This window comes from Nocardia vinacea (assembly GCF_035920345.1).
GTDB lineage: Bacteria > Actinomycetota > Actinomycetes > Mycobacteriales > Mycobacteriaceae > Nocardia > Nocardia vinacea_A.
The window spans coordinates 9,751,668-9,982,353 of record NZ_CP109149.1; the positions used below are offsets into that span (position 1 = coordinate 9,751,668).

Sequence of the window (230,686 nt, forward strand, 5' to 3'; positions counted from 1 at the left end):
TGTTCGGTGAGTTCGGTGATGCGGCGTTCCACCTCGTCGACCGCGCCGAGTCCGGTGATCACCGCGCGCAACCGCTCGACCTGGTCCGTAGTCAGATCGGTGCCGATGCTGGTGCGCAGCAGGTCGGCGGTGGCCGGGTCGGTGGCGTCGGCGCGCTGCAGCGCCTCGGCGACCAGGACGGTGCGCTTGCCCTCGCGTAGGTCGTCGCCGGAGGGCTTTCCGGTGACCGCGGGGTCACCGAAGACGCCGAGCAGATCGTCGCGCAGCTGGAAGGCGATGCCGATATCGGTACCGAAGGTCCGGTAGGCCTCGATCAGGTGCGGATCGGCGTCGGCGAGTGCCGCACCCAGGTGCAGCGGGCGCTCGACGGTGTAGGCCGCGGTCTTGTAGCGGTTGATGCGCAGCGCCGCGGCGACGGATTCGTCACCTGCCGATTCGCCGTGGATATCGAGCAGTTGCCCGCCGAGCACCTCGGTGCGCATCAGCGCCCAGACCGGTGCGAAGCGGCCGAGGGCGGCGGCGTCCAGTCCGGCGGTGTGCACCATGTCATCGGCCCAGGCCAGCGCCAGATCGCCGACCAGGATGGCGACCGAGGTGCCGAAGTGTTCGGCATCACCGGCCCAGCCGTGGTCGCGGTGGCGCTGTTCGAAGTCGACGTGCACGGTGGGGAAGCGGCGTCGGGTGCGCGAGGAGTCGATGATGTCGTCGTGGACCAGCGCGCAGGCCTGCACCAATTCCAGTGCGGCACAGGCGTTCAGGACCGCGGCGGCGTGCGGGCCGGTGGGATCGCCGCCCGCGCCGAGCCAGCCGGTCCAGGCGAAGGCAGGGCGGGTGCGCTTACCGCCGCGCAGCACGAAGAGTTCCAGCGCGTCCGCGGCCTGAACGAAAACCGGACCGAGCGGTTCGACGATCGGGCGTCGGGTCAGGAAGAACGCCTTGAGCGCGTCCTCGACCGCCGCGACGAATCCGGGGGTGCCCGGCGTGTGATTCGCGGGCGGGGTGGGGTGAGGCGTCTGGATACCGGTTCCGGCGGACAGGGGAGCCTCCAAGGTCGTGCGGGTGCTGGTGCGCGGTGGATCGTGGGCGCTATGGGTACTTCGGTGCCGGACGGTGACCGTCGCGCGTGTCGTTCCGGCGATTGCGAGCGTGTCGCTTGCTCGCAGAATACGCGTACGGTTGCGACGACCTGACGGCCCGGTTACGGCCCACCACTACACTGGACCGGTGACTTTCGATAACGTGCGGGGACGTTCGACCCCTGGCCGGCCGTCCCCGACGCCACCGATCGTCTCTGGAACACCCTCGGTTGTACAGAGTCTGCGGACCCATTCCGGGGGTTCGGTGCCCTTCTCGGTGGAGTTCAATCCGCCGCGTGACGCCGCGGGCGAGGCGCGGCTGTGGCGCGCCGCGCGCACCTTCGAGCGCATGCATCCGGCCTTCGTCTCGATGACCTACGGCGCGGGCGGTACCACTCGTGACCGCACCGTGCGGATCACCGGCGCGCTGGCCGAGGAGACGACGCTGCTGCCGGTCGCGCATCTGACCGCCGTCGAGCACAGCGTCGCCGAACTGCGCTCACTGGTCGGCGCGTACGCCGATTCGGGCATCCGCAATATCCTCGTGCTGCGCGGCGACCCGCCCGGCGATCCGCTCGGCGAATGGCGCAAACATCCCGACGGGGTGGCCTACGCCGAGGAACTGGTGCGCATCGTGCGCGACCTCGGTGACTTCCATGTCGGCGTCGCCTCGTTCCCGCAGGGCCACCACCGGTCTCCCGATCTGGAGCATGACACCGCGCATCTGGCCGCGAAACTGCGTGCGGGCGCGGAGTATTCGATCACCCAGATGTTCTTCGACGTCGAGCACTATCTGCGGCTGCGCGATCGTATCGCAGCCTTCGACCCGATCGAGGGCGCGAAGCCGATCATTCCGGAGCTGATGCCCATCACCTCGCTGCGCACGGTGGCGCGCGCCGAGGAACTGTGCGGACGTCCCCTGCCGCCCGCGGTCATGGCGCGCTTGCGCAAGGCCGCCGGTGACGGGCCGGAGGAGAACAATGCCACGGTCCGCGAGGTCGGCATCGAAATCGCCACCGAAATGGGCCAGCGCCTCATCGATGAGGGCGTGCCCTGCCTGCACTTCATCACGCTGAACTTCGCCAAGGCCACCGGTGAGGTCCTCACCAACCTCGGCTACGGCGTAACCGCGGCACCCATCAGCGCCTGACCCCAGCAGCCCCCCAGCGGTAGCCACATGGCTGTCCACCGCGCAGCTCCGAGCAACCTTTGACTACCTTCGGCGCAGCAGACCTGGTGGGTTGGGTGCCGCCGAATCAGCGCCGCTGAGGGTTGTCGTTCGGCGGCTGTTGCGGCTGCTCAGGGCAACCCTCCGACTACCGTCGGCGCAGTAGCCAGTGTTTGGGTTGCGGGCCGCTGACGGCAGTCGTTCGGTTGCTTGTCGGGGAAGTGGAGCGACCTGCCGTCGCGGATCAGGCGGCGCGGGCGGTTCGGAGGCCCCAGGCGTCGGCGAGGAGGCGGTGGGATTCGAGACGGTCCTCGTGGCGGTGCGTGATGCTGGTGACGAGGAGTTCGTTCGCGCCGGTGACCCGCTGCAGGGCCTGCAGACGTTCGACGACAGTGCGCGGGCTGCCGACGAATTGGGTGGCGAGGCGGTCGTCGACCAGTCGGCGCTGCTCCGGTGTCAGCGGGGTGGCGCGATCCGGATCGAGGTAGTCGGCGGCGCCCGCACCGCTGCGAATGCTGTGCACCCAGTGACCGTAGGTGGCGGCCAGATGTTGGGCGCGCCCGTCGTCGGGGGCGACGACCACGTCCGCGGAGATCACCACATACGGCTCCGCGAGCTCGGCCGAGGGGCGGAAGGCCGCCCGATAGGCCGCGACCGCGTCGAGGGCGGTGCCGGGGGAGACGTGATAGGCCGCGGCGAAGGGCAGGCCGAGTTTGCCTGCCAATTCGGCGCTTTCGCTGGCCGTACTGCCGAACAACCACAGCTCGACCTGTGCGCCCTCGCCCGGAACCGCGTGCAGCGCAATGCCTTCGGCGCTCTTGTAGGTGCCGTTGAGCAGGGCGCGCACCTCGTCGACCTGATCCGGGAAGTCCGGTGCCTGCGCGCCCTGCTGTTGCAGTGCGCCGAGCGAGGCGATGAACCTGGACCTGTCGGTGATCCGTCCGGGATCGAACGGCGGCGGAACCACCACGCCGTCGCGGACCTCGGTGCGCCCGGTCACGGTATCGACGACCGGGTGACCGCCTTTCGGGTGCGCGGGCTGTGCGCCGAACTGGGTGCGGCGATGGCCTGATCGGCCCAGGCCAAGGTCGAGTCGTCCCGGATAGAGGGCGTCGATGGTGCCGAACGCCTCGACGATAGATGCCGAGGTGTGGTGGCCGACCTGAACCGCCGCCGAGCCGACGCGAATCCGGGTGGTGGCCGCCGCGACCAGGCCGATCAGTGTGATGGAGGAGGAACTCGCCACCGAAACGAAATGATGTTCGGCAAGCCAGTAGCGGCGGTAACCCCACTGCTCGGCGTGCTGGGCCAGATCGATGGTGTTGCGCAGGGCCTGCTGTGCGATGGATCCGGCACTGATCGGGGCCAGATCGAGGATGGAAAGCGGGATCGTCATGCGGACCGTCCTAGGCGCGGATGCTGTTCGCCCGCTTCGATGGCCACCCGCAGCCGGTTTTCCGGGGGAGCCAGCGGGCAGGTGGCGAAGTCGGTGAATGCGCAGGGTAGATTGGCCGCCCGGTTGAAATCGAGACGCACGGTCCCATCGGCATCGGGTGCCTCGACGGCCAGCGTGCGGGCCGCCGGGTAGGTGGTGACACCGCTGGTGGCGTCGGTGAACAGCACCCGCAGGCTGGTCGGCTCGCCGAAGGCGATGACGCGCTCGGTGACCTCGCCGATGCTGAATTCGATGGTGCCCGAGGCGGTGTGGTGATGCTCGAGTCCGTCGACGACGGCGCCGGTTGTGATCGTGCGGGGCTCGTCGAAGGGTTCGAAGCGACCCTCGACCACCCAGCGCGGTTCCGGGGCATAGGCCGGGATGCCCTCGAAGCTCAGCAATGTCGGGGCGGCAGGGTCGTGCACGCGCACGGCGTAAAGGCCGCTGCGACGAATCACCTCGAGTACCCGATTCTCGTGCAGCACATCGAGTCCCGGTGCGCCTTCGACCGGTATGACGATCTGTACGCCCGCGATGTCGGTGCCCTGGAACTGCAAGCGGTCGGCGGGTCGGGCGGTGATGAACACCTTGTCGTCGGTGACCCACCAGGTGCCGGGAATGTCGGGGATGCGTTCGGGTTGGTCGGTGAGCCAATGCAATCCGGTCAGGCTCAGGAAGCCGAGGGGATTGCGCAACTGCTCCTCCCTGGCGTGATGCCAATGTGCCCACTCGGTTTCGAAAAGACTGGTGATGCTGGTCGTCATGACGCTCTGACTCCTTCGAGTGTGCGGTTGCGATGGGGATGGCGTAGTCGGGTGCCGGTCATCAGGCCGCCCCCGGTGCGGTGAGGTGCGGTGTGGGAATGGCCGACAGCAATTCGCGGGTGTACTCGTGCTGTGGGTTGTCGAAAATCTCGGCGGTAGAACCGGATTCGACAATGCGTCCGTCGCGCATAACCGCGACGCGGTCGCTGATGCGGCGTACCACGGCGAGGTCATGCGAGATGAACAGGTAGCTCAGGCCGAGTTCGGTTTGCAGACGGTCCAGCAGTTCCAGGATCTGGGCCTGGACGGAGGCATCCAGTGCCGAGACCGGTTCGTCGAGTACGAGCAAGTCCGGGTGCAGGGCGAGCGCGCGGGCGATGGCGACGCGTTGGCGTTGTCCGCCGGACAGTTCCGCTGGGCGGCGCTGGGCGAAGTTCTCCGGCAGCGCGACCTGGCCGAGCAGTTCCCGTACTCGTTCCTGCCTGGCCTTGCGATCGCCGACGGCATAGGCCCGCAGCGGTTCCTCGATGATCGAACCGACCCGCCAGCGCGGATCCAGTGAGCCGTAGGGATTTTGGTAGACCACCTGGAAGCGCTGGCGCAGGTCGCGCAGCCGTCCACCCTTCACCGCGGTGAGGTCTTGCCCGTCGAACGTGATCGCGCCGCTATCGGGTTCAGTGAGCCGCAAGGCGATTCGCGCGGTAGTGGACTTGCCGGAGCCGGATTCGCCGACCAGCGACAGGGTTTCGCCGCGACCGAGTTCGAATCCGACACCCGCCACCGCGGTGACCGAACCACCGGCCGGTGCGCGGAACCGCTTGTGCACATCCCGCACTGTGAGCAGCGGTGGACCGGAGCTCACCCGTGGCGTGCGGAACCCGTCGAACGGGGCCAGACTCGGGGAGGCGGCGAGCAGTCGCTTCGTGTACGGATGACGCGGTTCGGCGAGCACCGTCGCGGTCGGCCCGGTTTCGACGATCTCCCCGTCGCTCAGTACCACGATCCGATCGGCCCGCTCGGCGGCGATCGCCAGATCGTGGGTGATCAGCAGCACCGCCGTACCGCGTGCCGCCGTCTGCGCGGCGAGTTTGTCGAGCACCCGCCGCGCCACCGTGGCGTCGAGCGCACTGGTCGGCTCATCGGCGATCACCAGTTCCGGTCCGGCGATGAGCGCCGCCGCGATCAGCACCCGCTGGCGCTGGCCACCGGACAGTTCGTGCGGATATTGCGCCGCCCGCAACTCCGGCAGATCCAGTCCGGCATCGGCGAGCAATTCGATCGCCCGCGCGGTCGCATCGCGGCGATCGGCAAGTCCGTGCACGAGCAGCGCCTCGGCGACCTGATCACCCACGCGCCGCACCGGATTCAGCGACAGTCCCGGATCCTGCGGTACGAATCCGATCCGGGCACCGCGAATCCGCCGCAGCGCCCGCTCGGATCCGGTATCCACCGTCTCTCCGTCGAAAGTGAGGGTCCCATGGGTGATCTCGGCATTGGATCCGAGCAAGCCGATCACCGACTGCGCGAGAGTCGACTTGCCGGAACCGGATTCGCCGACCAGCGCGACGACCTCGCCGCGTGCGACGGTGAGCGATACGCCTCTGAGTGCGGCGACATCGCCGCTGTCGGAGGTGTAGCGCACGTGCAGGCCGTCGATGCGCAGCAGTGTCGATGCCGCCCCATCCGGTCCGTTTGTGACGTCGCCGATGTGCGGCGTGCCGTCCGTGCGCGCGTCCGTCGGATCGGCGGACGTAATGCACTCACTCATGCGCTGTGACTCCTTCCTACGGCGCGGCCGAGGCGTTGGGCGGATAGGACGACGACGATGATCACCAGGCCGGGCAGGGTGGTCATCCACCAAGCCGTGGCGAGGAAATTGCGTCCCTCCGATATCAATGAGCCCCATTCGGGGGTGGGCGGTTTCGCGCCGTAGCCGAGGAAGCTCAGCGCCGAGACCGATAGCACCGCCATACCGAATTCGACTGCGGCCAGGGCAAGGACCGGCTGGTAGGAGTTCGGCAGGACATGCCGGGCAAGCACCGTGTACCAGCGGACCCCGGCGGCATGCGCCGCCTCCACATACGGCGCCTGTCGCACCCGGAGCACCTCCGAGCGCATGACCCGCGCGAAGTTGGCGATCAGCGAAACACCCACCGCGATGGCCACATTGCGGGTGCCGAAGCCGAGCGCGGTGACCAGCGCGAGCGACAGCAGCAGCGATGGAATCGACAGCAGCACGTCGACGAACCGCATGATGACGGTGTCGACGAAGCCACCGAGCGATCCCGACAGCAGCCCGAGAACCGATCCGGCGATCAGGGCGATGGCGACTGCGGACAGGGTGGCGGTGAGCGAGAGTCCCGTACCGTGCACCATCCGGGTGTACAGGTCGCGCCCGAGATTGTCGGTGCCGAACCAGTGTCGGGCACTCGGGCCCTGGAACTTCTGCGCGGGCACACCGGTCAGCGGATCGCCACTGGCGAAAACCGAAGGGAACAGCGCCCAGCCGAGTGCCAGCACCGCGACGGCGCCGGACAGGATCACTACGACATTGCCGCGCAGCGACTTCCATCGCAGGGCCGGTCGGCGGAGTCCGGGTAGCGCGATCCGCCGCGACTCATCGGCGACATCAACCAAGATCGGTCACCTGCTGTCGTAGGTCAGGCCACGGCACGAAGCCGCTGACGAGAGGGCAGGGCGTGGCGTTATCGCGCGCCACGCCAGTGCGGGTAACGAGTGGCTCAGGCACGGACGACCACCTCCTCGGCGGTCTCGATCGAGGCGGTCTCGGAATCGGTTGTCGCACGCCGGGATCGACCGGCAATGCGCGGATCGAGCAGCGGATACAGCAGGTCAACGGCCAGATTCACGGTGACGAAGACCGTCGAGGTGAGCAGCACGATGCCCTGCACCACCGGAATATCCTGGGCCAGTACGGAGGTCTGGGTGAGCCGACCCACGCCCTGACGGGCGAAAACGGTCTCCACCACCACGGATCCGGCGAGCATATTGCCGACCAGCACCCCGGCAATGGTGAACGTCGGCACACTGGCCGGACGCAGCACATGTTTGCGCAGCACCCACCCACGCGAGCCTCCCTTGGCCAGTGCCACATCGACGAACGGCTGACGCCAGGTCGAGGCCAGCCCAGCGGCGAGCACCTGGGCAAGCACCGCTCCGATCGGTATCGCGAGGGTGAGCGCGGGCAGCACCGTGCCCTTGAAACCGTGTCCGCCGAAGGCCGGGGCGAGCCGCCAGTGGAACGAGAAGAGTTGCAGCAGTAGCAGTCCGGTCCAGAATGTCGGTACCGAAACCCCGAGGGAGGGCAGTGAGCTGAGCGTGTCACGCAACCAAGGGCGGCGCACATAGGTCGCCGCGAAGGCCACGCTCACCCCGCCTAGCACCGCGAAGAGCAATGCCAGACCGGCCAATCCGAGCGTATTGGGCAGTGCGTCACCCAGCGCACTGGTGACCGGCTGGCCGGTGGCGATGGAGTGGCCGAGGTCGCCGGTCAGGGCGTGAATCAGTGCGGTCCAATACTGTTCCCAGAGCGGACGATCCAGTCCGTAGCGCGTCTGCAACTCGGCGATCGCGGCCTTGTCGATCGGGGTGCCCGCACCCGCACCGTCGGCCGCGATGGAGACCGGGTCGGCGGGCAACAGGTAAAGCACCACGAACGAAATGGTGAAGGCCGCCCACAGCACCCATATCGCCTGCAGGACCCGCACAACCACATACCGAGCCATGACTACCGTCCGCTCAACCAGGTATCGAAGAACTGCAGCCGGGCGGAGGCCTCGAACTTCAGATCCTGCACGCCCTGTGCCGCACCGATGGCCTGTGACAGTTCGACCGTCGGAATCCATAGCCCCGCATCGAGTACTGCCTGTTGCGCGGTGCGGATCAGTGCGGTGCGCGCGGCGGTATCCGAGGCGCTCAGCTGACCATCGAGCACATCGTCCAGTGCCGGGATGCGTTCGCGGGCATTGAGATTGCGCCCGTCGACACTGAAGGAAGTGCGCAGAATGTCACCGTCGGCACGAGTGGTGTTGTAGTAGGTGGTGTCGAAATCTTTGACGTTCTGCCGTGCTGTGCTCTCCGGACCCGAAACCAGATCCAGCTTCAGCTCGACACCCACCTGACGCAGCTGCTGCTGCACCAGCTCCAGGATGGCCTGATTGCCGGCGAACGCCTGACTGAAGAGCACCGAGAAGGACAGGCGCTCGCCATTCTTCGCGCGGATACCGTCACCACCTGGCGTCCAGCCCGCCTGGTCCAGAATGCTGCGCGCCTTGGCCGGGTCGTAGCTCAGCCGGGCCGAAAGATCCTGGTAGCCGGGCGTACTGCTGGCCAAGGTGCTGGTAGCGGGTTTGAACTGCGGGCCGAGTACGGTGTCCACCAGCTGTTTCCGGTCGATCGCGGGCAGCAGCGCCTGGCGCACCGCGGCATCGCGCAGCGGCCCGCGGGTGACATTGGTCTGGAAGCCGAACGGCACACCGGGATTCGCGGTGCTCAGCACCCGCCCGCCCGCGGCCTCGATCTGCGGTGCGTCCTGCGGCAGCGCATCGCTGACGGCGTCGAGCTGGGCGGAGATGAGACTGCCGGTGCGAACACCGGATTCGGGCACGACCGTGAACTCGATCTTGTCCAGATAGGCCTCGCCCTGATGGGCGAAGACCGCCGAACCCCAGCGGTATCCGGCGCGTTTGGCCAGGGTCGCCGAGGCATCCTGGCGCCAAGCCGCATAGGTGAACGGTCCGCTGCCGACATTGTCGCCAAGGCAGCGCTGATCGGCGGGTTCGGCCGTCGTGGCATCGCCCTGAATGCCGAGCTGCGCGGTCGAGGACGCTTGCAGGAACTGGGCATTGGGTTTGCTGAATTCGACCCGCGCGGTCAGCTTGTCGACCGCGGTGGTGCCGACGTAGTTGGTGAGATAGCTGGAGCCGAGCGGTGTCTTGACCGCACCCAGTTTGATCACCGAATCGAAGGTGTTGCGCACCGAATCCGCAGTGAGCGAGGTGCCATCGCTGAAGGTGACGCCGTCGGCGAGATGGAAGGTGAACACCTTGGCGTCGGAGGAGATCTCCCAGCTCTTGGCCAGCCACGGCTTGATCTCACCGGTCTTCGGATCCTGATCGGTCAGCGAATCCACGACCTGGCGCGTCACATACAGCGTCTGATTGGTGCCGGACTGCGCCGGATCCGAGCAGGTCGGCGCCTGCGAAAGGCCATAGCGCAGGGTGCCGCCCGGCTGCGGCGGGCCCGCGTCGCCGCCGCCGGTGGCCGAATCAGTGCCGCAGGCGGCGAGACTCGCGGCCGCGGTGACGGCGGCGGCCACGGCCGCGATTCGGTAGCGGGAACGGATCACTGTGGTACTCCAGATGTTTCGGTGCGGACGAGTTCGCCGCGGGAATCGATGTCGTAGTCGGTGGGACGCGCGGTGTTGCGGCCGTTCGGTGCGGTGGCCAGTGGTCGGCTCGGAATGCGTCGGCGCAGCTCGGGCGCGACCTCGGCCTGGAAGAGTTCGAGGCCGGTGCGATGTTGCGATTCGGTGCGGCCGTCGCGTTCGGCGGACAAGTGGATCACCTCGTGCCCGAAGGCCTCGTGCTGGCGCCCCACCTTGTCGATCACCTGCTCCGGGCTGCCGACCAGCGCCGAACTGCGTGCGACGAAATCGTCGAGCGTCTCGAAGACGATCGGCAGCCCGAGTTTGCGCGCCAATGTCAGTCGAGCCTCGAAGATCGGGCGATACACATCGAGGGCCTCCTGTGACGTGCGCGCCACATGAAATCCCGCGGGGCCCGCGCCGACCAAGGCGTCGGCCGGATCGTGCCCGTAGTGCTCCCAGCGCTCCCGATAGTGGCGCACCAGTTCGGCATACGGTTCGATCGGATTGGTGACATTCGCCGAGAACAGCGGATCACCGTGGCGCGCGGCGAGTTCCACCGAATCGCGGCTGGTCGCGCTGCCGTGCCAGATGCGGACGCGCGGCTGCCAGGGCCGCGGCAGCGCCTTGGCCTCGACCAGTTCCGGACGGAATCGGCCGGACCAGGTCACGGTGTCGCTGTCCCACAGCGCCCGGAACAGTTCGTAGCCTTCGCGATTGCGGTCCCACTGGTCCTCGGTGGTGACGTGGTACAGCTTCGCCTGGGCCGCACCGTTGCCCTTGCCGATGATCAGTTCGAGACGGCCGCCGGAGAGATTGTCCAGCGTCGAATAGTCCTCGAATGCGCGCACCGGATCCAACAGACTCAGCGTGGTGACGGCGGTGAACAGACTGATCCGTGAGGTGACCGCGGCGATATGGGACAGGATCACCGGCGGTGCGGCCGAGAGGAACGGATCCTCGTGCCGCTCGCCGACGGCGAACCCGTCGTAGCCGAGTTCCTCGGCGGTGCGGGCCTGGGCGACGACATCGAGCAGTCGCTCCTTGGTCTCGGGTAGCCGACCGGTATTCGGATCCGGTACCCGGGAGACGAGGGTGAACAGCAGGAACTTCATGCGATCACGACTTCTTCGGTAAGCCGGGCGGATTGATCCGCGAACTCGGCACGGTCTCGGTCTTCAACCCCCAGCGATCGATGACCTGCTGGTAGGTGCCGGTCTGGATGGCGTTGTTGATGGCCTTGTTGATGGGGCCGATCAGCCCGCTGTCCTTCTTGGTGAGCACACCGATCTCGCCCTGCAATGCGTCACCGGCGCCGGAGAAGGTCGCGACGATCCTGGTCTGGTTCGCGGTGGTGCTGTGGTAGATCGCGGACGGGTTCGGGCCGATGTAGCCGTCGAGGCGCTGCGAGGCCAGCGCCAGGTAGTAGTCGGTGACCTGCTGGAAGTAGGCGATATCGATCGGGGCCAAGCCGTCGGCGATATTCTGCTCGTTCCACTTGACCAGCAGCTGCTCCTGATTGGTGCCGCTGCCGACGCCGATCCGCTTGCCCGCCAGGCTCTTACGATCGGAGTACTCCAGCTTGCTCTGCTTGGGGATCTCCAGCGCGACGGTGTCATTGCGGTAGGTGGCGAAGTCGTACTTCTCCTTGCGCTCCTCGGTCACGGTGACGTTGGAGATGAATACATCGGCCTCGCCGGAATCGACCCGCACGAAGTTCTGCGACCAATCGGCCACCTGTGCAACGAGTTTCAGTCCGAGGATATCGGCGATGAGCGAGGCGAAATCCACCTCGGAACCGACGATGGTCTTGTCGTCGGTGGCGTAGAACCGCAATGGCGGTGCAGCACCACCGGATCCGGTGACGACCAGCGTCCCGCGGTCCCGGATGGCCTGCGGTAGTTCGGCGGCAATGGCATCGACCTTGGGCGCGTGGATTCGGCCGGACTGTCCGGGGGAGAGGTCGAAGGTGATCGAACCGGCGGGCTGCGCGGAGTTTTCCGCGTCCGGATCGGTGCCGCAGCCGGTGGCCAGCAAGGCGACCGTGGCGGCCAGGCCGACCAGGGCAGAGAGCTTCATCGAATACCTGTTCATCGGGGAGCGCGCACCGCGCTCAGCGGACTCGGGACAGAAATGCGCGGGTGCGCGGGTGTTGCGGGTTGTCGAGTACGGCAACGGGCGGACCTTGTTCGACGATCACGCCGCCGTCGAGGAATACGACGGTGTCGGCGACCTCACGGGCGAAACCGATTTCGTGGGTGACGATCACCAGCGCGGTCCCGCCGTCGGCGAGATCGCGGATCACATCGAGCACTTCACCGACGAGCTCCGGATCCAGCGCGGAGGTGGGTTCGTCGAAGAGGATCACCGGCGGTCGCAGCGCCAACGCCCGCGCGATAGCCACGCGCTGCTGTTGTCCGCCGGACAGCCGCCGCGGATAGGCGCCGGTCAGGTCGCCGATACCGACCCGCTCGAGTAAGTCCCGTGCCTCGGCCTCGATTTCCGCTCGCGGGCGCCCCTGCGCGGAAATCGGTGCGAGCGTGACATTGTCGAGCACCGTCAGATGCGGGAAGAGATTGAACTGCTGGAAGACGAAGCCGATATGCGAGCGCTGCTTGCGCACTTCGCGGTCCGACAGCGCATGCAACTTATTGCGACGCAGCCGATATCCGATCAGTTCGCCGTCGATGTGCACGGTACCCGCATCCAGCGACTCCAGGTGGTTGACCACCCGCAGCAGCGTCGACTTGCCGGAGCCGGACGGTCCGATCACGGTCACCACTTCACCGGCGCGCACGGTCAGGTCGATGCCGGCAAGTACCTCGGTGCTGCCGTAGGACTTTCGCACGCCGCGCACCTCTACCGCAGGAGCCCGGCCCGCCTGCAGTGCCACCGGCGCGCTCATCGGGTCGCTCCGCGTGGTGCGGCGGAACCGATTTCGGCGATTTCGCGCAGCCTGCGCCACACCTTCTGCACCGGTGTCGGTGGGGGCGTGCGGTGCGCGCCCTTGGCATAGTGGCGTTCGATATAGAACTGCACCACCGACAGAATCGTGGTCAGCACGATGTACCAGACGGTGGCCACCATGAGCAGTGGCACCACCCGGCCGTTGCGGCCGTAGATCACCTGGACCTGGTAGAAGAGTTCCGCGATCGCCATGACCGAGACGATCGAGGTGCCCTTGAACAGGCTGATCACCTCGTTGGTCGCATTCGGCAGAATCGAGCGCATGGCCTGCGGGACGATGACCGTGCGGAACTGGCGCACCCGTGGAATACCGAGTGCCGCAGCCGCTTCCAGCTGTCCCGGATCGACCGAAATGTATCCGGCCCGGATGATCTCGGCCGCATACGCCGCCTGATGCAATGCGAGTCCGATGACCGCCGCGGTGAAACCGCTGATCACCCCGTTCACCTCGAAGGTGAGAAAGGAAGGGCCGAACGGGATTCCGAGCGAGAGCGTGTGGTACAGGTACGCGATGTTGAACCAGAACAGCAGCTGCACGATCAGCGGAATCGAGCGGAACGCCCAGATATAGACCCACGAAATTACCCGCAGCACCGGATTATTCGACAGTCGGGCGATCGCCAATGCCGTACCGATCAGGAATCCCAGTGCCGTGCCCCACAGGGTCAGCTCCAAGGTGACCTTCAGTGCCGACAGCACCGATTTCGCGGTGAAGTACTTGGCGAACGTCGACCAATCCCAGCCCGGATTGGTGGCCAGTCCGTGGATGAACTGCGCGAGCAGCACGAGCGCGATGGCGCTGACGACCCAGCGCCACGGATGCCAGGACTTGGCGATCGCCGGCGCGTCGTTAGTGCTTGCGGCAGCGGCGGGTGTGTGGGCACCCGGTATCGGGACATCCGATACCGGAGTATCGGATGCGACGGACGCGCTCATATTTCGGTTCCTCCATCGTTCCCGGCGGAAGCACCCGCACCCGGTGACCGGGGGGTTGCTGCGACGTCGACGAGCCAGGTCTCTCGGTCGCTCTGGATGGTGTGTCCGACGCCGAGCACGGGTCGGTCAATGGGTCTAGCCGAAATATCATGCGAAGCAGGCGAAGTCCGGCACAAGGGTACGAATCAGCGTGAGCGCAGACCTTGTTGATATGGTCGTGAGCAGGCACTATTGGCCCGGTCGTGCAGTGGATCGTGGCATTTCGGACCAAGTTTTCCGCGTGCTTTTCGTCCGAATTGCCTGCCCGCGGATCGTCGCGGCGGATTATCGGACGCGCGGCGCGAACGTGTCGACCGCCGGAATAGACGCTGTTGCGAAGGTTTGCCGGAGTAGTCTCGGACCTCGATTCGTGCCCGACGATGAGGAGTCCGCCGTGACCCTGCTGCGCCGTCTGACCACGCTAACCGCCATCGCGACCGGTACGGCCGCGCTGACTCTCGCCGCCCCCGGCATCGCCGCCGCGGGTCCGGCGCCGATGCCCGCACCCGCCGTTCCGGCGGTGACCGCACCGTCCGCCCAGGCCGCACCCGGTGATCTGTTCGCCGGTTACCGAGCCGTCGTGGAGGCGCTGCGCACCTTCGGCATCGACCCGTTCCTGTACCCGGCGGTCGCGCCCTTCTGCTCCGACACCGGCAGCCTCGGTCTGGTTCCGGCGGTTGCGGGCGCAGTCGCGGGGCCGTGGCCCAAAACCACGGTGGCCATTCCGGGACTCGACCCGACCGCCGTCAAGGCGGGCCAAGTCATGTTCACCTTCGTCCCCTACGGCCTCGGCCCGGACAGCGCGAATGCCGCGGGCATGAACGTCGCCTGGGTCAACCTGGCCAATGGCCGCAGCGGCATAACCGCCATGGGATCGATCTCCGATGTGGTCCGCACGATGGTGCCCGCCGAAATCCCGACCGAGCTAAGGCCACTGGCCGAACGCGCCATCCACGACTTCTTCGCCGGATTCCCGGTCGGCGGGGTCCGCGCGGTTCCGGTCGACACCGGATCCGGCACAGTACTCGCCGCAGTCTTCGGAACCATCGACACCGGCCCCAGGTCCTGCTTCTTCCTCCCGACGGTCGGACTCACCTCGGTGCGCTGAGCTGCCGTCCTTACGTGAGCCGGGGCCGAGGCGGGTTCCGGGAGCGAGGTCAACAGATCCTGGTCCCCACAGGGTCGAGGTAGCGAGGCCGCCGACCGCTGGAACAGCGAGGCCCTGCGGTCCGGTCCTATGGCCGGATCAAGATCAGGTGGACCTGAGGGCGGGGGCTTCTCGGGCGATGCCGCCAGCGATTCCACGTGATCTTGATCAGCGGGTGGGTTCGAGGGGGCGGGCTTTCCAGGTCAAGGTGTTGGTGCGGTGGGCTCGGCGGGAGCGGGTCCAGAGGCGGAGGTAGGCGTCGATGGAGATCGGATGTGCGAGGGCCGCAAGGGCATCCGTGCGGGTTGTGGTGCCGCGTTCCAGTGAGCGCGCGAGCAGGCGGCTGGCGACCGCGGCGCCGTAGCCGACGAGACCGGCGGTGCGTACGGAGCCTCGGCCGCCGATCGCGGCCAGTGGGGGCGCCCAGTAGGCCAGTGTCGCAAGAGCTCCTACTGCCGCGCCGCCGATTGTCGTGCCGCCGTAGGCGGACCACAGCCAGCGGTTGTAACCGGTCTCCAGTTCGGCTGCGCCACGGTACATTCGGGTGCTCGCGGCTCGGCCTGCTGCGACCAGCGCGGTCCGGCGACCCGAACGGCGCAGTGCGCGAGCGATATCCAGGTCCTCGGTCGGGCTCGCGGCGACCACGGCATGCCCGCCGATGGCGTGGTAGGCGGTGGCGTCGAACACCAAGAACTGGCCGCAGGCCACGGCTGTCGAGGGCCGGAGGCTGCGATTGGCGGCCGCGATCGGCAGGCTCGTCGCCCACGACCAGCACAGCAGCGGCTGCACCAGCGCCTCGGCCAGCGATTCGGTCACCTGGTACGGCCACGGTGACAACAATGCGGCTCGGCCGCGACGCAATTCGGCGGTCGCCGCGGCAATCGCGTTCGGTGCCAGTCGCACATCGGCATCGAGAAAGATCAGCACCGTGGCATCCGCCAACTCGGCCAGTCGCGCGCAGGCCGCGGCCTTCCCGGTCCATCCGGGTGCGGGTTCGGCCTCGGAACGGAACACCGTGAAGCGCGAATCGCCCGCAATCGCGTCGAGCGCGGCCGCTTCGGTCCCGTCCGACGAAGCGTCGTCGAGAATCAGCACCCGCAGTCGCGGCACACCCACCTGGCCACGGAGATCATCGATCAGCTCGGGCAGTCGCTGTGCCTCATCGCGCGCCGGGATACACACCGACACCGGCTCGATCACCGTATTCGGTCCGGCCGAGAGCCTGCGCATCGTCACGCGGTTGAATAACGCGGTCCCGCAACCGAACAGCGCGATACCCGCACCCGTCCACGCGGCGATCGCCGCGCCCGCGCGCAGGGTTCGCGTCAGCGGCGGGTCAGCGAACGCCACAGATTGCTCGGTGAGAAGTTGGTTTCCGGTGCACCGGGCGGTGCCGGGTTGCGGTCCATATAGGCGATGGCGGCGATGATGGCGGCGACGGCCAGGGTGATACCGCCGACGATGCCTGCCCAGCCCGCGAAGGAGCGGGTATTCGGATCCGCGTAGCTGACCTCGGCGCGCACGGTAGAGACATCGCCGGGCGGCAGTTTCCAGGAGACGGTCGAGTCGTCCTCGCGATTGCCGTTGGTCTTGGCGACGCGGGCCGGGAAAGCCACGGTGAACTGCACATCCGAACCGTGCGGCGGAACGGATTTCAGATCGACCCGACCATTGAGGCTGACCAGGTCGCCGGTGCGCTGGAACGACAGGTTGAACATCCCCTGGGTCTGATCGGAGAGCGCGCCGAGCTGGCCGACCTCGCCGAAGGACAGATCCTCGAAGAACACCTTGCTGCCCACGTAGCCGTCCTGGCTGTACGGCTCGACCCGCACCTTCGCGGCCAGCGAATCGGGCGCCTTCAGCTGCGGGCCCTTGTCATTGGCGTCCGCGGGCACCACCGCGGCCACGATCCGACCGGAGACCCGGTCATTGGACGACACACCCATCGACACCTGCACCCGCAGGCAGCCCGCGAGCATGGGCACCAGCATCGCGGCCAGCAGTACTGCCGCGGCCACCCGTGCTCCGGGCCGGGGAGAACGTGGCGGTAGAACCGATGTGTCGGGCATCGCGGTGAGAGGACTCGGCTGCACGGCACACATCGTGCCAGGCGGTCGCCCCGAATTGCCACGCGACGGGCGGATCGCACGCCGACCGAAGTATCGGACAGCTGGTCCGCATCGCTTCAGCCCCGCCGGGCCGCGGCCGACCGCACCAGCAGCGGCACCCCGAGCACCCCCAGCCCGACACACCCGTACCAGGCCGAATACGGCAGATCGAGGAACACCGCGTGCGCGAGCGTCGACCCGAGCCAGGTCCACATGAACACCGCCACCGGGACCACCGCGTCTGCCGAGATCGGGGATACCGGCTCTCGGGATCTGTGCTCCGGACCGGTCGAGTCCGCCGTTCCCAACTCCAGCGCCGGTGTTCCAGCCGCCACCTCGGGGGCTGCCGCCTGTGTCTGCGCTGTCGACAGCAGGCGCGCTGCCGCGGGCGCAAACGCATTCGCCGTGCCCGCGACGCGAGCCAAGACGGTCAGCAGCAAGGCCATCACCAGCGCCACCGCGAACCACCCCAGATAGTTGGTGTACGGAATCTCATCGATTCCGGGCAGCCCCCGACCGGCGGCACACCAAGTCCACTGCCCGTCCGCCACCATCTGCGGATCGAGGAACAGATCCCAACCCACCGCCCCGACCGCGGTCAAAACAACTCGCCCTGCCCACCGCCGAGTCAACAACCCGGCGACCACCCACACCGGATACAGCCCACCGGTCCAGGCCAGCGCGACCACCAACGGCACCCCCGCCACCGCGGGTCCCGATCTGCCGTCGGCATACGCATAACAACCGAATGGGAAACCCGTTGCGGTACCAACGATTTCGGCAACCAGTCCGAGCCCGGAGACAATCACCACGAATCCCAAGGCGTACCTGATGCCGCGCGTCGCCACCGCGTGCACCAGCGCCGTCCCCGCCGACAACAGCACGACCGCCACGGTCACCCGATCGCGAGCGACCCCCGAGGCGAGCGGATAACTGATCTGCACGAGCACGAGCAGCACCGCCGGTATCGCCGGCGCCAGCAACTGCGGCGTCCATCGAAAGGCCGCCGCCGACCGCGGGTACCGACCCGTGCCACGCCGACTTGCCAGGTTCCCGTCAGCACCGGGGACCGCGAAATCAGTCGCGCCGGAGGATTCCGCCCATCCGGCGGTCACCGGACTCGCTGGACTGCGCAGGTTGGAGTTCGTTGCGGGGGAGGGCTCGGCTCGTCCGGTTGTTTCTGGGTTCGCTGGACTGCGCAGGTTGGAGTTCGTTGCGGGGGAGGGCTCGGCTCGTCCGGTTGTTTCTGGGTTCGCTGGACTGCGCAGGTTGGAGTTCGTTGCGGGGGAGGGCTCGGCTCGTCCGGTTGTTTCTGGGTTCGCTGGACTGCGCAGGTTGGAGTCCGTTGCGGGGGAGGGCTCGGCTCGCCGGGTGGTCTCCGGACCAGGGCTTTCCGTCCCTGATGCGGGTCGCTCGTCCGGCTCCGGCACGGCTGGCCCGGTGGGCTCCCTCATCGTCTGCGCAGCAGGGGAAACCGGTTGCGCCGTCGATCGCGCAGCACCAACTGCGCCGCGCTGCGCCCGCTCGCTCCGGACACCCCGCCACCCGGATGCGTCGACGCCCCGGTGAGATACAACCCGGGCGCGCCGGGCACTCGCTGCCCGGACAGCTCGGGCAGCGGCCGCCACAGCATCATCTGATCCAGTGACATCTCCACATGCATCACATTTCCGCCGCGCAACCCGAGCTCGCGCTCCAGATCGACCGGGGTCTGCACGTACCGCCGCAGCACACTCGCCTCGAAACCCGGTGCGTAGGAGTCGACTTCGGCGATGATCCGATCGGCCTCCGACTCCGCGTGCGCGGCCCAGTCGCTCCCGTCGGCCAGCTCGTACGGATGCCACTGCGCCCACAGCGAGAGCTGATGCTCACCGGCCGGGGCGATGCTCGGATCCAGCGCACTGAAACTCATGGCCAGCACCACCGGACGCGGCGGCAGGTCGCCGGCCAGTGCCGCACCGTGCGCCCGGCGCAGCTGCCGCCGATCGGAGACGAGAAACTGCAGACCATTGGCGGATTCGGCGGTCGAACTACCGGGATACTGCGGCAGCGCAGACGTCGCGAGCCGCACCACCATGCCGATACCGGGCCCGACCCGGATCCGCCGCTGCCAGTCGTCGAGCACCACACCGTCGAATCCGCCGTCCCGCAGCAGATCCAGCGTCGTCAGCACATGGGTGCCCGCGATCACGGTGTCCGCGTGCAGACTTCGTCCCGACGCCGTGCGCACCTGCCAGCCCGCACCGACCTGGCGCAGCTCGGTGACCGCATCGCCCGCCGACACCACACCGCCGTCGGCGCGCAGCCGCGCGACCAGCGCCGTTGTCAGTGCCCCACTTCCTCCCACCGCCCGTCCCGGCGGCAGCGTATGCATCAGCGCGGCGAATCCGACCATCGGCGCGGTCCCCGGTTCCGACATCGGCGGCCCGGACTGCGCACCGAACCAGGCCAGCGACGCCTTGAGCCGCTCATCGTCGAAGTAGCTGTCCAGCAGGGCGTCGCCGGTCTGCAGGAACTCCCGCGACAACGCACTCCCGCCATCGCGCGCGTCCAGCCCCCAGAACGAACGCAGCAGCCGACCCGGCGTCGGCGCACTGCCGAACGCGCGCATCACCCGCGCCGACCGCGGCCCCCAGACCTCGACGAAGCGCCGATACGCCGTCGCATCCCGCGCACCGCAGACCTCCGCGATTCCGGCGCAGGTCCGATCGACATCGCGATGGAAAACGATCGGCGCACCGCCATCCGGCCCCGCGGGCGTGAAACCCCAGGGATCGCAATCGATATAACGCAGCCCGAAACGCGACAGCTCCAGTTCCTCGATGATCCCGGTATGGCGCACCATGATGTGCGCCGAAGATCCGCGATCGACCAGATGACCGGGAAAGCGTTCGACCGTCGACACTGCGCCGCCGAGCACCTCGTCGCGCTCGAGCACCTCCACCCGCTCCCCGGCCCGCGCCAGATAGCAAGCCGCGACGAGCGCGTTATGGCCCGACCCGACGACCACAACGGTCACAGAGGCAGCCGCCGTCCCAGGATGGCGAACGGCCTGGTATCCCCGGCGAAGACGAAATTCCGGATCACATCGGTGAATCCGAGTCGCCGATACAGTTTCCAGGCGCGGTTGGCCTCGCCGTGCACTTCCGGCGTGGACAGCAGCACCGCGCTCTCGGTGCGATTCGCCAGCAGCCGCGTCAGCAGTTCGCCGCCGATGCCGCGCCCCTGCGCCGCCGGATGCACGTGCAGCTCGGTCAGTTCGAAATAGTCCGAAAGCAGTTCGCGCGCAGAATGTTCCGGCCAACCCGAGCGCCGCATCCCGCTGTGCACCTGCTGATGCCACCACTGGTGGGCGGCGCCGCGATAGCCGTAGGCGATGGCCACCATCGGCGCGGTCCGCAGGTCGATCTGCCCGGAGTCATCCGGGATGACGGCGGCGGCGCCCTGCCAGCCGACGCGGGTGGTGTGCTCGGTCCACATCGGTGCGCGATGGTGTTCGGTGCCGTGCGGATATTCCATCGCCGCGACGTACACCGCAAGCGCGTCGTGCAGCCGAGAGCGCAGCGCCGCGACGGAGAGGTCGATGACGACAGGGGCGTTGGCGGGGGTGTGTTTGGGCTTGACGGCTGTCATGGCTCTCGTCGGTCCGCGGAAAGTTGTCGGTGGGTGTCCCTATATTCAATCTCAATTCAAACGTTCGAATACCTGTTCGATCCCCGCGGTGCTGGGAACTCGGCATTCGCGCCCAGGATAGGCCAGGTACGCGACTCGGAGGGACGGCTGATGTCTGGTCGGATCGAACACCCGGGGCAACCCGGCAAGGCGGGCACGCTGCTGCAGCGGGCGGACGGCTTGCTGATGCAGGCGGCGGGGGAACGCGACCCGCGCGAGCGTTTTCGGACCGCGTATCTCGCCGCGCTGCGCGGTGCCGGTGCCGTGCTCGCGTTCACCGGTGCGGACGCAGCGCCGCGGGCGCGCTCGCGCAATGCCTGGGTGCTGCTGCAGCGCGCCGCGCCCGAATTCGTCATGTGGGCCGACTACTTCAGCGCTCGTTCGGAGATCAGGGCGGCGCTGGAGGCGGGGCTGGATCGCGATGTGGATGATGAGCAGGCCGACGAGTTCTATTCGCGGGTGGGCGCATTCCTCCACGATGTGGAAGATCTGCTGAATGCCGGGGCTCGATTGCGCCCCGCGCCGGGCTGGTCCGGCGGTATGACCGCTTAGTTATCGGCGAGTAGGTGGTACGGCACTGATCGAACTCGTATCATTGGTGGCAGATAGCCGACCTTGGCTATCTGTCGCCGACCCGGAGGCGACAGCCACGTCCTAGTGCCGGGGGAGGTACCGTGCCACTCTCCGAGCACGAGCAGCGCATGCTCGAACAGATCGAGAGCGCGCTCTATGCTGAGGATCCGAAGTTCGCGTCGTCCGTCCGCGGCGGACGCCTTCGCTCGACCTCGAGTCGTCGCAGACTCCAGGCCGCGGCCCTGTTCGTCCTCGGTTTGTTTCTACTTGTCGCCGGCATAGCCGCTCCGGTGAAGCTCGGCGACTTTCCGATCATCAGCCTGATCGGATTCATCGTGATGTTCGCCGCAGGCGTGCTGTTGCTGCTCGGCAGTTCCAAGGGCATCGCCAAGGGCGACCGGTCGGGCAATGCCCAATCCGGTGGCGCGAGTGGCGGATCGGGCGGACGTGGGCGACAGCGCAAGTCCGGTGGTTTCTCCGAACGCATGGAGGATCGGTTCCGCCGCCGCTTCGATCAGGAGTAGCGCGCCCGTAGCCGACATCGACATATCGAACGCGCCGCCGCACCGAACCGGTGCGGCGGCGCGTTCTCATGCGTGAACCACCCGGCTGCTGAATGCTCGCCGCGCGCGGTTCTCCACAACGCCCCACGATCTTCCCCACCACCTCCCACCACCACCCCTGCATGGGCCTCGTCTGTGGCGTAGGGCCTGGGGTACCAGGGCGTTTGCTGGCAGTTGTCGGGGGCTTGTCCGGCGGTCCGGCGCGTGTCGCCAGAACACGGAAAAAGTTCTCCACCACCGTGATAGCTGGGATGACCTGCGTAATCGACAATGCGGGGAGCCAGATCACCCCGAGTTTCGATTGAAAGTGGGGGAAAGTGGGGTAATGTGGAGCGCGCACAAGAGGAAGGGCATACATCCGAGGTGATCGTGCTCCCCGTACCACGGGGTTGATCCGGGAGGTAGCGAGTTGTTTCTCGGTACCTATACACCTCGGTTGGATGACAAGGGGCGACTGACGTTGCCTGCGAAGTTTCGAGACGATCTGGCGGGAGGGTTGATGGTCACGAAGGGTCAGGACCACAGCCTTGCCGTATATCCCAAGGAAGAGTTCACCGCTCTCGCACGGCGAGCCGCGGCGGCATCTCGAAGCAATCCGCAGGCGCGCGCGTTCGTCCGGGCACTCGCGGCCGGTACGGATGAACAGCGTCCGGACGCCCAGGGCCGGATCGTGTTGTCGGCCGATCATCGTCGCTACGCGAACCTTTCGCGGGATTGCGTGGTGATCGGATCGGTCGACTTCCTCGAGATATGGGATAAGCAGGCGTGGGAGTCCTACCTCGCCGAGCACGAGGAGGACTACGCGCAAGCGAGAGACGAGTCGCTGGGCGGAATCTTCTAGCCCTGAGCGAACGAGTGCCACGCGGCCTCTGCCCGGACGCGCGGACCCTGACGTACTTCCCCGACGCCAGGTGCCGAGGCTCCGGTCAGAGACCCCGCGGCATTCGTATTTTCGAAAGTAGCTGTGTAGCAAGGCGACCCCGCAGCGAGTGATCCCACTGACACGGCTCGATGCGCGACGACGCGAGGCAGGATTCCGGGAGGTCGAGGTGAACCGTGAACAGGACGGTCCTCGCCATGTTCCGGTTCTGCTCCAGCGGGCGGACGCGCTCCTCGGTCCGGCACTCGCCGAACCCGGCGCGGTATATGTCGACGCCACATTGGGTTTGGGCGGACATGCCGAACACTTCCTACGGACCTACCCGAATATCCATCTCGTCGGACTCGATCGCGATACCCATGCGCTGGCATTGGCCGGTGCGCGATTGGCGCCGTTCGCGGACCGAATCACCTTGGTACACATCCGATATGACGGAATCGCGGCCGCGCTGAAGCAGGCCGGATTGCCGACCACCGGTTCGGTGAGCGCCATCCTGATGGATCTCGGCGTGTCCTCGATGCAACTCGACGAGGCCGAGCGCGGCTTCGCCTACTCCGTCGACGCGCCACTGGATATGCGGATGGATCCGACCACCGGCATCACCGCGGCCGATGTGCTCAACACCTACAGCCACGGTGATCTGGCGCGCGTGCTGAAAACCTATGGCGAGGAACGCTTCGCGGGCAAGATCGCGTCCGCGGTGCTGCGCCGTCGGCAGCAGAAGCCGTTTCGCACGAGTGCCGAATTGGTCGAATTGCTTTATGCCACAATTCCGGCCGCCGCCAGGCGGACGGGCGGTCATCCGGCCAAGCGGACCTTCCAGGCGCTGCGGGTGGAGGTGAACGGCGAGCTCGACTCGCTGCGTGCCGCCCTGCCGGCCGCGCTGGACTCGCTGCGGGTCGGCGGCCGGATCGTGATCATGTCGTATCAGTCGCTCGAGGATCGGGTGGTCAAACAGGAGTTGGCGCCGCGCACGACATCGCGGACGCCGGTCGACCTGCCGGTCGAATTGCCCGGTATGGGACCGGAATTCAAGTTGCTGACCCGGGGCGCCGAGAAGGCGACCGAACAAGAGATCGAAGAGAACCCGAGGGCGGCACCCGTGCGGATGCGCGCGGTGGAGAGAATCCAGGAGGGGACAACATGAGTGTGCGCACGCGTACCGTCGAGGCGCCGGGCCGGATCGCCCGCCGGGTTCAGGCCGCCGAGCGGGTGAAATCGGGTGCCGCACAACGGGCCTATGCCAAGCGTCGGATGCGGGCCGAGCAGTCGGGGGACCAGCACGATCTGCCGAAACAGCGCGCGTCGGCGATGGCTGCGCGAATTCCGTTCGTGGCGGCCATCATCGCGCTGCTCGGCTGCGGTCTCGCGCTCACGCTGTTGCTCACCACCCGTTCGGCGGAGGACAGCTATCAGCTCGGCGATGCCAGGGCGACCAATCGCAAGCTGGCCGACGAACGCGCGGCGCTGCAGCGCGAGGTCGAGGCCGCCGATTCCGCGCCCGAACTCGCCGCCAGGGCTCGCGAACTCGGGATGATCCCGGCCAAGGATCCGGCCCGGCTGGTGATCGGACCGGATGGCGGGGTGACGGTGATCGGAAAGCCGACGCCCGCGCAGGGCGCACCGGTCCCGCCGCTGAACAGTTCGCCTGCCACGCCCACCGCCCCGCCGACGGGCAATGCCCAGGCCCGCGGTGAACGATTGGTTCCGGTGACGACCACGCCGACCGCGCCGCCCACCCAGCCGAATACCGGTCAGCCCGCGAATGCCGTTGCGGGACAGGCGAGTCCGACACCCAGCCCGACACCGGCGAGCCCGACGCCGAGTCCGGGCGCGCAGGCTCCGGTGGAGACACCGCAACCGGAAACTCCGCAGCCCGTACCGGCGCAAGCTCTAGCGCCGCAGCCAGAAACGCCCCAACCCGCGCCCGCCCCTGACGAGGGCGCCCGATGAGCATGCGGCAGACCAGGCCCGCGTCGCGTCAGCGCCGCGGGCCGTCGGCATCCGAGGCGGGTTCCGCCAGAGCCTCCGGCACATCGAGGACGGCAACCGCATCGAGACCACGGACGGCCTCCCCGGATCGTCCGCTGCGGCTGCGTCTCGGCGTCGGCCGGGTGATCATGCTGGTCGCACTGGCGGTCGTCGCGCTGCAATTGCTCTGGGTGCAGAGCATTTCCGCGCCCAGCCTGTCCGCGCAGGCGGCCAGCCAGCGCACCACCCGCGAGCCCGAGTACGCCACCCGTGGGCCGATCATCGATCGCAACGGGAAGTCCCTCGCGATCACACTGAGCGCGCAGGCGCTGACCTTCCAGCCGGTGGCCGTGCGCAAACAACTCGCCGATGCGAAGGAGAAGTCGGCCAAGGCTCCGGATCCCGATGAGCGGCTCAAAGCGATCGCCAAGACCATCCACGACAGGATCGGCAAGGACGCGCCCGCCGAATCGGCGCTGCTGGACAAGCTGAAGAGCGATACAGCGTTCGTCTATCTCGCCCGCAATGTCGATCCGCGCATCGCCTCCGATATCAAGGTGCAATTTCCCGAGGTCGGCGCCGAGCGCCAGGATGTGCGCGACTATCCGGGAGGCTCGCTGGCGGCCAATGTGCTCGGCACCACCGGCTGGGACGGACACGGCCAGATGGGGCTGGAATCGTCGCTGGACTCGTTCCTGGCGGGTACCGACGGCTCGCAGACCTACGACCGCGGCTCCGACGGTGCGGTCATTCCGGGCAGCTGGCGCGATAAGCAGCCGGCGGTGAACGGCTACTCGGTCCAACTGACCCTGGACTCGGATCTGCAGTACTACGTGCAGCAGCAGGTGCAGCAGGCCAAGGAGATGTCCGGCGCGAACGCGGCCTCGGCTGTCGTGCTGGATGCGAAAACCGGCCAGGTGCTGGCGATGTCGAATGACAACACCTTCAACCCGGCGCTGGGACCGCAGCATTGGGGCAACGCCGAGATGCAGAACCCCTCGGTGCAGGATCCCTTCGAACCCGGTTCGGTCAACAAGATCGTGACCGCGGCCGCGGCCATCGAATACGGCTTGACCAATCCCGACGAGGTGCTGCAGGTGCCCGGCGAGATCCGGATGTCGGGCGTCACCGTGCACGACGCCTGGGAGCACGCCACTTTGCCGTACACCACCACCGGCATCTTCGGTAAGTCCTCCAATGTCGGCACGCTGATGCTGGCGCAGCGGGTCGGCGAGGACCGGTTCGCGGATATGGTCAACCGCTTCGGCCTCGGCCAGCGCGCCGGTGTCGGACTGCCGGGCGAGAGCCCGGGCCAGGTGCCCGCCCGCGACCAGTGGTCCGGCGGAACCTTCGCGAACCTGCCCATCGGACAGGGCCTTTCGATGACCACCCTGCAGATGACCGGGATGTACCAGGCCATTGCCAATGGCGGCGTGCGGATTCCGCCGCGCATCGTCAAGTCCGAGACCGCACCGGACGGCACCCGCACCGATGAGCCACAGCCCGACGGCGTGCGCGTGGTGAGCGAACAGACCGCGGCCACGGTGCGCACCATGTTCCAGGCTGTCGTGCAGCGCGATCCGATGGGCGTGCAGATGGGCACCGGTGCGTCCGCGGCGATCGATGGCTATCAGGTGGCGGGCAAGACCGGCACCGCGCAGAAGGTCGACCCGAGCTGCCGCTGCTATTCGACCTCGTCGTACTACATCACCTTCGCCGGTATGGCCCCCGCGGACAACCCGCGCTACGTCATCGGCCTGATGCTCGATGCGCCGATCCGCAGCTCCGACGGCAGCGGTGGCGGGTCGGTGGCGCCACTGTTCCACAACATCGCCTCCTGGGCGCTGCAGCGCGACCGGATCCCCCCTTCACCCGAGCCATCGCGACGGTTCGTTCTGCAGGCTTCATAAGATTGGAGCCGCGTTGCCTGGCCGTGAGCCGACGTCGGTAACCTGACTCGACGTTCCCGCCTTTCCTATAGATCCACCCCGTCCCGTCCGTGCCGATTTTCGAGAGGAGTCCTGTGCCCGCGCAGTCCAGCCAGCACGTGCTCCGGCCGACCCATTCGCGGTCGACGTCGTTGTCCACCGTACTGGCCATGACCGGAGCCGGCTCCTCGCGAGCCGACCTCGCGCAGATCCAGGTCACCGGCATCGAGCAGCGCTCGCATGCGGTGCAGCCGGGTGATCTGTTCGCCGCACTGCCGGGCGCGCAGGCGCACGGCGCCCGTTTCGCGCGCGATGCCGTCGAACGGGGCGCGGTCGCGGTCTTCACCGACCCCGCAGGCGCCGAACTGGCCGGTGAGCTCGGTGTTCCTGTGCTGGTGCGTGAGCAGCCCAGGTCGGTGCTCGGCGAGCTTTCGGGCGCGCTCTACGGCAATCCGTCAGAGCGGCTGCGCATCGTCGGCATTACCGGCACCTCGGGCAAGACGACCACTGCGTATCTGGTGGAGGCCGGGCTGGCCGCGGGCGGTATGTCCACGGCGCTGATCGGCACCATCGAGACCAGGATCGGCGGTCGTCGGGTGCCGAGCGCATTGACCACGCCCGAGGCGCCGCAGCTGCACGCCATGTTCGCACTGATGGTCGAGCAGGGTGTGGATGCGGTCGTGATGGAGGTTTCCAGCCACGCGCTGGCGCTGGGCCGGGTGGACGGTGTGCGCTTCGCGGTGGGCGCGTTCACCAATCTCTCCCAGGACCACCTGGACTTCCACGCCGACTTCGAGGATTACTTCGCCGCCAAGCGCAGGCTTTTCGAACCGGAGTCGCCGGTCGCCGCACGCACCTCGGTCATCTGCGTCGATGATGCATGGGGACGGCGCCTCGCCGTTGATCTCACGGATCCGATCACCGTATCCACCACCGGTTCCGGCACGTGGCAGCTCACTGGCGAGGTATCCGCGCACGGCGGTGAGCAGGAATTCACCGCTGCCGGACCGGGGGCGAATGTCGATGTGCGCCTGCGGCTTCCGGGCCGCTACAACGTCGCCAACGGACTGCTCGCGGTCGCGGTGTGCACCGCCGCCGGAGTGGAGCCCACCGTCGCCGCGCCCGCCCTGGCCACCGTCGACGTGCCGGGCCGGATGCAGCGGGTCGAACGCGGACAAGACTTCCTTGCGATCGTCGACTATGCGCACAAGCCCGCGGCGGTGGAGTCGGTGATCGCGACGCTGCGCGGTCATCTGGCGGCGGGAGCGACGCGCCCGGAGGAGGTAGCGGAGCCTGGCCACGGAGGGCGCCGCGAGCGCCGCGAATCCGATATTGCCGGCGATACCGGTGGTCGGCTGGCCGTGGTCGTCGGCGCGGGCGGGGACCGGGACGCGGGTAAACGCCCGCTGATGGGTGCGGCCGGTGCGCGCGGCGCCGATCTGCTGATCATCACCGACGACAATCCGCGCAGCGAGGATCCGGCAGTGATCCGCGCTGCACTGCGCCGAGGCGCGCTGGCGGTCCCGGAGGTCGAACGCGGTGAAGTACGCGAAATCGGGGACCGGGCCGCGGCCATCGCCGCCGCCGTCGACTGGGCCCGTCCCGGTGACGTGGTGCTGGTGGCAGGTAAGGGACATGAGGCAGGGCAGGAGATCCACGGTGTGAAGCATCCGTTCGACGACCGCGAGGTGCTCGCGGCGGCGTTGGAGCGACGGGGGCGGGGCCCGCAGGACGACAACACCGCCGCGGGAGCGACGGGCCCGGAGGCGGTAGCGAAGCGTGACCACGCAGGGCCCCGCGAGCGCGGCCGATCCAATACTGAGCAGAGTCCGCAGGGGTCGGACGCGGAGGACTTGACGGTTTCATGATCGAGATGACACTGCGGGAGATCGCGGAGGTCGTCGGCGGCACGCTGCACGACGCCCCAGACCCGGAGGTGACGGTAACGGGCTCGGTCGAATTCGATTCGCGCCGAATCGGTTCCGGGGATCTTTTCCTGGCCCTGCCCGGCGAGCAGGCCGACGGACACGACTATGCAAAGGCCGCCGTCGACGCCGGTGCGGTCGCGGTGCTCGCTGCCCGCCCGGTCGGTGTGCCCGCGATCGTGGTGGCGCCCAGTCCGGGGACCGTGCCCGCGAAATCCGTTGCGCTGGCCGGTGATTCGGACGGGTCGGGAGCCGCGGTACTGGTCGCGCTCGCTACGCTCGCCCGGGTGAGTGTCGAACGTCTTTCCGCCGCGGGAGCGACGGGCCCGGAGGCGGTAGCGGATGGACAGGTGCAGTCGGCCGGAGGCCGTCCGTTGAGGGTGGCGGTGGGCGACGGGCGGGCCCACGCAGGGCCCCACGAGCGCGGCAAATCCAACACTGCGGCAGGCGGACTCACCGTGATCGGGGTGACCGGCTCCTCGGGCAAGACCTCGACCAAGGATCTGCTCGCGGCCGTGCTCACGCCGCTTGGTCCGGTCGTCGCACCGCCCGGATCGTTCAACAACGAACTCGGCCATCCGTGGACCGCACTGCGCGCCGACGCCGACACCCGCTTCCTGGTACTGGAACTGTCTGCGCGCGGTCCCGGCCATATAGCCGCGCTCGCACAGGTCGCGCCGCCGAAAATCGGTGTCGTGCTCAATGTCGGTACCGCCCATCTCGGTGAGTTCGGCAGTCGCGAGGCGATCGCGCAGACCAAGGGTGAACTCGTCGAGGCACTGCCGTCGACGGGCTTGGCCGTACTCAATGCCGACGATCCGCAGGTGGCCGCGATGGCCGCACGCACGCAGGCGCGTGTGGTGACGGTCGGTCAGGCGGGCAATGCCGAAATCCGCGCCACCGATGTGCATCTCGATGCCGAGGCACGCGCGGGCTTCACGCTGCATACAAGTAAAGGCAGCATCCCGGTGCGGCTCGCCGTGCACGGCGAACACCAGGTCGGCAATGCGCTGTCCGCCGCCGCCGTCGCACTCGAATGCGGTGCGGACCTCGACACCATCGCGCAGGCACTCGGTGGCGCGCATGCCGCATCGGCCCGCCGCATGGATGTGCGGACCACCTCCGACGGCATCACCGTCGTCAACGACTCCTACAACGCCAATCCGGATTCGGTGCGCGCCGCGCTCAAGGCGTTGGTGACCATGTCGCGTGCGGGCGACACTCCGCGCCGCAGCTGGGCCGTACTCGGCGAAATGGGTGAACTCGGCGAGGAATCCGTCATCGAACATGACCGGATCGGCCGCCTCGCGGTGCGTCTGGATGTCTCCCGGTTGATCGTGGTCGGCACCGGAAGGCCATCCCACGCGATGCACCAGGGCGCGGTAATGGAAGGCTCGTGGGGCGAGGAGTCGATTCTCGTGCCCGATATCGGCGCGGCCATCGCGCTGCTCGACAACGAGGTCGAGCCGGGCGATGTGGTGCTGGTCAAGGCGTCCAAGGCGGTCGGACTGTGGGCGGTCGCCGAACATTTGACCAGCGCGGAACGTGCGGGAATTAGTCGGGGTAGCACGGAGGCGCTTGGATGAGGCAGATTCTGTTCGCGGCTGGGATCGCGCTCGCGGTCTCCATCCTGCTGACGCCGCTGTTGATACGCATCTTCGCCAGGCAGGGCTTCGGGCAGGAGATCCGGGTCGACGGTCCGGCCAGCCATCAGGCCAAGCGCGGCACCCCGACCATGGGTGGTGTGGCCATCCTGGTCGGCATGTGGGCCGGCTACCTCGGCTCACATCTGATCGGCATCGGCTACGACGCCGACGGGCCCTCCGCCTCGGGCATTCTGGTGCTCGGGCTGACCACCGCACTCGGTGTGGTCGGCTTCCTCGACGACTTCATCAAGCTGCGCAAGCAGCGCAATCTCGGTTTGTCGGCCGCGGGCAAGTACATCGGTCAGATCAGCGCCGCAGTCCTGTTCGGCATTCTCGCCTTGCAGTTCCGCGGCGGCAACGGGTTGACTCCGGCGAGTAAGCATCTGTCCTATGTCCGCGATATCACCACGGTGTCGATGGGCGTGATCATCTTCCTGTGCTGGGTCTGTCTGCTGGTCGTGGCCTGGTCGAATGCGGTGAACCTGACCGACGGCCTGGACGGCTTGGCCGCGGGTTCGATGAGCCTCGTGCTCGGCGCCTACGTGATCATCACGTTCTGGCAGTACCGCAATGCCTGCGCGACGATCCCGGAGGCGGGCTGCTACAACGTGCGCGATCCGCTGGACCTGGCACTGGTCTGCGCCTCGGCCGCCGCCGCGTGTGTCGGCTTCCTGTGGTGGAATGCCGCGCCCGCCAAGATCTTCATGGGCGATACCGGTTCGCTGGCCCTGGGCGGCATGCTCGCCGGCCTGTCCATCACGACCCGCACCGAACTGCTGATGGTCGTGATCGGTGCGCTGTTCGTCGCGGAAACCGCCTCGGTGGTGCTGCAGGTCGCGGTGTACCGCACAACCCGCAATCGGCTATTCAAGATGGCGCCGTTCCATCATCACTTCGAACTCAGCAAGTGGGCCGAGACTACGGTGATCATTCGGTTCTGGTTGTTGGCGGCGATGGCGTCGGCGGTCGGACTCGGCCTGTTCTACAGCGAATATCTCTCAGCGGTCGGGTGAAGTAGCGATGGTCGAACATTCTCCGCGGGCCCTGCGAACACCGGGGCCTATGCTCGAATTCCTGCGTGGCCGTGACGTTCTGGTGGCCGGATGGGGTGTCTCGGGTCGCTCGTTGATCGAACCGCTGCGCGATATCGGCGCGCGTCCGGTGGTCACCGACGGTGGTGCCGCCGCATTGGCCGAGGCGGCCGGGCTCGGTCTGGACATCGCGACCTGCACCGAACTGGAAACCGCGGACTGGAGCCGCTTCGCACTGGTCATCACCAGCCCGGGCTGGCGGCCGGATTCGCCGGTGCTCGCCGCCGCGGTGACCGAGGGCACCCCGGTCTGGGGCGATGTCGAATTCGCCTGGTGGGTCGATCAGGCCAGGATCTACGGTCCGGTCCGCAAATGGCTGGTGGTGACCGGTACCAACGGCAAGACCACCACCACCTCGATGGTGCATTCGATCCTGCGCGCGGCCGGTATCGCCAGTGTCGCCTGCGGCAACATCGGACTGCCGATCCTGGATGCGCTGCGCCGCAATCCCGGTCCGCAGGTGCTGGCGGTCGAGCTGTCCTCGTTCCAATTGCATTGGGCGCCTTCGGTGCGGCCCGAGGCCGGTGTGGTGCTGAATGTGGCCGAGGATCACCTGGATTGGCACGGCGGCCTCGATGCCTACGCCGCCGCCAAGTCCAGGGCGCTCTACGGCCGGGTCGGTGTGGTCGGGCTCGACGATCCGGTGGCCGCCTCGCTGGCCCGGCGCAGTAAGGCGCGCCGGACGGTCGGCTTCCGGATCGGCGTACCCGCCGACGGCGAACTCGGTGTTGTGGACGGCAAACTGCTCGACCGCGCCTTCACCAAGGCCGCCATCCTCGCCGAGGTCGGTGATATCAGCCCCAAGGGACCCGCCGGTGTCGCCGACGCTCTCGCTGCCGCCGCGCTGACCAGGGCCATCGATGTGGCACCGCAATTCGTGCGGGAAGGTCTCATCGAGCACAAGGTCGGTCCGCACCGGGCCGCCTTCGTGCGCGAGGTGGCCGGTGTCGAATTCATCGATGACTCCAAGGCCACCAACCCGCATGCCGCCCGCTCGTCGATTCTCGGTCACCCGCAGGTGGTCTGGATCGCGGGTGGGCAGCTGAAGGGCGCGTCGGTAGACGATCTGGTCGAGGAGATCGCCGATCGCCTCGTCGCCGCCGTGCTGATCGGCGCCGACTCGCCGGTGATCGCGGCCGCATTGGCGCGACACGCACCCGAGGTCCCGGTTGTCGAGGTCCGCGCGGGAGACCATGCAGGAATGGGTGACGCTGGGATAGATGGGGGTGCGCGCGCCGACGCCGTGATGGCGCAGGCCGTGCGCGCCGCGGCCGGGCTCGCCCGTCCCGGGGACGTCGTACTGCTGGCTCCGGCCGCGGCCTCCTTGGATATGTTCGCCGACTACACCCACCGCGGGCGCAGTTTCGCCGCGGCGGTGGCCGCGCTGGAAGACGGTGACATCGGGCGGCATCTATGACCGAGACGACCCGGCGGAATCGGCTGGCGGCCACCAAATTCGGCGCCTGGCTGGCGCGCCCGCTCGCGTCGTTCCATCTCGTCGTCACGATCGCGACACTGCTGACGGTGCTCGGTCTGGTCATGGTGTTGTCGGCATCGAGCGTCGAGGCGTATGTCGACGGCGGGTCGGCGTATTCGCTGTTCATCCAGCAGGCCATGTTCGCCGCGATCGGCGCGGTGCTGTTCTATCTGGCACTGCGGATTTCGTTGCGGCGACTGCGGCAATGGTCGTTTCCGCTGTTCGCGATCTCGGTGCTGGCGCTGTTGCTGGTGCTGATTCCCGGCATCGGCTCCGAGGTGCAGGGTGCGCGGCGCTGGTTCTTCCTCGGGCCGGTCTCGGTGCAGCCATCGGAGATCGTGAAGGTGACGCTGGTGGTGTGGGGTGCGCATCTGCTCGCCTCGCGCCGCTCGGAACAAGCCGGCTTGAAGGACATTCTGGTGCCGCTGGTGCCTGCCGGTCTGCTGGTGTGTCTGCTCGTCGTGCTGGAGCCGAATCTGTCGACCACCATCGCGCTGGGCATCGTGCTCGCCGCACTGCTGTGGTTCGGCGGGCTGCCGGTGCGGCTGTTCGTCACCATCGCGATTTCGGGCATGATCGCCGCGGGCATACTCGCGCTGTCCGCCGGATATCGCTCGGACCGGATGCGCGCCTTCTTCAATCCGGGCGACGATCCGCAGGGCATCAATTACCAAGCGCGCCAGGCGCTGTACTCGCTGGCCGACGGCGGGATCTGGGGTCGCGGCCTCGGCCAGAGCCGCGCCAAATGGCAGTACCTGCCGAACGCGCACAACGACTTCATCTTCGCCATCATCGGCGAGGAACTCGGATTCCTCGGCTGCGCACTGGTTCTGGGCCTGTTCGCGCTGTTCGTCTACACCGGCCTGCGCATCGCGAGCCGTTCGGTCGATCCTTTCCTGCGGCTGCTCACTGCGACCGCGACGACCTGGATCACCGGCCAGGCGCTGATCAACATCGGCTACGTGGTCAACCTGCTCCCGGTGACCGGTCTGCAGCTGCCGCTGGTTTCGGCGGGCGGTTCGTCGCTGGCGATCACCCTGTTCATGTTCGGCATCATCGCCAATGCGGCCAGGCATGAGCCCGAGGCCATTTCGGCGCTGCAGGCCGGACAGGACGGCAGATTCAGCCGACTGCTGCGACTGCCCAAGCCGGAGGTGTACTCACCGGCGAAGGCGGATGCGGCACGTGCGCGCTCGGCCGCGGCCAAGGCCAAGGCGGCCGAGCAGCGGGCACGTGCCGAGCGGGCCAAGGCCGACCGCGCGCGGGCCGCACTGCCGCAGGGGCGGCGCGGCCAGTCCGAATCCGGTCGGCGGCGCGTGCCCGAGAGCCGAGGAACGAGTTCACTGCGGGCGACCAGGGCATGGGAGCCGAGCTATCCGATAAACCATGCGAGAGATCGGGGAAGATCCAGGTGAGTGCGGAGCGACCCCGCAAACCACTGTCGGTGATCGTCGCGGGCGGTGGTACCGCGGGACATATCGAGCCCGCGCTGGCCGTCGCCGACGCGCTGCGACGACTCGACGATTCGATCCGGGTCACCGCACTCGGTACCGAACGCGGACTCGAGACCAAACTGGTGCCTGAGCGCGGCTATCCGCTGGAGTTGATCCCGCCGGTGCCGTTGCCGCGCAAGCCGAGCGCGGATCTGCTGCGGCTGCCCGGTCGTGTCCGCGCCTCGGTGGCCAAGACCAGGGCGGTCATCGATGCGGTCGAGGCCGATGTGATCGTCGGCTTCGGCGGCTATGTCGCACTGCCCGCCTATCTCGCCGCGGGCCGTGGCGCGCTCGGCCGCAGGCGCGCGGTGCCGGTGGTGGTGCACGAGGCGAATGCCAAGGCGGGTATCGCCAACAAGGTCGGTGCCAGGCGCGCGGCCAGAGTGCTTGCCGCCGTCCCCGGTTCGGGTCTGGCCAAGGCCGAGGTCATCGGTATTCCGGTGCGCGGGTCCATTACCTCGCTGGATCGGGCCGCATTGCAGGCCGAGGCCCGTGCTCATTTCGGCCTGCCCGCCGAGGGGCCGGTCCTGCTCGTCTTCGGTGGCTCGCAGGGTGCGGTCTCGTTGAACAAGGCGATCTCCGGCGCGGCGCCACAGCTGGCCGCGGCGGGCGTCTCGGTGCTGCACGCGCATGGACCCAAGAACACCCTCGAGGTCCAGGAATCGGAGGAGGGTGGGGCCCGGTATATCGCGGTGCCGTATCTTTCCCGGATGGACCTGGCCTATGCCGCCGCCGACGCGGTCGTCTGCCGCTCCGGCGCGATGACCGTCGCCGAGGTGTCGGCGGTCGGTCTGCCCGCTTTCTATGTGCCGCTGCCGCACGGCAACGGTGAGCAGGAACTCAATGCCAGGCCGATCGTCCGTCAGGGGGGTGGCAGAATCGTCCCCGATGCCGAGCTGACCCCGAAATATGTGATCGACGAGGTGATACCGCTGCTGACCGACCACACACGGCTGATCGAAATGAGCCTGTCCGCCGCAGGCGCCGGACACCGCGACGCTGCCGACGAGCTGGCGCGCATTGTCGTCGAGGTGAGCGGCCGGTGACCACGGGAGCCGATGCCACCGAATCCGGGGCGGTCGAACCCGGCGCCGACGAGGCGCGCTCGGCCCTGCCGCCCGAATTGGCGCGCGTGCATATGGTCGGGATCGGTGGGGCGGGCATGTCCGGCATCGCCCGCATCCTGCTCTCGCGCGGGGGCTCGGTCTCCGGCTCGGATGCCAAGGAGAGTCGCGGTGTGCTCGCGTTGCGGGCCCGGGGCGCGCAGGTGCGCATCGGTCACGATGCCAGCGCCCTCGATCTGCTGCCCGGCGGCCCGACCGCGGTGGTCACCACCTATGCGGCCATCCCGAAGACCAATCCCGAACTGGTCGAGGCGAATCGGCGCGATATTCCGGTGCTGTTGCGACCCGCCGTGCTTGCCTCGCTGATGCAGGGACATCGCACGCTGCTGGTCTCGGGCACGCACGGCAAGACCTCGACCACCTCCATGCTGATCGTGTCGTTGCAGCACTGCGGGTTCGATCCGTCCTTCGCGGTCGGCGGTGAACTCAACGAGGCGGGCACCAATGCCCACCACGGCACCGGCGAGATCTTCGTCGCCGAGGCCGACGAGAGCGACGGCTCTTTGCTGCAATACGAGCCGGATGTCGCCGTGGTCACCAATATCGAATCCGATCACCTGGACTTCTTCGGTTCTGATGAGGCCTATGTCCAGGTCTTCGACGATTTCGCCGACCGTCTCGGCCCCGGCGGGCTGCTGGTGGTGTGTTTGGACGATCCCGGTTCGCGGGCGCTGGCCGAGCGGGTCGGTGCGCGATTGGCGGAGAAGAACGTTCGGGTGCTCGGCTACGGGTCGGGCGAGCTGTCCGACGCGCCGGTATCTGTGGGTGTGCGGCTGCACAGTTGGGAGCCGCGCGATGTCGGCGGGCTGGCCCAGTTCCAGCTCGCCGATGAGGCCGCGCCGCGCACCCTGCGACTCGCCGTGCCCGGTCGGCATATGGCGCTCAACGCGCTGGCCGCGCTGCTCGCCGCACGAGCCGCCGGTGCGGATATGGACGAAATCATCCAGGGGCTGGAGGGTTTCGGTGGTGTGCATCGCCGGTTCCAATTCGTGGGCCGGGAAAACGGGGTGCGCGTCTTCGACGATTACGCCCACCACCCGACCGAGGTGCGCGCGGTACTCGGCGCAGCCGCGGAGCTGGTACAGCAGGAGGCCCGCGACGGTGCGCGCTCCCGACAGGGCCGGGTCATCGTGGTGTTCCAGCCGCACCTCTACAGCCGCACCGCAACCTTCGCCCAGGATTTCGGCGCGGCGCTGAGCCTTGCCGACGAGGTCGTCGTGCTCGATGTCTACGGTGCGCGCGAAAAGCCGCTGCCCGGAATCAACGGCGCACTCGTCGCACAAGCCGTCACGAAACCCGTGCACTACCAGCCGGATATGTCGCGGGTCGGTCGTCAGGCCGCGGGTCTGGCACTGCCCGGCGATGTGGTGATCACCATGGGTGCGGGCGATGTGACGATGCTCGGCAGCCAGATTCTCGATGGGCTGCGAGCTCGTCCGCAATACGGGCGGTGACCCGCGATGCGAACCGCGGGTGACTGGTTCGACCGGGCACACCGGGGTCGCCTGCGCCTGTGGGGTTTGCTCGGCGTGTGCGTCCTTACCGTTGTCGTTGTACTGGCCTGGTTCACCCCGGTGCTCTCGGCGAGCACGGTCGAGATCGACGGTTTGGTCGCGGTGCCCGAGGAACAGGTGCGCGACAAACTCGAGATCCCGTCCGGCCGCTCGATGTTGCGCATCGACACCGATGCGATGGCCAGGCGGGTGGCCGGCATTCCGAAAGTCCGCACTGCACGGGTGCAACGCGTATTTCCGTCCACCGTCAAGGTAACGGTGGTGGAGCGCACGCCAGTACTGTTCTGGGACAGTCCGCAAGGCGCGCATCTGCTTGATGCGGAGGGTGTGGAGTTCGCGATCGAAGACGCCCCCATCGGCGTTCCGAAGCTCACCACCGAACATGCCGGCGGCGACGATCCGGTCACCCGGGCCGCGGCCTCGGTTCTGGCGGTACTACCCGCGGCGCTGGTCGTGCAAGTGGACGAGGTTGTCGCGCGGTCGATTTCGAATATTTCGCTGAACCTGCGCGATGGCCGCACGGTAGTGTGGGGGGGAATTAATGACGCGGAACGCAAGGCGGCCGTGGTGATGCCGCTGTTGACCCGCGATGGAACGGTGTTCGATGTTTCGAGTCCGAATCTGGTCACGGTAAAGTGATCGATACCCATTGTGCCCAGGGGTTTTTCGATGGAACTGTGACCGCAGTGGGAACAGCCCAGCGAGACCGGGGGTTCGGGGGCAACCGTTCACGATACGACGTGTTGCGCGGCGAGACGAGAGGGATCGCAAGATTCTGTCAGTCGTTTCGGCGCGCCTGCGCGCCTATCGCGGCGGCTGCGAATAGCGTTCCGCAGCAGTCGGATACTTGACATAACGCTAACCCTGTGGTTGAGGTTTAGGGTTTGCCCGGACTTGCCACAGGCCGAATGTCGAGAATTCGAAAACGACAGACTTTAGATCGAAGGAAGGCGAGAGCCCATGACGCCCCCGCACAACTACCTTGCTGTGATCAAGGTCGTCGGTATCGGCGGCGGCGGCGTGAATGCCGTCAACCGGATGATCGAACAGGGACTCAAGGGAGTCGAGTTCATCGCGGTCAACACCGACGCGCAGGCGCTGCTGATGAGCGATGCCGACGTCAAACTCGACGTCGGCCGTGAGCTCACGCGCGGTCTCGGCGCCGGTGCCGACCCGGAGGTCGGTCGCAAGGCTGCCGAGGATCACAAGGACGAGATCGAAGAGGTGCTCAAGGGCGCCGACATGGTCTTCGTCACCGCGGGTGAGGGCGGCGGCACCGGTACCGGTGGCGCGCCTGTCGTCGCGAGCATCGCGCGCAAACTCGGCGCGCTCACCATCGGTGTGGTCACCAGGCCGTTCTCCTTCGAGGGCAAGCGCCGTGGCAACCAGGCCGAGGTGGGCATCAACCTGCTGCGCGAATCCTGCGACACGCTCATCGTCATTCCGAACGATCGGCTGTTGCAGCTCGGCGATGCCGCGGTCAGTCTGATGGACGCCTTCCGCTCCGCCGATGAGGTGCTGCTCAACGGTGTGCAGGGCATCACCGACCTGATCACCACCCCGGGTCTGATCAACGTCGACTTCGCCGACGTGAAGAGCGTGATGTCCGGCGCGGGAAGCGCTTTGATGGGTATCGGCTCGGCACGCGGCGAGGGTCGTTCGGTCAAGGCCGCTGAATCGGCCATCAATTCGCCACTGCTCGAGGCATCGATGGATGGTGCGCACGGCGTACTGCTCTCGATCGCGGGCGGTTCGGATCTGGGTCTGTTCGAGATCAACGAGGCGGCCTCGCTGGTGCAGGAGGCCGCGCATATCGAGGCGAATATCATCTTCGGTACCGTCATCGACGATTCGCTCGGCGATGAGGTTCGCGTCACGGTGATCGCGGCCGGTTTCGACGGCGGCGGTCCGGCCAGGCGCACGTTCGAGGCGGGCCGCGGCGCGATCGGTTCGGGCCGGGCCGGTGAGGTCGGCCAGACCAGCCGGACCAGTGAGATCGCCGCCGCCTCGCGTACCGAAACCACCTCCGCCGCAGGTCAAACCAGCTCCACTCGGGGTGCGGTGCCCAGCTACCGGGATTCCGAGCGGGCGCGGACGCTGGCCGAGCCGACGGCAACGCACAATACGCGCTCGCATATCGAGCCGCCGGATTCCGATGACGACGACGATGTCGACGTGCCCTCGTTCATGCGCCGGTAGGTCATAAGCAAATCGCAAGGCCGGACTGGCACACTGGGCGGTATGCCCAAGCAACAACTGATCTCGTACGTACATGGGTAACTCGTCGGGGACGCCCAGCACTCAGCCAGGCACACGGCCGTCGGCCCGCGACGGTGCCGTTGACACGCTCGACGACCGGCGAAAGTTCCGGGGAGGCGGGGGAGCAGCGCCGACATCAACCGTTCGACGAGTGACGACCACCAGAGCGGGCGGTTTCTCGGCGTCGCCATACGATTCGTTCAATCTCGGGGATCATGTGGGGGACGACCCGGCGACCGTTCAGCGGAACCGGGACCGGCTGGCCGAGGGTATCGGCCTGACACCGGATCGGCTCGTGTGGATGGAACAGATCCACGGGCGCAATGTCGAAATCATCGATGGGCCACGGGATGCGCCGGTGCCCGCCACCGACGCACTGGTGACGACCGTGCCGGGGCTGGCACTGGTGGTGCTCACCGCGGACTGCGTACCGGTCCTGCTATCCGATGACGAAGCAGGTGTGATCGCGGCCGTGCACGCCGGGCGAATCGGTGCGCGCATCGGCATCATGCCGCGGGTATTGGACGCGATGGTTTCGGCCGGCGCTCGCGTCGAGCGGATCGGAGCCTTCCTGGGTCCGGCCGCATCGGGTCGTCAATACGAGGTGCCCGCCGCGATGCGCGCCGATGTCGAGGCGCATCTGCCGGGCAGTGCGACAACCACCGTGCGCGGCACACCCGGACTCGACCTGCGCGCCGGGATCAGCAGGCAGCTCACCGAAGCCGGAATCGGTGGGGTGGCCCTCGATCCGCGCTGCACGATCGAGGACAAGACGCTGTTCAGTCATCGCCGCGGCGCACCGACCGGGCGCATGGCCGGTGTCATCTGGATGCAGGCGGACGCATGAGTACGGAATCCATTGCGACCGAGGCCATGGACGGCCGGACCGCCGAACTCGCGGCGAATCTCGCCGATCTGAACAAGCGAATCGGCGCGGCTTGTCATGCTGCCGGACGTGATCCGGACTCGGTGCGGCTGCTGCCCGTGACGAAGTTCTTCCCGGCCACCGATATCGCCATCCTGCATCGCTTGGGCTGCAGGGAATTCGGCGAGTCCAGGGAGCAGGAGGCCACCGCGAAGGTCGCCGAACTGGCCGACCTCGCGGATGTGCGCTGGCACATGGTCGGTCGGCTGCAGCGCAACAAGGCTCGGATCGTCGCGCGCTGGGCACATGCGGTGCACTCGGTCGACAGCGAACGCCTGGCAACGGCCCTTGACGCCGCGGCGCGGGCCGCCTTGGCGGCGGGGGAGCGCGGCGAACCGGTTCGCGTCTTGATGCAGGTTAGCCTGGACGAGGATCCGGGTCGCGGTGGCGTCGCGCCGGAAGATCTTGCGGCACTGGCCGATCGGGTGGCCACCGCGCCGGGGCTGCAGCTCGCGGGCTTGATGGCGATTCCCCCGCTCGACGCCGTGCCCGACGATGCTTTTGCACGCCTTGCGCATTTGCACTCGCTAGTACGCGCGGACCATCCGGAAGCGACCGAACTCTCCGCAGGCATGTCGAGTGATCTGGAATCGGCGATCGAACACGGTTCTACCTGTGTGCGTGTCGGTACCGCCTTGATGGGCGCTCGACCGATAACCTCGGCGTAGCAAAGAAACCTCATCAGTCACATTCGACACATATGCTGGGACTGGAGAGGACTGAGCAAGACTTCAACACCCGGCCGCCACCGGGGCCGAAGGAAGGTCTATGAAATGAGCACGCTGCACAAGTTCAAGGCGTACTTCGGCATGGTTCCGCTCGAGGATTACGAAGACGACTATGTCGCCGAGCCGACCCCCCGGGGTGTGGACGAGCGCGGCTCACGTCGTCCCCGGCCCCGTGACTATTCCGAGCGCGCCGGTTACGGCGCGGACCGCTATGCCGAAGACCGCTACGACGACGAGCCGGATTACCCTGAGCCGGCGTACAAGTCGCCGTACAAGGCGGGATACCCGGTGTCTCGGCGCGACGATTATGTCGACGAGCCCTATGCGGACGACCGCTATGACGCGCGGCCGCGCCCCACCAGGATCGATGCCGCGCCGGGCGCGTCCCGATTCCGTGCGGGCGGTAACGCGCCGATGCTGCGGGGAGCCACCAGGGGTGCGCTCGCCGTCGATCCCGAGGCCGAGGAGCGGCGACTGGAGGAGCGCGTGCGCCCCGAGCCCGCGCCCGCACGCCGGCCGGGGATCTTCGAGGACGGAGGTCCCTTGTCCAAGATCACGACGCTGCGCCCGCGCGACTACAGCGAGGCCCGCATCATCGGTGAGCGCTTCCGCGAGGGCAACCCGGTGATCATGGACCTGGTCGATCTGAGCAATGCCGACGCAAAGCGGCTGGTCGACTTCGCCGCCGGCCTCGCTTTCGCGCTGCGTGGCTCATTCGACAAGGTCGCGACCAAAGTGTTCCTGCTCTCACCGGCCGATGTGGATGTCTCGGCCGAAGAACGTCGCAGGATCGCCGAAACCGGCTTCTACAACCAGAAATAGCGCTGTGATCCGGGGGTTCTGTTAGACCCGTTGCGTATGGGGCGGTGTGGTCATTTTGCGCGACGCGGATTTTGGGGCAGAGTGAGGTCGTGGCCTTGTTTGCGGTGCTGTACTTCGTACTGTTCATCTTCTGGCTGTTGTTGATCAGCCGAGTGATCGTGGAGTTCATCCGCAGCTTTGCCCGAGACTGGCGCCCGAGCGGCTTCGTCGTCGTCATCCTCGAGGTGATCTTCACGATCACCGATCCTCCGGTGAAACTCCTGAGGCGCTTGATACCACCGGTGTCATTGGGAGGAATTCGGCTCGATCTGTCGATTATGGTCCTGCTTTTCGTCGTCTTCATCTCGATGACGTTTGTGGGCGGCCACGCCGACGGGTAGCCCTGGTGTGACAGAATGAACCGAGAAGATAGCTTGCTAGATCTGCTAGATCTCCAAAAGACGCGTGAAGGGATCCTTCCATGCCGCTGACCCCAGCCGATGTGCACAACGTCGCGTTCAGCAAACCGCCGATCGGGAAGCGCGGCTACAACGAGGATGAAGTAGATGCCTTCCTGGATCTCGTGGAGCAGGAGCTCTCGCGTCTGATCGAGGAGAACGCTGACCTGCGCCAGCGGGTTGCTGAACTCGATGCGGAACTGGCCGACGCCAAGAAAAATCGCGGCCCGGCCAATTCCGCCGCAGTGAAAGCACCGGTCCAGCAAGCCCCACCGCCCCCACCCGAGCCCATCAAGCCGCCGGTGCAGCAGGCCCCGCCGCCGCCTCCGATGCCGGTCGCGGCACCGGTAGCCAAGGATGCGCCGAGCGCTGATGCGAACCTGCAGGCGGCCAAGGTGCTCAGCCTCGCCCAGGAGATGGCGGACCGGCTGACCAGCGATGCGAAGCTCGAAGCCGAGAACCTGCTTTCGAATGCGCGGGCCAATTCCGAACGCCTGGTCGGCGATGCGCGAACCCGCTCGGAGGCGATGATCGCCGATGCGCGGCAGAAGTCGGACGCGATGCTGTCGGATGCCCAGACCCGTTCGGACAACCAGCTACGGCAGGCCAAAGAGAAGGCCGATGCGCTGCAGGCCGATGCCGAGCGCAAGCACACCGAGATCATGGCCACCATCACCCAGCAGCGCAGCGTGCTGGAGAGCCGGATCGAGCAGCTCAAGACCTTCGAGCGGGAATACCGCGTGCGGCTGAAGTCGTACCTGGAGTCGCAGCTCGAGGAGCTGGAGAACCGTGGCTCGGCGGTGCCGGTGGACGGCGGCGAGGCCTTCGTCGACGCCAATACCGCGAACAATCTCGCTCCTGCCTCGTTCGCCAAGGGCGCCAAGTAATCTCGTAGTAGAGAGATATCTCCGCTGTAGTTGCTGTTCGAGTAGCTAGAGGTACGCCGAGCCGCCTGGCATGCCTAGGGGGTCAATATGCTTGTTTTGACGCTCGTCCTTGCGGCGATCGGGTTCGCCCTGCTAGTGGCCGCGCTGACCACCGGGTCGGTGCTGTGGGCCTGGGGGTGCATCCTTATCTGTATCGTGGGCGCTGTGCTGTTGCTGGTGAGCGCGCTTTCTATGCGCAGCTCCGAAGGCGATACCGCGCCGCCACCTGGTCGGCATGCCAAACGGTAATCGTGGGCCCGACAATCTGGTTTGACCGTCTTGGTTAGAATCAAACATGTAATCGGCGTAGATCCGGCCATCACCGGGGAGTCTTCGGAAGAACGGTGCGCTGGCCGCACTCAGTAGAACCGAACGGGTGAGCCCGTCACAGCTCGTAACGAGAGGTCCTGGTTGGTCGCGCGGATCGGCGCGCCGCTCGGACAAGCGGGGTGGTACCGCGGTTTCGACGCAACCGGCGTCGTCATCGTCCCCGTGCTGACATATACGCGCCACGGCGCGGCGGCACGAGGAGACGTATCCGCGATGGCGGACGAACCTTCCAGCAGCGCATACCCGCGCGTCGATCTGGCAGGCCCTTTCGAGCGACCTGCAAGCAGTCGCTACGGAACCGGCGGCGGGTCATCGTCATCCTTCCCTGACCTGGAACGTCGGGTACTCGACGTTTGGGCCACCGACGACACCTTCCGCGCCAGCATCGAGAACCGTTCGGGTGCGGCGGAGTTCGTCTTCTATGACGGACCGCCGTTTGCCAACGGGTTGCCACATTATGGACATCTGCTCACCGGGTACGTCAAGGATCTGGTCCCACGTTTCCAGACAATGCGTGGCAAGCGGGTCGATCGGCGTTTCGGCTGGGACTGTCACGGACTGCCCGCGGAAATCGAAGCGGAAAAGCAGCTCGGTATCACGGACAAATCACAGATCGATGCGATGGGGCTCGCGGAATTCAACGCTGCCTGTAAATCCTCGGTGCTGCGTTACACCGGTGAATGGCGTGACTATGTGACGCGTCAGGCCCGCTGGGTCGACTTCGACAACGACTACAAGACGCTGGATCTCGACTTCATGGAGTCGGTGATGTGGGCGTTCAAGTCCCTGCACGAGAAGGGACTGATCTACCAGGGCTTCCGGGTGCTGCCCTACAGCTGGTACGAGCAGACGCCGCTGTCGAATCAGGAAACCCGGCTCGACGACGCCTACAAGATGCGCCAGGATCCGGCCGTCACCGTGGATATGGTGCTGCACGTACCCGCCGAGCATCCGCTGCACGCACTCGACGGCGTCAACGCACTGATCTGGACCACCACGCCGTGGACTCTGCCGTCGAACCTGGCGATCGCGGTGCATCCGGATGTGCGCTATGTGCACGTGCGTGCCGCCGACGGCAAGCGCTACCTGCTGGCCGCCGAACGGCTCTCGCACTACGCCCGCGAATTCGGCGATCAGCCCGAAGTGCTCGGCGAGTACGACGGCGCCGCCCTCGCGGATCTGTCGTATGCCCCGCCGTTCGACTTCTTCGTCGGCCATCCCAACGCGCACCGGGTGCTGACCGCCGACTACGTGACCACCGACTCCGGCACCGGAATCGTGCACCTCGCACCGGCTTTCGGTGAGGAGGATATGGACGTCGCCGCCGCCAACGGCATCGAAATCGTGCAGCCGCTGGATCCGGGCGGCAAGTTCACCTCGATGGTGCCCCCGTACGAAGGCCTGATGGTCTTCGACGCCAATCCGGTGATCATCAAGGATCTCAAGGCGGCCGGAAAGCTGCTGCGGCATGAGACGATCGAGCACTCCTACCCGCACAGCTGGCGTTCCGGTCAGCCGCTGATCTATATGGCGGTGCCGTCCTGGTTCGTCGCGGTGACCAAGTTCCGCGACCGGATGGTCGAGCTGAATCAGCAGATCACCTGGGTGCCCGAGCACATCCGCGACGGACAGTTCGGCAAGTGGCTCGAGGGCGCGCGGGACTGGAACATCAGCCGCAACCGCTACTGGGGCAGCCCGATCCCGGTGTGGGTCTCCGACGATCCGGCCTATCCGCGCACCGACGTGTACGGTTCGCTCGACGAACTCGAGCGTGACTTCGGTGTGCGCCCGACCGATCTGCACCGGCCGATGATCGATGAGCTGACCAGGCCGAATCCCGATGATCCGACCGGCAGGTCCACCATGCGCCGGGTGCCGGAGGTCTTGGACTGCTGGTTCGAGTCCGGCTCGATGCCCTATGCCCAGGTGCACTACCCGTTCGAGAACAAGGATTGGTTCGACAACCACTTCCCAGGCGATTTCATCGTCGAATACAACGGGCAAACCCGCGGCTGGTTCTACACCCTGCACGTGCTCTCGACCGCGCTGTTCGACAGTCCGGCCTTCAAAACCGTTGCCGCGCACGGCATCGTGCTCGGTGACGACGGGCTGAAGATGAGCAAGTCCAAGGGCAACTACCCGGATGTGAACGAGGTGTTCGACCGGGACGGCTCCGATGCGATGCGCTGGTTCCTGATGAGTTCGCCGATCCTGCGCGGCGGCAATCTCATCGTCACCGAGCGCGGCATCCGCGAGGGGGTCAGCCATGCGCTGCGCCCGCTGTGGAACGCGTGGACCTTCCTGCAGCTCTACGCCTCGAAAACCGGTGTGTGGCGCACGGATTCGCCGCATGTGCTGGACCGCTACATCCTGGCCAAGCTGGCCGCGACCCGGGATGTGATGACCGAGGCGCTCGAGATCTACGACATCGCAGGCGCCTGCGAGGAATTGCGCTCCTTCGCCGATGCGCTCACCAATTGGTATGTGCGCCGGTCGCGTTCGCGCTTCTGGGAGGAGGACCGGGATGCGGTCGACACGCTGCATACTGTGCTCGAGGTCGTCACCCGCCTGGCCGCGCCGCTGCTGCCGCTGATCTCCGAGGTGATCTGGCGCGGGCTGACCGGCGATCAATCGGTGCACCTGGCCGATTGGCCCAAGGAGGGTGAGCTGCCGAAGGATCCGGATCTGGTCGCCGCCATGGACGAGGTCCGGGTGGTCTGCTCTACGGTGCTGAGCCTGCGCAAGGCGCAGAATCTGCGGGTGCGCCTGCCGCTGGCCGAGGTCACCATCGCCGCGCCCGATGCCGAGCGGCTGCGGCCGTTCGCCGACATCATCGCCGATGAGGTGAACGTCAAGAAGGTCGACCTGACCACCGATGTCGCCGTGCACGGTCGTTTCGAGCTGGTCGTGAACGCCCGCGCCGCAGGCCCGCGTCTGGGCAAGGATGTGCAGACGGTGATCAAGGCGGTGAAGGCGGGCGAATGGTCCGAGAACGCCGCCGGTGTGGTCACCGCGGCGGGCATCGAACTGCTGCCGGAGGAGTACACCCAGCGACTGGTCGCGGCCGAACCGGAGTCGACCGCGGCCCTGCCCGGCAATGCGGGCCTGGTGGTGCTCGATTCGGTGGTGACCGAGGAGCTCGAGGCCGAGGGCTGGGCCCGCGATGTGATCCGCGATCTGCAGGAGACGCGAAAGTCCTTGGGGCTGGACGTATCCGATCGCATCACTGTGGTGCTCGCGGTGCCCGACGATAAGCAGGTCTGGGCGCAGTCCCATCGCGACCTCATCGCGGGCGAAATCCTCGCCACCGAGCTGACTTTCGGTGATCCGGGCGCGGATGCCGCCGAAATCGTCGGTAGTGTGCGGGTGTCGATCGCGAAGGTCTGACGCGGCGGCTCGGCTGGAGCACAGTCGTTCGGAACGGCAGTCGGGGCGGGATCTCGAGATCCCGCCCTGACGCACGTCTATGGCCTTGCCTTAAATGTGATACAGATCACATGCCGAGAATTAGCTGATTTCCTTGTCGTGCTCGCACAATGCCCGGCACAATCGGCATGTTGCTGCTGGTGCGCAGATCGACTTCTGTGACGGCAGTGAATGTTCGTGCTTGAACTGCTCTACCTGAAATACCTTGCGTCGCACGTGGGTGCGTGATGCAACGCAGGTCAGTGACGTGCGGATCCTTCCCTGATGGTGAGGCCGGTACCGCGCGTCGATCGGGTCGACGGAAGGGGCGAGCGCATGACCACCGGGCACAAAAAGGTATTGCGGCGGATAGCTGTTGGGTTTCTGGTATCGATCGTCATGACGCTCGTCCTGGCCGGACCGGTGCGCGGTGATACCGGAAGCGCCTCCGGTTCCGGTAGCTCCGGCTCCGCATCCGGTAGTTCCGGCAGTTCCAGCGGTTCCGCTGCCCTGCCGCTGCCGAGTATCTTCGGACTCGGCGCACTTACCGCGGCCTACACCCAGATCGGCAAACCCTACGAATGGGGCGCCACCGGCCCATTCGCCTGGGATTGCTCGGCTCTGGTCCAGTGGGCATTCCGTCAGGTCGGGGTGAAACTGCCGCGTACCACCTACGAGCAGGCCAAGGTCGGCGCGGTGGTGCCGTTCCCGGCCCTGTCGCTGGGTGATGTCGTAATCCTCAATGACGACGCCTCACATGTCGGCATCTACGCCGGCTCCGGACAAATCCTGGATGCGCACGACTGGGGCGTTCCGGTCGGTCTGCATCCACTCCGAGACTTCGACATCTACACCATCCGTCGTTTCTGATCCGGTTCGGCTACGTTTCTCCCGGACCAGCATGGTTGTGCGTGGATGGCAACGATGGGGAACGTGATGGCGATCGGGTGTTCCAGCACTGGCCGACGACGAGGTCGTGATCGTCGCCTAGCCCTAGTAGGCGAACCCGAGCTCAGTCGACGAGCTGGCGCAGCAGCGGTCCGTACTGCGGATGCGCCAGTGCCGAGGCGAATTGCGCGACCAGGTAGTCGGCCGGGTTGCCGGTGTCGTACCAGCGGCCCTGGATGACCTGGCCGAAGACCGGGTTGTCGGCGGCGTGCACATTGATCGCATCGGTGAGGTAAACCTCGCCGGTGCGATGTTCGTACCACTGCTCGGTCTGTCTGCGCAGTTCGCAGATGATGCCGGGAGTGACGACATAGCCGCCGATCGCGGCATAGTTCGACGGTGCGTCCTCGGGCTTGGGCTTTTCCCGCAGCCCGGTGATGCGCAGCAGGCCGTTGCCCTGGTCGTCCGCGACAACCGGGACGCCGTAGCGCTGGGATTCGGACGGATCCATCGGCATCAGCGCGAGCACGGGCGCGCCGGTCGCCTCATAGGCGTCGATCAGCTGCTGGGCGCGTGGCACCCCGGCGACGAAGACGTCGTCGGGCCACAGCACCAGCATGGGCTCGTCGCCGAGATTGCGGGCGGCATTGAGCACCGGGGTGCCGTTGCCGTAGGGCCCGTGCTGATCGAGGTAGGTGATATGCCCGAGCCGGGACAGCTCGCCGACCTCCTCCACCGCGTCGGCGTAGGCGTCCTTGCCGTCGGCGCGTAGTTGGGCCACCAGGGCCGGATTGGGGCGGAAATGGTCCTGGATCAGGGACTTTCCGCTGCTGACCACGATGGTGATATCGGTGATTCCGGATGCGACCAGCTCGCGGACGGTGTGCTCGATGACCGGCTTATCGCCGACCGGCAGCATCTCCTTGGGGATGGCCTTGGTCAGCGGGAGCAGCCGGGAGCCGATTCCGGCGGCCGGTATCACGGCCTTACGGATCTTCATGGTCCGATCATCACATACCCGAGCGCGTCCGAACCGGCGATCCCCAGGCTTGGGCCGGGCATGTCGAGGTGGCAACATATTGGTATCGGACCTGGTCACGGGTGGTTGGGCAGGGCAGAGAGCCGCGCTCGCTGCGTCGTCGCGCCGCGAAGTTCGATAGCAATCTCGCAGAAACTACTCGGCTGACGTCCACCCGGCACCCAGGTTGTCTGTCGTCTTCACAGGTTGACGAGGTGTTGCGCGGTGGGCCGACCTGTCGGTGGGGCGGCGTAGATTCCGGTGCGTGAGCACCGAGAACACCACTGTGGCCGCCGGGGGAGGCGCGGTGGGGTCCGCGTCCGTGCGCACGGCTCGGCGGTGGGTGCTGCATATCGATATGGATGCCTTCTTCGCCTCGGTCGAACAATTGACCCGGCCGACGCTGCGCGGTCGCCCGGTGCTGGTCGGTGGCACCGGTGGGCGCGGTGTGGTCGCGGGGGCGAGCTATGAGGCGCGGGTATTCGGTGCGCGCTCGGCCATGCCGATGCATCAGGCTCGGCGGTTGGTCGGGTTGACCGCGGTGGTGGTGCCGCCGCGCGGCGCGGTCTACAGCGTGGTCAGTGCGCGGGTGTTCGACGCACTGCGCAGCCGGATCCCGGTGCTGGAGACGCTGTCGTTCGACGAGGCGTTCGGTGAGCCCGCCGAGTTGGTGGGCGCGACCGTCGAGCAGGTGCGCGAATTCTGCGAGGAGTTGCGTGCGCTGGTGCGGGAGCGGACCGGGTTGGTCGCCTCGGTCGGTGCGGGCACCGGTAAGCAACTGGCCAAGATCGCCTCCGGTATGGCCAAACCCGATGGGGTGCGGGTGGTTTCGCCGGATGAGCAGCAGCAACTGCTGGCCGGGCTGCCGGTGCGCAAGCTGTGGGGGATCGGTCCGGTGGCCGACAGCCGCTTGCGTTCGCTCGGTATCGAGACCGTCGGCGCCTTCGCGGCGCTGCCGGAATCGGAGGCGGTGTCCATTCTCGGCGGCAGCGTTGGCGCGGCGCTGCACCGGCTGGCCCGTGGCATCGACGACCGGCCGGTCGCCGAGCGGGCCGAGGCCAAACAGATCAGCGCCGAGAACACCTATGAAACCGATATCGTCACGCTGGCCCAGCTGCGTCCGGCAATCGAGACGATGGCGGCGTCCGCGCACCGTCGTCTGGAAAAGGACGGGCGGGCGGCACGCACCGTGGTGCTGAAGCTGAAGAAATCCGATATGAGCATCGTGACCAGGTCGTTCACGCTGCCGTACGCGACGACCGAGCTGGCCACACTGACGACGGCGGCGCAGCGCTCGGCCATTGATCCGGCCGAGCTCGGGCCGATCCGGCTGGTCGGAGTGGGTTACGGCGGGCTGTCGACGGTCCGGCAAGAGTCGCTGTTTCCGGAGCTGGATCAGGCGCCGGTCGAGGACGGCGGCGTCTGGGAGGGCGACACGCCGCACTCCGAAGGTTGGGGCGCACAGGCGGGGCCGTCCGCAGCTGCGGACGGTGCCACAGAGCTCGGCGCGGGTGCGTTGGTCGGCGCGGTAGGCGTCGAGGTGGGAGTAACCGCGACATCCCCGGTCCCCGCGACCACACAGCCGAGCGTCGGTGCAGCTCAGGACGATTCGTCGATGCGGAGCGCGATGTTGTGGTATCCCGGACTGGATGTCACGCACCCCGAATTCGGGCACGGGTGGGTGCAAGGAGCCGGGCTCGGGGTGGTTACTGTTCGGTTCGAGACCAGCTCGACAGGGCCCGGTCCGGCGCGTACCTTTGCCGCCGACGACATCAGTCTGTCCCGGGCGGATCCGCTCGGCAGTCTCCGCTGACAGGTAGCCTTGGTCATTCGTGCAGCGTTGCCGATTCGGGTGACGGCTGCCGTTGGTGGACGACATGTACCTACTCGAACGCAAAGGACGAGCAGTTGAAGCTTCGTAAGACTGGACGCATCGCCATCGCCGCCCTGGCCGTCGTCGCCGCACTCGGCATGACCGCCTGCAGCGATGACAAAGACAGCAAGCCGGCCGCGAAGACCAGTACCAGCGCCCAGGCCTCGGCCAGCGCGAACGCGAACACCAATCTGCCGCCGGTGCCCTCCGTCGCGGAACTGAACACGCAGCTGCAGCGTGCCCTCGATCCGTCGATCCCCAGTTCGGAGAAGCTCGACGGCGTGCAGGGCGCCGAGGCCGATCCGGAACTGCCGAATCGACTCGCCGAGGCCGCCAAGGGCGCCAATGTCACTATCACGGTCACCGATGTGACCAGCTTCGGCGACAGCGTCAATGCCAAGGCCAAGGTCTTGCTCAACGGCCAGGAGAACCTTATCGACGTGCCGTTCGTCGCAGAGAACGGCAAGTGGAAGATCCAGAAGGCCTGGGCCTGCACCATGCTGACCAACCTCGGCCAGCAGTCGGTGGCCTGCAGCTGATAGACCAGCGGTCGCGGCCGACCCGGTGTCGGCCGCGCCAGCTGTGTGCTTGCTGAGAATCAATGCCGCACGCCGGCAAGAACTTTCGTTTGAAATAGTTACCGTTAGGATCAGGCCCCGTGGCTGACACGATGGTGTGGGCGGGGCAGCCGTCCGTCGAGGAATCCGAACTCGGGACGGCACAATCGAAGACGCGGAGGGGTTGGGCCGGGCCGGTCGCGCTGATCGCGGGTCTGCTGGGCGCACTGTTCGCGGTGGCAGTGCCACTGCTGCCGGTGCGGGTGGACGCGGCGACGCTGACCTGGCCGCAGGTGGTTTCGGCGCGCAGCATCGAGGCGCCGCTGATCTCCTATGCGCCATTGACTTTCGACGCCACCCTGCCGTGCACGGCGATCAACCAGCTCAGCGCCAAGGGCGGCACCCTCGCGGCGACCGGACCCGATGGCGCGCCGGACCTCGAACGCTACGGATTCGTCGCCCGCGTGCGCGCCGGGGCCGACACTCCGGCGCGGCTGGATGTCGTGCTGCGCAATCAGGCATTGCTCAGCGTGCCGGTGGCCGAACTGGTTTCGGGCTGTGAACTCACCGTGCACGCCGACAACGCCAGTGCGACCGCCACCCTGGTCGGATTCGAAGCGCCCGGATTCCCGGTGGTGCTCAATGGCGACTACCGGCCGCAGATGGTGGGCATCTTCAGTGATCTGGCCGCGGCCGACGGTGCGCGCGTCACCGCCGAACTCGACACCAGGTTCTCCTCGACGCCCACTCCGGTGAAGCGCGCGGCGATCTGGCTCGCGGTGCTGTGCACGATTGTGGCGCTGGTCGCGCTGTATCGGCTCGATCGGCTGGACGGTCGGCGGGTGCGTCGCTTCCTGCCGCAGCGCTGGTGGACGTTCACGCTGCTCGATGCGGTGGTGCTGGGCACCATGGTGGTCTGGTACCTCATCGGGTCCACCACCTCCGATGACGGCTATCAGTTCGGTATGGCCCGTGCGTCGGGTGTCGCGGGCTACATGGCCAACTACTTCGCCTACTTCGGGGTGCCCGAAAATCCGGTCGGCACACCGTATTACGACCTGATTCGGATCATGACGGAGATCAGCACCGCCAGTCCGTGGGTGCGGCTGCCCGCGCTGTGCTGCGGTGTGCTGATGTGGCTGCTGCTGAGCCGCGAGGTGGCGACCCGGCTCGGGGTCACGGTGCGACGCAACCGCGTCGCGATGTGGACCGGTGCGCTCGGCTTCCTGACTATCTGGCTGGCCTATGACAACGGGCTGCGTCCGGAACCGCCGGTCGCGCTGGGGCTGCTGCTCACCTGGTGCCTGGTCGAACGTGCCATTGCCACGCGGCGTTTGTTGCCCGCCGGATTCGCGATCCTGGTCGCGGCCTTCGCCTGTACGGCCGGGCCGTCGGGTGTGATCTGTATCGCGGCGCTGCTGGCGGGCTTGCGGCCGGTCGCGCGAATCGTCATGGACCGCACCGGGACTCGGGGATCATTGCGTGCCCGGGTGGTGGGCTATGCGGTGCTGCTCGCCCCGCTGCTGGCCGCGGGCATCGTGGCGCTGGCGATCATGTTCGCCGATCAGCCGTTGGCGGCGATGTTCGAGATGAAGCGGATTCACCACATCGTCGGCCCGGATGTCGAGTGGTTCAACGACTATCTGCGCTATCAGTACCTCTTCCAAGGCGAGACCGACGGCTCGGTCGGCCGCCGGATCGGTGTGCTCGCGATGTTCGCGGGGCTCATCGTGTGTGTCATCGTCCTGCTGCGCAAGGGCGGTCGGATTCCGCTGCTGGCTGCGGGACCGACCCGGCGCATTCTCGGTGTCACCGTCGGCGCGCTACTGCTGATCATGGTCACGCCGACCAAGTGGACCCATCACTTCGGTGTGTACGCGGGCGTGGCCGGTGCCGTCGCCATGGTGACCGCGATGGCCGTCGCGCCAAGGGTTTTGCGGGCGCCGCGCTATCGTGCGCTGTTCGCCGCGGTGGTGGCGTTCCTGCTCGCGCTGGTGTTCTCCGGGCCCAACAAGTGGTGGTACGTCTCGTCTTACGGCATTCCGTGGTGGGATAAGCCGCCGGTGATCGCCGGTATCGAGCTCAACAAACTGTTCCTGCTCGCTGCCGCCGCACTGCTTGCCGTGGCCGCGTGGTGGCATGTGCGGGCACCGGAACCCGGTACCCCGCATCGGGTTTCGCGTCTCGCGTGGCGGGTGTCGGTGCTGCCCCCGCTGACCATCGCGCTGGCCCTGCTCGTGGTCTGGGATGTCGGCTCCTTCGCCAAGGCGGCTGTGGCCCAGGGCCCTGCGTTCTCGCTGGCGCGCTCGAACATCGAGGCGCTGACCGGGAAGACGGCGGGTCTGGCCGGTCATGTGCTGGTGGAGACCGATCCGAATGCGGGCATGCTGCGCCCGCTGACCGGCGATGCGGTGAGCACGCTGTCGGGTACCGGCACCGGATTCACCGGGGCGGGCGTGGCCGCCGATCTGCGTCCCGACGACGATTCGAGTCCGACCGGCAGTATCGCCGACGCGTTGAGCAGTAAGTCCGCCTCGGAGAACACCGCCGGAACCGCCACCGCCGCACTGCCTTTCGGACTGAACCCGGCGACCACGCCGGTACTCGGCAGCTACGGCTCCGGTGACGCGGGCCCCGCCGATCTGACCACGGGTTGGTACCGGCTTCCGGAACCCGGTGACCGCAATGGCATTATCGCGCTGACCGCGGCGGGCCGGATCCGCTCGGTGGACGCCGACGGCATCGTCACGCCGGGCCAGACCCTCGAAATCGAATACGGCGCAACCGATTCCGAGACCACCGCGCAGCCCACGGGCAAGGTCGCCCCGATCGATATCGGACCGGCGCCGTCCTGGCGCAACCTGCGCGTACCGTTCAGCGAAATCCCCGCTGGCGCAGACGTTATCCGCATCGTCGCCGTCGACCGCGACCGCAATCCCAAGCAATGGCTGGCCGTAACCCCGCCGCGGGTGCCCCAGACCAGAACGCTGAACGATGTTGTCGGCTCACAGGTCCCGGTTCTCACCGACTGGATGGTGGGCCTGCAATTCCCCAACCAGCGCCCCTACGACCACCGCGACAATATCGCCGAGGTCCCGGCGTACCGCATCCTTCCGGACCGTCCGGGTGCCGAGATCACTACCCTCTGGCAGAGCCACGACGGCGGCGGCCCGCTCGGCTGGTCCAATATGCTCCTGCGTCCCCGCACCCTGGCCACCTACCTGGACCAGGACTGGCGGCGAGACTGGGGCGAACTCCAACAACTGGTCCGCATCGATCCCAAGGCCGACCCTGCGAAACCCGAAATCACCCAGCAGGACCACTCCGGCCTCTGGACGCCGGGCCACATCAATACGTCGTACTAGCGGTTGCTGCTGTTGGTCGCTATGCGGGTGGCCAAGGGGGTCAGGTCGGCGGCGGTGAAGCCCGGGTAGCCGTGCAGGAGTTGACGCCAGTGGTGCGGGATGGCGGTGGCGCCCCAGCGGGCGCCGAGGAGGCCGCCCGCGATGGCGGCGGTGGTGTCGGTGTCGCCGCCCGCGCGGACACAGAGTTCGAGTGCGCGCGGGAGGTGGTCCGAATCGGAGGCGTCGGCGGTGGTGATGGCCCACCAGGCGGTCTGGAGGGCGTGCACGACCCAGCCGTTATTCGAAAAGTCTTGCGGACCACCGGCTTCGGCCTGGTCGAGCAGGTGGGTCCAGTAGGCGGCGCTCGGCGAGGCGTCGACGAACTCGCGGACACCGTCGAAGGTTCCGGTGAGCACGGCGTGCCGGATGGCGTAGGTCCAGATCTTGCAGGCCTCGATCGCCTGCTGGTCGTGATGGGTGAGCGCGCCGATCGCACCGGCCATGCGGACGCATTGGTCCGCTTCGCCGAGATAGGCGAGGGCAACGGGGGCGGTGCGCATCAGCGAACCGTTGCCGCCGGTCTTGCCGTGCAAGGACATTGCCTGCACCTGCATCTCCCGGGCCGAGCGCGGGCGCACCGAGAGCACGGCGCGGGTCTGGATGCCGATATCAGGTGGATCGGAATCGAACCACTGGACGAATCCGGCTGCCACCTCGTCGAGATCGATGCCGGGCCCCTTATCGGCCGCCAGTGCGATGGCGATCGCCATCGATGTGTCATCGGTCCATTGTCCCGGTGCCCACCGGCACGGCCCGCCACCGATCATCTCGATCGCGACTTGCGGTCCCGGCCACGTGAATTCGTAGCCTGCCCCGAGCGCATCGCCCGCCGCGGTGCCGAGCAGCACACCCGCCGCTCGATCCAGTTGCGCATCGTCCAGCATCAAGAAACCTTCCGCCGCCTGCGGTTTTTCGCGGTCAATGTACCCGAGGGCATGGGCTGTTCCGTCCTGTCGAACTCGACAAGCGATCGCGTGGAAAACTGTGCCCTCACTACGAAGCCATAGCTGGGAAGGGCAGATCAGTGACGATCTGTTGAACTGGCCGGTTCGGGCTGCGTGGTCCTGGCCCGCCGCCGGCCGCGCACCAGCGCGTCGGCGGTGAAAATCGCCAGCGCCGCCCAGATGAGCGCGAAACCGGCCCACCGCGACGCGGGCATCGGCTCATGCGCGACGGCCACGCCCCAGGCCATCTGCAGCGCGGGCGTGAGGTACTGCAGCAGTCCCATGGTCGAGAGCGGAACCCGTTGCGCGGCAACGGCGAACAGCAGCAGTGGCAGCAGGGTGACCGGGCCGGTCGAGATCATCAATCCGGAATGTGCGATGCCACTGGCGAATTCACTGTGTCCGGTCAACGCGAATACGATCACGAAGACCAGCGCGAACGGTGCGGCGACCAGCCCCTCGGCCGCGATCCCGTGCAGCGCGTCGAGCGGAATCACCTTCTTCACCAGCCCATAGGTGGCGAATGAGCAGGCCAGCGCGAGCGCGATGAGTGGCGGTCTGCCGTAGTCGAGGGTGAGCACGGCGACCGCCGCCGCACCCAGCCCGAGCGCCGCCCACTGCGCCCTGGCCAACCGCTCACGGAAGATCAGCACGCCGAACGCCACTGTTACCAGCGGATTGATGAAGTACCCCAGCGCACACTCCACCACATGCCCGGAGGTGACGCCGTAGACGTACACGCCCCAGTTGATCGATAGCGCCGCGATGGCCACTGCCGCCATCCGCCAGGTCCGCGGTGCGATTCCGCGCAGCCCACCGAGCTGCCCGGTTATCGCCAGCACGACCAGCACCAGCACCAACGTCCACAGAATCCGCTGTGCCACCACTTCGGCCGGGTTGGCGAAGGCCAGCAACCCGAAGTACGCCGGAAACAGCCCCCAGATCAGAAATGCGCCTGTACCGAACACAACACCCGGGACCGCCCTGCTTCGCTGCACCCTACCGACGGTAGTTCTCGGTAGCCTGGCGGTCATGTCGATTACCGTGCCCCATACGGCCGTCACCGGGCTGACCGCGGCGGAGGTCGAGCAACGTCGCCGCGACGGGCTGACCAATGACGTGCCGGATCGGGCGAGCCGATCCGTACGCGACATCGTCCGCGCCAATGTCTTCACCCGGATCAATGCCATCCTCGGTGTGCTGTTCATCCTGGTGCTGGCGACCGGCTCGATCATCGACGGCATGTTCGGCCTGCTGATCATCGCCAATAGCGCGGTCGGCATCATCCAGGAGGTCCGCGCCAAGCGCACCCTCGACCAGTTGGCCATTGTCAGCCAGGCCAAGCCGACCGTGCGCCGCGACGGACAGTCGCACGAGGTGGCGCCGAAGGAGGTCGTCCTCGACGATCTGATCGAGCTCGGCCCCGGCGACCAGATCGTGGTCGACGGCACGGTCGAGGAGTCCGCACTGCTCGAGGTCGACGAATCGCTGCTCACCGGCGAAGCCGATCCGGTGGACAAGCCGATCGGCGCGTCGGTGATGTCGGGCAGCTACGTCGTCTCCGGTTCCGGCGCCTACCGTGCGACGAAGGTCGGCCGGGATGCCTACGCCGCCAAGCTGTCCGAAGAGGCGAGCAAGTTCACGCTGGTCAAGTCCGAATTGCGCAGCGGTATCGACACCATCCTCAAGGTCATCACCTATCTGTTGATCCCGGCGGGTCTGCTGAGCATCTACAACCAGCTGGTCTCCAGTAAGGAGTCCTGGCGGCCCGCGGTCACCGGTATGGTCGCGGCCCTGGTGCCGATGGTGCCCGAGGGCCTGGTGCTGATGACCTCGGTCGCCTTCGCGGTCGGTGTGGTGCGACTCGGCAGGCGCAAATGTCTGGTGCAGGAGTTGCCCGCCATCGAGGGCCTGGCCCGCGTCGATGTGGTGTGCGCGGATAAGACCGGCACGCTCACCGAGAACGGGATGCGCCTGTCGGATATCAAGACGCTCGGCACGTTCGACGATGCCGAGGTACGACAGGCCTTGGCCGCCATGGCCGCCGACGATCCGCGCCCGAATGCGAGCGTGCAGGCCATCGGTGAAGAGCTCACCGCCAAACCGAATTGGCAGCACACCGCGGTCGCGCCGTTCTCCTCGGCGAAGAAATGGAGCGGGTTCTCCTACGGCGAGCACGGCGACTGGCTGCTCGGCGCACCCGATGTGCTGCTCGACCCGAGTTCCGAAGATGCCCGTGTCGCAGAGGAACTCGGGTCCTCGGGCCTGCGCATTCTGCTGCTGGCGCGCAGCGACCGTCCGGTCGATGCCGCCGACGCACCGGGCGTCGTCGACCCCGCGGCCCTGGTCGTACTCGAGCAGAAGGTGCGCCCCGATGCCCGCGAAACCCTCGATTACTTTGCCAGCCAGCAGGTTTCGATCAAGGTGATCTCCGGCGACAATGCCGTGTCGGTCGGTGCGGTCGCCTCCTCGCTCGATCTGCGCGGCGGCGATCACGCGGTCGACGCCCGCGAATTGCCCGAGGATCATGCCGCACTCGCCGACGTGCTCGAACGTGAGACCACTTTCGGCCGGGTGCGCCCCGATCAGAAGCGAGCCATGGTGGGCGCCTTGCAATCTCGCGGGCACACCGTCGCTATGACCGGTGACGGTGTGAACGATGTACTGGCGCTGAAGGATTCCGATATCGGTGTGGCCATGGGTTCGGGCAGTCCGGCCACCCGCGCGGTCGCCCAGATCGTGTTGTTGGACAACAAGTTCGCCACACTGCCGTATGTGGTCGGCGAGGGCCGCCGGGTGATCGGCAATATCGAGCGGGTCTCGAATCTGTTCCTCACCAAGACCGTGTACTCGGTGCTGCTCGCCTTCCTGGTCGGCCTCGCCGGTGTCGGCTCGCAGATCTTCGACTACGAACCGATCGGATATCCGTTCCTGCCAAGGCATGTCACGATCGCGGCCTGGTTCACCATCGGCATTCCGGCCTTCATCCTCTCGCTGGCTCCGAACAATGAACGCGCCCGCTCCGGATTCGTATCGCGCGTTATGCGTTTGGCGATTCCGTCCGGTGTGGTGATCGGCGTCGCCACCTTCGTCGCGTATCTGATCGCCTATGCCGGACCGCATGCCACCCCCGAGCAGAAGGAGCAGGCGGGCACCACCGCGCTCATCACCCTGATCATGATCGCGGTGTGGGTCCTGGCCATCGTGGCCCGGCCGTACGTGTGGTGGAAGGTGGTACTCGTCGGCGCATCGATCCTCGCCTATGTGCTGTTGTTCACAATCCCGTTCACCAGGCATTTCTTCAAACTCGACCCCTCGAATATCGAGCTCACCACCGCGGCGTTCATCTGCGGCGGCGTCGGCATCGTGCTTGTCGAGGCCGCCTGGTGGATCGCCGCCGCAGTTCAGGGCGAGAAGCACACGCTACTCCCGAGCTCACCGGGCGGGGGCGCCTGAACAATTGGACGCCTGACCCGCCGCGCCGCGAGATGCCTTGTGCGAAGCGATTATTCAGGGTTGGAGTACCTTCTCGACTATGGAGGTATTGCTGCATCAGATCGACGCGTTCGCCGACGCACCGTTCTCGGGCAACCCGGCCGCGGTCATGCCGCTGTCGACATGGTTGCCGGACGAGCTGTTGCAACATCTGGCCGAGGAGAACAACCTCGCCGAGACCGCCTTCTACACGTCGCAATTACCCGTCGCGGCGGGCGGTCCACCCGGGGAGTGGCCTGCTGTCCACCTGCGCTGGTTCACCCCGACCCGGGAGGTCGATATGTGCGGCCACGCGACCATGGCGACGGCCGTGCAGATTCTCGAGGACATCCATCCCGGCGAGGACCGGGTGAGCTTCTTCACGCGCAGCGGCTGGCTACACGTCGACCGCACCGATGACGACGAATACGTACTCGACCTACCCGCGCTGGAATCCAAGGAGGTCGCGCCCGATCCCGCGCTGGTCGATGCACTCGGCGTCCGTGCGGTGCGTGCCTACACCGGATTCGACGAGGTTATCGTGGTGGGTTCCGAACGTGAAGTGCGCGAGGCGCGGCCGAATTTCGCGGCCTTCCCGCCGCTGGCATTCGACGCGGTGATCACCGCACCCGGCGATACCGTCGATTTCGTCTCCCGGGTCTTCGGTCCGGATCTCGGCGTGGTCGAGGATCCGGTCACGGGATCGGCGCACGCACAGCTGGTTCCGCTGTGGAGCCGCGAATTCGGCCGCGCCGAACTCAGCGCCCGTCAGCTGTCCCGGCGCGGCGGCAGGCTGCGCTGTGAACTCGCGGGCGACCGGGTACTGCTCATCGGCCGCTGCCGCCGGTACCTGGATGGCGTTGTGGCACTGCCGGATGACGGTTACTGATCCGGGACGGCGCCGTCATCCGTACCGGGCAGCGCGATGTCCTCGTACTCCGGCAGCAGCGGAACGATCGCGAAACTGGTGGCGACCGCATCGGCGGGCAGGGCCTGTACCGCGCGGATTCCGTTCTGGGCCGCCAGATCTCGGAGTTGAGGGAGCGGTCCGCGGACGACGAGACCGACGGTGCAAGCGCACCCGGCGCGCAGTCGACCCGCCGACACCGCATTGATGCGGTCGGTGCGTTCGTCGGCCGCGTGCTGAGCCAGTAGTTGCCAGGCGGCGTTATCGGCGGACGCCACGGCTACCGCATTTCCCGCGGGCAGTTGAACCGTGACGATCGGGGTGTTCACCCGCGGGATCGACACATGGTGGCTTGCCGTGGCAATGCGCAGGCCGCCGCTGTGCGCCGGAATCTGATCCGGGGTGAGGGGTTCGGTGAACGAGACCAGGGCCCAGTGCTCCTCGGTATCCGAACCCGACAGCGAATCCTGTGCCCGCGCAAGATAATCCGCCACATGCTCACCCCGTTCCGGCCCGAGCCGGTCGGTCGAAATGCCGGACGGTCGCGGGGGATTCAGCACACCGAGCACCACGATCAGCACGACGAAGCCGACCGCCCCGACGGCAATGGCAATGCGGCGCAATGTTTCAGGCATTGCGCAACACGTTGAGTGCGTTCTTCAGATCATCCGGATATTCGCTGGTGATCTCCAGATACCGGCCGTCGGCCGGATGGCTGAATCCCAGCGAACGCGCGTGCAGCCATTGCCGTTCCAGCCCCAGCCGCTCCGCCAGCCGCGGATCCGCGCCATAGGTGAGATCACCGCAGCAGGGGTGCCGGATCGCGGAGAAATGCACCCGGATCTGGTGGGTGCGCCCGGTTTCCAGATGAATATCGAGCAGGCTGGCCGCCTGGAATGCCTCGACGGTGTCGTAGTGGGTAATGCTCGGGCGTCCGTCCGCGGTGACCGCGAACTTCCAGGCATCGCCGCGGGCCCGGCCGATCGGTGCATCGATGGTGCCGCTGCTCGGATCCGGATGTCCCTGTACCAGTGCGTGATAGCGCTTATCGATGGTGCGCTGTTTGAATGCGCGCTTGAGCACCGTGTACGCGTGTTCGGACTGCGCGACCACCATGACCCCGGAGGTGCCGACATCGAGCCGGTGCACAATGCCCTGCCGCTCGTGCGCGCCCGAGGTCGAGATGCGATAGCCCGCCGCGGCCAGCCCGCCGACCACCGTCGGCCCGGTCCAACCGACGCCGGTATGCGCCGCTACGCCGACCGGCTTGTCGACCGCGACGATGTCATCGTCGGCGTAGAGGATCTTCATACCCTCGACCGGCTCGGGCTCTATGGTGAGTTCGCGCTTCGGTTCCGGGAACTCGACCTCCAACCAGGCACCCGCCACGAGCCGATCCGATTTGCCCGCGGCGACGCCGTCGAGCTGCACCGAACCCTCCTCGGCCAGCGCAGCCACGGCGGTGCGGGAAAGACCGAGCAACCGAGATAGCCCGGCGTCGACGCGCATCCCGTCGAGTCCGTCGGGTACCGGCATGGTCCGTGTTTCTCTCATGCCTCCACCTCGCTGGCGCTCGGTTCCGGCATGAGCGAAGCTCGCCGTGACATGGTTCGCTCGCTCACGCCGCATTCCCCTTGCTGCCGGCCGCACCGTTGGCGCCGTTGTCCGAGGGCTCGCCCGGCTCCGCGGCGGTTTCGGTGGCGGTCTCTTCGGAGTGGTCGTGTCCGGCGCGCGTGCCGTCGGGTTCGAAGCCGAAGACCGTCAGCACCACCAGCAGGATCGCGCCGCACACGATCGAGGAGTCGGCCAGATTGAATACCGGCCACCAGCCGACGGCGATGAAGTCCACCACATGTCCCTGTAGTGGTCCGGGCGCGCGGAACAACCGGTCGACCAGATTGCCGAGCGCGCCGCCGAGCACCATGCCGAGCCCGATTGCCCACCACAGCGAGCGCAGCGTGCGGCCGATACGGATCACCCCGATCACCACGGCCGCGGCGACCAGGGTCAGCAGCCAGGTCATGCCGGTGGCCATCGAGAATGCCGCGCCCGGGTTGCGTACCAGCGACAATCGCGCGAAATCGCCGATGATCGGCACCGGATCGCCCGGGGTCAGCTCGGCCACGACAATGGTCTTGGTGAGCAGGTCCAGTCCGAGCAATACCGCGGCGATGATCAGCAGCGTGCGTAGCCGCAGCGGTGCGGCGGGCTTCCCCGGATCAGCGGTCGGGGTCGGATTTTCTGCGTCGTCACTGGGTGGCGTCGCGCTATCGGCGGACTTGTCCTCGGGCGGCCGGTCGTCACTCACGCCGACCATCATCTCTCGAGTAACGATTTGCCCGACGCACGCGGTCACCTGCATGTCCCAGCTGACACTCAGGAAGCGGTCGTACTCTGATGCTCGTGACGGTGTTGTCTTCCTCCCACGTACCCCGAATCGCGCGCTCGGGTGTGCTGCTGATGGTGCTCGCGGTCGGACTGTCCGCGTTCGGTGTCGGCTGTAGCGACGGTGCCGAGTCGCGTGTCGAATCCGACAGCACCGAGCCGGTCGGCATCGGCAAGGAAGTGACCGTGCCGATTTCGGCCGCGGTCACCACCGTCGTCTCGGCGGGTGAAGAGCCACGATCGCTGCTGCGTCCCGGCTATCCGGCGGGCACGGTGCAGCAGGTGACGCTGCGCACAGATCACCACATCGAGCAGCAGATAAATGATCAGCCGCCGAGCGATTTCTCCTCGCCCGCATTGACGATTCCGATGACGGCGCAAACCGATGGTGACGGCGTCGAGTTGACTCTCGGCACCATTTCCACCCCGGATCCGTCGCTGGCGAAGGCGCTCACCGCCGCCGACGGTTCGCACGCCGGATTCGATATGAGCGAACTCGGCGCGATCACCGCGCTGCGGCTCGCCCCGGCACCGGACACCTCCAATAACGCCCGCGCGGCCTTGGAACAGGCCTTCTACCAGGCGGTCTACCGTTCGATCACCTTTCCCGACCAACCGGTCGGTGAAGGTGCGGTGTGGACGGTGCAGCAGGAGGTCGACGGCGGTGTCGCCCTCGATCAGGTGACCACCGCGACGCTGACCAAGCGCGAGGGCGACCGGCTGACCATCGAACTCGAGGTGACCCAGAAACCGAAGTCGCAGGTGTGGTCGCTGCCCAATAATGCGGGCACCCTCGATATCAAGGATTACGTCATGCAGGGCTCGGGCACGATCACCGTCGACCTGGGCCTGCCGCTGCCGGTCGCGGGCTCGATCACTGTCGGCGGACACCAGGCCTACCGCGACCCGCGCAGCGCGAGCATGCTGCAGCAGACGATCAATACGCAGGTCACCTGGAACGAATGAGTCCGTAGCTGTTTGCGCCGATCAGACATGTCGCCCTCGGGTGAGGAATAGGCTCGCACCTGTCCGACAAACGCCTCGATCGGAGGTATCCCATGTCCGATGTGAAACCGATCCCCGAGGGTTATCCGGTGGTCTCGCCGGGATTGGCAATCGATGGGGCCGCTGCCGCCATCGACTTCTACAAGAATATTTTCGGCGCATCGGAACGGATGCGCATGCCTGGTCCGGACGGCAAGATCGCACACTGCGAACTCATGTTCGGCAATTCGCTCATCATGGTCGGTGATCCGGCCCCCGATATGGATTTCCTCGACCCGAAGACGGTCGGCGGCACGCCGGTCAATCTCTACGTCTATGTCGAGGACGCTGATGCGGCCTTCAGCGCCGCCCTCGCCGCGGGCGCTAAGGAGCTCACCCCGATGACCACCCAGTTCTACGGTGATCGCAGTGGTGCGTTCGAGGATCCGTGGGGCCACCGGTGGACCGTGGCCACGCACGTCGAGGATGTGCCGCCGGATGAGATGGACCGGCGGATGGCCGAATTGTTCGGCGGGGCCTGAGCGTTTGTGCGATCAACCGCGCGGTCGGTGTGCCGCGCGGCCGATAGCGCACTGGTTACCCCAGCACGATCGAGTCACCCTCGACGTGAACGGAGTTCGGGGCGAGCGGCTGGGTGGCCGGGCCGTTGACGACCGAGCCGTCGAGACCGAATTTGCTGCCGTGGCAGGCACAGTTGATGGTGCCGCCGGAAACCGTCGCGACCTTGCACCCCGCGTGTGTGCAGGTCGAGGACAGGCCGACGAAGGAGCCGGCATTCGGCTGGGTCACCACCACATCGCCCTTGATCACACCACCGCCGACCGGCACCTCGGCGGTGGAGGCGATGGCATTCGGCTGTCCGGCGGCGACATTCGGTCCGGTCGATCCGGCGGCGGCCTTGGGGGGTTCGGCCGCGGGGGCGTCGGTCTTGCCGTAGGTGGTGCATGCGGTCAGTGCGGCCATGGCGGCCACCGCCCCGGCGCCCGCGATTACGACGTGGCGGCGGTCGAGGACGAGATCATCGTTGGTCATATCGGACTCCGATCAGAAGGTGATGCCGTTGTGCTGGAAGAACCACAGGGCTGAGGTGAGCCAGAGGCCGGTCAGCCCGGCGAGTACCAGGCCGCCCGCGACCGGAATGATCCAGCCGGGCAGGCCCTTTCGGGTCAGTAGCAGCATCTTGGCGACGAATGCTCCGTAAAAGAAGCAACCGAGCAGGGAATGGATGAGTACGCGGTTTTCGTAGTCCTGAAAACCCAAGGCGAACAGGCAGTGCACGGCGACCGGGACGGTGACGAGTACGGCGAGTCGGCCTGACCAGACATGCGCAGGTGCGATCCAGGACGGGGTCTTCGGGAAGATCGCGCCGAGCTTGCCATACATGGTCAGCGCCGAAACCAATTGGAACAGCGCGAGTGCGGTGGCCAGGGTAGCCAGCCAGGTCTTCACCGCGACCGGACTGGAGAATCCGGCGACATTGATCGAAAAGAACCGTGGCTCATGCTGTTTCGCGTAGACGCCGAGCAGTACCGAAACTGCCGCGCCGACGAGCAGCGGAATGATGATGGCCGCCGCCGACGCTCGGCCCGGATTCACCCGTACCGTCGGCGCTTCTCGATCAGCCGACACTGTCACCACCACTTACCTTGTTCGCGGTGACCTTGTTGCCGTTGACGATGGCCGTCACGTCCGGCGCGAGGCCGACGGCGGGGGTGGTGGAGCCGTCGGGATTGCGTTGGACGCCGGTGACGCCGCCGTTCGCATCGACGATCCAGCTCTGGCGGGTGCCCGCCTCGCTGTAGACATACAGTCCGGCGGGTGGTTGCACCGGATTCGCGGTGTAGCTCCACTGCTTGCCGCCGATCCAGAGCGTCCCGCGCACCGCCTTGCCGTCGAAGGTGCCGGTCAGTTTCGCGTCGTCTTTGCCGGCCAGCTGCAAGGACCCGTTCGTGGCGGGACCTCGTAGCCAGGACTCGATGCTCTTGCCGTCACAGGCATATGCGATGGCCTTGTCGCCCGCGACGGTGATCTCGAGTGTGATGGTGCCGCCGGAGGCCAGCGGGATGGTGCCCACATAGTCGGCCTTGCCGGGGAAGGGAACAGCCGCGGTGGTGGTCGGTGGCGGCGTCGTGGGCGCGGTCGTGACCACCGCATTCGTATTCGCAGTGGATGGTTCGGTGTCCTTGGACATATTGATGACCAGTAGGACGAGGCCGAGTACGGCCACTGCCGCCAGGGTGAGCCACGGTCCGAGTCGTTTCATAGGGTCTCCTCGATATGCGGCCGCCAGCACCGCTGTTCGAATTGTCTACGTGGCAGACCCGGGAGCGGTTCAAACGGGGCATTCGCGGCAGCCGACCCACGGCGTGTCTCGACTGAGACGTGAAGCGGCGGACCCGGTCCCCCTCATCGTCGTGGTGGCCGGGTCCGCCGCTGGGGGGCGGCGCCTATCCGCGGGCGATGGCCTCGAAGACCTTCGGATCGACGAGGGTCGACGTATCGCCGAGTTCTCGACCCTCTGCGACATCGCGGAGCAGGCGGCGCATGATCTTGCCGCTGCGGGTTTTCGGGAGTTCCGGGACGATATGGATCTCCCTCGGTCGGGCAATTGGGCTGATCTCCTGGGAGACAGCGGCTTTCAGTTCACCGATCAGCGCATCGCCGGAATTGTGCGCGCCCGCGGTGAGAATGACGAAGGCGACGATGGCCTGTCCGGTGGTCGCATCGTTCGCGCCGACCACCGCGGCCTCGGCGACAGAGGCATGTCCGACGAGCGCGGATTCGACCTCGGCGGTGGAGATCCGGTGGCCGGACACATTCATGACATCGTCGACCCGGCCGAGTACCCAGAGGTCGCCGCCGGCGTCGAACTTGGCGCCGTCACCGGCGAAATACCAGCCGCGGTCGGCGAATCGGTCCCAGTATGTCTCGCGGAACCGGTCCATATCACCCCAGATACCGCGCAGCATCGAGGGCCACGGTTGATCCAGTACCAGCAGTCCGGAGCTGCCGTGCGCGAGTTCGGCGCCGTCGTCGTCGACGATCTTCGCGGAGATGCCGGGCAGCGGGGTCATGGCCGCACCCGGTTTGGCCGCCGTCACACCGGGCAGCGGGGAGATCATGATGGCGCCGGTCTCGGTCTGCCACCAGGTATCCACGATGGGAGTCCGATTGCCGCCCAATACCTCGCGGTACCAGCGCCAGGCTTCCGGATTGATCGGTTCGCCGACGCTGCCGAGCAGTCGCAGTGAGGACAGGTCGTGCGCGTCCGGAATCTCGCGACCCCACTTCATGAAGGTCCGCACCAGGGTGGGTGCGGTGTAATAGATGGTGACGCCGTACTTTTCGATGATATCGAAATGCCGGTGCTCATCGGGGGAGTTGGGGGTGCCCTCGTAGACGACCTGGGTCGTGCGGTTGGCCAGCGGTCCGTAGACGATGTAGCTGTGTCCGGTGACCCAGCCGATATCGGCGGTGCACCAGTAAACGTCTTGTCCCGCTCGATGATCGAAGACGTTGTGGTGGGTGTAGGCGGCCTGGGTGAGATAGCCGCCGGTGGTGTGCAGGATGCCCTTGGGTTTTCCGGTGGTGCCCGAGGTGTAGAGGATGAACAGCGGATGTTCGGCGTCGAAGGCCTGCGCCTCGTGAGCGGGGGATGCGTCGGTGACGGTGTCGTGCCACCACAGATCGCGGCCCTCGGTCCACGGCACCTCGATGTTGGTGCGCCGCACCACGAGTACGTGCTCAACGGTGTGCTCGCCATCGGTAAGCGCCTCGTCGACGGCGGCCTTCAGCGGTGCGGCGGTACCGCGCCGCCACTGGCCGTCGGTGGTGATCACCAGTCGGGCCCCGGCATCGTCGACCCGCTGGCGCAGGGCAGTCGGCGAGAATCCGGCGAATACCACCGAATGGGTGAGCCCGAGCCGGGCACAGGCCAGCATGGCGACGATCGCCTCCGGCACCATCGGCATGTAGATGGCGACTCGATCGCCGGTTCGCAGCCCTAGCTCGGTGAAATAGTTTGCCGCCCTGGATACTTCGGCGAGCAACTCGCCGTAGGTGATATCGCGAGAGTCGCCCGGTTCGCCCTCCCAGTGGATGGCCACCTGCTCGCCGTATCCGTCGAGTACGTGCCGGTCCACGCAGTTGTAGGCGACATTGAGTTTGCCGTCGACGAACCATTTCGCGACCGGTGCGTCGCTCCAGTCGAGGACCTGGGTCCACGGCTGATGCCAGTGCAACCGCCGAGCCTGTTCGGCCCAGAACTCCAGCTGATCGGCGGCGGCGCGATCGTACAGTGCCGCATCGGCATTGGCGCTCGCGGTAAATGCCGCATCCGGCGGGTAGGTGGTCGGGTCGGTGGTTGCACTGGTCAACGTCGATCTATCCTCTCGAAACAACAAGGGCGGCAAGCTCAGTCGGATGTGGTCAGTGCACGACCGCCTTCTCCGCGCCGACACCGGTGAGCGAGCGAACCTCCATCTCGGCCTGCTTCGCCGGATTCTCCGGCTTGCGCCCGCCGAGGAAGGTACCGACCACACCGAGTACGAAAGCCAGTGGAATGGAGACGATTCCCGGATTCGACAGCGGGAACCAATCGAAATCCGAGCCCGGAATCATCGAGGTCTTCGTCCCGGATACCGCGGGGGAGAACACGATCAGCACAATGGTCGAGATCAGGCCGCCGTACATGCTGAACAGAGCGCCGGTGGTGTTGAACCGCTTCCAGAACAGCGAGTACACGATGGTCGGCAGATTCGCCGCCGCCGCGACCGCGAAGGCCAGCGCCACCAGGAAGGCGATGTTCTGGCCGTTGGCCAGGATGCCGAGGCCGATGGCCAGCGCACCGATCACCACCGCAGTGATCCGGGATACCCTGACCTGCTTGTTCTCGTCGACCTGCCCCTTCTTGATTACGCTCGCGTAGATATCGTGCGCGAACGATGCCGATGCGGTGATGGTCAGGCCCGCGACGACCGCGAGGATGGTGGCGAAGGCGACCGCGGAAATAATGCCGAGCAGGATTACGCCGCCGAGTTCGAAGGCCAGCAGCGGCGCCGCCGAATTCTGCCCGCCCGCCGCGGCGAGAATGCGATCCGGTCCGACAATGGCGGCCGCACCATAACCGAGCACCAGGGTGAACAGGTAGAACGCACCGATCAGGCCGATCGCCCAAACCACCGATCGCCGTGCCTCTTTCGCGGTCGGCACGGTGTAGAAGCGCATCAGCACATGCGGCAGACCCGCGGTGCCGAGCACCAGTGCCAGGCCGAGCGAGACGAAGTTCAGCTTGGAGGTCGCGGTGCCGCCGTACTGGGCGCCGGGAGCGAGCACGTCACGGGCGGCCACGCCCTTGGTCTTGGAACCGTGCACCGCATCCTGTGCCGAGCCGAGGATGTCGGAGAAGTTGAAGCCGAACTTGGCGAACACCATCACCGTCATCAGCGCCGCGCCGGTAATGAGCAGCACCGCTTTGATGATCTGCACCCATGTGGTGCCCTTCATGCCGCCGACCAGCACATACACGATCATCAGCACGCCGACGACGGCAATGACGATGCTCTGCCCGGTCTTATCGGAGATATCGAGCAGCAGCGCGACCAGACCGCCCGCGCCCGCCATCTGCGCAAGCAGATAGAACAGTGAGACCGCGAGCGTGGTCAGCGCGGCGGCGGTGCGGACCGGACCTTCTTTCAGTCGGAAGCTCAGCACATCCGCCATGGTGAATTTGCCGGTGTTCCTGAGCATTTCGGCGACCAGCAGGAGTGCGACCAGCCAGGCCACCAGGAAGCCGATCGAGTACAGGAACCCGTCGTAGCCGTATACCGCGATGGCGCCGGCGATGCCGAGAAAGCTTGCGGCGGAAAGGTAATCGCCCGCGATGGCGATGCCGTTCTGCGGGCCGGTGAAGCCGCGGCCGCCGGTGAAGTAGTCGGCGGCGGTGCGGTTATTGCGGCTGGCCCGGATCACCACGATCATCGTGATCGCCACGAACAGGCCGAAAATGGCGATATTCGCGGCGGGATTGCCGACCTTCTCGGCGGCGGACAGGTATTGCGTACTCACGCCTGGTCTCCCTCGAGGTAGTTGCGGATCGACGCGGCGCGCGGATCCAGTTCCCTATTGGCGAACCGGACATACAGCCAGGTGATCACGAACGTCGAGACGAATTGCCCGAGGCCGAGCAGCAGGCCGAGATTGATATTGCCGATGACCTGGGTGGCCATGAAGTCGTGCGCATAGGCGCCGAGCAACACATAGCTCAGGTACCAGACCAGGAACAGTGCGGTCATCGGAAAGATGAAGCGGCGCAACCGGCTTCGCAATTCCTGGAACTGGGGACTCGACTGGACGGCGGCGAAATCCTCCGCTGTCGGCGTGCGCCGCGGTGGCGTGCCATCTTTGTCGAGGTCGATACTGGTCATCGCAGGGTCCTAGCGTGTGACGTGACTTACTGTCCGCCGACCATAAGGGGACCCTCGTGAGGGATTCATGATGTGGCGTGGATCACTCTGTGAAGGCGCCGGTTTGTGCGGTGAACGGTCGGCTGGCCGCGACGAACGGTCAGCGGCTGAGCCCGATGGCACGCTCCCGGTCCGCGCCCATACCCAGCCGCTCCGGCGCGTGCATTCGAACGAAGATGCGCCCGATCGTGCGGGCGCTCTGACCGCGTGTAAGCACGCTGACCAGGACCATCGATGCGAATGCCAGCGGTACGCTGAGCGCCGCCGGATAGCCGAGGACGGCCGCGAGCCAGCCGTCTGCGAGCTCGTCGGAGATGCCGCCGGTCACCGAAACCGCGGTCGCACCGCCCGCTGCCAGACCACCCACGATCAGTCCGGTGGCCGCGCCCTTGGCCGTCAGACCGCGCCACCAGATGCCGAGCACGAGCAGCGGACACAATGTCGAGGCCGCGACCGAAAAGGCAAGGGCGACAGTGCGGGACAGGTCCAGCGAGACCACCATGATCGAAACACCAAGGGGCACAGCACCGGCGAATACTGCGGCTGCCCGGAAGTCGCGAATCCGTCCACGCAGCATATCTGTGCTGAGCACACCCGCGATGCTGACCAACAGCCCGGACGAAGTGGAAAGAAACGCCGCGATCGCACCCGCCGCGGCCAGTGCCGCCAGCAGTTGTCCAGGCAGGCCCGCCAGCACTGATCCGGGCAGCAGCACCACGGCGGCATCGGAGGTGCCGGTGATCAGCAACTGCGGCACGTACAGCCGCGCGAAAACCCCCAGCAGAATGGGGAAGAGGTAGAACACCCCGACCAGGCCGATCACCGCGAGTGCGGTCGTGCGCGCCGCGCGGCCATCGGGATTCGTATAGAACCGCACCAGTACGTGCGGAAGTCCCATCGTGCCCAGGAACGTGGCGATGATCAGCGAATACACCTGGTAGGTGGGATGGGTGCCGCCGAATCCGCCGCCGGGCGCCAGCCAGGCCGCACCGTCCGTCGGCGCTCCGGCCACCACCGGGACGGTGGAGCCCGCCTCCAGGGTCAGTTCGGTGCCCGCCGCCAGTTCGTGTGCGCCGGGTGTGAGCAGGACCGGACCGTCCACCGTGCGATCGTCGAGCGTTCCGGTGATCGAAACCTGTTGCGGTGCACTGACCTGCACCACCACTCCGGTGCTGACATCCACCGTGGTGCGCTCGGCGACCACCGGGGGAGCGGGGGTGCCGAGTTCGCGATCCTCGGCCAGGAAATGTCCGAGCAGCACCAGCGCCGGAATCGCCACCGCGGTCAGCTTCAGCCAGTACTGGAAGGCCTGCACCAGCGTGATCGACCGCATGCCGCCGCCGGCCACATTCGCGATGATGATCGCGCCCACCGCCACCGCGCCGACCCATTTCGGCACATTCAGCAAGATGTGCAGCGTGAGCCCCGCGCCCTGGAACTGCGGAATGAGATACACCCCGCAGACCAGCACCACAACGACCGCCGCCAGCCTGCGCAGCCGCAGCGAGCCGAGTCGGAACTCCGCGAAATCGGGCACGGTGTACGCGCCCGACCGGCGCAGCGGCGCGGCGACGAACAGCAGTAGCCCGAGATATCCGGCGGTGAACCCGACCGGATACCAGAGCGCGTCCGCGCCGTATTTCGCGATCAGTCCCGCGACCCCGAGAAATGAAGCGGCCGAGAGGTATTCGCCGGAGATCGCCGCCGCATTCCAGCGCGGCCCGACGCTGCGTGAGGCGACCAGGAAGTCGGAGGTGGTGCGCGCCAACCGAACACCGTAGACGCCGATCGCGACCGTGGCGAGGGCCGCGAACAGTAGCGCGAGCACCGTGAGCGCTGGGGCCGTCGCCGTGTTCACGGCATCCCCCGATCTGTTCCGGCATCCGGTCGGCAGTGCTGGTGCACGGCGGCGGCCCGTGATGCGGTACGAGCGCTTTCTTCGCCGCCGACCGAGTTGCCGCCCATTCGACATGTGCTGGCACATGGAGACTTTGCCGAGCGGCGGTGCGCGAGCTGTGTTGCGGCGCGAAACATCCGGTCAGTCCTCGGCCAATTCCAGGAAGTCCTGCTCATTGCGTTCGGCGAGTCGGACGTACAGCCGTCCTGCGCCATACAGCACCGGATACACGGCAATGCCGAGCAGCAGCCACGGCAGCCGTACCCCGAGCAGAACGAACGATCCCGCCGACCCGAGCCGGAAAAGCACCGGAAGCGAACACAATACGAGCACCATGACCAACCCGACCCGCACCGCCAACCCCAACTGCGCCCGAATCAGCCCGCCGATCAGGGCCTCGCCGATCTCGGTCTGCTCGACCACCTCCGTGCGGGTCCGCGCGCGTCGCGCACCGCGGCGTTCGGCGAGCACGACGCGCTGTCTGGTCGGACGCTGCGGAGTGGTCACGGATTCGTCCACTGCTGTCGCGGCCCGTGCACCAGCCGTTGCTTCAGCTCCCGCACTTGCCGACGGCTCACCGGCAACTCCACCGCCGCGGCATTGCCGTCGGCCCGCAGCCGCACCACCGTTCCGGTGCCGACCGTGCGCAGCCCGGTCACCAACCGCAACGCCACCAGATAAGACCGGTGCACCCGCAGGAATCCGGCGTTCTCCCACCGGGATTCCAACGCCGACAACGGAATCCGCACCAGATGCGAGCCGCTGCTGGTGTGCAGTCGGGCGTAATCGCCCTCCGCCTCCACCCAGCTGACACTCGACCGGTGTACCAGCGTGGTGACCCCACCCAGCTCGACCGGAATCACCTCATTGGGGTCGGTGCGCGGGGCCGTGACGGCCGGGGAAGGTGTCGCACGTGCCGTGACGATCCGCCGCACCGCCTCCGCCAATCGCGCCTCGCGCAGCGGTTTGAGCAGATAGTCCACCGCACCCAGATCGAAGGCCGCGATCGCCTGGTCATCGTGGGCCGTCACGAACACCACTGCGGGCGGGTTCGCGAACTCGGACAGGATGCCGGCCAATTCCATGCCGTCCAGCCCGGGCATATTGATATCGAGGAATACCGCATCGATCGGATGCGCCCGCATCAGCCGCAATGCACTGGTCGCATCGCTAGCGTTGTGGATTTCACCGACCCCCGGCTGCGCGCGCAGCAAATACACCAGCTCGTCCAGAGCGGGCTTCTCGTCGTCCACGGCGAGCACACGCAGTGCGGCGGCGGGCTGGTCGGTGGTCCGGGTCACAGTCGTTCCATCGTAAGCGGAGCCTCTGCACCGTTGACCCGGATGTCGACACCGGGCTGACTTCACGCGCGTTTGTCGGTGGAGCCGTGCGGTCGCGCAGGAGCCGGGTGCCGTGCGGAGCAGGCGGGTGAGGTCAGGCCTGGATGCCGGCGCGGAACTTCGGGACGCGCAGGCTCACCTTGGTGCCTGCGCCGGGGGCGGTCTCCACGATCAGGCCGTAGTCATTGCCGAAGGTCGCCCGCAGCCGGTCGTCGACATTGGCCAGGCCCACATGCGCGGATTCGCCGGAACCCGCTGGGCCGGTACCGGTTTCGATGGCATCGAGCGCGCCGGAGCGCAGCAGATCCGGATCCATCCCGATTCCGTCGTCCTCGACGCTGATCACGCAGTCGGTACCCGCATCGGCCGCGACGATGGTCACCGTGCCGCCGCGCGTCGCCCCGGCCAAGCCATGCCGAACCGCGTTCTCCACCAACGGTTGCAGCGCCAGGAAAGGCAGTACGACGCCGAGCACTTCCGGCGCGATCTGCAACCGCACCTGCAAGGCATCACCGAACCGGGCGCGTTCCAGCGCCAGATACCGCTCGATATTGCGCAGTTCGTCGGAGAGCAGCGTGAATTCGCCCGCGGCACGGAAGGAATATCGGGTGAAGTCCGCGAACTCCAGGATCAGCTCGCGCGCCCGATCCGGATCGGTACGTACAAAGGACGCAACGGTATTGAGCGCGTTATAGATGAAATGCGGGCTGATCTGGGCGCGCAACGCGCGCACCTCGGCCCGATCGAGGCGAGCCCGCGAGGCGTCCAGTTCCGCCAATTCCAGCTGCCCGCAGGCGTATCGCGCCACCTCCGCGACCGCACCCAGCCGCCCGGGCTCCGGCTTCCCGGTGGTCACCACCCCCAAAGCCCCTGCCACCCCGCCATTTTCGATGAGCAGCGGCTGCGCGATGAGTGTTCGCCCGGCATGTTCACTGCGACCAGGCCCCGACACCAGCACTGGCCGCTCGGTCGCCACCGCCCGCCTGGCCGCATCGGCGAACGGCTCGGCCAGATCCGAATGCGGCCCGTCCCAAGCCAGCAGCGTGCCATCCGGATCGGCAACGCCCAGCGCGTCGGCCCCGGTGAGTGTCCGCAAGTGCGGCGCGGCCTCCTGAGCGGACCGATCGTTCAACCCCTGCCGCAACGGCCGCGCGGCAAGTGACGCCGTATGCAGTGCGCTGTACACCGCCCGCTCGGCCGGAGTGGTTACCACTCGTCGGGTTCGAGACCAGACCAGCAGTGCACCGACGATCAATACCGCGCCGGCCACTGCCGCGACAACGGCGGTCGTCATCGCGCGCCCACTGAACGTCTCCGCCGCAGCCACCTCATCGCCTGATTATCGCGGCGGGCCGACCGAATCCGCGCCCAACAGTGCCGATCGGTCTAATAGCGTCGACCGAATCCGCGCCCGACAGCGCCGATCGAACTGACAGCACCACCAGAATCCGTATCCCGCTGGGGCCGGTTGCCGACTTGCGGAGCCCAGGGGCCCTGCCGGATACAGTCGTGTCCATGACCGCGGGCTATTCCGGGACGCCGCTGGCGAAGAAGATCGGAATCAAATCGGGCCACCAGGTGGTGCTGCGGCATGCGCCCGCAGACTGGCGGATTCCGGATCTACCACCGGACGTCGCGATCGCCACCGATGAGCCCGGCTCCGCGGATGTCGTCCTCGCTTTCTTTCGAGAACTCGCCGACCTGGCCGACGAGGCCCCGGAACTCGCCGCCGGACTGAGGCGGGGCGCGATGCTGTGGATCGCCTGGCCGCGCAAGGCGGGCGGGCACGTCAGCGATATCGCCGAGAACGATCTGCGCGAGCTGCTGTTGCCCATCGGCGTCGTCGATGTGAAGGTGGCCGCGCTCGACAACGATTGGTCCGGTTTGAAATTCGTCTGGCGCAAGCACGCTTGATCGAGGGCTCGCGTAGTGTCGAGCGATCCGCGGACCACCCCACTGTCGCGGAAATCGGACAGCCGCAATGCTGGGTCGCGAGACGCGCCGGTGATCTTCACCACCGACACGCCGAGCACCTGCGTCAGCCCGGCGCGGGAAGCCGAACTCGTCGGTGGGGACCCCTAGAATCGCTACACCAACCCCCGTCGAGACCTTGGGAGGAAGGACCGTCTTGGCCGCCTCGTCCGGATCGTTCGTTCACCTGCACAACCACACCGAGTACTCAATGCTCGATGGTGCGGCCAAAATCTCTCCGCTCTTCGCCGAGGCAAACCGGCTGGGTATGAACGCGGTCGGGATGACCGACCACGGCAATATGTACGGGGCTTCGGAGTTCTACAACTCCGCCAAGAAGGCCGGTATCAAGCCGATTATCGGCATCGAGGCGTACATCGCGCCGGGTTCCCGGTTCGACACCAAGCGCGTGCAGTGGGGTGACCCCAGCCAGAAGGGCGACGACGTCTCCGGTTCCGGCGCCTACACGCACATGACCATGGTCGCGGAGAACGCGACCGGCCTGCACAACCTGTTCAAGCTGTCCTCGCTCGCCTCGCTGGAAGGTCAGCTCGGCAAGTGGGCGCGCATGGACGAGGAGATCATCGCCGAGCACGCCGCGGGCATCATCGCCACCACCGGCTGCCCGTCGGGTGAGGTGCAGACCCGCCTGCGCCTCGGCCACGACCGCGAGGCCCTGGAGGCCGCGGCCAAATGGCAGGAGATCTTCGGACCGGACAATTTCTTCCTCGAGATCATGGACCACGGCCTGTCCATCGAGCGCCGGGTCCGCGAGGGGCTGCTCGAGGTCGGCAAGAAGCTCGGGATCCGGCCGCTGGCCACCAACGACTGCCACTACGTCACCAAGGACGCCTCGACCAACCACGAGGCGCTGCTGTGCATCCAGACCGGTAAAACACTCAGTGACCCAACGCGTTTCAAGTTCGACGGTGACGGCTACTACCTGAAGTCCGCGGAGGAGATGCGGGCGATCTGGGATATGGAGGTGCCCGGCGCCTGCGATTCCACCCTTTTGATCGCCGAGCGGGTGCAGTCCTACGACGAGGTGTGGCAGCACCGCGACCGGATGCCGATCTTCCCGGTGCCCGATGGCCACGACCAAGCCAGCTGGCTGCGCCGCGAGGTCGAACTCGGGCTGCGCCGCCGCTTCCCGGACGGCGCGCCCCAGGATTATCTGGACCGCGCCCAGTACGAGATCGGCGTCATCTTGGAGATGGGCTTCCCGGCCTACTTCCTCGTCGTCGGCGACCTGATCAACCATGCCCGCGACGTCGGCATCCGCGTCGGTCCCGGCCGTGGTTCGGCGGCCGGTTCGCTGGTCGCATACGCACTCGGTATCACCAATATCGACCCGATTCCGCACGGTCTGCTCTTCGAGCGCTTCCTGAATCCCGAGCGCGTCTCGATGCCCGATATCGATATCGACTTCGACGATCGCCGCCGCGGTGAGATGGTCCGCTACGCGAGTGAGAAGTGGGGCACCGACCGGGTCGCCCAGGTCATCACCTTCGGCACCATCAAGACCAAGGCCGCCATCAAGGACTCGGCGCGAGTGCTGTTCGGCCAGCCCGGATTCGCCATCGCCGACCAGATCACCAAGGCGCTGCCGCCGCCGATCATGGCCAAGGACATCTCGGTATCCGGTATCACCGATCCGGAGCACGAGCGGTACAAGGAGGCCGCCGAGGTTCGCGAACTCATCGCGAACAATCCGGATGTCGCGAAGATCTACGAAACCGCGCGCGGCCTCGAGGGCCTGATCCGCAATGCGGGTGTACACGCCTGCGCGGTCATCATGTCCTGTGATCCGCTCACCGATGCGATCCCGGTCTGGAAGCGGCCCCAGGACGGTGCGCTCATCACAGGGTGGGACTATCCGTCGTGTGAGGCCATCGGCCTGCTGAAGATGGACTTCCTCGGCCTGCGCAACCTGACCGTGATCGGCGACGCACTGGAGAACATCCAGGCCAACCGCGGCATCGACCTGGATATGGACCGGCTGCCGCTCGACGATTCGCGCACCTACGAATTGCTTTCGCGCGGTGACACGCTCGGCGTATTCCAGCTCGATGGTGGGCCCATGCGCGATCTGCTGCGCCGCATGCAGCCGACCGCGTTCGAGGACATCGTGGCCGTCGGCGCGCTGTATCGCCCCGGCCCGATGGGCATGAACGCGCACAACGATTACGCCGACCGCAAAAACGATCGTCAGGAAGTCAAGCCGATCCATCCGGAGCTGGAGGAGCCGCTCAAGGAGATCCTCGGCGAAACGTACGGCCTGATCGTCTACCAAGAGCAGATCATGCACGTAGCGCAGAAAGTGGCCGGCTACTCGCTCGGTCGAGCAGATATTCTGCGCCGCGCGATGGGTAAGAAGAAGGCCGAGGTGCTGGCCGCGGAGTTCGAGGGCTTCGAGGCGGGCATGCAGGCCAACGGATATTCCAAGGCAGCCATCAAGGCGTTGTGGGACACCATCCTTCCGTTCGCCGGCTACGCGTTCAACAAATCGCACGCCGCCGCCTACGGCCTGATCTCCTACTGGACCGCATATCTCAAGGCGAACTATCCCGCCGAATACATGGCGGCGCTGCTCACCTCCGTCGGCGACGATAAGGACAAGGCGGCGGTCTACCTGTCCGATTGCCGCCGCCTCGCGATCACCGTGCTGCCGCCGGATGTCAACGAATCCGAGATGAACTTCGCCTCGGTGGGTAAGGACATCCGCTTCGGTCTCGGCGCGGTGCGCAATGTCGGCGCCAATGTCGTCAGCTCGATCATCCAGGCGCGCAAGGAGAAGTCGAAGTTCACCGATTTCTCGGACTATCTGAACAAGATCGACGCCATCGCCTGCACCAAGAAGGTCACCGAATCCCTCATCAAGGCAGGCGGATTCGATTCGCTCGGGCATCCGCGCAAGGGTCTGCTGCTGGTGCATTCCGATGCCATCGATGCGGTGATGTCCACCAAGAAGGCCGAGGCGATCGGCCAGTTCGACCTGTTCGGCGGGCTGGATGACGGCGACGAATCGATTGCCTCGGTCTTCAATGTGAAGGTGCCCGAGGACGAGTGGGAGACCAAGCACAAGCTGGCGCTCGAGCGGGAGATGCTCGGCCTGTACGTGTCCGGACATCCGCTCAACGGCGTCGAACATGTGCTTGCGGCACAGGCGGATACGGCGATTCCGGCCATTCTCGAGGGCGATATCAAGGACGGCACCCAGGTGACCATCGGCGGCATCCTCGCCTCGGTCAACCGTCGCATCAATAAGAACGGCCTGGCCTGGGCCTCGGCGCAGATCGAGGATCTGACCGGTGGCATCGAGGTCCTGTTCTTCCCGCAGGCCTATTCGGTGTACGGCGCTGATGTGGTGGAGGACGCGGTCGTGCTGGTGAAGGCCAGGGTGTCGGTGCGCGATGACCGGATCTCCTTGATTGCCAACGATCTCGCCGTCCCCGACCTCTCCTCGATCGGTGTGGCCAAGCCGCTGGCGGTCGTCATGCCGACCCGCCTGTGCACGCCGGATAAGATCGGCGAACTCAAGCGCATCCTGTCCAGACATCCGGGCACCGCGGACGTCCATGTCCGCCATGTGGGCGCACGCGACAACACATCACTGTGGAAATTGGATGACAGCCTGCGGGTTTCACCGTCCTCGGCCCTGATGGGTGACCTGAAGGCTCTGCTCGGTCCCGGCTGTCTCGCGGGCTGATGCGGTTCGTTTGAATCGGTAGCGTCGGCGATCGCGGCGGCTTCGCGCACGTTTCGTGTGGCCGCCGCCCGCCTCGACGGCACCGTCCGCAGCATCGTGACGGCCGCCGGCGGCAACGCCCGATCCAGGCGATGACTTCCACCTGGAGCTATGTGTTTCAGACAGTAAGCTCGGCCATTGCCCGATCCGTTGGTCCGACGGTGTCGACCTGCTGGGTCCGACGATGGAGCGCGGCCGCCCAAGCGACGGTGGCCAGTGCCGCGATGGCGAGGGCCACGCCGATCCAGGCGACCGACGGGTAACCGAGGCCGCCGCCGATGGCCAGGCCGCCGAGCCACGGGCCGACGGTGATACCGACATTGAATGCGGAGAAGTTGACCGCGGTCGCGAGGGTGGGTGCAGCTCCGGCCAGTGCGAATACCCGAGTGTTCAGTGCGGGGTTCGTGGCGAATCCGAAGGCGCCCAATAGGAATACGAGGATTACGACCGGTACGGGCATGGTCGCGGTCAGCGCCAGTACTGCCGAGATGACGATCAACCCGATCATGCCGATGGTCAGTACGCGGAAGGGATGGGCATCGGCGGCGCGGCCGCCGACCGTGATGCCGATCAGCGCGCCGATGCCGTACAGCGTGAGCACCAAGGGAATCCAGCTCTCGGTGATTCCGGTGGTGCGGGCCAGGAGTGCGCCGAGGTAGGCGAAGGTGACCAATAGCGCGCCGGTCGAGAGCGCGGTTGTGCTGTAGGACAGCCAGAGGCGCGGATTGATCATGGTGCGCAGTTCGCGGCGCAGGTTCGGCACCTCGGTGGGGCGTCCGCCCGGAATCTTGGCCGCCACCCCGGCCATGGCCAGCGCGGACAGAATGGCGACTGTCCAGAACGCGGCCCGCCAGCCCAGATGCTGGCCGATCACCGTACCCGCCGGGAGCCCGACGATATTGGCCACCGTCAGCCCGCCCGCGACAATGCTCATCGCCCGACCGCGCGCGTTCTCCGGTACCAGACTCAGTGCCGTGGTCGCGGCAACCGCCCAGAATCCGGCGTAGACGAATGCGCCGACCACCCGGGTTCCGAAGAGCACCCAGTAACCCGGGGTCAACGCGGCCACCACATGGGCGGCGATGAACACTGCGAGGAAGGCCAGCAGTGCGGTGCGGCGCGGCCAGCGCAGGGTGATCACGGCCAGCGCGGGCGCGCCCACCAGCATGCCCAGTGCGAATGCCGAAATCAGCAGGCCCGCTTGGGGGATGGATACGCCGAGGTCGGTGGCCATTTGGGTGAGCAGGCCGGAGAGCATCAGCTCCGAGGTGCCCTGGGCGAATATCGATAGCCCAAGTATGTAGACGGCGAATGGCATGGGGTCCTCTCTTGTTTTGGATTGATCAGTTCAAAATGGAGGCAGAGGTAAAGGGATGCGGCGCTTGTGTCGGTGTGTCGTTCGCGCCGGTGGTCTGGTTCCGGCTATTGCCCCATGCTCGCGCAAACGGAAATCCGTTGCAGCAGTGGTGCTAGCGGACGGCCACCTCGCAAGTCCGGTGGACGTTTGTCGTGGTCGAGGTTGGCGTCAGAGGACGCTCAATGCGGTCGTGGCGATCGCCTCCAGGGTGTCCTTATCGGCTCCACCGCGCGCCGCGACGCGCATACCGCTGATCGTGGTGATCACGAAATGTGCCAGCGTGCGGGCATCTTTGCCGGCATCGATCTCGCCGGACCGCTGGCCCGCGCGGATAACCGCCGTCAGTCCGTCGAGTCTCCGCTCCAGGTCGGCGCGCAATGCCGCCGCCACCCCGGGATCGCGCGGCGCCAACTCGACCGTCGAGTTGACCACGAGGCAGCCGATGGGGTCGTCGATCGGTGCGTCGATGGTTTGGCGCAGCAGCGTCCTGATCTTTGCTCGCGCGGGCAGGTCGCCGTCGAGCACTTCGAAGATCGAGGCGTTCTTGCTGCTCATATACCGCCGCAGTGCCCGGTCGAAAAGTTCGTGCTTACTGGTGAAAGTGTTGTAGATGCTGCTGCGGCCCAGACCTGTTGCGTCGCAAAGGTCTTGGGTCGAGGTGCCCTCGTAGCCCGCGGACCAGAACGCCCGCATGGCCGCGTCCACCGCCCGGTCCTCGTCGAATGCCTTCGGTCGTGCCATGGGGTTCAAGCTAGCATATTTTGAACTAATCAGTCCAATATGAACCGGACTACGGCGAGACCGCGACTCCGAGCGACAGCGCGGCGAGGAACTTGGGTCCGTCCGCATAGAACTCGTCGAGCTCGTGGATCTCGAATCCGGCGCTCTCGACGGTGCCGCGAATATCGCGATCGAGATTGCCGCCGCCCGCAATCGCCTTCTCGATCGGATTCAACCGGTGCTGCCACGCCTGGACGCCCGGATCCGGCGCGAGCCCGTGTTCGACGAAATGCAGGGTTCCGCCGGGAACGAGCACCCTGCGCACCTCGGCCAGCGCGGCCGCGATATCCGGAATGGTGCACATCGTCCAGGTCGAGAGTGCGGAGTCGAAGCTGTTATCGGCGAAGGGCAGCGATTGGCCGTCGAGTCCGGCGCGTTCGATCGGCACGGTGGCCCTGGCCAGCCGCTTGTCCGCCAGGCGCCAGCCGAGGTCGGCGGGTTCCACGGCGCTGATCGACTCGACGGCGGCGGGATAGAACGGGATATTCAGTCCCGATCCGAAGCCGATCTCCATCACCCGCCCGTGTAGTCCGGCGCAGGCGCGCTCGCGCTGCGGATTGTTCATCTTGGCCCCGCAGACCAGATTCACCAGCCGCGGCACGAACTGATCGTTGTAGATGCCCACGTACCCACTCTGTCAGGATCCGCGCGCCGCAGGCAATGGTCAGCCGGTCGAAAGGGCGCGTCCGGTGTCGGCGAGCCGCACGATCGGCGACATGCGATGCTGACTCGGTGACCTTGTTCGAGGTATGGGCCCCGCGACCGGAACGGGTGCGCATCGAGGTCGATGGCGCCGTACATCCGATGACAAGGTCGCCTGACGGTTGGTGGCGGGCAGATGTGCACGCTGTACCGGGCACACGCTACGGCTACCTGCTCGACGACGACCCGACCGTCCTGCCCGACCCACGCTCGGCACGCCAGCCCGACGGCGTGCACGGCCGCTCGGCGCTGCACGCCCTCGATCCGGCCGGATGGACCGATGCGAACTGGACCGGCCGCCCATTGGCGGGCGCGATCATCTACGAACTGCATCTGGGCATCTTCACCTTCGAGGGCACCTTCGACGCCGCCGTCGAGCGCCTCGACCACCTCGTCGAACTCGGCGTCACCATGGTCGAGTTGATGCCGGTAAATGCCTTCGACGGCATCCACAACTGGGGCTACGACGGTGTGCTCTGGTATGCGGTCCACGAGCCCTACGGCGGACCCGATGGTTTGCAGCGCTTCGTGAATGCCTGCCACGCAAAGGGTTTGGCGGTCGCCCTCGATGTCGTACACAACCATCTCGGCCCCTCCGGCAACTATCTGCCCCGCTTCGCGCCCTATCTGACCGAGGGGCGCAATACCTGGGGGCAGAGCCTCAATCTCGACGGCCCGGACTCGGATCCGGTGCGCCGTTTCATAATCGAGAACGCCCTGCGTTGGCTGCGGGATTTCCATATCGACGCACTGCGACTCGATGCTGTGCACGCACTCGTCGACCGCACCGCCACCCACCTGCTCGCTGAACTGGCCACTGACACCGAATCCCTTGCCGCACATGTGCGTAGGCCGCTGACATTGATCGCGGAGAGCGACCTCAACGATGCGCGGCTCATCACCGCGCGCGCGGCAGGCGGCTATGGCCTGACCGGTCAATGGAACGACGACCTGCACCATGCGGTGCACACCGCGGTATCCGGTGAACGTCAGGGCTACTACGCCGATTTCGGTTCGCTGCGCTGTCTTGCCCAGACACTGACGCGCGGATTCTTCCACGCCGGAACATATTCCAGTTTCCGCGGTCGCACCCACGGCCGTCCGATCGACACCCGACTCATCCCGGCGAGCGCATTGCTCGCCTATACCTGCACCCATGATCAGATCGGCAATCGGGCGATCGGGGACCGGCCCAGCGCCTACCTGACCGACGGACAGCTGGCGATCAAGGCCGCGCTGGTGCTGTTCTCGGCGTATACGCCCATGCTGTTCATGGGGGAGGAGTGGGGCGCGCGCACCCCGTTCCAGTTCTTCACCTCGCACACCGATCCGGTGATCGCGGCCGCCACCGCCACCGGCCGCAAGGACGAATTCGCCGAACACGGCTGGGACAGCGGTGAGGTTCCGGACCCGCAGGACCCCGAAACCTTCCTGCGGTCGAAGCTGGATTGGTCCGAACTCGAACATGATCGCCACACACGGCTACTGTCCTGTTATAGAAAGCTGATCGGTTTGCGACGCGAACGAGCCGAAATAACGGACCCGTGGCTCACCCATGTATCTGTCGACTATGACGAGAATGCCCGCTGGATCGCGGTGCGCCGGGGCCCGCTGACGCTGGTGTGCAATCTCGCCGAAGAGCAGGTCACCGTGCCTATTGCCGGTCTTTCGCTGCTGTCGTGGGAACCTTCGACCGAAGGCGTCTCCGCGACGGAGATACCGGGCCACTCGTTCGTGATACTCGCGGGCGCATAGTGGAACCCCAGGTCGGATCGCGGTTACCGAAAACGTCCTGAAGGTAACTGTCCGAGACACAATATTGCCGAGCGTGACCAGCGCCATTACCTTTGGAATATGAGCAACGTGGCTTCACCCGGGGACCTAGCGAATCTCCCCGATGGGGTGGGTGGCAGTGCCGCCGCCGAATTCGCACCATTGGTACGCGCATTCGCGAAGGTCTTCGGGCACCGTCGGGGGGCGGGCGGCGCGTTGGCCGTCCATCTGCACGGTGAGCCGCTGGTCGATATCTGGACCGGGAGCGCGGGTGACAAACCCTGGAGCCAGGACACCGGCGCGATCATCTTCTCCGCCACCAAGGGCATCACCGCGACGGTCATCCACAGGCTGGCCGATCGGGGTCTGCTCGACTACGAAGCGCCGATGGCCGAGTACTGGCCGGAGTTCGGCCAGAACGGCAAGGGCGATATCACCATCCGTCAGGTGATGACGCACAGCGCGGGACTCGGTGGCCTCAACCCGATCGCGGCCGGGCTCGAGGATGTGCTCGACCACCAGCTGATGGAGCAGCGTCTCGCCGCTGCGAAACCGGATCGTCTGCTCGGCACTCCGGCCTATCACGCGCTCACCTTCGGTTGGCTGCTCGCCGGATTGGCGCGCGCCATTACCGGCCGGGGGATGGCGGAGCTGTTCCGCACCGAGGTCGCCGAACCGCTCGGCATCGACGGTCTGCACCTGGGCAAGCCGTCCGCGCAATCGTCGACCGTCTACGCGCCGTTGGCGGGCTCCCAGCTCAGTCTGATCGGAAGGCCGGTCAGCACAAGTGTTTTAGGTCGCAGCTATGGTCTGCCCGGTGCGCTCGGCGCGGCCGCACGGTGCCTGTTCCTGCCCGGACTGGAGACCATCCTGGAGGGTGAAATCCCGCCGATCCTCGATACCGAACTCGGTGCCGGCAACGGCGTCTGCACCGCCCCCGCGCTGGCCACCATGTACGGCGCGCTGGCCAATGGCGGCATGGCGGGCGGCATACCGTACCTGACACCGCAAACCATCAAGGCGCTCAGTCGAATTCGGACTTTCCGACTCGATCGCGCCTTGTTCTACGCCCCGATGCTCTGGCGCCTCGGCTATCACTCACTGCCGATGCCAGGTGCACGCGGCGGCTTCGGTCATATCGGCCTCGGTGGCTCCTTCGGCTGGGCCGAACCCCGCCTCGGCCTGTCCGTCGGATTCGTCCACAATCGCCTCTCGGCCGCGCAGCTGAGCTTCGACCAGGCCGCGGCCGGTTGGCTGTTGCCGATGGTCATGACGGGTGTGCGCACGACCCGCCGGTCCGTAACCGTGGTGGAGACGCCCGAGGCTGCGTAAACGCTAGAACCGGCCGCGCGGACGATGTCCGCGCGGCCGGTTCGGGTCGAGCGCCGCTAGGTGAGGTAGCGATAAGCCGGGGAGCCCGGATCCAATCGCTCGCACTGGATCGGCGAGTCTTCCATCCGCTCCAGCAGTGGGCCGAGCCCCTCCGGCGCACCGAGCTCGATACCTACCAGCGCGGCACCGGTTTCCCGGTTGTTGCGCTTGACGTACTCGAACAGCGTGATGTCGTCGTCGGGACCGAGCACTTCGTTGAGGAAGCGCCGCAGCGCACCCGGCTCCTGCGGGAAGTCCACCAGGAAATAGTGCTTCAGGCCACGGTGCACCAGCGAGCGCTCGATGATCTCGCCGTAGCGGGACACATCGTTATTGCCGCCGGAGACCAGGCACACCACCGTCGAACCGGGTTCTATCGTGATTTCGGACAGCGCCGTCGCCGACAGCGCTCCCGCGGGCTCGGCGATGATGCCCTCGTTCTGGTACAGGTCGAGCATGGTGGTGCAGATCGCGCCCTCGTCGACCTGCATCATGCGGAAAGCGCCTGCGCCCCTTGGTGATTCGGTCGCCATCAGCAGCGGCAGCGAGCCGTGCGATACCACCCGGCCGCCGAATGCGGCGATCGCCGCATAGGGCAGCCGGCCGATCCGGCGCACCGCGGCGCCGTCGACGAACGGATCGATCTCCGGCAGCGTCACCGGGCCGCCCGCGACCAGCGCCGCGGTCATCGAGGCCGCGCCCGCCGGCTCCACACCGAGGATGCCGGTGCTCGGCGAGCGCTCCCGCAGGTAGGTGCCGATGCCCGCCAGGCAACCGCCGCCGCCGACCGGGATCACCACCAGATCGGGGGTCCGACCGCCGAGCTGTTCCAGGAATTCGGGCGCGATGGTGCCCTGTCCCGCCGCGGTGCGCGGATCGTCGAACGGCGGCACCATGGTCGCGCCGGTGCGCTCGACATCCTCGGCGGCGGCCGCGGCGGCGGCGTCGTAGGTTTCCCCGACCGCGATCAGCTCGACGAACTCGCCGCCGTGCACCCGAATGCGGTCACGCTTCTGCTTCGGTGTGGTGGTCGGCACGTAGATGCGGCCCTTGATGCCCATCGCATTGCAGGCGAAAGCCACGCCCTGGGCGTGATTACCGGCGCTGGCCGCGACCACGCCCGCGGCTCGCTCGGAGTCGGTGAGCTGCACGATCAAGTTGTAGGCGCCCCGCAGCTTGTAGGAACGTACGGCGGTGAGGTCTTCGCGCTTGAGGTAGACCTGTGCCCCGGTCAGCGCGGACAGCCGGGGACTGTGCTGCAGCGGGGTGGGCTCGATAATGTCGGCAATTCGCTTGGCGGCGGCGTCGATCTCGTCTGCGGTCAGCGCGGGACGAGATGTGGACTGGTCGTCGAGAAGTTCAAGCGGATTGGACACTCGAAATATGGTGCCACCCGCCGCGTCGGGCGGACGCGTCGGGTGGGCGTCGGACGATCGGTTTCCCAGCCGGAGCTACCGCGGAGTCAGCACGAAAACCGGAATCTCGCGGGACGTCTTGGTCTGGTAGTTCGCGTAATCGGGCCAGACCTCGACTGCCCGCTCCCACCACACCGCCTTCTCCGCACCGGAGACCTCGCGCGCGGTGTAGTCCTTGTTCGCGGTGCCGTCACGCAGTTCGACATGCGGCTCGGCCTTGATATTCCAGTACCAGACGGGATGCTTCGGCGCGCCGCCCAGCGAGGCGACGACCGCGTACTCGCCGTCGTGTTCGACCCGCATCAGCGCGGTCTTGCGCAGCAGCCCGGTCTTCGCGCCCTTGGTGGTCAGGACGATGACGGGCTTGCCCTGCAGGGTCAGGCCCTCGGTGCCGCCGGAATTCTCGATCAGCTCGGCCTGCTCACGGGCCCAATCGGATGTGCTCGGTGCGTACTCACCTGTCAATGGCATGACACCCGCAACAACGCGGCTGCCGCCTCTGTTCCCGCCTTGAAGTTAGGTAGCCCGAACTTCCCTATCCGTGTAGCCTGACGACATGGCAGTGGTCCCCCTTCAGACGCGCGCCGCGGCGGTAGATATCGCTGGCAGCGCGTGGCCGATGTACAAACTCGAGGCGATCGCCCTCGGTCTGCTCATCTGCCTTGCCCTCGCGCTGATCACCGGGTCGCTGCAGGTCGCGGTGCTGGTCGCCGCCGGGGTCGGAACCGGCCGCTGGGTTGTCGGCCAGATCGGCGCGCGCGGCGGAGTGTAGGCAAATGGTGCATCGTCCCTGAGTCGGGTCGGTCTCCGCGGGCCGGGACCATCGGACAGGAAGCGCGCCGCCGAGCGTAGACAGCCTGCCGAATCGGTCGCCGCAAGGATTGAAGCAAGGCGCCAGCCATCCGAGAGGCTGGCACGCGCCAAAGACGAGTCAAATGGCAGCTCGACCCCATCGAGCGCAGTCAGTTGGTGGCCAGCTATCCCGAGGCCACCGAACACGATGAGTCGGTGCCCGACCACAGGACCCACCGCAGCCCAACCCACTAACAGTCGGCGTGGCTATGGACGGCGCCCCATTTCAAGATCAGGTGGAATCTATGGCGGCATCGGTCGAGAAGCCCCGTCCACCAGTGCCACCTGATCTTGATCATCGAGCACTAGGCGACGTCGAGGGGGAGGGTGGGGAGTTCGGTGCGGGAGAGGACGCCGAGTTTGGGGTAGGCCTTGTAGAGGTGGTGGCCTACGGTGCGGGGGCTGAGGAAGAGTTGGGCGGCGATGTCGCGGTTGGACAGTCCTTGGGCGGCTAGGCGGACGATTTGGAGTTCTTGCGGCGTGAGGCGGGCTAGGACGCCTGTGGTGGGGCGGCTTGTGGTGCCGATGCCGAGGGCGGCGAGTTCGGTGCGGGTGCGTTCGGCCCACGGTGCGGCGTCGAGGCGGTCGAAGGTTTCCATGGCGGGCTGAAGTTGGTTGCGCGCCTCGGACTTTCGACGGTTGCGCCGTAGCCATTCACCGAACAGCAATTGGGTTCTGGCCTGTTCGAAGGGCCGCCCGCCGTGTCCTAGTGCGGCTTGAAAGTGGTCCTCCGCCTTGGCTTCCGGCCCGGTAAATGCCAGGCAGCGCTCGACGAGCGCGGTGACCCACTCTTGTTGCGAGGCTTTCGCCCAGCCGCGAAGCCGATCCAGCGCGTCACCCGCTCGCTCCGGGCTGCCCATGCGCACCGCCGCCTCGATCAGGTCTGGCAGGGCGCGCAAACCGATCACGTGGTGGCGGGCGGGTTCCACGGTCAACAGCTCCAGCCGGGACAGCGCGCTGTCGACCCTGCCAAGGCCGAGATCGAGCACGCCGAGCGCCGCCTGCGTCCACGGTGCACCGGGCGCGGCCGCACCGCCGAGTTCCTCGGCGAGGGCGCGGTCGACCAACTCTCGGCAATCCTGTTCGCCCCCCTCCAATGCCGCCAGATAGGCGAGATAGCTCAACATCTGGCTGAGCCAATGCCGCTGCCCGATATCCTCGGCGATCCGCAGTCCTTCGAGCGCGGCGATACGACCCTCGCGCGGTCGGCCGAGGAACAGTTCGGTTTCGGCGCGGAAGAACAACAGGGTCGGCAGCAGTGCGATGCGGCCTTGGTCACGGCATTCGGCAATCAGGGTCTGCGCCAGCTCCGCGGCCTGTTGGTCCTGGCCGACGACCAGCCCGACGCCGCACATCTGCACCAGATCGCGCGGGCTGTCCGCACCGTTGCGGTGGGCGGCGGCGGCCGCGTCGCGCAGGTCGATGGTGAATCGGCCGTCGATGCCCGCGACCGTGTAGCGGGCGATGGGTGTCATCGGTTCGGCGTCGGGCAGGTCCAATGCGTTGATATGCGCGGCGATCTCGGTGAGTTCCGGTGCGCCTAGGTACCAGGCCGTGTGCACCGCCTGCATGAGGATGCGCGCGGCCCGGGCCGGATCGTCGGTGCGCACCAGATCGGCGCCCGCGAGCAAAAGCTGATGCGCCGAGAGTGGTTTGCCCGCACCGAATTCCGCAGTGGCGCGAACCAGATCCAGTCGGGCTGCGAGCATTCGGTCGGTGCTCAAACCGGCCGCGCGATCGGCCAGTCGGCTGGCACGGTCCAATTGTCCCGCCTCACTGGCGGTTTCGGCGGCAGCCACCAGCCGTCGAACGCGGGCAAACGCGTCGGTGCTCAAACCCGCAGCGCGTTCGTACGCGGCGACGGCACCGGAATAGCCGCTGCGCCGACGCGCGCGATCGGCGGTGTCCTCCAGCGCTGTTGCGGTGGTCTCGTCCGGTCCGGTCGCCGCCGAGGCCAGATGCCAGGCGCGCAGGTCGGCGTTCTCGGGTTCGGTCAGTGCGGCGGCGAGGGCGGCGTGCGCGGCAAGCCGATGCGTCAGAGGCGCACCCTGGTAGACGGCCGAGCGCAGCAGCGGATGCCGGAAATTCACGCTCACGCCATCGCTGCCGACCAACCCGGCGTCCGCGGCGGGCTGTAGGTCCGATAGCTGCGCCCCGAGCTCGTCGGCGGCACGCAGCACCGTGGTGAGATCGTTGGTGCCCGCCGCGGCCGCAATCAGGAGCAATGTCCGGGTGGCTGAAGGCAGCCTGGACACTTGGCCGTGAAATGCCACCTGGAGCCGCTGTGTCAGCGGCAGGGGATTCGGCCCGTGACCGGAATCGTTGCCCTCGGCGGCCAGAACTGCGGGCAACTCCAGCAGCGCGAGCGGATTACCGCCTGCCTCGGCGAGCAACCGGTATCGAATGGCGGGCGAAAGATCCGGACCGCGACTGTCCACCAGCGCGGCCGCCGACTCCTGCGCCAGGCCGGTCAGCGCGAGTTCGGACAGGCCGGGCGCGGGAAAATCCTGCTCGCCGGTCCGAGTCGCGAAGATAATTACCACGCCCTCGGCATCGAGTCGCCGCGCCGCGAACAGCAGCGTCTCCGCCGTCGCCCGATCCAGCCAGTGCGCGTCATCGACCAAACACAGCAGCGGCCCTTCGGCCGCCTCCTCGGCCAGCAGTGACAGCACCGCCAACCCGATCAACATCCGATCCGCCGGATCATGCTGTGCCAGACCGAACGCCCCGCGCAGCGCATCCCGCTGCGGTGCGGGCAACCCGTCCACCAGTGCCATTCCCGGCTTGATCAGCAGATGCAGCCCCGCGAACGGCAACTCCGCCTCGGACTCGATTCCAGCACTGCGCACCGCCGGGATCCCCTGCGCCGCCGCATAATCCAACAGCGCCGTCTTTCCGATCCCCGGCTCGCCGCGCACCACGAGCGCCCCACTGCGTCCGGCGCGAGCCGCCTCCAGAAGCCGATCGATCCGAGCTTGTTCGACTTCTCTTCCGTGGAGCATCTGCTCACCGTAACCGCCGACCGAACCCGAGTGACCGACCCCTGTCGTGGACGCTTCGATGGAAGCCAGCCGCGCGAGAATCCCGCTCGGCGCGGGTCTTTTGCGTTGAAAGACAACATTTTCATTAACATCCCGCGCCGACCCGTCGATGATTCGAGTAGTCGAGTACGCAGGTTTCGACGGTAATCGGGGCGGAGGATCTACCTATGAAACGACTGGTGGTCTGCTGCGACGGCACCTGGAAGGCCGAATCCAGCAGCACGGTATCCAATATCATCAAGATCGCGCAGACGATCCGGTACGAGGCGCCGGGACCGTCAGGGGAGTCGATCCCGCAGTGGGTCAGCTACGTATCCGGCCCGGGCGCACGCGGCTTCCTGGCAGATCGCCTGATGGGTGGTGCGTTCGGACTCGGACTCGAGGCGAATCTGTCCTCGGCGTACTGGCATCTGGCACTGAACTGGCAGCCGGGGGACGAGATCTACATCTTCGGTTTCAGCCGCGGTGCGTTCACCGCCCGTAGCCTGGCCGGTCTGATCGGCCGGATCGGAATCATGACCCCCGATGCGATGATCGAGGGAAAGTATCCGGACGCCTTGCGGATTCACCATCAGCCCGCGCCGCAGCGGACCCCGGAGAATCCGGATCCGAAGGAGCCGCAGGAGTGGATCGACTTCCGCAAGGAGAACTGCTGGGATGCTCCGGCCAAGATCGACTTCATCGGGGTCTTCGATACCGTCGGCGCACTGGGCGTGCCCGGACTGACGTCGCTGCGGCACCGGTTCCACGATGTGAGGCTCGGGCGCAATGTCTACTGCGCGCGCCAGGCACTGGCACTCGATGAGCGGCGCCGCAATTTCGAACCGTGCCTCTGGGAGGTGCCGATCGAACCGGATGTGAAGTACTCCCACGACTACGACCGGGTGAAGCAGGTCTGGTTCGAGGGCGTGCACAGCGATATCGGCGGCGGCTACCAGGAATGCGGACTCTCCGATATCACGCTGCGCTGGATGGTCGAGCAGGCCGAGGCGGTCGGACTCGTCTTCGATCGCGACCGGCTGGAGGGGCTGTCCCAGCGGTGCGCGGCCGCGGGTGCGAAGCATATGGAATTGCATCGCTCGCTCAGCATCGGATACCGAATCCTCAATGTGCTGCGCGCCATTCGTCAGCCGAGGAACCCGCGGTTCTACTGGGATTCCTGGCGCCGGCTGTACACCGACGGTGACCGCGGCGTGCGCCTGGCTTCCACCGTGCACGACGCCACGGACTACCGACCCGCGAATCTGCGGCGCTGGCTGAAGGACAACGACGGGATGGTGCCCGAGACGCTGATCGAGAAGACCGGCACGGTAACGGCCATCACCCCGGAGGAGCCCTCAGCGCACGAGTAGCGCCACCGGCAGCCGGGCGAACAGCTTTTCCAATCGGGCCCGGCCCTGGAAGGTGTGGCCGGTCAGCCGGTCGGTCCAGTTACCCTGCGGCAGCTCCAAAGTGGTATCGGCCCACCCGGTTTCGGCCAGACCGAGGCTGTGCCGGGTGGCGGCCACGATCACCTCGGGCGTCTCACCAGCCCGGCCGCGCGCGTAGGCGACCAGCCTGCTCTCCTGCTCGCCGGTGGCGAACAGCGGCAGGTAGGTGCCGCCGACGAAACAGTCCGGACGTTCGCGGCGCAACCACAGCGCATAGGCGACGATCCACATCTTGGCCGCGCCGGTGGTATCCAAAGCCGGTGTACCGGTGAGTGATTGCAGCAGTCCGGCACGGGCCGCGAAATCCACCGGGCGGCGATTGTCCGGGTCGACGAGCGTGTCTTCCCACAGCTCGCAGCCCTGATAGATATCGGGAATTCCGGGCCCGCACAGCTGCAGCAGCTTCTGTGACAGCGAATCCGACCAGGCGTGCGGGGCGAGTTCGTGCACCAGATCACCGATTTCGGAGCCAACCGGCCCGTCGATCACCGCGTCCAGCCAGCCGTGCACCTTCTTCTCGAATTCGACATCCGGTTCCTCCCAGGAGGTATGGACACCGGCTTCGCGAATCGCCTTCTCCGCGAACAGATGCAGTCGCTCGCGCAGTCCGGCCACGGACGAGGCCGGACGGCCGTCGGCGGGCCAGACGCCGAACATGTTCTGCAGCAGGAACAATGTCGTCGCACCGTCGGGACCGGGGGTGATCTCCTGCCAGGATTCGACGGCACGCGCCCAGGTCTCCGCGGCCTGGGACAGCACCCCGATCCGAGCCCGCACATCCTCGCCGCGCTTGGTGTCGTGCGTCGACAGTGTGGTCATGGTCGCGGGCCAGCGTTGCGCGCGTTCGCTATTGGACAGGTGGAATTCGTTGAGCGAGTGGCCGAATCGGGCCGGATTGCCGCCTACCTCCTGCAGCGATACCAGTCGCGCCGCCTGATAGAACATGGTGTCCTCGACGGCCTTCGCGGTGATAGCACCACAGACCTGGCTGAATCGAACGGCCGCCTCGCCGTCGGACGCCAGCGCCGCCACCAGCACGCTCAGCGGCACCGTCAGTTCGCTATTGCGCTTCTCCACCTCGGCGACCACCGCGCCGGTCATACCCGCCAGCGGCGCGTAATCCACCCGGTAGACCGGCATGAAGGCCAGCACCTCGATGGTGGCATTGGTCAATGCCATGGTGTCGAAGCTTTCGGCATGCGCGTCGCGCTTGATCGCGGCGACCAGGCGCCGGATCTCCGGGGCCAGGATGTTCTCCGCCACCGCGCGTTTGATGCGGTGTTCGGTTTCCCCGACCCAGGCGCGGTCGCTGCCGTGCCCGGCGAGTTTGCGCGACAGTTCGGTCAGCGCCTGTTCGCCGTCGGGGTCGATCAGTACGCCGCCGTAGTCGGACAGGGCGTCGTAGCCGGTGGTGCCGTCGACCGGCAGCGTCGCGTCCAGTGGTTCGCGGTTGGCGAGGATCTTTTCCACGAGTAGTAGCCGGTGCGGGCCGATGAGCCGACGCAGCTTCGTCAGATACGCGGTGGGATAGGACAATCCGTCCGGATGGTCGACCCGTACGCCGTCGATCAGATCGTGTTCGCACCATGCGGCCAGCTCGCGGTGGGTGATCTCGAAGACCTCGGGATCCTCCTGGCGCACCGCGGCCAGGCTGCCGACCGCGAAGAACCGGCGGTAGGTGCACAGCCCGGCCTTCCAGCTGACCAGCCGGTAGTGCTGTTTGTCGTGGATGCGCAGGGCGTTGTCACCGTCGGTACCCGCCGCGATGGGGAAGCGCAGATCGTGCAGTGCCAGCATCGGTTCCGAACCGGACCGGTCCACCGTCAGTGCGGCCGGATCGTTTTCGCTCTGCAGCACCGGCAGCGCCAGCCGACCGCCCGCGCCATTGCCCGCACTCCAGTCGATATCGAAGAAATGCGCGAACTGTGATTCGCGGCCGTTGCGCAGCACATCCCACCACCACGGGTTCTGCCGGGGATCGGCCACGCCGACGTGGTTGGGCACCAGATCGACGATCAAACCCATACCGCGGCTGCGCACTTCGTCCGCGAGTGCCTTGAGTCCGGCCGGGCCGCCGAGGGCCGCCGAAACCGTGGTGGGATCGGTGACGTCGTAACCATGCGTCGAACCGATCGTCGCGGTGAGGATCGGCGACAGGTACAGATGCGAAATACCCAGCTGTTGTAAGTATTCCGCGATCGCGCGGGCATCGATGAAGGTCAACGCGTCGGGCCGCAGTTGGAGTCGGTAGGTGCTGCGGACCGTCGTCTGCCGGGCCGGGGTGCGGCCGCGGGAGATGGGATCGGTGTGGTGGGTCTGCATATCGGACTCTGGCGTCTCGATCTTCGGCGTCTCGGGCATCGGCGTTTCGGTTATGCGGGGCAGTGGAGGACGAGCAGACAACGGGCGGGGACGGCGACGGTGCTCGCCGCCGGATAGGTGGCGTCGGCGCGGCCGTCGGGCACCGAACAATCCAGTGCGACAGCCCATTCGGCGCCGTAATCCGGATCGGGCAGGACGAAGTCGAGTCCGCTGTCGTGGGCGTTGAAGCACAACAGGAACGAATCGTCGGTGATGCGCTCGCCACGCGGTCCGGGTTCGTTGATGCCGAGGCCGTTGAGATAGACCGTCAGCGACTTGCCGAAACCGCTGTCCCAGTCGGCGGGTGTCATCTCCTCGCCCGCCGGGGTGAGCCAGGCGATATCGCGGGCGTGCTCTTTCGAGCGGATCGGCCGGCCCGCCAGGAAGCGGCGGCGTCGGAATATCGGATGCGCCGTGCGCAGTGCGATCACCCGCTTGGTGAATTCGAACAGGTCCGAATTCGTCTGCATCAGCGACCAATCCATCCAGGCCAGCGGTGAATCCTGGCAGTAGACATTGTTGTTGCCCTGCTGTGTGCGGCCCATCTCGTCGCCGTGGGCGAGCATCGGGGTGCCCTGACTGAGCACCAGCGTGGCCAGCAGATTGCGACTCTGCCTGGCGCGCAATGCGAGTATCTCCGGATCGTCGGTGGGGCCCTCCATCCCGCAGTTCCACGAGCGGTTGTAGCTCTCGCCGTCGCGATTGCCCTCGCCGTTGGCCGCGTTGTGTTTCTCGTTGTAGGACACCAGATCCCGCAGCGTGAAGCCGTCGTGTGCGGTGATGAAGTTGATGCTTGCGCTCGGCCTGCGCCCGGTGGCCTCGTACAGATCCGAGGATCCAGTGAGCCGGGAGGCGAATTCGCCGAGCGTGGCGGGTTCACCGCGCCAGTAGTCGCGGACGGTGTCGCGGTACTTGCCGTTCCATTCGGTCCACTGGCCGGGGAAATTACCGACCTGGTAGCCGCCCTCGCCGACATCCCAGGGCTCCGCGATGAGCTTCACCTGGCTGACCACCGGATCCTGTTGCACCAGATCGAAGAAGGTCGAGAGCCGGTCGACATCGTGCAGTTCCCGGGCCAGCGTGGCGGCGAGATCGAAGCGGAACCCGTCGACGTGCATATCCAGGATCCAGTAGCGCAGCGAGTCCATGATCAGCTGCAGCGTATGTGGGTGGCGCACGTTCAGGCTGTTACCGGTGCCGGTGTAGTCCATGTAGTGCGACGGGTCCTCGTCGACCAGCCGATAGTAGGCCGCATTGTCGATCCCGCGGAAGGCCAGGGTCGGCCCGAGGTGATTGCCCTCGCCGGTGTGGTTGTAGACGACATCGAGGATCACCTCGATGCCCTCGGCATGCAGTGCGCGCACCATGGCCTTGAATTCGGTGACCGCCGCACCGCCGCGTGGGCTGGCCGCGTATTCGTTGTGCGGGGCGAGGTAGCCGAAGCTGTTGTAGCCCCAGTAGTTTCGCAGACCCTGATCCAAAAGGACGCGGTCGTGCAGGAATTGGTGCACCGGCATCAGCTCGATCGCGGTGATGCCGAGTTCCTTCAGATGTTCCACGATCGCCGGATGTGCGATACCGGCGTAGGTCCCGCGCAATTCCTCAGGAATGTCGGGATGCGTCATCGTCATGCCCTTGACGTGCGCCTCGTAGATGACTGTCTCGTGGTAGGGCCGATTCGGTGGACGGTCGGCGCCCCAGTCGAAGAACGGGTTGATCACCACGCCGGTCATGGTGTGCCCCAGCGAATCCTGGCCGTAGGTGTAGAGCGAGGAGTCGTTGTCGAATTCGCCGTCGAACGCCTTGCCGTAGGGATCGAGCAGCAATTTGCTTGGATCGCAGCGCAATCCGTGCTCGGGATCGTAGGGACCGTGCACCCGGAAGCCGTAGCGCTGGCCCGGTCCGATGGTCGGGAGATAGGCGTGCCAGACATAGGTGTCGACCTCTTCCAGCGGCACTCTGGTTTCGGTGCCGTCCCTGGCGATAAGGCACAGTTCGACTGCGTGGGCAACCTCGGAGAACACCGAGAAATTGGTGCCTGCGCCGTCATAGGTCGCGCCCAGTGGGTAGGCGGTGCCGGGCCAGACACCGAGGGGTGTCACCTCACCGGGCGCTGCGTCGGGCTGAGCCATGTCAACGACACTAGCGCCAGCTGGATCGCCATCCGTGCGGGTGGTTGCGGCCGGGCGAGTCAGTCCTGGTCGGGGCCTGTTTCGAGCCAGCGCCGCCGGTAGCCGATTCGGGTGGCCAACCGGGCGAGTCCGCCGAATACCGCATGCTGCAGCCAGACCGGGATGCCCGCGAGATAGCCGTCCTGGTAATCCCACAGCAATGCCAGCGCCAACGGGTCGCGCGGCATCCGGGTGCGGACGGTGGTCTTGTGCGCGGCGTCGAGGTTGTGCCACAGCTGGAACATCTCCCAGTGCCGCAGCGGCGGGCGGATCTCGTGATCGAAGACGGTATCGGGCGCCTCGCTCCAGAACTCGTGTACCGCGCGCGGTGGCGCGGTGAGCGAATCACCCGGATGCACAACGGTTTCCGTGCCATCGATCTTGAAGCGGAGCCGACCGCGACGCAGGGTCCACGATTCGCTGAGCACCGGATGCCAATGGCGGCCCGCCTGCCGGTCCGCTTCCGGCAGTTGATGTTCCAGCCGCAGGTAGGGGCCGCGCTCGTCCTCGCCGTGTTCGACGAGGGTGATGCGGTGGCCGTTGCGGAAGGTGAGTGTGTCTCCCATATCTCCAGATATAAAGGTAACCTTTGTAATGTGTCAACGGTTGAACCTCACACCACGCTGTTGAAGCTGCTCGGTCAGGCGACGCATGCCTTCGAACGCGAGCTGAATCGGGAATTGCGGGCGGCGCTGCGCGACGATCTGCGCCCGGCGCATTACGCGGTGTTCCGCTATCTGGCGCCGGAGGGGTCGCGTATCAGTGCGTTGGCCGAGGAGGCGGGCATGACACAGCAGTCGATGGGGGAGTTGGTGACGCATATGGAGCGGTGCGGGTATGTGGAAAGGAAGATCGACCCGGATGATCGGCGGGCACGGCTCGTAGTGCTGACTGCCGAGGGACATGCGGCGCTCGGCGTGGCGGCGGAGCGGATCAGGCGGATCGAGCGGAAGCTGGTGGCGACTCTGAGCGAGCGAGGGTTGGCTGAGCTGCGGCAATCGCTGAGCCGCGTACCCGAGGCGCTGATCGACTGAGTTTCACCGCAGCGTCAGTCGCCAGGTCTGGCCGACCAGATCGTGGCCGAAGCTGTGGTGCGGATTCGATTCCACGAGTTCGAAACCCGCGCGCTGATAGATACGCCGCGCGGAGGTGAGGATGTCGTTGGTCCACAGCACCATGTCGCGGTAGCCGACCTCGGTGGCCCATCGCACGCAGCGATCGACCAGTGCGGAGCCGACGCCGAGGCCGCGCGCGGTCGGCTCGACCAGCAGTAGCCGCAGTCGGGCCGTGGTCTCGTTCTCCGTGACACAGAAAACGCAGCCCACCGGCTCGCCGTCGTATTCGGCGATCCAGGCGTGTTCGCGATGCTCGTCGTGGTCGTCCAGATAGTCCGCGACAATGCGGGCGACGAGTGCCTCGTAGCTGGTATCCCACCCGTATTCGGCGGAATAGAGCGCGGCATTGCGCTGGATGACCCAGCCGTAGTCGCCGGGTTTCGGCGCGCGGAGCGCCAATTCGCCGAGGCCCGGTCCGTCGAGAATGCGCTGGATGGTGCGCATGGAGGTGATCAGTCGCGCGCGCTCGGCCGGTTTGTGCGCATTGAGGAGGTAACCGACTTCGGCGCTCGAGCGCTGATTGAGCACGGCGAAGATCTCCCTGCCGCGGTCGGTCAGCCGAACCTCTTGGCGTCGCCCATCGCTTTCGGAGCGATTGCGCTGGACCAGTCCGTCCTTTTCGAAGCGGGCCAGGATGCGGCTCAGATAGCCGGGGTCCAGGTCGAGCGTGCGGCGCAGCGTGACGACCTCGCTTGCGCCGGAGTTGGCCAGTTCGAACATGATTCGCGCTTCGGTGAGTGAATATTCGCTGTCCAGCAGGCCCTCGCTCAGCACCCCGATGACCCGGGTGTAGCGGCGGTTGAATTCGCGCACGGCGTCGATATCGGCGGCGGCAACGGTGGTCACGGCGGCTCCCAATCTTTGACTGAGTCAAAGATTACGTCGGAACGGTCGTGTCGGTGTGGAATTCGACCGGGGGATCGTGCGCGCGCAGCTCGAGTGGTAACTTGAACACCGTTCAAGCCCCGCCTGGGCTGTCACGCGACCCGAGGAATCCTGTGGCACTGAGCTCACCCACCCCGCCGGCTCCGCCGGCTGCCACCCACCTGACCCGCTCCGAGATCACCGCCATCGACGCCGAACATGTCTGGCATCCCTACGGTGGCTTTCCCGCGACGACCGAACCGCTGGTGGTTTCCGGTGCTTCCGGAACCCGGCTCACCCTCGCCGACGGTCGGGAATTGGTCGACGGGATGAGTTCGTGGTGGGCCGCCATCCACGGCTATCGGCATCCGGTACTGGATGCCGCGCTGGTGGCGCAGTCGCAGCGGATGAGTCATGTGATGTTCGGCGGGCTCACCCATGAACCGGCAGCCCGACTCGCCAAGTTGCTCGTCGAGCTGACGCCCGCCGGTCTGGACAAGGTATTCCTGTGCGACTCCGGTTCGGTATCGGTCGAGGTCGCGGTGAAGATGTGCCTGCAGTACTGGCGCGCCGCGGGTAAGCCGGAGAAGCGGCGGCTGCTCACCTGGCGCGGCGGGTATCACGGCGATACCTTCACGCCGATGAGCGTGTGCGATCCGCAGGGCGGCATGCATGCGCTGTGGACCGATGTGCTCGCCGAGCAGATCTTCGCACCGGCACCGCCGCGTGAGTATTCGGCCGAATACGTGGCCGAGTTCGAACGGTTGCTTGCCGCGCATGCGGAGGAACTCGCGGCCGTCATCGTGGAGCCGGTCGTACAGGGCGCGGGCGGGATGCGCTGGCACGATCCGCGGTATCTGACCGACCTGCGGCGCCTGTGCGACGAGTACGGGGTGCTACTGGTTTTCGATGAGATCGCGACCGGATTCGGGCGCACCGGAGCGCTTTTCGCGGCCGATCACGTCGGGGTGAATCCGGATGTCATGTGTGTGGGCAAGTCACTCACGGGCGGGTATCTGACCTTGGCCGCCGCGCTGTGCACCTCCCAGATCGCGGAGACCATCAGCGCCGAGCACGGCGGGCTCATGCACGGTCCAACCTTCATGGGTAATCCGCTGGCCTGCGCGGTCGCGGTGGCCTCGATCGAGCTACTGCTGCAACGAGATTGGCGCGCCGAGGTGACCCGTATCGAAGCGGAGCTGAAAGCCGGTCTGGCCCCGGCGCGTTCGCTGCCCGGGGTGGCGGATGTGCGGGTGCTGGGGGCGATCGGCGTCGTGCAACTCGATCATCCGGTGGATATGCGCAAGGCCACCCACGCCGCCGTCGAAGCGGGCGTCTGGCTGCGCCCCTTCCGCGATCTGATCTACACCATGCCGCCCTTCATCAGCACGACCGAGGACATCGAACGCATCACCGCGGGGATAGTCGCCGCCGCCCAGGCCTGACGCGTCAGGCGCGTTTGCGGGTGTCGTGCGCGGTTCCCGCGTTCTCGGGACGGTCGGTGTCGGAGACGATCTCCCAGACCCGGAAGACACAGTGGTAGTCGTCGGCCCAGCCGGAGGCGATCAGCAGGTAGGTGTCGCCATCGCGCAGCAGGACGCGGCGACCCGGAAGTCTCGGATGCTGCGGGGTGAAGGTGGGCACGAGCGAGTGCAACTTGGCCACGGCCTGCTCGCGCGTGCCGACCACCTCCGCGAGAACCCGCGGCGACCAACGCTGATCGCCGGAACCTGTTGTCTCTTCGACGACTATCGCCCACCGTGGCATTCGGCCCTACTCCCTCTGGCGGAAATGCCGCGCCACCGTCAGTCGGTGGCGACCTTCAACGATTGGCTCCAACGGTACCAGCACCAGACCCCTACCATGCGGCTTGAACGGTGTTCAAGTATGCTGCGGAGCTGTGACTACCGATCCGTTGGGCTGGCTTGACGAACGCGCCGCCGAGCGCGTGCGTGTCGGGTTGCGCCGTGAGCTGCGACCCCGTGCGGCACAGTCGCTATCGATCGACCTCGCCTCCAATGACTACCTCGGGCTGGTACGTCATCCGGAGGTCATCGAGGGCGCGATCGAGGCCGTGCGACGCTGGGGTACCGGGTCGACCGGATCCCGGCTCGTCACCGGGACCACAGCCGAACACGAGCAGCTCGAGACCGAACTCGCCGAATTCGTCGGCGCCGAGGCCGGTTTGGTCTTCGCCTCCGGCTACGCCGCCAACCTCGGGGTGGTGACAGCGCTCTCCGGGCGGGGCGCGCTGGTCGTCTCCGATGCGGCCAGCCACGCTTCACTGGTCGACGCCTGCCGGCTCTCGCGCTCGCGCGTGGAGATCGCCGCGCACTGCGATGTCGAGGCGGTCGAGCGGTTGCTGGCCGAGCGGACCGAGGAACGGGCACTGGTACTTACCGATTCGGTGTTCAGCGCCGACGGTGATATGGCTCCGCTGGTCGAGTTGCACCGGGTCACCCGGGCGAATGGCGCGGTACTGATCGTGGACGAGGCGCACGGGCTCGGTGTACGCGGCGCGGGTGGGCGCGGGCTGGTGCACGAGGTCGGCTTGGCCGGGGAACCGGATCTCGTCGTGACCGCGACCCTGTCGAAAGCCCTTGCCGCACAGGGTGGTGCGGTATTAGCCAGCGAGCGTGTGCGTGCGCATCTCATCGATGCGGCGCGCACGTTCATTTTCGATACCGGACTCGCGCCCGCCGCGGTCGGTGCGGCGCGGGCGGCGCTGCGGTTGTTGCGTCGAGAGCCCGAGATGGCGGGTCGGGTGTTGCAGCGGGCGGCCGATATCGCGCGCATTGCCGGTGTGGCGGAACCGGATTCGGCGGTTGTCTCGGTGGTGCTCGGCGAGGCGCAGGTCGCGTATGACGCCGCGCAGGCATGCCGTGCACGTGGACTCGATGTCGGATGCTTCCGTCCGCCGACGGTGCCCGAGGGGACATCGCGGCTGCGGCTCACCGCACGAGCGAATCTGACTTCCGGCGAACTCGACACCATCGCAACGGTCCTCGGCGAGGTGCTGACCCAGGCGCGTGGATTGGTGACCGCATGAGTGTGCTGTTCGTGACCGGTACGTCGACGGAGGTCGGCAAGACCGTGGTGACCGCCGCGCTCGCCGCGGCCGCGCTGGCCGCCGGTCGGTCGGTGGCGGTGTGCAAACCGGCCCAAACCGGTGTGGCGCCGGGCGAATCCGGCGATCTCGCCGAAGTCGAACGCCTCACCGGTGTCACGAGAACGGTCGAGATCGCCCGCTATCCCGATCCGTTGGCTCCGGATACCGCGGCGCGTCGGTGCGGGCAGCCGCTGTTGACGCTGAGTGAAACCGCCGCCGCCATCGACTCACTCGCCGATGCGGATCTGACCCTGGTCGAAGGCGCAGGCGGATTGCTGGTCCGCCTCGGCGAATTCACACTGCTCGAGCTGGCGCAGAAGCTCGACGCTCCGGTGCTCGTGGTCGCCGCGGCTGGGCTCGGGACTCTCAACCACAGCGAATTGACCATCCGCGCACTGTCATCATCCAGTGTCCGCTGCGCGGGTCTGGTGATCGGCTCGTGGCCTGACGAGCCTGGGTTGGCGGAGGAGTGCAATCGCACTGATCTGGCCCGGGTTACCGGAGTCGAGTTGGTCGGCGCGATACCTGCAGGAGCGGGTGGGTGGGATCGCGAGCGGTTCTCCGCCGCTGCACCTGGTTGGTTCACTCCCGGTTGGTCTGCGCTCGGCCAGTAGGTTTCCGCAGCGGCGGGTTGTCTCGGTGAGATGCATCGACCGGCAACTGAGGGCGCGGGCTGGTAGCGAGCGCAGCGCGACTGCTGGATGAGCGGGTGGCCCGCTGTCTCGCTGAGATGCATCGATCGGCAGCTGAGCATCGGCTGGGTAGCGAGCGCAGAGCGACTGTTCGGAGGGACGGCGGCGCTGTCGGCCTTCAAATGAACGGCACCGTACGCGGCACCCGCAGCTGCCACACGATGGTGTCGAGCCCGAGATCGGCGGGCACGCCACCGACGATCCGATGTCGCAGCACCTCCAATACCGAGGTGACCGGCAGCGTCTCCGCGCCGAAACCGGTCGCGACGATCATCGCCGCGATCAGCAGCACACCGAGCACCGGAACCGCGATCGCCAAGCGACGGTTCGATATTCGTATGTGGGTACCGCCGGATGTGCGCGCACGCATCATCGGTACTGCTCCATGGGCAAATCGCGGCCTCTCAGAGTTGTCCCGGCGAGGGAGGTCTGACTTTCGCCGCGAGGGCGATCACAGTGGCGCAACCGTTCCGGAATTGCACCGGATTCCCGCACCCGCCGGGATGACGGCCCGAACTCTACCCGTTCGGTCGGGTTCACCGCCGCCATCGGGTCACCTGGCAGCACTCGCGAACCGTACCTAGAGTGGAGAAGATGTCGCCGTTGGACGATCGGCACCCGTCCACCGTCTCGGACTGGGACGACGCGCGACGGAGGGCCCGGCTTCGGGAGACTCGTCTCGGGCACGGGTGGCAGACGTTGCGCCGTACCAGATTGGCGCTGCTGCGGGTCGCCTTGGTATTGCTCGCTGGGCTCATCGTGTTCGCCCAGTACTGGGTGCACGACGTCACCCCGGAACGCGATCGGCTCGCGCGCACCGAACCCGCCGTCCTGCCGATCGCCAACCCCGCGCACGATCGCGACTGGGACACGGTCGTCGTCGATATGGTCGGTCTCGGTGGACTCAATGCCAGCAATACCGCGGCCGCGCTGCCCGCCCTCAGCGATATGGGCGTGGTCTGGGCCATCAAATACGACAATCAAGGTATAGACACCAAGGTGATCGCGGATCTGATCATCCGCGCCGCCCAGATGTCGGGGCTGAAGAACGTTGTGCTGGTCGGACACAGCATGGGCGGGGTCATCGCGCTCGAGGTGGCGCGGCATATCCACCTCGACAGCGACCTGCGCCTAGCGGGAGTGATTCTGGACTGCACGCCGGTGGATTTGAATGCGGTGCGTCCGGAGAGTCGCGGTGCGGGCGAGGATATGGTGCGCTGGATGGGGTGGCTGCCGGGGGCGCGGGAAAGCCGAACGCTGCGGCTGGCGGTCGAAACCTACGCGCGCCGTGATCGATTCGTCGATCGCGGGGCCACTGGGTTACGCGGAGTCCGGCTCGAACCATTGCGCGATGTCGTCGAAGAAGTGTTGCGCGAGAAGGTCTTCTCCAAAGACGCGGCCAGCAACGGCCTGATCGAGACGCAGTTCCTGGCGATCGTGGCGGGCGGTGCGATCAACGATCTGCGCGCGCTGTCCCGACCCGCCGACGGCAAACCGCGCCCGGCCATCGTCTTCATCCGCCCGCGCAATCCGGATAACGACCGGGTGGTGGATGTCGAGTACTCCCACGAGGTGCTCATCGAGCGGGCCGGTGGCGTCGACGGCTCGCTGCTGGTCGTCATGCCGCGAAATACCGGGCACGCCAATCCGATGCAGCGCCCCGAGGAGTACAACCGGATTATCGACCAGCAGATCCTGCCGTTCATCCAGCGATATCAGGAGCAGATGCGCGCGACGATCTCCGCGGCGGCGCCGCGCTGAGGGGAATGGGAGCCCGGCGGGGTGGGTGAACACAGGGGGATGGCAGCTGGCGGAGCCGGCGGGGTGGGTGAACACAGGGGGATGGCAGCTGGCGGAGCCGACGGGGTGGGTGAACACAGTTGGAATCGGGCGCTGCGTTGGAATCAGGCTAAGGCAAACCGTATGCGTGCCGGTTTCATCTTGATTCAATCACCGCATGTTCCGACCACGTACGTTCCTGACCGGCCTGCACGGCCGCACTATTGCCGCGTTGCTCGCTGCGGCGACCGTTGCGAGCCTGGGTTTGACCGGCTGCGCGAGCGACGACACGCCGGTCGGTAAAACCGACGCCCCGCTGCCCACCGAAATCCCCGCGGGCACAAAGCTCGTGCTCGCCGATCAACAAGAGCGGTTCAAGTCGGTACTCCAGTTCTCCGGCGAACTCGACAAGTTGCCGTTCAAGGTGGAGTTCGCCAATTTCATCGGTGGACCGGCCATCCTGGAGGCATTCCGGGCCGGTGCCGCCGATGTTGCGACCGTCGGCGATGTCCCGCCGATCCATGCGCAGGTTGCCGGGCAGGACGTGCCGATCGTCGCGGCTTACCAATCCAATCCCAACGCACTGAAACTTGCGGTGGCGCCGGGCAAGACGGCCACCACGCTCGCCGATCTCAAGGGCAAGAAGATCGCCTACGCGGAGGGCACCGCCCAACAGGCCGCGGTGCTGCGGGCGCTCGCCAAGGCCGGGCTGAAACCCACTGATGTGCAACTCGTTCGGCTGCAGCTCGCGGAATTCCTGGACGCGGTGCGCACCGGGCAGGTCGATATCGCGCCGCTGGCCGAACCGAACGTCACCCGGCTGTTGCGTACTCCGGGCGCCTCGCTGATCCCGGATTCGGAGACCACCGGCATCTACGGCGGTGTCGGCTACCTGTACGCGCGCCGCGCCGCGGTGACCGATCCGGCCAAGGCAGCGGCGACTCGGGCGGTGGTCGCCGCCTACATTCGCGCCTACCAGTGGGTCAATAACCACCAGGAGGAGTGGGCGCGCAAATACTACGTCGAGAACCAGAAGGTCAGCGCCGACGATGCCAAACGCATCGTCGACTCGTTCGGCACCTACACCTTCCCGCATCTGGATCAGCAGCTCATCGATCGCCAGCAGGGCACCATCGACGCGATCGACAACGCGGGCGAACTGCCCAAAAAGGTGCGCGCCGCCGACGATTTCGATCTGCGCTTCGACGCCGTCATCACCCAGGCCGTCACCGAGAGCGGCGCCGCGTTCGAACCGAAGGCGAAATAGCAATGGCTACCTTGGACGCCGGTGTACTCGGCCGGATCGGACGAAGTTCACGCACCGCCGCGGAGCCGGTATTGGCCCGCCGCAAGCCGACTCGGCCCCGGCTCGGACCGGGCCGCCCGATTCCGTTCGGCATCGCCATCGGGCCCGTACTGCTGATCGCGGCATGGGTGATCGGATCCGCCTCGGGCGCATTGGATGAGCAGACACTGCCCGCGCCGTGGACGGTCGCCGAGACCGCACGCGATCTGCTCGCCGACGGCAGACTGCAGTCGAACCTGCTGACTTCGCTGAAGCGCGCGGCCTGGGGCCTCGGGCTCGGTGTGGTGATCGGTGTGGTGCTCGCCTTGATCGCCGGATTGAGCCGTGTCGGTGAAGCCCTGCTGGACGGGCCGATTCAGATCAAACGCTCGATTCCGACGCTGGCGCTGATTCCGCTGTTCATCGTGTGGTTCGGCATCGGTGAGGACATGAAGCTCATCGTCATCACGACCAGTGTGGCGATTCCGATCTACATCAATACCCACGCGCAATTGCGTGGTGTCGACAGCCGGTATGTGGAATTGGCTGCGACGGTGGGGCTTTCGCGCTGGGGATTCATCCGCCGGATCGCGTTGCCGGGTTCGCTGCCCGGATTCTTCACGGGCCTGCGGCTGGCGGTCACGATTTCCTGGCTGGCATTGGTCGTGGTCGAACAGGTGAATGCCACCAGCGGCATCGGCTATCTGATGACGCAGGCGCGTACCTACGGCCAGATCGACGTCATCGTGGTCGGCCTGGTGATCTACGGCCTGCTCGGACTGTTCGGCGATCTCGCCGTGCGCGCGACGGAACGGAGGGCACTGTCATGGCGGCAGACGATCGCGGACTGAATGTGGTCCGAACCCGCGGGCTGCGCAGGGGTTTCGGCGATCGCGTGGTGTTGCACGGTATCGATCTCGATATCGCGCGCGGCGAATTCGTCGCACTGCTCGGGCGCAGTGGTTCGGGTAAGAGCACCTTGCTGCGCGCGCTGGCCGAGCTGGATCGCGATGTGCTCGGCTCGGGTGAGTTGCGAGTGCCGACGGAACGTGCGGTGGTGTTCCAGGACTCGCGGCTGCTGCCGTGGAATCGGGTACTGGACAATGTGACTCTCGGTTTGAAGAGTGCCGATGCCGCCGGGCGCGGTCGCACCGCGCTGGCGGAAGTCGGCCTCGCCGGGCGGGAAAAGGCCTGGCCCAAGGAGCTTTCCGGAGGTGAGCAACAGCGCGTCGCCTTGGCGCGGTCTCTGGTCCGGGAACCGGAGTTGTTGCTGGCCGATGAGCCTTTCGGTGCGCTGGATGCGCTCACCCGCATCAAAATGCATGTGCTGCTGCAGGATCTGTGCGCCAGGCACAAGCCGGCCGTCTTGCTGGTGACCCACGATGTCGATGAAGCGGTGCTGCTCGCCGACCGCGTACTCGTCCTCGACGAGGGACGCATCGCCGTCGACCAGCGGATCGATCTGGAACGTCCACGCCGCCACATCGATCCGGACTTCAACCGCCTACGCGAACTGCTGCTTTCCAGCCTCGGCGTCGATGTCGCGGCCCTGCACGATGAGAAGAAAGCCTCATGACCCGCCAACTCAGCCTCAATGCGTTCATCTATCCCTCCGGACATCATGAGGCGGCCTGGCGGCATCCGCAGAGCCGACCCGACCGGATCTACGATGTCGCCTACTACCAGGAGATCGGCCGCACGGCCGAAGCCGCGAAACTCGACGCGGTGTTCTTCGCCGACGGTCCCGCGCTGCGCACCAATGTCGAACACAATGCGGCCGCGGGTCTGGAACCGATCACCCTGCTCACCGCGATCGCCACGGCCACAACCCATCTCGGGCTGATCGCCACCGCGTCCACCACCTACTACGAGCCCTACAACCTGGCCAGGTTGTTCTCCACGCTCGATCACATCTCGGGTGGCCGGGCGGGCTGGAATATCGTCACCACCGGAACCGACCTCGCCGCAGCGAATTTCGGGCTCGACAAACATCCCGATCACGCGACGCGATACGCGCGGGCGCGGGAATTCGTCGATGCGGTCGTCGCGCTGTGGGACAGCTGGGAGGACGACGCCATCCTGCTGGACCAGCAGGCGGGCATCTACGCCGATCCGGACAAGATCCACCCGATCGACTTCGTCGGCGAATACCTCAGCGTGCGTGGGCCCTTCAACGCGCCGCGCACCCCACAGGGACATCCGGTGCTCGTACAGGCCGGTGCGTCGAATGACGGCCGGGCGTTCGCGGGCAAGTACGCCGAGGCGATCTTCACCGCGCACCAGCGGCTCGAAGACGCGCAGGCGTTCTATGCCGATATCAAGGCCAAGGCCGCCGAATTCGGCCGTGACGCCGAGCAGATCAAGATCCTGCCCGGTATCAGCCCGTTCATCGGCGATACCGAGGCGGCGGCCAAACAGTTGGAACGGGAGTTCAACGAGCTCACAGTGCCCGAATACGGGCTGAAGCAGTTGGAGGGCATCGCGGGTGAGAGCTTGCGGAACCTGCCGCTGGATGAACCGGTGCCACTCGAATTATTCAGCGATGCGGGCGATGTCACCGATAACGAGCGCAGCCGTCGGCAGGTGGTCGCCGGAATCGTGCAGCGGGAACGGCCCACCGTGCGCGGGCTGCTGCATCGTCTCGCCGGTGCCCGTGGACATCGGGTCTTCGCCGGTACGCCGGAGCAGGTCGCCGACACCATCGAGGAATGGTTCCGCAATGGCGCCGCCGACGGTTTCAATGTGATGCCGCCCTACTACCCGGGTGGTCTGGAGGTCTTCGCCGAGCAGGTCGTCCCGATCCTGCAGCAGCGCGGCCTGTTCCGCACCGAATACACCGGAACCACACTGCGTGACCACTTCGGTCTGCTGCGTCCGGAGAGCCGGCACACCCGGCGACCGGCGCTCGCGCAGTGAGCGCCTGTACCAGGCCGTATCGAGCTCGGCGAAATAGTCGGCATCGCCGATGGCACCGGCAAGACCCCGCTGCCAGCGGGAATCCGGCGGCTGCGACAGGGCGAGTGTTCGTGGGGCGTGTGCTGCATGAACTTTCGGCGTGAGCGACCTGGCCGGTACCGTCGGGCGCAGGACCATCGGTGCGGGTGCCGACTTCGCACGGCGCGGGCGCTGTGAGTGAGCGTCGGCGAGCGAACTATCAGCACAGCGTGCCCTCGCGCACGACGGAGCCGAGCGCCTGCGAGGGGGAGTCGTGAGCGAACAGGTCCGCACCACAAGGGAATCCGTTCGTCTGCGTTCGCTGGTGTGGACGGTGTTCGTGCCCGTGGTGCTCTATGGCATCGGATCCGGTGCGGCCGCACCGATGTACGCGTTGCGCGCATTGGATCTGGGTGCGTCGGCTGGTGTCGCCGGAATCGTCGTCGCGCTGAGCGGGTTGGGGATGGTGCTGGCCGATCTGCCCGCGGGGCGGATCGTCGCGCGCATCGGGGAACGCTGGGCGATCGCCGTCGGATCGGGCCTCGGTTTGGTCGGGGTGCTGTGCGCGATCTTCGCACCGCATACCGGGGTGCTGGCGGTGGGTGTGCTGCTCAATGGAACCGCCAGTGCGGTATGGGGTTTGGCGCGACAGTCCTACATCGTGGCCGTCGTGCCACCGGACGAGCGGGGCCGTGCGTTCTCGGCCTTGGCCGGTGCCTCGCGCCTCGGATCGTTCTGCGGACCGTTCGTCGGGGCCGGAATGGTGTACGCGATGGGGCCGAGCGGTGCGCTGTGGTTGCAGTTCGGCACGACCGTCGCATCGGGCGCGGCGATGCTCGCCATCCGTTCGGCCGACGACGACGATACGGATGCCGCCGATCACACCCTGCGTTCAGTGGTCGTCGAAAACCGCAGGGTGCTGGGCACACTCGGTCTGGCGGCACTGCTGATGGGTGGTGCCAGGGCGACCCGCACCGCACTGCTCCCGCTGTGGGCCGCGCATATCGGCGTGAGTGCCGCCGCCACGAGCCTGATATTCGGCATCGCCGGCGCAATGGACGTGCTGCTGTCCTACCCGGGCGGCATCGTGCTCGATCGCTACGGCAGTCGCGCCACCGGCGTGCCGTCGATGTTGCTGTTCGCGGTGGGCTTCGCGGCGCTTCCGTTCACCTCGACGGCACTCGAACTCACCGGTGCCGCCGTCCTGCTCGGGCTCGCCAATGGTGTGAGCAACGGCATCATCATGACCGTCGGCGCGGGCGTCGCACCGCCGGGTCAACGTGCGGAATTCCTCGGTGCCTGGCGTCTGACGCATGACATCGGCATGTTCGCCGGTCCCATTGCCGTCGGCTTGATCAGTGCTGCAACGGTTCTCGGTGCCTCGGCGCTCGCCATCGCCGCGGCGGTATTCGCAGGCGCAATCGCCATGCACCGCTGGTTCCCCGGTGCCTATCCCGCCCTGTTCGTAGACGCACGCCGTCGCGAAACCCAGGCGACCGACTGAGCGCTGGGACCAATCATGGCGCACACCTGGTGCGTGCCGCGCATTAGGTTGCTCCTTGCGTGAGGTGCTCGTTGGGTGTGCGCGGTCATGTCTGGATGCTCGGTGGTGGTCAGGTCGGGTGCTGGTCGCGTTCGGTGCGCTCGGACCATTTATGGCGCACACCTTGTGCGTGCCGCGCACAGGCTGCACCTTGTGCAAGGTGTTCGCGGTGTATGCGAGGGCCTGCACCGATGCGCTGGCGCTGGGTACTTCAGGACACTGGTCGGGTTCGGCCGAGGTAGGCGAGGAGCCGGTCACCGGGGGCGGTGCTCGGCGGTTCGATCGGCGGACCGAATAGGGGCCAGCGGTCTGCAATCGGGACGAGTTCGGGTGCCACCGCTAGTAATTCGCGGGCGAGGCGCTCCGGGATCGGCGGGGCTTTGCGATCGTTGGCGGCGAGATCCCAAGCGTGGACCGTCAGTTCGAGAGCACCGACGGTCCCGAGAACTGGGGCGGGCACAGGCCTCCCGAAGACGACCACCGACTCGGGGTGCTCATTCGCCCAGTCACCGAGCAGGGCCACGGCACGACTTCGAATATGCAGCGTTCCCGCACAATTCGACAGCGGCATACCCGATGTGACCCGAACCTGCCCACCCGCCAAACCTTCTCGTAGCGCGGCAATCGACTCGTCCACGTGCGCGAGCAGCATGCGCGTATTCCAGCCTCGACACGGCGTGGGCGCGGACAGATCGAAACCTGGGCCGGGCAGCACCGACAACAGATACGCGACCGCTCGCTCGAGCAGATCGTCGCTCATGGCATTGCCGGCTCGGGTGACGCATTCGCCACCAACGACGTGGGCAGTCCGAACGCCGCGAACATCGAGCTGTCGTGATACGAGACGACATGCGCGACCCCGGTCGGGGTCGCGGTCAGGATCTGCAGCGATTGCGCCCGACCGCGCAGGTAGAACGCGAATCCGGGCTGACCGTTCGCGGCGATCGGCACCATCCGGACCTCGCCCGCGCGATACGGACACTTCGACCGAACCAGCTCCACGATCGTGGTATTGCCGCGGAACCATTCCTCGATCGGCGGCATCTCCCACACCGCATCCGACCGCAACAGCGTGACGAGCGTATCCATATCGGCGGCTTCGAATGCGGCGGCATAGCGGTCCAGCAACGCGCGGATTCGGGGGTCGTTCGGCTCGGCTACCGGTGTGTCCGGCTCCAGCTCCGCGAGCGCGGCATGTGCGCGCTGCAGCATGCTGTTGACCGCGGCCACGCTGGCCCCGATCAGGTCGGCGACCTCGGCGGCCTTCCAGTGCAACACATCTCGCAGTATCAATACCGCACGCTGACGCGGCGGCAGATGCTGCCAGGCGGCGATCAATGCCAGCCGCATACCCTCGCGCGCCGCTACGATGGCGGCCGGATCCGAGGTCTCGGGTGCGATAAGCACATCCGGCATCGGTTGCAGCCAGGGAATCTCGGGCGCGAAGTTCACCGGGCGCGTGGGATCCGCGGTGCGCTCGGATAATCCGGTGGGCAGCACGCGGCGTCGGTGCTCGAGCGCATTGAGACAGGCATTGGTGGCGATCCGGTACAGCCAGGTCCGCATCGAAGCGCGACCCTCGAAATCGCCGTACCCGCGCCAGGCTCGCAGCAGCGTCTCCTGCACCAGATCCTCGGCATCGTCGACCGAACCCAGCATCCGATAGCAGTGGGCGAGCAGCTCGCGCCGATACGGCGCGGTACGTGCGGCGAATTCGTCGCTGTCGGTCATGTGCAGTCCTTCCGGGTGCCCCGAATGGTGTCCCTCTGAAATATCGACCGCCGTGCCGCCCAGAACTCATCGGTGCGATGAGTTTCGGGCGGTGGTCGGTCGGTATCTGTGCGTGCCCGAACCATCTGGCACGCCGAAACCAAAGGAAGGAATCACCGTGAGCACACCAATCGTTTCGGCGGTGACACAGCGCTGGGTGCTGGTTCTCGGCGCGGTCGCGTCGCTGATGGCGGCACTGGACACCCTGGTCGTCGCCACCGCACTCAGCACCATCCGGCACGACCTCGGGGCGTCACTGCAGACGCTCGAATGGACCGTCAACGGCTACAACCTCAGCTTCGCCGTCTTGCTGATGACCGCGGCGGTGCTCGGCGACCGCTTCGGACGTAAGCGGATGTTCATGGTCGGGCTCGGCATATTCGTCGCCGCCTCCGCAGCCTGCGCGATATCGACCACCGTCGCGACCCTCATCGTCGCCCGCGTGGTGCAGGGCATCGGCGCGGCATTGATCACGAGCCTGGCTTTGACGCTGGTCAGCGCGGCGTTTCCGCCGGAGAAGCGCGGTATGGCCATGGGGCTGCTGCAGGGCATCACCGGTCTCGCCGTCGCGTGTGGTCCGCTGGTCGGCGGGGCCGTCGCGGAGGGATTGTCCTGGCAATGGATCTTCTGGCTGAACGTGCCGATCGGGCTGCTGGCGCTGCCACTGGTGGCGGCCCGTGTTCCGGAGGGCTTCGGCCCCGACACCGCGGTGGACGGCACCGGATTGGCACTGGTCACCGGCGGCGCATTCGGTGTGGTGTGGGGTTTGGTGCGCGGCAACATCGCGGGCTGGTCGAGCTCGGAGGTGCTGATCGCACTGGTCGGTGGGATCGCATTGCTGATCGCCTTCGCGGTTTGGGAAGCGCGCACACGCGAACCGATGTTCCCGATGCGGCTTTTCGTGAATCGCGGTTTCGCGGCGGGAAATACCGCCATATTCCTCACCTTCGCCGCCCTGTTCGGTGAGGTGTTCTTCTACGCGCAGTTCCTGCAGGCGGTCCTGCACTACGGTCCACTCGGCGCCGGATTGCGGCTGCTGCCATGGACCCTCACGCTCTTCTTCTGCGCGCCGATCGCCGGTGCGCTGGCCGACCGGATAGGGGAGCGGCCCCTGATGGTGAGCGGGCTGGCCCTGATGGCGGGCGGCATGCTCTGGATCGCCGCCATCGCCGACCCGGCGATGGCATACGGCTCCTTCGTCGTTCCGTTCATCGTCTCCGGCGTCGGCACCTCGATGGTGCTGCCGTCGGCACAGAGTTCGGTGGTCGGCGCGGTCGAACACGCGATGCTCGGCAAGGCGGCCGGTGCCAACAGCATGATGCGGGAGCTGGGCGGCGTCTTCGGAATCGCCATCGCGGCAGCGGTTTTCGCCGCAACCGGCGGATATGGTTCAGTAGATGAATTCACCGCCGGATTCTGCCCGGCGATCGAAGTCGGTGCGGTACTCGCCCTGCTGGGCGCGGCGGTCGCACTCGCACTGCCCGGGCGCAGGGCGCGCGCGGCAGTCGATCTCGAGGAGGCGACAGTATCCGTCTGAGTCCGGTCGGACTCCTCAATCCTGGTGGGTCGAAATGCTTTCCAGCCATGGGTGATCGGGGTGCACCCGCGACAGCCACTCGAACAGCCGGGACCTTTGGGATCTGTCCATCACGGGTAGCGCACGACGGAAGTCGGCTTCGTCCTTGTCGCGGCGTGCCTTTGCCTTGAACAGGAGTGCGACCTCGGGGGTCGCGTACGGGATGCCCTCGCTGGTGTGGCGAATCAGATCTTCGTAGGACAGGGTGATCGATGGGTCGCGGCGGCACGCCCATCGATCACCGACGTGCGGTTCGCGAAACACATCGAGTCGATAGCGCCCGGTCTCGGGTTCGCGAAGCCAAGTTTGATGGAAGTCCGCCGATTTCGCCGGAAACGGCCAGATTCGATCGTCACCGACAACGTCCCACTCGAACTCCGGGAAAGCGGCGACAACCTCGCTGAATCTGCCTTGCGGGACACCGATTTCGAGGTCGCTGTGTTCCCGAGCCCCGCCGCCGGTGAACAGTTCCAGCGCCCATCCCGCTGTCACGCACCACGGAACCGCGACATCCGACAACCGCTCCGCGACTTCAGCAGGCGTCCACGCCACCCACAGCCTTTCGCATTCCTCCGCCGAAACCACACGTCCCGCCACCTCGGGTGATCCTGCCGCATCGGGATCGGAGATGGGCATCGGGACGCTCCTTCCAGGCGTATGCGCCGACGAAGGATTCAGCGTACGCGGGTGCCGAGCAGATGACGCACGCCGCCGACGAACAGTTGCAGACCGAAGTCGAAACGTGCTGTCGCATCCGGGGTTTCGTTCAGCGGTGAGGCGTCCTCGGTCAGTGCACCGGCCGAATCCATCTGCATTCTGGACTGTTCGTCCACGGTTTGTCCGAGCACGTAGTACAGCAGCGTGTACGCCGCGAGTTCCGCTTCCGGCCGCGGCATCCCGCCCCGGATCGCGGCGCCCACGAGCCGTTCCCGACCCTTGCTCGTGGTGAGTCGGGAGGCATAGGTCGCCGAGACCAATTCGGCGCCGTCGCGATAGGCGAGCAGGCAACCGCGCAACCGATGCGCCAATTCGGTGATCTGGCCCGACCAGTCCTCGGCCTCGATCGGATCCTCCATCGGGGCCAGGATCCGGTCGGCGACCGCGCCGAGCAGTGCCTGCTTATTGGGGAAGTGCCAGTACAGCGCACCGGGCTGGACCTGGAGTGAACCGGCGAGCCTGCGCATGGTCAGGTCGGCGAGACCGTACTGGTCGAGAATGGCGATGGCGCCGTCGACCACGTCCGCGCGGTGCAGCTGCACGCTGTTTCCTTCCCCGAGGTGTTTTGACTCACTTGTTACCGCTACCCTAGCCTGAACACCGTTCAAGTTGCACGGCCACCTCGGCCGGACGAAGGGATTCGTGCAGTGACCCAGGCACCCGTCCAAACCGACATTCTGGCGACCGCCCGCGAGCAGGTGCTCGAGCGCGGCGAAGGCCTGACGCAGGAGCAGACCCTCGAGGTACTCCGGCTCGGCGACGACCGGCTGGAGGAACTGCTCGCCCTCGCACACGACGTGCGCATGAAGTGGTGCGGTCCCGAGGTCGAGGTCGAGGGCATCATCAGCCTCAAGACCGGCGGCTGCCCCGAGGACTGCCACTTCTGCTCGCAGTCGGGCCTGTTCCAGTCGCCGGTGCGCGCCGCCTGGCTCGATATCCCCAGCCTGGTCGAAGCCGCCAAGCAGACCGCCAAGACCGGCGCCACCGAGTTCTGCATCGTCGCCGCCGTGCGCGGTCCGGACGAGCGGCTGATGGCGCAGGTCGCCGCCGGTGTCGAGGCCATCCGCAACGAGGTCGACATCCAGGTCGCGTGTTCGCTGGGCATGCTCACCCAGGAGCAGGTCGACCAGCTCGCCGCCATGGGCGTGCACCGCTATAACCACAACCTGGAGACCTCCCGTTCGCACTTCCCGAACGTCGTCACCACGCACACCTGGGAAGAGCGCTGGGACACCCTGCGCATGGTGCGCGAGGCCGGTATGGAGGTCTGCTGCGGCGGCATCCTCGGCATGGGCGAAACCTTGGAGCAGCGTGCGGAATTCGCGGCGAACCTGGCCGAGCTCACGCCGGACGAGGTGCCGCTGAACTTCCTCAACCCGCGGCCGGGCACCCCGTTCGGCGACCTCGAGGTGCTGCCCGCCGCCGACGCACTGCGTGCCGTCGCCGCATTCCGGCTCGCGCTGCCGCGCACCATCCTGCGCTTCGCGGGCGGTCGCGAGATCACCCTCGGCGACCTCGGCGCCAAGCAGGGCATCCTCGGCGGTATCAACGCTGTGATCGTCGGCAACTACCTGACCACCCTCGGTCGGCCCGCCGAAGCGGACCTGGATCTGCTCGGTGAGCTGAAGATGCCGATCAAAGCGCTCAACGAAACACTCTGAATCGGTCACGAAAGAGGCTGGCGCCGTGAGTACTGTCATGGATATGGACGAGCGCTACAACCCGTTCACCGGCAAACGCATCGTGCCGGGGCTCGACGATCCGGTCCCGGCCGCCGCGGCACTGGGACTGGAGCCGCCGCGCTTCTGCGAGCAGTGCGGCCGGCGCATGATCGTGCAGGTCAGCCCGGACGGCTGGTGGGCGAAGTGCTCGCGGCACGGTGTGCTGGATTCGAAGAATCTGGAACACCGCTAGTGGTGGCCGAATACGGCGACGTCGTCACCGCGCCGCCCGGATCGGCCCGAATGGTGGGCGTGCGGCGTGAGCTGCGGGCGGCCGCGCTGATCGCGGTCGGGGCAGTGCTGCTCGGCGTGCTCGGCGGTGTGGTGTGGGCCTTCGTGGCGCCCACCGAGCAGTATCTGGTGGTCAAGGCGCGCGCCGGTGCGGTATCGGCCAAGGGCGCGGCCCTGACCGGGGAGAGTGTGCACCAGTTCGACGCGCTGGCGATTTTCGTCTGCATCGGTGCGGTCCTGGGTGTGCTGACGGCGATCGGCGCATGGCGTTGGCGTCGCGCGCGCGGACCACTGCTGCAACTGGGGCTGCTGATCGGTTCCGGTGCAGGCGCTTACGTGATGTCGAAGGTCGGCGAGCAGATCATGCAGTGGCAGCATCCGATGCCGTACGACCCCGCGGTCGGCCAGATCGTGCGGCTGCCGGTGGAGGTCGGCAGTTGGCTTGCGCTGATCGTGCAACCGCTGCTCGCCTCGCTGATCGTGCTGTTCCTCGCGGCGTTCAGTCCGACAGCGGATCTCGGCACCGGCTTCAGCGGACCGCTCGGCGATTCGCGGCCATACTTCACTGCGGCAAGCGGATTCGCGACCGTCGACAATGCCGATTCGTATCGTGGTGCGAACGGCGGGCCGGTGCCCTACGGTGTGCCGTATGGCGGCTTCGGGCCGCCCGGTTCGGATCGCGCGCGCTGACGTTATCCGAACCGTTGCCCACGCGGCGGCACAGACGTACCACAACGGCCTAGAATTGTGGGACACGCTGTGCGTTCAGAGAGGAACGGATCGTGGCGTTCGTTGGTAGCGGGCCGGTCGTCGAGGAACTCGACGCGCAGTTCTGGCGGGTGGTCGAACCGCTAGTCTATCGAGGCGCCACACAGGAATTCGTCATCCCAGCGGGCTTCCGCACCGACTTCGCCTCGGTGCCACGGGCATTGGTCTGGCTGATACCCCGCTACGGCGCCTACACCCGCGCCGCAATCCTGCACGACTATTTGCGAAGCTCGCACGAGGTGAGCACCGCCGACGCGGACGGCCTGTTCCGCCGCTGCCTGCGCGAGTTCAAGGTGTCGATACCGCGTCGGTGGATGATGTGGGCCGCAGTGCGTTTGGGGAGCGGACTGCGCGGCGCCACACTCGGCGATATCGCACGCTTTCTACTCGTCGCAATCCTCTCGATCCTGTTCCTGGCGATCCCGGTCGTCGCGGTGCAGGTATTCCTGTGGCTGTTCTGGTTGGTGGAGTTGGTGTTCTGGGCTGTAGCGCGCGTCGGACAGCGCACCGCGGCCCCGCCACCACAACCCCAGATGAAGACCGCGTGACCGTCCGGTCCGGAACTCTGTTTCAGCAGTTCAACCTGCGTATTCGCATGTCCTGATCGAGGCTCGCGCTCGCGATCCGTCTTAATCTCATTGCACGCCAGGGGGTGTCGCTCCCGCTATCGGAAAGTGCAGGAGGACAGATGGAATCGCGTCTGCGACCGTCGCCGAGAACCGTTTTCGCACAACAATTCGCCGCGCTGTTCGCGGCCGCGGGCAATCCGACGTTGCGTCGGGTGGCGACCGCAGCGGAGGCGCGGATGCGGGCGGCACGAGCGCCCGGCCAGAAGAACGGAGCTTCGGTCCAGCGCATCAGCGACTGGAAGTCCGGGCGCAATGTTCCCGCGCGATTCGAATCCCTGCTGCCCGTCCTGCTCACACTGATCGACGAGGCGCGCAAGTCCAGTAAGCCGGTTCCGCCCGCCTTGCTGGATGTGCAGGAGTGGCAACGGTTGTGGGCGGCATCGAATGCCTGGGATCCGGCATCCGAAGCCACCGAATGCCCCTATCTCGGGCTGACCTCCTACCGGCGCGCCGATGCGGAGTTGTTCTTCGGCCGGTCCCGGCCGACCGCGGAATTGGCCGAGTTGGTCCGCGCGACAATGGGTCCCGAGGGGGACGGCGGGATCGTCATGCTGGTCGGGGCGTCCGGGGCGGGCAAATCGTCACTGCTGGCAGCGGGTCTACTTCCGGCGCTCGCCGATCCGGTCGACGACTGGGCGGTCGCAACCATGACGCCGGGTACCGCACCCGTTGCCGCGCTTTCAGCTGCTGTCCGGGGAGATCGCACTGGCAATTCTGTTGTGACTGCGGATACCGCAGCACCTGCTGTCACTGGACGTGCGGACGATGCCGGGCTCGTGGACGGCGGCCGTTCCGGTCCCGGCGCCGGTGAGTCCGAGAAGACCGACGACTCTTCGGAATTCATTACCGCAGCGCTCGCCGAATGGGGTGTGGACCGACACCGCCTGCTGATTGTGGACCAGTTCGAGGAACTATTCACCCTGTGCCGCGACGAGGATGAGCGCGAGGCGTTTCTGGCCGCCCTGGAACACCTCGCCATTCGCGGCGAACGCGAACCAGCCGCCGTCGTCATCGCCGTCCGCGCCGACTTCTACGCCCGCTGCCTCGACGTCCCTCTCCTGGAGGACGCCCTCAAACACCGCAGCTACCTCCTCGGCCCGATGCGCCTCGACGAACTCGCCGAAGCCATCACCCGCCCCGCCGAATTGGCCGGCTACAAACTGGAATCCGGTCTGGAAGAACTCGTCATCAGCGAGCTGTGCGGACTCGGCGGACAGCGCCGAGCCTACGACCCCGGCGCACTACCCCTGGTATCGCATGTGATGGCGGCCGTATGGCAACGACGCGACGGCACCCGCCTCACCATCGAAGGCTATCGCGCGGCGGGCGGCGTCATCGGCTCCGTCGCCGCGACCGCCGAAAAGGCCTGGGGCGAACTGACCGACTTTCAACAGAGCATCGGCAAACAGGTCCTCCTCGGCCTGGTAGCCGTCGGCGACGACTCCCGCGACACCCGCCGCAAAGTAACCCGCGCCGAACTGATCCACCAGACGGTCGAGGCCGCCGAGGCCGCCCTGGAAGTGTTGGCCCGCACCAGATTGATCACACTGGATGCTGAATCTGCCTACCTGACACACGAAATCGTCCTCGACGCGTGGCCCCGCCTACGCACTTGGATCGATGAGGACCGCGTCGGATACCTGGAACGCCAACGGCTGCAGGCGGATGCGGCGGATTGGGCAACGGGCGGCCGTGACCCGTCGCTGCTCTACCGCGGCGCACGGCTGATCACCATGCAGGAGCACGCGGACAAGGGTGCGATCGGCGCTGTGGCGGAAGAGTTCCTGGCGGCATCACAGCAGGCGCGTCGGCGCACGCAGCGGCGGTCGTCGGCGCGGATGGTGGTGCTGGCCCTGCTCGGTGTGATCGCGCTGGTGCTGGCCGGTGTGGCCTTCGTACAGAGCGGTACGGCGAAAACCCAACGGGACAACGCGATCTTCGCGGCAGTACTCGCCGAATCGGACCGGCTCGAGACAACCGACCCGTCGCTTTCGGCGCAACTGGTGCTGGCGGCCGACAAGCTGCGACCCGGTGATCCCGAAGTGCGTGTACGCCTACTGAATACGCAGAACATGGCGTTGGCGAGTGCGTTGCCGGGGCACGAAGGGTTCGTCCACGCGCTGGCCGTTCGGCCGGACGGGCGGTTCATCGCCTCGGGCGGCTCCGACAAAACCGTTCGGCTATGGGACATTTCCGATCGTCGCCATCCGAGGGAAGTCGGTCGACCACTGACCGGGAGCACCGGCTCGGTCTACGCCGTGGCGTTCAGCCCGGACGGCTCGCTGCTCGCCTCGGCATCTGGCGACAACACGGTGCAGCTGTGGGATGTGCGCGATCCGGCGCATCCCATCATGATCGGCACGCCGCTGCCCAGCGGTTATCCCAACGTGCTCGTCTTCGGCGCGGATGGCAAGACATTGGTAACCGCGAGCAAGGACCTGCCAATCATGTTCTGGGACATAGGTGATCCCACCCGCCCCACTCCGATCGGCACGCCGATCCCGAAACTGTCGTCGGATCCGCCGACCTTTGCGACGGTCGGCCCGTCTCTGCGGACTGCGGTCACGGTTGGGATAAACGGGGAGACACTTCTGTGGCGTATTCCGGATCCGCATTCCACCGCGGTGTCCGTCAGACTGACGAGTGACGTCCTGTCGGCCGCATCAAGTCCCGAGTCCGCATTCACTCCGGACGCCGTGTCGGCCGCAATCAGTCCAGACGGAGCGGTCGTCGCGGTCGCGGGTCGAGAAGCTATCCATCTTTGGGATGTTCGTGACCCGGTGACACCGCGGGCGATCGGGCAGCCACTGAATATCGGCCCGCCCTCGGTGGGGACGCCGATCGCCTTCAGCCCGGATGGTCGGACAGTGGTCGCAGTCTCCGATCGCGGAACGGCCACCGCATGGAATATCGCCGATCCGGATCACCCGGCCACGGTAGGAGGACGGCTGGCGGGCACCAAAGGGGCGGTAACGGCAATTTGCTTCGCTCCCGACGGACAGACGGTGGTGACCGGCGGACAAGACGGCGCCGTTCGAGTGTGGTCGATGCCGCGGATCGGTCCGGGCGATAACCTGACCCGCGCATACGAACCGATCATCGATGCGAGCGGGACGAGGATGGTGGTCCGTTCGGGCGACCGCGCGGTCGAGGTGTGGCAGATCAGTGACCCGAACACGCCGCGCCGACTCGGCAGGCTCGAGCTGCCGCTCTCGGGTGCCACCAATATGGCGATGACATCGGACGGCCGCCTGCTGGTGGTCGGTGATGAGCGGTATCTTGGTGTGCTGATTGATATAGCCGATCCCACCGCCATGCGTGTGCTCAGTGAATTGCCAGCCGAGACAGGGCAACTCAGTGCCGTCGGGTTCAGTCCGGATTCACGGCTGCTCGTGACTGCCGGGCTCACCGGGGTGTCCGGGACAACACCCAACGATGTCATTCGAGTCTGGGACGTGTCTGATCCGGTGCGTCCGCGGGCAGTGGGCGAGCCGATATCCGCTGCGCACGATTACCCCTTCGGTGTGCAGTTCAGCCCGGACGGTCGTCGATTGGCAGTGGCGCGCATGCAGGAATCGGTCACCATGTGGGATATCGTGAACCCGGCCGCCCCGAAGAGGCTCGGGCACATTGCGGCCGGACAGGCCCAGTCGGGGATTACCCTCGCATTCACGCCGGACGGACGCACTCTGGTGACCTCCGGTGATGATCTGCGAATACGCGTGTGGGACGTCCAGAATCCGAGCGAACCGGTCGCGATCGACGCTCCACTGATCGGTCACACCACCTTGATCGGCTCGATGTCCTTCAGCCCCGACGGCCGCCTGCTGGCATCGGGTGGACTCGATGCGGTTCAACTGTGGGACTTTACGAACCCCCGCAAACCCGAGCCGATCAAGCACCCTGTCACGGCGGCCGCATCGTCGACCTTCTGGATCACCGCATTCCACCCCGGCGGGGAGTACCTGGTCGGGGCAGACTCGGGCGGAATCCGGGTGTGGGATTTGAATCCACAGCACAGCATTGCGCGCATCTGCGATGCCACGACACCGAGGTTGAGTTCCGAGGTGTGGAAGGACCATCTGCCAGGGCTCCCGTATCGGCGGCCGTGCGAATAATCCAGGTTTCGGAGGCTTTGTTCTCACTGAAAATCGGTGGCCACATGTGCGGTCGGGTGGATACCGTTGACGCGCACGTTGAGCCGCGAGTGGGAAGGAGGTGGCGATGAGCGAGGACATGTTGACCAGGCATGGGCAGGCAGTGCTGGTTCCGGAGGCCGGGGAGCGGGCTGATCTGGTGGCGTGGCGGCGGCGGAATGCGCTGCGGCGGTCCAATGCCGCGCAGCCGATTCCCAGTGCGCGGCGGTATCGGCGGAAGGCGAAACATAAGGGGCGGGAGCGGGATTGAGGTTGCGTCCCGCAGTTTGTGGTTGACCCCGTTTTCACGTGCTATGGCATGTGAAGGCGGGGTCTTTGTTGTTGGCGGGGACGAGTTGTTGTTTCTCGGGCATAGTTCCCACGGTGTGCTCAGCATGGTCGCATCCGGTGAGCAACCGGTTCGCGGTGAACTCGTCGGCGTGGTCGAGAAGTGTTCTGACACAGGGCTTCACCGACTCGCAGCACCGTGTCTACGTCCGGTCCGGAAAGCCGACAGGCCTGCCGGACGCCGACCGCTTCCGGACCGGATAACTCGTATCCGACTGTGACCAGCCATATTCGGCGGCTCTGCGCATCGCTCCGTTTCGCCCGGCGCGATCGCTCTCTACCGTCTGAGTTGTTCGATTCGTTCGAACCGCGGAGCCGTACTTCGGTCTCGACTCCGCGAATCACCGGGAGGATTCAGCGATTCGGAGGGGGAGAGCAATGTCCTGGAAATCGGTGTATGGGAAATCGGTGGTGGCGGGAGCCGTGTTGGCGATCGGAGTGATTTCCGGCGCAGCGCAAGCGGTTGCCGAACAGCCGGGCGAGGTGACAGCGACGCGGGTCGAGGCTCCGGCCGAGTCCGCGTTCCCGTGCCTCTGGCCGGTGTGCGTTTTGAGCTCCGGGCACTTGGGTGTGCCCGGCGGGCTGTCCGAGTAGAAGGGGAGTGCCCTGGTCGATGCCGACGAGGGCACGCTCGGATGCCGTGGCCCCTACGGCAGTGGCCATGGCACAGTCCATTTCGAGCTCGGCGACCGCTTCGGGGGAGCGGCCGCCGAACTGAGGGGCGATCGTGGGGCAGGCGATCGTGGGGAGGTCAGGTGGGTGGGCGCAGCGCGGCGAATTCGTCGGTGACTCGGATTTCGGAGTCGGTGAACCGATAGACCGCCGCGGGGCGTCCACCCGCCCGGCCGGGGGATGCGGTCGCGCCGGTCGGCGTGATCACCTTGCGGCGGGTGAGAACTCGCTGCAGATTCGTCGTGTCGACCTCGTAACCAAGTGCGGCACAGTAGATTTCGCGCAGCGTGGACATGGTGAACCGCTCAGGTGCCAGGGCGAAGGCGATATTGGTGTAGGAGAGCTTCGCGGCGAGCCGGGTGCGCGCGTGTTCGACGACCGTGCCGTGATCGAACGACATGCGCGGCAGCTGGGAAACCGGATGCCACGTGGTGTCCGAGGGTAGTTGCGGGTCCGCGGTCAGCGGCACCAGCCCTAGATAGGCCGAGGCGATCCGCCGCGGTGCGGGGACTCGGTCCGGATTGCTGAATACCGACAGCTGCTCGAGATGTGCCAGCTCGCGCACATCGACCTTCTCGGCGAGCTGGCGACGGGCCGAGACATTGAGGTCTTCATCGTCGCGCAGCCGTCCGCCGGGTAGCGACCAGGTGCCCTTCTGTGGGTCGAGGGCGCGCTCCCACAGCAGCACCGCGAGTTCGGTCCGCTGACCGGGCGGACAAGGCCGAATCAACTCATCTGTTATACGCGCAGGGCTGCTACCTGCGGTGATGTCGTCGGGGAAGCGCCGAACCTGGAACACCGCGGTGAGCGTTTCGTGGATGGTGCTACTATGGGCCACGTTTTCGATTGTAAGTCGAAAACCTGGTTTGGTGCGAATCGGCTGCCATGTGAAAAGGCACAAGGGCCGAGCGCACGAGGAGAGGAGCCATCCATGGCGACCATGGGTGTGAAGTTGGCGCCCCCGCTGATGGGGCAGGTAGTCGATGGTCCGACCGGATTCGCCGGTGTCGAGGCCACACCGGAGTGGGCAGCCGAGGTCAAGCGGCTCGCCAGGGAGCGCAACGCGACGATTCTCGCGCACAACTACCAGTTGCCCGAGATCCAGGACGTGGCCGACCATGTCGGTGACTCGCTGGCGCTGTCCCGCATCGCGGCCGAGGCCCCCGAGGACACCATCGTGTTCTGCGGTGTGCACTTCATGGCCGAGACGGCCAAGATTCTCAGCCCCGAGAAGACCGTGCTCATTCCGGACCAGCGGGCGGGCTGTTCTCTGGCCGATTCCATCACCGCCGACGAATTGCGAGCCTGGAAGGCCGAATTCCCGAATGCGGTGGTCGTCTCGTACGTGAACACCACCGCCGCGGTGAAGGCGCTCACCGATATCTGCTGCACCTCCTCGAATGCCGTCGATGTGGTCGCTTCGATCGATCCCGACCGCGAGGTGCTGTTCCTGCCGGATCAGTTCCTCGGCGCGCACGTCAAGCGGGTCACCGGCCGCGAGAATATGCACATCTGGGCGGGCGAATGCCACGTACATGCCGGGATCAACGGCGACGAACTGACCGAACAGGCCCGCACCCACCCGGATGCCGAACTGTTCGTGCACCCCGAGTGCGGTTGCGCCACTTCGGCTTTGTACCTCGCGGGTGAGGGCTCGTTCCCGGCCGAGCGGGTGCACATTCTGTCGACCGGCGGGATGATCGACGCCGCCAAGGCCGCGAAGTCGAATCAGGTCCTGGTCGCCACCGAGGTCGGCATGCTGCATCAGCTGCGAAAAGCTGCCCCCGGCATCGACTTCCAGGCCGTGAACGACCGTGCGTCCTGCAAGTACATGAAGATGATCACCCCGGCGGCGCTGCTCCGCTCGCTCGTGGAGAACACCGACGAGGTGCACGTCGACCTGGAAACCGCCGCGCTGGCTAGCAATTCGGTGCGGCGCATGATCGAAATCGGCAACTCGGGCGGCGGCGAATGAACGGCTGCGATCAGAGCGCGACATGTGCGCTCGTCCGGAGTGGCGGTGCGGAATGATCACCGGGGTGGTCGGTAGCGATATCGCTGCCGACCAGGTCGAGAAGGGCAGGGGCGCATGAGTACCGCGCCGCGGATCGACTGGGAAGCCGCCGCCGATCTGGTCGTGATCGGTGGGGGCGTCGCCGGGTTGACCGCGGCACGAACGGCATCGCTGCGCGGGCTGCGGGTGCTCATCCTCAGCAAGGGCGGCCCGACGGATACCGCAACCCAGTACGCCCAAGGCGGTATCGCCGTCGTTGCGCCGCATGAGGATTCGGTGGAATCGCATATGCGCGACACGGTCGAGGCCGGTGCCGGACTGTGTGACGAGGCGGCGGTGCGGTCGATCGTCGAAGGTGGCCAGGCGGCCGTCGCCGCACTGACCGATCTGGGTGCGGTCTTCGATCTCGCTCGGGACGGCCAGATCTCGCGCACCCGCGAGGGCGGTCACAGCACGCGGCGGATCATCCATGCCGGAGGTGACGCCACCGGCGCCGAGGTGCAGCGCGCACTGAATGCGGCCGGGTTGCCGGTCCTGTTCGGTGCCGCGGCACTGGAGGTTGTCACCGGCCGGTCCGGTGTGCAGGGCGTGATCGCGGTGTCGGAGAACGGATTCGGGGTCGTGCACGCACCGGCGGTGCTGCTGGCGACGGGCGGGCTCGGTCAGCTGTACGCGCTGAGTACGAATCCGCCGGGTGCGACCGCCGACGGCATCGCGCTGGCGCTCTGGGCCGGTGCCACGGTGGCCGATCTCGAGTTCGTGCAGTTCCATCCGACGGTGCTCTATACCCCCGGTGGACTCGGCAGACGCCCGTTGATCAGCGAGGCGGTCCGCGGCGAAGGCGCGATACTGGTCGATTCCGAAGGGAATTCGGTGACCGCGGGTGTGCACCCGCGTGGTGATCTGGCACCGCGCGATGTGGTGTCGCGTGCGATCGCCGCACGGATGCGCGCCCTCGGCACCGATCACGTCTACCTCGACGCCCGAGCGATCGACACCTTCCCACAACGTTTCCCGACGATCACCGCATCCTGCCTGGCCGCCGGGATCGACCCGCATACCGATCTCATTCCGGTCGCTCCCGCCGCGCACTATCAATGTGGCGGGGTCGTGACCGACACGCACGGCCGGACCGCGGTTCCCGGTCTGTATGCCGCGGGTGAGGTGGCGCGCACCGGGTTGCACGGCGCCAACCGGCTCGCCTCGAACAGTCTGCTCGAGGGGTTGGTGGTCGGTGAGCGGGCCGGGGTGGCCGCTGCCGAACGCCTCGGCGAGGAAGCGCACGTGACGGACGTGTCCTTCCACACCATTCCGCGCGCCGCCCGAGCCTTGGTGCAGCAGTCGATGACGTTGCATGCCTCCGTGGTTCGCGATGCCGCCGGACTGGCGGAGGCGGCCGTGCGGTTGCGAGATGCGGTGTCGCACAGCGCGGCAAGTCGCTTGCGTGCCGAGTTGACCACTGCCAAAAAGCGATTGACGGGTGCGGCGCTCGACGGCGCACTGAACAGCAGCGGGACTGTGAATACCGGTGCGGCGTCGCACGACACCGAAGACCTCAACGGTGCGGCCGCGGCACAACGCATCACCGCGTTCGAGGACGCCGCCCTCACCCTCACCGCCCAGGTGCTCCTGCTTTCTGCGGCAGCCCGCACCGAAAGCCGCGGCTCGCACACCCGCTCCGACCACCCGACCCCCGACGACAACCAACGCCGCAGTCGCGCAGTACGGCTGGGCCCAGAAGGTCACCCCGTCCCCGCTCCCGACGGCCTCGACCTCACCACCTGGACCCAGGACGCCATCCCCAGCGCCTCATGACCGCGGCAATGCACGAGAACAGTAGGACGAGGAGTGCACTGATGGGACTGGATACCGGCCTGGATCGTGACGAGGTGCTAGCCCTGATTCGCACCGCACTGGACGAGGATCTGCGCTACGGCCCCGATATCACCACGGTGGCAACGGTTCCCGCCGATGCGGCGGTTAAGGCATCGGTGGTTTCGCGCCAGCCGGGCACGGTGGCCGGGCTCGATATCGGTCTGCTCGTGCTCGACGAGGTGATCGGTGCGGGCAATTACGAAATCACCGATCGCGTCGCCGATGGCACCCGGGTCGAGCCGGGCCACTCCGTGCTCGGGCTGGTCGCGCCGACCCGCGGTCTGCTCACCGCCGAACGCACCATGCTCAACCTGGTCTGCCACCTGTCCGGCATCGCGTCCGCGACGGCCGCCTGGGTCGACGAGGTCGCGGGCACCGACTGCCGCATCCGTGACAGCCGCAAAACCCTGCCCGGCCTGCGTGCCCTGCAGAAATACGCGGTCCGCGTCGGCGGTGGCGTCAACCATCGCATGGGCCTCGGCGATGCCGCTCTGATCAAGGACAATCACGTGGTAGCCGCCGGTTCGGTGGTCGCCGCGCTCCGCGCGGTGCGCGAGCTGGCCCCCGATATCGCCTGCGAGGTCGAAGTGGACAGCCTCGAACAACTCGACGCCGTCCTCGCCGAAAACGTCGAACTGGTCCTGCTCGACAACTTCCCCCTCTGGCAAACTCAAGCCGCCGTCCAACGCCGCAACGCCCAGGCCCCCACCACCAAACTCGAATCCTCCGGCGGCCTGACCCTCGCCGACGCCGCCGACTACGCCCGCACCGGCGTCGACTACCTGGCCGTCGGCGCCCTGACCCACTCGGTGCGCGTCCTCGATCTCGGCCTCGACATGTAGCCGTCAGGCGGTGAGTTCACGCTCCAATGGCGTGCGGAATCGGGGGATGGCGCGAACTTCGCCGTACCAGGTGGCGATGCGGGCGGCTTCGGCTTCGATGAGAGATTCGGCTTCGGAGCCGATGTCTTCCAATAGGCGGTAGACGATTTCGCCGTCTTTGCGCTGGGCCCAGCCGCCGACTATGCGCCCGTTCCACCAGATGGTGGGACCGACGTTTCCGTTGCGGTCGAAGAGGGTTGAAGCGTGGGGGCCGAGGTACCAGTCGCGGGACTGCCAGCCCATGGGAGTGGGGTCGAGGGCCGGGAGTAGGGCGGCCCAGGGTTCGGACTCGGGGGTCGGGTCCTGGTCGTCGGCGAGTAGCAGACCGGTGGTGCCGTCGAGATCGACCTCCACCACATCGAGTTGGGCGAGGGCCTTGCGAACCTCGGTCAGGGTCCAGCCGGTCCACCACTTGATATCGGTGACGGGTGCGGGGCCGAAGGCGTAGAGCCACTGCCGGACGAGTTCGGCGCGTGCCGCATCGGCGGGCATGGTCGGAACGCCTTGCGGCAGCCAGGCTTCGATCGGCGCCCAAGTGTATTGGCTGCTCGTCCAACTGCCGTTCGGCCGACCGCGCACGATGCGCCCCTCCACACCGAGGATCACAAGCACCCAGGTGGTGATGCTGTTGGGACGCGAATATGCCTTGTCTGGAGCGGTATTGACCTGCGTGCGCAGCCGAGGTACGTCCTTGCTCAACTGTGCGCCGGTCGCGGCGCCACGTGCCAAAAGTGCCTTGTGCGTTTCGTCTTCGACATCGGCGAGCCAGGCGCGCACATCCCCGTCGACAACTCCGGCCTGCTCGATGAACCTCCCGTAGGTGCGACGTTGCTTCTCCGCCAACGCATCCGCGCACGACGCCTGCAATACCGGCAGCAATTCGACCGGCGCGATGAACATCGTGCGCCGCATCGCCAGCAGGCGCAGCAGCGTCCGATCGTCGTACAGCGCCTTCTCGACATGTGCGGGCTCAGCGGTGAGACTGCGCGCGCCCACCGACAGGTACACCGTCGCCGGATCGGTCGCATGCAGGACGACGAGGGATCGGACGATATCGGCAACTTCATCGGTGCGACACGCTGGTGTGAGCCGATGCCGTCGCGCCAGCCGGGCCCGTCGCTCCGCCGCATCAATCGAACGCATATGCGAATATTAGCGGTCAGATACCGAACTGCTGCGGATCCACCCCCAGCGCCTGGCATGCCTCCCGTATCGCCGCGATCTCGTTCTGATCGAAATTCCCGTCCGCATTGCCGATCATGATGCCGATCTGGACGACCGCATGCGCCTCGGTCGGCTTACCCGCCGGGACACGCGTGCCCCCGAAACACCGCCGAATTACACCGGCTGCCAGGCACGAACCAGATCGAGCAGTCCGGGAAAGCGGGCGTCGAGGTCCTCGATCCGCACCCGGCTGCGCCGCTCCAACCCGTACTGCCGCTGACGGGTGACACCGGCCTCGCGCAGCACTCGGAAGTGGTGCGTCAGTGTCGATTTCGGCCGATCGATCTCGAACCAGCCGCAGGAGCGATCGGTGTCGGGGGATTCGAGCAGCAGTTTCCGCACCATACCCAGCCGCAGCGGATCGCTGAGCACGCCGAGCACATCTTCCAGCCGCAGCTCGGCGCGCGTCGGCTCGGGCAGCGTGGTCGCGACGCTCTCGGTCGATGACATCGGGTCTCCTGCGGATCGTGATTTCTTAGTTCGACTTGAATCGTACTAGATGCTAAGTTCGATCTCCGTCGTACCAGTACGAGAAATGTCGAACTAGGAGGTCGGGATGACGACACTCGCGGTAAAACCCGAAACCGAGGTGCGCCGCGATGGCGCGGTATGGCTGGCGGCTTGGCCCGTACTCGCGGTCTTCGTGCTCTCGAATGCGCCGACCCCGCTGTATGTCGTGTGGCAGCACCGACTCGGCTTCTCTTCGGGCACGTTGACCGCCGTATTCGCCTGTTACATAGTCGGCTTGCTCGGCGCGCTGCTGGTCGCCGGTGTGGTCTCCGACCGCATCGGCCGCAAGCCCGTGCTGCTGCCCGCGGTGATCCTCGCGATGCTCGCCTGCGTGCTCTTCGCCACCGCGAATTCGGTTGCGATGCTGGCGATCGCGCGCCTGCTCACCGGAATAGCGGTCGGCGCGGCCGTTTCGGCGGGTATGGCGGCGGTGACCGATATCGGCGGCCCGGAGCGCAAACGCCTTTCCGCACTCGCGGCCTCATCGACCATGGTGCTCGGCGCGGGCTTCGGTCCATTGCTGGCGGGCCTGCTGTCACAGCTCGTTCCCGGCCCGACCGTCACCATCTTCGTCGTCGAAATCGTCTTACTCGCTTCGGCTTTCGCAGTCATAGCGCGGCTCGACCTGCCCGAGGTTGCGCGCGGGCGCGGCCCATGGATCCGTATCCCCGCGGTCGCCCCCGGTGGACGCACCGCCGTACTACTCGGCATCGCGGTATTCGCCCCGGGCATAACCGCGACATCATTCGTGCTCTCGCTCGGCCCCTCACTGCTGTCGAACCTGTTGGGGGCAACCAACCGAGTGCTCGCGGGCGGCCTCGCCTTTGTCATGTTCCTCGGCGCCACCGGTATCCAATTCGCGGTGCGCCGCCTGCGCTTGCGCACGATCCTGCTGGGCGGCACGGCGGCCACCCTGCTCAGCATGATCACCCTGGTGTCGGCGCTGCGGCTGACATCGATCGCGTTCTTCGCCGCCGCCGCGATCCTCGCTGGCATCGGCCAGGGCATGGGCCAATTCGGCGGTCTCACGGCCATCAGCGCGAATGTGCCGGGCGATCGACTCGCCGAGGCCAATGCCGCTCAGAATGTCGGCGGCTACCTGCCCGCCGCGTTGCTCCCGCTGTCGGCCGGATTCCTCGGTGACGCAATCGGTTTGCCCGCGAGCGCGACAACTTTCGCAGGCATTGTCGGTGCGGCCGCGGTGCTCGGCGCGGTATTCGTCGCGACTAGCCCCCCCACCACCGCGATAGGTCGGCGATAGCCGCATGTCATCATTCCAAGATGAGACACCTACTGCTGACGCTCGGCTGTGCGCTGTTCGCGGCGGTGTCGACGACAAGCCTTGTCGCACCGCCCGTTTCGGCCGAACCGGAATGCGCGGTCCAAGTGGACGTGCGACCGGTGACCCTGACAGTGGACGGCGAGGACGCCACCGGCCGGGTATACGAACCGTATCGCTGCGCTGTGGGCGATCTGACGCCGCGTGATCTGGTCGTCGCGGTCCACGGCCACGACGGCACCTCCGCCGACTACGCCGGATACCTGACCTCGATCGCCCGCCGCGCCGCGACCCCGATCCTGTCCATGGACGCCCGCGGCGCGACCAGTGTCTGGCGGACCGGCGACTGGAACCTGTGGGCGGGCCAGCGCGATATCGTCACCGCCACCCAGTGGTACAAGAACGAGCATCCGACGATCGGCCGCACCGTGCTGTGGGGCTGGAGTCAGGGCGGCACCATGAGCGGACTCGCGGTGGCGCACGGTCCGCAGGGACTCTTCGACTACTGGGTCGACAATTACGGCCCCGCGGACGATTTCACCATGTGGCTCGCGTCGGTGGGCGTCGATCCCGCACTGCCCGGTCAGATCGAACGCGATGCGGGCGGCTGCGCCCCGACGGTCTGCCCGCAGGCCTACGCCGAACGGTCGCCCGTTCTCCTTGCCGCCCGGATGAGTATGAAACGCGCCTTCCTCATCCACGGCACCGGTGACGATGTGGTGCCGTACCCGGCGACCCTGGAAATGCGAGCCGGACTGCTCGCCGCGGGGAAACCCACCTCGATGTACACGATCGTCGCCGGTCGCGACCTGAACGGCGCCGTGGTCCCGGGCGATCACAGCGTCGGTCCCGCGTACTTCGAGGGCGGTTGCGTCGTCGAACGTCTGCTCCTCGGCACCGAACCCGTCGACGGACCCGATCGCGACTATCTGGTCGACGTCGCTCGCGGTATCGTCACCGCCCCCGCGGCTCCGCCGAATACCAAATGCGCCGCGTAAGGGAACACCTGTCGGTGCGGTGTGGTTCATTCGGGCAGGACCGGATACAAGGAGAGGCGCAATGAAGCCGAATGACCCCGCGTACCACTGGAATGGCGCGGAATTGCACCTCGACGCGTATCTGGCACGCATCGGCTACACCGGGGACCGCACCCCGACGCCGGCCACCCTGCGCGCCCTCGTCTACGCGCACACCACCACGATCCCGTTCGAGAATCTGGAGTCCATTCTCGGTCGCTCCGTTCCGCTGGATCTGGAATCGTTGCAGGACAAGTTGATCCGGCACCGGCGCGGTGGCTACTGCTACGAGAATGTCGGCCTGTTCGCCGCCGCGCTGGAACGGCTCGGTTTCGGGGTGACCGGTCTCAGCGGCCGGGTCACCATGGGGGTATCCGACGGTCTGCGCCCGGCCACGCACGCCCTGCTGCGCGTCACCACCGGCGATGACGATCGCGTCTGGATCTGCGACGTCGGCTTCGGCTCCGGACCGCTCGCGCCCTATGAACTGGTCGAGGGCGGCGAATTCGCGCTCGGCGACTGGCGCTTCCGGCTCGAACACACCACCGGCGAACTCGACACCGACCTGTGGGTGTTGCACCAATTCGGCCGCGACGGCTGGATCGACCGGTACACCTTCACGCTGAATCCGCAGTACCGCATCGATTTCGCGGTGGGCAACCACTTCGTCTCCACCTCGCCGCGCTCGCCGTTCACCGCCCGACCGTTTGTGCAGCGCTTCCTCCCGGACGTCCACCACGTACTGGACAACCTCACCCTCATCACCGAATATCCGAACGGCACCAGCGAAACCCGCGAACTCGAACTCGCCGAACTTCCGAAAATCCTGATCGAGGTCTTCGATATCGAGCTGTCCGAACCCGATGCCGCTGCCCTCGCCCAAGGGCCGTGGCTCGCCTGAAGTCCGCACAGTCGTACCTGTTGCGGTCCACCCGGATCGTGACAGGAGGTGCGGATTCCTTCGTGCGGGCTACCTGACCTCGTCGCTATCGGCCACTACAGTCGGCCGGGTGCGTGCCAACCGGAATTTTCTCGTTCTGTTCGCAGCCACCGCCTTGGCCCTGAGTGGTTGCAGCTCAGGGCCGGACCAGCCCGACACCGTCGCCGGGCAGTTCGCCGATGCGCTCAGCCGGGACGATACCGCCGCGGCCGCCGCACTCACCGACGATCCGACCAAGGCCTCGGATGCACTGGGCAAGCTCTACGACGGACTCGGCAAGGACGTGAAATTCGAGGTCCGCGGCGTGGATAAGAACTCCTTCACCCTCGCCGCCACCTGGAAGTTCGGCAAGAACGAGTGGAGCTACACCACCAACGGTTCCGCCGGCGATTCCGGCGACGGCTGGAAGATCAAATGGGATCCCAACGCCATCGCACCCGGTCTCGCCCTCGGCCCGCTGAGCTACGCCACCACCTATCCGAAGCCCGCGCGCATTCTGGAGTCATCGGGCGGTGAGTTGATGACCGAGCAGGTGGTCACCCTGGTGAACGTCGCTCCCGGCGCCGATACCGCCGCGCTCGCCGCGGTGCTCGCCCCCGTCGCCGCCGACATCACCGCGCAGTCGCTGCAATCGGATCTGGCTGCGGCGCAGGGCAAGTCGATCACGGCGGTCACCCTGCGCGATGCCGATATCGCCCCGATCCAAACGGCGCTGGCCGCAGTCCCCGGCGTCACCCTCGCGCCGCAGACCCGCCTGCTCGCCACCGACAAATCCCTCGCGTCACCGGCGCTGTCCGGTCTCGCCGACCTGTGGCAGACCTCCGCCGACGCTGCGGCAGGCTGGGCGGTGCGGGCGCAGACCGCCGACGGCACCGAACGCGTCGCCGGTCAGGATCCGAAACCCACCGCGGATATCGTGACCACACTCGACACCGATCTGCTGCGCTACGCGGAGAGCGCATTGACGCCGATCGCCCAGCCCGCCGCGATCGTCGCAGTGCAACCTTCCACCGGAAAGGTGCTCGCCATCGCGCAGAACGCGGCCGCCGACGCCCAGGGGCCGATCGCGCTGACCGGCCTGTATCCGCCGGGTTCGACCTTCAAGACCGTCACTGTCTCGGCCGCTCTGCAATCCGGCGCTGTGACACCCGACACCATGCTGCCGTGCCCGGCCACCGCGAATATCGAGGGCCGCCGCATCCCCAACGACAACAACTTCGACCTCGGCAATGTCCCGCTGCACACCGCGTTCGCCCAGTCCTGCAACACCACCATGGGCCAACTCGCGGTGAATCTCGCACCGAACGGCCTGACCGATGCCGCGGCACAACTCGGCCTCGGCATCGACTTCGTCACACCCGGTCTGACCACCGTCACCGGCAACGTGCCGACCGCGGACACCCCAGCACTGCGCGTGGAGTCCGGTATCGGCCAGGGCAAGGTGACGGCCTCACCGTTCGGTATGGCGCTGGTCGCTGCATCCATCGCGCGCGGATCGATGCCGCTGCCGATGGTCGTCAACGGGCAGCCCGGCGTGGCCGATCACACCCCGGCGCCGCTGCCGCCGGCCACCGACGAGCAGCTGAAAACCATGATGCGCGAGACCATTACCGGCGGCACCGCCACCGCACTGCGCGATATTCCGGGCCTGATCGGCAAGACCGGCACCGCCGAGTACATCGATGACAAGCACGCGCACGGTTGGTTCGTCGGCATCGACGGTGACCTGGCCTTTGCCGTGTTCGTCAGCGATGCGAACAGCTCTGGTCCGGCCGTGGAGGCCGCGGGTCGTATGCTGCGTGCGCGGCATTGAGCGGTACTGTCGATCAGCACGGTATTAGCGTTCGGCGCGTGTGGGCGGCGAATATACCCCCGCAGCCGTGTGCCGAGGATTGCGCCCCGCTACACTCGTCGACTGAACGCGTTGATGGTCAATACGCGTCATATCACGATTTCGAGAAGGTTCGGAGTAGGCGCCATCGATACCGGTCAATTGATCGCGGAGCACTACCGCCTGGTCGAGCGGATTGGTAGCGGCGGCACAGGCGTGGTTTGGCGTGCCATCGACGAACGCCTGCAGCGCTCGGTCGCCGTGAAGCAGATCCACATCAAGCCCAGCCTGCCCGAAGCCGAGCGCGATGTGGTGCGACAGCGCGCGATCCGTGAGGCCCGCAATGCGGCGCGCTTCCAGCATCCGAATGCGATCGTGGTCTTCGATATCACCGAGCACAACGGCGACCCGTGCCTGGTGATGGAGTATCTGAAGTCGAAGAGTTTGGCGGGAGTGATCTCCGGGCAGGGGATGCTGCCGCTGACCCAGGTCGCGCGGATCGGCGAACAGGTCGCCTCGGCGCTCATCGCCGCGCATCACGCCGGAATCGTGCACCGCGATGTCAAACCGGGCAATATCCTGCTCGACGACACCGGCACGGTGAAGATCACCGACTTCGGCATCTCCCGCGCCACCGGCGACGTCACCCTCACCGAGACCGGTCTGATCTGCGGTACCGCCGCCTATCTCGCGCCGGAGGTCGCGCGCGGCGCCGACCCGACACCGGCCGCCGACGTATTCGCCTTGGGTGCAACGCTTTTCCACGCTCTCGAGGGCGAACCGCCGTACGGTGCCAGCGCCAACCCGCTCGCCGTGCTCTACGCCGCGGCGAACGGCCAGGTGAGTGAACCTCGGCACGCCGGCCCCGCAACCGACTTCCTGCTGGATCTGCTCAGCCCGGATCCCGCCGACCGGCCGACCATGCGTGCGGCCCGCGAACATCTTTCCGCGCTCGCCGATTCCGGACCGGTGCCCGCCGGATTCGTCCCGGCCAGTGAGGCTTTCGGTCGGCGCGGCGAATCCGCGACCCGTGCGCTGCGGCCACCCGCGAATCCGACGCCGGAGCACCAGCCGACCGCGCGGCAACCACGTCCGGCGCCGCCGCCGCGAAATTCCGTTCGTCCCGCCAGCTCCAGTGCATCGCATCCGACAACCGCCGCGCATCCGCGGACGGCGACACAGCCGCGTCCGGCGCCGCGCAAGTCCGGTGGCAAGCGCAAGGCCGTACTGGTCGGTGCGACTATCGGTGCGGTGGTGGCCGTCGTGGCCATCCTGATCGGTGCGCTGAATCAGTCGGGCACCAATACGCCGTCGGTGCAAGCGAGTCCGCCTTCGTCGTCCGCCTCGAAGGGCACCACTTCCACGGCTGCCGCGGGCTCGCCGGGGCAAACGAAGAGCGTCGGCGCGGCAGACTCGCGGCAATCCATCGATCAAGTGGTGGACTTCTACAACAACCTCACCTATCTGAGTTTCGCGGCTGCATGGAAACAGTTGACTCCCGCTGCCCAGCGGGTCTACGGCAGTCAGTCAGCCTTCCAGGATTACTGGACGCAGAATCGGGTCACAGGCTTCAACACTGTTGATGCGGCCGGTGGCGGTACAGGCACCAACCCAGACGGTTCGGTGGAAATCAATGTGGCCAGCGTGACCTATGCGGGCCAGAACAGGTCGGTGACGCTGCGGTTGATCAACCCTGGCAGCGGCGCCCCGCTCATTGACAGCGACACCCGCAGCGGCGACGCGCGCTAGTCACGGCTGCGGGTGCGGTGCTCTATCGGGCAACGGACCGCACCGAGGTCTGCGCCCAATTCGCCAGCAGCGCAAGGGCGGTGGCGCTCGGTGAATCCGCTTCGGTGGTGTGCATGATCAACCCCTGATCCGGATCGTCGGGCAGGCGCAAGGTTTCGAAGCCCAGATCTAGTCGGCCGACAACCGGGTGCAGATATGTGTACCGCCCATGCGTCTTGTCCTTGAGTTCGTGACGCTGCCACATGGCGCCGAAGTCGGCGGAGCTCGCGCTCAATTCCTCGATGAGCGAAGCGATTCCGGCATCGCCGGGATTGCGCGCCATATCCAGGCGCAGATACGCGACGACATCGGCGGCCTTGGCCGCCCAATCCTCGTACAGCTCCCGCATCCCTTCGTCGAGGAAGACCAATCGGGCCAGATTGCGCTCGCGGGGCGGGAGTGCGCCGAAATCGGTAATGAGCGCGGCGGCAAGGGAATTCCAGGCGAGCACATTGGTGCCGCGGCCCACGATGTAGGCGGGTACGTCGGCGGCCGCGTCGAGCAGTCTGCGCAATCCGGGACGGACTTCCTGTTCGGCCGGGGGCTCCTCGCCGGACCACGGCCGCGCCAGTCGATACAGATGCTCACGTTCTACCGGATTCAGCCGCAGCGCCTGCGCGACGGCATCCAGCACCGACTCCGAAAAGTGCAGGGTGCGGCCCTGTTCCAGACGCACATAGTGATCGACACTGACCCCGGCCACCATGGCCAACTCCTCGCGGCGCAGACCGGGCACCCGGCGGCGGCTGCCGTAATCGGGCAGGCCGACCTCCTCCGGGCTCAGCCGCGCCCGCCGGGAACGCAGGAATTCGCCGAGTTCGGCACGTCGATCCAGACTCACGTCATCCAGTATCCAGCCGGTTGCCTGGGCGCATCCTGGTCATGCCGTGCCCAGGCTCGCGCGGCGCTGTTTACCGCCGCCCTGCGCGCCGAAAGTAGTGATCACCGCCGGAACGGTTCCGGCAGTGAACGGAGACGGACACGATGAGCAACACCCGCCCCCTCGGTGACACCGGCATGGACATCACCCCGCTCGGCTTCGGCACCTGGATCTTCGGCGGATCCGGTTGGCAGTACTCATGGGGTGCCACCGATGACGCCGAATCGATCGCCGCCATTCGACACGCAGTGCACGCCGGAATCAACTGGATCGATACCGCAGCCGCCTACGGCGTCGGCCACGCCGAAGATGTGGTCGGCCGCGCGCTCGCCGACATCACGGAAGCCGAGCGGCCCTATCTCTTCACCAAAACTGGCCTGATCTGGGAAGCAGGCGACGACCGTTCCGGCCCGCCGCGCCGGATCATGCGGCCCGATGTGGTGCGCAAGGAAATCGAGGATTCGCTGCGTCGACTGCGCGCCGAGCAGATCGACCTCTACCTGGTGCACTGGCCGGACACCGGTGCGTTGTTCGTCTACGGCGCCGAGGGTGAGGCCAATGACCAGGCGACTCAGCTCGAGGAGTACTGGCAGGTCATGGCCGATCTGAAGAAGGAAGGCAAGGTCCGTGCCATCGGCCTGTCCAACCACGACGCGGCCCAACTGGCGGTCGCCGAATCCATCGCCCATGTCGATGCGATCCAGCCGCCGTTCTCGGCGATCAACCGCTCGGCCGCGGCCGATATCGCTTGGGCACACGAGAACGGCACCGGCGTGATCGTCTACTCACCACTGCAATCGGGCCTGCTCACCGGCACATTCACCGAGGAACGCCTGCGCAATCTGCCCGACGAGGACTGGCGCGGTTCGCATCCGGACTTCACCACCGGCCTGTCCGCCAAGCTCGCCCTCGTCGAAGCCATGCGTCCGATCGCGGCTCGCCATGGCGTGACCGTTGCCGAGGTGGCCCTGGCCTGGGCGACCGCATGGCCCGGCATCACCGGCGCGATCGTCGGCGCACGTAACGCCACCCAGATCGACGGCTGGCTCGGTGCTCGTGACCTGGCGCTCAGCACCGATGATCTCGCGGCAATCGAGACCGCCATCACCACGACCGGCGCGGGCACCGGCCCCGCCCGCGCGTAATTTCCGAGGAACCACCATGACACTGCACGTCGTCGCCGAATTCCGCGCTGACTCGGGCCGCGAAGACCGCCTACGCACGGCACTCGAGGCAATGATCGAACCGTCCCTCGCCGAGCCCGGCTGCCTGACCTACCACCCCTACACCGACCCCAACGACCCTTCCCACATGGTGCTCGTCGAGGAGTGGACCACTCCCGAAGCCCTCGACGAACATTTCACGACGCCACATTTCTTCCATGTGCGCGACGTACTCGACCAGATCCTCGCCGAACCGATGATCATCAAGCGCCTCGTCTCGGCCTGACACCCGTCGCGCCCCGGTCCACTATCGGACCGGGGCAGGCGGCCGTACTCCGCGCCACATCCGGAGACCGCAGCGGATAACGGGTGGCACCGGACCGATAGGCTGGTAGCTGGAGCGGAGCGGAGGATACCGACCGCTCGGCGTCGGGCACGGCGTCCAAGGATCAGGACAGACAGGATCGCAGACCTCATGACATCCCGCATCGAGCTCGCCCGCGTTGATCTGCGCGGCCGTACTCCCTCCGCTGCCGAGCTGCGCACCGCGCTGCCGCGCGGGGGAGTCGACGTGGACTCGGTGCTGCATCAGGTGCGACCGGTGGTGGAGGCGATCCGGGATCGCGGGGTCGCGGCGGCGCTGGAGTTCAGCGAGCAGTTCGACGGCGTGATTCCGGCGAGCGTGCGGGTGCCCGCAGCCGAGTTGGAAGCCGCATTGGAAAAGTTGGATCCGGCCGTGCGGAATGCACTCGAGGTCGCGATCGAACGGACCCGCAAGGTGCACGCAGATCAGCGACGCACCGATACCAGCACCGAGGTCGTGCCCGGCGGCACGGTCACCGAGCGGTGGGTTCCGGTCGAGCGGGTGGGGCTCTACGTGCCCGGCGGCAATGCCGTCTACCCGTCGAGCGTCGTGATGAATGTGGTGCCCGCGCAGGCGGCGGGTGTCGACTCGCTGGTGGTGGCCTCGCCGCCGCAGGCGCAGCACGGCGGGCTGCCGCACCCGACCATCCTGGCGGCCGCGAAGCTGCTCGGGGTCGAGGAAGTGTGGGCCGTCGGCGGTGCGCAAGCCATCGCGCTGCTGTCCTACGGTGGTAGCGATACCGATGGAGCGCAGCTCGAGCCGGTCGACCTGATCACCGGTCCCGGCAATATCTTCGTGACGGCCGCCAAGCGCCTGTGCCGCGGCGTGGTCGGCATCGATGCCGAGGCGGGCCCCACCGAGATCGCGATCCTGGCCGATGCCACCGCCGATCCGGTCCACGTTGCCGCCGATCTGATCAGCCAGGCCGAACACGATGTGCTCGCAGCCAGCGTGCTCGTCACCGACAGCGTTGAACTCGCCGATGCGGTGGACGCCGCGCTCACCACCCAGATGACGGTGGTCAAGCACGGGCACCGGGTGCGAGAGGCATTGTCCGGCAAGCAATCCGGCACCGTGCTCGTCGACGACATCGAGCAGGGTCTGCGGGTGGTGAATGCCTACGCCGCCGAACATCTGGAGATCCAGACCGCCGATGCGCCTGCCGTCGCGGCCCGAGTGCGCAGTGCCGGCGCGATCTTCGTCGGTGCGTATGCCCCGGTCAGCCTGGGCGACTACTGCGCGGGCTCCAATCACGTACTCCCGACGGCGGGTTGCGCGCGGCACTCCTCGGGCCTGAGTGTGCAGACCTTCCTGCGCGGTATCCACGTCGTCGAATACACCGAGACCGCACTGAAAGATGTCGCCGGTCACGTGGTTGCCCTGGCCAATGCCGAGGACCTGCCCGCGCACGGCCAGGCTGTACAAGCGCGATTCGAGGCACTGGCATGACGCCGGGGCGTGACGGGGTGGGCATGAACACAGCCACCGTGCCCGGCTCCGGCGTCAGCCTGGACGACCTGCCGCTGCGCGAGAATCTGCGCGGCAAAAAGCCTTACGGCGCACCACAATTGACGGTGCCGGTGCAGCTGAACACCAATGAGAACCCGCACCCGCCGAGTCGGGCCCTCGTCGACGACGTCGCCGAATCCATTCGCGCCGCCGCCGCCGACCTGCACCGCTACCCGGACCGCGACGCCGTCGCCCTGCGCACCGACCTGGCCGAATACCTGACCCGCCAGACCGGCACCGCGGTGACCACCGCCAATGTCTGGGCGGCCAACGGCTCCAACGAAATCCTGCAGCAACTGCTGCAGGCCTTCGGCGGCCCCGGCCGCAGCGCACTGGGTTTCGTGCCGTCGTACTCGATGCACCCGATCATCTCCGAGGGCATCGATACCGAATGGGTCGAGGCCAACCGCAATGCCGACTTTTCCCTCGATATCGATTACGCGCTCACCGTCGTCGCCGAGCATCGACCCGATGTCATCTTCGTGACCAGCCCCAATAACCCGACCGGGCACAGCATTCCGCAGGCTGACCTGGCCCGGATCCTGGCCACCGCACCGGGCATCGTGGTCGTCGACGAGGCATACGGCGAATTCTCCGCCGAGCCGAGCGCGATCGCCCTGATCGACCGGTATCCGACGAAACTCGTGGTCAGCCGGACGATGAGCAAGGCCTTCGCCTTCGCGGGCGGCCGCCTCGGCTATCTGGTCGCCGCCCCCGCGGTGATCGACGCGATGCTGCTGGTGCGACTGCCGTATCACCTGTCGGTGGTCACCCAGGCCGCCGCCCGTGCGGCTCTGCGCCATGCCGACGAAACCCTCGCCAGCGTCGCCGAACTGGCGGCACAGCGGGACCGGGTCGCGGAAGCGCTGGCCGCCATGGGTTTCGAGGTGATCCCCAGCGATGCCAACTTCCTGCTGTTCGGTCGTTTCGCCGACGCCCCCCGCGCCTGGCAGCACTACCTGGACCGCGGCGTGTTGATCCGCGACGTCGGAATTCCGGGATATCTGCGCGCGACCATCGGTCTGGCCGCCGAGAACGACGAATTCCTGCGCGTCAGCGGCACATTGGCCGATACCGACCTCACCATCCGATGAATCCGCCTGTGGAGGAAGCAAAGATGAATCGCACCGCGCGGGTGGAGCGCGTCACCAAGGAATCGAATATCGTCGTCGAATTGGACCTCGACGGCACCGGCAAGACCGACATCTCCACCGGTGTCCCGTTCTACGATCACATGCTGACCGCGCTCGGCGCACACGCAAGCTTCGATCTGACGGTGCGCGCCGAGGGCGATATCGAGATCGAGGCGCACCACACCGTCGAGGACACCGCCATCGTCTTCGGCCAGGCGCTGGGTAAGGCACTGGGCGACAAGTCCGGCATCCGTCGCTTCGGCGATGCGTTCATTCCGATGGACGAGACCATGGCGCACGCTGCGGTAGACGTCTCCGGCCGCCCGTACTGCGTACACACCGGCGAACCCGATCACCTGCTGCACGCGGTGATTCCCGGTTCCGGACCCGGTGCCCCGTATTCGACAGTGCTCAACCGGCACGTTTTCGAGTCGATCGCGCTGAACGCCCGTATCGCCCTGCACGTGCGCGTGCTGTACGGCCGCGACCAGCACCACATCACCGAGGCCGAATTCAAGGCGGTCGCGCGGGCATTGCGCGCCGCCGTCGAACTGGATCCGCGAGTGAGCGGTGTGCCGTCGACGAAGGGCACGCTGTGACAATGAAATCCGTCGCTCTGCTCGACTACGGCTCCGGCAATCTGCACTCCGCGAACCGCGCGCTGATCCGCGCGGGCGCGAACGTCGAGGTGACCGCCGATGCCGATATCGCGCTGGCCGCCGATGGCCTTGTCGTTCCCGGCGTCGGTGCGTTCGCCGCGTGCATGGCCGGACTACGCGAGGTGAAAGGGGAGCGCATCATCGGTCAGCGGCTGGCCGGTGGTCGTCCGGTACTCGGTATCTGCGTCGGCATGCAGATCCTGTTCGAGCGCGGGGTGGAATTCGGTGTGGAAACCGAAGGATGCGCGGAATGGCCGGGTGTGGTCGAGCGCCTGTCCGCACCTGTGCTGCCGCACATGGGCTGGAACACGGTGTCGGCTCCTACCGACAGTGTCCTGTTCGCCGGAATGGCCAGCGATACCCGTTTCTATTTCGTGCACTCCTATGCCGCACAGACCTGGGACCTGCCGCCGAGTGAACACTTCGCCACGCCGAAGCTCACTTGGGCCGAACACGGCGTCCCATTCCTGGCGGCCGTCGAGAACGGTCCGCTGTCGGCGACGCAGTTTCATCCCGAAAAGTCCGGCGATGCGGGCGCGCAGTTGCTCCGCAATTGGGTGAACTCGCTGTAAACACCCGCTGGCCAGGCGATTTGACATCGTGCACGCCGGTAAGTAACTTTATCCAAGTCAGAGCGACACGGACACCGACCCGGAGCCCAAAGCGCAGCGGAAACGTTGAGCACAGTGGCCTGGGAAACGAGGTAGTACGAGGAGCGCCTGACGATCACACTGGTTCGGACGGATCCTGATTTTGCGTCGGGGGTCGGCTGGACTAAGCTTCACCAAGTTGCCTCACTGAAGCCCCGGATTTACGCCGGTGTGAATGTGTGTGCGTGTGTTCTTTGAGAACTCAATAGTGTGTCGATGAATGTCAGTGCCAAATATTTTTTTGGTTCCGGCTCCTCAAACCCCCGTTTGGGTGGGCTGGACATTTTAGTCAGCAAATACTTTTTGCTGGCGTTTGATTTTGCCAAGGTTTTCGGACTCTGGTTAATTCTTCTGATTGCATCCTTTTGGGGTGTGGTTGAGAGTCTTCAACGGAGAGTTTGATCCTGGCTCAGGACGAACGCTGGCGGCGTGCTTAACACATGCAAGTCGAGCGGTAAGGCCCTTCGGGGTACACGAGCGGCGAACGGGTGAGTAACACGTGGGTGATCTGCCTCGTACTTCGGGATAAGCCTGGGAAACTGGGTCTAATACCGGATATGACCACGGGATGCATGTCTTGTGGTGGAAAGATTTATCGGTGCGAGATGGGCCCGCGGCCTATCAGCTTGTTGGTGGGGTAATGGCCTACCAAGGCGACGACGGGTAGCCGACCTGAGAGGGTGACCGGCCACACTGGGACTGAGACACGGCCCAGACTCCTACGGGAGGCAGCAGTGGGGAATATTGCACAATGGGCGGAAGCCTGATGCAGCGACGCCGCGTGAGGGATGACGGCCTTCGGGTTGTAAACCTCTTTCGACAGGGACGAAGCGTGAGTGACGGTACCTGTAGAAGAAGCACCGGCCAACTACGTGCCAGCAGCCGCGGTAATACGTAGGGTGCGAGCGTTGTCCGGAATTACTGGGCGTAAAGAGCTTGTAGGCGGTTCGTCGCGTCGATCGTGAAAACCTACCGCTCAACGGTGGGCTTGCGGTCGATACGGGCGGACTAGAGTACTTCAGGGGAGACTGGAATTCCTGGTGTAGCGGTGAAATGCGCAGATATCAGGAGGAACACCGGTGGCGAAGGCGGGTCTCTGGGAAGTAACTGACGCTGAGAAGCGAAAGCGTGGGTAGCGAACAGGATTAGATACCCTGGTAGTCCACGCCGTAAACGGTGGGTACTAGGTGTGGGTTTCCTTCCACGGGATCCGTGCCGTAGCTAACGCATTAAGTACCCCGCCTGGGGAGTACGGCCGCAAGGCTAAAACTCAAAGGAATTGACGGGGGCCCGCACAAGCGGCGGAGCATGTGGATTAATTCGATGCAACGCGAAGAACCTTACCTGGGTTTGACATACACCAGAAAGCGGCAGAGATGTCGCCCCCCTTGTGGTTGGTGTACAGGTGGTGCATGGCTGTCGTCAGCTCGTGTCGTGAGATGTTGGGTTAAGTCCCGCAACGAGCGCAACCCTTATCTTATGTTGCCAGCGCGTTATGGCGGGGACTCGTGAGAGACTGCCGGGGTCAACTCGGAGGAAGGTGGGGACGACGTCAAGTCATCATGCCCCTTATGTCCAGGGCTTCACACATGCTACAATGGCCGGTACAGAGGGCTGCGATACCGTGAGGTGGAGCGAATCCCTTAAAGCCGGTCTCAGTTCGGATCGGGGTCTGCAACTCGACCCCGTGAAGTTGGAGTCGCTAGTAATCGCAGATCAGCAACGCTGCGGTGAATACGTTCCCGGGCCTTGTACACACCGCCCGTCACGTCATGAAAGTCGGTAACACCCGAAGCCGGTGGCCTAACCCTTGTGGAGGGAGCCGTCGAAGGTGGGATTGGCGATTGGGACGAAGTCGTAACAAGGTAGCCGTACCGGAAGGTGCGGCTGGATCACCTCCTTTCTAAGGAGCACTTCTCCAGACATGCCAACACAGGTTGGATGTTGTTCTGGCAGAGACCGTTTCGGACTCACATGTAGTCCGGCGGACGCTCATGGGTGGAACACTGACATGTGCCTCGAATTGCCGGAAGCCTGAGTGCTTTCGGTTCGGGGATGTAATCGACACACTGTTGGGTCCTGAGAGAACAGACGTTCTTTCCAGGCAAGATAACGACGAGATTGGGCCGCAGTCATACCGGCTTCTTCGGAAGTGCTGGTGCTGTATCGGGTTTCAGTCTTGTGTGTTGTTTGAGAACTGCACAGTGGACGCGAGCATCTTTGTTTGTAAGTGTTTAAGAGCGTACGGTGGATGCCTTGGCACCAGGAGCCGATGAAGGACGTAGGAGGCTGCGATAAGCCTCGGGGAGCTGTCAACCGAGCTGAGATCCGAGGATTTCCGAATGGGGAAACCCAGCACGAGTGATGTCGTGTTACCCGCATCTGAATATATAGGGTGTGTGGAGGGAACGTGGGGAAGTGAAACATCTCAGTACCCACAGGAAGAGAAAACAATAGTGATTCCGTGAGTAGTGGCGAGCGAAAGCGGATGAGGCTAAACCGTTCAGATGTGATACCCGGCAGGGGTTGTCTGGACGGGGTAGTGGGAGCATTCTTCCCTGATCTGCCGGTCAGGGCGACAGTGAGAAACCGTTGTGTTAGTTGAAGTGGTCTGGAACGGCCTGCCATAGACGGTGATAGTCCGGTAAATGAAAACTCAACGGCTGTTGTGGATGTTTCCCGAGTAGCAGCGGGCCCGTGAAATCTGCTGTGAATCTGCCGGGACCACCCGGTAAGCCTGAATACTCCCTGGTGACCGATAGCGGACTAGTACCGTGAGGGAAAGGTGAAAAGTACCCCGGGAGGGGAGTGAAATAGTACCTGAAACCGTGCGCTTACAATCCGTCAGGGCCTGCGAGTGACTTTGTCACTGTGGGTGATGGCGTGCCTTTTGAAGAATGAGCCTGCGAGTTAGTGGCATGTGGCGAGGTTAACCCGTGTGGGGTAGCCGTAGCGAAAGCGAGTCCGAATAGGGCGTTTCGAGTCGCGTGTTCTAGACCCGAAGCGGAGTGATCTACCCATGGCCAGGGTGAAGCGACGGTAAGACGTCGTGGAGGCCCGAACCCACTTAGGTTGAAAACTGAGGGGATGAGCTGTGGGTAGGGGTGAAAGGCCAATCAAACTCCGTGATAGCTGGTTCTCCCCGAAATGCATTTAGGTGCAGCGTCACGTGTTTCACACCGGAGGTAGAGCTACTGGATGGTCTAGGGGGCCTACAAGCTTACCGAAATCAGCCAAACTCCGAATGCCGGTGTGTGAGAGCGTGGCAGTGAGACTGCGGGGGATAAGCTTCGTAGTCGAGAGGGAAACAGCCCAGATCGCCGGCTAAGGCCCCTAAGCGTGTACTAAGTGGAAAAGGATGTGGAGTCGCGAAGACAACCAGGAGGTTGGCTTAGAAGCAGCCATCCTTGAAAGAGTGCGTAATAGCTCACTGGTCAAGTGATTCTGCGCCGACAATGTAGCGGGGCTCAAGTACACCGCCGAAGCCGCGGCATTCACACAATACATCCGCCATCTTCTACGGAGGGTGGTGCAGTGGTGTGGATGGGTAGGGGAGCGTCCTACAGCCATGGAAGCAGCAGCGTGAGCTAGTTGTGGAGGCTGTGGGAGTGAGAATGCAGGCATGAGTAGCGAAAGACGAGTGAGAAACTCGTCCGCCGAATGACCAAGGGTTCCTGGGCCAGGTTAATCCGCCCAGGGTGAGTCGGGACCTAAGGCGAGGCCGACAGGCGTAGTCGATGGACAACGGGTTGATATTCCCGTACCCGTGTATCCGCGCCCAATGGCGAATCAGTGGTGCTAAGTATCCAAAAGCGGATGGACTCCCTTCGGGGAGCCGGAAGTGGCTGCATACGACCCTTGCTGTAGTAGTCAAGCGATGGGGTGACGCAGGAAGGTAGCTGGGCCAGTCAGTGGTTGTACTGGTGTAAGCCTGTAGGGCGAGACATAGGCAAATCCGTGTCTCATGTGCCTGAGAGGTGATGCGTAGCCGATTGAGGTGAATTCAGTGATCCTATGCTGCCGAGAAAAGCCTCTAGTGAGTTGGTACACGGCCCGTACCCCAAACCGACACAGGTGGTCAGGTAGAGAATACTGAGGCGATCGAGAGAACTGTGGTTAAGGAACTCGGCAAAATGCCCCCGTAACTTCGGGAGAAGGGGGACCCGGTCTGGTGATGAGATTTACTCTCGGAGCTGGGTTGGGTCGCAGAGACCAGAGAGAAGCGACTGTTTACTAAAAACACAGGTCCGTGCGAAGTCGTAAGACGATGTATACGGACTGACGCCTGCCCGGTGCCGGAAGGTTAAGAGGACCGGTTAGCCAGTAATGGCGAAGCTGAGAATTTAAGCCCCGGTAAACGGCGGTGGTAACTATAACCATCCTAAGGTAGCGAAATTCCTTGTCGGGTAAGTTCCGACCTGCACGAATGGCGTAACGACTTCTCTGCTGTCTCAACCACAGACTCGGCGAAATTGCATTACGAGTAAAGATGCTCGTTACGCGCGGCAGGACGAAAAGACCCCGGGACCTTCACTATAGCTTGGTATTGGTGTTCGGTACGGTTTGTGTAGGATAGGTGGGAGACTGTGAAGCGGGCACGCCAGTGTTTGTGGAGTCATCGTTGAAATACCACTCTGATCGTATTGGACCTCTAACCTCGGGCCATGATCTGGTTCAGGGACAGTGCCTGGTGGGTAGTTTAACTGGGGCGGTTGCCTCCTAAAATGTAACGGAGGCGCCCAAAGGTTCCCTCAGCCTGGTTGGCAATCAGGTGTCGAGTGCAAGTGCACAAGGGAGCTTGACTGTGAGAGTGACAGCTCGAGCAGGGACGAAAGTCGGGACTAGTGATCCGGCACCGGCAAGTGGAAGCGGTGTCGCTCAACGGATAAAAGGTACCCCGGGGATAACAGGCTGATCTTCCCCAAGAGTCCATATCGACGGGATGGTTTGGCACCTCGATGTCGGCTCGTCGCATCCTGGGGCTGGAGTAGGTCCCAAGGGTTGGGCTGTTCGCCCATTAAAGCGGCACGCGAGCTGGGTTTAGAACGTCGTGAGACAGTTCGGTCTCTATCCGCCGCGCGCGTCAGAAACTTGAGGAAGGCTGTCCCTAGTACGAGAGGACCGGGACGGACGAACCTCTGGTGTGCCAGTTGTCCTGCCAAGGGCACTGCTGGTTAGCTACGTTCGGAAGGGATAACCGCTGAAAGCATCTAAGCGGGAAGCCTGTTCCAAGATGAGGTTTCTCACCACCTTCGAGTGGTTAAGGCCCCCCACAGACCATGGGGTTGATAGGCCAGAACTGGAAGCCCGGTAACGGGTGTAGGTGACTGGTACTAATCGGCCGAGGACTTACCAACGAAGAAGCTACGCGTCCACTGTGCGGTATCTGAAACAACACACAGATCACCGAGAAGACAAACACGAGGAAACCCTTTATGTGGGGGTGGGTATCGGGTTTGGCTCTCTGTGTGGATAGTTTCATAGAGTTACGGCGGCTATAGCGGTGGGGAAACGCCCGGTCCCATTCCGAACCCGGAAGCTAAGGCCACCAGCGCCGATGGTACTGCACTCGACAGGGTGTGGGAGAGTAGGACACCGCCGGAACATCCTTGCGAAAGGCCCCCAACACCAGTTGGGGGCCTTTTTGCGTATCAGATCCTCCCGCAATGTATTTCAGTGCATCGAGCGTGAGCTACTTCTTGATCGAGCGGCGAGCCTGTAGCTGGGCGCTGTCAGCTGCTGCACGCCCCGCCGCCCAACCATTGGCGTTGCCGATGGAAATCCCGCGGTCTCGGATAGTGGGGAACAGCGCGTCGAACGCCTCATCCACTTTGTGTTGGTGGGAGCGGAGCGCCGGAAGCAAACGCGCCGGATCCGGAGATTCCGCAATCGTCGTCTCATTCGCTTCTTCGAGTCGCTCACCGATGCGCGTTGCATAGGCGATAAGGAATGACTTGCGGTATGCGCGGCTTCTGGCATCGGCGCTGCGCTTGGATTCGTTGCCGCTGGCGATCATCGCTCTGGTGGCCTGAACGAGCAACGACGTCGTCAGCAATTCGATTGCCTCCAGGTCGCTTTCGTCACCGACGACGGTCATGAAGCCGAATGCCGAGGCGAAGATCGCGCGGCACCGGTTGGCCTTGGTGACGACATCGACAAGCAGTGCTTTCGCGTCGACATAGGGAGTGTCCAACCAGATCCGGCACGCGCCGGGGAGATCGGGCACGGCGTTGTCCGCATCGATGAGTACCCGATCGAGCGCGTATTTGGTCATCAGCTCCTGGGCCTTGGCCGAAAGTGTTTCCGCCTCTTCGGGATATGACGTCGACTCGGCCTTCGCGAGCAGTCCGCGGACTCGGCTCAGGACCTTGGCGTCGACGGCGTGGTGGTGCGCTGCGGCTTGCGCTCGTGCAGTGCCGGGCAAGGGCCGGATCAGTTCCAGCTTGGGTAGTCGGATCAGCATCGCAAGTGCCTCGACCACAGTCGTCAGCGCCTCTGCCGCGGTCAGCAGTTGCCTCGCGGCCCACTGGCCGAGGTGGGGTTCTGATGCGGACCACCAGATGTCTGCTCCCAGCTCGGCGAGCTGCAACTGCCAGGTCTCATCGACTGATTCCGACGCGAAAGGCCGGACGTAGGCGGCCATGACATCGATGAGTAGCGCGATCGCGAACTGGTCCACACGTCGCCGCGCGACCTGGTGGATGTCTTCCGGAAGCCAGCCGTATTGAAAGATTCGGCCGATGATGTGCTGTGCCGCCAGGTGCGTGCCGTCCGCCTGCTCGCGCGTCAGCGGCTCGCGCCCGACGAGCTGTTGCGCGAATTGCTCAGCGGCGCGGGCATTCCCCTGCGCGGCCTCCATTGCCGTCGCCATGATCGCGTTCGCGATCTGCTCGGAATCCTGTGGCCCACTGGACTGCGCAGACCAGTATGCGGAGCCGTTGGCGGCGCCACGCTCTCCCGAGCGCCGTCGACGATTCTGCTTGCCCATGACCGACCCCCTTACGTAATCCGGCGGTGTCCAACTTCGCCACAACCGTATAGGCCGGGGGAGAGGCTAGGGCCGGGTGCCCGTGGACCACAGCGGCGTCGTCTCCACCCGCGACAGCCGCCAGCCCTCCGCCGTGCGAACCGCGTCGAAGCGGTAGACCTCGCCGAGGGTGTACTGCGGCTCCGACACGGCGGTAGTGGCCGGTGCGAAGGTGGCGATGAGATTCGCGCGCACCTCGGCCGCATCGCCGTGCAGGTCGATCATCACATTGGTGATGAAATGCTGAATGCGCTTGTCATCGGAGTGATTCCGGCTTGCCTGCGCGATGAGCGCATCGCGACCCTCGGCCCGGCCGCCAGGGGTTTTCGCGGTCGCCTCGGCGGTGTAGATCGTGCGGAAGTCATCGAAGCGGCCCTCGTCCAAGGCGCGGCCCAATTGATTGACCAGCCCGGTGATCTCGTTGCGGTCCACCAGGTCACGGAGTTGGTGCGTGTTGTCCTTGGTGGCAGTGGTGCAGGCGGTGAGCAGCGCCAGGGGCAGTGCGGCGAGGGGGAGGAAGCGGCGGATCTTGCTCATTGGTCGAACCTTTCGAACTAAACGTTGGTTGCTCCAACGTTGGTAAGTCCAACGATAACAGATCGTGGGTTACACCAACAAGTATTGCTACATTGCTCTCATGGAGATCGCGCACGAGGACACCCCGGGCAGGCTGCGCGCCCTGCCCACCCGACTGGTCAACCAGGTGGCCATCCTCGCCAATCGGGCGACCGAGCGCGCCTTCGAAGCAACCGGATCGCGCCGCTACCACTACGCCCTGCTCGCCACGCTCGGCGAGTTCGGTCCCGCCAGTCAGGCCGAACTCGGCCGTCGCACCCGCATCGACCGCAGCGATATCGTCGCCGCACTGAACGATCTCGCAGAGCGTGGCTTGATCGAACGCACCCCGGATCCGAGCGACCGCCGCCGCAATATAGTCACCATCACCAAGGCGGGCACCCGCCACCTGGACGAACTGGACCAACGAATCGAAGGCGCCCAGGACGATCTACTCACCGCCCTCTCCGCCGCCGAGCGCCGCGAACTGGTCAGGCTGCTCACCCGGATCCTCGATGATCATGTGCAAGGGTGAGCGCGCCCCTATTTCCGCAGGCCGGGGGTAGGGCGCGCGGAGCGAGCAACTAAACTGCATCCGTGAGTCTTGTGCTGCTACCTGCTGTCGATGTCGCCAATGGAGAGGCCGTGCGCCTGGTTCAGGGGGAGGCGGGCAGCGAAACCAATTACGGCTCCCCGCGCGACGCGGCACTCGCCTGGCAGGAAGCCGGTGCGGAGTGGGTGCATCTGGTCGATCTCGACGCGGCATTCGGCCGTGGTTCCAATCGTGAACTGCTGGCGAAGGTCGTCGGAGAACTCGATGTCAAGGTGGAGCTGTCCGGCGGCATCCGCGACGACGAATCCCTGGAGGCCGCGCTGGGTACCGGCTGCGCCCGGGTGAACCTCGGCACCGCCGCGCTGGAGGATCCGCAGTGGTGTGCCCGCGCCATCGCCAAGCACGGTGAGCGCATCGCAGTCGGCCTGGATGTACGGATCATCGACGGCGAACACCGGCTGCGCGGCCGCGGCTGGGTCAGCGACGGCGGTGATCTGTGGGAGGTGCTCGAACGCCTCGAGCGCGACGGTTGCTCGCGCTACGTCGTCACCGACGTGACCAAGGACGGCACCCTCACCGGCCCCAATCTCGATCTGCTGCGCGAAGTCTGCGCCGCCACCGACGCGCCGGTCATCGCCTCCGGCGGCGTCTCCACCATCGAGGATCTGATCGCCATCGCCGAACTGGTGCCCGAGGGTGTCGAGGGTTCGATTGTTGGCAAGGCGCTGTACGCGGGCCGCTTCACGCTGCCCGAGGCGCTGGCCGCGGTCCGCTGACGATTCGATGACCGCCAACCGCCTCGACACCGAACTACCGGCCCTGCTCGACGTCGCCGGCGAAATCCTCGACGCGGCAAGCCCGCGTTTCGTCGAGGGGGTCGGCGCGCCGAGCGCGGTGGCCAAGGGCCGCAACGACTTCGCGACTGAACTCGACCTGGAGTTGGAGCGCACCATCTCCGCGCAGCTCGAGCAGCGCACCGGAATCGAGGTGCACGGTGAGGAATTCGGCGGACCGCAGCTGACATCGGGCACCGCGTGGGTGCTCGATCCGATCGACGGCACCTTCAATTACTCATCGGGACATCCCCTTTCGGGCATGCTGCTGGCCCTGGTGCACGACGGGGAGCCGCTGCTCGGGCTGACCTGGCTGCCGCTGCTCGGCCAGCGCTATTCGGCGGCCGTCGATGGTCCGGTGCTGCTCAACGGCGAACCGCTGCCGCGCCTGCCGCACGGAAAGCTCGGCGAGGCGATGATCGGCTTCGGCGCGTTCAATGTGGATTCCGCCGGACGCATTCCCGGCCGGTTCCGTTTCGACCTGCTCGGTCCGCTGAGCAGGCTGTCCTCGCGGGTACGCATGCACGGTTCCACCGGTATCGATCTCGCGTTCACCGCATCGGGCGTGCTCGGCGGCGCGATCGTCTTCGGGCACCATCCGTGGGACAACGCCGCGGGCGTTGCACTGGTGCGCGCGGCGGGCGGGGTGGTCACCGATCTGGCGGGGGATCCGTGGACCATCACCTCGGGTTCGGTGCTGGCCGCCGCGCCGGGGGTGCACGAGGAACTGCTCGAAATGATTTGCACGGTCGCCGACGATGCGTGAGGCTGCGCACGAAGGACACAGGGGGATGGCAGCCGGCGGAGCCGGCGGGGTGGGTGAACACAGGGGGATGGCAGCCGGCGGAGCCGGCGGGGTGGGTGAACACAGGGGGATGGCAGCCGGCGGAGCCGGCGGGGTGGGTGAACACAGGGGGATGGCAGCCGGCGGGGTGGGTAAACACAGCAGGATGGCGGTCGGGCGGAATGGGTGAACAACACAGCATGATTCGAAGAAGGGTGAGCCGATGACGTTGGCGGTACGCGTGATTCCGTGCCTGGATGTCGACGCGGGCCGGGTGGTCAAGGGCGTCAACTTCGAAAACCTCCGTGACGCGGGCGATCCCGTCGAACTCGCTGCCGCCTACGACCTGCAGGGCGCCGACGAGCTGACCTTCCTCGACGTCACCGCCTCCACCGGCGACCGCGGCACCATGATCGATGTGGTGACCCGCACGGCCGAGCAGATCTTTATCCCGCTCACCGTCGGTGGCGGCGTGCGCACGGTCCAGGATGTCGACCGGCTGCTGCGTGCGGGCGCGGACAAGGTATCGGTGAATACCGCTGCCATCGCGCGCCCCGAAGTCTTGCGGGAAATGTCGGAGCGCTTCGGCTCCCAGTGCATCGTGCTGTCGGTGGACGCCCGTACCGTTCTGGACGGCCAGCCCGACACTCCGTCCGGCTGGGAGGTCACCACACACGGCGGCAAGCGTGGCACCGGCATCGACGCCATCGAATGGGCCGTGCGCGGCGCCGAACTCGGCGTCGGTGAGATCCTGCTCAACTCGATGGATGCCGATGGCACCAAGGTGGGCTTCGACCTGCCCATGATCAAGGCCGTCCGCGAAGCGGTCTCGATACCGGTGATCGCCAGCGGCGGTGCGGGTGCCGTCGAACACTTCGCCCCCGCCGTCCAGGCCGGCGCAGACGCGGTCCTGGCCGCCAGCGTCTTCCACTTCGGCGACCTCACTATCGCCCAAGTAAAAGCTGCCATGCGCGCCGAACAAATCATCGTCCGCTAGCCCGCGCACGGCGCATAGGAAGCTGACGCATAACCAGTGACTGTCTCGCAAGATATAGCCTCTGCGAGGTTCTCAGCAGATATGCGATAGCCTCCGGTGGAATTCAGCGGCGGAAACTCTCAGTGCCGTAACGCCGATGCCCGCCGCGGTCTCGGGTGCCGCCAATGTTGTTGTGGCCCACACGAATTGGCTTCCGAGGACGATCGTCGGCGTGCCTGGCAGGTCCCTGGGGGAGCTGAATCGCACTCGTGCGGCTTGAATTTTCTTCGGAGAGTTCGGCCGCCACGCCGGGGCGGTGATTGCTATCTGCTCGACAGTTACCCAGGCTTAGCGACCATGTCCGCCACGTGTCCCGCATGCTCCTGGTCATCGCCGATGCTGGTGTCGACACATGGTTCGGTTCGCTATCTTCGTTGTGTCTGTGGCAAATGGTTGGTTGCCCACCGGGGCGGGGTGAACTTGGTCACCGGCAGGGCCGCCTGCGCGAAAAAGCCTGTGGCCGAACATCTCGAACTGATTCCGCTGCCGGAGGAGTAGGAACCGTCGTGGCGGGTGGTGTTTCGGCACTACACGATGTATTCCGGCGGGGAGCCCCCTGTATAACGGTGATATGACTCTCGACCCCACCATCGCCGCCCGGCTCAAGCGCAACGACGCCGGACTCGTCGCCGCGGTCGCGCAGGAGCGCGGCACCGGCGATGTGCTGATGGTTGCCTGGATGGACGAAGAGGCGCTGGCCCGCACGCTGGAGACCCGCAAGGCGACCTATTATTCGCGTTCGCGCCAGCAGTACTGGGTCAAGGGCGAAACCTCCGGCCACACCCAGTACGTGCACGAGGTCCGCCTCGATTGCGACGGCGATACCATTCTGCTCGTCGTCGACCAGGAGGGCGCGGCCTGCCACACCGGCACGCACACCTGCTTCGACTCCGACCTGCTGCTCGCCGACAGCTGAGCCCCACCTGTTATGAATTCGGCTGCTCGCCGGGCTCCTCGACCGGCGCCGACCTGCCGTTGGACTGGCTCAGAGTGCCGCCGAGCTGCCTGACGAGCAGTTCGCTGAGGTCGGCGAGTTGCGCAGTCTGTTCGGCGTCGAGACCATCGAATACCAACTGCCGCACCGCATCCAGATAACCGGGCGCCGCCTCGACGACCTTCGAGTAGCCGTCGTCGGTGAGCACCGCCTGCACACCGCGGCGGCCGGTGGTTGCTGACCGTTGCGCCCAGCCCATTCGCTCCAGCTTCGACACCACATGGGACAGTCGCGATAGCGATGCATTTGCTTTGTGGGCAAGCTCACTCATCTGTAGCCGGTGGCCGGGCTCCTCGGACAATAGCGTGAGCACCCAGTATTCGAAATGCGTCACCCCGGATTCGCGCTGCAGATGGGTATCCAAAGCGCCTGGTAGACGTGTCATCAGCGCTACGATCGCGCGCCAAGCTCGTTGTTCGTCCGGGTCGAGCCACTTCGTCACTGGGTGCCTTCTTTCGAGCCAAGTGACGTCTTATTGTTAGCGAACCTAGCGATTAACGAAAAGCATGTTCACGGTCACTCGCGTAAATGAGTTTGCCACGACTTCGCTCGACCGTCATGGACTTGGTTCGCGACGTGAGGTCACTCACAGAGCTGATGGCGTGCGGCTAGGTGACCGTCGGCGTTTGCGGAGTGGCGGCGGGCGGCGTCGGTGCCGTCTGCTTGCCGGGATGCCTGCGCCGCCACCATCGCCGGCTGATCAGGGCCGACGCGGCGAGGAAGACCGCGACCGCCACAATGGCGCCCACCAGTGACGCGCCACGGAAGGCGGGCGCGTCGACGTCCAGAATTCGTTGCCCGGCGTGTGCGGCACTACTCCCGCCGAGCACGATCGACAGTGTCATCAGGTTCGGAATCGCGACGATCACCGCGAGCAACGCGGCAGCACCCGCGATGAACTTTCCGGCTCGCCGCTTCCAGATCAGTGCGGCGAACAGCAGCAGGAACAGCGGGATGGCGGTGCCGAGCAAGCCGTACACCAGACCCCAGCCGATGCCCTTGCTGAAACTGCCGCTCACCAGCTCGGCGATGCGCTGCGCCCACCAGCGTGGAATGAACGCCGCCAGAATGAAGTAGGCGATGATCAGTACGGCGATGACCGCCAGTGCGCCGATGATCCAGGTGCGCCACGTGGCCAGCGTGGATTTCTGCCCGTCCGGCCGAACCTCGCTCGAAGTCATGAACCCAGCGTATGCCGGGCAACCAGGAGATCAACGGCGATAGACCTGGCGTTTTTCGCGGTGGTTACCGTGCGTTCGCGAACAGGGCTACTGCAGAGCGCGTTCGCGCAGGAACCTCAGCGCCTCGTCCGCGTGCGCATCGGCCCGAAACTCGCCGGTGATCACCTTGGCGACTTTGCGATCCCGGTCGATCACGAATGTCTGCCGCTTGACCGGGGCGAGCTTGCCGAGCAGTCCGCGCTTCACACCGAACGCCGAGGCGACCCTGCCGTCGGCATCCGACAGCAACGGGTATCCGAGGTTCTGCTTGGAGGCGAATCCGGCCTGGGTATCGACGCCGTCGGTGCTGATGCCGACGCATGATGCGCCCAGCGCCGTGAATTCGGCGGACAGATCACGGAAGTGGCACGCCTCCGCCGTGCAGATCGGCGTATTCGCGGCGGGGTAGAAGAACAGCACCAGCGGACCGTTCGCGAGCAGCGCATCGAGCGAACGCGGGGTGCCGGATTGATCGGGAAGCTCGAACTCGGGAGCGAGCTGACCTGTCTGCATAGTGGGGACAGTACCGGGCGCGAGGTCGGTTTGCCGCCCCCGCGCTCGGTCCCTGTCACGCCGGATACCGGAATGACGGGTTCTTATCGCGACTAAGCGCCGATGAGTGCGGCGACTTCTGGATTTTTGATCTCCATGACATCAAGAATTCCGTGTGCGCGCAGCAGCGGCCTGAGTTCCCTGATCCGGTCGCTGTGAGTGGCGTACTCATCCGGAAAGTGGTGCTTGTCCAGGGCTTCGAGCGCCTTCACGTAGGTGACGAAGGAAGCTAGGGCGTTCAGGTGGTTGGAACTCGGTGATCCGCCCATCGAATGCAGGCCGACCATCCGCGGGGGTTGACCAGGCAGGCCCGAACCGGCGGCGCGCCGCCCGTCGGGCGCACCTGGTTGCGAGGGGTACATCAGTTGTCTCCTCTCGAAATGGGTACCGCGTGTGAGATCGATCGGGGCGAGTGTAGTGACGGCTGTCACCAGACCTTGCGGCACGTCAGAACCGGACAGTCGGTTCAGGAAGGTGGGACGCGCCGACAAGGCTGTCGGTGCCACCTGGGATGATGAACACATGCCTGGCGCGTCCACTCCCACCACAACGACCCGCGAACAGTTCCACGAACTGGCCGCGGAGCATCGGGTGGTCCCCGTGACCCGAAAGGTGCTGGCGGACTCCGAAACTCCGCTGTCGGCCTACCGTAAGTTGGCCGCGGAACGGGCCGGTACCTTCCTGTTCGAGTCCGCGGAGAACGGGCGGTCCTGGTCGCGCTGGTCGTTCATCGGTGCCGGCAGCCCATCCGCGCTGACGGTCGTGGACGGTGAAGCGGCCTGGCTCGGGCACACCCCCGTGGACGCGCCCTGCGGCGGCGATCCGCTGGTGGCGCTGCGTGAAACCCTGCAACTGCTGCAGACCGAGCGGCTGCCCGGCCTGCCCCCGCTGACCGGCGGCATGGTCGGCTACCTCGGCTACGACGCGGTTCGCCGCATCGAGCGACTGCCCACCCTCGCCGTCGACGATCTGCGGCTGCCCGAGATGGTGCTGATGCTCGCCACCGATCTCGCGGCCTTCGACCACCACGAGGGCGCGATCACACTCATCGCCAATGCGGTCAACTGGAACGGCACCGCCGAACGGGTCGACGAGGCCTATGACGATGCGGTGGCCCGGCTGGACCGGATGACCGCCGCGCTGGCCGCGCCCTCGGAGTCCACGGTTTCGGTCTTCGATCAGCCCGAGCCGCAGTACATCCGCCGCCGCACCACCGACGAGTTCGGCGCGGGCGTGCGTCGCCTGGTCAAGGAGATCGAGGCGGGCGAGGCCTTCCAGGTGGTGCTCTCGCAGCGCTTCGAAATGGATTACGACGGCGCGCCTTTGGACCTGTACCGGATGCTGCGCGCCTCCAATCCGAGCCCGTACATGTATCTGATCCACATCCCGGACGGTGACGGCGGCACGGCATTCTCCATCGTCGGCTCCAGCCCGGAATCACTGGTGACCGTGAAAGAGGGTGTGGCGACGACCCATCCGATCGCGGGCACCCGGTGGCGTGGTGCCACCGAGGAGGACGATCTGCTGCTGGAGAAGGGGCTGCTGGCCGACGAGAAGGAGAACGCCGAGCATCTGATGCTCGTCGACCTCGGCCGCAACGATCTGGGCCGGGTCTGCCAGCCGGGCACGGTGCGGGTCACCGAGTATCGGCACATCGAGCGCTACAGCCATGTCATGCATCTGGTCTCGACGGTCTCGGGCCGCCTCGCCCCGGGAAAGATCGCGCTGGACGCGGTCAATGCCTGCTTCCCCGCGGGCACGCTGTCCGGTGCGCCGAAGGTGCGCGCGATGGAACTCATCGAGGAACTCGAGCCCACCCGCCGCGGCGTCTACGGCGGTGTCGTCGGCTATCTCGACTTCGCGGGCGATGCGGATACCGCGATCGCCATTCGCACCGCACTGCTGAAGGACGGCACCGCCTATGTGCAGGCGGGTGCCGGCATCGTCGCGGATTCGGATCCGGACTACGAGGATGTCGAATCCCGCAACAAGGCCATGGCGGTGCTGCGGGCGGTGGCGGCCGCGAAAACCGTTCGGGCGTATAGCGCACCTGCGGACGGCAGCGCGGAATGACCGATTCGGAACCCGCCGATACCGATCCGACCACCCCGGCGGACGCACAGACCCCGAAGCGTAAATATCCGGTCGGCGCAATCGTCCTGCTCGCCGTCGCCGCTGCGGCGCTGTGGGGCTCCTCCCGGATGACGTGGGTAACTGTCTCGTCCACCGACGGGCTGACCGAACCGCGCACCGACAAACTGAACGGCGGTGTCTGGTTCGGTGCGCTGACTCCACTGGCCCTGGTGCTGCTGGCCGCCATCGCCGCGGTGCTGGCGACCCGCGGCTGGCTGCGGCGCATGTTCGGCGTCCTGATCGGCTTGGTCGCAGCGGTGACGGCGGTTCCCGCCTTCGCCCTGCTGACCAGATCCGGCGCGACGGCGGCCCGTGCCGCCACGCTGGCGGAGCTGCCCGGCCGCGCGACGGTCACCGAGGTGGTCACTTCCCACTTTCCGGCCGTACTTTCGCTGCTGGGAGCGCTGGCGGCCTTCGTGGCCGGTGTCCTGCTGGCCCGTATGCCCGAGGACGCCGCCCGCCTGTCCGGTAAGTACGACAATCCAGTCTTCCGCAGGACCGCCGCCACCGAACAGGTGACGCGTCAGCGCACCGACGAGGCGGCGGGCGATACGGGTCAGCTTTCCGAGCGCGTGCTCTGGGACGCCTTGGACGCGGGCACCGACCCGACCGAGGAAGCGAGTCGGCCCGCTTCGGCCACTGACAATTCCGCCGATCATGATCAGGGGAAACAAGGGCATCGAGGTGTCTGAGCAGGTGACTACAAACCCCGGCGCAGTTGCGCCACAAGCAGCCATTTATTCTTTGTCAGCATCGGTGAGACAGCGCCTGGGGGGATTCTCAGGCAGCAAGTCCGTCTCCCCAGAAAGGATTCGAGCCAGATGACGGTACTCGACTCGATTCTCGACGGGGTCCGCGCGGATGTGGCCGCTCGGGAAGCCCTTTTGGACTTCCAGGCGATCAAGGCGGCCGCAGCCGCGGTGCCCGCGCCGCTGGACGCCCGCGCCGCGCTCCTCGAAGACGGCATCGGCGTCATTGCCGAGGTCAAGCGGGCCAGCCCGTCCAAGGGGGAGCTCGCGGACATCCCGGACCCGGCGAGTCTGGCCAAGTCCTACGAGGACGGCGGAGCGCGCATCATCAGCGTGCTCACCGAGGGCCGTCGCTTCCACGGGTCGCTCGACGATCTGGACGCGGTCCGCGCCAGCGTGAACATCCCGATCCTGCGCAAGGATTTCGTCGTCGGGCCCTACCAGATCCACGAGGCTCGTGCGCACGGCGCCGACGTCATCCTGCTCATCGTGGCCGCCCTGGAACAGGACGTGCTGAGCTCGCTGATCGACCGCACCGAATCGCTCGGCATGACCGCTCTGGTCGAGGTGCACACCGAGGAAGAGGCCGACCGCGCTCTCGAAGCCGGCGCCTCCGTGATCGGCGTGAACGCCCGCAACCTCAAGACTCTCGAGGTAGATCGCGATGTCTTCGCGCGCATCGCGCCCGGCCTGCCCACCGAGGTCATCCGCATCGCCGAATCCGGGATCCGCGGCACCGCAGACCTGCTGGCCTACGCCGGCGCCGGTGCGGATGCCGTGCTCGTCGGCGAGGGGCTGGTCACCAGTGGTGACCCGCGCGCGGCCGTCTCCGAACTGGTGACCGCAGGCACCCATCCGTCCTGCCCGAAGCCCGCGCGGCGGGGTCGGTGACGATAGTGAGCGAGCGAAGCGAGGGAACCATCGATACGGCGGCCCGTGCGGGCGCGATGGAGCCGAGCGCCAGCGAGGCGTCGTCGTGACGGCACTGCCCAAGGCATCCGACGGTGTACACGAGCGCAGCGAGCACGAGCCGGACCCGGGCGGCCACTTCGGCGTCTACGGCGGCAGGCATGTGCCGGAGGCGCTGATGGCGGTGATCGAGGAGGTCACCGCCGAATACGAGAAATGTCGCTTCGATCCCGCCTTCCTCGACGAACTGGACCGGCTGCAGCGCGACTACACCGGTCGCCCGTCGCCGATCTTCGAATGCCGGCGGCTCGCCGAGCACGCCGGTGATGCGCGCATCATTCTCAAGCGCGAGGATCTGAACCACACCGGTTCGCACAAGATCAATAACGTGCTCGGCCAGGCATTGCTCGCCAAGCGCATGGGCAAGTCCCGGGTCATCGCGGAGACCGGCGCAGGTCAGCACGGCGTCGCCACCGCCACCGCGTGCGCACTGCTCGGCCTCGAATGCGTCGTCTACATGGGTGCGGTCGATACCGCCCGCCAGGCGCTGAATGTGGCCCGCATGCGGCTGCTCGGCGCCGAGGTGATCTCGGTGCGGACCGGTTCGCAGACCCTCAAGGATGCGATCAACGAGGCGCTGCGCGACTGGGTCACCAATGCCGACGCCACCTATTACTGCTTCGGCACCGCCGCGGGCCCGCATCCGTTCCCGATGATGGTGCGCGATCTCCAGCGCATCGTCGGGCTGGAGGCCCGCGCCCAGGTGCAGGCGCTCACCGGGCGGCTGCCCGATGCGGTCACGGCCTGCGTCGGCGGCGGCTCCAACGCCATCGGCATTTTCCATCCCTTCATCGACGATCCCGGCGTGCGGCTGATCGGTTACGAGGCGGCCGGTGACGGTGTCGAAACCGGAAGGCACGCCGCGACTTTCACCGGTGGCACCCCCGGCGCGTTCCAGGGCGCGTACTCGTATCTGCTACAGGACGAGGACGGCCAGACCATCGAATCGCATTCGATCTCGGCCGGTTTGGACTATCCGGGTGTCGGTCCGGAACACGCCTACCTCAAGGACATCGGTCGCGCCGAATACCAGCCGATCACCGATGTCGAGGCGATGGATGCGCTGCTGCTGCTCAGCCGCGCCGAGGGCATCATCCCGGCGATCGAATCCGCGCATGCGGTGGCCGGTGCGATGAAGCTGGGCAAGGAACTCGGCAAGGGCGCGATCATCCTGGTGAACCTGTCCGGGCGCGGCGACAAGGATATGGACACGGCGGCACGATGGTTCGGGCTGTTCGACGACCACGCCGCCGACAAGGAGAGCCACCAGTGAGCGAGCAGTCACGCCTTGCCAACACCTTCGCCGCCTGTCGCGCGGAGGGCCGGGCCGCGCTGATCGGCTACCTGCCCGCGGGCTACCCGGATCTGGCCGGTTCGATCGAGGTATGCCGCACCATGGTCGAATCCGGTTGCGACATAGTCGAAGTCGGCGTCGCCTACTCCGATCCGGTGATGGACGGACCGACCATCCAGGCCGCTGCCGATCAGGCGCTGCGCGGCGGTGTCCGGGTGCGCGATGTGTTCTCGGTGGTCGAGGCGATCACCGCGGCGGGCGGTAAGGCCGTCGTGATGAGCTACTGGAATCCGGTGCTGCAGTACGGCGTCGACCGTTTCTCGCGCGATCTGGCCGCCGCGGGCGGGTCCGGCATCATCACCCCCAACCTCATCCCGGAAGAGGCCGACAGCTGGTTCGTCGCCTCGGTCGCACACGATCTGGACCGCATCTTCCTGGTCGCGCCGTCGTCCACCGAGGAGCGTCTGGTCATGACGCTGGAGGCCAGCAGCGGCTTCGTCTATGCGGCCTCGACCATGGGTGTCACCGGCGCCCGAGATGTGGTCTCGTCCGCGGCCCCGGCGTTGTGCGCGCGCATCCGCGCCCACTCCGATATCCCGATCGGTGTCGGCCTCGGCGTGCGAAACGGTGCGCAGGCGGCCGAAATCGCCTCCTACGCAGACGGAGTCATCGTCGGCTCGGCACTGGTGACCGCCGCGGCCCAGGGACTCGACGCGGTACGCACCCTCACGGCCGAACTGGCCGAGGGTGTTCGTTCCGCGACCGTCGCCTCCTAGGTGTCCGGGAGGGGGCACGCCGACCGCGAATCTCGCGATGTGGCCGTGCTCCGCTACGGTTGGGGCCGTGACCTTACGAGTCCTCGCAGACAGCGTCCTGAGCAACGGTGCCGTCACCGCTGATGTGCTGGCCTACATTCCCAGCCCGTCCCAGGGCGTTTGGCATCTCGGTCCATTCCCGCTACGGGCCTATGCCCTGTGCATCATCGTCGGCATCGTCGTCGCCATCTGGTGGGGTGAGCGGCGCTGGCAGGCGCGCGGCGGGCAGAAGGGCGCGATTCTCGATGTCGCGATGTTCGCGGTGCCCTTCGGTCTGGTCGGCGGGCGGCTGTATCACGTTGCCACCGACTGGCAGAAGTACTTCGGCGCCGACGGTCATCCGATCGATGCGCTGAAGATCTACCAGGGTGGCCTCGGCATCTGGGGTGCGGTCTTCCTCGGCGGCGTCGGCGCCTGGATCGGCTGCCGGGTCTACCGAATTCCATTGCCCGCGTTGGGCGATGCGATCGCGCCGCCGATTCTGCTGGCCCAGGCCATCGGCCGGCTCGGCAATTACTTCAACCAGGAGCTCTACGGCCGCAAGACCGATCTGCCGTGGGGTCTGGAGATCTACCTGCGCTTCGACGATCAGGGCAAGCTCGACATGATGAACGGTGTCTCCCAAGGCATCGTCGACAAGGTCGTGCAGCCGACATTCCTGTACGAGATGATCTGGAACCTGCTGATCGTGGTGCTGCTGGTGCAGATCGATAAGCGTTACCGCATCGGCCATGGCCGCCTGTTCGCGCTCTATGTCGTCGGGTACTGCCTCGGCCGATTCTTCGTCGAACTGCTGCGCGACGACGAGGCGACCAAGATTGCGGGTATCCGCATCAACTCGTTCACCTCGGCACTCGTATTCCTCGCCGCCGTCGCCTATTTCGTCTTCGCGACCAAGGGCAGGGAGACCGCCGATCAACTGCAACCGTCGACGGTCTCGCGGCCATGGCCGTGGCAGATCGGGGCACTGCGGGCGGCGGGCGCCGAATCCGAGTCCGCGTCGAAGGCGGCCGCGGTGGCGGAAGCAGCGCCGCCGAAGCACAGTGCCGATAATCCGGATCCGACAAAATCCGAGAACTCCGGCAACGAACCGGATACCGCCGGCGATAACGCAACGGAGTCCGAAACCTCGGGCGCTGAGCAGAGCAAGGTCGATACTTCGAAAAAAGACGGCTGATCCCATAACGACTTGGGCAGCTCGTCGGTGCACCGAGTAGACACGCGAACGCGTGTCCGCGACGATACCTTCGGGCGCCCAATTGCCCGGCAAAATACGCGGGGAGGCGGGTGAGCGCCCGTCGAAATGCACGAATGATGGAGGACATTTAGTGACCGACCCCTACCAGAACCAGCCAGGCTTCGGCGGCCCCCAGTATGGTCCGCCCGGGACGGGGCCGGACTTGAACAAGCAGCCCGAGGCACCGGGGCAGCAGTATCCGTCGGATCCGTACAACCAGCAGCAGCCGCAGTACGGCCAGCCGCAGTACGGCCAGCCGCAGTACGGCCAGCCCGATCCCTATGGTCAGCAGCCGGGCGGCTACCCGCCCGCGCCGTACCCGGGCGGCGGCTACAACCCGAACGATCCGGAAGCACCGTACGGTCGTGACCCGTTCGGCGTGCCGTTCTCGGATAAGCAGAAGCTGACCGCGGGTCTGCTACAGATCTTCCTCGGCGGCTTCGGCATCGGCCGTTTCTACACCGGCCATACCGGCATCGCCATTGCCCAGATCGCGGTCACCTGGTTGACCTGCGGTATCGGCGGCATCTGGCCGCTGATCGACGGCATCATGATGCTGACCGGCAAGGTGCCCGACAGCCTCGGGCGGCCATTGCGCGACTGACCGCCGCGAACAATCGACCGACGGGCCCCGTCGCATCGGATGACGATGCGATGGGGCCCGTCGCCATTTTCGGCAGGCTGTGCGAGGATTCGGCGCACCGTGATCGCAATACTGTCGGTCGGTATCTTCCTGGCGTAGCCTGAGCCGGGTTTTTGTGTCGAGAGAGGGACTTCCGTGCGCCGCAAGCTGTTCGCCGCCGCCATGCTCGCCATCGTCGCCGCCACCGGGCTCACCGCCTGCGGCAGCAGCAGCGATCCGAACGTGCTGAAGGTCGGTACCGAAGGCACCTACTCGCCCTTCAGCTACCAGGGCTCCGACCGCAAGCTCACCGGCTACGACATCGAGGTGATCCAGGCGGTCGGGGACAAGATCGGCAAGAAGATCGAGTTCGTGCAGACGCCGTGGGACGCGATCTTCGCCGGTCTCGAGTCCAAGCGCTTCGACCTGGTCGCCAACCAGGTGTCGATCACCGACGAGCGCAAGGCCAAGTACGCCCTGTCGCAGTCCTACACCACCTCCGAGGGCGTGATCCTCACTCGCGCGGACAGCAACAACATCACTTCGCTCGCGGACCTGAACGGCAAGACCAGCGCGCAGTCGGCGACCAGTAACTGGGCCAAGGTCGCCCAGGGCGCGGGGGCGAAGGTCGAGGCGGTGGAGGGCTTCGTGCAGGCGGTCCAGTTGCTGAAGACCGGCCGCGTCGACGCGACCGTCAACGACAGCCTGGTCGCGCTCGACTACATCAAGAAGAACGGCGACACCGGCGTCAAGATTGCCGCCAAGGCCGGTGAGGTCAGCAACCAGGCGTTCGCCGCCCGCAAGGACGACGCGCTGATCGGCCAGGTGAACACCGCGCTGGACCAGCTGCGCGCGGACGGGACGCTGGCCAGGATCTCGGAAAAGTACTTCGGCACCGACGTCAGCAAATAACCGTCCGTGGATCCCGCAACCAGGGAGCTGATCTGGCACAACCTGTGGCCGATGCTGCAGGCCACGATCGACAAGACCATCCCGCTCACCGCCATCAGCTTCGTCATCGGTTTGGTCATCGCGTTGTTCGTAGCGCTGGCGCGGATGTCACCGCTGTGGTTCCTCTCGGCGCCCGCCAGGTTCTACATCTCGATAATTCGGGGCACGCCGCTGCTGGTGCAGCTGTTCATCGTGTTCTACGCGCTGCCGCAGTTCGATATCGTCATCGATCCGTTTCCGGCGGCGATGATCGCATTCAGCCTCAATGTCGGCGGTTACGCTGCCGAGGTCGTGCGCGCCGCCATCCTGAGCGTCGCGGAGGGACAGTGGGAGGCGGCCAAGGCGCTCGGCATGTCGTATGCCCAGGAGTTGCGGCTGATCATCCTGCCGCAGGCCGCGCGGATCGCGGTGCCGCCGCTGTCCAACACTCTCATCTCCCTGGTGAAGGACACCTCGCTGGCCTCGACCATCCTGGTGACCGAACTCCTGCGCACCGCGCAGCTGGCCGCTGCCCCGACCTTCGACTTCTTCGCCCTGTACGGCGTCGCCGCGCTGTATTACTGGGTGATCTGTCTGGTCCTCGGCTTCGGCCAGACCCGCCTGGAAACTCGGCTGTCCCGCCATGTCGCACGTTGAGACCCGTTTGTACTTTTCGCTAAGCCTTCGTACATATTTTTCACCTAGCTTTCACCGAGGCCACAGCAGGCTACGGGCACTACACGGGACTAGGCTCTACTCGTGATGCGACGGACGAAGATTGTGTGCACTCTCGGCCCAGCGACCGCTACCGAGGAACGTATTCGGGAACTCGTCGAGAGTGGCATGGATGTGGCGCGGCTGAATTTCAGCCATGGCGAGCACTCCGACCATGCCGAGAACTATAAGAAGGTGCGGCAGGCCTCGGACCATCTCGGCCGGGCGGTCGGCATTCTCGCTGACCTGCAGGGGCCGAAGATCCGGCTGGGCCGCTTCACAGAGGGCAAGACCGTATGGGCCAACGGTGAAGAGGTCCGCATAACCGTCGACGAGATCGATGGCACCCACGATCGCGTCTCCACTACCTACAAAGAGCTGGCCAAGGACGCCAAACCGGGCGACCGCCTGCTCATCGACGACGGCAAGGTCGGCGTCACCGTCATTCGGGTCGAGGGCAGCGATGTCGTCTGCCGGGTGACCGAGGGCGGACCGGTCAGCAATAACAAGGGCGTCTCGCTGCCGGGTATGGACGTCTCCGTGCCCGCGCTGTCGGAAAAGGACATCGACGACCTCGAATTCGCGCTCAAGCTCGGCGTCGACTTCATCGCGCTGTCCTTCGTGCGTTCACCCTCGGATGTCGAGCTGGTGCACGACGTGATGGACCGGGTCGGCCGCCGCGTTCCGGTGATCGGCAAGTTGGAGAAGCCCGAGGCCATCGACAATCTCGAGGCCATCGTGCTGGCCTTCGACGCGGTCATGGTCGCCCGCGGTGACCTCGGCGTCGAACTGCCGCTCGAGCAGGTGCCGATCGTGCAGAAGCGGGCCATCCAGATGGCTCGCGAGAATGCCAAGCCGGTCATCGTCGCGACCCAGATGCTGGAGTCGATGATCGAGAACTCCCGCCCGACCCGCGCCGAGGCCTCCGACGTGGCCAATGCGGTGCTCGACGGCGCCGATGCGGTGATGCTGTCGGGTGAGACCTCGGTCGGCGCGTATCCGATCGAGACAGTCCGCACCATGGCGCGCATCGTGCACGCGGTGGAGACCGAATCCACCCGGGTGCCACCGCTGACCCACGTGCCGCGCACCAAGCGCGGTGTCATCTCCTACGCCGCCCGCGATATCGGCGAGCGGCTCAATGCCAAGGCGTTGGTCGCCTTCACCCAGTCCGGCGATACGGTTCGCCGGCTGGCTCGTCTGCACACCCCGCTGCCGTTGCTGGCGTTCACCCCCCTTCCCGAAGTGCGCAGCCAGCTGTCGCTCACCTGGGGCACCGAAACCTTCATCGTCCCGACGGTGGACAGCACCGATGCGATGATCCACCAGGTGGATGTAGCACTGCTGTCCATGGAGCGATATCAAAAAGGTGATCTGGTGGTAATCGTGGCAGGCTCCCCGCCCGGTACTGTCGGCTCCACCAATCTGATCCATGTGCACCGTATCGGTGAGGAGGACCATTAGCCGTGAGTGAGCGCAGCGAACGAACCGAGAACACAGCAGCGTCAGCGGTCGCAACGGAGCCGAGCGTCAGCGAGGCGCAGTTGTGAGCGCTTCGCTGGGTGGCGCTGTCGGCCTTGGGGCCACAGCGGCGGGTACCGACCTCGACGTGCTGCTCGGACTGCTCGATCTGGAACAGGTCGACGAGGATGTCTTCGTCGGCCAGCATCCGGAGAAGGTCTGGAGCCGCACGTTCGGCGGTCAGCTGGTTTCGCAGGCGATCATGGCGGCGGGACGGACGGTCGACGGCGACCGTCCGTTGCACGCCGTCAACGCGCATTTCGTGCGTGGTGGCGATGTGAAGAAGCCGATCGAATATCAGGTCGACCGCCACCGCGACGGACGCTCGCTGGCCAACCGCACGGTCACCGCGACCCAGGACGGTCAGGAGCTGTTTGTCATGCTCGCCGCGTTCCAGGATTGGGGCAAGGGGCTCGAGCACGCGCATGCCCAGCCGGAGGTGCCGGATCCGGAGACGCTGCCGCGCGTCGAGGAGAGCTTCGCCGGCTTGGAAGACAAGCTGGAGATGTTCGTCAAGGCGCCGCATCCGATCGATATGCGGTACACCAATGACCCGGCCTGGATCCTGAAGGGCACGGGGGAGCGGCTCAATCACAACCGCGTGTGGATGCGGGCCGATGGCAGGCTGCCCGACGATCCGCTGATTCACGTTGCGACGCTTGGCTATTCGTCGGACACCACGGTGCTCGATTCGATCATCACCACGCACGGCCTGTCCTGGGGTCTGGACCGCATCGTGGCCGCGACGATCAACCATTCGATCTGGTTCCACCGCCCGTTCCGCTTCGACGATTGGGTGCTCTACGCCACCGAATCGCCGGTGGCAGCTGGTTCGCGTGGCCTTGCCACGGGCCGATTCTTCTCCCGCAGTGGCGAATTGCTCGCCACCACGGTCCAGGAAGGCATTATTCGCCACTTCCCCGCGCGTAGATGAGTTTGGAACCCATGCGACTCAGTCAACCACCTACGACCGGCAAAGGGCGCGGGTAGGCGGGGGAGCCTAGGGTCCGGGGAGGCGGAATCGTTCGCGCTCGGTTTCGAAGTCGAAGCTGTCGCGGCGCTGCACTCGGATGGTCCGTGGGATCTCCAGATCCATTGGGCAGCTTGCGGTTTCCAACATCAGGCGCTTCTCCAGCGCGCTCAGGCTCGGTGCGGTCAGATCGCGCGGCGCACCGACCAGGCTGAGTGCGATCTCATAGGTGCGTCGGGCCCCCTGCTCCTGGCCGGGATGCTCTACGCGCCATTGGGTTTCGAGTAGTAGGTGCTCTGGTGCGTCGGACTCGACTGGCAATGTGAAGCGCCACGCGAAGACATCGCGGTCCTGGAGGTGGTCGTCCACCACCTCGCGCACCGAATCGACGACGCGATCGAGGGTTTCCGGTGTCACATAAACATGGAGCGAAACATCCGAAATTCGTTTCGGCATGTCTGATTCCTGTCGTATGTCGAACCATCAACGGCGGAAGTTATTCCGCGCGCGAGTGTAATCCCTTTACCCACTAATTGGACACCGGGCCCTGCGTGTCACCGGATTCGCTGGGCGGCAAGGAAGGCGGCCAGCGGCGCGGGCCCCCGCGCTCCGGGGGCGACCACCAGGCCCGGGCGCTCGTCGTCGACGGGCTTTTGCTGCTCGTGCGGCGCCAAGGCCAGCAGCAGCGGCACCAATGCCTCGGCGATCCGGTCCCCTATTTCGCAGAACGCGGCCTCCGACAGGCCGACCGGATCGGCGATATTCTCCCGGCCGACCAGAGCGAGGTCGTGGCGGGCATGGTGCAGATCGGCGACGGTCTCGGCGCCGGTGACCTTGGCGATGCGATGCGCCTCCAGCAGGGTGAAAGTGCGCGATCCGGCACCGAAGCCCATTTGCGCCGCCTGGTCCCGGATCTGCTCGGTCATGGCGAGCACCAGATCAGCGCGGTCGATCAGTTCCGGCTCGAGCTTGCGGGCCCGGAAATGGTCGGCGTCGGCGCCGAGTCCTTCGATCGTCCGCGCGGCGAGCGGCTCGATCGGAAAGCCAACCAGCGCACGGGTTCCCGCACTCTCTGCGGTGAGCCCGGGCAGGTTGTATTCGACCGCTACGGCGCGGGTGAGCCGCTCGGCGATTACCGAACGGCAGACATTGCCGTTGCAGACGAACAGGACGTGCATGCGGATACGGTAGGCCGCGCACGGGGCGACCAGAAGGCCGTCGAGATCGAATCACAGCCCACGGAACACATATTCATCTGCTGGTCAAGTGCCGTACACGAAGTACGCCCCGGTATTCGGATAGACGCTCGATCCGCGTTGCCGCAATGCAGCCGATCGGTAGTCGAGGTCTGGGCGTCCTGCTGAAGGTACCCGGCGCGAGCGGTTTCAACCATCACAGTATTGCCACGGTTGGGGATCGGATTTACTCGGACTCCCCACGGTAATAAGCGGATTCGGTGACCACGGGTGCCGCCTCGGATGCCTCGCCGTACACCCGCTGCCGCGTCGTGAACATCCGCCCGCGCGAGGCCACGACGGGTGCGAAACGCGGGAGTCCGGAGGCCGCTCCCGTATCGTCGTACATCGCATCGATACCGCCGCGCATGAAGTAGGCCTCATGCCAGAATCCGGTCCCGCCGGAGTCGCGCAGGAACTTCTGCCACCAATCCCGGTGCGGCGCAGAGCGTGTCCACCGTTCGAGTGAATCCAGATCCCGCCAGTACTGCCGCGCCCCCCAATGCGGCGGAAACAGCGACCAGATCACATCCTCGTGCGACAACAGCCCGTCCGGTCGATCCTTGTGCGAACGATACAGTTTCGGGCCCAGACCGAGTAACCGCAGGATTCCGCGCGGCTTGCGTACCCGCATGCCGAGATAGATGACGACCAGATCCGGATATCCGGACAGATCGACAGTGGTCCTGTTCACCCGCATCGACGCACCTCCGCCTCGGGCCACCCATTGCAAACCCTACGCCGGAAATACGAGACAGTCCGCGCCCTAGTTCGATCGCCGCCCGAGCGGGCCTCAGGTGAGAACGGCCCATGCTCTCCAAGAGCATGGGCCGTCTGCCAGCTGGTGCCGATTGTGGGACTCGAACCCACACGTCCTTTCGGACAACGGTTTTTGAGGTTGTCACTCTCGACGTTTGCATGTGTTGGGGATCGTTGGCTCCGGTAGCGGTGAGCGGCTGACCTGCTGATTCGGTCGGTGGGATCGTTGGTAGATGTTGGTCATGTCGCATATCACTGCGGACTGACTGTGGACCCGGCAGGTGGCTGACCGACACGGTAATGATGGGCGGCGTGTCGGAAGGGCCGCTCAAGTAAACGTCTGGTTTGCCATGAGCATGAGGCTGGGTTGAATCCGGTTGCTCGACGTATGCTGATGCTTGTCGAGGCTCAGGGTGCGCCAGTTTCTCAGCCCGGCCTAACGGCGCGGTAGATCTCCGTAAAGAGGAGCTGCGCAGTGCTGGTTGAAAGTTGCGGAGGGAGGCCCCGATGGATACAGCTGCCCAGGTCGCTTCAGCAATTATCGCCCTTGTTGCGCTAAGTGTGGCCGCAGTGGCGCTGGTACTTACCTATAGGCAGACTCGCTCCTTGGCGGAGCAAACGCGACTGGCCAATAAGTTGGCTCGGACGGCGGAGCTTCGCGCTTTGCTCGGTCATCTGCACAGCGTTACAGCGGTACTGCTCGAGAAGCCCGAACTGAGAAAGTGTGTGTATGGACACGACAGCGGGGGAGGACTGACTGTCGACCAGAAAGACCGGCTCGACACGATGATCGAGATGCTGGCTGATGTTCTCGAATTGTTGCTGGTATCCGTCTACCGCCTGCCCAGTGGCGACGAAACAACTGAAGACAAATCTTGGCTGGAATATGTCCGCGACATGCGGTCTACATGCCCGAAGTTGTGCGAAGCCGTGAGGGACCATCCGACCTGGTGGCCTGCACTGGCGAAATTTCCCGATCGGTGAAGCCCAAGGCCATCGGGCGGATATGTCGCCTATCCACCTGGAACCTACGCCCCTCCCTGCTTCCTCATACTTGCGCCCCTCAGCGGAGCTCGGCCGTGTCAAGGGCGCTCTTTCCCTTGACTCGGCCGAGTGGAGCGAGACAATCGGAGTATGAGGTGGCTGGGAACTCCCGCGTGATCCAACCTCGGGATCCGCGGCTTCGTCGTGTTCGGGGCCAGGGGCTGTGAGAGCCTCATCGGATGCGTACTGAAGCAGTCGCCGTTACCGATGTCCGGATTGGCGACGTCATCAAGTCCGACAACTCTGAGCTGTGGCTCGAAGTCGATGAGATCGGTAGCCTCGCGCCTCAGCCTCGTGATGGAGCGATGCCGGGCGAGCCAGATGAGTATTACACCGGGCACTACTTCTGCGGTCCGATGATCGATGGCGTCGGCGTGAAGGGTGACAGGCATTGCTTCAGCTACCGCGATGACCTGCTGGTCGTGCGTCGAGAAGCGTTGTAGGGTCGTCATTCCTGAGAATGGCGCAGTGCGGTGCCGACGTGCCGACGCGCCGTGCGACCGCCGTTCAGGGAGCGCGTTGCGTGTCGTAGCGCGGCGGCGGCGCTCTGCGCCGCCGCAGGCGCTCTTGAGCCTGTATAGCGAAATTTGTCGACGTTCACGTAATTCCCGCCGCGTTCGTTCATGTAATTGGGCAGGTGGTGGGTCCTGGTTGATGTTCTACCCGATGGCCTCCTTCTGTGGGGTCTTCGGCTCGTTCTTGGTGCGGGGCCGTTTGTTGGGCCGGTAGGACGGCCCGTTCATGAAGACCTGGTGGCTGGTGTTGATGAGCCTGTCCAGGAGGGACTCAGCGACAACGGGATTCGGGAACAGCGGATACCAGTCGACCGGTGACCTGTTGGATGTGAGCACCATGGAGCCGCCGGCGGCGGCGCGTTCGGAGATCAGTTCGTAGAGGTCGTCGGCTTGGGTGGCGGTGAGTTCGCGCATGCCGAAGTCGTCGAGGATGAGCACTGCGGGCCGGACGAACTCGCGCAGCCGTTTGTCCCAGGTGCGGTCGGCGTGACCACCGGCCAGAGTGGCGAGGAGGCGGCTGGTTTTCATGAACCGGACCTCCGCGCCCTGACGGATCGCCAGATGCCCAAGTCCTTGTGCCACATGGGTTTTCCCGACTCCGACAGGTCCGTAGAGGACGACCGATTCACCGACCGGCAGCCACCGCAGTGCGGCGAGGTCGCGGATCTGCGCGGCGGGCAGTTTCGGGGAGACAGCGAAGTCGAACTGCTCCAGGGTGAGTTGTTGCTCGAACTGGGCGCGGCGGATGCGGCGAGCGATCGATTGGGATTCGCGTCGGGCGATCTCGTCGTGACAGAGGACCTGCAGGAACTCGATATGCCCGAGATCCCCGGCGCGGGCCTGGGCGAGACGGGATTCGAGGGTCTGCAACATCCCCGACAGCTTCAACGTTCGCAAGGCTTGTTCGAGGGCGACGTCGACGATCATGCCGACACCCCCTCGCCGCGGTCACGGTCCCCGGCGCCGTCACGGGCGTCATCGTCCCGGTCGGCGTTCGCGGTGGCGGCGATAGCGGCCGGACTGTTCGGGTTGGGCAGGGCCACGACGTTGCGAAACAGCCGCGAAGGGCCATGCAGGAACGCCGCGGCACCTCCATCACCGGTCGATGGTGGTGGCGGATCGGCCTCCAGCCCGGCGACCAGGATGCCCTTGATCGTCCGATAGGACGGGTCGCCGACCGTGATCGCCTTGGCGCAGGCCAACTCGAGCCGGGCAGCGCCGTGCTTGTCGGCCAGCCCAAGCACCCCTTGGGCAGCGCGCAACCGGAAAAGCGCGTTCTCCGACAGCAATTCGGCGATCACTGCGACGGTCGATCCACCGATCTCGGTGGCGCGGTTGCGGCACCAGGTCGGTCCCCGCATGGCGAAAGCGATCTTTTCCGGCGGGTAGTGCGACACGTCGGTCTGCTTGCCGAACGGTTTACGCACGTGTGTGGCGATCAGCTCGCCCTTGTCGAAGATCTGCACCATCGAATACGTCGATCGGGCGTCCACCTTGCGGCCGATATGCCGCCACGGAACCGAATACAAGGCTTTGCCGACCTTGACATGAATATCCGGCCCGACAGTGCCTGTCGTCCAGTCCGCGAGCACAAAGTCCTTGCCCGGCAACGTAATCAATGCCTCCGCCTCGATCGCCGCGAACACCGATATCGGCGACGCACCATCCAGTGGCCGACACGACCGGGCACCGGCCACCTCCCGGCACCATTCGAGGGCCGCGTCCTGCATCTGCTGCAGCGACGTCCATTCCCGGCCACGCCAGAACGAGTCACGGATATAGGGCATCGGCCGCTCGACCCGCGGTTTGTCCTTTGGTTTCCCACGCCGGGCCGGATCCACCAAAGTGCCGTAATGATGCGCCAATTCGGCATAGGACCGGTTGATCTTCGGGTCATACAAATCCGGGCGCGCCACCCCGGTCCGCAGATTGTCGGGCACCAAACGGGCCGGGACACCACCGAAGAACGCGAACGCCTCCACATGCGCTTGGGTCCAGGCCTGCTGGTCCATCGTCAGCACCGGACGCACGAACATCATCCGCGACATCGCCAACACCATCACGAACGCCCAGATCCGACGCCTGCGCCCACCCACCGGATCGACCCACGAACCCAGATACCCGTAATCGATCTGAGCTTCCTCACCCGGCGGCGGGTCATCGCGCAGCACCGTCACCTTCGCCCGCTGGTCCTCCTCCGGAAGGTTCGCTTCCACATACCTTTTCAGCGACGACACCGACGCCGTCAAACCCTGCTCATCGCGCAACCGCTGCCAGATCGTCTGCTTGCTCACCCCAGCCTTGAGCATCGCCACGATGTAATCGCGGTGCTGCTCGATCTGCGGCCACGTCGTCTGCCGCAACCTCGTGTCGGCCAAGTGCGGGAACCACTCCCGCACCAGCTCGCCCCACTCCTGCGGCGACCGAACCGGACCACCCGGCGTCAGCCCGGCCGCTATCGCTGGGTCCACATACTTCTTCACCGTCTTGCGGTCCAACCCCAGGCTGGACGCGATCTGGCTCTGCGAACGACCTGCATGCCAGTGGATCAAGATCTCGGTCACATCGACCACGTCGAACGTTCTCCTCGCCAATTCTGGCTCCCATCACCTTCATCAGATGGGAGCAGCCAACTTCCTGCGAGGACCACACCAGCCACAGCACGCCCACCAGGGTGGGGAATTACGTGAACGACACCCTGCCCAATTACGTGAACGGCATACCGGGAATTACCTGAACGAAAACCGGCTCAACCTGCGGATTTCCGTGAACGCCGACAAAATTCGGCAACAACTTCGGAAGTCACCCGGAGGTCGTCTGCGCAGCTCTGCTCGGTTCGGTTCGATGTCATCGTGACCCGTCCGGGGGTGCCGACTAAGTCGACACTGCGGCTTCCAGCACGTAGCGCAGTGGGGGCTGAGAGCATAGTGCGGTGAACCGTGAAGAGTTGGAACGAGAATCGACCTTCTGGAACGACGCGCTGAGATCGGCAGGACTAGACAACATCTCTGTCAAGCTTGACACGGTGGGCTACCTGGACGGTCACATCCCGAATCTGACGACCCCGCAGTTACGTCAGCAAATGGCCGCAGCTGAGCAGTTTGAGCGCGACTATCCGTTGCTCAGTTACGGCAGATCGCGGTATGGCCGCGCAGTCCACGGCTTGGTGCGGGATTACCAAGATGCGATCAATCTGGAACTGGCACGGCGCGATCGGCACGAGCAGATGCAGAAGATAGCAGCGGTCGCGGAGACCGTCGAGGATGCTGGGGTACGAGACAAGTTGTCAGAACTCGTATCTAAGCTCGATGAGCAGCAGCAGCGGATCGATGAGTTGGCGCGAGATGGCGAGGGTGGAAAAGCCGCCATGAGTCGCCTTGAGTACCGCAAAGAGCTTTGGCGAATGCGGAAGTCGATGTTGGATCGCGAACCAGCAGCGGTTCTCCTGGGCGGTCTCTTGCTGGTCGTGTTCGGCGGAACACTGATCGCTGCCATGTTCTTGCATACCGAGATATCACAGATCATATCCAGCGCTTTCCTTATGATCCTCGGATTCTTCTTCGGCCAGACAAGCAGCCGTCGCTCCCAAGATGACGGGTAGTCGGGTAGTACTGATGCTAAAGGGGGGGCGACTGCGATAACTGACCCCGTTAATGACGCGGTGTGGCGCAGTTGTTAGGAGGCTGTCATCAGGGAGAAGGACCCGGGGCCTGCCCATGTGTCGGTTGGCTGTCGCGGCTTCGTTGTGGGCAGTTGTCAGTGGCGGCGGCTACTGTGAGCCTGACATTGTCGACAAAGGGGGGCCGGCGTGCGGATGTTCGATCGGATCAATCGCCGAGACATCGAACTGCAACTTGCCCGTGTTGTGCAGCCGTTGCCTACAGACACTCCGATCACCGCTTCGGTTTTGCGTGGGATCGTGCGGCAATCTGTCCGTGTTGTTGCGGACGAGTGCGTGTTGTGGTTTGAGTCCGTGGACGAGTTTCGAGTGGGGCCCCGATGGGATCTTGCTACGACTTGCGGTCCGCTGCGCTTGCCGTTCGATTCGATGTGGATCGAATGGGCGATGCCGGAGCGCAATGCTGAGCCAGCGCCAAATGCAGGTTTGGCCGTTGCGGCGTGGATCGCGAGCGAGGAACCGCCCGAGTGGGCACCTCCGGGAACGGTTCAGATGTTGACGTGCATAAACTTCGTCGAGGTGTGGAAGGGCATTCTTGCCTACGCGCCATCGATGGCGCTGGTTTTCGTTGACGAGCACGGCAGCTGTCTGGGTATGGACGCTACCGGCAACATCAGTAGTGAGGATCGAGAAGCGTTGCAGGCCACGGTGTTACCGGGACTGCTCGCGGTTGGACTGATGAATTGCCGGAACGTCGAGGTGAGCGAGTCTCGCGACCGAGATCGCTCTCAACGTAAACAGCGGTCGGGGACACACAAACCCCCGAAGCCATTGCGGCATCACGTCATTACGCTTCCGGGCATAAGTAGGCCGAGGACGTCGGGCGAGGTGCGGTCAGCTGCTGGTGGTCCCGCACCGTGGCATCTAGTACGTGGGCACTTCAAGACATTCACGGATGAGGCGCCGTTGATGGGAAAGCATGTCGGTACGTATTGGTGGCAACCGACTGTGCGAGGTCGGAAAGAAGACGGCGTGATCGAAACCAGTTACAAGGTGGCGCCGCCTACGGGGTCTTCAGGGCCGATGGTGACTGATGCTTGGCGGCCTGAATAGTCGTAAGCGGTGCGGGTTGCTGGTCGATATTGCGGAGGCATGTCTACAGCCTCATCGCCCGAATCGGAGGCGGCTTTCCATCCGGACCTGTCGTGCATACTCGCTAGCGAGCGCTACTGGGCCCCGTTCACCGTCGGCATCGAGAGTGGTGCCGTCATCGTCGTCACCGATGTCTTTCGTGTCGGCTTGAACACCCCAGCGGATCACGTGCGCGGGCTGGATGTCGTCCATCTCATCCATCAACGCGAGTGCGTCATCGAAGCTCGGCAGCAGGCGCCCGGTATCGGGGTCGGCGAACGCGCTGGCGTGGTGATCCCAGATCGGCATGTGGTTGTCGGTGTAGACCTCGCGGTCGAAGTGTGGCCAACGTCCCGGCAAAGCCAAGAGTGTCATCGCCGGTGAGGATGCGGGCAAGCTGATCGGCTATCTGACCAAGTACCTCACCAAGTCCATCGGCGAGGTACTGGAAGCTCCGAACGAACGCACCCGGCGCCACTACGAACGCCTGCATCACGAACTGCAGCGCACCCCGTGCTCACCCACATGCGCGGTGTGGCTGCGCTACGGCATCGCCCCACGTAATGCGACGGCCAAGACTCAACCAGGCCGCTGCAAGGGCAAAGCCCACCGCCGAGACACCCTCGGCCTGCGTGGCCGCCGGGTGCTGGTGTCCCGGCGATGGAGCAACAAGACCCTGCCCGACCACAAGGCCGATCGCATCGAATTCGTTCGGCAAGTGCTCGCCGCAGTCGGCCACGCCAAATCCGAACAAGCCAAAGGCTGGGTAGTACGCCTGACCGAACCGAGTGATCCAGATGTCCCTCGACGCGAGCAACTGATCATGTCCGCGGTCGCGCAACGCTCGATCTGGCAGAACGAATACCTCGCCGCGAAAGCCCTGATAACGGATGCTCCAGGGGCGCAAGAACTTTCGGCAATCCAGACAGCGGCATAGGAACTCGGGAGGGAAATTACCGTGAGCGAGGAAGAAACCTACCTGCGGGCGAAGGACTGCGAGGCGCTGACCGGCATTCCGGAAGCCACTTGGAGGTGGTGGGCGCATGTCGGTTCGGGGCCAGCGAGTTTCAAGCTCGGTCCGCGTCGGCGTGTGTGGCGCAAGTCCGTGGTGTTGGCGTGGATCGCAGAGCAGGAGAAGCTGACCGGAACCGGTGAGGCCGCCTGATGGTGACTCGGCGTAATCCTCGCTCAGGTATCGAGGACCGGTGGTATCCGACTGTGGTCGTGGTCGATCCGGTCACCGGCAAGAAGTCGACGAAGAAGGAGAAGTCGGAAGAGCGGTTCGGCAAGGGGAAGCGGTGGCGTGCCCGGTACGTCGATCCGAACGGGGTGGAACGCTCGCGGGCCTTCGACACCAAGATTCAGGCTCAGAAGTTCCTTGATAGCGACGTGACGACAAAGATTGTCACCGGGACTTGGGTCGATCCGGATCGCAGTGGTGTGCTGTTCTCGGTGGTCGCTGAGAAGTGGTTCACCTCCAAGAAATTCCGCAAGCCGAAGACCGTGGCCGGATATCGGTCGCTGCTGGACACGATCGTGCTGCCACGGTGGGGAGAGGTGCCGATACGGGATATCGAGTTCGAGGACATCCAAGAGTGGGTGGTGAACCTGTCGCAGTCCGGTAGTTCCAGATTCGAAGGTCGTGGCTTGTCCGCCTCGCGAGTGATCCAGTCGTACCAGGTGCTTAGCCAGGTACAACGGTACGCCATCAAAGCGAAGCGGCTGGCGGTGAATCCGGCCGAGGATATCGACTTGCCGACGATGATCGCGGGGGAGCGGAACTACCTCACGCATTTGGAAGTGATGAAGCTCGCAATGGCGGCCGGCCGATTCCGGACGCTGGTGTTCACCCTGGCCTACACCGGTATCCGCTTCGGCGAGGCGATCGCTCTTCGGACATCGAATGTTGACATCGAGAACCGGCGTATCCGGGTGACGCGTTCGGCAACTGGGGTGACCGGTCAAGGCGTGGTGGAGTCGGACACGAAGAATCACACGACTCGGTCGGTTCCGGTGCCCAGAATCCTCGCCAAGGAGTTCTCGGCACTGCTGGGGGGACGTAGGCCGGATGCGCTGGTCTTCCCCAGCCACAGGGGCGGCTATCTCACCTCGACCGAGTTCAGGTGGGTGTTCAACCAGGCGGCGGCGGATGTTGGATTGAAAGGTGTTGTGCCGCATAGCCTTCGCCATACTGCCGCGTCGTTGGCGATCAGCGCCGGAGCAAATATCAAGGTCGTTCAGAAGATGCTCGGCCACAAAACGGCGACGCTGACCCTCGATCTCTATGGGCACCTGTTCCCGGATGATCTGGACGCGGTGGCCGATGGGATGGACGCCGGTGCTCGGACTGCTGCGGACCAATTGCGGACTGCGTGATGCCTGAAATGGGAGAGAGCCCCAATACAGGGGCTCTACCTGGTGCCGATTGTGGGACTCGAACCCACACGTCCTTTCGGACAACGGTTTTTGAGACCGTCGCGTCTGCCAGTTCCGCCAAATCGGCGCACCGGTGGGAAAGCATAGCGGGTCACTGTCGAAAACCACGAATGGGCTGGGTCAGAAGTGATCGACGCCCGGTTTGCGCAGGGTATATGGGTTGTATGCGGAACTGAAAGGTACTCTTTACATCACTCGACGGCGACAGTGGGCGATGGACCGGTGCCCGGACCAGGGCCACTCATTCGCGTGTCGGGGACACGGCATCGGAACCAGAGGGGTCTACCTATGAGCAACACAGCAGGGGGCGCCGGCACGAAGCGGGACGCCGGGGCGAAGCGGGTCGTCGTCGCGGAAGACGAAGCGCTCATCCGCATGGATCTGGTGGAGATGCTGACCGAAGAGGGCTATCAGGTTGTCGGTGAGGCGGGCGACGGCCAGCAGGCAGTGGATCTGGCGGTGGAGCATCGGCCGGATCTGGTCATCATGGATGTGAAGATGCCGCGCCGCGACGGTATCGATGCCGCGGCCGAGATCGCGTCGAAACGCGTTGCGCCGGTTGTGATTTTGACCGCATTCAGTCAGCGCGATCTGGTCGAGCGGGCGCGCGACGCCGGTGCGATGGCGTATCTGGTCAAGCCGTTCACGAAGTCGGATCTGGTGCCCGCCATCGAATTGGCTGCCAGCCGCTTCCACGAGATCACCGCGCTGGAGAGCGAGGTCGCCAATTTGGCCGACCGCCTCGAGACGCGCAAGCTGGTCGAGCGGGCCAAGGGCGTGCTCATGCAGACCCAGGGATTGTCTGAGCCGCAGGCATTCAAGTGGATTCAACGAACGGCGATGGACCGCCGCACTACCATGAAGGCGGTAGCCGAGGTGGTCCTGGAAAATCTGGCCCCGAAGTAGGCCCATCCTTGCGCCCCGGCCGTTCAAGGCCGGAAATTTTACTTTCCGGAAACCCGATCGCGATGAAAAATTCGAAACGATGTCGATCGGATGATCCGAATGTGATGCGCCGCTAACGTACCAACGCTATGTTCTGACCGGGCTGACGTGGTCGGCCTCCTCGGAGGAGAGCCCGGGGGAGCACAGGACGTAGAGGTGAAACGTGCTTAGTTCGACATGGCGCAGTCGTTCGATGCGGGGTGCATTGGCCATCGGTGCCGCCGCCGCGCTCGTGCTGACGGGGTGTAGCGATAAATCGACCGACGGTGGCTCGGGCACCTCCGGCACCAATGGCGCGGGCGGTCTGAAGATCCAGCCGGTCATGCAGATCGACGCCAACGGCAAGCAGGTGCCGAAGTCGGACAGCGCTTCGGCTGCCGACCCGGCGGGCGACGGTAAGGCCACCTGCCCTGCGGGCACCGCGATCGCCATGGCGGGCGCGCTCACCGGTCCGGACGCGGCGCTCGGCATCAATATCGTCGACGGTGTGAAGCTCGCGCTGGACAAGCACAACAAGGCCAACCCGGGCTGCAAGATCGAGCTCAAGCAGTTCGACACCGAGGGCGACCCGCAGAAGGCCACCCAGGTCATCCCGCAGATCGTCAACGACAAGTCGATCATCGGCCTGGTCGGTCCGGCGTTCTCCGGTGAGACCAAGGCGACCGGCAAGATTCTCAGCGACGCCGGCCTGGTCTCGACGACCGCCTCCGCCACCAATGAGACGCTGACCCAGAACGGCTGGACCAGCTTCTTCCGCGGTCTGGCCAATGACGGCGTGCAGGGCCCGTCGGTCGGCAAGTACCTGGTCAACACCGCGGGCTACAAGAAGGTCTGCGTCATCCAGGACAACACCGATTACGGCACCGGTCTGGCCAAGACGATCATCGAGGGCCTCGGCTCCGCCAACGACGCGTCCTGCAACGCCAGCATCAAGAAGGGCGACAAGGACTTCTCCGCCACGGTCACCAAGATCGCGAGTGCCGCGCCGGACGCCGTCTTCTACTCCGGCTACTACTCCGAGGGCGCCCCGCTGGCCCAGCAGCTGAAGTCCGGTGGCGTCAAGGCGGTCTTCGTCTCCGCCGACGGCACCAACGATCCGCAGTTCGTCGCCCAGGCCGGCAGCTCGGCCAAGGGCGCGGTGCTGTCCTGCCCGTGTGGTCCGGCGCCGGATAAGTTCACGGCGGACTACCAGGCCCTCAACGGCGCGGAGCCCGGTGTCTACTCGGTCGAGGGTTACGATCTGACCACGATCTTGGCCAAGGGCATCGATGGCGGCAAGCTGACCCGTCCCGACCTGCTGGAGTACGTGCGGTCCTACGACGGCCCCGGCCTTGCGCGTCAGTACAAGTGGAACGCGACCGGTGAACTGTCCAACGCACTGATCTGGATCTACGAGGTCAAGTAGCCCTAGACAATCCGCACGGCGGCACGTACAGGGGTTCGTGGAATCCCCGTACGTGCCGCCGTGTCGGGTGGGCGAATGAATGAGGGCAAAAGACGAATGACATCAACGGCATTGGCCGGCGTAGTACAACTCGCCGGCGGTTCGATCGACTTCAACTACCACGGAGTGATCGATAACTTCTGGCGACTGACCGTCGACGGGGTGACCTACGGCTCAATCTATGCCTTGGTCGCCGTGGGCTATACCCTGGTCTACGGCGTATTGCGGCTGATCAATTTCGCCCATTCGGAAATATTCATGCTCGGCATGTTCGGTCAATTGGTCGGGCTCATGCTGTTCGGATTCGTGGCGAATCCCGATGTGTACACCCAGGGCATCATCCTGACGGTCACCTATCTCGCGTTGGCGATGATCATCGGCATGCTGGTATCCGGTGGCGCCGCAGTCGGATTGGAGCGTGTGGCCTATCGGCCATTGCGCAAACGCGGGGCCAAACCGCTCAGCTTCCTCATCACAGCGATCGGTATGTCGTTCGTGATCCAGGAATTCGTGCATTTCATCCTGCCGAAGATCAATCCCAAACTCGGCGGCACCAATGCGCAGCAGCCGATCAAACTGGTCGAGCCGAGCGTGCAGTTCAGCTTCTTCGGCGCCGAGGTCGACAACATCAAACTTCTGATCGTGCTCGCGGCGATCGCGCTGGCGATCGTCACCGAGGTGCTGATCAACCGGACCAAATTCGGGCGCGGCATCCGCGCCGTCGCCCAGGATCCCGATACCGCGACGCTGATGGGCGTCTCGCGGGAGCGGGTCATCATGTTGACCTTCTTCATCGGCGGTGTACTCGCCGGTGCGGCCGCGCTGCTGTACGCGATCAAGATCCCGCAGGGCATCATCTACTCCGGCGGATTCATCCTGGGCATCAAGGCATTCAGCGCCGCGGTGCTCGGCGGCATCGGCAATCTGCGCGGCGCACTGCTCGGCGGCATCCTGCTCGGTGTGGTGGAACAGTACGGCCAGTCGCTGCTCGGTTCGGAGTGGCGCGATGTCGTCGCGTTCGTCGTGCTGGTGCTGGTGCTGATGGTGCGCCCGACCGGCATCCTCGGTGAGAGTCTCGGGAGGGCCCGCGCATGACCGACTCGACCAAAACCCCGGACTCCGTACCCGAGACGACCAACGCGGCCTCGCCCAAACATGGTGTCGGAGACGCGATTCGGACCTGGTGGGACGGCCTGAGCCGCCCCGCGCAATGGGGTGTCGGCGTGCCGATCCTCATTCTGCTCGCACTGCTTCCGCTGTTCCCGCCGCCACTGCTGGATACCCCCGGCTACAACTTCGGTCTGGTCATGGCGCAGGTTGCGATGTACGCGCTGATCGCCATCGGCCTGAATGTCGTTGTCGGACAGGCAGGGCTGCTCGACCTCGGCTACGTCGGCTTCTACGCCATCGGTGCGTACACGGTCGGCCTGCTCACCAGCCCCAACAGTCCGTGGAATCAGACCGACGGCGGCTGGCTGAATCCGACCTGGGCCTGGATGGCCTGTCTGCCGATCGCGGTCGCGGTGACGGCCATCTCCGGGATCATCCTCGGCACCCCGACGCTGCGGCTGCGCGGTGACTATCTGGCAATCGTGACCCTCGGCTTCGGTGAGATCGTGCGGCTGCTCGCCGACAATCTCTCCGATATCACCAATGGCAGCCTGGGTTTGTCCGGTGTCGCCTTCCCGCATGTCGGCGAATCCGACAGCAAGCCGGAGGGTGTGTTTTCCGGCGGTAACAGCGGCAATGCCGATAGCGCGAATCTGCTCGACCGGGCCAGTTACGGCACCTGGTGGTATTGGTTCGCGATGGTGCTGGTGATCATCGTGCTGCTGATCGTCGGCAATCTGGAACGCAGCCGGGTCGGCCGCGCCTGGGTGGCCATCCGCGAGGACGAGGACGCCGCCGAGATCATGGGCGTGCCGACCTTCAAATTCAAGCTGTGGGCCTTCCTGATCGGCGCTGCCGTCGGCGGCATGTCCGGTGCGATCTACGCCGGTCAGGTGCAGTTCATCAATCCGACCGGGTTCAACATCATCAATTCGATGCTGTTCCTGTGCGCGGTCGTCATCGGTGGTCAGGGCAATAAGCTCGGAGTCATCTTCGGCGCGTTCATCATCGCCTATCTGCCCGCGCGGCTGCAGTCGGTGAAATTGGTGAGCAACGAGTCCACCGGGTACATCCTGTTGGCGATCGACGTGCTGGTCTTCGTCGGGTTGATCCTCGTGTGGAAGTACAGGGGCGACAGTCTGAGTGCATGGCCGCGGCGCGGCTGCATCTTCGGCATGGTGGTCACCGGCGTCTTGGGCGCACTGCTGCTCGGCAGTGTGCTGCTGTTCCGCGTCGGTGGTGCCCAGTCCCTCGGTGACCTCAAGTACATGTACTTCGGAATTACCTTGGTGGTCATGATGATTCTGCGACCACAGGGTCTGTTCCCGGTGCGGCAGAAGCTGCTTACCTTCGGTAGGCAGGTGTATCAGGCTGTGCGCAAACCGGGTGAGCGTGAATTGATCGGAGCGGGACGATGACCGGGCCAGGCGCGGGTGACGCCCTGTTCGACAACGAGGATATGGCGGCCGGTTACGTGGCCCCGCCCGAGGTCGAGAGCGCGGGCGAGGTCGATGTCACCGCCGTAATCCCGGTGCTCGCCGATGCCGAGGTGGTCGCGGATGTGGTCGCGCCGCACCGCGACATCGAGACCGCGGTGGGTGCGCCGCTGCTCCGCACCGATGGGCTCACGGTGCAGTTCGGCGGTCTGACCGCATTGGACAAGGTCAGCTTCGAGATCCGCCGCGGTGAAATCCTCGGACTGATCGGACCCAATGGCGCGGGCAAGACCACCTGCTTCAACGCCATTACCGGTGTCTACAAACCGGCCTCGGGTCTGGTGTATTTCGACGGCAAACCGCTGACGAAGACCAAGCGCAATGAGATCACCCGACTCGGTATCGCTCGCACCTTCCAGAATGTGCGGCTCTTCAGCGAGATGACCGCGCTGGAGAATGTGGTGGTCGGCACCGACGCCAGGCATAAGACCTCGGTGCCCGGCGCGATCTTCCGCACTCCGCGGCACCGCAGCGAGGAGAAGGACGCGATCGAGCGCGGCATGGCCCTGCTCGAATTCGTCGGTATCGCACCGCGTGCGGTGGAGAAGGCGCGCAATCTCTCCTACGGCGATCAGCGCCGATTGGAGATTGCCCGCGCGCTGGCCACCGAGCCGAAACTGCTCTGCCTGGACGAACCCGCCGCCGGGTTCAATCCGAGCGAGAAATCGGCGCTGATGGATCTGATCCGCAAGATTCGCGACGACGGGTTCACCGTGCTGTTGATCGAGCACGATATGCGCCTGGTCATGGGTGTCACGGACCGGATCGTGGTGCTGGAGTTCGGTCGCAAGATCGCCGATGGGCTGCCCGCGGAGATTCGCGACAACCCGGATGTGATCGCGGCGTATCTGGGTGTGCCGGATGCCGAGGCCGCGGCGGCCGAAAAGACCACCGCCGTGACCGAAGTGATCGAGCCGGAACAGCCCGTCGACGAACCGGCTCCGGCCGGTGGCGAGCATCGCAAAGCGGAGCCGCGCGTCTTCAGCGAGGCGCCGCCGCTGCTCGAGGTCGACGATATGGTCGTCAACTACGGCAGAATTCAAGCGCTGCACGGGGTTTCGCTTCGCGTCGCCGAGGGTGAGCTGGTGACTCTGCTCGGCGCCAACGGCGCGGGGAAGACCACCACCATGCGTGCGCTGTCCGGGTTGCTGCCGCTGACCCGCGGCAAGATCAGGTTCGAGGGTCGTGACATCACCCACATGAAGGCGCACGAGCGGGTGACGCACGGGTTGATCCAGGCGCCTGAGGGGCGGGGTGTCTTCCCCGGTATGACGGTCCAGGAAAACCTCGATATGGGTTGCTACGGAAGGGCTTTCAAGCAGAAGGCGGAGTACGGCCAGACGCTGGAGTGGGTTTTCGAGCTGTTCCCGCGGCTGTCCGAGCGACGCAAGCAGGTCGGTGGCACGCTCTCCGGCGGTGAGCAGCAGATGCTGGCCATCGGCCGCTCGCTCATGGCCCGCCCGCGCCTGCTGCTGCTCGATGAACCGTCGATGGGCTTGGCGCCCATGGTGATTCAGCAGATCTTCCGGATCATCAGCGAGATCAACCAGCAGGGCACCACGGTGCTGTTGGTCGAGCAGAATGCCCAGCAGGCGCTCACTCGTAGCGATCGCGCCTACATCCTGGAGACCGGTGAGGTCACCAAGAGCGGTATCGGCGGGGATCTGCTCACCGATCCCGCGGTGAAGTCGGCCTACCTGGGCGTGGGCTAGAAGTCGGACCGTCCGCGGCCGCCTCGAGGCAAGATTGGGGGATGTGCCCGGCGAAGGCCGAGCTGGCGCTCGGTCTTCGCCATGCACATCAGACGCTGGCCAGTGTTGGGCGCTGGCGCGCCCAACGACCACTACTGGAGGAATGGCGCTGTGGACGGGCATGACGAACTGACGAATCTGGCCGACCGCTACTGGGACAGCGTGCTGGCGGCGGCACCGAGCACGGCCACCCTGCTGGGCGACCACCGCTTCGACGACCGCGTCGAGGATTGCTCGCCCGAGGCCGAACAGCGACTGCTCGCGACCTTGCGCGAGTTGCGCGATCAGGTCGTCGGTCTCGACGCCGAAAAGCTCGACGGAACCGACCGGGTCACCCGCGGTCTGCTGCGCACCGAACTGGATACGGCCATCGACAATCTGGCGTGGCGGCCGACCGAACTGGCATCGGACCAGATGGACGGTGTGCACGCGGGCATGCTCATGATGGCCACCCAGACCAAGGCGCCGCAGCCCGAACACGCGCACGCCCTGGTCCGGCGGTATCGCCAGTTCGGCACGCTATTCGACCAGGCGGTCCAGCAGTTCCGCAACGGCCTGGCCGCGGGCCGCACGCCGGCCCGCATAACCATCGAACGCTCGCTCAACCAGCTGGATGGCTATCTGGCCTCCGATATCGCCACCGATCCGTTCACCACCTTCGCCGGACCGGCGGACTGGGCCGGGGAAGCCGCCTGGCGTGCCGACCTCACCGAGGTCGCCCGCGAGATGATTCGCCCGGCCTTCCAACGCTATCGAGACGTACTGGCCGATGAATTGCGGCCCGCCGCCCGTCCCGATGACAAATGCGGCCTGTGCTGGCTCGGTGCCGACGGCGAGGACATCTACCGGCGGCAGCTGCGCCGCCACACCACCCTGCCCGATCTCGGTGCGGACGAGATCCACGAACTCGGTCTCTCCGAATTGGCGCTGCTGCGTGCGGAGTACGCCGCGGTCGGGACCCGGCTGTTCGGTACTGCCGATACCGCCGAAATCTTCACCCGCCTGCGCCGGGATACCGAACTGCGTTACATCAGTGGCGAGGAGATCATGGCCGATGCGCAGCGTGCGCTCGGCGCGGCGGCCGCGGAGATGGGCAACTGGTTCGGCCGCCTGCCCAAGGAATCCTGCGATATCGTCCCGGTGCCGGAATTCCTGGCCGCGGATGCGCCTGCGGCGTACTACTTTCCGCCCGCCGCGGACGGATCCAGGCCCGGCACCTACTTCGTGAACCAGCACGAACCCACCGGCCGCAGCCGCTACGAGACGGCGGCGGTTGCCTATCACGAGGCGATTCCGGGGCATCACCTGCAACTCACCATCGCCAATGAACTCGATCAGCTGCCGCGATTCCAACGGCAGTCCTTCGCGAATACCGCCTTCGTCGAGGGCTGGGCGCTCTACACCGAACGTCTTGCCGACGAAATGGGTTTGTACGACGACGATTTGGCGCGCGTCGGCATGCTTGCCGCCGATTCGTGGCGCTCGTGCCGACTCGTCGTCGATACCGGAATCCACGCCAAGGGCTGGAGTCGTCAGCAGGCCATCGACTTCATGGTGGCCAACGCACCGGTAGGGCTGACCGAAATCGAGGTCGAGATCGACCGCTATATCGCGATCCCCGGTCAGGCCGTGGCCTATAAGGTCGGTCAGCTCGAGATTCGTCGGCAACGCCGGCGGGCGGCCGAGCGGCTCGGTGCCGCCTTCGACATCAAGGCATTCCACGATGTGGTGCTCGGCTCCGGCTCGGTCAGCCTGCCGGTGCTGCGCGAACTTGTGGCCACACTGTGACCCGCTGAGCGGCTCCCCGAGTTGCGGACCGATGTGGGCGGGGTTCCAATGAATGTGCGGTGATCGAGCTCTCTAGGTAGGTCATGAACGGCACGTTCAGCTCTCGGCTCGGTCCGCTGCGCGGCAAACGCATCGTGCTGATCTGGGCGGTGCTCGGTGTGATCGGTGCGCTCACCGCGACGGGTCTGCTCGTGACCGGACGCTCCACCGACGCGGGTGAAATGCACGCCGCGCGTACAATTTCCGATTCGACGACACCGGGATTCGCGGGCGCCCTGCCCGACTCGGCGAATCCGATCGGCGATGCCGCGCCCCCGGTCGCCTTCGCGCCGTTGGCCGGGTTATCGCCGGCCGGGATGCCGGTCGCGTCGAGTCGGGCGGTGCAGGCGCTGGCCGATCATCCGCTCTTCGCCCAGCACGTCGGACTCGGCAGGGTCGATTGCAAACTGCCCGCCTGGCACGACGATCCGGAGACGGCGCGGGCCTTCTACCGGTCCGCGATCGCCTGCCTGGACGCGTCATGGGAACCGACACTGCGCGGCGCCGGACTGCCGTTCCATCCGCCGCGGCTACTCGCCCCCACCGAATCCCGTGATGTGGCAAGCCAATGCGTGCAGCGACTGCGCAACGGCCCGACAACGTTCTACTGCGCCCTCGACGAAACCCTGGTCCTGCCGTACGACGCTATGCGGCCGCTGTCCAGCGGATCGCGCCGCGGCGCCCAATTGGCCGTCCTCAGTACCGAATACGGCCACCACGTGCAGAACCTGATCGGCGTCATGCAGGCCTACAACGAAAAACGTGCGACCGTCGGCAAGGAAACCATCGCCGGTCGCGAGCAGAGCCGCCGCATGGAACTGCAGGCCCGTTGCTTCTCCGGCATGTTCCTCGGCACCAACTTCGGCCGTGCCGATATCGATGAACAAACCTGGACCGAAGCCTCCCACACCGTCCAGAGCGGCCATGTCACCCGCGATCCACGCATGCAGGGCACCGAAGAAAACGTGTGGGGCTGGTGGAAATGGGGCTCCGACAAGGGCGACACCTGGGAGTGCAATACCTGGTACAGCTCCCCGGCACACGTGGAATGAGTGCGTGCATCTATCAGCGGTGCGCTTCGGTCAGCACCTCGACGACGGCCGCCGTGTCCAGATAGAACGGCCGGATCTCGGCGATCAGCCCGTCGCGGAAGGTCATCAGCTGCATCACCGAGGTCTCCAGCATCCGGTCGGTGGCGCGGGCCAGCATGCGGCCGCGGTTGTAGATGACCACCGTCTCGCCGTCCACCACGAACCGCTGCTCGATGAACTCCAACGATGCCCAGGTCCGGCTCATTGCCGCCATGAATTTCTCGATGCCGTCGGGGCCGTGCCATTCGCCGCCGTAGGGGAGGTGCTCGGCCTGGTACATGACGACATCGGGAGCCAAGCAGGCGGCCATCGCATCGAAATTCGCGCCGTCGGTGATGTAGGCGGCTTCGGCGGCGAAGAAGTTCTGCAGTGCTGCGCGGGTTGTGGTCACCGGGAAATCATGGTCGCCGCGGCGTACCGTTTCCGGCGGAAATCGGACGGCTCGCTGGACTCGCATAACAAGGGGGTGCCGCGGCTGTGGATTGTCGGTGGGGCTCCCTAGACTCTTGCACGTGACCCCAGCGACTACTGATCAGCGTTCCAGCGTCGTGCCTATGGCAGCCAGTGATGCGGGTGGTGAGCGGCCTACGTTGTTGCTGTTGGACGGGCATTCGGTTGCCTATCGCGCGTTCTTCGCGCTGCCCGCGGAGAACTTCAAGACGGTCACCGGGCAGACCACGAATGCGGTGTACGGATTCACCGCGATGCTGATCAATCTGTTGCGGGACGAGAAGCCGACGCATATCGCGGCCGCTTTCGACGTCAGCCGCAAGACCTTCCGTACCGAGGCGTATCCGGAGTACAAGGCGGGGCGCAATGCCACGCCCGATGAGTTCCGCGGCCAGGTCGAACTCACCAAGGATGTGCTCGGCGCCATGGGCATCCCGGTGATGGCGATCGACGGTTTCGAGGCCGACGACCTGATCGCCACCATCGCGACGCAGGCCGTGGGCGAGGGTTTCCGCGTTCTGATCGTCTCCGGCGACCGTGATGCCATCCAGTTGGTCAGCGATGAGGTCACACTGCTCTACCCGCGCAAGGGCGTCTCCGATCTCACCCGGTTCACTCCGGATGAGGTGATGGCCAAATATCAGCTCACCCCGGCCCAGTACCCGGATTACGCGGCCCTGCGCGGCGACCCGAGCGATAACCTGCCCGGCATTCCGGGCGTCGGGGAGAAGACCGCCGCCAAGTGGATTCGCGAATACGGCGATCTGACCACCCTCGTCGACAAGGTGGACGAGGTAAAGGGCAAGGTCGGCGACGCACTGCGCGCCAACCTCAGCAGTGTCGTGCTCAACCGTCAGCTCACCGAGATGGTCCGCGACGTTCCGCTGCCCTATACCCCCGATCAGCTGGCCCAGCAGCCGTGGGATCGCAACAAGATCCACCAGCTCTTCGACGACCTGGAGTTCCGGGTGCTGCGCGACCGGCTCTTCGAAACCCTTGCCCCGCCGGAGCCCGAGGCCGAATCCGGCTTCGAGATCAGCGGCGGTGCGCTCGAGGTCGGCGCGGTCACCGGGTGGCTCGCCGAACATGCGAAAGTTGGTGTCCGACACGGTATTTCGGTGGTCGGCACCAGTGCGCCCGGCAATGGGGACACACGCGCGCTCGCCATCGCCGCCGCGGACGGCGAGAGCGGCTACATCGATGTCGCCGTGCTGACCCCGGAAGACGAAGCCGCACTCGGCGCTTGGCTGGCCGATCCGGCCGTGCCGAAGGCCCTGCACGAGGCCAAGGCCGCCATGCACGCGCTGCGAGGTCGCGGCTGGACCCTGGCTGGTCTCACCAGCGATACCGCCCTGGCCGCCTACCTGGTCCGCCCCGGCCAGCGCAGCTTCAACCTCGACGATCTCTCGCTGCGTTACCTGCACCGCGAACTGCGCGCCGAAACCGACGAAACCCCGCAGCTGTCCCTGCTCGACGACGCCGATACCGTGGACGCCGAGCTGGCGCAGACCGAAATGCTGCGCGCGAGGGCGGTTCTCGACCTGGCCGAGGCACTCGACGGCGAACTGCGCCAGATCGAATCCAGCGCACTGCTCGACGATATGGAACTGCCGCTGCTCAGTGTTCTCGCCGAACTGGAGAACGCCGGCATCGCGGTCGATATCGAGCAGCTCGAGAACCTGCAGCGCCAATTCGCCGATAAGGTCACCGATGCGGCCACCGCCGCCTATGGCGTGATCGGCAAGCAGATCAACCTCGGCTCCCCCAAGCAGCTGCAGGTGGTGCTCTTCGACGAACTCGATATGCCGAAGACCAAGCGCACCAAGACCGGCTACACCACCGACGCCGATGCGCTGGAATCGCTGTTCGAGAAGACCGAGCATCCGTTCCTGCGGCATCTGCTCGAGCACCGCGACGCCACCCGGCTCAAGGTCACCGTGGACGGTCTGCTCAAATCCGTCGCCGACGACGGCCGCATCCACACCACGTTCAACCAGACCATCGCCGCCACCGGCCGGCTGTCCTCGACCGAGCCGAATCTGCAGAACATCCCGATCCGCACCGATACCGGCCGCCAGATCCGCGACACATTCGTGGTCGGCCCGGGCTACCAGTCGCTGATGACCGCGGATTACAGCCAGATCGAAATGCGCATCATGGCCCACCTTTCCGGTGACGAGGGCCTGATCGAGGCCTTCAACTCCGGCGAGGATCTGCACACCTTCGTCGCCTCCAAGGCCTTCGATATCCCGCTGTCGGAGGTGACGCCCGAAATGCGCCGCCGGATCAAGGCGATGTCCTACGGTCTCGCGTACGGCCTGAGCTCCTATGGCCTTTCGGCGCAGCTGAAGATCAGCACGCAGGAGGCCAAGGAGCAGATGGAGGTCTACTTCGACCGCTTCGGCGGCATTCGCGACTATCTCTACGAGGTCGTTGAACAGGCACGCAAGGTCGGCTACACCGAAACCCTCTTCGGTCGCCGCCGCTACCTGCCCGATCTGGACTCCAGCAACCGCCAGCGCCGCGAGGGCGCCGAACGCATGGCCCTCAACGCGCCCATCCAGGGCACGGCCGCCGACATCATCAAGGTCGCGATGATCAACGTGCACAAGGCGATCAAGGAGGCGGGCCTGCACTCGCGCATGCTGCTGCAGATCCACGACGAACTGGTCTTCGAGGTCGCCGAGGGGGAGAAGGACACCCTCGACGCACTCGCCCGCGAACAGATGTCCTCGGCGATCACGCTGTCGGTGCCGTTGGACGTCTCCGTCGGCACCGGGCGCAGCTGGGACTCCGCCGCGCACTGAGCGAGGGTCGCGGCACACCGGATTTCCGGTGTGCCGCACCGCAATTCAGTGCCCGGCGGCCAGCATCGTTCAGGTTCGAAATGATCACTGATCGCGCCGCACCAGCTTTGCCGATCCCGTTCGCAGATCGATCTCATCGCGTGGCGGCGCTCCATCGGACTTATCTTCTTTATGCATCAGTGCCGTCTGCCGCTGTTCGAACTCGTAATGCTTCGAACCTTGAAAGGCCGCGGCGACCTGTTCGAATCCGGTCGCGGCGACCGGCGTGTGCTTGCGGTGTTTGAACCACGGCAGTATCCGACTGCCGGTGAGCCGATTCCACAGCACCTCGACGAATGCGAGTCCGATCAGCAGGATGGCCAACCCGGGAATGGTCATGGCGACAAGGGCACCCATGTGACCGAAAGTACCGCCGCGACGGCAGCTTGCCATCCGTCCGCAGCGCTATGCCCCCTGAGCTGCGCGGATAGTACTCGCGAGTAGGCACGACGGGCGACAAATGTGGTTGCTATTGCCTCGAGATCGACCTATTCTGGTCCGCGTGCCGAATCCCGCCGACCGCCACAGCGCCGCGCTCCATGTCGCAGACCGCGACAGCGCAGTGCTAATTCTGCTTACCGCGATGGTGGCAACCCGGCGACTTCTCGTAGTAACCCGCCGTAGCGGGGTCTGATCCGGACCGGCCCCCTCGCTGCGGGCTACTGACTACTTACTGCTGGTCCCCTCTGTCAATTGAGAAGACAATCCTCGGGAAGACCTCCGCACAATGACCATCCTGACTCTTGACTCCAACATGTTCATCGCCGCCGCCCCCAAGGCGCTGCGCGCCGAATGCGCCGATCTGACACCCGCGCAATTCCACCACCGCTATTGCGAGCACTCCGGCCCGATTCGGGTCGGCGACTGGTCGCCTGCGGGCAATCGGAGCGCGGAGTTCACGGCCACCCTCGAATTCGTCGACCACCTGCGCACGGTGATCGCCACCGGCAGCCCGGTCGCCGCGATGACCTCGGCCCTCTACGACGAGGGCTATCCGGTCGAAATCCTGCAATTCCACCAGCGCCGCACCGCTGCGGGCACGGCGACGTTCGTGCAGTGCGAATGCAATGGCAGGCGCGGCTGGGGCGCGGCCCTGGCCGACGACGGCGCCGAATCGACGGTCCGCGCCATGATCGCGGGCGTCAACAAGCTGGGCGCCTGAGCGCACGAAAACGCTACGGGCCGTTCACATTCCATGGAATGTGAACGGCCCGTTGGCGTAGTTGCGCGCGCCGGAGCTTACTGACCGGCCTGCTGCTCGGCGAGTTGCTTGCGCACCTCGTCCATATCCAGCGCCTTCACTTGGGTGACCAGATCCTCCAGCGCGGCTGGCGGCAGGGCGCCCGGCTGCGCGAAGACCAGCACGCCCTCGCGGAACGCCATGATGGTCGGAATCGAGCGGATGTTGGCGGCGGATGCCAGGCCCTGTTCGGACTCGGTGTCGACCTTGCCGTGCACGACATCGGGATGCTTGTCCGAGGAAGCCTCGAAGGTGGGTGCGAAGCTCTTGCACGGACCGCACCAGTCGGCCCAGAAATCGACGAGTACCACGTCGTTTCCGGTGACGATCTCATCGAAATTCTGTTGGTTCAGCGTCTGGGTGGCCATGACGTCCTCTCGTGTCGTAGTCGCCAGCTATAACGTCCGGCGCGGTATATATCTTCCGGCGGTGCCGCTATCTTCCTCGGGCGACCGGCCACTCGCGCCGTTGATCGCCGTCCCAACGGCGGATACCCACCACGGTCGCCGGGAAATCACGGTCCCTTGCGATGGCGTGTACGGCTTCGCCCAAATGCTGTGTCGGCACCCGTCTGGCCAGCGTGATATGCGGCGTCCATTCGTCGGGTTGCACATTGGACGGTATGCCGGGACACGGCGATACGACTGCGAGAATCCGACGTTGCAGTGCGAGCAGCTGTTCCGAGGGGACTACCAGCCGGACCAGGATCGGATTGCGCGCACCGAAGACCAGCACGCCGCCGAGTCGTATCGGAATCGGTCGGAAAGGCAGCTGGTCCAGTGCGTGATCGATGCGCGGCCAGATCTGCCTGGCCACCGCGACGGTGATATGTGGCCGGTTGGTTTCGGCACTCTTCCCAGCCAAACTCGGAATGCCGGCATCGGCGAGCAACTGCCACTGCCGCCGGATCTCCGCATCGGCCACATCGTCCAATAACAATTCGACCGACTGCACCATAGTTCACGAGAGGTTAGCCGCCCGCGCGGCTCGATGGGCGGCGAACACGCGGCCCGGTTGTCGGCGAACAACTTGCGTCGCGGGAGGATGGCCAGGTGAACCGTGATACGTCGGCCATGCGACTCGGCCTCATCGAAGGTGACGGCATCGGCCCCGAGGTGGTCCGCGCCACCCGCGCGGTGGTCGACGAAGCACTCGCCGCGGTCGGCGCGGTCTCGGTCGACTGGATTCGGTTGCCGATGGGGCAGCACGCCATCGCAGAATTCGGCAATCCGCTGCCGGAACAGACCCTCGCCGCCCTCGACGAACTCGATGCCTGGATTCTCGGCCCGCACGACAATGCCGCCTACCCGCCCGAACATCGAATCGCACCCGGCGGAGCCGTCCGCAAACGCTTCGGCCTCTATGCGAATATCCGCCCCGCCCGTGCGTTCGCCGGAATCAAGGCGAGCGCTCCCGATATCGACCTGGTGATCGTCCGGGAGAACAGCGAGGGTTTCTATGCCGACCGCAACATGTTCGCCGGATCGGGCGAGTTCCGACCCACCCCCGACGTGGCGATGGCGGTCGGCCTGATCACCCGGCAGGCCTGCGAACGGATCGCGCACGAGGCCTTTCGGCTCGCGGCCGCGCGACGCAAGCGGGTCACCATCGTGCACAAGGCCAATGTGCTGCCGATGACGATGGGCCTGTTCCGCGACGTCTGCTATGACGTCGCCCACGCCTATCCGGGCGTCGAGGTCGACGACGAACACGTCGACGCGGTCGCCGCCCATCTGGTCCGCGCCGCGCGCGACTACGACGTCGTGGTGACCGAGAACCTGTTCGGTGACATCCTTTCCGATCTCGCGGGTGAGCTGAGCGGCTCGCTCGGCATCGCCGCATCGCTCAACTGCTCGGCGACCAAGGCGATGGCCCAGGCGGTGCACGGCGCGGCGCCGACGCTGGCCGGACACAACCGCGCAAACCCGGCGGCGCTCCAGCTCTCGGCGGCAATGTTGTTGCACTGGCTGGGAATTCGCGACAACAACCGCGCGCTGTCGAGCGCGGGCGAGCGCATCGAACGCGCCGTCGCGGGCGCCTTCGCCGCGGGTATCGCCACCGCCGACCTGGGCGGCCTCGCCTCGACCAGCGAATTCACCGAGCAGGTCTGTGCCAGGGTGCACCGACGCTGACCCGGACCGGCGAGGGCGACCGGGAACCCAACTCGTTCGAACACCGGACCGTCCGGTAGGGTCCAGCGCCGGTGCCTGAGTGTTTGCTGTGCCCGGAGTGTTCCGCACAGAACGGATAATCTTCCGTTACTGACACGCGAACTGGGGCGAACTCGCAACAGATACGAGTCCATAGGTCTGAAGATACCGTACTCAGTCGCGTTGCGTTTACCTCCTCGGTGCCAGCGCGTGTCGGTGCTCGCGTGCCAGTGGATGCGGTTCACCGGTCAGTGCCGAGACCGCCTCGGCCAACTCCACTAGCGACGCGCGCACGTAGGTGAAGGTGGCGGTGCGCCCGGAGGATCGCTCGCTGTGTCCGGCGTAGGCGCGGGCGATCGCGAGCCCGAACTCGCGCTCCACCCATGTCAGGGTGGTGTGCCGGATCCAGTGCGCACTGATACCCAACGCCGCCGCCCACGGCAGGCGCGCCCGGATCCGCGCGGTGAGCGTCTCGTAGCGACGTCGCGAGATCGGCCGCCCATCGCGATGGCGCAGGACGCGATCGGTCGCTTCAGGGCCGCCGCGTTGCTCGATGTGGTCGACTACGTGGCGCATGAGCGTCGGCGAGATCGGGTGCCAGCGTACGACCCCGCCCTTCTCGTGCAGCTTGACCAAACAGTCCTCGACGTCGAGGTCGCGCACACCCAGTCGCAGCGCGCCGCCGCGGCGGCAAGCGGTCTCGATGTGCAGCCGTACGATCAGCGCGTCCAGCGCCGGATCATTGCCGGTCGTCGCTGCGACGTGAGCGAGCTCGCGCACCTGCTCCACGGTCAACGCATGGCGCAGACCCGCCAGCGGCCGTGGCTTCGCGACCAATGCGGCAGGGTTGTCCAGCGGATGGATCAACCGGTCGCGTTCGGCGTGCTTGTACACACACCGGAAGGCGGACACGAAATTACCCACCGCGGCGCGGCCGTCGCGCGAATTGGACCTGACCACGGCGCGACTGCGATGCGCGTGGACCAAGTGCTCGATCTCGGTCGCCGTAGGCTCGTCGAGAGCCCGACTGCCCCAGAGCTTTTCGATGATCCGCCAGTAGCTGTCGTAGTTGGCGACCGTCGATGTCGGGACCGCCGAACGTATCTGCGGAATGTACTCGGCGAAAGTTGGCATGTCCGGCGGGTTTCCGGCGTCCACGGCAGCCAGGTCAGCGAGGGTGAGCCCCATTCGAGACAGGAAATGGAGTGCGGCGGCGGCGTCCTCATGTTTCATCGCCGAGTACCCATATTGTCGGGCGATGACTGAACAGCGCGGTGGCTAGAGACGGCATCGGATACACCACGAGAGCCTCCCGTCGCGGCACGGAGACGACGAGCGCCCGGTCCCCGGTCGAGAGTGTGCAGGCATGGCGTATCGCTGCGGGCAGATGCAGATAGCCAGTGGGACCGATCGACCAGCGACTTTCCGAAGTCGCGGTGACCACGGCGACGCACTCGTCGGACTCGATCGCGATCGGCTGGCCGGGCAGCCATCCCAGGGCACGTATGGTCGAGCGTTCGCCTAGCCGTCCACGTGCGTCGATTGATGTTGTGGCGCAGTGCATGTCGATCAGCGGCGTCGGTGCAACCGTCGGCGGAAATTCGAACGGAATAGTGGGAGCTCCCGTGGCCCGTCGGGTGGACGAATAGAGACCCGAGAAGTCGATCTTCATGACGAGGCTCCGGCATGCCTACCTACGGCACAACACGATCGGTATGCCGACGAGGTGGTGGTGTGTCCTGTAGCAGAATCGGGACCAGACCGCCGTGCATCGGTCAGCGAAGACGAAACGGAGGTGGCGGGACCTGGGGTGGTCACTGCCGAGGAATCCGCGAGTTGGCCACGGAAAATTGGAGGCATCGGACTCTACTCTCTTGCCCTGCCTGCAGATTCTCCCGACTCCATGAAAGCCGATCTTCGGCGCCCGCGCCACCATCGACGGGTTCACTCACGCAATCCGGGGTCCGATTCCCTAGGGATCTTTACTAAAAAATGCAGGTCAAGGGCCAGAATCTAGACTCAATGACTTCGTTGGTAGACGCGGTCATTGGCAGTCGGTGACCAGCGGTCAGTAGCAGCAGAATGCATCGCAAGCGATGCCGGCTGAATCACTGAGGGTGGAGAGACTTCTCAATCGTTGTGAAGCAATCCGTGCCAACAGCCATACATTACCGAGCTGGCATCGGGAATGTCGCGACTATCTATCGACCGACGATCAGACCAGACTGTGGCAACGGATCATCAACGGCGACAGACGGTTCACGAGTCAGCCCGCCCGATCTCCTGCGGCACGCTACGGGGCAGCTGACCCCGACCGCGAACCGCTGCCACCAGATAAGTCGACGGTTCAATCCGAAGCTGTTGTGTTCGTATGCCCTTCGGTTGCGAGCGCGATAAGCTGGCCACCAGGCTCGGTAGGATTGTTCAGCGGCCTCGCATGAGGCAGATGATCGAATCAGGGGGTGAAGGTGCCTGCGCAGGTGACTCTCGTGTTGGTGCATGGCATTCTGTCCAGCCGCGACAAGTGGGCGCCGCTGGTCAACCTGCTGCTACGCGATGACGACCTTGCCGGATGTGTGAAGGTGATGGAGGTCGAGTATCCGAGCAAAGCTGTCGAGCTCGCCCCGACCAAGCAGCTTCCCGACTTGGACATGGTGGCCGGGTATCTCGAAACTGAGCTCGCGGAGAAACTGACTCCTGATCAGCCGATAGTGTTTGCCGGCCACAGCCAGGGCGGCTTGGTTGTGCAGCGCTACTTGGCCCAGCAGTTGCACGCGGGGCGTGGTCGCGAGCTGAAGCGGGTGCGGAGGTTTTTGATGTTCGCAACCCCGAACTCCGGCTCGGAATACCTTCTCCCGCTGCGTAAACGGTGGAGGCGCAATCCGCAGGAGATCGAACTGCGGCCCCTCAACCAGAAGATCATCGACACGCAGGCCGCCATTCTCCAGCAGGTCGTGTATGCCCAGGAGTTCACCGCGACCACTGCGCCGATACCAGTCGAGGTGTTCGCCGGAATGTCGGATCGGGTAGTACCGCCGCAGTCAGCGAAGTCGGTATTCCCCTATGGCGGAGACCTCCCGGGCGATCACTCGTCGATTGTCGTACCACGGTCGGTCGAGGACTTGGTGTACGTGATCATCAAAGCCCGACTGCTTCGAGCGATTCAAGAAAGCCAGCCCACTGCTAGCGAGGTGACGAGTGATGGTCAGGTGGCACAGTTGGACGAAGTGATCGACCGCGGACTGCGAGCGCAGCGGACTGCCCCGGCATCCGGATTCCGTCTCAGCGAGGATGCGGTCAAAGTGATCACGGCAGCGCTGGATGGGATAGATGACCTGGTGGATCCCGCTACTCGCGAGCAGTTCGTGAAATCGATGCCTCGCTACATCCAAGGACGGCAGGGATTTGGCGGCAGCAACTCCAAGTTGCAGCTTGCTGCGCTGGTCAGGCACTGCGCGACCTTCGAAGAAGCTGGGCGCCAAGCCCTAACCGCCAGCCTGGAATTCTACTTCGTCAACGATCCCGCCGGGTTGCGAGCGCTCGCCGTCATCGATGAGTGCTGGCCGGAAGCAGCGGAGGACAACGCCTCACACACCGGGTAGGCGCGACGGCACAGACGACCGGGCCGCCGCGCCCCACAGGCATAAGTCGACGCGCCTGGATGAGGATGCGTGGGTCGAACTGAAGGGTTTGTTGCCTGAGCATAGTCGGTTGCCGTGGACCTATGACGCCTATCGTCACGCCTTCGAGACCGCAGGTGACCTGCCGGGCGCACGTCTGCCACCCAACCTCAAGACGATGATCGATGTCGTACACGATCTCGATCTACGCGGGGCGGGCAGGGCGATGCCGTTGCCCCTCCCGTTCATCCGTTTTCTGGCCGCCCAGATGGCGGATCGGGAACTGGCCGCCCGTCTCGATGCTTGGGTGGCGAAGGTGAGTAAAAGGCTCGGCACAGCTCCGGTCCCGCCAGCCTCGTCACAGGCACCGAGCATGAGAACAGTGCACGTCGAACTGACCGCCGCCCGCCAAGAGCACCGATACACATTGCGAATGTGGCTGCACCGCGACGTCTTCGAGTGCATTCGAGAGGCCGATAGCCCAGTGGACCTCGCCACGGCGCAGGAGCAGGTGGGCGAGCAGTTGGTCGCAATCTACAAGTCCGGAATCGACACTTCCGAGCTGCGGCGTCTGGAGTTCCATGTTCCCTTCGAGTTACTCGATGAGCCGTTCGAGACATGGGTCGCACCCCTCGGCGTGCCGGGTCGAAACACAGTGATCGGCGAACATTTCGAGGTCGTTGTGCGTTGCCCAGGTGAACGGTCTTATGCCATCGGTGACCACTGGCGCCGCAAATGGGACTGGTTTGCCGCCAACAATGGCGCAGACCCTGAGGCGGTCAAGGTCCTTGGTGATGACGACTTTCTGCGTGGGGCGACCAAGGAACTGCTCGACGACGCGCCTCCGGTGTGCTTGTTCGCGTCGGTGAGCGGTGAGCACCTCGAAGAGGTGTTGTACGGAATGCTGGAAGGCGGGATACCGATCGCTGTATGGCCCAGAGGTGGGTACCCAGCGTCTGCACCGATCGAGCACGCCTTCGAAACCGAGTTGCGGGCAAACGCAAAGAACGGAGCGCCGTTCCACCTTCGTGATTTGCCCGCACGCATCAGAAGCTGGCGTTCGAAGTCGTACCCGACGCAACAGTCCCCCACCCTCGTGCTGCTGTGGGACGATCCGAGCTGTCGACCTTCCTCGCGAATTAGCTGACGTGAGAGGACATTGATGACGATTCCCGATGAGGCTCCGACGGAGCCGAAGGAGTGGTGGGTCTACCGCGGGGAGGGCGATGCCGACGAGCGACTGAAGCTTCTGGTCGGAAATGAGCCGCCATGGCGGAGCTTTGGTGGGACCGTCGATTCCGCTTACCGGGCTCCCGGTATGGACAGTGCATCGGGTGCCGAGACCAAGCGACGTGGAGACAAGTATGTTCCCGCTGCCCCCGAGATAAACGCCGTCAACACCGCCTTGTACCTGCGCCGGCCGCTGCTAGTCACGGGTAAACCCGGAGTCGGCAAAACCACACTCGCATACAGCATCGCCACCGACCTCGGTCTCGGTCCGGTGCTGCACTGGCCCATCACCAGCCGCACCAGCCTTCGCGATGGCCTTTACCACTACGATGCGATCAGTCGCCTTCATGACGCTAACCTCAGCCATCTCAACCGAGCAGCAGCACGACCCCGCCACACGAACGGTCACCGGGCGCGAATCCCACACACCCCGCAGACCGGTGGCGCCGCCATCGGTACACGGGCGGCGACCATCGCCAACTACCTTCGCCTGGGGCCGCTGGGCACGGCATTGATACCGCAGGACCGTCCACGAGTTCTGCTGATCGATGAGATCGACAAATGCGATATTGACCTCCCGGGCGATTTGTTGACAGTGCTCGAAGACGGAGCCTTCGAGATCCCCGAACTGGCACGCATGGCCACCCAACAACCACAGATCCGGGTCGGATCTCACGACAGCCCCGACCCCGACGTGTGCATCGACCGCGGCAAGGTCAGTTGCCGTGCATTCCCCATCATCGTGATGACCAGCAACGGTGAGCGAGAGTTCCCTCCACCGTTCCTGCGGCGATGCATCCGACTGAACATCAAGCCCCCAGGAGAGGAGAAGCTGCGTCGGATTCTCGAAGAACGCCTCAAGATCGACAAGAACGACCGAAGTTTCGATGACCTCATCACCGCTTTCAACACTCGCCAAACCCAAGGCGGCGTGGCTACGGATCAACTCCTCAACGCGATCCAACTGAGGTTGAGCGGAGCATGGTCCGACGCGGGCGACTACGACGAATTCGTTGAGAGCGCTATGCAGCCACTGACCGGGCCGGACTCTTGAGCACGGCATGATCGACCGCCTGCTCCGGGGCATCATCGACGCGGGCGCTGACATCGGCTCTGCAGAACTAGCCGAGATCCTGTGGCTGGCCAAGCGAATCGACTCACCTCCCAACTCCGAGTTCTCCTCAGCGGCAGCGCAGCCGAACGGCGACCCGGGCCTGAGGCTTGTGGACGACGCTCCACACAACAGTGAATCGACAGCGCCGTCGATGGCTCCTGTCTATCCGGCGCATCGAGGAGAAAGGATCACTAAGTCCTCGTCCGGTACAGGAGTCCGGGTCCGAGTGCGGCGCGCGAACTCACTGGATGACCCACTCGCCGTGATGCGCGCGCTTAGACCGCTGGGTCGACGACCCACCAGCGCTGGTCTTGTTCTCGATCTCGACGAGGAAGCTACTGTCGAAGCGAGTATCGACCAGCAGATGCTCGTACCGGTACTGAGTCCGGCCAGCGGCCGCTGGCTCAACCTGGCACTGGTCATCGACACACACCACTCAATGCTGCTCTGGCACGACCTGGTTCGAGAACTGTGCCGCACCATTGTCGACACCGGCCTGTTCCGCACCGTCCAAACCTGGCATCTCCATTTGCCGGACTCCGAGACATCAGCCCATGTCACCCGAACTCGCGGCGGAATGCTGCGCAGTCCCCACGAGGTCATCGACCCCACAGGCAGCCAGTTGATCCTCGTTCTGAGCGATACGATGGGCGATTCCTGGAGTACCCCTGCCCTGCACGACGTGATCCGGAAGTGGGGCGCCCACAGCTCCGTCGCGATCATCAACCCGCTACCCGAGCGACTGTGGAACCGCGGTGCGATACACCCCACCGTTCGACTCGTACGTGCCTCGACACCCGCCGCTCCCAATACCGCATGGGACCTGATGAGCCCTCCCGCACGCCGCCGACTTCGCCACCATCGCCAGATCATGGGCATCCCGATCGTCGACACCACTCCATCCGTACTGGCTGATCTGGCTTACCTCATCGCAGGCGACGGCACATCACATCGCATAACGTGCTTGTTGATCAACACCACGAAAACCGCAGATCCCCCAACGGACATCGCATCGGATGAAGCGCGGATCCTTGCGGTGACGAACAAAGTAGGGGTCGACGCAATACGAGACTTCAATGAAAAGGCTTCCCCCACCGCTCGGGAGTTGGCTGCATACCTTTCGGTCATGCCGTTGACGCTGCCGGTTATGAACCTCGTACGTGCTGTTATGCTTCCCGGTGCCGACCACGGTCATCTTGCAGAAGTTGCCTTGAGCAGTCTGATCGAACCATGGGAACATAGTTCCACAATCGACCCGGAACAACTTGAATTGCGTTTTCGCGCTGGTGTGCGAGAGGCGCTTCTCGGTTCGCTGCTTGAGGACGATATCGTTCGCGTGAAAGACCTTGTCGAAACCAGGTTGTCGGCTTATATCGCTCGACGCCCCGGCAGCGCCGGGGATTTTCCGGCAATCCAACTCGTCGACAGGGAGAGCGGCGACCACTCAATAGTCGCCGATTCCATGAACTTCGCCAAGATGGGCGTGAACGCCCGGCCTGCCGAATCGCCATCGGACATCGAAGATCATTCGGAGATCGCCGGATTGGTTTACATGAACTCGGGGGTCTCAGGTTCAAGCCATCTCGAAAGTGAATCTTACGCGTCAGCGACTCCGTACTGGATACAGGGATTCCGAATCGAAGATTTCCCTTATCGGCAGATTCCCCCAGCGGTCGAGGTCAGTGATCTGCTGTCGCCATATCAAAAGTGGTTGCCGTTTGTGGGGCGTGAGGTTGAAATTGAGGCGCTCCTTCGATGGCGTGATAACGAGGACGTGCCAGATTTTTCAGCGCAGCTCGTCAGTGGCGCTCAAGGAGTCGGAAAGACACGGTTGGCGATCGAATTCTCTGAGCGATGCCTCAATGACGGCTGGAAGACGTGGCGCCTTAAGTCGGACCGGTCGAAGCTGGATACAAGCTTGCTGCCCAGCGAGCTCTCAGGATCTATTATGCTGGTCATCGATGGCGTCGAGTCAATTCATACCTCGAAGCTTCGTGAGCTGTTCGCAGTCGTATCGCACATGGGTAACATTGTCCAGCCTCGACGAGCGCGTCTGCGCGTGCTACTGCTCTCGGGGGGGCGGCAGGGCTGGTGGATCAAGGCTCGAAAACGCCTGCAAGACAGCCTGCTCCGTAGAGCGCTCGACAGGACTCCGGAGTTGAGGCTGCCACCGCTTCGGGTAGATGCCAAGTCCAGGGTAAATCTGTTGAATATCGCAATGGATCGCTTTCCCGGTGATTTGGCATTTGACGCCGATGCGGCCGTTGGTCGTGAGCCACTAGCTTTGGACATGCTGCCTCGGCTGGTGAATACCCCGGCTGAGATTCAAGCTGCAGCTATATCAGCCCTTCAAATGCAGAACAGGGAGGTACGCCTTTTCTCTGATCGCGGCCTGGCGCTCGCGCTGATATCCGCAAAAGGAAATGGTGGCAACGCGGAACCTTCATCTGTATTGAGAACTGGCGTGGTCCTTGCAGAAGGTTTGATCCTTACCCCGTTCCTGCCCAATGTTGATAGCGCATTGATACAGGTCTATGAAATAGCCCCGCGTCGAGTTGGGTGGGTCGCTGCCCGCATAGTGTGGCAGAATTCATCGCTGCGCGCCGCTATTCTTTCTGTGGACAGTGATATTTCCATTGGCATAGCGATACCTCGCGTCAATCGCGACGTAAGGTATCGATTTGCCACCGTCGTGACCGAACATATTGATAGGGATAGAGGTAAGAGTGCGCTTCCTGAGCTCCTTCAGGGAGAAATCACTCGCTTACCCGGTGGACAATGGTCAATTTACAGCTTCCTTGGCGTAAAAGCGCCCGGTGCTGGCGAGTGGCTCATGGGTGCGCTGGTCTTGGAAAAGGAAGCCCCGATCGGCATTATTACGGCGAAAGACGCATCAGGAACCTTTACGGTAACCGCGCTTGACGACGTATTGAACGCGCCTGGATTTTCAACTGTCACCAGCCGTCATCGAGCGCTGGTATCCGCCGCCCGAACCTCGCCGGCCCGAACGCCCGATACTGCCCATTCCGAGACGCTGGCGGCGCGACGGCAACAGGCCGACTCTCATCGGGCAGCCGGACGATTTGCTGAGGCCGCACGGTTGTACGAAGGAGCGCTCGCTGAAAGTAAGCGAATTCTCGGTCCCCGTAACTCTGACACGCTGGCCGTACGCCTCGGATTGACTAGTGCTTACCTGGCAATGGGACGCGATGCCGATGGTGAAGCGCTGGAAGCGGAAACGGAAGAATCGCTGTCTTTGGCCATCGAAACGGTTGTCGGCTATCGGCAGTTGGTGGCCGATGACCAATCCGATCGCTTCTTGCCCGACCTCGCCATGTGTCTCGATCTTCTCGGGTCTCAGCTTGGTGTGGTGGGTCGGCCGCAGGAGGCGTTGGGGGCGGTCTCCGAAGCTGTCGAGATCTATCGGCGCTTGGTGGACGGTGAGCCCGATGTCTACCTGCCTCAACTCGCAGGGAGTCTCAACAACCTCGGGTCTCAGCTTGGTGTGGTGGGTCGGCCGCAGGAGGCGTTGGGGGCGGTCTCCGAAGTCGTCGAGATCTATCGGCGCTTGGTGGACGGTGAGCCCGATGTCTACCTGCCTCAACTCGCAGGGAGTCTCAACAATCTCGGGTCTCAGCTTGGTGTGGTGGGTCGGCCGCAGGAGGCGTTGGGGGCGGTCTCCGAAGTCGTCGAGATCTATCGGCGCTTGGTGGACGGTGAGCCCGATGTCTACCTGCCTCAACTCGCAGGGAGTCTCAACAATCTCGGGTCTCGGTTGGGTGTGCTGGGTCGGTGGGAGGAGGCGTTGGGGGAGGCCGCCCAAGCTGTCGAGATCCTGCGGCGGCTGGCGAACATTAGCCCTGACGCATTCCTGCCCTCTTTGGCCGATTGTGTGAGCAGTATGGCGAATTGGTTGGACCAAACAGGTCGGCGGGAGGAGGCGTTGGCTGCGGCCACCGAAGCCGTCGAGATCTTTCGGCCTTTGACGTCCCAGTACCCGGAGACCTTCGGCCAGAAGGCGAAGCAGGCTGAGCGAGTCTTGAGGCTGTTGCGGAGTTCTCAAGACGATGTTGATCGACACCATCAGGGCAGGGCGAGCAGGGCCGGACAGGGCGTCGCGGCGAGGGTGGTTTGTGTGCATGGGATCGGGCAACAGGTCTCCGGTGGCGAACTGGCCAGGCATGACTGGCTGCTTGCATTGAACACCGGGTTGGTGTCGGCTGGCGCTGACCGGCTCACCGATATCGAGGTCGTGATGGGGTTCTACGGGGATCTGTTCCGCCCGGTATCGAAGTCTTATGCGGCCAGTGACGTGTGGTACGAGGCCGACGACGTCGAGTCCGGGTTCGAACGTGACCTCTTGACCAAATGGTGGCACGCTGCAGCATCAGCCGATCCAGGCGTGCTTCCCGACGATCGAAGTTTGACCGGAAGGTTGTCGGTGCAGGCGATGCTTGGGCAGCTGCTCAAATCTAGATTTTTCAGCGGTGTCGCGATGCGCGCGATGGTCGGTGACCTGAAACAGTTCCGGCGCTACCTCACCGAACCGATACTTCGAGAGCGTGTCCGTGCCCGTGTCCGCGGCCAGATCACACCAGATACGCGTGTGATGGTAGCCCATTCACTCGGATCTATTGTCGCCTATGAAACCTTGTGTGCTAGCCCGGGGCATCCGGTGCGAGCGCTGGTCACCCTGGGGTCGCCGCTGGGGATCCCAGGCCTGATCTTTGATCGTCTCGAGCCGACTCCAGCTGGCGGAGTCGGGGCTTGGCCGGGTTCTGATGGGTTGGTGTGGACCAACATCACCGACGCCGGCGATACGGTGGCGTTGGTCAAGAAGCTCGACCCGCTGTTTGGCACCCCGTTTTCGCGGCGAGTGAGGGATGTGACGGTGCACAACGGTGCCAAAGCTCATGAAGTATCCGCATATCTGGCCGACAAACTGGCCGGGCAGGCAGTAGCGGAGGGCCTGCGTGGCGTTTCGTCGGACTGGTGATGGGCCGCGACGGTTCCTGGCGCGGTCACCGAGCATGCCTCTGTGAACCCCTGTGGTTTGGGCACAAGCACGCAACTCGTGGGACAGTTCACGCCCCCTTTCGAATACCGCGGGAAGATCGGTCCTGCGAGGGATTCTCCGGCCGCGGGCTCGGCGTGCGAGGGTCCAGCGTGCCGGGCTGGAATCCGGGCACAAGCGGATGCGGCTCACCGGTGAATACGGCCAGTGCTGCGGCGACTTCGGTTATGTGTGATTTGACGTAGGTGGCGGTGGTGCCGTTGTTCTTCCTGTGGTGTCCGGCGCATTTCTGGGCGACGGCGTAGCTGAGGGTGCGTTCGACCCAGGTGAGGGTGGTGTGGCGTAGCCAATGGATGCTGATGCGCTGGCTGGCGACCCAGGGCAGTACCTGCCCGATCCGTAGCCAGATGCGGTCGAAACGTCTGCAGGTGATCGGTTTCCGTTGTGGTAGCGCAGTAACTGTCCCGAGCGCGGGCTTCCGCGTTGGGCGCCGTGCTCTTGCAGGTGCCGCATCAAGGTCGGTTAGACCGGTCGCTGCCGTCCTTTTCCCGCAGGTAGATCAGGCACTGTTCGGGGTCGAGATCGTTCAGACGCAGAGTGAGGGCACCGCCACGGCGGCAGGCGGTTTCGATGTGCAGGCGCAGAATCAGGGCATCGAGGTCGGGGTCGTTGTGATGTGGCAACCTGCGGAAATTGTCGACGTTCACGAAAACCCCGGGTAAGCCGCTTTTGTCGTTGCCGGTGGTGACCGCGACGTTTCAGATCTCGCAAAACTGATTCGGCGGAATCGAGGATCGGTGCGAGGGCTGTCCGGTGGGCATGGACAGTTGGCGGGCAGGGTTGTCGACGGGGCGTATCCAGCCGGTGTCCTCGGCATAGCGGTAGACACAGCGGGTCGCGCTGATGAAATGCTCGACCGCGCTGGTCCCACCGCGGGAGGCGCGGTTCACGCGCGCGCCTGCTTGGATACCGGCCGCCATCTCTTCGAGATTGGCTTTGGTCGGCTCGTCGAGGCGACGCTCGGCCGATTGTGCGAGCTTGTCGCGACACCCACGTGTCGCCAGGCGGCAGCTAGTTCACGGTGTGTGCCGAACGGCGGATGACAGCGGATGACCAAGTTCATCGGCGACACCTCTTTCATCATTCGAGATACTTCGCTCCAACCATGGAAGCGCGGTAATTGCGTTGCGCGCCAGCAAATCTCATTGTCCGCGACCGGTAACAGGTGTAGTCGACGCGGGTTAGTGATAGAGGTCATGCATTGGTCGCCTACTTCGTGGTGTTGCTCGCATCGATCTCGCCCAGTGTTACCGGACACGACTCGGGAGGCATGGGGTACGTAGGAAGATCAGCGGTCTGATCGCTGATGCTCGCCTCACTAAGATGTTGCAAGCGTGTCGCGCAAGCGTGTCGCTATTGGGATCTACGGCTAGACCGGGGGTCCGGAGTAGGGCTTGCGGATTGCTGTGAGGAGTAGGACGTTCTGGGTTTGGTCGATGTCGGCGACGCTGAGCCGGTAGGAGGCCGGCTCGCCGGTCGCGGGGTCGCGCACGTGCAGCAAGTCGTTGGTGTCGCGGCCGTAGGAGACCTCGATGCTGGAGAACCACTGGCGGCGGAATTCCTTGATCGGGCGGAGCTGGCGCATGACGTCGTGGGCTTGCTCGGAGTCACGGTAGCGACCGAGCACGGCCTTGAGTGTGGCCACACTCAAGGCGGATTCGTGCGGCCACCGGACATGGACTGCCTGGGGTGCCGCGCTGAACATCCACACCGGGATGCAGCCGGTTTCCTCCAGGCCGGGTGCCGCCGCTCGAAACGAATCGTTGCAGGCCAGCACATTCCAGAGCGGGTCGACACAGGCCGCGAGGACTTCACGTTGCTCGAGGTCGTCGAGATGGCTGGTCAGGTCGACGTTGTCCTGAACGCACTCGCGAAGCTTGTCGGCGGGCGCGAGTTCCTCGGCGGGGGCGCGCAGTTCGCGTAGGTGGCGTGCCTGGACGGAGCTGAGCCCGTAGCCGTTGATGATCTTCTCGAGCGTTTCGAAGGTCGGGGTATCGGTGCCCTTCTCGATATTGAACAGGTAGGAGGGGCTGATGCCGTGGCGCTGCTGGGCTTCGAAGCGCGACAGGCCCAGGTCGTCTCTGATCAGTCGGCACGTGCTGCCCAGAGTCGGGATGTGGGGTAGTTGCTCGCCTCTGGTGTTGTCGGATGAGCGGTGTGCGGGATTCCGAGTCATGCGGAGTCCCCCCCTTTCGGTGTCTTCCGCCACGATGCGAGCGGAGATAAGATGAATGGTTGCCCCCAAGCTGATGCCTCGTTCCTACCAGAACGTGCAACCCTCGGCAAGAAGTTTGCATCTGAACGATCGCAATGAGTTGCTGGCCGATGGGCGAATCCGTCGTGTGCTCGCCAGCGAAGCCGGCTGTCGCGCAGTGGATTCCGAAAAAAGTTTTTTAACGCTCCCACTGTGAAATTTGTGGCAAACGTCCTGCATGCCGCCAGAATAGCAATTTGACACTCTCACCCTCACCTAAAAGTAGGAGAGCTGAAACTCTGGTATTCCAACAGGTTTCGAGGTTTGGATGGAATGGCAAGTCCAAACCGATTGAGAGGAAATAACGTTGGATCCCCTTTTGATACTGGGTTGGGTGAACACCGGTCTGTCGGTGCTGTCCAACGGTCTTTCAGTGGCAGCCCAGGCGCTGGCACTCATCCTGCCCTTCATCTGACGCGATCTGCCTGAGATGCGGTCTCCCAGAGGCGGATTCGCCTCTGGGAGGTCCGCGAATCACCGCGCCGCCCGTGCGCATTCATCAGTAATCCGTATCCCACCCTGATCAAGCGAAGGGTCTTTTCGGCATGCCCAAAACCAGCAACGCCACCCGATTTCACACCTCCGCCCCAGGCGGGCATCACGTCCGAAATCATTTCAGCACCAACGTCTTTCGTGGTAGTCGTGCTTTACTCTCGGGTGCGGTTCCGATTGCGATGGTGTTGGCCGCAGCGGGGACGGCGCACGCTGCCGACACTGCAGCTGCCATCGCTGATCAGCCGGGGGTCACCAGCCCCGCCCAGCCTGGAACAACCACACCTGCTCCACCGCCGCCGGAGCCCGAACCTGCGCCGGAGCCATCCCCGCCGACACCGCGGGTGTATTACGCGCAGCCACCCGAAGTCCGTAACAACGCGCCGTCGCGACCGGCTCCATCGCCAGATCAACCGGTGGAGCCGATCCGGATCGAAGACCTACACCTGCCCGAGCCGGTCGAGCCCGTCGCGCCGATCGAGCCGCCACCGGACACGATCCGCATCGGGCAATGGCAAGCCCAGCGACCGGAATGGCTGCCCCCGGAATGCGCCGACGCGATCAACGACGGTGCGGCAGGCGCGGAAGCACAGGTCGCGACCGCCCTGGACTCGGTCGGCATTCCGGCCGGGCGCTCGGATCGGGTCAGCGGCGCCACGCTCGCCGGTGCCGGAATCGGCGGCGCCGTCGGCGCCGCGGTCGCCGGTGGCCCGGTCGCGGCTGTGGGTGCGGTGGTCGGCGGTCTGATCGGCGGCACGGTCGGTGGGATCGCGGGTGCCGCGCTGAGCACGGTGGTTCCGGTGCCGGTCCTTGGCACGGTGACCTCCGGTGTGTTCGGGACCGCGGTCGGTGCCGCCGCCGGTGCGGTCGCTGGTGCTGTGATCGCCGGTGTCCCGGCCGCGGTCGTCGGCGCGGTCGCCGCAGGTACGGTCGGCGCAGGATTCGGCGCAGGGGTCGGGGTCGGGCAGCCATGAGCACCGTGACGACCCACCATGCACGCATCGTCGCCGCAGTGACAGCTGCGGCCACCGCGATCGGCCTCGCCGCTACCACTACTGCGGGACCCGCCACAGGAGTGCCGATCGGCCCTGGATGCCCCGCGCTCTACGTGCTGGGCGTGCAGGGCACCGGCCAATCCTCACCGACAGCGGACCCGCTCGCCGATACCGGTGTCGTCGGCGCGCTCATCGCACCGGTGCTGTCGGCGGCTCCCGGTCTGGTGCAACGCTCCTATATCCCCTATGGCGCGGGGTTCGGTGGCGCGGTGCCCGGCGGTGGCCCGGATCCGTATGTCGTGTCGGTGACCGATGCCCGGGCGAAGCTCGATGCCGCCGCGGCGCAGATCGCCGAGACCTGCCCTGCCACGATGATCGCCGGGATCGGCTATTCCCAAGGCGCGCAGGCAGTGTCGAGCTTCGCGCGTGACGTTGGTGCGGGCACCGGTCCGATCGCGCCGGAACGTATCGCGGGGATCGCGTTGTATGCCCACCCCGACCGCGCACCGGATGCACCGATCTTCCCCGGCCGTCCGGGACAGACGGTGCCCGACCCCGCGCCAGGTACCAGCGGTGCCGCGGTCGCCGGGGTCCAGATCACCAACCCGCCCGCAGGTGGTGGCGGGATCGCTGATGGCGCGAACAGTTACGGGGCGCTGACCGGCCGGGTCGCCGACATCTGCACCGATGGCGACCTGGCTTGCTCGGCACCGGATCGGGCCGCGCTTCTGCGCGTCGGCGCCGAAATCGCCGCCCAGGCCGACCTGGGCGACCCGTTCGCCGCTATCGGATCACTGGGTGCTCTGTTCTCCGCAGCGCTGGGGGATGCCTGGACCACGGTGGCGCTCAACGATTTCCAGGTCGGTGGCGGCAATGTCGACTACGCGCCGCAGCTGCCACTGGCGGCACGGTTGGTCGAGGCCGCCGATCCCCGCGTTCCTGCACCGACCCCGAACGACATCGGTGCTGCTGCCGCCCGGTGGAACGAGATCACCGCCACGGTCGCGGCGAACCCGATTGGGTTGCTGCCCAAGCTCGCCGGCCAACTCGCCACGGCATGGGGGCTGCTGGTCGCCGACAACGCCGACCTGCTCAACCCCGCGATCTGGGTCCGCTACGCCGACACCGTCGCCCGCCACAACAACTACGCCATCAACGGCCAGCTCGCCTCGGGCATCGCCTGGATGGTCGCCCTCGCCCACGACATCGCCGGGAGCAGATGACATGACCGACCCGACCACCCTCGACGACTTCTACCGCAGCCCCGCACTCGACTTCACCCCGCGTCCGGGGGCGATCCTGCGCCGCCGCACGGTCGCCACCCCACACCTGCACGGCGCGAACCGTGCGTGGCAGCTGGTGTATGCCACCCGCACCGGGTTGCGCGCTCCCATTCCGGCATCGGGGATTGTGATCACCCCCGACATCGCCGAGCTCGCCGGTCCCAGCCCGATCCTGTTGTACATCCCCACTTTTCACGGTCTCGGTGGCCGATGCGCACCCTCGCAACTGCTGGCAGGAGAGGGAACCGAACCCGAAACCGGGTTCATCGCCACCGCCCTCGAACGCGGCTGGACAGTCGCGGTGCCCGACGGGCTGGGCTTGGGAATGACCGGGCTGGGGCCGCACCATTTCCTGGCCGGCGCCGCTGCCGCGCACGCCGTGCTCGACCTCGCGCGTGCGGTACGCGAGCTGCCGGAACTCGACGCCGCGCAGGCACCGTGCGTGGTGTGGGGGTATGCCGACGGCGGGCGCGCCGCGATCTGGGCCGCCGAACAACAGCCGCACTATGCCCCTGAGCTGGATCTGCGGGGCATCGCCGCCGGTGCGGTTGTCGCCGACCCCGCGGCGCTGATCGGTGAGATCGACGGCGGCCCTTGGGCGGGACTGGCGCTGGCCGGGCTGATCGGTCTGGGCCGCGCGTATCCGCATCTGCCGATGCGACACCTGCTCACCACCGAAGCCCACGAAACCATCGAGCGCGCCCAGGAACTCGACGTGGCGGAGCTGCTGGTCGCCTACCGCAACACCCCGTTGGCGCGATGGTGTGAGCGAGACGACCCGTGGAACGACCCGATGTGGCGCTACGCCCTTGCGAATGAGACCAGCGGCCGCGACACCCCGCAGGTGCCCGTGCACCTCTACCACGGCACCGAGGACGCCCTCGTCCCGGTGGCGATGGGACGGCACCTGTTCGTCCAATACCACTCGCTCGGAGTCGATTCGAGCTGGCGGGAATACGCCACCAGCCATACCGGCGCCGCCGCCGCCGGTGCCGCCGAAGCCGTGGCGCGCCTAGCCAATTACCTGCAGCGGCGACCTGCCGCCACCGGCCCGACTCCACCGAGCCCGCAGACCACCTGAATTGCCTGCCCGCACCTTCCGAACCCCTCGCCGGGGTGCGGGCAGGCCCCGCCCCACACAAATTGAGGTCGAAAGTCCATGCACACCAGCACCATCAGAACATCGACACCGCAACGCGTCGCCGCGACGATCCTGGCGTTGGTCACCGTGTCGGCAGCCGCGGGCAGCACGGTGGGCGCCGATCCCGGTGTCCCCCTGGGCACGAGATGCCCGAGCCTGTACGCGCTTGGGGTGCAGGGCAGCGACGAAGCCGCTCCCGACGCGGCGATCACCAGTGACTCCGGCGCACTCGGGCAGATGTTCGGTCCTCTCGCTGCCGCCGCGGGGGATCTCGTGCAGCGCGCCTACGTCCCCTACGGCCACGCCGCCGACGGGACAGCCCTGCCATACGACGCCGCGGTTACGGCCGCCTCGGCGCGGCTGGAACAGATGGCTGCCGAGGTCCTCGCGCGCTGCCCGACCACCAAGATCGCCGCCGCCGGATACGCCCAGGGCGCACCCGCGGTCGCACAGTTCGCGCAGCGTGTCGGCACAGGCAACACACAACTGCGCGCCGACCAGATCGCCGGGATCGCGTTGCTGGCCAATCCGAACCGCGACACCAACACCCCCGTCTTGCCCGGCCGGCCCGGCGCCACCTCGCCGTCTGCGGCACCCGGGACCACGGGGCAGAAGGTCGCCGAGATCGCGCTGCTCAACCCGTCGCTGTCAGGCGCCGGTATCACCGCTGGGGCGGCGTCGAGTGGATACGGGGCGTTGACCGGCAGAGTCGCCGACCTGTGCGTGGCAGGTGACGCGACCTGCGATACACCCACCGCAAGCCCGCTGGCCACCGCCGCGGCGAACATCGCCGCCCGCTCGGACCTCCGGGATCCGATCGCGGCGATCTCCACGATCGCCCAAGCCTTGTCGGCGACCGTCTACACCACCGCGGTGAATGTGGTCAACAAGGACCTGACCGGCACCAGCCTCGACCAACTGTCCTACCAACCGACCAAAACCCTCGGCCAGCGCTTGGCTGAAGCCTCCGACCCGAACACCACTCCACCCGCGCCGAGCGATGCGCTCGCGGCGCTGTTCAAGATCGGCACCATCGGCTTGAACGCCGCGATCTCGGTGGCACGCACAGTGTTCACTCCGGCCACGATTACCGAACTCGCCACTGTCGGCATGAGCGACCCCTTGGCGGCGGTCGCAGTACTGGGCACCAAACTCGCCAGCGCAGTGGTCGAGCTGGTTCCACCCCAGACCACCAGCCGCTGGATCAACGACACCTTCACCGCGATCACCAGCACCATCACCGACCACAGCGAGCTCTACACCCTCGCCGGATCCGCCCAATACAGCGACACCACCGGCCGCCACGGCTCCTACCAGACCGTACCCGCCGCTACGACCGGGAAATCGGCGCTGGCCGCGACCGCCGACTGGTTCACCGCACTCGCCCGCGACCTCGCCGCCACCGGAACCGCGTCGGCCCCACCACAGTCCACCACCGCGTCGACAACCAGCGCAGCCGCCACCACATCCAGCAGCAGCCAAGCTACGCCGGCGGCCCCGACATCGAGCGTCGGACCCTAAAGACCCCTTCGGGCGGAGCCCGACTCCGCAGACGTACCCACACCCGGTCTGCAGATTCTCCCCTGGCACCCCCGCCCGAAGGGCCCCACACCGCCCACCAACCCACCGAGGAGGTGAGAACCCGACATGCCCAACACCCCCACCGACACCAGCCAGCACGGCTGGGGCTGGCTGCACCCGACCGAACCCACTGCACTGCAACCCATCTCGGACACGATCGACGCCCCGGACAGCTGTGGGAACGAATGGCAGTGGATCAACAAACCGCCGCCCCCGCCCCCGCCACCGCCGACGGGATCGTGGCGCACGCGAGTGCCTCGACGTGTCTGGGTCGGGCTGGGCGCCGCACTCGGGGTGGCCGCCCTGCTCGTCGGGGTGGGGATCAACTCGATCGCCGACGAATCCGACACCATGCCAGCGATCCCCACCCTGACCGCAGGTCCCCCAACGACCACACAACCACCGAGCAGCGCGTGCGCCGGACTGGCCGGGCAGACCGTCACCGACACCGAAGGCGACACCCGCAGCCTCGCCGGTGTGATCGCCGCGTTCGAGCACGCCTACTACACGCAACGCAGCGCCGATGCCGCACTGCGACTGGTCGCCCCCGAGGCCGGACTTACGTCGGAGGCGTTGGCGGCGGGTATCGCCTCCATCCCGGCCGGCACCTCCTACTGCGTCGCGATCACCCCGATCGCCGACGGCACTGTCGAGGTTCACCTTGCCGAGCGGCACCCCGACGGGCAGCGCGTGGACTACCTGCAACTGATCAACGTCCGACACGACGGTCTCGGTGTCGTGATCACCAATATTCAGAAGCGGGGCTGAACTATGGCCGCACCGCTGCACCTGCACCACGACGACCACACTGGCGGACCACACCGGCTCGAGCCGAGCACCATCGCGACACCGCAACGGTTGGCGCCGGTATGGGAAACGCCGCTACCGACCACCGCAGCGCACCCACCCTTGTTCGCCGTGCTCGGCGCACATGGCGGCGCCGGGACCTCGACCCTGGCGCGGTGGTGGGCCCCGGCCGCGGACGCCGGAGTGGCCTGGCCAGCCTCACCACGCACGACTCAACACGTGATCGTCGCCGCCAGGCTGTGCATGCCCGGCCTCACCGCCGCGGCCGACCGCTTGCGCGAATGGCACGCCGGTCTGACCCCGGACGGCGTGCGAGTGATCGGGCTCGTGCTGAGCGCGATGCGGCCGGGGCGAGTCCCCGCAATCGTGCGCCGCTACCGCGCCGTGGTCGCCGGGCTGGTCGAGCACGTCTACGACATCGGCTGGCACGACGAACTCGTCACCTGCGAACTCACCGACCTGGCCCAATACCTCCCCTACGACCCGGCACCCCCGCGCCGCACCAGCCTGCGCGACGCGGTCCCCGCCGACGTGCACCGCGCCGGAACCCACATCATCACCCACCTCGCAGCCACCCGCTCGATTGCTGCACAACCCGATTCGGAGACACCGCCATGACCACCGCCTCCGCGGTCGGCGAGGCGCTGACCGTGCTCGCCCAACAAATCCCGATCACCCCGAAGCCACCTCCGGGATCGGACAGGCTCATCAACCTCGTCAACTATCTGTCCTGGATCGTCATGCTCGCCGGCATCAGCGCCCTGATCTACGCCGGCGGCAAATTCGGCTGGGAACGCTTCCACGGCGGCGCGGTGGAGTCACCCAAGATCATCCTCGGCGCCCTGGTCGGCGGCATCATCGCCACCAGCGCCGGAACGATCATGAACGCCGTCGTCACCGGAGGCGCATAAGCCATGCCCCGCTTCCGGATTCATCCCCAACCCTCCACAACCGGGCAACACGGCTCCCTCGGTCCATCCAGTTTCCAGCCCGGTGAGTGCGGATTCTCGTCCGCATCGACATCGCGGCGCGAACCTTTCACCGCTGCCCACCTGGACCTCACGCCGTTCACCGTGGCCGCGGCGGACGGAATCCGGCTGTCGGCCAGTCGCATCGGCCCCACGTCGGCACCGGCGAGCGTGGTCTACGTCCACGGAATACTCACCGACTCCACCTACTGGAGGCCGCTGGCCGGGCATCTGCACCAACGCCTCGACGGCGGTATCACCCAAATCGTCTACGACCAGCGCGGACACGGCAGCTGCAAAGAATCTGATCCGGGTGCGGAGACCATGTTGTCGACGCTCGTCGATGACCTCGACGCGGTCGTGGCGCACGCGCACGGCGCGGTCGTGCTCGTGGCGCACTCGGTGGCGTCGCTGCTGGTGCAGGCATGGGCCGAGCAGTACCCACGCCGGGCTCGTGCACTGGCGGGGATCGTGCTGTTCAACGGCTGCCCCGAATTCCACTGGCTCACAACTGCTTCCGATGCAGGCCGCACATCGAAGCGCTCGCGACGGCGGGAAAGCCGGCTCGTCGAGGAACTGAGCAGCCACCTGCACGAGCCACCGGCGCGCTACGGTCTGCCGCGCCGCAGCGAGTTCGCCAACGTCGGTCCCAGCAGGGCTACCACCGACCTCGAGGCGGCCCTGGCCGCCTACGGAAGCACCACGCTGACCGGTGAGATAGCCAGCATCATGCGCAGCGTCCCGACCTGGGTGTTGACCGGCGAACTCGACCCGGTTGTGGCACCGAGTAGATCCCGCCACCTCGCCGAGCACATCTGGGGCGACTACGACAGCGTCCCGGGTGCCGGGCACTCGCTGCCGCGCACTCACCCTGCTGCGGCGGGCGAGCCGATCCTGGCCGCTCTCGAGGTCGCCTACCGCACCTACCAGCAGGACGGCGGCCCACTGTGATCGCCAAACCACTTCCCGTGCAGGTTCTTTCGCCTCTGACCCAGTTGCTGGGCTGGCTGGCCTGGTTCGTGCTGCTGCTGTGTATCGCGCGCGCGGTGTGGGTCGGTGGTCTGTTGGCGATCCGGATGTACCGCGAAGAGGCCGTCGAAGGACTCCTCGGCGCACTGCTCGGCGCGGTGTTGCTCGGGGCGGCCAGCTCCATCGCCATCGCCGTCCTACCGCCCACCTGATCCACTCGAGGAGACCAACCCGTGAACTCTTCCCGCGTACACCACCGCAGCGTCGTGGCCGTGCTGGCATGCATCGGACCGATCGCCGCGGCCGGACTGCTCGCCTGCGGCACCGAGACCACCAGTGAATCCACTGGAACGCAGTCCACGCCAGCGGTCGCTGAACCGACCGGATTGCGTTGGCAGCCGTTTCAAGGTGTCGACCTTCCGGTCGCCGAACAAGGCCCCCACCACATCGAGGGAGCCGTAGCCAGCGGATACGAGCGCTCACCGGCCGGTGCCGCGCTGGCCGCCGTCCAGGCCACGGTCCGCATGTCGATCGCGACCGACAGCCAGTGGCCGACCGTGGGTCAACGCATGCTCGCCCCAGGCCCAGGGCGCGACGGGTGGGCAACTGCCCGCGCCCAGATCTCGATCACCGCCGCGATCACCAGCAGCGCACCGAAAGTCCTGGGCTACCTGATTTCTCACTACAGCCTCGATGCCACCGACGTCGACATCTACAGCATCCACCCCGACAACTCCGTCACCTGCAACCACACCCACGTGCTGTGGCAGACCGAGGACTGGCGTCTGCAGCTACCCGACGACCCGACCGCCGCGCCGGTCACCACCGTGGCCACGTCCCCGGCCGACATGGTCGCGCTCGCGCCGCGCTGAGGAGGCCCACGAGATCATGAAATCCCATCGCCTGCTGATTATCCTGCTCGCCGGAATCACCGCCGTCGTGATCGCCGCATTCGTGCTGACGATCACCAATGACAACGGCCCCCATGATGTCCCCGCCGATCCCGGCAGCGCCACAGTTCCGACAGAGCGAACTTTTCCTGACGTGCCGCCGACCGGATCGCCGCTACCGCCGAGCACCGACCTGTTCGGCAACCGCCTGGAAGTGCCTGGCACACAATCCGGTGTCGCCCTTGCACAAGACACAAGCACACGACCTGACCCCACCCGCCCGGACTACCTGACCATTGCGCCCGCCCGGATGCAGTGGCAGCAAGGCTGGGGAGGAGCGGCATTGCCAGTCTCAGGCAGCGACGGACCGGCCCGCATCCACGATGGGATCGCGACCGGATTCGCCCACACCCCCCAAGGCGCGGCGCTGGCAGCGGCCGACGCGCTCGCCCGCGCGCTCGCCGCCCCCGAGAGCGTCTGGCAGCAGGTTGTGCGCGAACGCTATTACGGCGGCGGCCAAGAGCTGCTGGATCGCTTCGCTCGTTCGCGCGAACGCACCCGCGACGCCGCACGCTACGTCGTGGTCCCCGAGGGCGTGCGAATCCAGCCCGGCTACCGAGACGACCTCGCGATCGTGCAATTCGCCAACCGCGACCAGTTCGGCTACAAGATCGCAACCTGGCCGATGGCCTGGATCGACGGCGACTGGCGCGTCCGCGTTCCCGACAACATCGAAAGCCTCTGGGGACCAGGCACATACGCGTCCACCCTGACCGAGTTCGGCTCATGGAAGACCATGTCATGAGATCTGTCCTCGCCGATGCGCGGGTCGACGCTTTGATGCCGTGGCGGTCGCAGCTCCCTGTACCCGACGTCTGCGATATGCCGTTGGGGCCCCAACAGGCATGTGAACAGCTCGGACAAGCTGCCACCGACACGGCAAGTTCCGTCCTCGACGACATGACATCGCAACTCGGGGAGAGCTTCGGCGGTTTGCTGCGATTCGTCATGACCTGGTGGACAGCGCTTCCGTCACCGCAACTGACAGACAACCAGGGGGGACCTGGACCGGTGTTGTCCGGGATCCGCGAATACACCAGCGGCTTGCAGGTGCTGCTGCTGACCTGCGGAATCATTTTCGCCGCAGCACGACTCGCACTGGCCAAACGCGGTGGGGTCGCGGGCGAAGCACAGGAAAGCTTCCTGATGCTGGCTCGAGCCGTTTTCGCTTCGATGGCCTTCGCTGCCATCATTACTGCTGGAACCCGTGCCGGGGACGCCTTCGCCGAATGGGTGCTGTTCGACGCGTCCCGCGGCGACGCACACAACATCGTCGCCGCACTGGCCGAGTTCGATCTCAAGAGGAACTCCGGATTAGGCACAGGCGTCCTGCTCGTGCTGTTCCTCCTCGGCATCATCAGCATGCTCATACAACTGGTCATGCTGGTACTGCGGCAAGCCCTTCTGATCCTGGTCGTCGCCGCCATCCCGCTCGCGGCAGCTGCTTCGGGGACAGGCCCAGGGTCCCAGGCTTACAAGCGTCTGCTGAGTTGGTCGCTGGCGTTCGTGCTGTGGAAGCCGGTCGGGGCGTTGGTCTATGCGATCGCCTTCACCGTGGCAGGGCGCGACCAAAAGGATCCGCAACTGGTGTTGCTGGGGTTGATTCTGCTGGTGATGAGCGTGGTGGTGTTGCCCGCGCTGATCCGATTGGTCGCCCCTGCGGTTGCGACGCTCGGAAGTGGTGGTGGCGCGTCGGCTGTGTTGGCTGGTGGCGCGGCCGGTGTGGCGATGGCGTCGCTGGGGGATCGATCGGGCGGCCGCAAGGTAAGTGAGGGAGAGAACGCGCCTGGCGGGGGCGGGGCATCCAACGGTTCATCGACGCCTGGCGGTGGTCCTGGTGGCGGTGGTGGGGGCCGTCCGATGTCTGGTGGAAGCAGCGACAGTGGTTCTGCCGCGTCGGGAGCCGCGAGTCCCGCAGGTGGTTCGAGCGGCGGTGCGGGTGGTGGCGGTGCGCGGTCCACTGGTGCCGGAGCGGCACAGTCGTCGAGCACGCCCGGTGCGAGCGGCGCGGGCAGCGGCGGTGGGCAGGCTGCTGCTGGTGCCGGTATGGCTGGTGCGCTGGTGATGGGTGCTCAGATGGCCGCAGATATGGCGCAGCGGGGGGTTTCAGCGATCGACAGCCAGACCCGTGATGCGACAGAGGGCGGATTGGATCCGGATGCGTTGGGGCCGGGGGAGGTGCGGCGATGACGGCTCGCGTGTATGGCCGCTGGGAACGTCCCCGCTCGGCCGGGTTCGTCGGATTGACCTGGGGTGTGTCGATGCTCGGGTTGGCGCTGATCGTCATGGTGATGGTCGGGTTCATGATCACTCGATCGCTGTCGGTAGCCGCGGGCCTGATTGTGGCTGCGGCGCTGGTGTTCACGCCCTTGGCGATCACTCGCAATGGCCGCACCGGCTGGGAGATCGCGATATTGCGGGTGCAGTTCGCCGCTGCCCGCGCCCGCGGTGAGCACGTCTACCAGGCCGGTCGATTCTCCAAGATTCCCGGCATCGCGAAACTGCCTGGGCTGCTGGCTGATTCGCGGCTCTCGGAGTATGAAACCGCAGGCGGGAAACGCTTCGCCATGCTGCATATCCGCCGCAGCGATCACTACACGGTGGTGCTGCGGGTGATCCCCCGCGGCAAGGAGTTGGCCGATCAAGCCCAGATCGACGCCTGGGTGGAGGGGTACGGCCAATTCCTGGCCACCCAGAGCCGCGGTGGGGAAGTGGTCGCGGTGACCTCGATCCTCGAGAACGTGGTCGAAACCCGCCTCAAGCAAGCCCGGGAAGTCACCCGCCTGGTCCGCCCCGATGCCCCGGCTTACGCCCAAGCGGTGATGCGGGAAGCCGCCGCCGACATCGGCGGGGTCGGGGTGCGCATCGAAGCCCGCATCGCCATCACCTACCGAGCCATCGGCAAAGGCCGCATCCGCCGCGACGAAGCCGAGCAAGCCCGCGAGATCGGTAACCGCCTGCAAGGTATCCTGTCCCAGCTTGCCCGCGCAGGTTTGCCGGCGACGCCGCTGCAGGCATGGGAAGTACTCGGGCTGGTGCGCACCCGCTACGACCTGGCCGCTCAACGCGACGTCGAAGCCGCGGGCCCGGACATCACCGGCTCGCAGTCGTGGGACTCGGTGGGGCCGATCGCGCACCAGGACCGCTGGGATCACTACGTCCACGACGGTGCCCGCTCGATCACCTGGGAGATGGACGCTGCCCCGCGCGGCGCGGTTATGGAAACGGTGCTCGAGGAGTTGCTGCGCCCCCGCGCGGATGTGCCACGCAAGCGGGTGGCGATCGTGTACCGGCTGCATTCGGCGGCCGAGGCCACCACCCTGGTCGACTCGGACTTTCGGGATGCGGTCGCTGCTGAGCAAACCGAACGCGGCATCGCCTCGGCGTCGGCGCGGATCCGGGTCGCCAATACCCAAGCCTCCCGCGAGGAGCAAGCACGCGGCGCGGGTTTGACCCGTTTCGGAGTGTTGGTGACCGTCACCGATCACCTCGATGGGGACCTGCCCGGGATCGAAGCGTCGGTCCAGGGGATGGCCGCTGCGTCCCGGCTCGGGGTGCGCCGCTGCTACGGCTCCCAAGCCGCGACGTTCGCCGCGTCGCTAGGGATCGGGTTGATCCTGCCCGAGCACACCTCGATCTCCAAACGGGTGTCGAGTTGAACGGGTTCCGCCGCAAGGCTTCTCGTCCTGCGCGTACCGAAGTGGTCGCTGGGGTGCGGGTGCTCACGCCGGGGGCGCGTGCCGCGACCGAGGCTGCCGCCGCCAAGCCCGGTCTGCGTGGTTGGCGGGCACGGTGGGCGATATCGAGCGATGATCATCGCCGTACGACCGCCGCGCACCGTGCGGCCGATGTCGTCGGCGACGGCTTCGACCGATCGCCCCTCCCGTTGACCGACCGTGGATATCGCGGGCTCGGCGGCGGCCGCGCCTCGGTGGTGCCCAGCACACCGGAATGGCGCGCGACCACCGTGCAAGTCGCCGGGTTGTGGCCGTTCGTCGTTGGTGCCAGCGCTCCCACGATCGGTGCACCCGTCGGGGCGCATTACATCACCGGTGCGCCTGTGCATTTCGACCCCATGTCCTGGTTTCTCAAAGGCTTCATCACCGCCCCGAGCGCGTTCGTGCTGGCACTCAACGGGTTCGGAAAATCCAGCCTGATCCGGCGCATGGTGACCGGCGCGGTCGCGGCCGGGGAAACGGTGTTGTGCATGGGCGACACCAAACCCGACTACCGCGACCTCGTCGAGCGCCTCGGTGGGCAAGTCGTCGACCTCGGCTACGGGCACGGCACTCTCAACCCACTCGATGTCGGCGCGCTCGGCGCGGTCGTCGAACGGCTCACCGACCCCGACCAGCGCCGCCAGGTCACCGCGCGCGTGGAGGCCGGGCAAGTCAACATCGTCGCGGGCCTGATCGAGTTGGTGCGTGGGTCACGAGTGGCCGACTTCGAAGAAGTCCTCCTCGCCGCCGGACTACGCGAGCTCTACAGCCCCACAGGCGGATTCACCTATCAACACCCGCCGCTGCTGTCAGACCTTCTCGAGGTCATCGCCGGCGGCGGGGAACAACTACGCCAATTCGCCGAAGAAGACGACGACACCACCTACCGGGCGAGCACCAAAACCCTGCGCCGCTCGCTACGCGCGCTGGTCGAGGGCCCCTTCGGCGCTATCTTCAACGGGCCCACCACCACTGGTCTGGATCTCGCGAGTCCGGCGGTGTGCGTGGATGTCTCCCGCATCCCCGAAGGCGACACCAAACTACTCGCCGCGGTGCTGATGGTCTGCTGGAGCGAAGGCTTCGGCGCCGTCGCCGCCGCCCACGCCCTCGCCGACGCCGGGCTCGCCCCGCCGCGCACCTTCGAGGTCGTCATGGACGAAATCTGGCGCGTCCTGGGCGTCGGTGAGTTCATGGTCGACCGCGTCGATGCCCTCACCCGCCTGCAACGAGGCCTGGGCACGGGACTGATCATGTGCAGCCACACCATCAAAGACCTCGCAGCCTTCGACTCCCCAGCCGCCCAAGCCAAAGCGATCGGGTTCTTCGAACGCGCCCGCGCCAAACTCATCGGTCCGGTCGGGCCCGAGGAGATCAATCGTCTTCGTGCCGCGGTCGGGATCACCGACACCGAGAAACTCCTCGTGACCTCCTGGGCTGCACCACGCCCGCCCAGCGACGACGACCTGGACCCCACCCGTCGCGAAACTCCGCCCGGCACTGGCTGTTTCCTACTGAAAACCGGCGAAGCCGAAGAGCCCGGGATTCCGTTCCGGCTGGTGTTCACACCAACGGAGCGCGCTACGGATGTGCACAACACAAACCGGCGTTTCGACGACCTGCCCGGCACGGGGGAGGCGAGCAGATGATCTCAAGCCACCACCCACCCAAGCAGCCGTTATCGGTTGCGCACGAGAAAGGCATTGCCACCATGACCGTCACCGACCCACCCAGCCTGCGCACTCACGGGTGGGGCCCATCACCCCAACACCAGCTCGACCCGACCATGACCGCTGTCCGAGAGGCCCTATTCGGCACCGACCGCGCCCTCCACACACGAGTGCGCGCAGCGATGGTGGCGCTGGCAGACCAGCCGATCGCCGGGGCCACCCATGACGCCGAAGTGCGCCGCAGTTACGCCATGCTGCGACGGATCGTCGATGACCTGGGAGGCTCATCCCGCCATATCGCCGCCGATCCCGCGCTGCTGCGTGCGGTCTTCGATTGGGCGGCGATCGCCGCCCCGCGGTTGCTGCCGTTGTTGTCCGGACATTTCCGGCTTGTCATCGGCGGCATCGAGGAGCTGGGCAACGGCACTCTCTACCAACAGCATTGCTTGGCCGAACTGGACCGCGTCGACGCCGTCGGTGCGCTTCTGCACACCGAACTCGCGGGCACCAACGGCGTCGACATCCAAACCCTGGCGATCCGTCAGAGTGACGGAACATTCCTGCTGCGCACCCCGGTCGGCGGGGCTGTGAAATTCATGCCGAACTGTGCCGAAGCCTCCGTGCCGAAAACGGTGATCGTGACCGCCCGACTACTGGCGGATGGCGTGGATGAGGGGATCTTCCCGTTCCTGTTGCGGCTGCGCACACGCGCAGGGCTCGCGCCCGGGGTCCACGTTGCCCGCCTTCCGGAGAAGGCATGGGCGCCGATGGACAACGCGATGATCTTCTTCGACGATGTCGTGGTTCCCGGCGACGGCCTCCTCGCGGGAGACTGGGCCCGTTTCGTCGGCGGTCGCCTGGAGTGCGAGATGTCGCTGGGCGAGCGCTTCCACCGCACTATCAGCCCCCTGCAGAACGGTCGCAGCACCCTCGCCAGCGCGGCGATCGCGGGTGCCCGTGCTGGGATAGCGATCACCTGGCACTACGCCCGTCAGCGCCGTCCAGGCCGCGGTCCCCGGATGAGCGAACGCGACGCCGTCCTGCGCGATCTGACCTCCGCCGTCGCGCAGGTCTATGCCATGACCGCCCTCGCCCGCGACGTCCACGAGCACTTGGGCAGCGATTCGGACACCACCGGATCGGTGCGCGCGATGCTGGCCAAACCGATCATCTCCAACACCGCACTCGCCGTGCTGTCGCTCTGCCGCCAGCGTTGCGCGGCCCAAGGCGCGCTGCGGGTCAACGGCATCACCGACTGGGCGGGAAACGTCGAAGGCATCATCACTGCCGAAGGCGAGAATCAGGTCTTGCAGGTCGCGACCGGCAAACTGGCCCACCAGGTCGCCGCGGGCCGCGCGCCCGGTCACATGAACGTCGTTGACCTGCAAGTCTGCGATCCGCCGACCGGAAACCCGTGGTGGCGGCAGCTGCTCCTCGACCGCGAAACCATGCTGGCCCTCTCGGCACGTTCCGGGGAAACCGGCCCTGATGTGTTGGGTGCGGACTCCGCGGCGATCGAACTGTCCACGGCGACCGCCGAACGACTCGCCGCCGACTCACTGCTCTCAGCGGCTGAACACAGTGCGGATCGACGAGCCCGCGCAACGCTGGAAACAGTTGCCGCCGTGTACGGGTTGGAACGCGTGCGCGCCAGCGCCAACTGGGTCACCGCTCGTGGGCTGCTGACCCCCGAACTCGCCGCCCAGGTCGATGTCGAGCTCACCACGGCGCGGCGCGAACTCGTCCCCCGCCTGACTTTGCTGGTGGATGCCTTCGACATTCCTGCACTGCCAGCGCCGATCGCTGCCGATGACTACGAACTCGCGTGGCTGCGGTACGCCGGGTGGGAACGGTTGGCCGCGGGGACGCCACAGGTGCGCACCGGGGAGCCAACGATCGATGAGACAAACCATGATTCGCCCACTGCATGACCATCCGATCGCAGCCTCATACACGCACTCGCCCTGGACAACTCCGGGATCGATGCCCAGAACGGAGTTTGATCCGGCGATCGGTCTGGTCGAAACCGGCGAAAGTCGACCGCTCAGCGTTGATCGAGGCAGCGATACCTCCCGGCACAGCCACCCAATTGGGAACCGCAAGCACCGCGGCAGGCCGACCCGAGTTGAGCACATCACCGGAGCTGGGGTACACGCCATGATCGATCGCGAATGCCGAGAAGCTAAACATGGATTCCTCGAAAACCACTGCCATGGTGGCGATTTCGCTGCCCGTTGCGCTGCTTCTGATGTTGCTGATCGTGGTCGGCGCCGCGCCGGGGACTTCGTGTGCGGCCACACTCACACCGGATACGACCGGGGGTGCGAGCGCGTCGACCGGTACGAGTGTGGCTGGGTTGAACCAAGCCCAGTTGCGGCTGGCCCGCAATGGTGTCGCGATCGGCAAGCAACGTCGGATGCCGCAGTCGGTGATCGTCGCCGAGTTGGCCGCCCAAGCCACCGAAAGCACGTTCCGGAATCTGGCGAATTCCTCGGTTCCAGAATCGCTTTCCTACAGCAACGACGGTGTCGGGCACGATCACGACTCGGTCGGCCCGCATCAGATGCGAGTCAGTGTCTGGGGATCGGCGGGGATCGCGCAGCTGATGAACCCGGTGTATCAAATCAACTGGTTCTACGACCAGGCAACGAAAATCACTGGCGCCCAACAGATGACCCCGCCCCAGCTCGCTCAGGCCATCGAACAATCCGCGCCCGCCGCCTACGCCGGGCAACTCGACCTCGCCGAGCGGTTGTATGCGATGTTCGCCGACATCGACCCGGCCTCGATGCCCACCGGGCAGGCAGGACAGTCACCGACAGGGTGCGGCGCAGGTGGTTCGGGTGCACCGCTGAGTCCGGCAGGGCCTTTCGGACAAGCCGTCATCGCTGCGGCGCTGCGGTGGATCGGTACCCCGTACGTGTGGGGCGGCGGCGACAGCAATGGTCCGACCGGCGGCGGATTCGACTGCTCCGGATTGACCCTCTACGCGATCTACCAAGCCTCCAGCGGCCGGATCCGATTGTCGCACTACACCCAAGCCCAACAGGACCACCCAACCGCGCAACCGGTGCCCTTCGCCAATCGGGCACCCGGGGACCTGATCTTCTTCACCGCCCCAGGCGGCACCGATTCCCATCACGTCGGCATCTACTACGGCCGCGTCTACCACGGCCCCGACGACAAGACCGGCACCGAGATGCTGCTGCACGCACCGCAGACAGGGCAAACCGTCACCCTGACCCCGCTCAGCGCCTGGGACGAACACATGGACGTCCGCCGCTACAGCAGCCCCACCACCCCAACCCCCGACACCACCCCGGGAGGTCGAACATGAAAACCCCACTGAATCCAGCGGGCCCGCGACCTGGCGTCACCCCGGAGATGGTCGTGCGCGTTCGCGCAGTCGAATTGCACGGATTCACCAGCACTCGCCATTTCGATCGCGTAGCAGCCGCACACGGATTCACCGACGCCGCGAGCTTCGAGCGTTATTTGACCGCGTTGCTGGTCGAGGCCGGTATCGACTACGAAGGATTGCGTCAAACCGAGGCCGCCCGCCGCGGCGTGCAGCAACGACTGGTGGCGAAGGCAGCGCGCGGACCGCGGGTCATGCTGTGGTCGGCCGCCACCATGACCACCTTCACCATCTGCCGCGCCGACGGACAGGTTCTATGGCGTGACCTGTTTCCCTCCGGCACGGTGTTGGGCACGGGTGCAGATGCTGCGGAAGCTTCAGCGCGACAAGCGATCTGGATTGCTGGGCAAGCCCGCACCCAATGGGGCGCCGATGCCGCGACCCTGCACCTGATCCTGGCCCGCAGCCGCGGTGTCGACCTCGAGAACCTGCACCGCGCCGCCACGACCGCCGGCCTGGTCCTGGACGTGATCACCGATCCGGTACATAACCCAGCCGCCGAACAATGCAACCGACCCGACGCCCTCGACTGGCACACCACCGTCCTCGGCGCCTTGCTGTACCCACACAGGGCCTCGGCATGACCCGAACCATATCCCTCACCGTTGTGATCACTCTCGCCGCCCTGACCGCAGGATGCGCCGCCGATAGCGCCGCACCCAGCGATGAACCGCACTGCCGTGCAGCAGATTTCGCAGCCCCCTTTAGTGAGGTGGACCCGTGTTCGGCTGAATCGGTCCTGACCGCGGCGGTAAGGACCGTGTTCGCCTATCGGCCGAGCGAACAGCTCGATCAGCGCGAGGCGTTCCGGGCAGCACGCCCGCTGATGAGTTCGGCGTTCGCGCAGCGCGGCGAGCCCGCCGCACTGGTGTGGGCGCCAATAGGTGTCACACAGTGGCAGCAGTGGCGCATCGACGCCACCACCGTCGCGGTATCGGCCCGCGTGAGCAGCGACGACCACCCGGCCGATACCGCTACAACAGCCAGCCGTGTGCTCGCCGTCCAACTCGAACCCCGTAACCAGCCGCCGATCCGATGGGCCATATACGCCCACGCGTCGCGCACCACGGCGGTATCGGCGTGGGTGTTGTCCGAATTGGAGGTTCTGTCATGAGTTCCGGGGATCCGGTCGAGGAATCCAGCCAGGCAATGCGCCAGGGTTTCGTCCAAGCGCTGCAGACCGCGCACACCACCGCTGCCCTGATGCGGGGACGTGGTGGGGAATCACGATCGAGGGCGGAGTCCGAGCAGCGGATGCGCCTGGCCGGTGCCAAAGATTGGCGCTCGTTCATCGAACACCGCCTGCGCGTGATCGACACCGTGGATTTGGCGCGCCAAGCACACGAACTGAACACCGCCAAGGTCGACGAGGTACGTGCTCGCATCGAACGCGGCGGTGAAATGCACGAGATGGAGCAGTGGATCAAGGAAAGGCAAGCCGAACGCGCCGATGCCGATCTGGACCGCCGCGACGAAGCGGGTGACCTCGAGCGTGAACACAACATCGAAATCCACGATTTGAAGGTCGATGCCTACGCCAACAGAGAGATCCGCGCCGCCGAACTGCACGAACTCGACGTCGAATTGAAGGAACTGCTCATCGAAAGCCGCCGCCGCGCAGCAGGTTTGAGTGAGACCTTGGCTTCGCACGGAGATGCCGGTGAAGCGATGGCATCGGCTGCGGCGTTTGCTGCGGCCAAGGGCGCCGAAGGGTTGTCCGAGCAACTCCGCGACGACTCCGACGCCTACGACGAGCGGTTCGTCGAAGACACCGGCAGCGCCTACACCGACATCATCGACGCCGAGATCGTCGAGGACTTCGACGACCGAGACGTGACGGTGGAACCGCACAGCAAGGCATCGGAAGTAGCGATCGAGAACATCATCGACGCCGACATCATCGACGATTTCGACGATCTCGGTGTGACGGTGCGTGCGCGGAGCCGGTCGTCGTCAGTCGCGGTCGAGGACATCGCGGGGCTGACCGAGGAACTGAGTTTCGCCACCCACCTCATCCACGAGTTCGCAGATCTGCGTGGCGACCCGGACCCCGACCCCGATGCGGGATCAGTGATCGCAGATGCGGCCGACGCGGCCGGACTGACCAGCGAAACCCTTGCCGAGGACATGGATTTCGGCCCCGAAGTAGATCCGCTTACGACGCACGCATCGCCGATCGCTGACCTTGGGACGCAGCTGTGACCACGAAAGCGAGGCCGACAGTGGTGGGCCCTGCTGAAGGCGGGAGCCGGTGAGATGGATACACCGACTCCGCTGCAGGCGCATCTGCTCAAAGCGGTGCAGAACCTGGCCTACGACAACCAGCAGCGCCTCGAACATGCCCGTCACGCCGGACACGTGAGTGTGCCGCCAGAAGTGGTGCAGCAGTTGCGTATCGGCGAGCGCTCGCGTGAACAGCTCGAGGATGTGGCGTTGGCGGTCGGGGTGCCGAAGCCGTGGATCGATTACGTGCGCGCTGCGGGTGAGCGTGGCGGGCAGTGGCAGCCGGGGCAGGTATTGCTCGGGTCGGGGCAGGTCGATCGGGCCGGATTGACCGACGCGTTGGGCGTCGAGGTGCGGGGTTTGCAGGATATGGCGGGTGTGGCCGCCGCCCACACCCGCCGTGGCGAGCTGAATGTCGATGCGGTGGCACGGTTTCGGCGGGTGATGGGGATGACCTGGCAGCGCCTGGGCGCGGTCTCGCACGCCTTGACCTTGAGCGAAGAAGAACGTCACCAGATCTGGCAGCGCGGCGCGCAGCACTGGTCGACCGCGGTCGCCGGAAAGTTCGCCGCACACAGCGACCGGCAGCTGGCGGCGCGATGGAACCAGGTGGCGGGTACCGACTTCACCGCCATCACGATGCCGGTGATCGTGCTGCAAACCGCCGGGATCACCCACGATGACATCACCACCCAGATGCCGATGTCCCCGGACCGCATGGTCTCACTCGCCGCCGATGCCCTCAATACACGTGGGCGGTCTTCTAAGCCGCTGACGGTCACCGACCCCGACCGAGAGCCCTATGCCGCGGGAATCAATGCCGCGATCGAGGCCGCCGGGTTGACCGCAGAACTGCCCGCAGCACTCGAATTCGCCGACACCACGACCGACTCGACGTCCGCGTCGGCGGTGGCCGAGGTCGACCACGGACACGACCCATGACCGTGGATCATTCCGCCTCCGGAAGGTGGGAACGACCGAACACCAATCTCTTTCAGGAAGGGAGAACTAGTGATGACTGAACTGATACCCGGGATGGATGGGCTGCCCAGCTGGAAGGTGAGGTTGCTCGAACGCATCCAGAACGCCTCCGCCGACCATGTAGAGCTTCTGTTGCGGGGGCACCCGAGTTACGAGCCCGATTACGGCAGTGGCGAAATCCCGATGCAGACCTGGCGGAACCACTTGCAGGTGCTACGTGGGGATCGTCACGACATCGAGATCCGCGCCAGCGCTGTTGGTGTTCCGCCCGAGGCGATCGATCAGGCGCGGGAGATGGGGGAGCGGGGACTGCGATGGGGCGACAGCGTGCATTCCCCACCCACCATCCGCGACGGTGAGGACCCCGTGCGTGCCCATATCGTCGAAGGCATCGCCGACGACATGTGGCAGCTCGAGCACATGGCAGCCATCAAGGTTGCCCACCGACGCCGCGGTGCCGACGGACGCTTCCCGCCGGACCCGCAGGCACAAGAACAGTTCGACCGGAACATGACCGCACTGTGGGTCCGCGCGTACGACACCAGCGATGACATCGGTGTGACCACCGACGAGGGAACCGAGTTGTGGTGCCGCGACCAAGCGGGGTGGACACAGTTGGTGACAGCGACCGTGCACCGCTACGGCGACGCCGCTCTGCACGAACAATGGCGTGCCTACGCATGGCGAGGTATCGAGCACGAAGCTTGGCGCAGCATCGACAGCCTCCCGGGCGACCGGGGACCTGACCCGGTGGAGCCGCCCCCGGCCCCGCACGAGCTCATCGAACGCGCTACCCAAGCCCTCACCGGAACCAGCACACCGAACGAAGCGAGCACCGACCCGAGCGTCGAGCAAGCCGTCGAGACTGCTCTGCCTTCCGTCGGGGTGCAGGGATGGGAGGTCGAACCGGACTACGAACCCGATGTCGGCCCTGCCGAACTCGGCGAGTCGGTCGGGTTCGAGCGGTGAGGCGCGGTATCGATGACGACTCCCGAACCCGAGTTTTCACCGCCGCAGTCGGTGGTCGAGTGGCAGGCGCAGTTGCTGCTGCGGATCCGGCTGCTGGCCGCCGAACACACCCGCATCCTGGACGGCGGGTGGGAGAACTTCGAAACCCTCACCGGCGACGACGATCCACGTACGGCGTGGCAAACACACCTGGACGGGCTGGAAGCCCAGCGCGAGCAGGCCGAACAGACCGCGCTCACTGCCGGGATCGAACCGGCCTGGATCGAGGACGCCCGCGAACTCGGCATCCAGAGCACTCGCCCGCGCGTGGATGCCGGGGCGCGCGGAAACCCGGTACGCGACAACACCGCTCAGGACTTCTACATCGACATGCTGTCGCTGGATCTGTGGCATCTGGAACGGATGGCCGGGCTGTCCGCCGCCCGCGCGGACCGCATCGCCACCGGACGGTGGAGCTTCGCCACCAACCCCATCGCCGCGGCCCAGTTCGCACAGAACATGCAGCTCTACCACTCACGCGTCACCGCCTTGGCGCACGCCGCGCAGATCACCACCGCCGAAGCCGACGAACTGTGGGGGCCGGTCGCCGAAGGCGCCCGGCGAGAACACGCGGTCAATCTCGCAACCTATGACGAACTGACGTTGGTCAACGAATGGAACTCCTACGCATCTGTGCGCACCGACCTAGCGATTCCGCCCTATGTTCCTACCGACCCCGATACCGGCATCCCCATCGCTGGCGCGCAGGTGATTCCACCGACACCGCAACAGATGGTCGACGCCGCGACCGCGTCGCTGCGCGCGGAATTCGTCGACGCGGCCATCAACACCGCCAGCGAATCCGATCACACCGCCGAGCCCACCGCCATCACCGACGCCATCGACGCCGCCCTACTCGAAGGCGCCTACGGCTGGGACAGCGAGCCCAACCACACCGACCAGACCACCAACCCGCACCACATGACCGACCTGGGCACCGACCCCTATTAGCCGAACTCCACTAATCCAACCCCGCACCGATCACTGATCTACCAGAGGTATTCGCAGCACACGCTTTTCGTCGACGCGCCGGTCACGGGTACTGACCGGGGGCGCCGAAACCGCACTGCCAGGGGACATCCGAACACCGCCGCACCGCCGATAACCGGTTCGCGGCACACGCCCTTCTCTCACCGGAGGTCGATGA

At 65.8% G+C, this 230,686-nt stretch carries 202 protein-coding genes, 1 tRNA gene, 3 rRNA genes, 2 pseudogenes and 2 riboswitches (1 of these 210 running past the window's edge); of the genes and pseudogenes, 133 read left to right on the forward strand and 75 right to left on the reverse strand.

Annotation, left to right across the window (positions count from 1 at the left end):
* A protein-coding gene (locus tag OIE68_RS44285; RefSeq protein ID WP_040688582.1) for a polyprenyl synthetase family protein crosses the window boundary here: on the reverse strand, positions 1-1,049 show its 5' portion. Its footprint begins 94 nt before the window's first position; only the first 1,049 of its 1,143 coding nucleotides appear in the window; it begins with the start codon at positions 1,047-1,049; its stop codon lies beyond the left edge, outside the window.
* A 175-nt stretch (positions 1,050-1,224) separates the two neighbouring features.
* Between OIE68_RS44285 and OIE68_RS44290 the strand changes: the two genes are divergently transcribed.
* Complete coding sequence (locus OIE68_RS44290) at positions 1,225-2,226, forward strand: methylenetetrahydrofolate reductase (protein ID WP_327096849.1); 1,002 nt, start codon at positions 1,225-1,227, stop codon at positions 2,224-2,226.
* A gap of 262 nt (positions 2,227-2,488) precedes the next feature.
* On the opposite strand, the gene OIE68_RS44295 is transcribed toward OIE68_RS44290, so the two are convergent.
* From OIE68_RS44295 to OIE68_RS44340, 10 genes are all read right to left on the reverse strand, one after another.
* Positions 2,489-3,640: an LLM class flavin-dependent oxidoreductase gene (locus OIE68_RS44295; protein ID WP_327096850.1), complete on the reverse strand. Its 1,152-nt coding sequence runs from the start codon at positions 3,638-3,640 to the stop codon at positions 2,489-2,491.
* Positions 3,637-4,443, reverse strand: a complete 807-nt coding sequence (locus OIE68_RS44300) for a DUF1684 domain-containing protein (protein WP_327096851.1) — start codon at positions 4,441-4,443, stop codon at positions 3,637-3,639. The genes OIE68_RS44295 and OIE68_RS44300 overlap by 4 nt, the downstream gene beginning before the upstream one ends.
* A 61-nt stretch (positions 4,444-4,504) precedes the next feature.
* Positions 4,505-6,211 carry an ABC transporter ATP-binding protein gene (locus tag OIE68_RS44305; RefSeq protein ID WP_327096852.1) on the reverse strand — a complete coding sequence of 569 codons (1,707 nt, stop codon included), beginning with the start codon at positions 6,209-6,211 and terminating at the stop codon, positions 4,505-4,507.
* Positions 6,208-7,020: an ABC transporter permease gene (locus tag OIE68_RS44310; RefSeq protein WP_329416093.1), complete on the reverse strand. Its 813-nt coding sequence runs from the start codon at positions 7,018-7,020 to the stop codon at positions 6,208-6,210. The genes OIE68_RS44305 and OIE68_RS44310 overlap by 4 nt, the downstream gene beginning before the upstream one ends.
* A gap of 164 nt (positions 7,021-7,184) precedes the next feature.
* Complete coding sequence (locus OIE68_RS44315) at positions 7,185-8,189, reverse strand: ABC transporter permease (RefSeq protein WP_327096853.1); 1,005 nt, start codon at positions 8,187-8,189, stop codon at positions 7,185-7,187.
* 2 nt (positions 8,190-8,191) lie between these two features.
* Positions 8,192-9,811 carry an ABC transporter substrate-binding protein gene (locus OIE68_RS44320; protein WP_327096854.1) on the reverse strand — a complete coding sequence of 540 codons (1,620 nt, stop codon included), beginning with the start codon at positions 9,809-9,811 and terminating at the stop codon, positions 8,192-8,194.
* Positions 9,808-10,944: an LLM class flavin-dependent oxidoreductase gene (locus tag OIE68_RS44325; protein ID WP_327096855.1), complete on the reverse strand. Its 1,137-nt coding sequence runs from the start codon at positions 10,942-10,944 to the stop codon at positions 9,808-9,810. The genes OIE68_RS44320 and OIE68_RS44325 overlap by 4 nt, the downstream gene beginning before the upstream one ends.
* Positions 10,945-10,948: 4 nt before the next feature.
* Positions 10,949-11,923: an ABC transporter substrate-binding protein gene (locus OIE68_RS44330; RefSeq protein WP_419150651.1), complete on the reverse strand. Its 975-nt coding sequence runs from the start codon at positions 11,921-11,923 to the stop codon at positions 10,949-10,951.
* A gap of 19 nt (positions 11,924-11,942) precedes the next feature.
* Positions 11,943-12,734 (reverse strand): amino acid ABC transporter ATP-binding protein, encoded by a 792-nt coding sequence (locus OIE68_RS44335; protein WP_327096857.1) that lies wholly within the window; start codon positions 12,732-12,734, stop codon positions 11,943-11,945.
* A complete protein-coding gene (locus OIE68_RS44340; protein ID WP_327096858.1) occupies positions 12,731-13,732 on the reverse strand; it encodes an amino acid ABC transporter permease in 1,002 nt (333 codons plus the stop codon). Before OIE68_RS44340 ends, OIE68_RS44335 begins: the two co-directional genes overlap by 4 nt.
* Before the next feature lie 9 nt (positions 13,733-13,741).
* Positions 13,742-13,835, reverse strand: a riboswitch (SAM riboswitch).
* A 330-nt stretch (positions 13,836-14,165) separates the two neighbouring features.
* On the opposite strand from OIE68_RS44340, the gene OIE68_RS44345 reads away from it, so the two are divergent.
* Positions 14,166-14,879 carry a hypothetical protein gene (locus OIE68_RS44345; protein WP_327096859.1) on the forward strand — a complete coding sequence of 238 codons (714 nt, stop codon included), beginning with the start codon at positions 14,166-14,168 and terminating at the stop codon, positions 14,877-14,879.
* Positions 14,880-15,086: 207 nt separating this feature from the next.
* On the opposite strand, the gene OIE68_RS44350 is transcribed toward OIE68_RS44345, so the two are convergent.
* The 5 genes from OIE68_RS44350 to OIE68_RS44370 all read right to left on the reverse strand — a co-directional run bounded on the left by OIE68_RS44350 (position 15,087) and on the right by OIE68_RS44370 (position 20,659).
* A complete protein-coding gene (locus tag OIE68_RS44350) occupies positions 15,087-16,148 on the reverse strand; it encodes a glycosyltransferase family 2 protein (protein WP_327102024.1) in 1,062 nt (353 codons plus the stop codon).
* A gap of 95 nt (positions 16,149-16,243) precedes the next feature.
* On the reverse strand, positions 16,244-17,020 hold the full coding sequence (locus OIE68_RS44355; protein WP_040688636.1) for an LppM family (lipo)protein: 777 nt from the start codon (positions 17,018-17,020) through the stop codon (positions 16,244-16,246).
* 83 nt (positions 17,021-17,103) lie between these two features.
* The gene (locus OIE68_RS44360; protein ID WP_327096860.1) at positions 17,104-18,009 is read right to left on the reverse strand and encodes a carotenoid biosynthesis protein; all 906 of its coding nucleotides are present in this window, start codon (positions 18,007-18,009) and stop codon (positions 17,104-17,106) included.
* Between the two features lie 467 nt (positions 18,010-18,476).
* Entirely contained in the window at positions 18,477-20,045 is a 1,569-nt protein-coding gene (locus tag OIE68_RS44365) for an NAD(P)/FAD-dependent oxidoreductase (protein ID WP_327096861.1), read from the reverse strand.
* Positions 20,042-20,659: an N-acetyltransferase gene (locus tag OIE68_RS44370; protein WP_327096862.1), complete on the reverse strand. Its 618-nt coding sequence runs from the start codon at positions 20,657-20,659 to the stop codon at positions 20,042-20,044. The genes OIE68_RS44365 and OIE68_RS44370 overlap by 4 nt, the downstream gene beginning before the upstream one ends.
* A gap of 150 nt (positions 20,660-20,809) precedes the next feature.
* Here OIE68_RS44370 and OIE68_RS44375 point away from each other — a divergent pair, with 150 nt between their 5' ends.
* The 23 genes from OIE68_RS44375 to OIE68_RS44485 all read left to right on the forward strand — a co-directional run bounded on the left by OIE68_RS44375 (position 20,810) and on the right by OIE68_RS44485 (position 47,585).
* Positions 20,810-21,250: an SAV_6107 family HEPN domain-containing protein gene (locus OIE68_RS44375; RefSeq protein ID WP_327096863.1), complete on the forward strand. Its 441-nt coding sequence runs from the start codon at positions 20,810-20,812 to the stop codon at positions 21,248-21,250.
* A gap of 122 nt (positions 21,251-21,372) precedes the next feature.
* Complete coding sequence (locus OIE68_RS44380; protein ID WP_040688643.1) at positions 21,373-21,795, forward strand: DUF3040 domain-containing protein; 423 nt, start codon at positions 21,373-21,375, stop codon at positions 21,793-21,795.
* Between the two features lie 448 nt (positions 21,796-22,243).
* Positions 22,244-22,675 carry a division/cell wall cluster transcriptional repressor MraZ gene (gene mraZ, locus OIE68_RS44385; protein WP_036535307.1) on the forward strand — a complete coding sequence of 144 codons (432 nt, stop codon included), beginning with the start codon at positions 22,244-22,246 and terminating at the stop codon, positions 22,673-22,675.
* A gap of 208 nt (positions 22,676-22,883) precedes the next feature.
* Entirely contained in the window at positions 22,884-23,861 is a 978-nt protein-coding gene (gene rsmH, locus OIE68_RS44390) for a 16S rRNA (cytosine(1402)-N(4))-methyltransferase RsmH (protein ID WP_327096864.1), read from the forward strand.
* Positions 23,858-24,667 (forward strand): hypothetical protein, encoded by an 810-nt coding sequence (locus tag OIE68_RS44395; protein WP_327096866.1) that lies wholly within the window; start codon positions 23,858-23,860, stop codon positions 24,665-24,667. Before rsmH ends, OIE68_RS44395 begins: the two co-directional genes overlap by 4 nt.
* Before the next feature lie 2 nt (positions 24,668-24,669).
* Positions 24,670-26,595 carry a peptidoglycan D,D-transpeptidase FtsI family protein gene (locus tag OIE68_RS44400; RefSeq protein ID WP_419150854.1) on the forward strand — a complete coding sequence of 642 codons (1,926 nt, stop codon included), beginning with the start codon at positions 24,670-24,672 and terminating at the stop codon, positions 26,593-26,595.
* Positions 26,596-26,783: 188 nt separating this feature from the next.
* On the forward strand, positions 26,784-28,481 hold the full coding sequence (locus tag OIE68_RS44405) for a UDP-N-acetylmuramoyl-L-alanyl-D-glutamate--2,6-diaminopimelate ligase (protein ID WP_327096867.1): 1,698 nt from the start codon (positions 26,784-26,786) through the stop codon (positions 28,479-28,481).
* Complete coding sequence (locus OIE68_RS44410; protein ID WP_327096868.1) at positions 28,478-30,124, forward strand: UDP-N-acetylmuramoyl-tripeptide--D-alanyl-D-alanine ligase; 1,647 nt, start codon at positions 28,478-28,480, stop codon at positions 30,122-30,124. Before OIE68_RS44405 ends, OIE68_RS44410 begins: the two co-directional genes overlap by 4 nt.
* Positions 30,121-31,197 (forward strand): phospho-N-acetylmuramoyl-pentapeptide-transferase, encoded by a 1,077-nt coding sequence (gene mraY / locus OIE68_RS44415; protein ID WP_040688647.1) that lies wholly within the window; start codon positions 30,121-30,123, stop codon positions 31,195-31,197. Before OIE68_RS44410 ends, mraY begins: the two co-directional genes overlap by 4 nt.
* 49 nt (positions 31,198-31,246) lie before the next feature.
* Positions 31,247-32,692: a UDP-N-acetylmuramoyl-L-alanine--D-glutamate ligase gene (gene murD / locus OIE68_RS44420; protein WP_327096869.1), complete on the forward strand. Its 1,446-nt coding sequence runs from the start codon at positions 31,247-31,249 to the stop codon at positions 32,690-32,692.
* Entirely contained in the window at positions 32,689-34,167 is a 1,479-nt protein-coding gene (gene ftsW, locus OIE68_RS44425) for a putative lipid II flippase FtsW (protein ID WP_327096870.1), read from the forward strand. The genes murD and ftsW overlap by 4 nt, the downstream gene beginning before the upstream one ends.
* The gene (gene murG / locus OIE68_RS44430; RefSeq protein WP_327096871.1) at positions 34,164-35,291 is read left to right on the forward strand and encodes an undecaprenyldiphospho-muramoylpentapeptide beta-N-acetylglucosaminyltransferase; all 1,128 of its coding nucleotides are present in this window, start codon (positions 34,164-34,166) and stop codon (positions 35,289-35,291) included. Before ftsW ends, murG begins: the two co-directional genes overlap by 4 nt.
* A 92-nt stretch (positions 35,292-35,383) precedes the next feature.
* The gene (gene murC, locus OIE68_RS44435; RefSeq protein ID WP_327102026.1) at positions 35,384-36,823 is read left to right on the forward strand and encodes a UDP-N-acetylmuramate--L-alanine ligase; all 1,440 of its coding nucleotides are present in this window, start codon (positions 35,384-35,386) and stop codon (positions 36,821-36,823) included.
* Between the two features lie 6 nt (positions 36,824-36,829).
* On the forward strand, positions 36,830-37,522 hold the full coding sequence (locus OIE68_RS44440; protein ID WP_327096872.1) for a cell division protein FtsQ/DivIB: 693 nt from the start codon (positions 36,830-36,832) through the stop codon (positions 37,520-37,522).
* Between the two features lie 321 nt (positions 37,523-37,843).
* A complete protein-coding gene (gene ftsZ / locus OIE68_RS44445; RefSeq protein ID WP_327096873.1) occupies positions 37,844-39,082 on the forward strand; it encodes a cell division protein FtsZ in 1,239 nt (412 codons plus the stop codon).
* A 211-nt stretch (positions 39,083-39,293) separates the two neighbouring features.
* Positions 39,294-39,989, forward strand: a complete 696-nt coding sequence (gene pgeF, locus OIE68_RS44450; protein WP_327096874.1) for a peptidoglycan editing factor PgeF — start codon at positions 39,294-39,296, stop codon at positions 39,987-39,989.
* Positions 39,986-40,735 (forward strand): YggS family pyridoxal phosphate-dependent enzyme, encoded by a 750-nt coding sequence (locus OIE68_RS44455; RefSeq protein WP_327096875.1) that lies wholly within the window; start codon positions 39,986-39,988, stop codon positions 40,733-40,735. Before pgeF ends, OIE68_RS44455 begins: the two co-directional genes overlap by 4 nt.
* Positions 40,736-40,840: 105 nt before the next feature.
* Complete coding sequence (locus OIE68_RS44460; protein WP_327096876.1) at positions 40,841-41,617, forward strand: cell division protein SepF; 777 nt, start codon at positions 40,841-40,843, stop codon at positions 41,615-41,617.
* Between the two features lie 89 nt (positions 41,618-41,706).
* Entirely contained in the window at positions 41,707-41,997 is a 291-nt protein-coding gene (locus tag OIE68_RS44465; protein ID WP_040688811.1) for a YggT family protein, read from the forward strand.
* Positions 41,998-42,077: 80 nt separating this feature from the next.
* Positions 42,078-42,941 (forward strand): DivIVA domain-containing protein, encoded by an 864-nt coding sequence (locus tag OIE68_RS44470; RefSeq protein WP_040688660.1) that lies wholly within the window; start codon positions 42,078-42,080, stop codon positions 42,939-42,941.
* An 87-nt stretch (positions 42,942-43,028) separates the two neighbouring features.
* A complete protein-coding gene (locus tag OIE68_RS44475) occupies positions 43,029-43,229 on the forward strand; it encodes a hypothetical protein (protein ID WP_327096877.1) in 201 nt (66 codons plus the stop codon).
* Between the two features lie 294 nt (positions 43,230-43,523).
* A complete protein-coding gene (ileS, locus tag OIE68_RS44480) occupies positions 43,524-46,697 on the forward strand; it encodes an isoleucine--tRNA ligase (protein ID WP_327096878.1) in 3,174 nt (1,057 codons plus the stop codon).
* A 354-nt stretch (positions 46,698-47,051) separates the two neighbouring features.
* Positions 47,052-47,585, forward strand: coding sequence for an NlpC/P60 family protein (locus OIE68_RS44485; RefSeq protein WP_419150652.1), 534 nt, complete (start codon positions 47,052-47,054; stop codon positions 47,583-47,585).
* Positions 47,586-47,727: 142 nt separating this feature from the next.
* On the opposite strand, the gene OIE68_RS44490 is transcribed toward OIE68_RS44485, so the two are convergent.
* Positions 47,728-48,603 (reverse strand): UTP--glucose-1-phosphate uridylyltransferase, encoded by an 876-nt coding sequence (locus OIE68_RS44490; protein WP_327096879.1) that lies wholly within the window; start codon positions 48,601-48,603, stop codon positions 47,728-47,730.
* Between the two features lie 376 nt (positions 48,604-48,979).
* On the opposite strand from OIE68_RS44490, the gene OIE68_RS44495 reads away from it, so the two are divergent.
* The 3 genes from OIE68_RS44495 to OIE68_RS44505 all read left to right on the forward strand — a co-directional run bounded on the left by OIE68_RS44495 (position 48,980) and on the right by OIE68_RS44505 (position 54,416).
* Positions 48,980-50,434 carry a DNA polymerase IV gene (locus tag OIE68_RS44495; RefSeq protein ID WP_419150855.1) on the forward strand — a complete coding sequence of 485 codons (1,455 nt, stop codon included), beginning with the start codon at positions 48,980-48,982 and terminating at the stop codon, positions 50,432-50,434.
* Positions 50,435-50,529: 95 nt separating this feature from the next.
* Positions 50,530-51,033, forward strand: a complete 504-nt coding sequence (locus tag OIE68_RS44500) for a hypothetical protein (RefSeq protein WP_327096880.1) — start codon at positions 50,530-50,532, stop codon at positions 51,031-51,033.
* A 131-nt stretch (positions 51,034-51,164) separates the two neighbouring features.
* Entirely contained in the window at positions 51,165-54,416 is a 3,252-nt protein-coding gene (locus OIE68_RS44505; protein WP_419150856.1) for an arabinosyltransferase domain-containing protein, read from the forward strand.
* On the opposite strand, the gene OIE68_RS44510 is transcribed toward OIE68_RS44505, so the two are convergent.
* Positions 54,413-55,339 carry an ADP-ribosylglycohydrolase family protein gene (locus OIE68_RS44510; protein WP_327096882.1) on the reverse strand — a complete coding sequence of 309 codons (927 nt, stop codon included), beginning with the start codon at positions 55,337-55,339 and terminating at the stop codon, positions 54,413-54,415. The two genes, OIE68_RS44505 and OIE68_RS44510, sit on opposite strands and share 4 nt — an antisense overlap.
* 137 nt (positions 55,340-55,476) lie before the next feature.
* Positions 55,477-56,433, reverse strand: a complete 957-nt coding sequence (rarD, locus tag OIE68_RS44515; protein WP_419150653.1) for an EamA family transporter RarD — start codon at positions 56,431-56,433, stop codon at positions 55,477-55,479.
* Between rarD and OIE68_RS44520 the strand changes: the two genes are divergently transcribed.
* Together OIE68_RS44520 and OIE68_RS44525 are read left to right on the forward strand one after the other, a co-directional pair.
* On the forward strand, positions 56,432-58,855 hold the full coding sequence (locus OIE68_RS44520; protein WP_327096884.1) for an HAD-IC family P-type ATPase: 2,424 nt from the start codon (positions 56,432-56,434) through the stop codon (positions 58,853-58,855). The two genes, rarD and OIE68_RS44520, sit on opposite strands and share 2 nt — an antisense overlap.
* A gap of 79 nt (positions 58,856-58,934) precedes the next feature.
* On the forward strand, positions 58,935-59,762 hold the full coding sequence (locus OIE68_RS44525; RefSeq protein WP_327096885.1) for a PhzF family phenazine biosynthesis protein: 828 nt from the start codon (positions 58,935-58,937) through the stop codon (positions 59,760-59,762).
* Here OIE68_RS44525 and OIE68_RS44530 read toward each other — a convergent pair.
* From OIE68_RS44530 to lspA, 3 genes are all read right to left on the reverse strand, one after another.
* Positions 59,756-60,415: a hypothetical protein gene (locus tag OIE68_RS44530; RefSeq protein ID WP_327096886.1), complete on the reverse strand. Its 660-nt coding sequence runs from the start codon at positions 60,413-60,415 to the stop codon at positions 59,756-59,758. The genes OIE68_RS44525 and OIE68_RS44530 overlap by 7 nt on opposite strands.
* Complete coding sequence (locus tag OIE68_RS44535) at positions 60,408-61,334, reverse strand: RluA family pseudouridine synthase (RefSeq protein ID WP_327096887.1); 927 nt, start codon at positions 61,332-61,334, stop codon at positions 60,408-60,410. Before OIE68_RS44535 ends, OIE68_RS44530 begins: the two co-directional genes overlap by 8 nt.
* Positions 61,335-61,398: 64 nt before the next feature.
* Positions 61,399-62,100, reverse strand: a complete 702-nt coding sequence (lspA, locus tag OIE68_RS44540; protein WP_327096888.1) for a signal peptidase II — start codon at positions 62,098-62,100, stop codon at positions 61,399-61,401.
* A gap of 77 nt (positions 62,101-62,177) precedes the next feature.
* Here lspA and OIE68_RS44545 point away from each other — a divergent pair, with 77 nt between their 5' ends.
* Together OIE68_RS44545 and OIE68_RS44550 are read left to right on the forward strand one after the other, a co-directional pair.
* A complete protein-coding gene (locus OIE68_RS44545) occupies positions 62,178-63,131 on the forward strand; it encodes a hypothetical protein (protein ID WP_327096889.1) in 954 nt (317 codons plus the stop codon).
* A gap of 92 nt (positions 63,132-63,223) precedes the next feature.
* Positions 63,224-63,691, forward strand: a complete 468-nt coding sequence (locus OIE68_RS44550; protein WP_327096890.1) for a VOC family protein — start codon at positions 63,224-63,226, stop codon at positions 63,689-63,691.
* A gap of 55 nt (positions 63,692-63,746) precedes the next feature.
* On the opposite strand, the gene OIE68_RS44555 is transcribed toward OIE68_RS44550, so the two are convergent.
* From OIE68_RS44555 to OIE68_RS44600, 10 genes are all read right to left on the reverse strand, one after another.
* On the reverse strand, positions 63,747-64,202 hold the full coding sequence (locus OIE68_RS44555) for a Rieske (2Fe-2S) protein (RefSeq protein WP_327096891.1): 456 nt from the start codon (positions 64,200-64,202) through the stop codon (positions 63,747-63,749).
* Positions 64,203-64,214: 12 nt separating this feature from the next.
* The gene (locus tag OIE68_RS44560; RefSeq protein ID WP_051181874.1) at positions 64,215-64,799 is read right to left on the reverse strand and encodes a DUF6529 family protein; all 585 of its coding nucleotides are present in this window, start codon (positions 64,797-64,799) and stop codon (positions 64,215-64,217) included.
* Positions 64,789-65,433, reverse strand: coding sequence for a hypothetical protein (locus OIE68_RS44565; protein WP_327096892.1), 645 nt, complete (start codon positions 65,431-65,433; stop codon positions 64,789-64,791). The genes OIE68_RS44560 and OIE68_RS44565 overlap by 11 nt, the downstream gene beginning before the upstream one ends.
* A gap of 184 nt (positions 65,434-65,617) precedes the next feature.
* On the reverse strand, positions 65,618-67,546 hold the full coding sequence (acs, locus tag OIE68_RS44570) for an acetate--CoA ligase (RefSeq protein WP_327096893.1): 1,929 nt from the start codon (positions 67,544-67,546) through the stop codon (positions 65,618-65,620).
* A gap of 52 nt (positions 67,547-67,598) precedes the next feature.
* Complete coding sequence (locus tag OIE68_RS44575; protein ID WP_327096894.1) at positions 67,599-69,236, reverse strand: cation acetate symporter; 1,638 nt, start codon at positions 69,234-69,236, stop codon at positions 67,599-67,601.
* A complete protein-coding gene (locus tag OIE68_RS44580) occupies positions 69,233-69,595 on the reverse strand; it encodes a DUF485 domain-containing protein (RefSeq protein WP_327096895.1) in 363 nt (120 codons plus the stop codon). The genes OIE68_RS44575 and OIE68_RS44580 overlap by 4 nt, the downstream gene beginning before the upstream one ends.
* Positions 69,596-69,734: 139 nt before the next feature.
* Entirely contained in the window at positions 69,735-71,492 is a 1,758-nt protein-coding gene (locus tag OIE68_RS44585; RefSeq protein ID WP_327096896.1) for a cation acetate symporter, read from the reverse strand.
* Between the two features lie 180 nt (positions 71,493-71,672).
* The gene (locus tag OIE68_RS44590; protein ID WP_327096897.1) at positions 71,673-72,038 is read right to left on the reverse strand and encodes a hypothetical protein; all 366 of its coding nucleotides are present in this window, start codon (positions 72,036-72,038) and stop codon (positions 71,673-71,675) included.
* Positions 72,035-72,832: a LytTR family DNA-binding domain-containing protein gene (locus tag OIE68_RS44595; RefSeq protein ID WP_327096898.1), complete on the reverse strand. Its 798-nt coding sequence runs from the start codon at positions 72,830-72,832 to the stop codon at positions 72,035-72,037. Before OIE68_RS44595 ends, OIE68_RS44590 begins: the two co-directional genes overlap by 4 nt.
* Before the next feature lie 133 nt (positions 72,833-72,965).
* Positions 72,966-74,165, reverse strand: a complete 1,200-nt coding sequence (locus OIE68_RS44600; protein WP_327102029.1) for a histidine kinase — start codon at positions 74,163-74,165, stop codon at positions 72,966-72,968.
* Positions 74,166-74,386: 221 nt separating this feature from the next.
* Here OIE68_RS44600 and OIE68_RS44605 point away from each other — a divergent pair, with 221 nt between their 5' ends.
* Both OIE68_RS44605 and dnaE read left to right on the forward strand, forming a co-directional pair.
* Positions 74,387-74,785: a DUF3052 domain-containing protein gene (locus tag OIE68_RS44605; RefSeq protein ID WP_327096899.1), complete on the forward strand. Its 399-nt coding sequence runs from the start codon at positions 74,387-74,389 to the stop codon at positions 74,783-74,785.
* A 214-nt stretch (positions 74,786-74,999) separates the two neighbouring features.
* Complete coding sequence (dnaE, locus tag OIE68_RS44610; protein ID WP_327096900.1) at positions 75,000-78,551, forward strand: DNA polymerase III subunit alpha; 3,552 nt, start codon at positions 75,000-75,002, stop codon at positions 78,549-78,551.
* Between the two features lie 157 nt (positions 78,552-78,708).
* Here dnaE and OIE68_RS44615 read toward each other — a convergent pair whose 3' ends face one another.
* The 3 genes from OIE68_RS44615 to OIE68_RS44625 form a co-directional block, all read right to left on the reverse strand.
* Positions 78,709-79,908, reverse strand: coding sequence for a Cmx/CmrA family chloramphenicol efflux MFS transporter (locus OIE68_RS44615; protein WP_327096901.1), 1,200 nt, complete (start codon positions 79,906-79,908; stop codon positions 78,709-78,711).
* A 207-nt stretch (positions 79,909-80,115) separates the two neighbouring features.
* Positions 80,116-80,688, reverse strand: a complete 573-nt coding sequence (locus OIE68_RS44620; protein ID WP_327096902.1) for a TetR/AcrR family transcriptional regulator — start codon at positions 80,686-80,688, stop codon at positions 80,116-80,118.
* 49 nt (positions 80,689-80,737) lie between these two features.
* Positions 80,738-81,352, reverse strand: a complete 615-nt coding sequence (locus tag OIE68_RS44625; RefSeq protein ID WP_327096903.1) for a class I SAM-dependent methyltransferase — start codon at positions 81,350-81,352, stop codon at positions 80,738-80,740.
* A gap of 107 nt (positions 81,353-81,459) precedes the next feature.
* Here OIE68_RS44625 and treZ point away from each other — a divergent pair, with 107 nt between their 5' ends.
* Positions 81,460-83,184 carry a malto-oligosyltrehalose trehalohydrolase gene (gene treZ / locus OIE68_RS44630; protein WP_327096904.1) on the forward strand — a complete coding sequence of 575 codons (1,725 nt, stop codon included), beginning with the start codon at positions 81,460-81,462 and terminating at the stop codon, positions 83,182-83,184.
* Positions 83,185-83,283: 99 nt separating this feature from the next.
* Positions 83,284-84,534 carry a serine hydrolase domain-containing protein gene (locus OIE68_RS44635; protein ID WP_327096905.1) on the forward strand — a complete coding sequence of 417 codons (1,251 nt, stop codon included), beginning with the start codon at positions 83,284-83,286 and terminating at the stop codon, positions 84,532-84,534.
* Positions 84,535-84,590: 56 nt separating this feature from the next.
* Here OIE68_RS44635 and ilvA read toward each other — a convergent pair whose 3' ends face one another.
* Both ilvA and OIE68_RS44645 read right to left on the reverse strand, forming a co-directional pair.
* Positions 84,591-85,949 (reverse strand): threonine ammonia-lyase IlvA, encoded by a 1,359-nt coding sequence (gene ilvA, locus OIE68_RS44640; RefSeq protein ID WP_327096906.1) that lies wholly within the window; start codon positions 85,947-85,949, stop codon positions 84,591-84,593.
* Positions 85,950-86,024: 75 nt separating this feature from the next.
* Positions 86,025-86,459, reverse strand: a complete 435-nt coding sequence (locus OIE68_RS44645) for a nitroreductase family deazaflavin-dependent oxidoreductase (protein WP_327096907.1) — start codon at positions 86,457-86,459, stop codon at positions 86,025-86,027.
* An 85-nt stretch (positions 86,460-86,544) separates the two neighbouring features.
* On the opposite strand from OIE68_RS44645, the gene OIE68_RS44650 reads away from it, so the two are divergent.
* Positions 86,545-86,760, forward strand: a complete 216-nt coding sequence (locus tag OIE68_RS44650; protein WP_327096908.1) for a hypothetical protein — start codon at positions 86,545-86,547, stop codon at positions 86,758-86,760.
* Positions 86,761-87,145: 385 nt separating this feature from the next.
* On the opposite strand, the gene OIE68_RS44655 is transcribed toward OIE68_RS44650, so the two are convergent.
* Complete coding sequence (locus OIE68_RS44655) at positions 87,146-89,842, reverse strand: helix-turn-helix transcriptional regulator (RefSeq protein ID WP_327096909.1); 2,697 nt, start codon at positions 89,840-89,842, stop codon at positions 87,146-87,148.
* Positions 89,843-90,048: 206 nt separating this feature from the next.
* Here OIE68_RS44655 and OIE68_RS44660 point away from each other — a divergent pair, with 206 nt between their 5' ends.
* A complete protein-coding gene (locus tag OIE68_RS44660; RefSeq protein ID WP_327096910.1) occupies positions 90,049-91,233 on the forward strand; it encodes a DUF2235 domain-containing protein in 1,185 nt (394 codons plus the stop codon).
* Here OIE68_RS44660 and treY read toward each other — a convergent pair.
* Genes treY through OIE68_RS44675 form a run of 3 tightly spaced genes read right to left on the reverse strand, consistent with a single transcriptional unit; the run spans position 91,219 to position 96,409 of the window.
* The gene (gene treY, locus OIE68_RS44665) at positions 91,219-93,633 is read right to left on the reverse strand and encodes a malto-oligosyltrehalose synthase (protein ID WP_327102030.1); all 2,415 of its coding nucleotides are present in this window, start codon (positions 93,631-93,633) and stop codon (positions 91,219-91,221) included. The two genes, OIE68_RS44660 and treY, sit on opposite strands and share 15 nt — an antisense overlap.
* A 50-nt stretch (positions 93,634-93,683) precedes the next feature.
* Complete coding sequence (glgX, locus tag OIE68_RS44670) at positions 93,684-95,804, reverse strand: glycogen debranching protein GlgX (protein WP_327096911.1); 2,121 nt, start codon at positions 95,802-95,804, stop codon at positions 93,684-93,686.
* A 59-nt stretch (positions 95,805-95,863) separates the two neighbouring features.
* Positions 95,864-96,409: a cupin domain-containing protein gene (locus OIE68_RS44675; protein ID WP_327096912.1), complete on the reverse strand. Its 546-nt coding sequence runs from the start codon at positions 96,407-96,409 to the stop codon at positions 95,864-95,866.
* Between the two features lie 30 nt (positions 96,410-96,439).
* Here OIE68_RS44675 and OIE68_RS44680 point away from each other — a divergent pair, with 30 nt between their 5' ends.
* Positions 96,440-96,877, forward strand: a complete 438-nt coding sequence (locus tag OIE68_RS44680) for a MarR family winged helix-turn-helix transcriptional regulator (protein ID WP_327096913.1) — start codon at positions 96,440-96,442, stop codon at positions 96,875-96,877.
* A 3-nt stretch (positions 96,878-96,880) separates the two neighbouring features.
* Here the strand turns inward: OIE68_RS44680 and OIE68_RS44685 are convergent, their stop codons facing one another.
* A complete protein-coding gene (locus OIE68_RS44685; protein WP_327096914.1) occupies positions 96,881-97,804 on the reverse strand; it encodes a helix-turn-helix domain-containing GNAT family N-acetyltransferase in 924 nt (307 codons plus the stop codon).
* Positions 97,805-97,962: 158 nt separating this feature from the next.
* On the opposite strand from OIE68_RS44685, the gene OIE68_RS44690 reads away from it, so the two are divergent.
* A complete protein-coding gene (locus OIE68_RS44690) occupies positions 97,963-99,267 on the forward strand; it encodes an adenosylmethionine--8-amino-7-oxononanoate transaminase (RefSeq protein ID WP_419150857.1) in 1,305 nt (434 codons plus the stop codon).
* Between the two features lie 4 nt (positions 99,268-99,271).
* On the opposite strand, the gene OIE68_RS44695 is transcribed toward OIE68_RS44690, so the two are convergent.
* On the reverse strand, positions 99,272-99,589 hold the full coding sequence (locus tag OIE68_RS44695) for a hypothetical protein (protein ID WP_327096915.1): 318 nt from the start codon (positions 99,587-99,589) through the stop codon (positions 99,272-99,274).
* Positions 99,590-99,722: 133 nt separating this feature from the next.
* Between OIE68_RS44695 and OIE68_RS44700 the strand changes: the two genes are divergently transcribed.
* Both OIE68_RS44700 and bioD read left to right on the forward strand, forming a co-directional pair.
* Positions 99,723-100,871: an 8-amino-7-oxononanoate synthase gene (locus OIE68_RS44700; protein ID WP_327096916.1), complete on the forward strand. Its 1,149-nt coding sequence runs from the start codon at positions 99,723-99,725 to the stop codon at positions 100,869-100,871.
* A complete protein-coding gene (gene bioD / locus OIE68_RS44705; RefSeq protein WP_327096917.1) occupies positions 100,868-101,545 on the forward strand; it encodes a dethiobiotin synthase in 678 nt (225 codons plus the stop codon). The genes OIE68_RS44700 and bioD overlap by 4 nt, the downstream gene beginning before the upstream one ends.
* Positions 101,546-101,741: 196 nt before the next feature.
* On the opposite strand, the gene OIE68_RS44710 is transcribed toward bioD, so the two are convergent.
* Positions 101,742-101,996, reverse strand: a complete 255-nt coding sequence (locus OIE68_RS44710) for a hypothetical protein (protein ID WP_327096918.1) — start codon at positions 101,994-101,996, stop codon at positions 101,742-101,744.
* Between the two features lie 31 nt (positions 101,997-102,027).
* A riboswitch (cobalamin riboswitch) is annotated at positions 102,028-102,154 on the reverse strand.
* A gap of 63 nt (positions 102,155-102,217) precedes the next feature.
* Between OIE68_RS44710 and OIE68_RS44715 the strand changes: the two genes are divergently transcribed.
* The 6 genes from OIE68_RS44715 (at position 102,218) to OIE68_RS44740 (ending at position 109,125) form a co-directional block, all read left to right on the forward strand.
* Complete coding sequence (locus OIE68_RS44715; RefSeq protein WP_327096919.1) at positions 102,218-103,384, forward strand: alpha/beta hydrolase; 1,167 nt, start codon at positions 102,218-102,220, stop codon at positions 103,382-103,384.
* A 196-nt stretch (positions 103,385-103,580) separates the two neighbouring features.
* Positions 103,581-104,669, forward strand: coding sequence for an ABC transporter substrate-binding protein (locus tag OIE68_RS44720; protein WP_327096920.1), 1,089 nt, complete (start codon positions 103,581-103,583; stop codon positions 104,667-104,669).
* A gap of 2 nt (positions 104,670-104,671) precedes the next feature.
* The gene (locus OIE68_RS44725) at positions 104,672-105,538 is read left to right on the forward strand and encodes an ABC transporter permease (RefSeq protein ID WP_327096921.1); all 867 of its coding nucleotides are present in this window, start codon (positions 104,672-104,674) and stop codon (positions 105,536-105,538) included.
* A complete protein-coding gene (locus OIE68_RS44730; RefSeq protein ID WP_327096922.1) occupies positions 105,514-106,263 on the forward strand; it encodes an ABC transporter ATP-binding protein in 750 nt (249 codons plus the stop codon). Before OIE68_RS44725 ends, OIE68_RS44730 begins: the two co-directional genes overlap by 25 nt.
* Positions 106,260-107,603, forward strand: a complete 1,344-nt coding sequence (locus OIE68_RS44735) for an LLM class flavin-dependent oxidoreductase (RefSeq protein WP_327096923.1) — start codon at positions 106,260-106,262, stop codon at positions 107,601-107,603. Before OIE68_RS44730 ends, OIE68_RS44735 begins: the two co-directional genes overlap by 4 nt.
* 292 nt (positions 107,604-107,895) lie before the next feature.
* A complete protein-coding gene (locus OIE68_RS44740) occupies positions 107,896-109,125 on the forward strand; it encodes an MFS transporter (protein WP_327096924.1) in 1,230 nt (409 codons plus the stop codon).
* A gap of 250 nt (positions 109,126-109,375) precedes the next feature.
* On the opposite strand, the gene OIE68_RS44745 is transcribed toward OIE68_RS44740, so the two are convergent.
* Positions 109,376-109,924: a maleylpyruvate isomerase N-terminal domain-containing protein gene (locus OIE68_RS44745; RefSeq protein WP_327096925.1), complete on the reverse strand. Its 549-nt coding sequence runs from the start codon at positions 109,922-109,924 to the stop codon at positions 109,376-109,378.
* Entirely contained in the window at positions 109,921-110,895 is a 975-nt protein-coding gene (locus tag OIE68_RS44750; RefSeq protein WP_327096926.1) for a sigma-70 family RNA polymerase sigma factor, read from the reverse strand. The genes OIE68_RS44745 and OIE68_RS44750 overlap by 4 nt, the downstream gene beginning before the upstream one ends.
* Positions 110,896-111,052: 157 nt before the next feature.
* Between OIE68_RS44750 and OIE68_RS44755 the strand changes: the two genes are divergently transcribed.
* Positions 111,053-112,471 carry a DHA2 family efflux MFS transporter permease subunit gene (locus OIE68_RS44755; protein WP_327096927.1) on the forward strand — a complete coding sequence of 473 codons (1,419 nt, stop codon included), beginning with the start codon at positions 111,053-111,055 and terminating at the stop codon, positions 112,469-112,471.
* 15 nt (positions 112,472-112,486) lie between these two features.
* On the opposite strand, the gene OIE68_RS44760 is transcribed toward OIE68_RS44755, so the two are convergent.
* Complete coding sequence (locus tag OIE68_RS44760) at positions 112,487-113,146, reverse strand: nucleotidyltransferase domain-containing protein (protein WP_327096928.1); 660 nt, start codon at positions 113,144-113,146, stop codon at positions 112,487-112,489.
* Between the two features lie 38 nt (positions 113,147-113,184).
* Positions 113,185-113,769, reverse strand: coding sequence for a TetR/AcrR family transcriptional regulator C-terminal domain-containing protein (locus OIE68_RS44765; RefSeq protein ID WP_040688744.1), 585 nt, complete (start codon positions 113,767-113,769; stop codon positions 113,185-113,187).
* A gap of 105 nt (positions 113,770-113,874) precedes the next feature.
* On the opposite strand from OIE68_RS44765, the gene bioB reads away from it, so the two are divergent.
* From bioB to OIE68_RS44800, 7 genes are all read left to right on the forward strand, one after another.
* Complete coding sequence (bioB, locus tag OIE68_RS44770; RefSeq protein WP_327096929.1) at positions 113,875-114,888, forward strand: biotin synthase BioB; 1,014 nt, start codon at positions 113,875-113,877, stop codon at positions 114,886-114,888.
* Between the two features lie 37 nt (positions 114,889-114,925).
* Positions 114,926-115,141, forward strand: coding sequence for a hypothetical protein (locus OIE68_RS44775; RefSeq protein WP_174415049.1), 216 nt, complete (start codon positions 114,926-114,928; stop codon positions 115,139-115,141).
* 2 nt (positions 115,142-115,143) lie between these two features.
* Complete coding sequence (locus tag OIE68_RS44780) at positions 115,144-115,869, forward strand: DUF2567 domain-containing protein (RefSeq protein ID WP_327096930.1); 726 nt, start codon at positions 115,144-115,146, stop codon at positions 115,867-115,869.
* 92 nt (positions 115,870-115,961) lie between these two features.
* A complete protein-coding gene (locus OIE68_RS44785; RefSeq protein WP_327096931.1) occupies positions 115,962-116,495 on the forward strand; it encodes a DUF1353 domain-containing protein in 534 nt (177 codons plus the stop codon).
* Between the two features lie 140 nt (positions 116,496-116,635).
* Positions 116,636-120,694 (forward strand): AAA family ATPase, encoded by a 4,059-nt coding sequence (locus OIE68_RS44790; protein WP_327096932.1) that lies wholly within the window; start codon positions 116,636-116,638, stop codon positions 120,692-120,694.
* 106 nt (positions 120,695-120,800) lie between these two features.
* A complete protein-coding gene (locus OIE68_RS44795) occupies positions 120,801-120,983 on the forward strand; it encodes a hypothetical protein (RefSeq protein WP_327096933.1) in 183 nt (60 codons plus the stop codon).
* Between the two features lie 455 nt (positions 120,984-121,438).
* Positions 121,439-121,654 (forward strand): hypothetical protein, encoded by a 216-nt coding sequence (locus tag OIE68_RS44800; RefSeq protein WP_327096934.1) that lies wholly within the window; start codon positions 121,439-121,441, stop codon positions 121,652-121,654.
* 157 nt (positions 121,655-121,811) lie between these two features.
* Here the strand turns inward: OIE68_RS44800 and OIE68_RS44805 are convergent, their stop codons facing one another.
* Positions 121,812-122,570: an NUDIX hydrolase gene (locus OIE68_RS44805; protein WP_327096935.1), complete on the reverse strand. Its 759-nt coding sequence runs from the start codon at positions 122,568-122,570 to the stop codon at positions 121,812-121,814.
* Between the two features lie 93 nt (positions 122,571-122,663).
* Here OIE68_RS44805 and nadA point away from each other — a divergent pair, with 93 nt between their 5' ends.
* The 3 genes from nadA (at position 122,664) to nadC (ending at position 126,463) form a co-directional block, all read left to right on the forward strand.
* Positions 122,664-123,707: a quinolinate synthase NadA gene (nadA, locus tag OIE68_RS44810; protein WP_327096936.1), complete on the forward strand. Its 1,044-nt coding sequence runs from the start codon at positions 122,664-122,666 to the stop codon at positions 123,705-123,707.
* Positions 123,708-123,821: 114 nt separating this feature from the next.
* Positions 123,822-125,561 carry an L-aspartate oxidase gene (locus OIE68_RS44815; protein WP_327096937.1) on the forward strand — a complete coding sequence of 580 codons (1,740 nt, stop codon included), beginning with the start codon at positions 123,822-123,824 and terminating at the stop codon, positions 125,559-125,561.
* Positions 125,562-125,602: 41 nt separating this feature from the next.
* Positions 125,603-126,463, forward strand: coding sequence for a carboxylating nicotinate-nucleotide diphosphorylase (nadC, locus tag OIE68_RS44820; RefSeq protein ID WP_327096938.1), 861 nt, complete (start codon positions 125,603-125,605; stop codon positions 126,461-126,463).
* Between the two features lie 3 nt (positions 126,464-126,466).
* On the opposite strand, the gene OIE68_RS44825 is transcribed toward nadC, so the two are convergent.
* The 3 genes from OIE68_RS44825 to OIE68_RS44835 are packed head-to-tail and all read right to left on the reverse strand — an operon-like array spanning position 126,467 to position 128,176.
* Positions 126,467-127,645 carry a winged helix DNA-binding domain-containing protein gene (locus OIE68_RS44825; protein ID WP_327096939.1) on the reverse strand — a complete coding sequence of 393 codons (1,179 nt, stop codon included), beginning with the start codon at positions 127,643-127,645 and terminating at the stop codon, positions 126,467-126,469.
* Between the two features lie 16 nt (positions 127,646-127,661).
* Complete coding sequence (locus OIE68_RS44830) at positions 127,662-127,856, reverse strand: tellurite resistance TerB family protein (protein WP_327102032.1); 195 nt, start codon at positions 127,854-127,856, stop codon at positions 127,662-127,664.
* Complete coding sequence (locus tag OIE68_RS44835; protein ID WP_327096940.1) at positions 127,841-128,176, reverse strand: ArsR family transcriptional regulator; 336 nt, start codon at positions 128,174-128,176, stop codon at positions 127,841-127,843. The genes OIE68_RS44830 and OIE68_RS44835 overlap by 16 nt, the downstream gene beginning before the upstream one ends.
* 106 nt (positions 128,177-128,282) lie before the next feature.
* Here OIE68_RS44835 and OIE68_RS44840 point away from each other — a divergent pair, with 106 nt between their 5' ends.
* From OIE68_RS44840 to OIE68_RS44860, 5 genes are all read left to right on the forward strand, one after another.
* Positions 128,283-129,497: an MFS transporter gene (locus OIE68_RS44840; protein WP_327096941.1), complete on the forward strand. Its 1,215-nt coding sequence runs from the start codon at positions 128,283-128,285 to the stop codon at positions 129,495-129,497.
* A 20-nt stretch (positions 129,498-129,517) separates the two neighbouring features.
* Positions 129,518-130,513 carry an alpha/beta hydrolase family protein gene (locus OIE68_RS44845; RefSeq protein ID WP_327096942.1) on the forward strand — a complete coding sequence of 332 codons (996 nt, stop codon included), beginning with the start codon at positions 129,518-129,520 and terminating at the stop codon, positions 130,511-130,513.
* A 61-nt stretch (positions 130,514-130,574) separates the two neighbouring features.
* A complete protein-coding gene (locus tag OIE68_RS44850) occupies positions 130,575-131,432 on the forward strand; it encodes an arylamine N-acetyltransferase (RefSeq protein ID WP_327096943.1) in 858 nt (285 codons plus the stop codon).
* Between the two features lie 109 nt (positions 131,433-131,541).
* The gene (locus tag OIE68_RS44855) at positions 131,542-133,284 is read left to right on the forward strand and encodes a penicillin-binding transpeptidase domain-containing protein (protein WP_327096944.1); all 1,743 of its coding nucleotides are present in this window, start codon (positions 131,542-131,544) and stop codon (positions 133,282-133,284) included.
* A 114-nt stretch (positions 133,285-133,398) separates the two neighbouring features.
* Complete coding sequence (locus OIE68_RS44860) at positions 133,399-135,051, forward strand: serine/threonine-protein kinase (RefSeq protein ID WP_327096945.1); 1,653 nt, start codon at positions 133,399-133,401, stop codon at positions 135,049-135,051.
* A 22-nt stretch (positions 135,052-135,073) separates the two neighbouring features.
* Here the strand turns inward: OIE68_RS44860 and OIE68_RS44865 are convergent, their stop codons facing one another.
* Complete coding sequence (locus tag OIE68_RS44865; protein WP_327096946.1) at positions 135,074-135,931, reverse strand: helix-turn-helix transcriptional regulator; 858 nt, start codon at positions 135,929-135,931, stop codon at positions 135,074-135,076.
* Between the two features lie 143 nt (positions 135,932-136,074).
* Here OIE68_RS44865 and OIE68_RS44870 point away from each other — a divergent pair, with 143 nt between their 5' ends.
* The 9 genes from OIE68_RS44870 (at position 136,075) to rrf (ending at position 147,052) form a co-directional block, all read left to right on the forward strand.
* Positions 136,075-137,115, forward strand: a complete 1,041-nt coding sequence (locus OIE68_RS44870) for an aldo/keto reductase (protein WP_327096947.1) — start codon at positions 136,075-136,077, stop codon at positions 137,113-137,115.
* A 16-nt stretch (positions 137,116-137,131) separates the two neighbouring features.
* Positions 137,132-137,419 (forward strand): putative quinol monooxygenase, encoded by a 288-nt coding sequence (locus OIE68_RS44875; protein WP_327096948.1) that lies wholly within the window; start codon positions 137,132-137,134, stop codon positions 137,417-137,419.
* A gap of 189 nt (positions 137,420-137,608) precedes the next feature.
* Entirely contained in the window at positions 137,609-138,946 is a 1,338-nt protein-coding gene (hisD, locus tag OIE68_RS44880) for a histidinol dehydrogenase (RefSeq protein ID WP_327096949.1), read from the forward strand.
* 23 nt (positions 138,947-138,969) lie between these two features.
* Complete coding sequence (locus OIE68_RS44885) at positions 138,970-140,100, forward strand: histidinol-phosphate transaminase (RefSeq protein WP_327096950.1); 1,131 nt, start codon at positions 138,970-138,972, stop codon at positions 140,098-140,100.
* Between the two features lie 23 nt (positions 140,101-140,123).
* Positions 140,124-140,738, forward strand: a complete 615-nt coding sequence (gene hisB / locus OIE68_RS44890; RefSeq protein WP_040688866.1) for an imidazoleglycerol-phosphate dehydratase HisB — start codon at positions 140,124-140,126, stop codon at positions 140,736-140,738.
* 2 nt (positions 140,739-140,740) lie between these two features.
* The gene (hisH, locus tag OIE68_RS44895) at positions 140,741-141,370 is read left to right on the forward strand and encodes an imidazole glycerol phosphate synthase subunit HisH (RefSeq protein WP_419150654.1); all 630 of its coding nucleotides are present in this window, start codon (positions 140,741-140,743) and stop codon (positions 141,368-141,370) included.
* Positions 141,371-141,834: 464 nt separating this feature from the next.
* Positions 141,835-143,351: ribosomal RNA gene (locus OIE68_RS44900) — 16S ribosomal RNA — on the forward strand.
* Positions 143,352-143,672: 321 nt separating this feature from the next.
* Positions 143,673-146,805: ribosomal RNA gene (locus OIE68_RS44905) — 23S ribosomal RNA — on the forward strand.
* 130 nt (positions 146,806-146,935) lie between these two features.
* Positions 146,936-147,052: ribosomal RNA gene (gene rrf / locus OIE68_RS44910) — 5S ribosomal RNA — on the forward strand.
* Together the 16S, 23S and 5S rRNA genes form the textbook arrangement of a ribosomal RNA operon.
* Positions 147,053-147,140: 88 nt before the next feature.
* Here the strand turns inward: rrf and OIE68_RS44915 are convergent.
* Together OIE68_RS44915 and OIE68_RS44920 are read right to left on the reverse strand one after the other, a co-directional pair.
* Positions 147,141-148,436, reverse strand: coding sequence for a DUF2786 domain-containing protein (locus OIE68_RS44915; protein ID WP_327096952.1), 1,296 nt, complete (start codon positions 148,434-148,436; stop codon positions 147,141-147,143).
* A 66-nt stretch (positions 148,437-148,502) separates the two neighbouring features.
* The gene (locus tag OIE68_RS44920) at positions 148,503-149,012 is read right to left on the reverse strand and encodes a nuclear transport factor 2 family protein (RefSeq protein ID WP_327096953.1); all 510 of its coding nucleotides are present in this window, start codon (positions 149,010-149,012) and stop codon (positions 148,503-148,505) included.
* Between the two features lie 100 nt (positions 149,013-149,112).
* Here OIE68_RS44920 and OIE68_RS44925 point away from each other — a divergent pair, with 100 nt between their 5' ends.
* From OIE68_RS44925 to hisI, 5 genes are all read left to right on the forward strand, one after another.
* The gene (locus OIE68_RS44925) at positions 149,113-149,565 is read left to right on the forward strand and encodes a MarR family winged helix-turn-helix transcriptional regulator (RefSeq protein ID WP_327096954.1); all 453 of its coding nucleotides are present in this window, start codon (positions 149,113-149,115) and stop codon (positions 149,563-149,565) included.
* A gap of 62 nt (positions 149,566-149,627) precedes the next feature.
* The gene (priA, locus tag OIE68_RS44930; RefSeq protein WP_040688875.1) at positions 149,628-150,359 is read left to right on the forward strand and encodes a bifunctional 1-(5-phosphoribosyl)-5-((5-phosphoribosylamino)methylideneamino)imidazole-4-carboxamide isomerase/phosphoribosylanthranilate isomerase PriA; all 732 of its coding nucleotides are present in this window, start codon (positions 149,628-149,630) and stop codon (positions 150,357-150,359) included.
* Between the two features lie 7 nt (positions 150,360-150,366).
* Entirely contained in the window at positions 150,367-151,182 is an 816-nt protein-coding gene (locus OIE68_RS44935; protein WP_327096955.1) for an inositol monophosphatase, read from the forward strand.
* Positions 151,183-151,423: 241 nt separating this feature from the next.
* A complete protein-coding gene (hisF, locus tag OIE68_RS44940; protein WP_327096956.1) occupies positions 151,424-152,197 on the forward strand; it encodes an imidazole glycerol phosphate synthase subunit HisF in 774 nt (257 codons plus the stop codon).
* 610 nt (positions 152,198-152,807) lie between these two features.
* Entirely contained in the window at positions 152,808-153,152 is a 345-nt protein-coding gene (hisI, locus tag OIE68_RS44945; RefSeq protein WP_327096957.1) for a phosphoribosyl-AMP cyclohydrolase, read from the forward strand.
* Between the two features lie 10 nt (positions 153,153-153,162).
* Here the strand turns inward: hisI and OIE68_RS44950 are convergent, their stop codons facing one another.
* The 4 genes from OIE68_RS44950 to OIE68_RS44965 all read right to left on the reverse strand — a co-directional run bounded on the left by OIE68_RS44950 (position 153,163) and on the right by OIE68_RS44965 (position 155,364).
* The gene (locus OIE68_RS44950; RefSeq protein ID WP_327096958.1) at positions 153,163-153,615 is read right to left on the reverse strand and encodes a MarR family winged helix-turn-helix transcriptional regulator; all 453 of its coding nucleotides are present in this window, start codon (positions 153,613-153,615) and stop codon (positions 153,163-153,165) included.
* Positions 153,616-153,838: 223 nt separating this feature from the next.
* On the reverse strand, positions 153,839-154,411 hold the full coding sequence (locus tag OIE68_RS44955; RefSeq protein ID WP_327096959.1) for a permease: 573 nt from the start codon (positions 154,409-154,411) through the stop codon (positions 153,839-153,841).
* Positions 154,412-154,498: 87 nt separating this feature from the next.
* Positions 154,499-154,963, reverse strand: a complete 465-nt coding sequence (locus OIE68_RS44960; RefSeq protein ID WP_327096960.1) for a peroxiredoxin — start codon at positions 154,961-154,963, stop codon at positions 154,499-154,501.
* A 92-nt stretch (positions 154,964-155,055) separates the two neighbouring features.
* Positions 155,056-155,364: a hypothetical protein gene (locus OIE68_RS44965; protein WP_327096961.1), complete on the reverse strand. Its 309-nt coding sequence runs from the start codon at positions 155,362-155,364 to the stop codon at positions 155,056-155,058.
* A gap of 160 nt (positions 155,365-155,524) precedes the next feature.
* On the opposite strand from OIE68_RS44965, the gene OIE68_RS44970 reads away from it, so the two are divergent.
* The 11 genes from OIE68_RS44970 (at position 155,525) to OIE68_RS45020 (ending at position 166,920) form a co-directional block, all read left to right on the forward strand.
* Complete coding sequence (locus OIE68_RS44970; protein ID WP_327096962.1) at positions 155,525-157,075, forward strand: anthranilate synthase component I; 1,551 nt, start codon at positions 155,525-155,527, stop codon at positions 157,073-157,075.
* Positions 157,072-157,827 (forward strand): TIGR02234 family membrane protein, encoded by a 756-nt coding sequence (locus OIE68_RS44975; protein ID WP_327096963.1) that lies wholly within the window; start codon positions 157,072-157,074, stop codon positions 157,825-157,827. The genes OIE68_RS44970 and OIE68_RS44975 overlap by 4 nt, the downstream gene beginning before the upstream one ends.
* A 129-nt stretch (positions 157,828-157,956) precedes the next feature.
* Positions 157,957-158,775 (forward strand): indole-3-glycerol phosphate synthase TrpC, encoded by an 819-nt coding sequence (gene trpC, locus OIE68_RS44980; protein ID WP_327096964.1) that lies wholly within the window; start codon positions 157,957-157,959, stop codon positions 158,773-158,775.
* An 85-nt stretch (positions 158,776-158,860) separates the two neighbouring features.
* Positions 158,861-160,126 (forward strand): tryptophan synthase subunit beta, encoded by a 1,266-nt coding sequence (gene trpB, locus OIE68_RS44985; protein ID WP_327096965.1) that lies wholly within the window; start codon positions 158,861-158,863, stop codon positions 160,124-160,126.
* The gene (gene trpA, locus OIE68_RS44990) at positions 160,123-160,923 is read left to right on the forward strand and encodes a tryptophan synthase subunit alpha (protein ID WP_327096966.1); all 801 of its coding nucleotides are present in this window, start codon (positions 160,123-160,125) and stop codon (positions 160,921-160,923) included. Before trpB ends, trpA begins: the two co-directional genes overlap by 4 nt.
* Before the next feature lie 67 nt (positions 160,924-160,990).
* Positions 160,991-162,139 carry a prolipoprotein diacylglyceryl transferase gene (gene lgt / locus OIE68_RS44995; RefSeq protein ID WP_327096967.1) on the forward strand — a complete coding sequence of 383 codons (1,149 nt, stop codon included), beginning with the start codon at positions 160,991-160,993 and terminating at the stop codon, positions 162,137-162,139.
* A 151-nt stretch (positions 162,140-162,290) separates the two neighbouring features.
* The gene (locus tag OIE68_RS45000; RefSeq protein ID WP_327096968.1) at positions 162,291-162,803 is read left to right on the forward strand and encodes a TM2 domain-containing protein; all 513 of its coding nucleotides are present in this window, start codon (positions 162,291-162,293) and stop codon (positions 162,801-162,803) included.
* A gap of 174 nt (positions 162,804-162,977) precedes the next feature.
* Positions 162,978-163,733: an amino acid ABC transporter substrate-binding protein gene (locus OIE68_RS45005; RefSeq protein WP_327096969.1), complete on the forward strand. Its 756-nt coding sequence runs from the start codon at positions 162,978-162,980 to the stop codon at positions 163,731-163,733.
* 6 nt (positions 163,734-163,739) lie between these two features.
* A complete protein-coding gene (locus tag OIE68_RS45010) occupies positions 163,740-164,408 on the forward strand; it encodes an amino acid ABC transporter permease (RefSeq protein WP_327096970.1) in 669 nt (222 codons plus the stop codon).
* Between the two features lie 102 nt (positions 164,409-164,510).
* Positions 164,511-165,929 carry a pyruvate kinase gene (pyk, locus tag OIE68_RS45015; protein ID WP_327096971.1) on the forward strand — a complete coding sequence of 473 codons (1,419 nt, stop codon included), beginning with the start codon at positions 164,511-164,513 and terminating at the stop codon, positions 165,927-165,929.
* Positions 165,930-166,011: 82 nt separating this feature from the next.
* Positions 166,012-166,920, forward strand: coding sequence for an acyl-CoA thioesterase II (locus OIE68_RS45020; protein WP_327096972.1), 909 nt, complete (start codon positions 166,012-166,014; stop codon positions 166,918-166,920).
* A gap of 66 nt (positions 166,921-166,986) precedes the next feature.
* On the opposite strand, the gene OIE68_RS45025 is transcribed toward OIE68_RS45020, so the two are convergent.
* From OIE68_RS45025 to OIE68_RS45035, 3 genes are all read right to left on the reverse strand, one after another.
* A complete protein-coding gene (locus OIE68_RS45025) occupies positions 166,987-167,412 on the reverse strand; it encodes a hypothetical protein (RefSeq protein WP_327096973.1) in 426 nt (141 codons plus the stop codon).
* A 98-nt stretch (positions 167,413-167,510) separates the two neighbouring features.
* The gene (locus tag OIE68_RS45030) at positions 167,511-168,134 is read right to left on the reverse strand and encodes a low molecular weight phosphatase family protein (RefSeq protein WP_327096974.1); all 624 of its coding nucleotides are present in this window, start codon (positions 168,132-168,134) and stop codon (positions 167,511-167,513) included.
* A 244-nt stretch (positions 168,135-168,378) separates the two neighbouring features.
* Positions 168,379-168,891, reverse strand: coding sequence for a monooxygenase family protein (locus OIE68_RS45035; protein ID WP_327096975.1), 513 nt, complete (start codon positions 168,889-168,891; stop codon positions 168,379-168,381).
* Positions 168,892-169,457: 566 nt separating this feature from the next.
* Here OIE68_RS45035 and OIE68_RS45040 point away from each other — a divergent pair.
* Both OIE68_RS45040 and OIE68_RS45045 read left to right on the forward strand, forming a co-directional pair.
* Positions 169,458-169,934, forward strand: a complete 477-nt coding sequence (locus OIE68_RS45040; protein ID WP_327096976.1) for a hypothetical protein — start codon at positions 169,458-169,460, stop codon at positions 169,932-169,934.
* A 239-nt stretch (positions 169,935-170,173) separates the two neighbouring features.
* Positions 170,174-170,437, forward strand: a complete 264-nt coding sequence (locus OIE68_RS45045) for a hypothetical protein (RefSeq protein WP_327096977.1) — start codon at positions 170,174-170,176, stop codon at positions 170,435-170,437.
* A gap of 216 nt (positions 170,438-170,653) precedes the next feature.
* On the opposite strand, the gene istB is transcribed toward OIE68_RS45045, so the two are convergent.
* Positions 170,654-171,436: an IS21-like element helper ATPase IstB gene (gene istB / locus OIE68_RS45050; protein WP_327096978.1), complete on the reverse strand. Its 783-nt coding sequence runs from the start codon at positions 171,434-171,436 to the stop codon at positions 170,654-170,656.
* Between the two features lie 131 nt (positions 171,437-171,567).
* Positions 171,568-173,082, reverse strand: a pseudogene (gene istA / locus OIE68_RS45055) (IS21 family transposase); the annotation flags it as partial.
* A 359-nt stretch (positions 173,083-173,441) separates the two neighbouring features.
* On the opposite strand from istA, the gene OIE68_RS45060 reads away from it, so the two are divergent.
* On the forward strand, positions 173,442-174,110 hold the full coding sequence (locus OIE68_RS45060; RefSeq protein ID WP_327096979.1) for a hypothetical protein: 669 nt from the start codon (positions 173,442-173,444) through the stop codon (positions 174,108-174,110).
* 207 nt (positions 174,111-174,317) lie between these two features.
* Positions 174,318-175,241 carry a hypothetical protein gene (locus OIE68_RS45065; RefSeq protein ID WP_327096980.1) on the forward strand — a complete coding sequence of 308 codons (924 nt, stop codon included), beginning with the start codon at positions 174,318-174,320 and terminating at the stop codon, positions 175,239-175,241.
* 51 nt (positions 175,242-175,292) lie between these two features.
* Here OIE68_RS45065 and OIE68_RS45070 read toward each other — a convergent pair whose 3' ends face one another.
* Positions 175,293-175,634, reverse strand: coding sequence for a hypothetical protein (locus OIE68_RS45070; RefSeq protein ID WP_327096981.1), 342 nt, complete (start codon positions 175,632-175,634; stop codon positions 175,293-175,295).
* Here OIE68_RS45070 and OIE68_RS45075 point away from each other — a divergent pair.
* Genes OIE68_RS45075 through OIE68_RS45085 form a run of 3 tightly spaced genes read left to right on the forward strand, consistent with a single transcriptional unit; the run spans position 175,633 to position 177,635 of the window.
* Positions 175,633-176,196 (forward strand): replication initiator, encoded by a 564-nt coding sequence (locus tag OIE68_RS45075; RefSeq protein WP_327102033.1) that lies wholly within the window; start codon positions 175,633-175,635, stop codon positions 176,194-176,196. The two genes, OIE68_RS45070 and OIE68_RS45075, sit on opposite strands and share 2 nt — an antisense overlap.
* A 21-nt stretch (positions 176,197-176,217) precedes the next feature.
* Positions 176,218-176,424, forward strand: a complete 207-nt coding sequence (locus tag OIE68_RS45080; protein WP_327096982.1) for a DNA-binding protein — start codon at positions 176,218-176,220, stop codon at positions 176,422-176,424.
* Positions 176,425-176,483: 59 nt separating this feature from the next.
* A complete protein-coding gene (locus OIE68_RS45085; RefSeq protein WP_327096983.1) occupies positions 176,484-177,635 on the forward strand; it encodes a tyrosine-type recombinase/integrase in 1,152 nt (383 codons plus the stop codon).
* Positions 177,636-177,675: 40 nt separating this feature from the next.
* Here the strand turns inward: OIE68_RS45085 and OIE68_RS45090 are convergent.
* A tRNA-Leu gene (locus OIE68_RS45090) sits at positions 177,676-177,762 on the reverse strand.
* 221 nt (positions 177,763-177,983) lie between these two features.
* On the opposite strand from OIE68_RS45090, the gene OIE68_RS45095 reads away from it, so the two are divergent.
* The 8 genes and pseudogenes from OIE68_RS45095 (at position 177,984) to OIE68_RS45130 (ending at position 187,320) form a co-directional block, all read left to right on the forward strand.
* Entirely contained in the window at positions 177,984-178,601 is a 618-nt protein-coding gene (locus tag OIE68_RS45095) for an ANTAR domain-containing response regulator (protein WP_040688928.1), read from the forward strand.
* A 232-nt stretch (positions 178,602-178,833) separates the two neighbouring features.
* Complete coding sequence (locus OIE68_RS45100; RefSeq protein ID WP_327096984.1) at positions 178,834-180,045, forward strand: branched-chain amino acid ABC transporter substrate-binding protein; 1,212 nt, start codon at positions 178,834-178,836, stop codon at positions 180,043-180,045.
* 96 nt (positions 180,046-180,141) lie between these two features.
* Positions 180,142-181,179, forward strand: a complete 1,038-nt coding sequence (locus OIE68_RS45105; protein WP_062987063.1) for a branched-chain amino acid ABC transporter permease — start codon at positions 180,142-180,144, stop codon at positions 181,177-181,179.
* On the forward strand, positions 181,176-182,612 hold the full coding sequence (locus OIE68_RS45110; RefSeq protein ID WP_327096985.1) for a branched-chain amino acid ABC transporter permease: 1,437 nt from the start codon (positions 181,176-181,178) through the stop codon (positions 182,610-182,612). The genes OIE68_RS45105 and OIE68_RS45110 overlap by 4 nt, the downstream gene beginning before the upstream one ends.
* A pseudogene (locus tag OIE68_RS45115) lies at positions 182,609-183,565 on the forward strand (ABC transporter ATP-binding protein); the annotation flags it as partial. The gene OIE68_RS45110 and the pseudogene OIE68_RS45115, both read left to right, overlap by 4 nt.
* 141 nt (positions 183,566-183,706) lie before the next feature.
* Positions 183,707-184,402, forward strand: a complete 696-nt coding sequence (locus OIE68_RS45120) for an ABC transporter ATP-binding protein (protein WP_327102034.1) — start codon at positions 183,707-183,709, stop codon at positions 184,400-184,402.
* A gap of 150 nt (positions 184,403-184,552) precedes the next feature.
* The gene (locus OIE68_RS45125; RefSeq protein WP_327096986.1) at positions 184,553-186,229 is read left to right on the forward strand and encodes a DUF885 domain-containing protein; all 1,677 of its coding nucleotides are present in this window, start codon (positions 184,553-184,555) and stop codon (positions 186,227-186,229) included.
* Positions 186,230-186,312: 83 nt separating this feature from the next.
* On the forward strand, positions 186,313-187,320 hold the full coding sequence (locus OIE68_RS45130) for a neutral zinc metallopeptidase (RefSeq protein ID WP_327096987.1): 1,008 nt from the start codon (positions 186,313-186,315) through the stop codon (positions 187,318-187,320).
* 13 nt (positions 187,321-187,333) lie between these two features.
* Here the strand turns inward: OIE68_RS45130 and OIE68_RS45135 are convergent, their stop codons facing one another.
* Complete coding sequence (locus tag OIE68_RS45135; protein WP_327096988.1) at positions 187,334-187,750, reverse strand: nuclear transport factor 2 family protein; 417 nt, start codon at positions 187,748-187,750, stop codon at positions 187,334-187,336.
* A gap of 163 nt (positions 187,751-187,913) precedes the next feature.
* Here OIE68_RS45135 and polA point away from each other — a divergent pair, with 163 nt between their 5' ends.
* A complete protein-coding gene (gene polA, locus OIE68_RS45140) occupies positions 187,914-190,616 on the forward strand; it encodes a DNA polymerase I (RefSeq protein ID WP_327096989.1) in 2,703 nt (900 codons plus the stop codon).
* Positions 190,617-190,700: 84 nt separating this feature from the next.
* Here the strand turns inward: polA and OIE68_RS45145 are convergent, their stop codons facing one another.
* On the reverse strand, positions 190,701-191,012 hold the full coding sequence (locus tag OIE68_RS45145; protein WP_327096990.1) for a DUF6191 domain-containing protein: 312 nt from the start codon (positions 191,010-191,012) through the stop codon (positions 190,701-190,703).
* Positions 191,013-191,382: 370 nt separating this feature from the next.
* Between OIE68_RS45145 and OIE68_RS45150 the strand changes: the two genes are divergently transcribed.
* On the forward strand, positions 191,383-191,817 hold the full coding sequence (locus OIE68_RS45150) for a 2-keto-3-deoxygluconate kinase (protein WP_327096991.1): 435 nt from the start codon (positions 191,383-191,385) through the stop codon (positions 191,815-191,817).
* Positions 191,818-191,894: 77 nt separating this feature from the next.
* On the opposite strand, the gene trxA is transcribed toward OIE68_RS45150, so the two are convergent.
* Both trxA and OIE68_RS45160 read right to left on the reverse strand, forming a co-directional pair.
* The gene (trxA, locus tag OIE68_RS45155; protein WP_327096992.1) at positions 191,895-192,263 is read right to left on the reverse strand and encodes a thioredoxin; all 369 of its coding nucleotides are present in this window, start codon (positions 192,261-192,263) and stop codon (positions 191,895-191,897) included.
* A gap of 67 nt (positions 192,264-192,330) precedes the next feature.
* Complete coding sequence (locus OIE68_RS45160) at positions 192,331-192,852, reverse strand: 2'-5' RNA ligase family protein (protein ID WP_327096993.1); 522 nt, start codon at positions 192,850-192,852, stop codon at positions 192,331-192,333.
* A gap of 116 nt (positions 192,853-192,968) precedes the next feature.
* Between OIE68_RS45160 and OIE68_RS45165 the strand changes: the two genes are divergently transcribed.
* Entirely contained in the window at positions 192,969-194,027 is a 1,059-nt protein-coding gene (locus tag OIE68_RS45165; RefSeq protein ID WP_327102035.1) for an isocitrate/isopropylmalate dehydrogenase family protein, read from the forward strand.
* Between the two features lie 207 nt (positions 194,028-194,234).
* Here OIE68_RS45165 and OIE68_RS45170 read toward each other — a convergent pair whose 3' ends face one another.
* Together OIE68_RS45170 and OIE68_RS45175 are read right to left on the reverse strand one after the other, a co-directional pair.
* Positions 194,235-195,278 (reverse strand): site-specific integrase, encoded by a 1,044-nt coding sequence (locus OIE68_RS45170; protein WP_327096994.1) that lies wholly within the window; start codon positions 195,276-195,278, stop codon positions 194,235-194,237.
* Complete coding sequence (locus OIE68_RS45175) at positions 195,268-195,717, reverse strand: hypothetical protein (RefSeq protein WP_327096995.1); 450 nt, start codon at positions 195,715-195,717, stop codon at positions 195,268-195,270. Before OIE68_RS45175 ends, OIE68_RS45170 begins: the two co-directional genes overlap by 11 nt.
* Positions 195,718-196,525: 808 nt before the next feature.
* On the opposite strand from OIE68_RS45175, the gene OIE68_RS45180 reads away from it, so the two are divergent.
* The 4 genes from OIE68_RS45180 (at position 196,526) to OIE68_RS45195 (ending at position 205,005) form a co-directional block, all read left to right on the forward strand.
* Positions 196,526-197,647, forward strand: a complete 1,122-nt coding sequence (locus tag OIE68_RS45180) for an alpha/beta fold hydrolase (RefSeq protein WP_327096996.1) — start codon at positions 196,526-196,528, stop codon at positions 197,645-197,647.
* Positions 197,648-197,756: 109 nt separating this feature from the next.
* Positions 197,757-198,812: a hypothetical protein gene (locus OIE68_RS45185; protein WP_327096997.1), complete on the forward strand. Its 1,056-nt coding sequence runs from the start codon at positions 197,757-197,759 to the stop codon at positions 198,810-198,812.
* Positions 198,813-198,827: 15 nt separating this feature from the next.
* Positions 198,828-199,949, forward strand: a complete 1,122-nt coding sequence (locus OIE68_RS45190) for a MoxR family ATPase (RefSeq protein ID WP_327096998.1) — start codon at positions 198,828-198,830, stop codon at positions 199,947-199,949.
* A gap of 7 nt (positions 199,950-199,956) precedes the next feature.
* Positions 199,957-205,005: a tetratricopeptide repeat protein gene (locus OIE68_RS45195; protein WP_327096999.1), complete on the forward strand. Its 5,049-nt coding sequence runs from the start codon at positions 199,957-199,959 to the stop codon at positions 205,003-205,005.
* Between the two features lie 530 nt (positions 205,006-205,535).
* On the opposite strand, the gene OIE68_RS45200 is transcribed toward OIE68_RS45195, so the two are convergent.
* The 3 genes from OIE68_RS45200 to OIE68_RS45210 all read right to left on the reverse strand — a co-directional run bounded on the left by OIE68_RS45200 (position 205,536) and on the right by OIE68_RS45210 (position 207,259).
* Entirely contained in the window at positions 205,536-205,730 is a 195-nt protein-coding gene (locus tag OIE68_RS45200; protein WP_327097000.1) for a hypothetical protein, read from the reverse strand.
* A gap of 51 nt (positions 205,731-205,781) precedes the next feature.
* Positions 205,782-206,003, reverse strand: coding sequence for a hypothetical protein (locus OIE68_RS45205; protein WP_327097001.1), 222 nt, complete (start codon positions 206,001-206,003; stop codon positions 205,782-205,784).
* Positions 206,004-206,452: 449 nt separating this feature from the next.
* Entirely contained in the window at positions 206,453-207,259 is an 807-nt protein-coding gene (locus OIE68_RS45210; protein ID WP_327097002.1) for a helix-turn-helix domain-containing protein, read from the reverse strand.
* Between the two features lie 986 nt (positions 207,260-208,245).
* On the opposite strand from OIE68_RS45210, the gene OIE68_RS45215 reads away from it, so the two are divergent.
* The 22 genes from OIE68_RS45215 to OIE68_RS45320 all read left to right on the forward strand — a co-directional run bounded on the left by OIE68_RS45215 (position 208,246) and on the right by OIE68_RS45320 (position 230,490).
* Positions 208,246-208,803 (forward strand): hypothetical protein, encoded by a 558-nt coding sequence (locus OIE68_RS45215; protein WP_327097003.1) that lies wholly within the window; start codon positions 208,246-208,248, stop codon positions 208,801-208,803.
* Positions 208,800-210,047, forward strand: a complete 1,248-nt coding sequence (locus OIE68_RS45220) for a cutinase family protein (RefSeq protein ID WP_327097004.1) — start codon at positions 208,800-208,802, stop codon at positions 210,045-210,047. The genes OIE68_RS45215 and OIE68_RS45220 overlap by 4 nt, the downstream gene beginning before the upstream one ends.
* 1 nt (position 210,048) lies before the next feature.
* The gene (locus OIE68_RS45225; RefSeq protein ID WP_327097005.1) at positions 210,049-211,188 is read left to right on the forward strand and encodes a lipase family protein; all 1,140 of its coding nucleotides are present in this window, start codon (positions 210,049-210,051) and stop codon (positions 211,186-211,188) included.
* Positions 211,189-211,266: 78 nt separating this feature from the next.
* Positions 211,267-212,769, forward strand: a complete 1,503-nt coding sequence (locus OIE68_RS45230) for a cutinase family protein (protein ID WP_327097006.1) — start codon at positions 211,267-211,269, stop codon at positions 212,767-212,769.
* A gap of 126 nt (positions 212,770-212,895) precedes the next feature.
* Positions 212,896-213,597, forward strand: a complete 702-nt coding sequence (locus OIE68_RS45235) for a hypothetical protein (protein ID WP_327097007.1) — start codon at positions 212,896-212,898, stop codon at positions 213,595-213,597.
* A 3-nt stretch (positions 213,598-213,600) separates the two neighbouring features.
* On the forward strand, positions 213,601-214,254 hold the full coding sequence (locus tag OIE68_RS45240; protein WP_327097008.1) for a hypothetical protein: 654 nt from the start codon (positions 213,601-213,603) through the stop codon (positions 214,252-214,254).
* Complete coding sequence (locus tag OIE68_RS45245) at positions 214,251-214,547, forward strand: hypothetical protein (RefSeq protein ID WP_327097009.1); 297 nt, start codon at positions 214,251-214,253, stop codon at positions 214,545-214,547. The genes OIE68_RS45240 and OIE68_RS45245 overlap by 4 nt, the downstream gene beginning before the upstream one ends.
* Positions 214,548-214,550: 3 nt before the next feature.
* On the forward strand, positions 214,551-215,555 hold the full coding sequence (locus OIE68_RS45250; RefSeq protein ID WP_327097010.1) for an alpha/beta hydrolase: 1,005 nt from the start codon (positions 214,551-214,553) through the stop codon (positions 215,553-215,555).
* A 17-nt stretch (positions 215,556-215,572) separates the two neighbouring features.
* Entirely contained in the window at positions 215,573-215,785 is a 213-nt protein-coding gene (locus OIE68_RS45255; protein WP_327097011.1) for a hypothetical protein, read from the forward strand.
* 21 nt (positions 215,786-215,806) lie between these two features.
* Positions 215,807-216,445: a hypothetical protein gene (locus OIE68_RS45260; protein WP_327097012.1), complete on the forward strand. Its 639-nt coding sequence runs from the start codon at positions 215,807-215,809 to the stop codon at positions 216,443-216,445.
* Between the two features lie 16 nt (positions 216,446-216,461).
* Positions 216,462-217,268, forward strand: coding sequence for a hypothetical protein (locus tag OIE68_RS45265; RefSeq protein WP_327097013.1), 807 nt, complete (start codon positions 216,462-216,464; stop codon positions 217,266-217,268).
* Complete coding sequence (locus OIE68_RS45270) at positions 217,265-218,713, forward strand: hypothetical protein (protein WP_327097014.1); 1,449 nt, start codon at positions 217,265-217,267, stop codon at positions 218,711-218,713. Before OIE68_RS45265 ends, OIE68_RS45270 begins: the two co-directional genes overlap by 4 nt.
* Complete coding sequence (locus tag OIE68_RS45275) at positions 218,710-220,182, forward strand: SCO6880 family protein (RefSeq protein ID WP_327097015.1); 1,473 nt, start codon at positions 218,710-218,712, stop codon at positions 220,180-220,182. Before OIE68_RS45270 ends, OIE68_RS45275 begins: the two co-directional genes overlap by 4 nt.
* Positions 220,179-221,888 carry a hypothetical protein gene (locus OIE68_RS45280; protein ID WP_327097016.1) on the forward strand — a complete coding sequence of 570 codons (1,710 nt, stop codon included), beginning with the start codon at positions 220,179-220,181 and terminating at the stop codon, positions 221,886-221,888. The genes OIE68_RS45275 and OIE68_RS45280 overlap by 4 nt, the downstream gene beginning before the upstream one ends.
* Entirely contained in the window at positions 221,885-223,840 is a 1,956-nt protein-coding gene (locus OIE68_RS45285; protein ID WP_327097017.1) for an acyl-CoA dehydrogenase family protein, read from the forward strand. Before OIE68_RS45280 ends, OIE68_RS45285 begins: the two co-directional genes overlap by 4 nt.
* A gap of 257 nt (positions 223,841-224,097) precedes the next feature.
* Positions 224,098-225,246 carry a C40 family peptidase gene (locus OIE68_RS45290; RefSeq protein WP_327097018.1) on the forward strand — a complete coding sequence of 383 codons (1,149 nt, stop codon included), beginning with the start codon at positions 224,098-224,100 and terminating at the stop codon, positions 225,244-225,246.
* Positions 225,243-225,911: a hypothetical protein gene (locus OIE68_RS45295; RefSeq protein WP_327097019.1), complete on the forward strand. Its 669-nt coding sequence runs from the start codon at positions 225,243-225,245 to the stop codon at positions 225,909-225,911. The genes OIE68_RS45290 and OIE68_RS45295 overlap by 4 nt, the downstream gene beginning before the upstream one ends.
* Complete coding sequence (locus OIE68_RS45300) at positions 225,908-226,441, forward strand: hypothetical protein (protein ID WP_327097020.1); 534 nt, start codon at positions 225,908-225,910, stop codon at positions 226,439-226,441. The genes OIE68_RS45295 and OIE68_RS45300 overlap by 4 nt, the downstream gene beginning before the upstream one ends.
* The gene (locus OIE68_RS45305; RefSeq protein ID WP_327097021.1) at positions 226,438-227,529 is read left to right on the forward strand and encodes a hypothetical protein; all 1,092 of its coding nucleotides are present in this window, start codon (positions 226,438-226,440) and stop codon (positions 227,527-227,529) included. Before OIE68_RS45300 ends, OIE68_RS45305 begins: the two co-directional genes overlap by 4 nt.
* Positions 227,530-227,583: 54 nt before the next feature.
* Positions 227,584-228,492 carry a hypothetical protein gene (locus OIE68_RS45310; RefSeq protein ID WP_327097022.1) on the forward strand — a complete coding sequence of 303 codons (909 nt, stop codon included), beginning with the start codon at positions 227,584-227,586 and terminating at the stop codon, positions 228,490-228,492.
* A gap of 72 nt (positions 228,493-228,564) precedes the next feature.
* Positions 228,565-229,500 carry a hypothetical protein gene (locus tag OIE68_RS45315; RefSeq protein ID WP_327097023.1) on the forward strand — a complete coding sequence of 312 codons (936 nt, stop codon included), beginning with the start codon at positions 228,565-228,567 and terminating at the stop codon, positions 229,498-229,500.
* Between the two features lie 12 nt (positions 229,501-229,512).
* A complete protein-coding gene (locus OIE68_RS45320; protein WP_327097024.1) occupies positions 229,513-230,490 on the forward strand; it encodes a hypothetical protein in 978 nt (325 codons plus the stop codon).
* The last annotated feature ends 196 nt before the right edge of the window (positions 230,491-230,686 follow it).

Bases quoted from the DNA above. Each gene is read 5' to 3' on its own strand.
- OIE68_RS44295 (WP_327096850.1), bottom strand. From the start codon at position 3,640: ATGACGATCCCGCTTTCCATCCTCGATCTGGCCCCGATCAGTGCCGGA.
- OIE68_RS44300 (WP_327096851.1), bottom strand. From the start codon at position 4,443: ATGACGACCAGCATCACCAGTCTTTTCGAAACCGAGTGGGCACATTGG.
- OIE68_RS44305 (WP_327096852.1), bottom strand. From the start codon at position 6,211: ATGAGTGAGTGCATTACGTCCGCCGATCCGACGGACGCGCGCACGGAC.
- OIE68_RS44315 (WP_327096853.1), bottom strand. From the start codon at position 8,189: ATGGCTCGGTATGTGGTTGTGCGGGTCCTGCAGGCGATATGGGTGCTG.
- OIE68_RS44325 (WP_327096855.1), bottom strand. From the start codon at position 10,944: ATGAAGTTCCTGCTGTTCACCCTCGTCTCCCGGGTACCGGATCCGAAT.
- OIE68_RS44330 (WP_419150651.1), bottom strand. From the start codon at position 11,923: ATGAACAGGTATTCGATGAAGCTCTCTGCCCTGGTCGGCCTGGCCGCC.
- OIE68_RS44335 (WP_327096857.1), bottom strand. From the start codon at position 12,734: ATGAGCGCGCCGGTGGCACTGCAGGCGGGCCGGGCTCCTGCGGTAGAG.
- OIE68_RS44340 (WP_327096858.1), bottom strand. From the start codon at position 13,732: ATGAGCGCGTCCGTCGCATCCGATACTCCGGTATCGGATGTCCCGATA.
- OIE68_RS44350 (WP_327102024.1), bottom strand. From the start codon at position 16,148: ATGCGCAGGCTCTCGGCCGGACCGAATACGGTGATCGAGCCGGTGTCG.
- OIE68_RS44355 (WP_040688636.1), bottom strand. From the start codon at position 17,020: ATGTGTGCCGTGCAGCCGAGTCCTCTCACCGCGATGCCCGACACATCG.
- OIE68_RS44370 (WP_327096862.1), bottom strand. From the start codon at position 20,659: ATGACAGCCGTCAAGCCCAAACACACCCCCGCCAACGCCCCTGTCGTC.
- OIE68_RS44375 (WP_327096863.1), top strand. From the start codon at position 20,810: ATGTCTGGTCGGATCGAACACCCGGGGCAACCCGGCAAGGCGGGCACG.
- OIE68_RS44395 (WP_327096866.1), top strand. From the start codon at position 23,858: ATGAGTGTGCGCACGCGTACCGTCGAGGCGCCGGGCCGGATCGCCCGC.
- OIE68_RS44400 (WP_419150854.1), top strand. From the start codon at position 24,670: ATGCGGCAGACCAGGCCCGCGTCGCGTCAGCGCCGCGGGCCGTCGGCA.
- OIE68_RS44405 (WP_327096867.1), top strand. From the start codon at position 26,784: ATGACCGGAGCCGGCTCCTCGCGAGCCGACCTCGCGCAGATCCAGGTC.
- OIE68_RS44410 (WP_327096868.1), top strand. From the start codon at position 28,478: ATGATCGAGATGACACTGCGGGAGATCGCGGAGGTCGTCGGCGGCACG.
- mraY (WP_040688647.1), top strand. From the start codon at position 30,121: ATGAGGCAGATTCTGTTCGCGGCTGGGATCGCGCTCGCGGTCTCCATC.
- murD (WP_327096869.1), top strand. From the start codon at position 31,247: ATGCTCGAATTCCTGCGTGGCCGTGACGTTCTGGTGGCCGGATGGGGT.
- ftsW (WP_327096870.1), top strand. From the start codon at position 32,689: ATGACCGAGACGACCCGGCGGAATCGGCTGGCGGCCACCAAATTCGGC.
- murC (WP_327102026.1), top strand. From the start codon at position 35,384: ATGGTCGGGATCGGTGGGGCGGGCATGTCCGGCATCGCCCGCATCCTG.
- OIE68_RS44440 (WP_327096872.1), top strand. From the start codon at position 36,830: ATGCGAACCGCGGGTGACTGGTTCGACCGGGCACACCGGGGTCGCCTG.
- ftsZ (WP_327096873.1), top strand. From the start codon at position 37,844: ATGACGCCCCCGCACAACTACCTTGCTGTGATCAAGGTCGTCGGTATC.
- OIE68_RS44455 (WP_327096875.1), top strand. From the start codon at position 39,986: ATGAGTACGGAATCCATTGCGACCGAGGCCATGGACGGCCGGACCGCC.
- OIE68_RS44460 (WP_327096876.1), top strand. From the start codon at position 40,841: ATGAGCACGCTGCACAAGTTCAAGGCGTACTTCGGCATGGTTCCGCTC.
- OIE68_RS44470 (WP_040688660.1), top strand. From the start codon at position 42,078: ATGCCGCTGACCCCAGCCGATGTGCACAACGTCGCGTTCAGCAAACCG.
- OIE68_RS44475 (WP_327096877.1), top strand. From the start codon at position 43,029: ATGCTTGTTTTGACGCTCGTCCTTGCGGCGATCGGGTTCGCCCTGCTA.
- ileS (WP_327096878.1), top strand. From the start codon at position 43,524: ATGGCGGACGAACCTTCCAGCAGCGCATACCCGCGCGTCGATCTGGCA.
- OIE68_RS44485 (WP_419150652.1), top strand. From the start codon at position 47,052: ATGACCACCGGGCACAAAAAGGTATTGCGGCGGATAGCTGTTGGGTTT.
- OIE68_RS44490 (WP_327096879.1), bottom strand. From the start codon at position 48,603: ATGAAGATCCGTAAGGCCGTGATACCGGCCGCCGGAATCGGCTCCCGG.
- OIE68_RS44495 (WP_419150855.1), top strand. From the start codon at position 48,980: ATGGATGCCTTCTTCGCCTCGGTCGAACAATTGACCCGGCCGACGCTG.
- OIE68_RS44505 (WP_419150856.1), top strand. From the start codon at position 51,165: ATGGTGTGGGCGGGGCAGCCGTCCGTCGAGGAATCCGAACTCGGGACG.
- OIE68_RS44510 (WP_327096882.1), bottom strand. From the start codon at position 55,339: ATGCTGGACGATGCGCAACTGGATCGAGCGGCGGGTGTGCTGCTCGGC.
- OIE68_RS44520 (WP_327096884.1), top strand. From the start codon at position 56,432: ATGTCGATTACCGTGCCCCATACGGCCGTCACCGGGCTGACCGCGGCG.
- rarD (WP_419150653.1), bottom strand. From the start codon at position 56,433: ATGACCGCCAGGCTACCGAGAACTACCGTCGGTAGGGTGCAGCGAAGC.
- OIE68_RS44525 (WP_327096885.1), top strand. From the start codon at position 58,935: ATGGAGGTATTGCTGCATCAGATCGACGCGTTCGCCGACGCACCGTTC.
- OIE68_RS44530 (WP_327096886.1), bottom strand. From the start codon at position 60,415: ATGCCTGAAACATTGCGCCGCATTGCCATTGCCGTCGGGGCGGTCGGC.
- OIE68_RS44535 (WP_327096887.1), bottom strand. From the start codon at position 61,334: ATGAGAGAAACACGGACCATGCCGGTACCCGACGGACTCGACGGGATG.
- lspA (WP_327096888.1), bottom strand. From the start codon at position 62,100: ATGATGGTCGGCGTGAGTGACGACCGGCCGCCCGAGGACAAGTCCGCC.
- OIE68_RS44545 (WP_327096889.1), top strand. From the start codon at position 62,178: ATGCTCGTGACGGTGTTGTCTTCCTCCCACGTACCCCGAATCGCGCGC.
- OIE68_RS44550 (WP_327096890.1), top strand. From the start codon at position 63,224: ATGTCCGATGTGAAACCGATCCCCGAGGGTTATCCGGTGGTCTCGCCG.
- OIE68_RS44555 (WP_327096891.1), bottom strand. From the start codon at position 64,202: ATGACCAACGATGATCTCGTCCTCGACCGCCGCCACGTCGTAATCGCG.
- OIE68_RS44565 (WP_327096892.1), bottom strand. From the start codon at position 65,433: ATGAAACGACTCGGACCGTGGCTCACCCTGGCGGCAGTGGCCGTACTC.
- OIE68_RS44580 (WP_327096895.1), bottom strand. From the start codon at position 69,595: ATGACCAGTATCGACCTCGACAAAGATGGCACGCCACCGCGGCGCACG.
- OIE68_RS44600 (WP_327102029.1), bottom strand. From the start codon at position 74,165: ATGACGACCGCCGTTGTCGCGGCAGTGGCCGGCGCGGTATTGATCGTC.
- OIE68_RS44605 (WP_327096899.1), top strand. From the start codon at position 74,387: ATGACCGCGGGCTATTCCGGGACGCCGCTGGCGAAGAAGATCGGAATC.
- OIE68_RS44615 (WP_327096901.1), bottom strand. From the start codon at position 79,908: ATGCCATTCGCCGTCTACATACTTGGGCTATCGATATTCGCCCAGGGC.
- OIE68_RS44620 (WP_327096902.1), bottom strand. From the start codon at position 80,688: ATGGCACGACCGAAGGCATTCGACGAGGACCGGGCGGTGGACGCGGCC.
- OIE68_RS44635 (WP_327096905.1), top strand. From the start codon at position 83,284: ATGAGCAACGTGGCTTCACCCGGGGACCTAGCGAATCTCCCCGATGGG.
- OIE68_RS44645 (WP_327096907.1), bottom strand. From the start codon at position 86,459: ATGCCATTGACAGGTGAGTACGCACCGAGCACATCCGATTGGGCCCGT.
- OIE68_RS44650 (WP_327096908.1), top strand. From the start codon at position 86,545: ATGGCAGTGGTCCCCCTTCAGACGCGCGCCGCGGCGGTAGATATCGCT.
- OIE68_RS44655 (WP_327096909.1), bottom strand. From the start codon at position 89,842: ATGCTCCACGGAAGAGAAGTCGAACAAGCTCGGATCGATCGGCTTCTG.
- OIE68_RS44660 (WP_327096910.1), top strand. From the start codon at position 90,049: ATGAAACGACTGGTGGTCTGCTGCGACGGCACCTGGAAGGCCGAATCC.
- treY (WP_327102030.1), bottom strand. From the start codon at position 93,633: ATGCAGACCCACCACACCGATCCCATCTCCCGCGGCCGCACCCCGGCC.
- glgX (WP_327096911.1), bottom strand. From the start codon at position 95,804: ATGGCTCAGCCCGACGCAGCGCCCGGTGAGGTGACACCCCTCGGTGTC.
- OIE68_RS44675 (WP_327096912.1), bottom strand. From the start codon at position 96,409: ATGGGAGACACACTCACCTTCCGCAACGGCCACCGCATCACCCTCGTC.
- OIE68_RS44695 (WP_327096915.1), bottom strand. From the start codon at position 99,589: ATGCCACGGTGGGCGATAGTCGTCGAAGAGACAACAGGTTCCGGCGAT.
- bioD (WP_327096917.1), top strand. From the start codon at position 100,868: ATGAGTGTGCTGTTCGTGACCGGTACGTCGACGGAGGTCGGCAAGACC.
- OIE68_RS44710 (WP_327096918.1), bottom strand. From the start codon at position 101,996: ATGATGCGTGCGCGCACATCCGGCGGTACCCACATACGAATATCGAAC.
- OIE68_RS44715 (WP_327096919.1), top strand. From the start codon at position 102,218: ATGTCGCCGTTGGACGATCGGCACCCGTCCACCGTCTCGGACTGGGAC.
- OIE68_RS44720 (WP_327096920.1), top strand. From the start codon at position 103,581: ATGTTCCGACCACGTACGTTCCTGACCGGCCTGCACGGCCGCACTATT.
- OIE68_RS44725 (WP_327096921.1), top strand. From the start codon at position 104,672: ATGGCTACCTTGGACGCCGGTGTACTCGGCCGGATCGGACGAAGTTCA.
- OIE68_RS44730 (WP_327096922.1), top strand. From the start codon at position 105,514: ATGGCGGCAGACGATCGCGGACTGAATGTGGTCCGAACCCGCGGGCTG.
- OIE68_RS44735 (WP_327096923.1), top strand. From the start codon at position 106,260: ATGACCCGCCAACTCAGCCTCAATGCGTTCATCTATCCCTCCGGACAT.
- OIE68_RS44745 (WP_327096925.1), bottom strand. From the start codon at position 109,924: ATGAGCGACGATCTGCTCGAGCGAGCGGTCGCGTATCTGTTGTCGGTG.
- OIE68_RS44750 (WP_327096926.1), bottom strand. From the start codon at position 110,895: ATGACCGACAGCGACGAATTCGCCGCACGTACCGCGCCGTATCGGCGC.
- OIE68_RS44760 (WP_327096928.1), bottom strand. From the start codon at position 113,146: ATGCCCATCTCCGATCCCGATGCGGCAGGATCACCCGAGGTGGCGGGA.
- OIE68_RS44775 (WP_174415049.1), top strand. From the start codon at position 114,926: ATGGATATGGACGAGCGCTACAACCCGTTCACCGGCAAACGCATCGTG.
- OIE68_RS44790 (WP_327096932.1), top strand. From the start codon at position 116,636: ATGGAATCGCGTCTGCGACCGTCGCCGAGAACCGTTTTCGCACAACAA.
- OIE68_RS44795 (WP_327096933.1), top strand. From the start codon at position 120,801: ATGAGCGAGGACATGTTGACCAGGCATGGGCAGGCAGTGCTGGTTCCG.
- OIE68_RS44800 (WP_327096934.1), top strand. From the start codon at position 121,439: ATGTCCTGGAAATCGGTGTATGGGAAATCGGTGGTGGCGGGAGCCGTG.
- nadA (WP_327096936.1), top strand. From the start codon at position 122,664: ATGGCGACCATGGGTGTGAAGTTGGCGCCCCCGCTGATGGGGCAGGTA.
- OIE68_RS44815 (WP_327096937.1), top strand. From the start codon at position 123,822: ATGAGTACCGCGCCGCGGATCGACTGGGAAGCCGCCGCCGATCTGGTC.
- nadC (WP_327096938.1), top strand. From the start codon at position 125,603: ATGGGACTGGATACCGGCCTGGATCGTGACGAGGTGCTAGCCCTGATT.
- OIE68_RS44825 (WP_327096939.1), bottom strand. From the start codon at position 127,645: ATGCGTTCGATTGATGCGGCGGAGCGACGGGCCCGGCTGGCGCGACGG.
- OIE68_RS44835 (WP_327096940.1), bottom strand. From the start codon at position 128,176: ATGTCATCGACCGAGAGCGTCGCGACCACGCTGCCCGAGCCGACGCGC.
- OIE68_RS44840 (WP_327096941.1), top strand. From the start codon at position 128,283: ATGACGACACTCGCGGTAAAACCCGAAACCGAGGTGCGCCGCGATGGC.
- OIE68_RS44845 (WP_327096942.1), top strand. From the start codon at position 129,518: ATGAGACACCTACTGCTGACGCTCGGCTGTGCGCTGTTCGCGGCGGTG.
- OIE68_RS44850 (WP_327096943.1), top strand. From the start codon at position 130,575: ATGAAGCCGAATGACCCCGCGTACCACTGGAATGGCGCGGAATTGCAC.
- OIE68_RS44860 (WP_327096945.1), top strand. From the start codon at position 133,399: ATGGTCAATACGCGTCATATCACGATTTCGAGAAGGTTCGGAGTAGGC.
- OIE68_RS44870 (WP_327096947.1), top strand. From the start codon at position 136,075: ATGAGCAACACCCGCCCCCTCGGTGACACCGGCATGGACATCACCCCG.
- OIE68_RS44875 (WP_327096948.1), top strand. From the start codon at position 137,132: ATGACACTGCACGTCGTCGCCGAATTCCGCGCTGACTCGGGCCGCGAA.
- hisD (WP_327096949.1), top strand. From the start codon at position 137,609: ATGACATCCCGCATCGAGCTCGCCCGCGTTGATCTGCGCGGCCGTACT.
- OIE68_RS44885 (WP_327096950.1), top strand. From the start codon at position 138,970: ATGAACACAGCCACCGTGCCCGGCTCCGGCGTCAGCCTGGACGACCTG.
- hisB (WP_040688866.1), top strand. From the start codon at position 140,124: ATGAATCGCACCGCGCGGGTGGAGCGCGTCACCAAGGAATCGAATATC.
- hisH (WP_419150654.1), top strand. From the start codon at position 140,741: ATGAAATCCGTCGCTCTGCTCGACTACGGCTCCGGCAATCTGCACTCC.
- OIE68_RS44915 (WP_327096952.1), bottom strand. From the start codon at position 148,436: ATGGGCAAGCAGAATCGTCGACGGCGCTCGGGAGAGCGTGGCGCCGCC.
- OIE68_RS44920 (WP_327096953.1), bottom strand. From the start codon at position 149,012: ATGAGCAAGATCCGCCGCTTCCTCCCCCTCGCCGCACTGCCCCTGGCG.
- OIE68_RS44925 (WP_327096954.1), top strand. From the start codon at position 149,113: ATGGAGATCGCGCACGAGGACACCCCGGGCAGGCTGCGCGCCCTGCCC.
- OIE68_RS44935 (WP_327096955.1), top strand. From the start codon at position 150,367: ATGACCGCCAACCGCCTCGACACCGAACTACCGGCCCTGCTCGACGTC.
- hisF (WP_327096956.1), top strand. From the start codon at position 151,424: ATGACGTTGGCGGTACGCGTGATTCCGTGCCTGGATGTCGACGCGGGC.
- hisI (WP_327096957.1), top strand. From the start codon at position 152,808: ATGACTCTCGACCCCACCATCGCCGCCCGGCTCAAGCGCAACGACGCC.
- OIE68_RS44950 (WP_327096958.1), bottom strand. From the start codon at position 153,615: ATGACACGTCTACCAGGCGCTTTGGATACCCATCTGCAGCGCGAATCC.
- OIE68_RS44955 (WP_327096959.1), bottom strand. From the start codon at position 154,411: ATGACTTCGAGCGAGGTTCGGCCGGACGGGCAGAAATCCACGCTGGCC.
- OIE68_RS44960 (WP_327096960.1), bottom strand. From the start codon at position 154,963: ATGCAGACAGGTCAGCTCGCTCCCGAGTTCGAGCTTCCCGATCAATCC.
- OIE68_RS44965 (WP_327096961.1), bottom strand. From the start codon at position 155,364: ATGTACCCCTCGCAACCAGGTGCGCCCGACGGGCGGCGCGCCGCCGGT.
- OIE68_RS44970 (WP_327096962.1), top strand. From the start codon at position 155,525: ATGCCTGGCGCGTCCACTCCCACCACAACGACCCGCGAACAGTTCCAC.
- OIE68_RS44975 (WP_327096963.1), top strand. From the start codon at position 157,072: ATGACCGATTCGGAACCCGCCGATACCGATCCGACCACCCCGGCGGAC.
- trpC (WP_327096964.1), top strand. From the start codon at position 157,957: ATGACGGTACTCGACTCGATTCTCGACGGGGTCCGCGCGGATGTGGCC.
- OIE68_RS45025 (WP_327096973.1), bottom strand. From the start codon at position 167,412: ATGCCGAAACGAATTTCGGATGTTTCGCTCCATGTTTATGTGACACCG.
- OIE68_RS45030 (WP_327096974.1), bottom strand. From the start codon at position 168,134: ATGCACGTCCTGTTCGTCTGCAACGGCAATGTCTGCCGTTCGGTAATC.
- OIE68_RS45035 (WP_327096975.1), bottom strand. From the start codon at position 168,891: ATGCGGGTGAACAGGACCACTGTCGATCTGTCCGGATATCCGGATCTG.
- OIE68_RS45040 (WP_327096976.1), top strand. From the start codon at position 169,458: ATGGATACAGCTGCCCAGGTCGCTTCAGCAATTATCGCCCTTGTTGCG.
- OIE68_RS45045 (WP_327096977.1), top strand. From the start codon at position 170,174: ATGCGTACTGAAGCAGTCGCCGTTACCGATGTCCGGATTGGCGACGTC.
- istB (WP_327096978.1), bottom strand. From the start codon at position 171,436: ATGATCGTCGACGTCGCCCTCGAACAAGCCTTGCGAACGTTGAAGCTG.
- OIE68_RS45070 (WP_327096981.1), bottom strand. From the start codon at position 175,634: ATGACACTCTTGGCTTTGCCGGGACGTTGGCCACACTTCGACCGCGAG.
- OIE68_RS45095 (WP_040688928.1), top strand. From the start codon at position 177,984: ATGAGCAACACAGCAGGGGGCGCCGGCACGAAGCGGGACGCCGGGGCG.
- OIE68_RS45100 (WP_327096984.1), top strand. From the start codon at position 178,834: ATGCGGGGTGCATTGGCCATCGGTGCCGCCGCCGCGCTCGTGCTGACG.
- OIE68_RS45105 (WP_062987063.1), top strand. From the start codon at position 180,142: ATGACATCAACGGCATTGGCCGGCGTAGTACAACTCGCCGGCGGTTCG.
- OIE68_RS45110 (WP_327096985.1), top strand. From the start codon at position 181,176: ATGACCGACTCGACCAAAACCCCGGACTCCGTACCCGAGACGACCAAC.
- OIE68_RS45120 (WP_327102034.1), top strand. From the start codon at position 183,707: ATGGTCGTCAACTACGGCAGAATTCAAGCGCTGCACGGGGTTTCGCTT.
- OIE68_RS45130 (WP_327096987.1), top strand. From the start codon at position 186,313: ATGAACGGCACGTTCAGCTCTCGGCTCGGTCCGCTGCGCGGCAAACGC.
- polA (WP_327096989.1), top strand. From the start codon at position 187,914: ATGGCAGCCAGTGATGCGGGTGGTGAGCGGCCTACGTTGTTGCTGTTG.
- OIE68_RS45145 (WP_327096990.1), bottom strand. From the start codon at position 191,012: ATGGGTGCCCTTGTCGCCATGACCATTCCCGGGTTGGCCATCCTGCTG.
- OIE68_RS45150 (WP_327096991.1), top strand. From the start codon at position 191,383: ATGACCATCCTGACTCTTGACTCCAACATGTTCATCGCCGCCGCCCCC.
- trxA (WP_327096992.1), bottom strand. From the start codon at position 192,263: ATGGCCACCCAGACGCTGAACCAACAGAATTTCGATGAGATCGTCACC.
- OIE68_RS45160 (WP_327096993.1), bottom strand. From the start codon at position 192,852: ATGGTGCAGTCGGTCGAATTGTTATTGGACGATGTGGCCGATGCGGAG.
- OIE68_RS45165 (WP_327102035.1), top strand. From the start codon at position 192,969: ATGCGACTCGGCCTCATCGAAGGTGACGGCATCGGCCCCGAGGTGGTC.
- OIE68_RS45170 (WP_327096994.1), bottom strand. From the start codon at position 195,278: ATGAAACATGAGGACGCCGCCGCCGCACTCCATTTCCTGTCTCGAATG.
- OIE68_RS45175 (WP_327096995.1), bottom strand. From the start codon at position 195,717: ATGAAGATCGACTTCTCGGGTCTCTATTCGTCCACCCGACGGGCCACG.
- OIE68_RS45190 (WP_327096998.1), top strand. From the start codon at position 198,828: ATGACGATTCCCGATGAGGCTCCGACGGAGCCGAAGGAGTGGTGGGTC.
- OIE68_RS45195 (WP_327096999.1), top strand. From the start codon at position 199,957: ATGATCGACCGCCTGCTCCGGGGCATCATCGACGCGGGCGCTGACATC.
- OIE68_RS45205 (WP_327097001.1), bottom strand. From the start codon at position 206,003: ATGGCGGCCGGTATCCAAGCAGGCGCGCGCGTGAACCGCGCCTCCCGC.
- OIE68_RS45210 (WP_327097002.1), bottom strand. From the start codon at position 207,259: ATGACTCGGAATCCCGCACACCGCTCATCCGACAACACCAGAGGCGAG.
- OIE68_RS45220 (WP_327097004.1), top strand. From the start codon at position 208,800: ATGAGCACCGTGACGACCCACCATGCACGCATCGTCGCCGCAGTGACA.
- OIE68_RS45225 (WP_327097005.1), top strand. From the start codon at position 210,049: ATGACCGACCCGACCACCCTCGACGACTTCTACCGCAGCCCCGCACTC.
- OIE68_RS45230 (WP_327097006.1), top strand. From the start codon at position 211,267: ATGCACACCAGCACCATCAGAACATCGACACCGCAACGCGTCGCCGCG.
- OIE68_RS45235 (WP_327097007.1), top strand. From the start codon at position 212,896: ATGCCCAACACCCCCACCGACACCAGCCAGCACGGCTGGGGCTGGCTG.
- OIE68_RS45240 (WP_327097008.1), top strand. From the start codon at position 213,601: ATGGCCGCACCGCTGCACCTGCACCACGACGACCACACTGGCGGACCA.
- OIE68_RS45245 (WP_327097009.1), top strand. From the start codon at position 214,251: ATGACCACCGCCTCCGCGGTCGGCGAGGCGCTGACCGTGCTCGCCCAA.
- OIE68_RS45250 (WP_327097010.1), top strand. From the start codon at position 214,551: ATGCCCCGCTTCCGGATTCATCCCCAACCCTCCACAACCGGGCAACAC.
- OIE68_RS45265 (WP_327097013.1), top strand. From the start codon at position 216,462: ATGAAATCCCATCGCCTGCTGATTATCCTGCTCGCCGGAATCACCGCC.
- OIE68_RS45270 (WP_327097014.1), top strand. From the start codon at position 217,265: ATGAGATCTGTCCTCGCCGATGCGCGGGTCGACGCTTTGATGCCGTGG.
- OIE68_RS45275 (WP_327097015.1), top strand. From the start codon at position 218,710: ATGACGGCTCGCGTGTATGGCCGCTGGGAACGTCCCCGCTCGGCCGGG.
- OIE68_RS45285 (WP_327097017.1), top strand. From the start codon at position 221,885: ATGATCTCAAGCCACCACCCACCCAAGCAGCCGTTATCGGTTGCGCAC.
- OIE68_RS45290 (WP_327097018.1), top strand. From the start codon at position 224,098: ATGGATTCCTCGAAAACCACTGCCATGGTGGCGATTTCGCTGCCCGTT.
- OIE68_RS45295 (WP_327097019.1), top strand. From the start codon at position 225,243: ATGAAAACCCCACTGAATCCAGCGGGCCCGCGACCTGGCGTCACCCCG.
- OIE68_RS45300 (WP_327097020.1), top strand. From the start codon at position 225,908: ATGACCCGAACCATATCCCTCACCGTTGTGATCACTCTCGCCGCCCTG.
- OIE68_RS45305 (WP_327097021.1), top strand. From the start codon at position 226,438: ATGAGTTCCGGGGATCCGGTCGAGGAATCCAGCCAGGCAATGCGCCAG.
- OIE68_RS45310 (WP_327097022.1), top strand. From the start codon at position 227,584: ATGGATACACCGACTCCGCTGCAGGCGCATCTGCTCAAAGCGGTGCAG.
- OIE68_RS45315 (WP_327097023.1), top strand. From the start codon at position 228,565: ATGACTGAACTGATACCCGGGATGGATGGGCTGCCCAGCTGGAAGGTG.
- OIE68_RS45320 (WP_327097024.1), top strand. From the start codon at position 229,513: ATGACGACTCCCGAACCCGAGTTTTCACCGCCGCAGTCGGTGGTCGAG.